Annotated in this window: 196 protein-coding genes and 1 pseudogene (1 of these 197 only partly in view); 105 read left to right on the top strand and 92 right to left on the bottom strand. The window is 38.9% G+C overall.

The window, feature by feature from the left end; translation table 11 throughout:
• Window positions 1-1871: VCBS domain-containing protein (locus FCU45_RS06680; protein WP_137013580.1), on the top strand; the 1871-nt coding region annotated here is incomplete at its 5' end.
• Window positions 1872-1910: 39 nt separating this feature from the next.
• Here the strand turns inward: FCU45_RS06680 and FCU45_RS06675 are convergent.
• The 4 genes from FCU45_RS06675 to FCU45_RS06660 are packed head-to-tail and all read right to left on the bottom strand — an operon-like array spanning window position 1911 to window position 7399.
• Entirely contained in the window at window positions 1911-2516 is a 606-nt protein-coding gene (locus tag FCU45_RS06675; protein ID WP_137013578.1) for a response regulator transcription factor, read from the bottom strand.
• Window positions 2517-3863, bottom strand: a complete 1347-nt coding sequence (locus tag FCU45_RS06670; RefSeq protein WP_246032260.1) for an HlyD family type I secretion periplasmic adaptor subunit — start codon at window positions 3861-3863, stop codon at window positions 2517-2519.
• Entirely contained in the window at window positions 3844-6018 is a 2175-nt protein-coding gene (locus FCU45_RS06665; RefSeq protein WP_137013574.1) for a type I secretion system permease/ATPase, read from the bottom strand. The genes FCU45_RS06670 and FCU45_RS06665 overlap by 20 nt, the downstream gene beginning before the upstream one ends.
• A 40-nt stretch (window positions 6019-6058) precedes the next feature.
• A complete protein-coding gene (locus FCU45_RS06660; RefSeq protein ID WP_137013572.1) occupies window positions 6059-7399 on the bottom strand; it encodes a TolC family outer membrane protein in 1341 nt (446 codons plus the stop codon).
• Window positions 7400-7570: 171 nt separating this feature from the next.
• On the opposite strand from FCU45_RS06660, the gene FCU45_RS06655 reads away from it, so the two are divergent.
• Window positions 7571-10603, top strand: coding sequence for a MutS-related protein (locus FCU45_RS06655; protein WP_137013570.1), 3033 nt, complete (start codon window positions 7571-7573; stop codon window positions 10601-10603).
• Window position 10604: 1 nt separating this feature from the next.
• Here the strand turns inward: FCU45_RS06655 and FCU45_RS06650 are convergent, their stop codons facing one another.
• On the bottom strand, window positions 10605-11030 hold the full coding sequence (locus FCU45_RS06650; protein ID WP_137013568.1) for a hypothetical protein: 426 nt from the start codon (window positions 11028-11030) through the stop codon (window positions 10605-10607).
• 163 nt (window positions 11031-11193) lie between these two features.
• Here FCU45_RS06650 and dapE point away from each other — a divergent pair, with 163 nt between their 5' ends.
• The 33 genes from dapE (at window position 11194) to FCU45_RS06485 (ending at window position 38879) form a co-directional block, all read left to right on the top strand.
• Window positions 11194-12291: a succinyl-diaminopimelate desuccinylase gene (dapE, locus tag FCU45_RS06645; RefSeq protein WP_137013566.1), complete on the top strand. Its 1098-nt coding sequence runs from the start codon at window positions 11194-11196 to the stop codon at window positions 12289-12291.
• A gap of 6 nt (window positions 12292-12297) precedes the next feature.
• Window positions 12298-12687, top strand: a complete 390-nt coding sequence (locus FCU45_RS06640; RefSeq protein WP_137013564.1) for a thioredoxin family protein — start codon at window positions 12298-12300, stop codon at window positions 12685-12687.
• A 45-nt stretch (window positions 12688-12732) separates the two neighbouring features.
• Window positions 12733-13107, top strand: coding sequence for a RidA family protein (locus FCU45_RS06635; RefSeq protein ID WP_137013562.1), 375 nt, complete (start codon window positions 12733-12735; stop codon window positions 13105-13107).
• Window positions 13104-14330 (top strand): TolC family protein, encoded by a 1227-nt coding sequence (locus tag FCU45_RS06630; RefSeq protein WP_137013560.1) that lies wholly within the window; start codon window positions 13104-13106, stop codon window positions 14328-14330. Before FCU45_RS06635 ends, FCU45_RS06630 begins: the two co-directional genes overlap by 4 nt.
• The gene (locus FCU45_RS06625) at window positions 14327-15073 is read left to right on the top strand and encodes an efflux RND transporter periplasmic adaptor subunit (protein ID WP_137013558.1); all 747 of its coding nucleotides are present in this window, start codon (window positions 14327-14329) and stop codon (window positions 15071-15073) included. The genes FCU45_RS06630 and FCU45_RS06625 overlap by 4 nt, the downstream gene beginning before the upstream one ends.
• Before the next feature lie 5 nt (window positions 15074-15078).
• Complete coding sequence (locus FCU45_RS06620; RefSeq protein ID WP_137013556.1) at window positions 15079-18123, top strand: efflux RND transporter permease subunit; 3045 nt, start codon at window positions 15079-15081, stop codon at window positions 18121-18123.
• Between the two features lie 129 nt (window positions 18124-18252).
• The gene (rplU, locus tag FCU45_RS06615) at window positions 18253-18561 is read left to right on the top strand and encodes a 50S ribosomal protein L21 (protein ID WP_137013554.1); all 309 of its coding nucleotides are present in this window, start codon (window positions 18253-18255) and stop codon (window positions 18559-18561) included.
• 26 nt (window positions 18562-18587) lie between these two features.
• Window positions 18588-18845, top strand: coding sequence for a 50S ribosomal protein L27 (gene rpmA, locus FCU45_RS06610; protein ID WP_137013552.1), 258 nt, complete (start codon window positions 18588-18590; stop codon window positions 18843-18845).
• 139 nt (window positions 18846-18984) lie between these two features.
• The gene (gene obgE, locus FCU45_RS06605; RefSeq protein ID WP_137013550.1) at window positions 18985-20091 is read left to right on the top strand and encodes a GTPase ObgE; all 1107 of its coding nucleotides are present in this window, start codon (window positions 18985-18987) and stop codon (window positions 20089-20091) included.
• A gap of 2 nt (window positions 20092-20093) precedes the next feature.
• Window positions 20094-20858: a glutamate 5-kinase gene (gene proB, locus FCU45_RS06600; protein WP_137013548.1), complete on the top strand. Its 765-nt coding sequence runs from the start codon at window positions 20094-20096 to the stop codon at window positions 20856-20858.
• Complete coding sequence (gene fmt, locus FCU45_RS06595) at window positions 20858-21766, top strand: methionyl-tRNA formyltransferase (RefSeq protein ID WP_137013546.1); 909 nt, start codon at window positions 20858-20860, stop codon at window positions 21764-21766. Before proB ends, fmt begins: the two co-directional genes overlap by 1 nt.
• Window positions 21747-22382, top strand: a complete 636-nt coding sequence (locus tag FCU45_RS06590) for a biotin--[acetyl-CoA-carboxylase] ligase (RefSeq protein ID WP_137013544.1) — start codon at window positions 21747-21749, stop codon at window positions 22380-22382. The genes fmt and FCU45_RS06590 overlap by 20 nt, the downstream gene beginning before the upstream one ends.
• Window positions 22379-23164 (top strand): ParA family protein, encoded by a 786-nt coding sequence (locus FCU45_RS06585; protein WP_137013542.1) that lies wholly within the window; start codon window positions 22379-22381, stop codon window positions 23162-23164. Before FCU45_RS06590 ends, FCU45_RS06585 begins: the two co-directional genes overlap by 4 nt.
• Window positions 23161-24003, top strand: a complete 843-nt coding sequence (locus FCU45_RS06580; RefSeq protein WP_137013540.1) for a ParB/RepB/Spo0J family partition protein — start codon at window positions 23161-23163, stop codon at window positions 24001-24003. The genes FCU45_RS06585 and FCU45_RS06580 overlap by 4 nt, the downstream gene beginning before the upstream one ends.
• A gap of 126 nt (window positions 24004-24129) precedes the next feature.
• A complete protein-coding gene (locus FCU45_RS06575; protein WP_137013538.1) occupies window positions 24130-24552 on the top strand; it encodes a FoF1 ATP synthase subunit B' in 423 nt (140 codons plus the stop codon).
• 9 nt (window positions 24553-24561) lie between these two features.
• Window positions 24562-25080: a F0F1 ATP synthase subunit B gene (locus FCU45_RS06570; RefSeq protein WP_137013536.1), complete on the top strand. Its 519-nt coding sequence runs from the start codon at window positions 24562-24564 to the stop codon at window positions 25078-25080.
• Complete coding sequence (locus tag FCU45_RS06565) at window positions 25081-25614, top strand: F0F1 ATP synthase subunit delta (protein WP_137013534.1); 534 nt, start codon at window positions 25081-25083, stop codon at window positions 25612-25614.
• A gap of 23 nt (window positions 25615-25637) precedes the next feature.
• On the top strand, window positions 25638-27155 hold the full coding sequence (gene atpA, locus FCU45_RS06560) for a F0F1 ATP synthase subunit alpha (RefSeq protein ID WP_137013532.1): 1518 nt from the start codon (window positions 25638-25640) through the stop codon (window positions 27153-27155).
• Between the two features lie 10 nt (window positions 27156-27165).
• Window positions 27166-28053: an ATP synthase F1 subunit gamma gene (gene atpG, locus FCU45_RS06555; protein ID WP_137013530.1), complete on the top strand. Its 888-nt coding sequence runs from the start codon at window positions 27166-27168 to the stop codon at window positions 28051-28053.
• Window positions 28054-28064: 11 nt separating this feature from the next.
• Entirely contained in the window at window positions 28065-29459 is a 1395-nt protein-coding gene (gene atpD, locus FCU45_RS06550) for a F0F1 ATP synthase subunit beta (protein ID WP_137013528.1), read from the top strand.
• 16 nt (window positions 29460-29475) lie between these two features.
• The gene (gene atpC / locus FCU45_RS06545; protein WP_137013526.1) at window positions 29476-29868 is read left to right on the top strand and encodes an ATP synthase F1 subunit epsilon; all 393 of its coding nucleotides are present in this window, start codon (window positions 29476-29478) and stop codon (window positions 29866-29868) included.
• Window positions 29869-29871: 3 nt separating this feature from the next.
• Window positions 29872-30438 (top strand): MotA/TolQ/ExbB proton channel family protein, encoded by a 567-nt coding sequence (locus tag FCU45_RS06540; protein ID WP_137013524.1) that lies wholly within the window; start codon window positions 29872-29874, stop codon window positions 30436-30438.
• Between the two features lie 2 nt (window positions 30439-30440).
• The gene (locus FCU45_RS06535; protein ID WP_137013522.1) at window positions 30441-30833 is read left to right on the top strand and encodes an ExbD/TolR family protein; all 393 of its coding nucleotides are present in this window, start codon (window positions 30441-30443) and stop codon (window positions 30831-30833) included.
• Window positions 30826-31593: a TonB C-terminal domain-containing protein gene (locus FCU45_RS06530; RefSeq protein WP_137013520.1), complete on the top strand. Its 768-nt coding sequence runs from the start codon at window positions 30826-30828 to the stop codon at window positions 31591-31593. The genes FCU45_RS06535 and FCU45_RS06530 overlap by 8 nt, the downstream gene beginning before the upstream one ends.
• Window positions 31594-31596: 3 nt before the next feature.
• Window positions 31597-32847: a Tol-Pal system protein TolB gene (gene tolB, locus FCU45_RS06525; protein ID WP_137013518.1), complete on the top strand. Its 1251-nt coding sequence runs from the start codon at window positions 31597-31599 to the stop codon at window positions 32845-32847.
• 72 nt (window positions 32848-32919) lie between these two features.
• On the top strand, window positions 32920-33495 hold the full coding sequence (locus FCU45_RS06520) for an OmpA family protein (protein ID WP_137013516.1): 576 nt from the start codon (window positions 32920-32922) through the stop codon (window positions 33493-33495).
• A 6-nt stretch (window positions 33496-33501) separates the two neighbouring features.
• On the top strand, window positions 33502-34452 hold the full coding sequence (locus FCU45_RS06515; RefSeq protein ID WP_137013514.1) for a tetratricopeptide repeat protein: 951 nt from the start codon (window positions 33502-33504) through the stop codon (window positions 34450-34452).
• 58 nt (window positions 34453-34510) lie between these two features.
• On the top strand, window positions 34511-35023 hold the full coding sequence (locus FCU45_RS06510) for an FKBP-type peptidyl-prolyl cis-trans isomerase (protein ID WP_137013512.1): 513 nt from the start codon (window positions 34511-34513) through the stop codon (window positions 35021-35023).
• Window positions 34977-35777 (top strand): transcriptional regulator, encoded by an 801-nt coding sequence (locus FCU45_RS06505; RefSeq protein ID WP_246032259.1) that lies wholly within the window; start codon window positions 34977-34979, stop codon window positions 35775-35777. The genes FCU45_RS06510 and FCU45_RS06505 overlap by 47 nt, the downstream gene beginning before the upstream one ends.
• Window positions 35774-36712, top strand: coding sequence for an ACP S-malonyltransferase (fabD, locus tag FCU45_RS06500; RefSeq protein ID WP_137013510.1), 939 nt, complete (start codon window positions 35774-35776; stop codon window positions 36710-36712). The genes FCU45_RS06505 and fabD overlap by 4 nt, the downstream gene beginning before the upstream one ends.
• Before the next feature lies 1 nt (window position 36713).
• Window positions 36714-37430, top strand: coding sequence for a nitrilase-related carbon-nitrogen hydrolase (locus tag FCU45_RS06495; RefSeq protein ID WP_137013508.1), 717 nt, complete (start codon window positions 36714-36716; stop codon window positions 37428-37430).
• Window positions 37431-37438: 8 nt separating this feature from the next.
• Window positions 37439-38140 carry a 5'-methylthioadenosine/adenosylhomocysteine nucleosidase gene (locus FCU45_RS06490; RefSeq protein ID WP_137013506.1) on the top strand — a complete coding sequence of 234 codons (702 nt, stop codon included), beginning with the start codon at window positions 37439-37441 and terminating at the stop codon, window positions 38138-38140.
• A 7-nt stretch (window positions 38141-38147) separates the two neighbouring features.
• Window positions 38148-38879 carry a tRNA 2-thiocytidine biosynthesis TtcA family protein gene (locus FCU45_RS06485; protein ID WP_137013504.1) on the top strand — a complete coding sequence of 244 codons (732 nt, stop codon included), beginning with the start codon at window positions 38148-38150 and terminating at the stop codon, window positions 38877-38879.
• Here the strand turns inward: FCU45_RS06485 and FCU45_RS06480 are convergent.
• Window positions 38869-39360, bottom strand: a complete 492-nt coding sequence (locus tag FCU45_RS06480) for a hypothetical protein (RefSeq protein WP_137013502.1) — start codon at window positions 39358-39360, stop codon at window positions 38869-38871. The genes FCU45_RS06485 and FCU45_RS06480 overlap by 11 nt on opposite strands.
• A gap of 152 nt (window positions 39361-39512) precedes the next feature.
• Between FCU45_RS06480 and FCU45_RS06475 the strand changes: the two genes are divergently transcribed.
• Window positions 39513-40223, top strand: coding sequence for a YebC/PmpR family DNA-binding transcriptional regulator (locus tag FCU45_RS06475; protein ID WP_137013499.1), 711 nt, complete (start codon window positions 39513-39515; stop codon window positions 40221-40223).
• Window positions 40224-40267: 44 nt separating this feature from the next.
• Here the strand turns inward: FCU45_RS06475 and FCU45_RS06470 are convergent, their stop codons facing one another.
• The 18 genes from FCU45_RS06470 to FCU45_RS06385 form a co-directional block, all read right to left on the bottom strand.
• Complete coding sequence (locus FCU45_RS06470; protein WP_137013497.1) at window positions 40268-41515, bottom strand: type II secretion system F family protein; 1248 nt, start codon at window positions 41513-41515, stop codon at window positions 40268-40270.
• On the bottom strand, window positions 41515-43248 hold the full coding sequence (locus FCU45_RS06465; protein WP_137013495.1) for a GspE/PulE family protein: 1734 nt from the start codon (window positions 43246-43248) through the stop codon (window positions 41515-41517). The genes FCU45_RS06470 and FCU45_RS06465 overlap by 1 nt, the downstream gene beginning before the upstream one ends.
• A gap of 8 nt (window positions 43249-43256) precedes the next feature.
• Window positions 43257-43802 carry a hypothetical protein gene (locus FCU45_RS06460; protein ID WP_137013493.1) on the bottom strand — a complete coding sequence of 182 codons (546 nt, stop codon included), beginning with the start codon at window positions 43800-43802 and terminating at the stop codon, window positions 43257-43259.
• Entirely contained in the window at window positions 43799-44659 is an 861-nt protein-coding gene (locus FCU45_RS06455) for a CDC27 family protein (RefSeq protein ID WP_137013491.1), read from the bottom strand. The genes FCU45_RS06460 and FCU45_RS06455 overlap by 4 nt, the downstream gene beginning before the upstream one ends.
• Window positions 44652-45467: an ATP-binding protein gene (locus FCU45_RS06450; protein WP_137013489.1), complete on the bottom strand. Its 816-nt coding sequence runs from the start codon at window positions 45465-45467 to the stop codon at window positions 44652-44654. The genes FCU45_RS06455 and FCU45_RS06450 overlap by 8 nt, the downstream gene beginning before the upstream one ends.
• Window positions 45464-47041 carry a pilus (MSHA type) biogenesis protein MshL gene (gene mshL / locus FCU45_RS06445; protein WP_137013487.1) on the bottom strand — a complete coding sequence of 526 codons (1578 nt, stop codon included), beginning with the start codon at window positions 47039-47041 and terminating at the stop codon, window positions 45464-45466. The genes FCU45_RS06450 and mshL overlap by 4 nt, the downstream gene beginning before the upstream one ends.
• A 9-nt stretch (window positions 47042-47050) precedes the next feature.
• A complete protein-coding gene (locus FCU45_RS06440; RefSeq protein WP_137013485.1) occupies window positions 47051-47530 on the bottom strand; it encodes a hypothetical protein in 480 nt (159 codons plus the stop codon).
• The gene (pilO, locus tag FCU45_RS06435; protein ID WP_137013483.1) at window positions 47530-48168 is read right to left on the bottom strand and encodes a type 4a pilus biogenesis protein PilO; all 639 of its coding nucleotides are present in this window, start codon (window positions 48166-48168) and stop codon (window positions 47530-47532) included. Before pilO ends, FCU45_RS06440 begins: the two co-directional genes overlap by 1 nt.
• On the bottom strand, window positions 48165-49721 hold the full coding sequence (locus tag FCU45_RS06430; RefSeq protein WP_137013481.1) for a hypothetical protein: 1557 nt from the start codon (window positions 49719-49721) through the stop codon (window positions 48165-48167). The genes pilO and FCU45_RS06430 overlap by 4 nt, the downstream gene beginning before the upstream one ends.
• Window positions 49714-51030 carry a M99 family carboxypeptidase catalytic domain-containing protein gene (locus tag FCU45_RS06425; RefSeq protein ID WP_137013479.1) on the bottom strand — a complete coding sequence of 439 codons (1317 nt, stop codon included), beginning with the start codon at window positions 51028-51030 and terminating at the stop codon, window positions 49714-49716. The genes FCU45_RS06430 and FCU45_RS06425 overlap by 8 nt, the downstream gene beginning before the upstream one ends.
• Before the next feature lie 12 nt (window positions 51031-51042).
• Window positions 51043-52008 carry a L,D-transpeptidase family protein gene (locus FCU45_RS06420; RefSeq protein WP_137013477.1) on the bottom strand — a complete coding sequence of 322 codons (966 nt, stop codon included), beginning with the start codon at window positions 52006-52008 and terminating at the stop codon, window positions 51043-51045.
• Entirely contained in the window at window positions 52005-52883 is an 879-nt protein-coding gene (era, locus tag FCU45_RS06415) for a GTPase Era (RefSeq protein WP_137013475.1), read from the bottom strand. The genes FCU45_RS06420 and era overlap by 4 nt, the downstream gene beginning before the upstream one ends.
• Window positions 52884-52891: 8 nt before the next feature.
• Window positions 52892-54220, bottom strand: coding sequence for an ATP-dependent protease ATPase subunit HslU (gene hslU, locus FCU45_RS06410; protein ID WP_137013473.1), 1329 nt, complete (start codon window positions 54218-54220; stop codon window positions 52892-52894).
• Window positions 54217-54762 (bottom strand): ATP-dependent protease subunit HslV, encoded by a 546-nt coding sequence (gene hslV / locus FCU45_RS06405; RefSeq protein ID WP_137013471.1) that lies wholly within the window; start codon window positions 54760-54762, stop codon window positions 54217-54219. Before hslV ends, hslU begins: the two co-directional genes overlap by 4 nt.
• Window positions 54762-55208: a 50S ribosomal protein L9 gene (gene rplI / locus FCU45_RS06400; protein ID WP_137013469.1), complete on the bottom strand. Its 447-nt coding sequence runs from the start codon at window positions 55206-55208 to the stop codon at window positions 54762-54764. Before rplI ends, hslV begins: the two co-directional genes overlap by 1 nt.
• Window positions 55209-55216: 8 nt before the next feature.
• Window positions 55217-55954, bottom strand: coding sequence for a ferredoxin-thioredoxin reductase catalytic domain-containing protein (locus tag FCU45_RS06395; RefSeq protein WP_137013467.1), 738 nt, complete (start codon window positions 55952-55954; stop codon window positions 55217-55219).
• Window positions 55955-55972: 18 nt separating this feature from the next.
• Window positions 55973-57208 (bottom strand): argininosuccinate synthase, encoded by a 1236-nt coding sequence (locus tag FCU45_RS06390; protein ID WP_137013465.1) that lies wholly within the window; start codon window positions 57206-57208, stop codon window positions 55973-55975.
• Between the two features lie 142 nt (window positions 57209-57350).
• Window positions 57351-57737 carry a flagellar protein FlaG gene (locus FCU45_RS06385; protein ID WP_137013463.1) on the bottom strand — a complete coding sequence of 129 codons (387 nt, stop codon included), beginning with the start codon at window positions 57735-57737 and terminating at the stop codon, window positions 57351-57353.
• Window positions 57738-57862: 125 nt separating this feature from the next.
• Here FCU45_RS06385 and FCU45_RS06380 point away from each other — a divergent pair, with 125 nt between their 5' ends.
• On the top strand, window positions 57863-59068 hold the full coding sequence (locus tag FCU45_RS06380; RefSeq protein WP_137013461.1) for an MFS transporter: 1206 nt from the start codon (window positions 57863-57865) through the stop codon (window positions 59066-59068).
• A gap of 4 nt (window positions 59069-59072) precedes the next feature.
• Window positions 59073-59927 (top strand): annotated as a pseudogene (locus FCU45_RS06375) (DUF808 domain-containing protein).
• On the opposite strand, the gene FCU45_RS06370 reads toward FCU45_RS06375, so the two are convergent.
• The 9 genes from FCU45_RS06370 to FCU45_RS06330 form a co-directional block, all read right to left on the bottom strand.
• Window positions 59914-60240, bottom strand: a complete 327-nt coding sequence (locus FCU45_RS06370; protein WP_137013459.1) for a hypothetical protein — start codon at window positions 60238-60240, stop codon at window positions 59914-59916. The pseudogene FCU45_RS06375 and the gene FCU45_RS06370 overlap by 14 nt on opposite strands.
• Window positions 60234-61382 carry a sensor histidine kinase gene (locus FCU45_RS06365; RefSeq protein ID WP_137013458.1) on the bottom strand — a complete coding sequence of 383 codons (1149 nt, stop codon included), beginning with the start codon at window positions 61380-61382 and terminating at the stop codon, window positions 60234-60236. Before FCU45_RS06365 ends, FCU45_RS06370 begins: the two co-directional genes overlap by 7 nt.
• Entirely contained in the window at window positions 61375-62031 is a 657-nt protein-coding gene (locus FCU45_RS06360) for a response regulator transcription factor (protein ID WP_137013456.1), read from the bottom strand. Before FCU45_RS06360 ends, FCU45_RS06365 begins: the two co-directional genes overlap by 8 nt.
• 17 nt (window positions 62032-62048) lie before the next feature.
• Window positions 62049-62354: a hypothetical protein gene (locus FCU45_RS06355; protein ID WP_137013454.1), complete on the bottom strand. Its 306-nt coding sequence runs from the start codon at window positions 62352-62354 to the stop codon at window positions 62049-62051.
• Window positions 62355-62404: 50 nt separating this feature from the next.
• The gene (locus tag FCU45_RS06350; RefSeq protein ID WP_137013452.1) at window positions 62405-62698 is read right to left on the bottom strand and encodes a DUF1104 domain-containing protein; all 294 of its coding nucleotides are present in this window, start codon (window positions 62696-62698) and stop codon (window positions 62405-62407) included.
• A gap of 69 nt (window positions 62699-62767) precedes the next feature.
• Window positions 62768-63481, bottom strand: a complete 714-nt coding sequence (locus FCU45_RS06345; RefSeq protein ID WP_137013450.1) for an ABC transporter ATP-binding protein — start codon at window positions 63479-63481, stop codon at window positions 62768-62770.
• 1 nt (window position 63482) lies between these two features.
• Entirely contained in the window at window positions 63483-64628 is a 1146-nt protein-coding gene (locus FCU45_RS06340; RefSeq protein WP_137013448.1) for an ABC transporter permease, read from the bottom strand.
• Window positions 64625-65770 (bottom strand): efflux RND transporter periplasmic adaptor subunit, encoded by a 1146-nt coding sequence (locus FCU45_RS06335; RefSeq protein ID WP_137013446.1) that lies wholly within the window; start codon window positions 65768-65770, stop codon window positions 64625-64627. Before FCU45_RS06335 ends, FCU45_RS06340 begins: the two co-directional genes overlap by 4 nt.
• On the bottom strand, window positions 65767-67017 hold the full coding sequence (locus tag FCU45_RS06330) for a TolC family protein (RefSeq protein ID WP_137013444.1): 1251 nt from the start codon (window positions 67015-67017) through the stop codon (window positions 65767-65769). The genes FCU45_RS06335 and FCU45_RS06330 overlap by 4 nt, the downstream gene beginning before the upstream one ends.
• A 153-nt stretch (window positions 67018-67170) precedes the next feature.
• Between FCU45_RS06330 and FCU45_RS06325 the strand changes: the two genes are divergently transcribed.
• Together FCU45_RS06325 and FCU45_RS06320 are read left to right on the top strand one after the other, a co-directional pair.
• On the top strand, window positions 67171-67452 hold the full coding sequence (locus tag FCU45_RS06325) for a hypothetical protein (protein WP_246032258.1): 282 nt from the start codon (window positions 67171-67173) through the stop codon (window positions 67450-67452).
• A complete protein-coding gene (locus FCU45_RS06320; protein WP_342776141.1) occupies window positions 67437-68765 on the top strand; it encodes an MATE family efflux transporter in 1329 nt (442 codons plus the stop codon). The genes FCU45_RS06325 and FCU45_RS06320 overlap by 16 nt, the downstream gene beginning before the upstream one ends.
• 12 nt (window positions 68766-68777) lie before the next feature.
• Here the strand turns inward: FCU45_RS06320 and FCU45_RS06315 are convergent, their stop codons facing one another.
• Window positions 68778-69038, bottom strand: a complete 261-nt coding sequence (locus tag FCU45_RS06315; RefSeq protein ID WP_137013440.1) for a hypothetical protein — start codon at window positions 69036-69038, stop codon at window positions 68778-68780.
• A gap of 129 nt (window positions 69039-69167) precedes the next feature.
• Here FCU45_RS06315 and FCU45_RS06310 point away from each other — a divergent pair, with 129 nt between their 5' ends.
• Window positions 69168-71375, top strand: a complete 2208-nt coding sequence (locus FCU45_RS06310) for an EAL domain-containing protein (protein WP_137013438.1) — start codon at window positions 69168-69170, stop codon at window positions 71373-71375.
• On the opposite strand, the gene FCU45_RS06305 is transcribed toward FCU45_RS06310, so the two are convergent.
• The 5 genes from FCU45_RS06305 to FCU45_RS06285 form a co-directional block, all read right to left on the bottom strand.
• Window positions 71332-72579 (bottom strand): NnrS family protein, encoded by a 1248-nt coding sequence (locus tag FCU45_RS06305; protein ID WP_137013436.1) that lies wholly within the window; start codon window positions 72577-72579, stop codon window positions 71332-71334. The genes FCU45_RS06310 and FCU45_RS06305 overlap by 44 nt on opposite strands.
• Window positions 72579-73316, bottom strand: coding sequence for an ABC transporter ATP-binding protein (locus tag FCU45_RS06300; protein ID WP_137013434.1), 738 nt, complete (start codon window positions 73314-73316; stop codon window positions 72579-72581). Before FCU45_RS06300 ends, FCU45_RS06305 begins: the two co-directional genes overlap by 1 nt.
• Window positions 73304-74086: an ABC transporter permease gene (locus FCU45_RS06295; protein WP_137013432.1), complete on the bottom strand. Its 783-nt coding sequence runs from the start codon at window positions 74084-74086 to the stop codon at window positions 73304-73306. Before FCU45_RS06295 ends, FCU45_RS06300 begins: the two co-directional genes overlap by 13 nt.
• Before the next feature lie 3 nt (window positions 74087-74089).
• Window positions 74090-75076 (bottom strand): ABC transporter substrate-binding protein, encoded by a 987-nt coding sequence (locus tag FCU45_RS06290; protein ID WP_137013430.1) that lies wholly within the window; start codon window positions 75074-75076, stop codon window positions 74090-74092.
• Between the two features lie 71 nt (window positions 75077-75147).
• Entirely contained in the window at window positions 75148-76095 is a 948-nt protein-coding gene (locus FCU45_RS06285) for a transporter (protein WP_137013429.1), read from the bottom strand.
• Window positions 76096-76230: 135 nt separating this feature from the next.
• Here FCU45_RS06285 and ligA point away from each other — a divergent pair, with 135 nt between their 5' ends.
• The 17 genes from ligA (at window position 76231) to FCU45_RS06200 (ending at window position 91293) form a co-directional block, all read left to right on the top strand.
• Window positions 76231-78189: an NAD-dependent DNA ligase LigA gene (gene ligA / locus FCU45_RS06280; RefSeq protein ID WP_137013427.1), complete on the top strand. Its 1959-nt coding sequence runs from the start codon at window positions 76231-76233 to the stop codon at window positions 78187-78189.
• On the top strand, window positions 78176-78898 hold the full coding sequence (gene tlyA, locus FCU45_RS06275; RefSeq protein ID WP_137013425.1) for a 23S rRNA (cytidine-2'-O)-methyltransferase TlyA: 723 nt from the start codon (window positions 78176-78178) through the stop codon (window positions 78896-78898). The genes ligA and tlyA overlap by 14 nt, the downstream gene beginning before the upstream one ends.
• A complete protein-coding gene (locus FCU45_RS06270; RefSeq protein WP_137013423.1) occupies window positions 78895-79464 on the top strand; it encodes a class I SAM-dependent methyltransferase in 570 nt (189 codons plus the stop codon). Before tlyA ends, FCU45_RS06270 begins: the two co-directional genes overlap by 4 nt.
• A gap of 72 nt (window positions 79465-79536) precedes the next feature.
• Complete coding sequence (locus FCU45_RS06265) at window positions 79537-79935, top strand: heavy metal-binding domain-containing protein (RefSeq protein WP_137013421.1); 399 nt, start codon at window positions 79537-79539, stop codon at window positions 79933-79935.
• Window positions 79936-80078: 143 nt separating this feature from the next.
• Complete coding sequence (locus FCU45_RS06260) at window positions 80079-80351, top strand: CBU_0592 family membrane protein (protein ID WP_137013419.1); 273 nt, start codon at window positions 80079-80081, stop codon at window positions 80349-80351.
• Window positions 80352-80412: 61 nt separating this feature from the next.
• Window positions 80413-81234 carry a bifunctional riboflavin kinase/FAD synthetase gene (locus tag FCU45_RS06255; RefSeq protein WP_137013417.1) on the top strand — a complete coding sequence of 274 codons (822 nt, stop codon included), beginning with the start codon at window positions 80413-80415 and terminating at the stop codon, window positions 81232-81234.
• Entirely contained in the window at window positions 81219-82274 is a 1056-nt protein-coding gene (locus FCU45_RS06250; RefSeq protein ID WP_342776140.1) for a tRNA pseudouridine(13) synthase TruD, read from the top strand. The genes FCU45_RS06255 and FCU45_RS06250 overlap by 16 nt, the downstream gene beginning before the upstream one ends.
• A gap of 78 nt (window positions 82275-82352) precedes the next feature.
• The gene (locus tag FCU45_RS06245) at window positions 82353-83027 is read left to right on the top strand and encodes a F0F1 ATP synthase subunit A (RefSeq protein ID WP_137013413.1); all 675 of its coding nucleotides are present in this window, start codon (window positions 82353-82355) and stop codon (window positions 83025-83027) included.
• Between the two features lie 12 nt (window positions 83028-83039).
• Complete coding sequence (locus tag FCU45_RS06240; RefSeq protein WP_137013411.1) at window positions 83040-83303, top strand: hypothetical protein; 264 nt, start codon at window positions 83040-83042, stop codon at window positions 83301-83303.
• An 86-nt stretch (window positions 83304-83389) separates the two neighbouring features.
• A complete protein-coding gene (gene gatB / locus FCU45_RS06235) occupies window positions 83390-84814 on the top strand; it encodes an Asp-tRNA(Asn)/Glu-tRNA(Gln) amidotransferase subunit GatB (RefSeq protein WP_137013409.1) in 1425 nt (474 codons plus the stop codon).
• A 4-nt stretch (window positions 84815-84818) separates the two neighbouring features.
• Window positions 84819-86375 (top strand): ion transporter, encoded by a 1557-nt coding sequence (locus FCU45_RS11815; RefSeq protein WP_281276896.1) that lies wholly within the window; start codon window positions 84819-84821, stop codon window positions 86373-86375.
• Window positions 86372-87076 carry an NAD-binding protein gene (locus FCU45_RS06225; RefSeq protein ID WP_137013407.1) on the top strand — a complete coding sequence of 235 codons (705 nt, stop codon included), beginning with the start codon at window positions 86372-86374 and terminating at the stop codon, window positions 87074-87076. Before FCU45_RS11815 ends, FCU45_RS06225 begins: the two co-directional genes overlap by 4 nt.
• The gene (locus tag FCU45_RS06220) at window positions 87069-87959 is read left to right on the top strand and encodes an NAD(P)H-dependent glycerol-3-phosphate dehydrogenase (protein ID WP_137013405.1); all 891 of its coding nucleotides are present in this window, start codon (window positions 87069-87071) and stop codon (window positions 87957-87959) included. The genes FCU45_RS06225 and FCU45_RS06220 overlap by 8 nt, the downstream gene beginning before the upstream one ends.
• Before the next feature lie 69 nt (window positions 87960-88028).
• Window positions 88029-88256 (top strand): CopG family transcriptional regulator, encoded by a 228-nt coding sequence (locus FCU45_RS06215; protein ID WP_137013403.1) that lies wholly within the window; start codon window positions 88029-88031, stop codon window positions 88254-88256.
• Window positions 88257-88260: 4 nt separating this feature from the next.
• Entirely contained in the window at window positions 88261-88521 is a 261-nt protein-coding gene (locus FCU45_RS06210; protein WP_137013401.1) for a type II toxin-antitoxin system RelE family toxin, read from the top strand.
• On the top strand, window positions 88522-89937 hold the full coding sequence (locus FCU45_RS06205; protein WP_137013399.1) for a pentapeptide repeat-containing protein: 1416 nt from the start codon (window positions 88522-88524) through the stop codon (window positions 89935-89937). It abuts the gene before it with no gap.
• Complete coding sequence (locus FCU45_RS06200) at window positions 89938-91293, top strand: SLC13 family permease (protein WP_137013397.1); 1356 nt, start codon at window positions 89938-89940, stop codon at window positions 91291-91293.
• On the opposite strand, the gene FCU45_RS06195 is transcribed toward FCU45_RS06200, so the two are convergent.
• Window positions 91290-91487 (bottom strand): hypothetical protein, encoded by a 198-nt coding sequence (locus tag FCU45_RS06195; RefSeq protein WP_137013395.1) that lies wholly within the window; start codon window positions 91485-91487, stop codon window positions 91290-91292. The genes FCU45_RS06200 and FCU45_RS06195 overlap by 4 nt on opposite strands.
• Window positions 91488-91663: 176 nt before the next feature.
• Between FCU45_RS06195 and FCU45_RS06190 the strand changes: the two genes are divergently transcribed.
• Complete coding sequence (locus tag FCU45_RS06190; protein ID WP_137013394.1) at window positions 91664-91954, top strand: Dabb family protein; 291 nt, start codon at window positions 91664-91666, stop codon at window positions 91952-91954.
• On the opposite strand, the gene FCU45_RS06185 is transcribed toward FCU45_RS06190, so the two are convergent.
• The 9 genes from FCU45_RS06185 to FCU45_RS06145 all read right to left on the bottom strand — a co-directional run bounded on the left by FCU45_RS06185 (window position 91928) and on the right by FCU45_RS06145 (window position 98087).
• Window positions 91928-93133, bottom strand: a complete 1206-nt coding sequence (locus tag FCU45_RS06185) for an ArsS family sensor histidine kinase (protein WP_137013392.1) — start codon at window positions 93131-93133, stop codon at window positions 91928-91930. The two genes, FCU45_RS06190 and FCU45_RS06185, sit on opposite strands and share 27 nt — an antisense overlap.
• A gap of 2 nt (window positions 93134-93135) precedes the next feature.
• Window positions 93136-93801: a response regulator transcription factor gene (locus FCU45_RS06180; RefSeq protein ID WP_137013390.1), complete on the bottom strand. Its 666-nt coding sequence runs from the start codon at window positions 93799-93801 to the stop codon at window positions 93136-93138.
• On the bottom strand, window positions 93794-94198 hold the full coding sequence (locus tag FCU45_RS06175) for a Spy/CpxP family protein refolding chaperone (protein ID WP_137013388.1): 405 nt from the start codon (window positions 94196-94198) through the stop codon (window positions 93794-93796). The genes FCU45_RS06180 and FCU45_RS06175 overlap by 8 nt, the downstream gene beginning before the upstream one ends.
• Entirely contained in the window at window positions 94164-95279 is a 1116-nt protein-coding gene (locus FCU45_RS06170; RefSeq protein WP_137013386.1) for a cytochrome b/b6 domain-containing protein, read from the bottom strand. Before FCU45_RS06170 ends, FCU45_RS06175 begins: the two co-directional genes overlap by 35 nt.
• Window positions 95280-95288: 9 nt before the next feature.
• Window positions 95289-95795, bottom strand: a complete 507-nt coding sequence (locus FCU45_RS06165; RefSeq protein ID WP_137013384.1) for a diheme cytochrome c — start codon at window positions 95793-95795, stop codon at window positions 95289-95291.
• A 10-nt stretch (window positions 95796-95805) separates the two neighbouring features.
• Window positions 95806-96207 (bottom strand): DUF1924 domain-containing protein, encoded by a 402-nt coding sequence (locus FCU45_RS06160; RefSeq protein ID WP_137013382.1) that lies wholly within the window; start codon window positions 96205-96207, stop codon window positions 95806-95808.
• Between the two features lie 162 nt (window positions 96208-96369).
• Window positions 96370-96684: an EF-hand domain-containing protein gene (locus tag FCU45_RS06155; RefSeq protein WP_170175836.1), complete on the bottom strand. Its 315-nt coding sequence runs from the start codon at window positions 96682-96684 to the stop codon at window positions 96370-96372.
• A gap of 57 nt (window positions 96685-96741) precedes the next feature.
• Window positions 96742-97503 carry a patatin-like phospholipase family protein gene (locus FCU45_RS06150; RefSeq protein ID WP_137013378.1) on the bottom strand — a complete coding sequence of 254 codons (762 nt, stop codon included), beginning with the start codon at window positions 97501-97503 and terminating at the stop codon, window positions 96742-96744.
• Window positions 97500-98087 (bottom strand): DUF502 domain-containing protein, encoded by a 588-nt coding sequence (locus FCU45_RS06145; protein WP_137013376.1) that lies wholly within the window; start codon window positions 98085-98087, stop codon window positions 97500-97502. The genes FCU45_RS06150 and FCU45_RS06145 overlap by 4 nt, the downstream gene beginning before the upstream one ends.
• Window positions 98088-98167: 80 nt before the next feature.
• Here FCU45_RS06145 and FCU45_RS06140 point away from each other — a divergent pair, with 80 nt between their 5' ends.
• The 14 genes from FCU45_RS06140 to FCU45_RS06075 all read left to right on the top strand — a co-directional run bounded on the left by FCU45_RS06140 (window position 98168) and on the right by FCU45_RS06075 (window position 111219).
• On the top strand, window positions 98168-99424 hold the full coding sequence (locus FCU45_RS06140; protein ID WP_137013374.1) for a M48 family metallopeptidase: 1257 nt from the start codon (window positions 98168-98170) through the stop codon (window positions 99422-99424).
• Window positions 99406-100236 carry a peptide chain release factor N(5)-glutamine methyltransferase gene (prmC, locus tag FCU45_RS06135; protein ID WP_137013372.1) on the top strand — a complete coding sequence of 277 codons (831 nt, stop codon included), beginning with the start codon at window positions 99406-99408 and terminating at the stop codon, window positions 100234-100236. Before FCU45_RS06140 ends, prmC begins: the two co-directional genes overlap by 19 nt.
• A 270-nt stretch (window positions 100237-100506) precedes the next feature.
• A complete protein-coding gene (locus tag FCU45_RS06130; RefSeq protein WP_137013371.1) occupies window positions 100507-100986 on the top strand; it encodes a DUF4149 domain-containing protein in 480 nt (159 codons plus the stop codon).
• 298 nt (window positions 100987-101284) lie between these two features.
• The gene (locus FCU45_RS06125; RefSeq protein WP_137013369.1) at window positions 101285-102373 is read left to right on the top strand and encodes a nitrous oxide reductase accessory protein NosL; all 1089 of its coding nucleotides are present in this window, start codon (window positions 101285-101287) and stop codon (window positions 102371-102373) included.
• Window positions 102366-102665, top strand: coding sequence for a hypothetical protein (locus tag FCU45_RS06120; RefSeq protein ID WP_137013367.1), 300 nt, complete (start codon window positions 102366-102368; stop codon window positions 102663-102665). The genes FCU45_RS06125 and FCU45_RS06120 overlap by 8 nt, the downstream gene beginning before the upstream one ends.
• Window positions 102662-103837 (top strand): ABC transporter permease, encoded by a 1176-nt coding sequence (locus tag FCU45_RS06115; RefSeq protein ID WP_137013365.1) that lies wholly within the window; start codon window positions 102662-102664, stop codon window positions 103835-103837. The genes FCU45_RS06120 and FCU45_RS06115 overlap by 4 nt, the downstream gene beginning before the upstream one ends.
• Entirely contained in the window at window positions 103837-104505 is a 669-nt protein-coding gene (locus tag FCU45_RS06110) for an ABC transporter ATP-binding protein (RefSeq protein ID WP_137013363.1), read from the top strand. Before FCU45_RS06115 ends, FCU45_RS06110 begins: the two co-directional genes overlap by 1 nt.
• Window positions 104506-105453, top strand: a complete 948-nt coding sequence (locus FCU45_RS06105; protein ID WP_137013361.1) for a hypothetical protein — start codon at window positions 104506-104508, stop codon at window positions 105451-105453.
• A gap of 8 nt (window positions 105454-105461) precedes the next feature.
• The gene (locus FCU45_RS06100) at window positions 105462-105893 is read left to right on the top strand and encodes a hypothetical protein (RefSeq protein WP_137013359.1); all 432 of its coding nucleotides are present in this window, start codon (window positions 105462-105464) and stop codon (window positions 105891-105893) included.
• Complete coding sequence (locus FCU45_RS06095) at window positions 105890-106519, top strand: Crp/Fnr family transcriptional regulator (protein ID WP_137013357.1); 630 nt, start codon at window positions 105890-105892, stop codon at window positions 106517-106519. The genes FCU45_RS06100 and FCU45_RS06095 overlap by 4 nt, the downstream gene beginning before the upstream one ends.
• 83 nt (window positions 106520-106602) lie before the next feature.
• Window positions 106603-107727 carry a multiheme c-type cytochrome gene (locus FCU45_RS06090; protein WP_137013355.1) on the top strand — a complete coding sequence of 375 codons (1125 nt, stop codon included), beginning with the start codon at window positions 106603-106605 and terminating at the stop codon, window positions 107725-107727.
• A gap of 65 nt (window positions 107728-107792) precedes the next feature.
• On the top strand, window positions 107793-108488 hold the full coding sequence (locus FCU45_RS06085; protein WP_137013353.1) for a response regulator transcription factor: 696 nt from the start codon (window positions 107793-107795) through the stop codon (window positions 108486-108488).
• The gene (locus FCU45_RS06080; RefSeq protein WP_137013351.1) at window positions 108485-109693 is read left to right on the top strand and encodes an ArsS family sensor histidine kinase; all 1209 of its coding nucleotides are present in this window, start codon (window positions 108485-108487) and stop codon (window positions 109691-109693) included. The genes FCU45_RS06085 and FCU45_RS06080 overlap by 4 nt, the downstream gene beginning before the upstream one ends.
• A 167-nt stretch (window positions 109694-109860) precedes the next feature.
• On the top strand, window positions 109861-111219 hold the full coding sequence (locus FCU45_RS06075) for an OprD family outer membrane porin (protein WP_137013349.1): 1359 nt from the start codon (window positions 109861-109863) through the stop codon (window positions 111217-111219).
• A gap of 358 nt (window positions 111220-111577) precedes the next feature.
• On the opposite strand, the gene FCU45_RS06070 is transcribed toward FCU45_RS06075, so the two are convergent.
• The 18 genes from FCU45_RS06070 to FCU45_RS05985 form a co-directional block, all read right to left on the bottom strand.
• Entirely contained in the window at window positions 111578-112045 is a 468-nt protein-coding gene (locus tag FCU45_RS06070) for a DUF302 domain-containing protein (protein WP_170175835.1), read from the bottom strand.
• A gap of 140 nt (window positions 112046-112185) precedes the next feature.
• Window positions 112186-112683 (bottom strand): nitrous oxide reductase accessory protein NosL, encoded by a 498-nt coding sequence (locus FCU45_RS06065; RefSeq protein ID WP_137013345.1) that lies wholly within the window; start codon window positions 112681-112683, stop codon window positions 112186-112188.
• Window positions 112684-112694: 11 nt separating this feature from the next.
• Complete coding sequence (locus FCU45_RS06060) at window positions 112695-113522, bottom strand: ABC transporter permease (RefSeq protein WP_137013343.1); 828 nt, start codon at window positions 113520-113522, stop codon at window positions 112695-112697.
• Window positions 113523-113531: 9 nt separating this feature from the next.
• Complete coding sequence (locus FCU45_RS06055; RefSeq protein WP_137013341.1) at window positions 113532-113999, bottom strand: hypothetical protein; 468 nt, start codon at window positions 113997-113999, stop codon at window positions 113532-113534.
• A complete protein-coding gene (locus FCU45_RS06050; RefSeq protein WP_137013339.1) occupies window positions 113986-114624 on the bottom strand; it encodes an ABC transporter ATP-binding protein in 639 nt (212 codons plus the stop codon). The genes FCU45_RS06055 and FCU45_RS06050 overlap by 14 nt, the downstream gene beginning before the upstream one ends.
• 3 nt (window positions 114625-114627) lie before the next feature.
• Window positions 114628-115533 carry a NapH/MauN family ferredoxin-type protein gene (locus FCU45_RS06045; RefSeq protein WP_137013337.1) on the bottom strand — a complete coding sequence of 302 codons (906 nt, stop codon included), beginning with the start codon at window positions 115531-115533 and terminating at the stop codon, window positions 114628-114630.
• A 35-nt stretch (window positions 115534-115568) separates the two neighbouring features.
• Window positions 115569-116063: a c-type cytochrome gene (locus FCU45_RS06040; RefSeq protein ID WP_137013335.1), complete on the bottom strand. Its 495-nt coding sequence runs from the start codon at window positions 116061-116063 to the stop codon at window positions 115569-115571.
• Between the two features lie 2 nt (window positions 116064-116065).
• Window positions 116066-116653, bottom strand: coding sequence for a c-type cytochrome (locus FCU45_RS06035; protein WP_246032256.1), 588 nt, complete (start codon window positions 116651-116653; stop codon window positions 116066-116068).
• Between the two features lie 59 nt (window positions 116654-116712).
• Window positions 116713-117453, bottom strand: a complete 741-nt coding sequence (locus tag FCU45_RS06030) for a 4Fe-4S dicluster domain-containing protein (RefSeq protein ID WP_137013331.1) — start codon at window positions 117451-117453, stop codon at window positions 116713-116715.
• 3 nt (window positions 117454-117456) lie between these two features.
• Window positions 117457-118674 carry a nitrous oxide reductase family maturation protein NosD gene (locus FCU45_RS06025; RefSeq protein WP_137013329.1) on the bottom strand — a complete coding sequence of 406 codons (1218 nt, stop codon included), beginning with the start codon at window positions 118672-118674 and terminating at the stop codon, window positions 117457-117459.
• 1 nt (window position 118675) lies between these two features.
• A complete protein-coding gene (locus FCU45_RS06020) occupies window positions 118676-119458 on the bottom strand; it encodes a cytochrome C (protein WP_137013327.1) in 783 nt (260 codons plus the stop codon).
• Window positions 119459-119646: 188 nt separating this feature from the next.
• A complete protein-coding gene (nosZ, locus tag FCU45_RS06015; protein WP_137013325.1) occupies window positions 119647-122247 on the bottom strand; it encodes a Sec-dependent nitrous-oxide reductase in 2601 nt (866 codons plus the stop codon).
• An 88-nt stretch (window positions 122248-122335) separates the two neighbouring features.
• Window positions 122336-123277, bottom strand: coding sequence for a hypothetical protein (locus FCU45_RS06010; protein WP_137013323.1), 942 nt, complete (start codon window positions 123275-123277; stop codon window positions 122336-122338).
• Window positions 123278-123280: 3 nt separating this feature from the next.
• On the bottom strand, window positions 123281-123949 hold the full coding sequence (locus tag FCU45_RS06005) for a Crp/Fnr family transcriptional regulator (RefSeq protein ID WP_246032255.1): 669 nt from the start codon (window positions 123947-123949) through the stop codon (window positions 123281-123283).
• Window positions 123946-124380: a hypothetical protein gene (locus FCU45_RS06000; RefSeq protein WP_137013321.1), complete on the bottom strand. Its 435-nt coding sequence runs from the start codon at window positions 124378-124380 to the stop codon at window positions 123946-123948. The genes FCU45_RS06005 and FCU45_RS06000 overlap by 4 nt, the downstream gene beginning before the upstream one ends.
• 68 nt (window positions 124381-124448) lie before the next feature.
• Window positions 124449-125567 carry a cell division protein FtsZ gene (ftsZ, locus tag FCU45_RS05995; RefSeq protein ID WP_137013319.1) on the bottom strand — a complete coding sequence of 373 codons (1119 nt, stop codon included), beginning with the start codon at window positions 125565-125567 and terminating at the stop codon, window positions 124449-124451.
• Between the two features lie 9 nt (window positions 125568-125576).
• Entirely contained in the window at window positions 125577-126941 is a 1365-nt protein-coding gene (ftsA, locus tag FCU45_RS05990; protein ID WP_137013317.1) for a cell division protein FtsA, read from the bottom strand.
• 1 nt (window position 126942) lies between these two features.
• Window positions 126943-128406 (bottom strand): peptidylprolyl isomerase, encoded by a 1464-nt coding sequence (locus FCU45_RS05985; protein WP_137013315.1) that lies wholly within the window; start codon window positions 128404-128406, stop codon window positions 126943-126945.
• Window positions 128407-128557: 151 nt separating this feature from the next.
• On the opposite strand from FCU45_RS05985, the gene FCU45_RS05980 reads away from it, so the two are divergent.
• Both FCU45_RS05980 and FCU45_RS05975 read left to right on the top strand, forming a co-directional pair.
• Window positions 128558-128908, top strand: a complete 351-nt coding sequence (locus tag FCU45_RS05980; protein WP_137013313.1) for a hypothetical protein — start codon at window positions 128558-128560, stop codon at window positions 128906-128908.
• 3 nt (window positions 128909-128911) lie between these two features.
• Window positions 128912-130213, top strand: a complete 1302-nt coding sequence (locus FCU45_RS05975) for an adenosylmethionine--8-amino-7-oxononanoate transaminase (RefSeq protein ID WP_137013311.1) — start codon at window positions 128912-128914, stop codon at window positions 130211-130213.
• Window positions 130214-130305: 92 nt separating this feature from the next.
• On the opposite strand, the gene FCU45_RS05970 is transcribed toward FCU45_RS05975, so the two are convergent.
• Window positions 130306-130896 (bottom strand): class II aldolase and adducin N-terminal domain-containing protein, encoded by a 591-nt coding sequence (locus tag FCU45_RS05970; protein WP_137013309.1) that lies wholly within the window; start codon window positions 130894-130896, stop codon window positions 130306-130308.
• 156 nt (window positions 130897-131052) lie between these two features.
• Between FCU45_RS05970 and FCU45_RS05965 the strand changes: the two genes are divergently transcribed.
• On the top strand, window positions 131053-132351 hold the full coding sequence (locus tag FCU45_RS05965; protein ID WP_137013307.1) for an alginate export family protein: 1299 nt from the start codon (window positions 131053-131055) through the stop codon (window positions 132349-132351).
• Between the two features lie 14 nt (window positions 132352-132365).
• On the opposite strand, the gene dnaJ is transcribed toward FCU45_RS05965, so the two are convergent.
• Window positions 132366-133490, bottom strand: coding sequence for a molecular chaperone DnaJ (gene dnaJ, locus FCU45_RS05960; protein ID WP_137013305.1), 1125 nt, complete (start codon window positions 133488-133490; stop codon window positions 132366-132368).
• Between the two features lie 76 nt (window positions 133491-133566).
• Between dnaJ and mltA the strand changes: the two genes are divergently transcribed.
• The 5 genes from mltA to FCU45_RS05935 are packed head-to-tail and all read left to right on the top strand — an operon-like array spanning window position 133567 to window position 139109.
• A complete protein-coding gene (gene mltA, locus FCU45_RS05955; protein ID WP_137013303.1) occupies window positions 133567-134658 on the top strand; it encodes a murein transglycosylase A in 1092 nt (363 codons plus the stop codon).
• Entirely contained in the window at window positions 134658-135227 is a 570-nt protein-coding gene (gene recR, locus FCU45_RS05950; protein WP_137013301.1) for a recombination mediator RecR, read from the top strand. The genes mltA and recR overlap by 1 nt, the downstream gene beginning before the upstream one ends.
• Before the next feature lies 1 nt (window position 135228).
• The gene (locus FCU45_RS05945; protein ID WP_137013299.1) at window positions 135229-136014 is read left to right on the top strand and encodes an MlaA family lipoprotein; all 786 of its coding nucleotides are present in this window, start codon (window positions 135229-135231) and stop codon (window positions 136012-136014) included.
• Between the two features lie 2 nt (window positions 136015-136016).
• Window positions 136017-136619 carry a Tgt2/MlaC family protein gene (locus FCU45_RS05940; protein WP_137013297.1) on the top strand — a complete coding sequence of 201 codons (603 nt, stop codon included), beginning with the start codon at window positions 136017-136019 and terminating at the stop codon, window positions 136617-136619.
• Window positions 136620-136622: 3 nt separating this feature from the next.
• Entirely contained in the window at window positions 136623-139109 is a 2487-nt protein-coding gene (locus tag FCU45_RS05935; RefSeq protein ID WP_137013295.1) for an efflux RND transporter permease subunit, read from the top strand.
• Here the strand turns inward: FCU45_RS05935 and FCU45_RS05930 are convergent.
• Genes FCU45_RS05930 through FCU45_RS05910 form a run of 5 tightly spaced genes read right to left on the bottom strand, consistent with a single transcriptional unit; the run spans window position 139092 to window position 143413 of the window.
• Window positions 139092-139919 carry an alpha/beta hydrolase gene (locus FCU45_RS05930; protein WP_137013293.1) on the bottom strand — a complete coding sequence of 276 codons (828 nt, stop codon included), beginning with the start codon at window positions 139917-139919 and terminating at the stop codon, window positions 139092-139094. The two genes, FCU45_RS05935 and FCU45_RS05930, sit on opposite strands and share 18 nt — an antisense overlap.
• 1 nt (window position 139920) lies before the next feature.
• Window positions 139921-140346 (bottom strand): hypothetical protein, encoded by a 426-nt coding sequence (locus FCU45_RS05925; protein WP_137013291.1) that lies wholly within the window; start codon window positions 140344-140346, stop codon window positions 139921-139923.
• The gene (locus FCU45_RS05920) at window positions 140346-141776 is read right to left on the bottom strand and encodes a Ni/Fe hydrogenase subunit alpha (protein WP_137013289.1); all 1431 of its coding nucleotides are present in this window, start codon (window positions 141774-141776) and stop codon (window positions 140346-140348) included. The genes FCU45_RS05925 and FCU45_RS05920 overlap by 1 nt, the downstream gene beginning before the upstream one ends.
• 2 nt (window positions 141777-141778) lie before the next feature.
• Window positions 141779-142333: an NADH-quinone oxidoreductase subunit B family protein gene (locus FCU45_RS05915; protein WP_137013287.1), complete on the bottom strand. Its 555-nt coding sequence runs from the start codon at window positions 142331-142333 to the stop codon at window positions 141779-141781.
• A gap of 6 nt (window positions 142334-142339) precedes the next feature.
• Window positions 142340-143413: a Fic family protein gene (locus FCU45_RS05910; RefSeq protein ID WP_137013285.1), complete on the bottom strand. Its 1074-nt coding sequence runs from the start codon at window positions 143411-143413 to the stop codon at window positions 142340-142342.
• Between the two features lie 300 nt (window positions 143414-143713).
• Between FCU45_RS05910 and FCU45_RS05905 the strand changes: the two genes are divergently transcribed.
• Both FCU45_RS05905 and FCU45_RS05900 read left to right on the top strand, forming a co-directional pair.
• Window positions 143714-143941: a hypothetical protein gene (locus FCU45_RS05905; RefSeq protein WP_137013283.1), complete on the top strand. Its 228-nt coding sequence runs from the start codon at window positions 143714-143716 to the stop codon at window positions 143939-143941.
• Window positions 143938-144210, top strand: coding sequence for a type II toxin-antitoxin system RelE/ParE family toxin (locus FCU45_RS05900; protein ID WP_137013281.1), 273 nt, complete (start codon window positions 143938-143940; stop codon window positions 144208-144210). The genes FCU45_RS05905 and FCU45_RS05900 overlap by 4 nt, the downstream gene beginning before the upstream one ends.
• A gap of 1 nt (window position 144211) precedes the next feature.
• On the opposite strand, the gene FCU45_RS05895 is transcribed toward FCU45_RS05900, so the two are convergent.
• Genes FCU45_RS05895 through FCU45_RS05885 form a run of 3 tightly spaced genes read right to left on the bottom strand, consistent with a single transcriptional unit; the run spans window position 144212 to window position 146749 of the window.
• Complete coding sequence (locus FCU45_RS05895; protein WP_223175811.1) at window positions 144212-144928, bottom strand: 2Fe-2S iron-sulfur cluster-binding protein; 717 nt, start codon at window positions 144926-144928, stop codon at window positions 144212-144214.
• A complete protein-coding gene (locus tag FCU45_RS05890) occupies window positions 144921-146279 on the bottom strand; it encodes a complex I 51 kDa subunit family protein (RefSeq protein ID WP_137013277.1) in 1359 nt (452 codons plus the stop codon). The genes FCU45_RS05895 and FCU45_RS05890 overlap by 8 nt, the downstream gene beginning before the upstream one ends.
• Window positions 146276-146749: an NAD(P)H-dependent oxidoreductase subunit E gene (locus FCU45_RS05885; RefSeq protein WP_137013275.1), complete on the bottom strand. Its 474-nt coding sequence runs from the start codon at window positions 146747-146749 to the stop codon at window positions 146276-146278. Before FCU45_RS05885 ends, FCU45_RS05890 begins: the two co-directional genes overlap by 4 nt.
• 87 nt (window positions 146750-146836) lie before the next feature.
• Between FCU45_RS05885 and hypB the strand changes: the two genes are divergently transcribed.
• From hypB to hypF, 12 genes are all read left to right on the top strand, one after another.
• Window positions 146837-147577: a hydrogenase nickel incorporation protein HypB gene (gene hypB, locus FCU45_RS05880; protein WP_137013273.1), complete on the top strand. Its 741-nt coding sequence runs from the start codon at window positions 146837-146839 to the stop codon at window positions 147575-147577.
• A complete protein-coding gene (locus FCU45_RS05875) occupies window positions 147577-147819 on the top strand; it encodes a HypC/HybG/HupF family hydrogenase formation chaperone (protein WP_137013271.1) in 243 nt (80 codons plus the stop codon). Before hypB ends, FCU45_RS05875 begins: the two co-directional genes overlap by 1 nt.
• Window positions 147812-148939 (top strand): hydrogenase formation protein HypD, encoded by a 1128-nt coding sequence (gene hypD / locus FCU45_RS05870; RefSeq protein WP_137013270.1) that lies wholly within the window; start codon window positions 147812-147814, stop codon window positions 148937-148939. Before FCU45_RS05875 ends, hypD begins: the two co-directional genes overlap by 8 nt.
• A 53-nt stretch (window positions 148940-148992) precedes the next feature.
• Window positions 148993-150462 (top strand): pyruvate kinase, encoded by a 1470-nt coding sequence (gene pyk / locus FCU45_RS05865; RefSeq protein ID WP_137013269.1) that lies wholly within the window; start codon window positions 148993-148995, stop codon window positions 150460-150462.
• Between the two features lie 24 nt (window positions 150463-150486).
• Window positions 150487-151506, top strand: a complete 1020-nt coding sequence (locus FCU45_RS05860; protein WP_137013267.1) for an aldo/keto reductase — start codon at window positions 150487-150489, stop codon at window positions 151504-151506.
• Window positions 151507-151509: 3 nt separating this feature from the next.
• A complete protein-coding gene (locus tag FCU45_RS05855) occupies window positions 151510-152007 on the top strand; it encodes a SixA phosphatase family protein (protein WP_137013265.1) in 498 nt (165 codons plus the stop codon).
• 23 nt (window positions 152008-152030) lie between these two features.
• Window positions 152031-152345 carry a nucleotidyltransferase family protein gene (locus FCU45_RS05850; protein ID WP_137013263.1) on the top strand — a complete coding sequence of 105 codons (315 nt, stop codon included), beginning with the start codon at window positions 152031-152033 and terminating at the stop codon, window positions 152343-152345.
• Window positions 152338-152703, top strand: a complete 366-nt coding sequence (locus tag FCU45_RS05845) for a HepT-like ribonuclease domain-containing protein (RefSeq protein WP_137013261.1) — start codon at window positions 152338-152340, stop codon at window positions 152701-152703. The genes FCU45_RS05850 and FCU45_RS05845 overlap by 8 nt, the downstream gene beginning before the upstream one ends.
• A 217-nt stretch (window positions 152704-152920) precedes the next feature.
• Complete coding sequence (locus FCU45_RS11645; protein ID WP_223175810.1) at window positions 152921-153730, top strand: HNH endonuclease; 810 nt, start codon at window positions 152921-152923, stop codon at window positions 153728-153730.
• Between the two features lie 89 nt (window positions 153731-153819).
• Entirely contained in the window at window positions 153820-154812 is a 993-nt protein-coding gene (hypE, locus tag FCU45_RS05835; protein WP_137013259.1) for a hydrogenase expression/formation protein HypE, read from the top strand.
• The gene (gene hypA / locus FCU45_RS05830; RefSeq protein ID WP_137013257.1) at window positions 154813-155154 is read left to right on the top strand and encodes a hydrogenase/urease nickel incorporation protein HypA; all 342 of its coding nucleotides are present in this window, start codon (window positions 154813-154815) and stop codon (window positions 155152-155154) included.
• Window positions 155154-157388, top strand: coding sequence for a carbamoyltransferase HypF (gene hypF / locus FCU45_RS05825; RefSeq protein WP_137013255.1), 2235 nt, complete (start codon window positions 155154-155156; stop codon window positions 157386-157388). The genes hypA and hypF overlap by 1 nt, the downstream gene beginning before the upstream one ends.
• On the opposite strand, the gene FCU45_RS05820 is transcribed toward hypF, so the two are convergent.
• The 9 genes from FCU45_RS05820 to FCU45_RS05780 all read right to left on the bottom strand — a co-directional run bounded on the left by FCU45_RS05820 (window position 157368) and on the right by FCU45_RS05780 (window position 165816).
• A complete protein-coding gene (locus FCU45_RS05820) occupies window positions 157368-158159 on the bottom strand; it encodes a shikimate dehydrogenase (protein ID WP_137013253.1) in 792 nt (263 codons plus the stop codon). The genes hypF and FCU45_RS05820 overlap by 21 nt on opposite strands.
• Window positions 158160-159563: an anthranilate synthase component I family protein gene (locus tag FCU45_RS05815; protein ID WP_137013251.1), complete on the bottom strand. Its 1404-nt coding sequence runs from the start codon at window positions 159561-159563 to the stop codon at window positions 158160-158162.
• Between the two features lie 16 nt (window positions 159564-159579).
• Entirely contained in the window at window positions 159580-160236 is a 657-nt protein-coding gene (locus FCU45_RS05810; protein WP_137013249.1) for an SPOR domain-containing protein, read from the bottom strand.
• Between the two features lie 88 nt (window positions 160237-160324).
• On the bottom strand, window positions 160325-160867 hold the full coding sequence (locus tag FCU45_RS05805) for a DUF1882 domain-containing protein (protein WP_137013247.1): 543 nt from the start codon (window positions 160865-160867) through the stop codon (window positions 160325-160327).
• Window positions 160868-160881: 14 nt separating this feature from the next.
• A complete protein-coding gene (locus tag FCU45_RS05800) occupies window positions 160882-162129 on the bottom strand; it encodes a serine hydroxymethyltransferase (RefSeq protein ID WP_137013245.1) in 1248 nt (415 codons plus the stop codon).
• A gap of 109 nt (window positions 162130-162238) precedes the next feature.
• Window positions 162239-163753, bottom strand: a complete 1515-nt coding sequence (lysS, locus tag FCU45_RS05795; RefSeq protein ID WP_137013243.1) for a lysine--tRNA ligase — start codon at window positions 163751-163753, stop codon at window positions 162239-162241.
• A 22-nt stretch (window positions 163754-163775) separates the two neighbouring features.
• Window positions 163776-164249, bottom strand: a complete 474-nt coding sequence (locus FCU45_RS05790) for a Fur family transcriptional regulator (RefSeq protein WP_137013241.1) — start codon at window positions 164247-164249, stop codon at window positions 163776-163778.
• 2 nt (window positions 164250-164251) lie between these two features.
• Window positions 164252-164902 carry a CvpA family protein gene (locus FCU45_RS05785; RefSeq protein WP_137013239.1) on the bottom strand — a complete coding sequence of 217 codons (651 nt, stop codon included), beginning with the start codon at window positions 164900-164902 and terminating at the stop codon, window positions 164252-164254.
• A complete protein-coding gene (locus tag FCU45_RS05780; protein ID WP_137013237.1) occupies window positions 164902-165816 on the bottom strand; it encodes a GGDEF domain-containing protein in 915 nt (304 codons plus the stop codon). The genes FCU45_RS05785 and FCU45_RS05780 overlap by 1 nt, the downstream gene beginning before the upstream one ends.
• A gap of 163 nt (window positions 165817-165979) precedes the next feature.
• Between FCU45_RS05780 and FCU45_RS05775 the strand changes: the two genes are divergently transcribed.
• Window positions 165980-167326: a class II 3-deoxy-7-phosphoheptulonate synthase gene (locus FCU45_RS05775; RefSeq protein ID WP_137013235.1), complete on the top strand. Its 1347-nt coding sequence runs from the start codon at window positions 165980-165982 to the stop codon at window positions 167324-167326.
• On the opposite strand, the gene FCU45_RS05770 is transcribed toward FCU45_RS05775, so the two are convergent.
• A complete protein-coding gene (locus tag FCU45_RS05770) occupies window positions 167310-169253 on the bottom strand; it encodes an ABC-F family ATP-binding cassette domain-containing protein (RefSeq protein WP_137013233.1) in 1944 nt (647 codons plus the stop codon). The genes FCU45_RS05775 and FCU45_RS05770 overlap by 17 nt on opposite strands.
• Before the next feature lie 101 nt (window positions 169254-169354).
• Between FCU45_RS05770 and FCU45_RS05765 the strand changes: the two genes are divergently transcribed.
• Entirely contained in the window at window positions 169355-170752 is a 1398-nt protein-coding gene (locus FCU45_RS05765) for an MBL fold metallo-hydrolase RNA specificity domain-containing protein (RefSeq protein ID WP_137013231.1), read from the top strand.
• Here the strand turns inward: FCU45_RS05765 and FCU45_RS05760 are convergent.
• Both FCU45_RS05760 and FCU45_RS05755 read right to left on the bottom strand, forming a co-directional pair.
• Window positions 170749-171060 carry a hypothetical protein gene (locus FCU45_RS05760; RefSeq protein ID WP_137013229.1) on the bottom strand — a complete coding sequence of 104 codons (312 nt, stop codon included), beginning with the start codon at window positions 171058-171060 and terminating at the stop codon, window positions 170749-170751. The genes FCU45_RS05765 and FCU45_RS05760 overlap by 4 nt on opposite strands.
• A gap of 7 nt (window positions 171061-171067) precedes the next feature.
• Window positions 171068-171895: a universal stress protein gene (locus tag FCU45_RS05755; RefSeq protein WP_170175834.1), complete on the bottom strand. Its 828-nt coding sequence runs from the start codon at window positions 171893-171895 to the stop codon at window positions 171068-171070.
• A gap of 287 nt (window positions 171896-172182) precedes the next feature.
• On the opposite strand from FCU45_RS05755, the gene htpG reads away from it, so the two are divergent.
• Together htpG and FCU45_RS05745 are read left to right on the top strand one after the other, a co-directional pair.
• Window positions 172183-174075 (top strand): molecular chaperone HtpG, encoded by a 1893-nt coding sequence (gene htpG, locus FCU45_RS05750; protein ID WP_137013225.1) that lies wholly within the window; start codon window positions 172183-172185, stop codon window positions 174073-174075.
• A gap of 100 nt (window positions 174076-174175) precedes the next feature.
• The gene (locus FCU45_RS05745) at window positions 174176-174682 is read left to right on the top strand and encodes a hypothetical protein (protein ID WP_137013223.1); all 507 of its coding nucleotides are present in this window, start codon (window positions 174176-174178) and stop codon (window positions 174680-174682) included.
• 186 nt (window positions 174683-174868) lie between these two features.
• On the opposite strand, the gene FCU45_RS05740 is transcribed toward FCU45_RS05745, so the two are convergent.
• Together FCU45_RS05740 and FCU45_RS05735 are read right to left on the bottom strand one after the other, a co-directional pair.
• The gene (locus FCU45_RS05740; protein ID WP_137013221.1) at window positions 174869-175177 is read right to left on the bottom strand and encodes a hypothetical protein; all 309 of its coding nucleotides are present in this window, start codon (window positions 175175-175177) and stop codon (window positions 174869-174871) included.
• Between the two features lie 52 nt (window positions 175178-175229).
• Window positions 175230-175520 carry a DUF3817 domain-containing protein gene (locus tag FCU45_RS05735; RefSeq protein WP_137013219.1) on the bottom strand — a complete coding sequence of 97 codons (291 nt, stop codon included), beginning with the start codon at window positions 175518-175520 and terminating at the stop codon, window positions 175230-175232.
• 146 nt (window positions 175521-175666) lie between these two features.
• Here FCU45_RS05735 and FCU45_RS05730 point away from each other — a divergent pair, with 146 nt between their 5' ends.
• From FCU45_RS05730 to FCU45_RS05720, 3 genes are read left to right on the top strand one after another with little or no spacing between them, the layout of a single operon-like run.
• Entirely contained in the window at window positions 175667-175903 is a 237-nt protein-coding gene (locus tag FCU45_RS05730; RefSeq protein ID WP_137013217.1) for an OadG family protein, read from the top strand.
• Window positions 175904-175911: 8 nt separating this feature from the next.
• A complete protein-coding gene (locus FCU45_RS05725) occupies window positions 175912-177708 on the top strand; it encodes a biotin/lipoyl-containing protein (protein WP_137013215.1) in 1797 nt (598 codons plus the stop codon).
• 5 nt (window positions 177709-177713) lie between these two features.
• A complete protein-coding gene (locus tag FCU45_RS05720; RefSeq protein WP_137013213.1) occupies window positions 177714-179042 on the top strand; it encodes a sodium ion-translocating decarboxylase subunit beta in 1329 nt (442 codons plus the stop codon).
• 48 nt (window positions 179043-179090) lie between these two features.
• On the opposite strand, the gene FCU45_RS05715 is transcribed toward FCU45_RS05720, so the two are convergent.
• Window positions 179091-180041, bottom strand: coding sequence for a chemotaxis protein (locus FCU45_RS05715; protein WP_137013211.1), 951 nt, complete (start codon window positions 180039-180041; stop codon window positions 179091-179093).
• Between the two features lie 124 nt (window positions 180042-180165).
• Here FCU45_RS05715 and FCU45_RS05710 point away from each other — a divergent pair, with 124 nt between their 5' ends.
• The 3 genes in view from FCU45_RS05710 to FCU45_RS05700 are tightly spaced (each overlapping or abutting the next) and all read left to right on the top strand, a layout consistent with a single transcriptional unit that may run on beyond the window.
• Window positions 180166-180963 (top strand): efflux RND transporter periplasmic adaptor subunit, encoded by a 798-nt coding sequence (locus FCU45_RS05710; protein ID WP_137013209.1) that lies wholly within the window; start codon window positions 180166-180168, stop codon window positions 180961-180963.
• Window positions 180956-182698, top strand: a complete 1743-nt coding sequence (locus FCU45_RS05705) for a molybdopterin-dependent oxidoreductase (RefSeq protein ID WP_137013207.1) — start codon at window positions 180956-180958, stop codon at window positions 182696-182698. Before FCU45_RS05710 ends, FCU45_RS05705 begins: the two co-directional genes overlap by 8 nt.
• Window positions 182691-183768 carry the 5' portion of an aspartate aminotransferase family protein gene (locus FCU45_RS05700; protein ID WP_137013205.1) on the top strand. Its footprint extends 107 nt past the window's final position, so the window shows 1078 of its 1185 coding nt (coding positions 1-1078); it begins with the start codon at window positions 182691-182693; its stop codon lies off the right edge, out of view. Before FCU45_RS05705 ends, FCU45_RS05700 begins: the two co-directional genes overlap by 8 nt.

Below are 183768 nucleotides of genomic sequence, written 5' to 3'. Positions count from 1 at the left end.
GAGAGTGGACATACGAAGTTTCTAACGCAGCAGTTCAATACCTTGGCGAAGCTCAAACAAAAGTTGAGACATTCACTGTCCAAAGCGTAGACGGTACTACTCATGATATTACTATTACAATCACAGGTACAAACGACACTCCGATATTAAACGATAATTTTGCGCAAGTAGATGAAGCGGCATTAACCATAGGAACTAGCAGTATAAGCGATGCAGAAACAGCAAGCGGCAATCTTTTAAGTGATGATATTTTGCCGACCGGTGCAGTTCTTAGCGGTGTATCTATTGCAGATGGCACTACGGCAGTAGGTACGGATACGATCACGGTCACAACGGCTGAGGGTAATGAACTTATAGTTGATATAGCTACTGGTGATTATACTTATACTCTTATAAATCCTGTTGACCACTCTGTGTCAGAGAATGCTACTGACATATTTACATATAGTGTTACGGACTCATTAGGAGTGACTCAGAGTGCAAATTTAATAGTTACAATTGCTGATGATGCCCCTATTATAAACAATACAACATCTATTAATGTATCTTCTCCAGATGCAGTTAATACAAATATTGTATTTACTCTAGATGTCTCAGGTTCGATGGATGATATAGTTACCGGAACAACAACTCGTTTTGATATTGCAAAACAGGCATTACTAGACACCATAAATGCTTACTCCAAGCAAGGTGATGTAAATGTAAACTTAACGCTATTTAACGGCGGTGCGGTAAGTTTAGGCTGGAAAAATGAAACAGAGATATTGGATTACTTAAGCAAATTGACAATGAATCACTCTACAAACACTGTTTTGTACGACGGCTCGACAATTACAGGTCTGACAAGTGTATATACAAACTATGAGGCTGCTTTAGAGACTACATCTTTAACATATAATACAGGATTGCCGGTGGCAGACAATACGGTTGCCTACTTTATCTCCGACGGTGCTCCGACTGTAGAAAATAATGAGGGCAAAGATGTCAAGAGGAATGTAGGAACCGATAGTGAGAGCGGTTGGTTAGATACTCCATATGTAACTAATTGGACAACTTTTATTGATTCAAATAATATAGATCTAAATGTTATAGGGATCGGAGATAATCTTTCTACTTATTACTTAGACCTTGTTCAAGTGCAAGACGGTAAAAGCGCTATTGTTGTAAGTGATGCTACACAGTTAAGTGATACAATAACGTCAAATATAGAGATAGTAGAGGGAAGTTTATATAGCTTGGATGGTTCTGTGGGCATTAGTTTCGGTGCAGACGGAGGAAACATCTCTGAGTTGACATACAATAACATTTTATATACTTATGATGCCGGTAATCCGAAGCAGGAAATTACTCTTAGCGAAGGTACAATGGAACTTGATTTTGACACTGGAGACTATATATACACATCTACTGTAAGCTCAGGTAATTATTTGTCGGAAGAGTTCAATATAACTGTAGTTGATAATGACGGTGACAGCCATACTGATGTGTTAAATCTAAAGATAGTAAACGACACTATTACATTTGAATCTGCAACAGATGTTGATGCAGGAGCTGGTTATGATATTTTAGTTGTTGAAAGCTCTATAGATTTTAGCTTAGTAACCAATGAGATAAAAAATATAGAAGAGATACATTTAGGTGATGGTGTACAAGATATAAGTTTATCGCTCAACGATGTTATGAGTATTACAGATGAGGATAATATTTTATATGTTACAGGAGATACAGAAGATAGTGTTTCTTTAAAAACAACAGACAATTGGAGCGCATCAGCTAATCAAAGTCAGGCAGGCTTTAATGAATATACATCAACGCAAGACACAACAGTTAAGCTTCAGATTCAAGATGATATAGAGGTTAAGTACTCTTAAGTAAATCAGAAACAGCACATAGATTTTTATGTGCTGTTTTTATTTAAGAAGTAAAGCTAAAGAGAGTCTATCGTTGACATGAAGTTTTGAGAAGATTGAGCTTGCATGAGCTTTTACAGTTCTTGTAGTTATCTCTAGCTCTGATGCTATTGCATCGTTTGTAAACCCTTTTAGTATCAAAAAAAGTACTTGAGACTCTTTTTCTGACAATCTCTCCTCAATCAACTTTTTAGAGTCTTCACTGAGCGCGTTTTTGTTGTCTGTTTTTACTAAAAAAGCCGTAAGTTCAGGGTATGTCCATATTTTTCCATCAGTAACAGTTTTAATCATTTTATCGAAGTGAGTAGCATGCATCTTAGAATTTCCGTATGCTTTAACTCCGCGAAGAACGAGCATTCTTCCCGTTACAACCGATGGCGCTTTTTCAAGAACTACTAAATTTTTTGGTATTAAAGCAGATGCAATAAGATTGTTCACATCCGGTGCGACAGAGTCATAGTCCGCTATTACGAAAACTTCTCTATCTGCTTTTAGCTCATCTTCAAGAGAGGAGCGTTCATAACACATAGTTGTCTTAAGATCTTTTTTTTTACTTTTCCACTCATCAAGAGTATTAAAGTCTGAACTAAAAAGTACTATTTTCATCTATTTTTCCGAAAAAACATATTGTTTTGATTTTAGTATAGGTTTTAAAATATATCCCATAACTGTTTTCTTTCCTGTTACAATATCAACATTTACAGTCATCCCCGGGATGATATGCAGCGGATTTGCTTCCGTGCCTAAGTAGTTTTTTTCTGTAATAATATGTATGATGTAAAAGGTGTTGTCTTTATTGTCGGTAACGGTGCTAGGCGATATATTGACTACTTTGCCCACAAGTCCGCCGTGAATGGCATAATCGTAAGCGGAGATCTTTACTTTTGCCTCAGCTCCCGGATGTATAAATGCAATGTCGCTAGGTTTTATTTTAATCTCTAAAAAAAGCTTTTTATTTGTCGGAACTATCTCTAGCAGATCTGCCCCAGGTTTTACTACTCCGCCAACGGTGTTAATAAATAGTTTTTGAACGATTCCGTCAACGGGAGATTTAACCATTGTTCTCTCAACTTGGTCACTGTAGGCTATCTGTTGGGTCTTAAGTCTGGAGATCTCAGCAACGACTTCGCTCAGCTCCTTCTTTGCCGTATTTATAAAGAGCTGTTTTGACTCCTCTTTTTTGTTTTTTACCTCTTCGATAGCTGAATATAGTCTTGGAAGAGAGAGTCTTGTCGCTTCTATGTCATTTTCTATGTTGCTGGCTTCTCTTTTAAGTTTCAAAAAATCAACTTTTGATTTAATTCCCTCTTTAACCATCGGCTCCGTCATCTCAATCTCTTGGGTTACGAACATTAAAGACTTTTGCAGAGACTTTACTCTTGCTTCGGCTTCTTTATAAGCCTGCTCTTTTTGTTCTATTTGGCTTTCAAAGGAACTGCTCTTTGCATTAAACTCCTTCTTGTTCGAGTTATATAGATTTTTAGAGAGAGCAATCTGTTTTTGTAGCTCTTGATCGTCTGTATGCACTTCTTGAAACGGCAGTTGGTTCGCTTCGGCATAAAGTCTCAATCTCTTTGCCTCAAGTTCATAGTATGACACCTTGTTTGTTTTAGAGCTAGAGACTGATTTTGCATTGTTTATTTTTAGAAGAATCTCTCCCTCTTTAACAACTTGTCCCTCTTCAACTAAAATTGACTCTACGATACCGCCCTCTAGGTTTTGAATAATTTGATTTTGTCCGTAAGGGATTACATCTCCGTCTCCCCTTGTTATCTCATCTACTTCTGTAAATGATGCCCAGATCAAAAAAGCAAAAATAGTAAAAAGCCATATCTTGATGACTCTGCTCATTTTTGAGGGTGTTTGTTCCAAAACTGCAGCACTAAGGCTGTTCATAAACTCATAGTCGTTTTTTGTATACTCAAATGGCTTACTATTTTTTTTCAAGACCATTTCCTTGGTTGTTTTGGAGTTTCTTGAGTGCTTCCTCTTTAGGAGCATCTATGAAAATTTTTCCTTCATTCATAACAATCACTCTATCTACTATTTTTAAAAGAGTCATCTTCTGGGTAACTATCAGCGCAGTTTTTCTTTTTAGTGCCACAGACATATTATCTAGAAGTTTTGTCTCCGTCATCTGATCCATAGCGTTACTAGGCTCGTCAAGCAGCATAATAGGAGAGTCTAGCAGAAATGCACGAGCAATTCCGATGCTCTGTCTTTGACCACCTGATAGCCCCTGCCCGCGCTCTCCTATTGGCATCTCATACCCTTTAGGGTGTTTTTTTATAAAGTCTGAAGTTGTACTGATCTGTGCGGCGCGAATCATAGATGAATCACTTGCGTGTGTTGCACAAAAGGTAATATTATCTTTTACTGTTCCGCGGAAAAGCATAATATCTTGCGATACATAGCCGATATTTTTTCTCAAATCTGCAGGGTCTATCTGTTTTATATCTATACCGTCTATAAGAATCTGACCTGAATCAGGTTCATAGAGCCCTAAGATCAACTTCTCAATAGTGCTCTTGCCTGAACCTATTCTGCCTATAATGGCGATATGCTCTCCTGGGTTAATAGTAAAAGAGACATTTTTGAGTGCCGGTACGTCACTGTTTGGATAAGAGAAGGTGACGTCTGCAAACTCTATGTGGCCGCTGAAATTAGGCTTTTGCAGAAATTTTTTGCCGTTAGGTCTTTCACTTGGCTGAGAAATTATCTCATTTAAGATTTCGTAAGATGTCTTTGTATCTTCGTAGTTTGTTAAAAGTGCCGCAACTTGACCCATCGGTGCCAATATTCTTGATGTTAGTATTACAATGGCTATAAGTCCACCAAGAGATAGCTCGAACTCTTGAATAAGATAGACACCTGCAACAATTATCATAACGGTGTTCAGCTGGATAAGAAACTGAGTTACTGTAGGTATAGATGCCGACAAAAGTCTAGACTTTAGACTTTTTGAGGCTATCTCTCCTGTTGATTCTTCCCACTTCCATTGAGATTGGTTGATTGCGCCTAGAGTTTTTAAAGTCTCTATATTGTTAAGAGACTCTATAAGGATAGAGCTTTTTTTGGCATTTGCCTCATGTGTGCTCTCTATGCTCTCTTGAAGCGGTTTTTTTATGATCAAAGCATAAGTTATTATAAAAAACATGGTAATTATTGGAATAAGAACAATCCAGCCGCCTATATAACCGACTACAAGGAGGAATATAACGGTAAATGGAAGATCTATGATAGCCGTCATTGTAGCATTTGTAAGAAAGCTTCTAATAGAGTCAAAATCCTTTATATTACTTGCAAAAGAGCCGACAGATGCGGGATGATGAGCCATTTTTAGATCTAGCACTTTTTCAAAGATTATCGATGACATAATGACATCGCTCTTTTTCGCAGCCGATTCGAGGAGATAGGTCCTGGTGAATTTCAAAAATGTATCTATAATATAAACTACACTTACCCCGATTGCAAAGACCCAAAGAGTTTCAATAGCATTGTTTGGCACTACTCTGTCATAAACATTCATAGTAAAAAGCGGAGCAGCAAGCACAAAGAGATTTATTAGCAGTGAAGCGTATAGTACATCTTTGTATATCGGTAATGAGAGTTTTATTGTGCTCCAGAACCAGTGTTTCTGGTTAAGATGAAGTGTTCTGGAGTTTTTTTCGCCGTACTCAAAAGCTTTTTTTATCATAAAGCCAAAGCCGATATACTCATCTTCCAAGACTTCTATATCTACCCATTGCTCAATCGCTTCTTCCGCAGGCATAACGATCTTTGCCATTGTGCCGTCTTTATTGAAGCTGTCTAAAATACATGCCCCTTGGTTGGAAAGAAGAAGTATCATAGGTAGTTGCAAAGGTGAAATTTGAGACAGAGGTCTTTTAATAAGTGAAGACTTTAGTCCCGCTTTTTCAGCGGCACGGGAAAAAAGACCCTTTGCATTATCTATTGAAAAAAGTTCAGGAGAATCGCTTCCTGGCTCTATAGGCAATCCTGCCGTTAGAGCTTCGGCTGAAAATGGTTTGTGATATAGCTTTGTAAACAGTACCAAGCAGTCAAGCAAGGCATCCATTTTTAAATTCTCAGCTCTTGTTAAAAGCATTTGGGACCTTTTGAAATCTTATTTTGTATAATTGTCTTAGTTATCTATCATAAGAGATCGGTAGTTTATCACTATTTTTTGGAGTTTCTCCATTAAGTCCTACGCTTGCGTATGATGTGTTCTCTTCTCCAAGAACCGTTGAAACTAGAGTTCCCATAGCATCTAGAACTCTATATTTTGCAAAAAGCAGATTGTATTCTGTATTTATGATCTGTGCTTTTGCTGCAATAAAATCATTTTGAGCAGATAGAAGATCAAGCAGCGAGCGACGACCCAGATCATACTCTTTAGAGTAGAGAGTTAGAGTTTTAAGTGAGAATCTTTTATATTCGTTTAGATGTTCAAGCTGTGATGATAGTTTTTCATTTGCAGACCATGCAAGGTTCATCCCCTCAATAACTTCACGTCTTAATTTATCTTTTGTCTCAATCTCCTGATGGATAGAGCTTATGCTTTTTTGAACTTCAGCCTTATCTGCAAAGCCGTTAAAGAAGTTGTACTTCAGGTATACCATAGCTCTTAGGTTATCGTAATTGCCCTCGATGCCGCTTAGGTTTTTATTCATACTTTTAGATACTTCAAGATCTATAGATGGGAAAAAAGGAGCTTTTTTCTCTTCGAATCTCTCTCTTGCCATCTTTATATTATAAGTACCTACAAGAAGAGACGGGTTGTTTTGCACTGCAAGCTTAGTTGCTTCTTCTATAGTTTGAGGAAGTGCTACATCTTGCGGTCTTGTCATTGCAGAAGGTTCTAGATAGCGTCCGAGCAATCTTTTCATTTTGTGCATTGCATCAAGAAGAGTATTTTCTTGAACGACGTAGTTTGATTTTGCAAGAGAGAGCGCAGATTCGATCTTGTTTACTTCTGAGAGTGTAGTAAGCCCAGAGTCGTAGAGTTTTTGTACTTTTTTAAATATCTCTGTATTTATCTCTATGTTCTCTTTTTGTATATTAAGAAGTTCGCTGTTTTTCATCACTTCTAAATAGCTGTTTAGCGTCTCAAAAGAGGTGTCATTTACTTTCTCTACATAGCTGTAAGCCGCAGCCGTAGTTCTGTTTTTTTGCTGTCCTACTCTGTGAGTTGTCTCAAAACCGTTAAAGAGATTGTGTGTGTAAGTGATAGAGTTTTGATAAACACTATAATCAAACTCTTGGTCTACCGGTTTTTCACCATCCTCTTTACCAATTCCCATAGATAAGTCTATCTTTGGAAAATATCCAGCCTGAGCGGTTGTAATGTCCTCTTTGGTTGCATTGTAGTTTTTAAGTCTCTCTAAAATAATCGGGTTTGTCGAGAGAATTTCGTTGATTGTAGTTTTTATATCTTGAGAGAAGAGGGCAGTTGCCAGCGTTAGTGCCAGAGCTATTTTGATGTTCATAGATTAGATTCCCTATTATTAGATTTTGTTTTTTGTGATTATAGTAAAGTTTTATTTTGTTGTCAATAAAATGTCATAAATTTATCTTATATTTTAATAGAGGTGTTACTTTTTATTAAATACTCTTTGTGATATAATCCACTTTATTAAAAATAAAGATAAAAGTGATTTATGTTTGCATCTGAGATAAACTCTATTTTAAACAACAAAGAGAAGCTTCTTACTCAAGTATATTTTGAGCTGCAGAGGTATTTTGAAGAGAAGTACGGGCGAGATACCGTTGTTTTTATGGAGATAGGGACCTTCTTTGAAGTTTATGAGATAAACAACGACGAAGAGCAGGTCGGAAAAGCAAAAGAGATCGCCGAACTCTTAAATATCCAGTTGACCAAAAAAAATAAAAACATCATTGAAAATAGCGATAAAAACCCTCTCTTAGCAGGAGTTCCTGCTGTCTCTTTTGAGAGATACCTAAGCCGTCTTATTTCGGAGCAGAAATACACCGTAGTAGTTATAAAGCAGAAGGGAAATCCTCCAAAAATAAGCCGATATGTCTCACAGATAGTCTCTCCGGGAACAAATTTTGACTACATCATCGACAATGACGATAACTATATAGCATCAATTTTGATTGACAAACATAAAGGCATATATACAGTAGGCTACAGCGCGATCGACGTAACTACAGGAAAAACATGGTTATATGAGAGTCACGGAACAAGCGAAGACCCCTCTTATGCATTAGATGAGCTATTTAATCTGCTAAACACCTACCGCACTTCAGAAGTTGTTGTGACATTTTTGGACGGAGTCGATGACCAGCGCCGTGTCATGCACTATCTTGAAATTCCCGAGCATTACAACTACAGCGTAAACAACAAAAGAGAAAAAATCGAGTTTCAAAACAAGCTTTTTCGCGAGGTATATCAAATTCAATCTCTACTATCTGCCATAGAGCATCTAGACCTTGAGAGAAGTCCGATGATTACCGAGTCGCTCGCGATACTTATTGACTTTGTGATCGAACACGACATCCACATCATTCAGAAACTGGATTATCCAAAAATAATAGACAACCGCCGTTTTATGTACCTTGGAAACAGCGCGCTTGAACAGATGGGCGTTATCTCAAGAGATAAAAAAGAGTTCACTCTTTTAAAGATGCTTGATAAGAGTGCAACGGCAATAGGGCGAAGACTTCTAAAAGAGAGACTCTTAAACCCTATTATGGAGAGGGAGGAGCTTGAGAGAAGATACGACTTAATAGAGAAGGTCTCATCACATACAAGATATCTTGATGAGATAATGCGCGGAGTTTATGATCTTGAGAGACTCTCACGCAGACTCGATCTTGGCAAGTTGCACCCTTTTGAGATGAACCACATCTACGACTCGATGCTGAGTGTCAAAGAGCTGATACGATATGCCAAAAAACATAAGATACAAAAGATACCCTTTCACGAAAGCGAAGTCGATGAGTTTTTAAGAGATATTGCCAAGAGCATAGATCTGGATGTATCCCGCCGTTTTACAAATGCAACGGTAGATGAGAACTTCTTAATGAGTGGTGTCGATGAGACGATCGACACTTTGGTAAAAGAGAACAGAACCTTTTTTAAGGCATTTGAAGAGATCGTCTCAAAGATCGAGCTTATGCTTGAGGATGCCAATGCACTAAGCAGCTCAAAATTGGTCACTTTAGGCTTTTTAGAAAAAGAGGGCTACTATATCTCTCTTAGCAAAAACAGATTTTCGATGATAGAGTCTGAGTTTAAAAGATCTGAGGATTTTAAAGATTTTGCGGTTAAAAAACTGACAAACAACGTAAAGATAACATCCAGCTTCACCGATGACATCTCAGATACTATTATGAAAAACCGCCGCAAAATAATCACTCTTGCAAAAGAGAGATTTATTCAGCTTCAAGGTGTTTATGAGAGAAGATACTCTCTTCTTTTTGATAGGGTGATAAACTATGTCGCCGACTTGGATGTAGGTGTCAGCTCATCAAAAGCAGCCGAGATGTACAAACACTCAAGACCTATGATAGTGGATGTAGAAGCGGATGAAAATTTTATGCAGATAATGCAGCTTCGCCACCCGCTTATAGAGATACAGGAGAATAGCGGTATCTATGTTCCAAACGACATAGTTATGGGGGAGCGCTCATACATGGATCTTCCCCACCCGACAACCGTGATGCTCGACTCTACGCTCCATGACGGTCATCAGATCAACGGAGTCTTGCTCTACGGCATAAACTCAAGCGGAAAATCTTCACTAATGAAGAGTATCGGACTTGCAACACTTATGGCTCAGGCAGGTTTTTTTGTAAGTGCATCTGTTATGAAGTTCTCACTTTTTGATTCTCTCTTTACAAGGATCGTATCAAGAGACAACCTTGCAAAAGGGCTCTCAACTTTTGCCGTTGAGATGCTGGAGCTTAAAAATATTTTTAACCGTGCAACCGTGCGCTCACTGATCCTTGGAGATGAGATAAGCCACGGAACAGAGACGCTCTCAGGCGTTGCCATAGTCTCAAGCGCCATCATCAAGCTCTCATCTCTGCGCTCTATATTTCTTTTTGCCACACATCTTCATCAGCTCTCAACCATGCAGGAGATAAGAGCGCTTAAAAACGTCGTAGATCTGCACCTTAGCGTAGAGTATGATGAGATGTCAGATAAGCTTATATTTAACAGAGTCCTTCAAGCAGGAAGCGGAAGCAGTATATACGGGCTGGAGTTCGCAAAGTCTCTTCATATGGACAGCGAATTTTTAGATACGGCAAACAGGATCAGAAAAAGACTTGCAAAGGATTTTGACGAGTTAGAACTTCTTGTTAAGAAAAAAACGAGCAAATACAACAAAGAGCTCTATGTGACCAAATGTATTATATGCGGTGCAATGGCAGATGACGTACATCATATAAACCATAAATCATTGGCAGATGCAAAAGGCTTTATTGATCACTTTCACAAGGACTCTAAGCATAATCTTGTTCCGCTGTGTAAAGAGCACCATAAAGCGATACATGAGGGTAAGATCAAAGTAGAGGGTTTTGTGATGACAAGCAACGGTTTAGAGTTGAAGTATGAGGAGCAGCTGCGCAAAAAAAGTGAGCAAAAGGATACCGAACCGGAGATAAACAAGACAAAAGAGAATGCAAATCCAAAAGGATTCGCTTTGGATGATTGGGATTAGATCAGCTTATAGCAGCTAACTTGCTCTCTACCTCAATATGGTAAAGAAACTCTTCAAGCGTGTCAAAAAGATAATTGGTCATTTTTGGAGCACTTTCATACTCAATAGATGTAGTTACCTCCATAAACAAGTCCTCGCTCAGACAGCTCTCTTCAACCTGTTTTTGAAGATTTAAAGCGGCTCTCTGGGAAGATTCGGAATCGATACAGTCAAAAACAACACAAGATAGGTTTTTATCCAGAGATATATACTTGTCCGTTTTTCTTTTAACGTCTATTATCTCTCTAAGATCGATATTTTTGGTACAGTAGACAATGGCAACCGCAAAATTGATGTGATATCTCTTGTTTCTGTAGGAGTATTCATCTAAATTGTTTATAATCTTTTCAACGTAGTTTTGACGGTTATCTTTGATTTCTGCTAGCATAACAAATAGATCCTCGAATAATTTTGCTGCTATTCTAGCATAAAATGCTTTATGAAAAACTATTAGTAACAATTTTTTCTTTAACGGGAATTACAATTTACAAAGTGTGAAAAATAATAACATATAGTATAATTCGCGATCAGTTAAAAAGATTAGGCAATATATGAAAACATTAGAACTTTTTAAATACATGGTAGAACAAAAGAGTGAGACGCCTGATGACGGCGGGCTTTTGGATTTTATTGAGAGTTATTTAGACGATTTTAAAGCTGTGCGTGTAGATGTAGAGGGCGTTAAAAACCTCTTTATTTATAAAAAATTTAGTGAGGGTGAACATCTCTGTTTTGCAGGACATGTAGATGTAGTTCCTGTGGGGAACGGTTGGAATACAAACCCCTATGAAGCCGTAGAAAAGGACGGTTACATATACGGACGCGGCACTCAGGATATGAAAAGCGGTGTTGCTGCATTTGTTCAAGCCCTAAAAGAGACAAAAGATTTCAAAGGAACACTCTCTGCACTTTTAACCTCAGATGAAGAGGGCGAGGGAACTTACGGAACGATAGAGGTCTTAAAATACCTAAAAGAGAACTCTATGCTTCCAGATGCCGCAGTCGTAGCTGAGCCTACATGCGAGGTAGAGTTCGGCGATGCTATTAAAGTCGGCCGCAGAGGCTCAATAAACGGATATATAACCATAAAGGGCAAGCAGGGACATGCTGCCTATCCTGAGAAATCTATAAACCCGATAGACCTTATTGCTCCAAGACTCTCAAATATGGCTGGAATGGATCTGGACAACGGAGATGAGTTCTTTGCACCGAGCAAATTTGTCATCACAGACATACGTGCGGGTATGCAGGTGACAAACGTGACTCCAAATGAGCTCAAATTGATGTTTAATGTAAGAAATACAACGCTTACATCGCAAAAAGAGGTGAGAGAGTTTGTGGCTAAAAATCTTGAGGGGGTGGATTATGAGCTGAAACTCACTCAAGGCTCATACCCATTTAAAACAGATACAGATACAAAGCTTGTAAGAAATATAGATGGCGCAGTAGAAAAAGTAACGGGCATTAAACCCAAGCACTCCACAGCAGGCGGAACTTCAGATGCAAGGCACATGGCTCCGATGGGAATCGACGTTGTAGAGTTTGGTGTAATAAATGATACAATTCATGCAGTAAATGAAAGAACGACGGCAAAAGAGGTCGAGTCTCTTTATGAAGTTTTTAAAAATTTAATAGATACGTGGGAGTAAGATAGTATGAGATATTTACTTTTAGTGATGCTGTTTGTCTTTAATCTTAGTGCTTTTGATTGGCCGAGTGATTACGATGAAGCATTGGCAGAGGCAAAAAAGGAGAAGAAAGATATCTATCTTTTTATAGGTTCTGAGTATTGCAGATATTGCGAAAAGTTTGAAAAAGAGGTTCTATCTCAAGATGAGGTGATACAGAGGCTTAAAAAGAGTTACGTACTTATCTATCTCTCAAGAGACATAGACGATATTCCTTCTCACCTTGAGACAACCCCTGTTCCAAGACATTACTTTTTGACAAAAGATGGCAAAGTGATCCTGACGACTATCGGCGGCAGAAGCGTTGAGGGCTTTTATGAACTCTTGGATGAAGTAAAAGAGGCAAAAGAGTTTTAATTTTGCAGGAACTTTAATAAACTAATAAAAAGGACACATAACATAATGAAATTCGTACAAACAAACAAGGCGCCATCGGCAATAGGTCCATACTCTCAAGCTGTAGTAGCAAACGGTATGGTTTTTACATCGGGGCAGATTGCGCTTACTCCTGAGGGAGTTATGCTTGAAAATGATGTGGTTATTCAGACAAAACAGGTACTGAAAAATCTTCAGGCAGTTTTAGAAGAGGCTGGAGCTTCAATGCAGAGTGTCATTAAAACGACTATATTTTTAGACTCAATGGATGATTTTGTAACGGTCAATGAGATATATGCCCAGGCTTTTGGTTCTCACAAACCTGCCCGTTCAACTGTCGCAGTTAGGACGCTTCCAAAAAATGCACTTGTAGAGATCGATGCAGTAGCGCTGGTACAATGATAAAACTCCTCTTTTTGATGCTGCCCTTTCTTGCGGCGGCAGAGAGCCTGCAATCTATTTTAGAGTATGCTTATCAAAATAACAACAATATAAAATCTTCAAAATATATAAAAGAATCAAAACTCCAAGAAGTCGAATCAAAAAAGAGCGGCTATCTTCCTACCGTAGATATCGGTGCCTCCTACACAAACACAAGCGACAGAACAGTTTTTCAGATAAAAGATGTCTATGCAGGATACGCCAAAGCAGAGTTTGATATTTATGACGGCGGAGCAAGATCAGCACTAGTGCAAAAAGCAAAAGATGAGTTCTCTTCAAGCTTGCATGATGAAGAGAGCCTAAAACAAGAGCTCTCTTTGGAGATAGTCGGAGATTTTTACACCATTTTAACTTTACAAGCGAGCCTCAGAGCAAAAGAGGACGCTAAAAAATCTCTGCATGAACAGCTTGAGAGAGTGAAACAGTTTCGAGGCGCGGGACTGGCTACAGAGGATGACGTAGAGAGGCTCAGAGCATCTTATGAGAGAGCTCTTTATGAGATAGAGTCGCTCAGCTACGAGCTCCTTGAGCGTAAAAGCTCTCTGGAGCTTAAAGTCGGCAGAGAGATAGAGAGTTTTGATGATTCCCACTTTAAAGAGGTGGATATTAGCGACATTGAGACCAAAGATGCCATAAAGTCGCTTATCTATAAAGAGAGAGCTCTTAAAAATAGCGCAGATGCTATCGAGAGCATCTACTATCCAAATATAAAAGCGGAGGATACCTACACGGTTTATGAGTATGGAGATATAGCCGAGGATCACTTTGCAAAGATTGATAGACAAAATGTATTTATGCTTACTCTGAATATGAGAATCTTTGACTATAGCGCTACAAAAGAGCAAAGAGATTCTCTGCTTCTAAATGCAAAGGCTCTGAATGAGAAGATAAAATATATGTCAAAAGAGCAGAAGCTTCGTTATGGGCTCTCAAAAGAGAGAATCAAGAGCGCAAAAGTGAAGATAAAGAGCGCAAAAAGTTCCTTGGTCGCTGCATCAAGCGCATTTAAGACCATAAACGAGAAGTACAGTGCGGGTTTGGTGGATTATGTTATCTATCTGGACGCACTAAGTGCTAAAACAGATGCTACCTCTCTTTATGAGAGTTCATTAAATGATCTGCAGGTAGCATATGCCGCGTACTACTTCTACAGCGGCAGAAATTTAGAGGAGTTTATACAGTGATTAAGATATTATTTGGTGTGCTTTTTAGCCTCTTAAGCCTCAATGCACAGGATGTTTATGCAAACTTTTTCGTAGAGCCTCTTAAAGATGCGGCTTTGGCGTTTCATGCAGGCGGAATTGTAAAAGAGGTGCGTGCAGAGGTCTCTAGCAGCGTAAAAAAGGGAGATCTGCTTGCAGTGCTTGCTAATGACGATATAAAAGCGCTCTTGGATGTTGCAAAAGCAGAGTTGGCAAATGCAGAGGTTGAGTATAAGTATGCCGCAAGAGATTATGAGAGACAACAAAAAGTCCGCCATCTCATAGATGAGGCAAGGTTTGATATCTACGCTCTTGCCTATGAGAAGTCAAAAACAGCGCTTGAACTTGCAAAAGCAAACCTCACATACAGAGAGGCACTCTATAAAAAGAGTATGCTTTACGCTCCGTTTGAGGGTGTTGTATATGAAAAGAGCGTAGAGATCGGGGATGTCGTAACCGAGATGGCGCCAAAGGTCGTTTTAAAACTGCAAAGCAGAGTGGAGAGAAAGCTTGTTTTGGAGTTTGACCAGAAGTATTGGCAGGATGTAAAGATAGGACAGAGCTTTAGATACAAGGTTGACGGGGATGAGAAAGAGCATAGAGGCGTCATTACAAAACTCTACCCGCATGTGGACAAGCAGAGTAGAAAACTGCACGCAGAAGTTGAGGTAAAGGGTTTTGCCGCAGGACTCTTTGGGGATGGTTATATTGAGACCAAAAAGTAGCCTCTATGTATAAACTAGCCATAAAAAGACCGATCGCGACTCTTATGTATGTTGTCACGTTGGCAATATTTGGCTTTATGAGCTACAAGTATATGCCCTCGGCTCTATTTCCAAATGTCGATTTTCCAATAGTCACCATTCAGACAAACTATCCGGGAGCGGAAGCGGGCACGATCGAGTCTCAGGTGACGGATGAGATAGAGGATGCCATATCAAGGATCGGCGGAATTGATAGCATAATTTCAAGCAGCAGTGACGGTGTGAGCGTAGTCACGGTAAAGTTTTTTTTAGAGCGTGATATTGACGAAGCGACAAATGACGTAAGAGACAAAGTCTCAGCCGTGAAACTCCCAAATGATGCCCAGACTCCGCTTGTAAGCAAGCTTGATATAGGCTCAGCGCCCATTATCAACATCTTTTTAACCGCAAAGGGCGATACTCTTCAAAATCTTATGCTCTTTTCAGATGAGAAGGTAAAGCCATCTATTCAGAAGATAAACGGCGTTGGTGCAATAAATATCGTCGGATATAAAGATAGAGAGATAAAGATATTTCCAAATACAAATAAGTTGAACAAATACGCTATCACCATCTCAGAGCTAAACTCGGCGGTAGCCAGAGAGAACGTAAAGATAGGCGGCGCAAAGCTTATAACAAAAGAGCAGGAGCTTACACTTAAAACAAAAGCGGATGCGCTAAGCATTGAAGAGCTAAAGAACATAAAGATAAAAGATAATATAAGATTAAGAGATATCGCCGAGGTCAAAGACTCTCTAAGTGACGCCAAAAGTTACGCTTCATACAACGGTGTAGAGGGTGTTATGCTTGAGGTTCAAAAGATCTCAGGCACAAATACTCTTGGCATTGTAGAGCGCGTAAAAAAGGTTGTTCCGCAGCTTGAAGCCATGGCAGGAGAGAGGTTTGAAGTCAAGGTTTTAAACGATACCTCGCCATTTATCATCAACTCTTTAAAAGATGTCGAGTTTGACCTTATCTACGGTGCGATCTTAGCCGCGATCATCGTTTTTATCTTTTTAAGAAATTTTACCATCACCTTTGTCTCTGCTCTCTCCATACCCTCATCTATTTTAGGCACCTTTGCGCTTATGAACTACATGGGATTTGATCTCAACAAAATGACTCTTATCGGGCTTACTCTTGCCATCGGTATTATCATAGATGATGCGATCGTGGTTATTGAGAACATCTACAAAAAGATGGAAGCGGGCATGAGCAAGTTTGAGGCTGCTTACGAGGGTACAAAAGAGATGGCTTTTACCATTTTGGCTATCTCTGCAATGCTTTTGGCGGTTTTTATTCCTGTTTCGCTTATGAGCGGAATAGTCGGCAAGTTCTTTGAGAGCTTTGCCATGACCGTCGGGTTTGCCATCATCATCTCCTACACTATTGCTCTTAGTTTTATCCCGAGTTTGAGTGCTAGGGTTTTAAAGGGAGGCGAGAGCAGGTTCTATAATTTAACGGAGCCTATTTTCAGATATCTTGAGCGCATCTATGAAGCGATGCTCAAAGTGGTTCTAAGGTTTAAAACTATTACTCTGATTTTTGCACTTATACTCTTTTTCGGCTCGCTATCGCTATTTCCAAAGATCGGTATGGATTTTATACCAAAAGAGGATAAGTCGGAGTTTGAGATAAAGATAAAAGCAGATGCAGGGATCTCGCTTGAAGAGATGGTGAAAAAGTCCAAAAAGGTTGAGGGGTTGGTGCGAGCCAATCCTCATGTAGAATATACGACCTTAAATGTAGGCTACAACACAAACCAGGAGAAGCATAAAGCGCTTATCTATGTAAAACTTACTCCAAAAGATAAACGAGAGCAAAGCCAAGAGGAGATCATTCAAGATTTTAGGCAGAAGCTTGAGGTCTTTAAAAAAGATATGTTCATAACCGCCTCGGCGATTCCCGACATTAAAGGTGCAGGAGTATCGGTTCCTTATCAGATAGTATTAAAGTCCGACTCCTTTGAAGATCTGCAGAGGGCTAAGAAAAATTTGGTTGAGTATCTCTCAAAAAAAGAGGGGTTTGTCGATATTGACACAGATTTGGATGAGCCAAAACCACAAATTGATATAAATATTTTAAGAGAAAATGCATCTAGTTTGGGAGTTTCAGCATCGGATATAGCAGAGGCAATATCTATAGCCTTCTCAAGCGATCTGGAAATATCCTATTTTGAAGAGGATGGTAAACAGTACAACATTACGTTGAGATTTGGCGATGAAGAGAGAGTCTCTTTGGCGGATGTTAAAAAACTTCAAGTCAGAACAAAAGAGGGGAGGCTCGTCTATCTTGACGGCTTGGTAACTTTTACAAAGAGCCAAACGCTTGCTACGATAAACCACTTTGACAGAGAAAGAGAAGTGACAATTTTTGCAGACCTTTTCGGACTTGATCTTGGCGGTGCGGTCTCCTATACCGAAGAGGAGATTGAAAAACTGCTGCCAAAAGGCGTGACATACAGATTTACGGGATTTGCCGAAGAGATGGTAAAGACGGCAGATGCTTTTGCGGCAGCAATAGCTTTGAGTGTTATCTTGATGTTTATTATCTTGGCGATTTTGTATGAATCACTTATTCAGCCCATTATCATAATGGTTGCACTTCCTCTTAGCATTATCGGCGTTATGCTAGCACTCTACATCTCAGGGCTGCAATTTAGTCTTTTTGTTATGATCGGGTTTATGCTTCTGATGGGAATGGTTGGAAAAAATGCGGTGTTGCTTGTTGATTTTGCAAACCATGCTATGCAAAACGGCAAAAATGCGGATGAGGCACTTATAGAAGCGGGAGAGAAGAGACTCCGCCCGATACTTATGACCACCATTGCAATGGTCTTTGCAATGCTTCCTCTTGCTCTTGGAGAGGGACTTGGAAGCGAGACAAAAGCGCCGATGGCGATCTCCATAATCGGAGGGCTTTTAAGCTCAATGGTTCTTACTCTTCTTGTGGTACCTGTTATATATAGATTTATAGCTCCGCTCGATTTATGGTTAAAAAAGTTCTATGAGAGTAAAAATATTGAAATATAATTTTATGATTAAACAATACTTAAAGCTTGTAAGAGTATAATTCCGAACTTTTTGTAGAAACAAAACCAATGGGAATGTAGATTAAACACCCACGGGGACCCAAGTATTTAAAGATTTAAGGAATTGTAGATGTACGCAATTATCAAAAACGGTGGCAAGCAGTATAAAGTTCAAGAGGGTGATATTTTATTATTAGATAAAATGTCTCTTGAGCCTAAAGCTTCTATCGAGATTAAAGAAGTTCTAGCTGTTAATGCAGGCGAACTTAAAGTTGGAGCACCATTTGTAGACGGCGCTGTTGTAACTGCTGAGGTTATCAATGAAGGTCGTGAGAAGAAAGTCGTGACTTTTAAAAAGCGTCGCCGTAAAGACTCTAAAGTAAAAAGAGGCTTTAGAAGAGATTATACGCGCGTTCGTATTACAAATATAGCAGCATAAGCTAAAAAAACTCAAGGAGATCTAAGATGGCACATAAGAAAGGTCAAGGTAGTACACAGAATAATCGTGACTCGGCTGGTAGAAGACTAGGTGTAAAAAAATTCGGTGGAGAGGCTGTAGTAGCCGGTAATATCATTATCCGCCAAAGAGGAACTAAGGTTCACCCTGGTAAAAATGTCGGTATGGGAAAAGACCATACGATTTTTGCATTGGTTGATGGAGTTGTATCTTTTCACAGAAAAGATAAAAAACGTCAACAAGTTTCAATAATCCCCGCTGCATAATTCTACAACTATTTGAGCTTCGGCTCAAATATTTCTACTTCACCATTAGGTTAACTGCCTAAGAAAATTTAAAATATTTAACAATTTACTTTTTATTATCAGTAGTAAATTCTTAAGTATTAAACATCAAGGAAAATATATGTTTACAGATAGCGTAGAGCTAACGGTCTCTTCAGGCAAAGGTGGTCCGGGGTGTGTTGCATTTCGTCGTGAAAAATTTGTAGTGAACGGTGGTCCAAACGGCGGTGACGGCGGCAAAGGCGGCGATATCTGGTTCAAGTGTGACAACAATACCCATACACTCTCTCATTTTCAAAAAAAGATGCATATAAAAGCAGATAACGGTGCTCCGGGTGAGAGCTCAAATATGACCGGAAAGTCTGGTGCAAAAAAAGTGGTCATAGTGCCTCCGGGAACACAGATCATCGATATGGACAGTGGTGAGATCGTTTTTGATATGTTAAAAGATGGGCAAGAAGAGCTATTTATAACAGGCGGAAAAGGCGGACTTGGAAATACACACTTTAAGTCATCTACAAACCAAAGACCTACCTATGCACAGCCGGGAGAGAAGGGCGAGACAAGAAGGATCAAGCTTGATCTTAAACTTATAGCCGATGTCGGTCTTGTAGGTTTTCCAAATGTTGGAAAATCGACTCTTATCTCTACCGTTTCAAATGCACGTCCAGAGATCGCAAACTATGAGTTTACTACACTTACTCCAAAGCTTGGTCAGGTCAACATAGGTGATTTCGAGTCATTTATTATGGCGGATATTCCGGGGATCATCGGCGGAGCGCATGAGGGCAAAGGGCTTGGAATAGAGTTCTTAAGACATATTGAGAGAACAGAGATACTCCTCTTTATGGTGGACTTGGCTTCATATAGAGACCTAAGAGAGCAGATAGAGACACTCAAAGCGGAAGTAGCGGCATTCTCGGATAAACTCGCACACAGCAAATATGCAATAGCATTAACAAGAGCCGACGTAGTCTCGCTTGATGAGATAGCCGAGCTTATCAACAGCTTTTTAGAGATAGTGGGTGTAGAAGCTACTACAAGCAGTGATATAGCTTTTGATGCGTCAATGCCTTATTTTATTCAAAAAACTGCAGATGAGACGCTTGGCTATAACAGAGAGCTTCCATATTTTGTAGCACCAATATCTTCAGCTGCAAATAAAAATATAGAGCCTCTGAAAAATGCTCTTTTCAAACTTGTTCAATCAAAAAGATCAGAGCACTGAAGATGAGAAGAGTTGTCGTAAAAGTAGGGAGTGCAGTTCTTACACAAAATGACTCTATCGCCTTGGAAAGAATGAGAGAACTGGTTGACTTTTTATGTGAACTAAGAGAGAGCAATGAAGTGATCTTGGTCTCTTCGGGCGCAGTTGCCGCAGGCTATACGGCGTTAAAGCTCGATAGAAGCGTACTGCAGAACAAGCAGGCTTTAGCAGCGATCGGACAGCCTATACTTATGAACAAGTACAGCAAGAAGTTTGGAGCGCATGACGTACTGAGTGCTCAGGTTTTGGTGACCGCTGCAAATCTTCAAAGAGATGATGAGATACAGAGAATCAAAGATACGGTAAATACGCTTCTCTCAAACGGAGTCATTCCTATTGTCAATGAGAATGATGCTACATCTACAAAAGAGCTTGTTGTCGGCGACAATGACCAGCTCTCTGCTTATATCACAAAACATACCGATTCAGATCTGTTAATAATACTCTCAGATATTGACGCTTACTACGATAAAGATCCAAGACAATTCTCAGATGCAAAAATACTCAAAGTAGTAGATAGTATAGATGAGAATGAGCTTGAAAAAGAGGCGACTCCGCACGGTGCTTTTGCGACAGGCGGAATATTGACAAAGCTAAAAGCGGCAAATTATCTTTTGGGACATGGAATCGATATGGTCCTTACCAGCGGATATGATTTAAGCGACATAAAAAGTCTTATGCTGCAGAACAGACATGAGGGTGGAACTCTTTTTACAAAGGCGAAGTGATGAGAATAATCTTTATGGGCACACCTGAGTATGCAGGGCGTATTTTAGAAAAAGTTATTAATACAAACGGTATCGAAGTCGTCGCCGTCTATACACAGCCTGACAAACCGGTAGGGCGCAAAAAAATCCTTACTCCCCCGATCGTCAAGACAATAGCGCTTCAAAACAACATTGAGGTCTTCCAGCCAAATCGATTAAGAGATGCAGATGTTGTTAAGAGACTCAAAGAGATAGAGTGTGACTATATCGTCGTGGCAGCTTACGGTCAGATACTTCCGCGCGAAATACTTCAACATGCTCCATGTATAAACCTTCATGCTTCAATACTTCCGCAGTATCGAGGAGCAAGCCCTATTCAGCAGACTCTTCTGAATGGAGATGAGAAAACAGGCGTTAGCGCTATGCTGATGGATGAGGGGTTAGATACTGGAGGTATTATCAAGATAGAAGAGATTAATGTAGGCGAAAATGAGATGGCGGAGTCGCTCTTTGAGAGATTGACAGATGTCGCGTGTGAGCTTACTCTCGAAGTGCTTCAAAACTTTGATAAATATACTCCTATTAAGCAGGATGAGACAAAATCTTCTCACTGCACTAAAATTACTAAACAAGACGGAGAGGTAGAGTTTGAAGAGGCAAGGACTCTGTTTAACAAGTACCGTGCATTCACCCCATGGCCGGGAGTATATCTTACTAGCGGACTGAAGCTCAAAAAGATAGAGTTTTTGGAAAATGAGACTCAAAACGAGAGCGGCAAAATATTAAAAGTGGAAAAAGACTCCATTATAGTCGGATGCAAAAAAGGTAGTATCAGAGTCTATACGGTTCAGCCTGAATCAAAAAAAGAGATGGATATTCTCTCATATATAAACGGGAAAAGGATAGGGGTTGCAGATACTCTATCTTGAGAGTGTGGACTCAACTCAAAAATATCTAAAAGAGCTGATAAAAGAGGGAAAAGTCTCTTCTCCTTACGCAGTAGTGGCGGACTCTCAAACAGCAGGTGTCGGGAGCAGGGAAAACTCTTGGATCGGAGTTAAAGATAATCTCTTTTTATCTTTTTCTATTGCACTTCAGCAGTTGCCTCAAGATCTGAAACTGGAATCCGCATCTATATATTTCTCCTATGTTTTAAAAGAGACACTTGAAGAGTTTGGCTCGAAGGTCTGGCTTAAGTGGCCTAACGATTTTTATATAAAAGATCGAAAAATAGGCGGTATGATCACTAATATTGTTGAAGAGAGTATTCTCTGCGGAGTCGGGTTAAACATAGCAGAGGCACCTGAGAGTTTTGAAAAATTGGACGTAGATTTGAAGCGAGAAGAGCTGATAGAGAGATATTTTACAAATCTTGAAAAAAAGAGTTCATGGAAGCAAGTTTTTAGTAAATATAAGTTAGAATTTTACAGAAATCAAAACTTTTATACACATGGTAAAAATTTAAGAATTTCTTTAGAAGGGGCGTCGCTAGAGAGTGACGGTTCTGTTGTAGTCAACGGAGAGAGGATATACAGTCTAAGATGAGTGAAGTAATTGTAATAGCAAATCAAAAGGGTGGTGTGGGCAAAACGACAACAGCCGTAAACCTAGCTGCCTCGCTTGCCGTTGCAGAGAAAAAAGTGCTCTTGATAGACTCAGATCCGCAGGCTAATGCCACTACATCTTTGGGATTTCATAGAAATGATTATGAGTTTAATATCTATCATGTTCTCATCGGAACAAAGAAGCTAAAAGATATCATACTAAAATCAGAACTCCCGACCCTTCATCTAGCCCCTTCAAACATAGGACTTGTAGGAATAGAAAAAGAGTATTACGATGCTCAAAACTCAAAAGGTCGTGAGCTGGTTCTAAAAAAAGCGATAGCAAATGTCCTAAAGGATTATGACTACATTATAATCGACTCTCCTCCGGCACTTGGACCGATGACCATAAATGCGCTCTCGGCATCAAACTCCGTAATCATACCCATCCAGTGTGAATTTTTTGCGCTTGAGGGATTGGCGCAGCTTTTAAATACCGTGAAGTTGGTTAGAAAATCTATAAACCAGAAACTTAGTATCAAAGGTTTTTTGCCTACAATGTTTAGCGCACAAAACAATCTCTCAAAACAGGTTTTTGCAGATTTGAAACAGCATTTTGATTCTAAACTTTTTAAAGATGCCAACGGAGAGATTATAGTAGTTCCAAGGAACGTAAAACTTGCAGAATCACCGTCGTTCGGCAAACCTGCAATACTCTATGATGTAAAATCCATTGGATCTATATCGTATCAAAATTTAGCACAAGCGATTATGGAAGTATGAAGTCACAAAAATTAGGCAGAGGATTGGGCGCACTTTTAGGCGAGATAGATGAGGCGTATGAAAATGAGGTATCTCAAAAAGATTCAATTGTAGAGATACCTCTAAAAGATATTAGGCCAAATCCGTTTCAACCGAGAAAGCATTTTGAAGAGAGCTCTCTTTATGAACTTAGCGAGTCGATCAAAAATGACGGACTGCTCCAGCCGATAGTCGTTACAGAAGATGTTGACGGTTATGTATTGATAGCCGGCGAGAGAAGACTGCGTGCATCAAAACTTGCAAAACTAAAAACAATTCGCGCTATCATTTTAAACAGCGACGATCAGAAGATGAGACAGTTCGCTCTTATTGAGAATATTCAAAGAGATGAGCTAAACTCTATTGAACTTGCACACGCTTACGGAGAGCTTATAAAGCTTCACAGTATTACGCAAGAAGAGCTCTCAACTAGAATACATAAAAGCAGAACCCATATTACAAATACCATAAGACTTCTTCAGCTCTCGCAAAAAACGCAAAGAGCGCTTATTGAGAAGAAGATAAGCACTGGTCATGCAAAGGTTTTGGTTGGGCTTGACGAGAAGCAGCAGCAGCTTATAGTCAACTCTATTATAGGGCAGAAATTAAGCGTAAGAGAAGTTGAAGCAACTATCAAGAGCATGAAAAACTCAAAAACAGAGGGAGCTGAGAAAACAGCTGCTCCATCATACGACTTTAAAGAGATAAAAGAGAAACTCTTAGAACTCGGTTTCAGTAGTAAAAGTTCAAGCAAAAGTCTGACCATTGACTTTGACGATAAAGATCACTTGGAAGAGTTTTTAAGCCTCCTCGACAAATAGCTCTTCCAAAATCCAAATAAATTTAAATTCTTTTATAAAAAATATAAAAAAAGTTTAAATTTTTCCCCACTTTAACAAATCTTTTAATTTTAACATAGTATAATCACGCAACTTTTAGGAGGTGCTATGTTAGATATAAATCCGATACTACTCGTAGCTACATTAATCGTGTTTCTTACGCTTATTGTCGTTCTTAACAGTTGGCTTTACAATCCATTATTCGCTTATATGAGTAAAAGAGATGAGGACATCAAAAAAGACCTTGAAAAAATAGGCTCAAACGATGAAGAGATCAAAGAACTTGAATTAAAAGCGCAATCAATAATTGCAAATGCAAAACTGGAAGCTGCGGCCTTAAGAGAGAAGGTTATTACGGATGCTAAAGAGTTAGCAGAGAGTAAGATAGAAGCAAAACGTGCTGAACTGGCTAGTCAGTACTTAGAGTTTGAGCAGTTGCTTGCTAAGACTCGCGAACAGCTAAGCAGTGATTTAAAATCACAGATCCCGCTGTTCAAAGAAGCTGTTAAAGCTAAATTTAGTCAAATATAAGGATGTAATGTGAGTAGAGTTTTAGTATTTATGCTAATGATATCAACCTTTGCATTTGCATCTAGCGGCAATGCAGAGAGTGCAGGCACCGATATAGTACAAAGAACAGTAAACTTTATACTGTTTGCAGGGCTTATCTGGTATCTTGTTGCTGAACCTGTAAAAAACTATTTTGCATCAAGAAGTCAGTCTATTGCAGACGAGATGAAAAAGGTACAAGAGAAGTTAAGAGAGACGGCAGCTCTTAAAAAAGATGCTTTGGCTAAGATCGCAGCGGCTGAGAAGTTCGCTCAAGACCTCGCTGTTAGCTCAAAAAAAGAGAATAAAGTCGTAAATGACAATATCATGGCTCAATGTGATGCAGATATTGAGATCATAGCGAAACAACAAGCTGTTTTAATAGATTTTGAACAGAGAAAAATGGTTAGAAGCGTTGTAGAAGATACGCTCAAAGAGGTGCTTGCTCAAAGTGATGATAGCTTTGACAAAGAAGCAATGGCAAATGTTATCTTAAAGAAGGTGGCATAGATGGAAGAGTTAATTGCAAAAAGATACATAAAAGCTCTTAAAAAAAGTTCTGATATAGAGAAGATGCAGAAGATATCTTCTATATTCTCTGTTTTAGCAGAAGCATTTAAAGATGAAAAGTTTATTCAAATCATCAACAATCCTGATGTTAGCAAGAGCCAAAAGTCAGAGATTTTGTTAGATGCAGTAAAATCTGCAGAATCTGAAGATGTTGATAATTTAATTAAACTCTTAGCTGAGCATAACCGTATAAGCATCATCCCTGCAATGGCAGAGGTGATTAGAAAAGATATAGCTGTTACGACAAAGAGTTATAGCGGAGTCGTATATAGCAACAGCGACATTGAAGCAAAAGTTATTGAGGATTTAAGCAGCGGCTTAGGCAGCAAGTTTGATTCAAAAATATCTTTAAAGTTTGAAAAAAGCAGCTTTAATGGCATAAAAGTGGATGTGCAGGATCTAGGTGTTGAGATAAGTTTCTCAAAATCAAGAATCAATAGTCAAATTATAGAACATATTGCAAAAGCAATTTAACTTTCAACGAGAGGAGATGTGTAGTGGTAGCAAAAATTCAGGCTGATGAAATCAGCTCAATAATCAAAGAGCGTATCGATAACTTTGAACTAAGTGTTGATATAAATGAGACGGGTAAGATTGTCTCTTATGCCGATGGTGTTGCTCAAGTTTACGGACTTAGCAATGTTATGGCTGGAGAGATGGTAGAGTTCGAAGAGGGAACGAGAGGTTTAGTAATGAACCTTGAGGAGAGCACTGTAGGTGTTGTTATCCTTGGAATCGGATCAATGTTAAAAGAGGGCATGTCTGTTAAGAGATTAGGCAAACTTCTTCGTGTTCCGGTTGGTGATGCACTTCTTGGACGTGTTGTTAATGCTCTTGGTGAGCCGATTGACGGTAAAGGTCCGATCGAGACAACAGAGACTCGTTTTGTTGAAGAGAAAGCACCTGGTATTATGGATAGAAAATCTGTTCATGAGCCATTAGCAACAGGTATTAAAGCAATTGATGCTCTTGTGCCGATCGGAAGAGGTCAAAGAGAGCTTATTATCGGTGACCGTCAAACTGGAAAAACTACTGTTGCTCTTGATGCTATTATTAACCAAAAAGGCAACGGCGTTGTATGTATCTATGTTGCAGTCGGTCAAAAAGAGTCGACTGTTGCACAGATCATCCGTCGTTTAGAGGAGCATGGTGCATTAGAGTATACTATTATAGTATCTGCTACTGCATCTGAAGCGGCAGCGCTTCAATTCTTAGCACCATATACAGGTGTTACTATGGGTGAATACTTCCGTGACAACGCTAGACACGGTCTGATCGTATATGATGACCTTACTAAGCACGCTGTTGCTTACCGTGAGATGTCACTTATTCTTCGTCGTCCTCCGGGCCGTGAAGCATATCCTGGTGATGTTTTCTATATTCACTCTCGTCTTCTTGAGAGAGCTGCGAAGCTTTCAGATGAGAAAGGTGCAGGTTCTTTAACTGCTCTTCCTATTATTGAAACTCAAGCTGGTGACGTTGCTGCGTATATTCCGACAAACGTTATCTCTATTACAGATGGTCAGATATTCCTTGAGACTGAACTATTCAACTCAGGTATTCGTCCTGCGATCAACGTAGGTCTTTCGGTTTCACGTGTTGGTGGTGCTGCTCAGATCAAAGCAACTAAGCAAGTTGCAGGTACTTTAAGACTTGACCTTGCTCAGTATCGTGAACTTCAAGCGTTTGCTCAGTTCGCATCTGATCTTGATGAGACTTCTCGTAATCAGCTAGAGCGTGGACAAAGAATGGTAGAGGTTCTTAAGCAGCCTCCATTCTCTCCGCTTTCTGCTGAGAAGCAAGTTCTTATAATATTTGCAGGAAATGAAGGTTTCTTAGATGATATGGATCCTTCAAATGTTGTTCGTTTTGAAGCAGAGATGTATCCGTTCATTGAAGCATCTTACCCTCAAATATTTGAGAGTATCAGAAGTACTTCTAAAGTAGATGATGATACTAAAGCACTAATGTTGAAAGCACTTGAAGAGTTCAAAGCTAGCTTCGTAGTGGCGTAAGGAAAACTTTATGGCAAACTTGAAAGATATTCAAAGACAGATCAAGAGTGTTTCTAACACTCAAAAGACGACTCGTGCGATGAAGCTCGTATCTACTGCAAAGCTTCGCCGCGCGGAAGAGCTTGCTAAGCGCTCTCGTCTTTATGCTGCAAAAATGAATCAGGTACTTGCCGAAATAGCTGGACGTATTAAATGCAACAAAGTAGGCGGATTAGATAATCGATGTTTTATCGATATTGAAGATCCAAAGACTGTTGACATTGTTTTTGTTACTGCTGACAAAGGTTTATGCGGCGGTTTTAATATTCAAACTATTAAAGCTGTTAAGAAACTTTTAGCAGAGTACAAATCAAAAAATGTAAAAGTGCGTTTACGTGGAGTCGGTAAAAAAGGTATTGAGTTTTTTAAATATAACGAAGTTGAACTTTTTGATGCAGTTACTAACCTTAGCTCAAATCCGGACAAAAATCGCTCGGATGAGTTTATAATCTCTTCAATTGAAGATTTTAAAGATGGCAAGATCGATGCTCTTCACATTGTCTATAACGGCTACAAGAACATGATAACTCAAGAGTTGCATGTAAATAAGCTGTTACCTGTAGATTCAACTCAATTTGAGTGTGATGAAACAGAGAAGTCAATGCTTGAGATAGAGTCTGATGATGAAGAGAAGATGTTGGACTCTTTGGTAAATAGATACGTTCAGTATGCTATGTACTACTCATTGATCGATTCTGTTGCTGCTGAGCATAGTGCAAGAATGCAGGCTATGGATGCAGCTACGAACAATGCAAAAGAGATGGTTAGGTCATTAAATGTTCAATTTAATAAAGCAAGACAAGCAGCTATTACTACAGAGCTTATAGAGATTATAAGCGGCGTGGAGTCTATGAAATAATGGAGAAAAATATGATTGGTAAAATAAGCCAGGTTATGGGTCCGGTTGTTGATGTTGATTTTGATGGATATCTTCCTATTATCAACGAGGCGATCGAAGTTAATATACATTTAGAAGGCACAGTAACTCGTTTAATACTTGAAGTTGCAGCGCACTTAGGTGACGGTCGTGTTAGAACGATCGCAATGGATATGAGTGAAGGTTTAGTTCGCGGCATGGAAGCAAAAGCTACAGGTGCTCCGATTAAAGTTCCGGTAGGCGAGAAAGTTCTTGGACGTATCTTTAACGTTATCGGTGAGACCATCGATGAGGGTGAGCAGGTAACTGATGCTCCAATGTGGTCTATTCACCGTGAACCTCCAAAGCTAGTTGAGCAGTCGACTACAACAGAGATGTTCGAGACTGGTATTAAAGTCGTTGACCTTTTAGCGCCATACTCTAAAGGTGGTAAAGTCGGACTATTCGGTGGTGCAGGTGTTGGTAAAACAGTTATCATCATGGAGCTTATCCACAACGTTGCAATGGGTCACGACGGTCTATCTGTATTTGCAGGTGTCGGTGAGAGAACACGTGAAGGTAACGACCTTTACCACGAGATGAAGGACTCAAACGTACTTGACAAAGTTGCACTGTGCTACGGTCAGATGAGTGAGCCTCCAGGAGCACGTAACCGTATCGCTTTAACAGGTCTTACAATGGCTGAGTACTTCAGAGATGAAAAAGGTCTTGACGTATTGATGTTCATCGACAACATCTTCCGTTTTGCACAATCTGGTTCTGAGATGTCTGCTCTTCTTGGACGTATTCCATCAGCTGTTGGTTATCAACCGACATTGGCTCGTGAGATGGGTGCTCTTCAAGATCGTATTACATCTACTAAGAATGGTTCGATTACATCTGTTCAAGCTGTTTACGTTCCTGCGGATGACTTGACTGACCCGGCTCCGGCTTCGGTTTTTGCTCACTTGGATGCGACAACGGTTCTTAACCGTAAGATTGCTGAAAAAGGTATCTACCCTGCGGTTGATCCACTAGATTCATCTTCAAGATTGCTTGATCCGCAAATCCTTGGTGAAGAGCACTACGGTGTAGCTCGTGGTGTACAGCAGACGCTTCAAAAATATAAAGATTTGCAAGATATTATTGCGATTCTTGGTATGGATGAGCTTAGTGAAGATGATAAAAATGTTGTTGAACGTGCTCGTAAGATCGAGAAGTTCTTATCACAACCGTTTTTCGTTGCTGAAGTATTTACAGGTTCTCCGGGTAAATATGTTTCTTTAGCTGACACTATCAGAGGATTTAAAATGATCCTTGATGGTGAATGTGACCATATGCCAGAGGGTTCTTTCTACATGGTTGGTGGTATAGATGAGGCGATTGAAAAAGCTGAAAAAATGAAGTAATTCATAAAGGACTGACATGGATAAGTTAAAACTTGAAATCCTTACTCCTAACGGCGTAATCTATGATGATGAAGCAATTAGCGTTACTCTTCCCGGTGAAGAGGGCGAGTTTGGAGTTCTAGCACAACACTCTTGTTTAACTACACTGCTTGAAGCAGGTGTAATTGATATAGAGAAAGAGGATAAATCAGTCGAATCAATTCTTATTAATTGGGGCGTAGTTCAAGTTGATGAGGAAAAAGTTATTGTATTGGTCGAGGGTGCCGTAGCAATTCGCGGAGAGACAGAGAGTGCTGTTTCTAAAGCGCTTGAAGATGCTAAGGAACTTATTGAATCTATTAAAGATAATAACCCTGCAATAGCTACCGTTACTGCAAGACTTGAGTCTGCAGCACAAAATTTACTATAGATTATGATTAACGAAATAATTGATTTTTATATAAAAAGCCACCCTGTTACACTCGCTGTCTTGGCGATCTTGGCACTATACTTTATAGTGCTAAACTGGGTGTTTTTCTACCGATATTTTTCTCTAAACAGCTGGCATGAGATAGAGAGCCGCTCTCTAGAAGGTCTGCTAATGGGCGCAACAGCCGTAGATACCCAATCTTTTTTAAGTAATTTCCTAAAAACAAGCTCAAACAGTTCAAGAGATATTTTAACACTTGCCGCATCGGCAGCAACAAAAGATGCAACTAAGGGTCTTTCTGTATTGTCGGTATTTGCTTCTACAACACCGTTTATCGGACTATTCGGTACCGTTGTTTCAATATTGGATACGTTTACTCACATAGGACAGAGCAGTGGCGGAATGTCTGTTATTGCAAGCGGAGTATCAGATGCACTGGTTGCAACTGCAGCAGGTATTTTCGTTGCAATATTTGCTTATACATATCACCAGATACTCAAGAGAAAATCATTTGAGCTAATTAGCTTTATAGAGATGCAAAGCGACGCAATAATAGCTAGAAAAGTGTAAAAATGGCTTATAACTGGGATGAAAAACCTGAACTAAACATTACTCCATTAGTGGATGTAATGTTGGTTCTATTGGCTATTATGATGGTTATAGCACCAAATATGATCTATGAAGAGAAGATAAATCTTCCTCAAAGCTCAAAAACAAAGTCCCTCTCTAAAATTCCACCGGTTCATATTACTATAGATAAAGATCTGAATCTAAAAGTCAATAAGGACAACTACCAGCTAAATGCATTTTTGGACAATTTTTTTCTCTACTCAAAAAAGCTTGATCTAAAAGCAACAGTACTTATCAGTGCAGACAAAAGTTTGGATTACGGTGTTGTTATGTCTGTTCTGGCTGCTGTTAAACAAGCCGGTTTTACAGAGGTATCATTAGCTACAAATGGATAATAAAAACTCCTATTTCTATATAAGCGGCGCTATATCGCTCTCTCTTTTTCTGTTTTTTTCAATCCTGTTTTTGCTTTTTATAACGTCATCAAAAGAGATAAAGAGCTTTGCTATGAAAAAGGAGAACTACATATCTATATCTATGGATGTTCCTAAAATAGAATCTAGTGCTAAAAAAACTCAAGATGCCCCTGTAAAAAAAGAGCAGGAGATGAAGCCTGTTGTAAAAGATGAGGCAAAACCGGAGACTACAACAGAGGTACAAAAAAAAGTAAGAACGGTTGAAGATCTTTTTAGTGATGTTTGGACACAAGATATTAAAAAAACACAAGAGGTTAAAAAGCCGCAAACCGACAAGAGGGTTTTAGATGAGATCCAAAGAAAGATTCAAAAGTCAGATGTAAATAGAGCTGAATCAATTTCAAAAAAAATTCAGAGCATGGATGCGCCAAAAACAGAAGATGAGAGTTCAAAGAGCTCCACGGCTACAGAGGTTAATGAATATTTAGCTAAAATTCAAGCTTTAGTATATGAGTACTTTTATCCTCCAAAAAACTCACAAGGCAATGCAGTAACGGCGGTTATTGAGCTTAGTTCAATGGGCAAAGTAATAGATTTTAGAATCCTTGCTTATTCAGACAGTGAAGCTCTAAACAGAGAGTGCGATAAGATAAAAGATAGGCTCAGCGGCATACTTTTTCCTAAAAATCCTAGCAACAGTTCTGGGAGATATAAAATAATTCTAATTTCTGAGGAGTAATATTTGAAAATATTAATTTCGTTTTTAATAACTATAACTTTTATGTTCGCAAGTGATGCAACGATAGAGGTTGTTAAAAAAGTTGATTCACTTCCATCCCTGGCAATTGAGGATTCGTCTGTTAGCTATGATGAGACTTTTAGAAATAGATTTTTTAAATCTTTGCTAGCGGATTTAAATGTTCTCTCAATATTCAATGTAGACAGATATCATCGCAAAGTAAGCTATGACGCAAGCACTGTGTTGGTAGAGAATAAAGATATGAACTATATTTTAAGATATAAATTGAGTGAAGATGACAACCGTGCACTTAATTTAGAACTTAAACTTATAAGCCAAGACAAGGTCATATTTAACAAAAACTATAAAGTAGGAAATACAAATGTTTATATGTTTGTATCTCATACCATAGCATATGATATAAATAAATTTATGGGTGAAGCACCGGTTGAGTGGATGAAGAGAAAAGTTATCTTCTCAAGAATGGTAGATCCTCAAAAGAGTGAGCTGGTAATAGCAGACTATACTCTAACATATCAGCATGTCGTAGTTAAAGGCGGCTTTAACATATTTCCAAAATGGGCCAATAAAGAGCAGAGTGCATTTTACTACAGCTCTTTGGATGAGAAGGTGCCTACACTGAAATATGTAGATATTAAAACAGGACAGAGTAGAGTTATAAAATCTTCAGACGGTATGATGATCTGTTCGGATGTCAGCGATGACGGGAGCAAGCTTCTTTTGACAATGGCACCTCAAGGTCAGCCGGATATATATATATACGATGTAAGAACTAAAAGCACAAAAAAACTGACCACTTTTGGCGGCATTGACGTTGGGGCTCAGTTTTTGGGTAATGATAGCATAGTGTTTGTCTCCGACCGTTTAGGATATCCAAACATCTTCTCAAAAAATTTGAATACAGGAAGTGTTGAGCAGATGGTTTACTACGGCAAAAGTAATGCTGCATGTAGTGTCTTTGGCCAATATATTGTCTATAAAGCAAGAGAGAGTTCCGAGTCTTTCGGCGATAACACGTTCAACCTTCATTTGATCTCTATGGAGACTGACTTTATAAGAAGATTGACAGCAGTTGGAGTAAATGAGTTTCCTAGGTTTTCCGTGGATGGTGATGCGATAATCTTTATTAAAAACTATAAGGCTCAAAGCTCTATAGGTATAATTAGATTAAACCATAACAAAAATTATCTATTTCCTCTAAAGTATGGAAAAGTTCAATCTATGGATTGGTAAAATTGTGATTATAAAAATATATTAATTTTATTTTGGTACAATCACAGCAACTAAAATTGAAGGTAGAAAAAGATGAAAAGCATTTTAATCTCTAGTGCTATGGTAGCACTTCTGGTATTAAGTGGATGTGGTGACAAAGATCCAAAGATTGATGAGTCAGCGATTGACAGTAGTGCTCAAGAAGTTGTGCAAGATCCTTCAGCTCAAGAAGTTGCACCTGTTCAAACAGAGACTGTATCTTCTAGCGAGGCATCTGTTATGAGCGATGGCGCTTCACAAGAAACGGACGGTCAGGCTATGATGAGAATTGAAAAAGAGTTGTTGACTATCTATTTTGATTTTGACAAGTTCAACATAAGAAATGATATGCAAGGCAATCTCTCGACAGACGCAACTATTGCAAAAAATCAGGCAAAAGATTTTTCTATCAAACTAGAAGGCAATTGTGATGAGTGGGGAAGTGATGAGTATAACTTTGCTCTTGGATTAAAAAGATCTAACACAGTTAAAAAAGCTCTTGTTGCAGAGGGTGTTGATGAAAGCCGTATAACAATGGTAAGTTTTGGCGAGAGCAATCCGGTTTGTAACGAAAAAACAAAAGATTGCTGGGCTAAAAATCGTAGAGTTGACTTTAAACTTCTACCATAATAGTATATGAACACAGCTAAATCAATTGCCATTCTGGCGATTATCCTTCCTTGTTATCTCTTAAGTGCCGAACCATCAGCGTTTGGTGCCGGAGATCTAAACAACCCAAATCCATATGGTTTAACATCGACAGAGGCTGTTTTACTTGAGACCAAAAAAAATCTCAATAAAGTTGTCGTAAAAAGTAATAATCAGGCTAATGAAGTTGAGTCTCTAAGACAGAGAGTTGACGGGTTGCAGAGCATTATTGAGAGTATTAGCACATCTTCGCATGAAAACAGAGTAAAGATCAAATCTTTAGTTGACGAGAATATGGCTAAAAATCAAAACGGTGTTGAGTATGAAAAAAGAGTATCTAAAGTTATAGAGGATAATGCAAACTCTATAGCTGTAAATACTAAAGAGATAGAGAAGATTAATCAATTGATTATTGAGATATCTAAGATCGTCGACTCTATCAATGAATCATACGTTACTAAAAGCGAGTTTAACTCACTTGTAAATGATGTCAACAAGTTTAAAGATCTGGTAGCAAAAGAGCTAAAAGCCAAAGAGAAACAAACTCCAAAGCAGTCCACTTATGAAGGAATGAGCAATGGAGAAATTGAGACAAAGGCAAAAGATCTTTATGATAAAAAGAGCTATAGTGAATCGATTAAGTATTATAAATATTTAATTGATAAAAACTATAAACCTGCTCGTTCTCACTATATGGTTGGAGAGGCTGAGTACTATAAAAAAAATTATGCAGAAGCTATTGCATACTTTAAAAAGAGTGCATCTCTTTACTCAAAAGCAGATTATATGCCTCTCTTGATGCTTCACACCGCAATCTCAATGGATGAGACGGGCGATAAGAAAAATGCGGCAACTTTTTATGATGCCCTGATTTCACAATTTCCAAACAGCGATTCTGCAAAAACAGCAAAAAGCAGGCTAAGTAAAATTCAACAGTAACTGATTTAGTAATTACTGTAATTATGATAAAATCACAAAAAATAAAAGGCGTATAAAAATGGCAATAGAGACAAATCAAATAGTATCGATAGAGTATGAAGTTAGCGACGGAGAAAAAGTTGTAGATAGCAATATCGGCGGAGAGCCGCTTGTATTTATGTTTGGAAAAGGTCAGATAATTCCCGGGCTTGAAAATGCTATAGCAGATATGACTATAGGTCAAAAGGCAGAAGTTACCGTAAAAGCAAAAGATGCATACGGCGAGTATAACTCTGAAGCTATTCAAGAGGTTCCTAAAGATCAATTTTCAGGAATTGATATAGAAGAGGGAATGACTCTTTATGGTCAAGGCGAAGATGGCGGAACTGTTCAGGTTACGGTTAAAGAGATAGGTGCTGAGAGTGTGATCATAGATTTTAATCATCCGCTTGCTGGTAAAGATTTGGCTTTTGTAGTATCTATAAACAATATAAGAGAAGCATCTGCCGATGAGATAATGAGTGGTATTCCTGTAGAGAATCAGCATGATGATTGCTGTGGCACAGGTGGCGGCACTGGTTGTGGATGCTAGTTATATAACTGCATCCTCATCTTCGGCACAAGCATTTAAAACAGCAACTCTTTTAAAAGCACTAAGTGTAAACGCTCTTATAACAGGAGAGCATGGAGTGGGCAAGAGAAGTTTGACCCACTATATACTTCCAGATGCTCCAGTCTTTGATGCATCAAATTATGATGAGCTTTTAGCCGCTCTTGAGGGTATAAAGAGCGTAATAATTACGAATATAGAAAACTCACCAAACATTAAAAAAGTGCTAGATACTTTAAGTAGTAAGAATATAAGAGTCGTAGCAACTGCTAAAAGTTCATATTACGATAAAGATGCAGACAAATTTTTCAGTGTTAAGTTTGAGATACCTCCGCTTAAGGAGAGACCCGAAGATGTCGATGCGTTAATAGGAAAATTCATAAAAGAAGCATCTCTGCTTTTTTGTTCAAAAGATGAGTTTAGAGTCAAATCTTTTAAACCTGATTTAACACAAAATGCAAATTCTTTAAGACGACAGGTTATGGTAAATTATCTTTTGCAGGATATACAGGAAAATGAGCTAATGGAGATAGTTCAAAACTATCTATTTGAGCGTTTGGGTTCCAACAACGATTATAAAAAGTTTTTACATCTTTATGAGGTTCCAATTATCAGAGCAGGAGTTAAGAGATTCAGATCTCAGCTTCAGCTTGCAGACAAACTTGGATTAAACAGAAATACTCTTAGAAAAAAGATGGCTGATAATATTAATTACTTAGAAAAAGGGATAAAATGAAAAAAATAGCAATGATTTTTGCAGGACAGGGTTCTCAGGCAACAGGAATGGGAAAGGATTTTTACGATAATTCAGATCTGGCACGTGAGATGTTTGAAGAGGCGGGAAAAAGAGCGGGACTTAAATTTGAAGAGCTAATATTTGCAGAGCACGATCTGCTAAATCAGACTGCATACACACAGCCTGCAATTCTTTTGGTTCAGATGATAGCTTATCGTCTTTTTAAGGAAAAATGTCCAAATATAAAAGCTGAACTTTTCTTAGGGCACTCATTGGGCGAGTTTTCAGCTCTATGTGCTAGCGGTGCTATCGATTATGTTGATGCGGTCGAACTTGTTCATAGACGTGGACAGCTTATGCAGGATGCTTGCAGTGATATAGAGGCAGGGATGATGGTCGTTATGGGGCTTGACGATGAGAGTGTTGAGAAGATATGTTCTGATGCGCAAAGTCAGGGTAAGAAAGTTTGGCCTGCAAACTACAATCAGGACGGACAGCTAGTTGTTGCAGGTATGAAGAGTGATCTAGACTCTTTAGAGCAGACATTTAAAGATGCAGGTGCCAAAAGAGCACTGCTTCTTAATATGTCGGTAGCAAGCCACTGTGAACTGCTTTCACCTGCTCAGATCCCGCTTAAGAGTTTGATGCAAGGGATGATCGAGGATAGTTTTGAAGCACCTGTTATCTCAAATGTGACCACCGAAGGGTATGCGACCAAAAATGAAGCGGTTGAGCTTTTAACAGAGCAGCTTATAAAACCTGTAAAATATAAGCAGTCGATCTTGGCAATAGCAGATAGGGTAGATATAGCGATTGAGTTTGGAAACGGCGCAACTCTTAAAGGTCTAAACAAAAGAATCGCTCCAAATCTTGAAACTTATAATGTTTCAGATATGAAATCACTTCAAGAAGTCATAGAGAAAATTTGCAACTAAGATGAGAATAACATTAGCTCAGACATCGCCAAGACTTAATCGCTCAAACTTAGAGGAAGTTGCATCCATTATTGATGCACATAAAGATGAGAGTGATCTGATCGTATTTGGCGAGCTGTCTTTAAACGGCTATCTTCTTCAGGATAAGCTCTATGAAGATGCATGGGAGATAGATGAGCTAACTCTCTTAAAAGAGTTGAGCCGTGACATAGATATCGTGGTAGGTGCTGCTATAAGAGATGGTGAGAGTTTTAGAAATACGGCACTCTACTTTTCAAATGGAAGACTCCTCTCTAAGCACTATAAAGTACATCTTCCAAACTATGGAATGTTTGAAGAGGCGAGATATTTTAAAGCGGGAACTCTTTTTGAGAGTTTTTTAACCCAGTTTGGAAAAGTCTCAATGGTGGTATGTGAAGATCTTTGGCATAAAGATGTTCATGAAAAACTTATAGAAGAGAACCCGGATTATATATTGGCACTTGTCGCATCTCCTGCAAGAGGTTTTAGTGACAAAGGACTGGATATAGAAGATAAGTGGTATAAGATAATTAAGAGAGTTGCTGCAGAGTGCAGAGCCAAACTTATTTTTGTAAATAGGGTCGGCTTCGAAGACGGGCTTGGTTTTTGGGGTGGAAGCTGCATTGTCGATGAAGATGCAAATATAGCTCAAAAGTTGCCGCGTTATATAAAAGAAGTAAAAACATTTAAAATATAGGGGAGTTTATGAAAATAGCAATAATGGGAGCAATGCCCGAAGAGGTTGCTCCGATACTTGAAAAAGTTGGCTCGTACAAAACAGTAGAGTATGCAGGAAACAGATATTACGAGGCAACATACAGAGGAGTTGAGCTAGTAATTGCTTACTCAAAGATAGGAAAAGTATTCTCTACTCTTACGGCTACGACTATGATTGAGCATTTTGGAGCAACCAAGCTTCTGTTCTCAGGCGTTGCGGGAGCAATATCTCCATCTCTAAAGGTTGGTGATCTGATAGTTGCTACAAAACTATCCCAGCATGATCTGGATATTACGGCATTTGGTCATCCATTTGGCTATGTTCCAGAAGGATCGGTCTTCGTAGAGACAGATAAAGAGATGATAGAGATGAGTAAAGAGGTTGCTGCTAGTATGGGTAAAAGCGTGCAAGAGGGAATCATAGCAACTGGTGATCAATTTGTGGCAAATGAGGAGAGAAAGAACTGGATAGGCTCTACATTTGGTGCAGATGCGCTTGAAATGGAGGGCGGAAGTGTTGCTGTAGTTTGCAGTGCTTTAAACGTACCGTTTTTTATACTGCGTGCGATCAGTGATGCGGCTGATATGGATGCTAGTTTTAGTTTTGATGAATTTTTAGAGACAAGTGCTAAAGAGAGCGCTGAGTTTGTTATGAATATGGTGGACAAAATTGTCGATAAAAATATCTAAGAAGATTATGTCTAAACTCGGAAAGACAAATGCCGAGTTCGGTTTGATAGAAGAGGGTGATAAGATCTTAGTAGGTCTTAGCGGCGGAAAAGATTCTCTAACAATGGTTCACGCATTAAAAGAGCAGCAACGTCGTGCACCTTTTAAGTTTGAGTTTATTGCGGTAACTGTTTCATACGGGATGGGAGAGAACTTCGATAAACTGATCGAGCACTGCAGAGAGTATGAGATACCGCACGCTATTCACGATACTCAGATATATGACCTAGCAGGCGAGAAGATTAGAAAAAATTCATCGTTTTGCAGTTTTTTTTCACGTATGAGAAGAGGATCGCTCTATAGCGCTGCAGAGCAGCACGGCTGTAATAAAGTGGCTCTTGGGCATCATATGGATGATGCAGCGGAGAGTTTCTTTATGAATTTTATCTATAACGGGCAACTTCGCTCACTTGCACCAAAATATAGAGCCGATAACGGACTTATAGTGATACGTCCTTTAATCCAGATGAGAGAGCGTCAGCTTACGGCATTTGCGCTAGATAATGAGATACCTACTATCGGCGATGAAGCTTGCCCGGCAATGAGATTTGACGTTAAGATGCCACATGCAAGAGCAAATACAAAAGAGATGCTCTCTAAGATGGAGAAAGAGTTTCCTTCACTTTTTACAAGCTTGAACGCAGCATTTAAAAATATCTCTGTAGAGACTTTTTTTGATAAAGAGAGATTTAATACTTAGACTCTATCTTCTCTTCATCTTTTGCGATTTGTGATTTTCTTTCATGAAGTGTATCTTCTTTTGTTTTTTGCAGAAACTCTATCATATTCTCTTGGTATGAGATGGTGTCTCTGTCGTGTGAGAGCAAAAGAAGCTCTCTAAGTGAGTCAATATCTATTTTTTTGGCATATCTTGGCATTAGCTTTAGCTCCTTTTGTATGCTGGAGACTAGAGTATCTATGTCTAAACCGTTATTTTCCTTTACTTTATTTACAAGCTCTTTAGTATTTAACATCAGAAGATTTGCTCTCTCATCATCATTCTTATATATATTCATACCGATTTTTTTAATAATTAAGAAGTCGTCTGCTTTTATATTTTCATTTGCACTAAGTAGTAGAGCAAAAAGTTTGGCACGAAACTCAAGAGAGCTGTGATTGTATACGAAGAGTTCACGAAAAGCATTAAATAGATAGTGTTTGATCTTAGAGGCAAGCTGCATTTAAATACCTTGAATAATCTAGTGCGCTATTATACCAAATCCGCTTATCAATGCCTATGTAAAACTCTATTTAAGAGTGCGGATTTGGTATAATACGGTTTTAATTTTGCAAAAGCATAATAAATAGATAATATTAAAATGAGGATATATTTATGGGAAGAGCCTTTGAGTATAGAAAAGCATCAAAGCTAAAAAGATGGGGAGCAATGTCAAAACTGTTCCCTAAACTTGGAAAAATTATTACAATGGCGGCGAAAGAGGGCGGAACAGATCCCGATATGAACCCGAGGCTGCGTACGGCTATCTTGAATGCAAAAGCTGAAAATATGCCAAAAGACAATATTGAAGCGGCTATAAAAAGAGCAACTGCAAAAGATACGGCAAGTATGCTTGAAGTTAGTTTCGAGGGTAAAGCCCCGCACGGAGTGCAGCTCTTTATAGAGTGTATGACCGATAACAATACTAGAACAGTTGCTAATGTGAAAAATATACTTACAAAACATGGCGGAGAGATGCTTACAAAGGGCTCTTTGGAGTTTATGTTCGACAGAAAAGCTCTTTTCGAGTTTCCTCTAAAAGATGGTATGGACTTAGAAGAGTTGGAGCTTGAGTTGATCGATGCAGGCTTGGAAGAGATAGAAGCAGAAGATGGAGTTGTTATAATTACAGGTGATTATACAAGCTTTGGCGCACTAAACAGTGCTCTGGAAGATATGGGCATAGAGATCACAAAAGCAAATCTAGAGAGAATGGCAAACTCACCTATTACGATAACCGAAGCACAGCAAGCAGATATAGATAAGATATTGGATAGATTAGAAGATGACGAGGATGTCCAAAAAGTATTTACGAATTTGGCATAGTGAGATTTTAGACATGATATAGGAAGAATTCCTATATCTTTTTTCTATCCTCTTCCCTGTACGGCATTACCCATATCCCACATCGGCAAGAATATACCAAGAGCAAGAAGAAGAACCATTGCAGCAATTATAAAGAGCATAATAGGCTCTATGGCCTCATTCAGCCCGTCAATTATTGCATCAAATCTCATTTTATAGTACTCTGCTACCTTTTTTATCATTGTATCGAGGGTACCACTATCTTCGCCGGCACTAATCATCTGAATGATCATATTTTCAAACAGTTTTGTATCCCCTAGAGCTTCATTTAAAGATGTGCCTTTTTCCACAGAAATCCTGACCGATGAAAGCTTTGCTTTTAGAGGCAAGTTATCGATCATCGATATGGTAGTATCAAGTGCTTCTGCTATCGGGATACCTGCACGGATTAGCTCTGAGAAAACAAGTGTAAAACGACTTAGTGTCGCATACATAACAATATCTTTTATAATGTAAGTTTTTAAAAGAAACTGATGCCAACCAAACCTTATATCTTTATAGTTGTTGATTAGATACTTAAATATTGCAAAAGCTATAATCAGAGAAGCTAATAAGTAGAGCCCATAATTGTTAAAGAGATATTCCAACTTTAACAATATCAGCGTAGGAAGTGGCAGTTCAGCATTTAACTTTTCAAACATATCTTTAAAATTAGGAACAACATAAGATATTAGAATTGTAAAAGCGATAGCCATTGCAATCATAACGTTTCTCGGGTAAGCCATTGCTTTTTTAAATTTAGTGATATTTGCACGTATCTCTTCTAGCATATCGGCAAGAGAGTAGAGAGCATCATCAAGATTACCGGTTTTCTCGCCAAGTTGAACCATAGCAATAGTTAGATTACCAAGCTCAAAGCGGAAATTTTCCATAGACTTTGAAAGAGAGTGTCCGGAGTTTATATCTTCTGCAAGTTTGCTAAAGACTAGCTTTAGATTCTCTTCTTGTGTAGATTTTGCGATCTCGCTTAGTGAATCATAGATCGATATTCCGGCATTTGTCATAACGGCTAACTGCCTAATGGATGCAATTAGAGAGTCTGGCTTTATTTTTCTTTTTTTAACATTGCTAAGAAGTGTTGTTTTAAATCTTTTAAACTGAGCTTCCAGTGGCTCAGTCTCTTCTGCTATCTTAATGATAATTCCGGCATGCTTAAGCTTTGTAAGCTCGTTAGCATGTTTTCTATTTTCGGCGTACAGTCCAATCTGCTCTTTTTTACCCTTTGAAAGGATAGTTGCTACATAGTATTTCATTATTTTGCCACCCTTAAAATTTCTTCTAAACTTGTAACACCTTCTAGAGCCTTATTCACACCATTCTCAAACAATCCGACAAATCCGTCTTCAACTGCTTGGGCATGTAAAGCCTCCATAGATGCACCTTTTGCAATTAGAGATGTCATTTTTTCGTTAACAACCAAAACTTCACAGATCATCTCTCTTCCCATGTACCCTGTTCCATTACACTCTTTACAGCCGGCTCCCGTATAAAATTTGGCATTTTCAGGTACCAGATGGCTTATCTCCTCTATGGTTGCTGCTGAGACCTTCTCTTCTGTTTTACAGTTTTTACATATCTTTCTTACAAGTCTTTGAGCTTGTATCGCAACTAAAGAACCACTGATAAGATAAGAAGGTACACCCATGTCAACCATACGCGTAACTGCGCTTATGGAGTCGTTTGTATGGAGTGTAGAGATTACCAAGTGGCCTGTAAGGGCAGCTTTAATAGCTATCTCCAAAGTCTCTGAGTCACGAATCTCACCGATCATGATCTTATCCGGATCCTGTCTTAAGATAGACCTAAGAGCCGCCGCAAATGTCAAGCCTACTTTAGGGTTTACCTGAACTTGCTGAATAAGGTTCATCCTGTACTCAACAGGATCCTCAACAGTTATTACTTTGTCCTCAACGTTTCTAAGCTCATTAAGCGCACCGTAGAGAGTTGTAGTTTTACCACTTCCCGTAGGACCTGTAACAAGAATAATACCGTAAGGAGTTTTTAGAGCCTTTATAAACTTATTGTAGCTCTCAGTATCCATACCTGCTTCTTCAAGTTTTACAAGCGCTTTTTGTTTGTCAAGAACCCTCATAACGATAGACTCACCGTAGAGAATAGGGAGTGTTGATATACGAAAGTCATATTCTCTTGATCCTACTAACGTAGAGAAACGGCCATCTTGAGGCTTTCTTTTTTCTGCAATATCAAGATTTGATAATAGTTTTAGTCGCGAAGCAAGAGGAGGGTAGATATCTTTTTCAAAAATAAATACCTCTATCAACTTTCCGTCAATTCTTGTACGCACAACACAGTTTTTTTCTGTAGGCTCTATATGCACGTCACTTGCACGGCTTTTAATACAAGAGTTTAGAATAACGTCAATAAGGAGCAAGATGGAAGAGGCCTCTTGCTGTTCATCTATGGAGTTTATAGAGTTGAGCTCGTCTCTTATTTTTCTTACTAGTCCTTTTACGCTATCTTTTATTTCGACTTTAAAAAGATATGATTGAATCTGTTTTTTAGTTGCAACTGCAATTTTAATAGGTTTTGTCGGAAAAAGTCTTTGCACTGCTTCATGTGCTTCAATATCGAGTGGGTCGCAAAAGGCGACCGTAATGCTTAATTCATCTTCTGATACCGGCAGTGCATTATATTTTTTTAGTTGCGTGAGAGATACTTTTTCAGTAAGTCTATAATCCATATCTATGGAGTCTAAATCAAGAAAAAGCAGGTTCTGTTTTTGGGCAAGTTTAAGAAGTACATCTTTCTCTTGGATGTAGTCGTAGTTGTCAATTATAGATAGGTCATACTCACCGCTTTGTATCTTATCGACTATAAATCTAACAAGTCTATCCATCGTCATAAAACCCGAGATAGTTATGTCTCTAAGTATTAAGTTGCTGTCAAGTCCTTTGGCTATAAGCCTGTCTACCTGGCTCTTCATGATGGAGCCATTAGCTAGTAAATCAGATGTAATTCTATCCATAATGCCTCCTACCAATAAATATGTTTTTTTGTACTTATTGAGTTATAAAACTCTTCAATAATCATTTTATCTATTTTACCATCTTTTAAAATATAAAGCTTATATTTTAGGTTTTTATCATCTTCATCTTCAAAGATGTAAAACTCTTTTGGTTCATGTTTGCCTTGTTTTGTATAAAAGTCAAAAACTTTTGAGAGTATATAGTCTGTTGTAGGAAGATTTAGTGATGATATGTCATAGTTGTCAAGCAGAGCATGATAGAGTAGTTTTTTTTGCATAAGTATAATTGAAAAGTATGCTGCATTTGCGCGTGATTCCGGGGTCAGTTTCAGTATGGTAATTGGAACAGAGAGTCTGTCTACATAGTCAATATTAAGACAGGAAAATCCATACAGAGATACATACTCCTCATCCCTAGAGTATTGCGCGAAGTTTTTAAAACCCATTGTGCATGCCTCTTTGTAGTCTCTGTTTTGAAATAGCTCAAGCATTTTATGTTTTACATCGGCATATAGAGTTATTGCTAAGAGAGTTGTTAGTAGTAGTAATTTCATTTAAATTTCCCTGATAAGATCTCATCCAAGAGCTGTCTAGCCTGTGATGAATCCGAGTGCTTTATATATTTCTTTAGTGTCTCAATCGCCATCTCTTTTTTACCGAGCTTAACAAGTGATTTTGAAAAAATAATCCAACTTGCTTCTATATTGTTGTTTAATTCATTTGTTGCCAGAGCATAGTTGTATGCTTGTTCATAGTTTTCTAATTGATAATATTTTACTGCGACAAACAGACTTAAAGCAGGGTTGTGATTAACATTAAATCTTTTGATTACATGTTTAATGTCCTCTTCGACATCTCTTCTTGTTATATCTATAGTGCTTGTGTTTGCTGTAGGTTTTTGCACTAGAGCAATAGACTCCTTTACCTCTTCAACAACAGGCAGGGATACCTCTTCTTTTTTATTTTCGATGCTTTTTTCAATAGGTTTTTCAACTTTAGTTTCTACAGCAGCAGTTTTAACGCTATGCTCTTTTTTGTATACCGGTGTCTCAGACTCAATTCTTTTTATGAAGTTTAGAGACGGCGATAGCTGAACTTTCTTCTCTCTCTCTAGAGCCATTGGCTCTTCTTCTTTTTCATCTTCAGACATAATAGCTGTAGAAGTATTTTGCTCAAGGAGTTCATTTTTGTTTTCGATTACTATATCCGCTTTTTTCTCTTCATTGTAGTTTTGGATTTTTTGAGCGATAAGCTCTTTTTTTGTCTCTTTTTTTGAATTAAAATCATAGAGAAGAAAAAAAGATATTGACAAAATAGCAGCGCTAACGCCTAAAAAAATTGCAAAGTATGGAGTATATGATTTAAGTTTATATTTTTTATGTTTGCTTTCTAGCTCGTCAACATTAAGCATTTATTAATCCTGTGTGAATTGCAGCCATCTCAATTATTTTTTTTGAAATCTCATTTCCTTTTATCTTTTTTGGACTGTTTTGTGCGTAATAGTGATATATATCAAAGAGAGTGTATACCAATTTATTTGTATCCCTATAATTTCCATCTGTTAATTTGTGAATAAGATTAATTGATTTCGGTACAAACATGCTTGCTGTATCGATACAATTTACTTTCATAAGTTTTTTTTGGATGTATATTTTAAGCTCTACTGGGGAGGCGTTTTCAAGTTTTATGCTCTCCCAAATTCTAGTTTGGAAATGCTCTTTTGCAATAATATCCTCTTTTTCAGTTTTATGAAGGGCGATTACAAATTTTACTTTTCTTGTATCTGATAAAAGTCTGATTTTTTCCATCATTGCCGTAGTGTAGAGTTGAGCCTCATCAAGCATTATGACAGGGACAATTGCTTCAATAAGTTCTCTATTTTCTACAACCTTCATAAATTGCGTAAAATTCAGTTCGTCATCATATTTTATTGCATATAGATCTTGAGCAAGAGTTTTAAAAAACTCACTCTCATCTAGAATGGGAGTTTTGTAGAGATAAGCTTTTTGTGTAGAAGCAACATCTTCATACAGTTTTGATAAAAACATGCTCTTACCTGTTCCCGGCTTACCGTATAGAAGAACCATTTTTAAGGGCTTCTCTATAGAGTCTCTTAGGGCTTGGTAAATCATAGAGACTTTCTCAAGCTGGATGTAGTCTTTGACATTAACCGTATCTAAAAAAACATCCCTTGAGTTTTCATAGATACCAGGTTTCAATCTTCCTCTCTTATACTATTCGTTGTAACAGAAATCGCTTCTTTTGTGTTAAGCATGATGTTCTCTGACAATCCTTCGTATCCTAAGTTTGATAAAGATAAACCTTTGTCATCCTTACGAATAATATGAGGCTCAATGACGATAACAAGTTCTTGAGTAATCTTTTGTCTGTTTTCATATTTAAACAGGTAGTTTAAGATTGGAATATCACCTAAGATAGGAACTTTATTCATGTAAACATTATTGCTGGTATTGATCAAGCCACCTAAAATTATACGACTTCCGTCTTTTATAGTTACAACTGAAGAGAGTTGACGGCGACGAAGGTCAGGCGGCATAGTTCTATCTGCTGATTCAACAAGAGATATGTCCGAAGCCGTTTCAGATAGAGACGGATTAATCTTTAGTGTAATCATATCGTCATCGGAAATTTCAGGTGTTATATCGAGCAAAACACCGGCGAAAACAGACTGAAGATCTTCACTTGTACTTTGAGTTCCGCTTGTAGTGCCAGAGAGAGTCTCCGTACTTATAATTTTATAGAAGTACTCTGTTCCAGCTGTTATAAGTGCCGCTTGATTATTTAGTGTTAAAACTTTTGGGTTTGAGATAGAAGTTACATCACCCTGAGTTTTAAGAAATTTTATAACCTCGTTTAAGTTTCCACTTGCACTTATTTTTATTAAATGTGAATTTTCAGCAGCCCCACCACCGGCAATAGCTGTGGTGATTTTGTTATCTTCAAATTCTGAGACATTTTTGTGAAACAGTTTATCTATACTAAGATCTATGTCTTGAAGCTTATAGAGCTGAGACCAGTCAACACCGGTTGTTTTGCCATCACTAAGCGTAACTGAGAGAAGCTGAACGTCTATTAGAACTTGAAGCTGTACTTTATCTTGGAGTTTTTTAAGATACTTCTCAAATCTCTCCATCTGTTTAACTGTAGCAGTAACGGTAATAATACCCGCATTTTTATTTATAATAGGCAGTTGTGCTGTATATACATCTTGTGGTCTGTTTAGAACTTCTTGAAACTCCAAATCCAGCTGATGCCAGAATACAACTTCATCAGAACTGTCAATCTTCATGCCTGATTTACCGGCACCTCCACCACCTATTTCATCAGTAGCAGTGGCTGATGTTCCAGTCGTAGTTGTCGTTCCAGCACCCTCAGAAGAGAGAGTGATATTTGTTTTAGACTCACTTTTTCTTTGTGACAAGATATAGTCAATATTGAACATTTTGGTTTCAAGATATGAAACCCTTAAAATATTGTTCTCTAGAGAATAAGTGAGGTTATTCTCTTTTAGTACAAGATCTAAAACTTCATTGATAGTTAAGTTATTTAGATTTGTCTTGTTTAGGTTGCTGTCCAAAAACTTCTGTGCATTTGGATCAGTTACTATGATACTAAATTCACATTCATCACTAAGTTGCTCTATGAAATCAATTATCTTAGTGTTTTTTGTTGAACTAATACTAAAGAGCTCATATGAACAATCAGCCATGATATTGGTTGACAATAGAACCGTTAGAAGAGTTGAGTACATCGTTGTTTTTATAAGTTTCATGAATCTGCCCTACTTATTTTTGAATTTTAAATTTGGATTTGTGCTAACTGTTGATAAGAGAAGCTCTTTAGTGCCCTCTTTTAGAGTTACAGATGTTTTTGTTATATCTGTAACCGTATAGCTGCTAATCTTATCGTTTACTTTATACCAGTTCCCGTCAATCAGTGCTGATGAGTTTATAATAGTGCTTAAGACAAAACCGCTTTTTTTAGGAGTAGTCTCTGCCACGTCACCTGCTGGCGTTGAGGAGGCTGTTTTTGAAGGAGTTGCTGTTTTGGAGGGAGTAGCAGCTCTAGAACCTTTTTTTGTACCTTCTGCTTCAGGCTTGTTTTTCTCTAAAAAGACAAACGGACTTCCGAGTGCAGATATGTTCACACCTTTTCTTGGTGGCTTGATTGCTTCTATTTGCTCATCTACCCACTCAAGCTCATTAGCGAACAAAGAGTTACTAAGTAGCATTGTAAGCAGTATAATAAATGTCGTTTTCATTAGTAAGTAATCCCCCATACTGAGATATCAAGAGTTGTATTTAATGCATCTTGAGCTTTTATGCTAAAGTCATGCACATCTACAACAAGCTCACTCTGCTCTAGAGAGTTCATGAACTTGACGGTATCTAGGTAGCTACCTTTGACATCAAGAGCAATATCAAGAACATGACCAAAAGCAGACTCATTGTTTTCTGAATAGCTATTAGAAAAGTTAATTATCTTAATATTGTGTTTTTTGGCGTTTATAGAAACAGAGTTAAGATACTCACCCCAAGCTCTTTCATCATATATAAGAGAAGATATAGCTTCTATCTTCTCTTTTATGTAGCTGTTTCTCTCTTTTTGAGCAACAAGTTCAACTTCAAGACCTTTTATCTCTTGAACCAACATCGCAACCTTCGCCTCGGTATTCACCTTTAGGTAAAGTTTGTCTGATTCGATTTTTGCAGTTATATCTTGAACTTTTTTCTTTGCAGTATTAAACTCATTCATGGATAGATCATAAAATGGGTAAGCTAAAGAGAAGAAAACGACAACAATTAGAGCATATACAACATAAACATCTTTTTGAGATTTTTCCTTAAAGAAGTTGTCAATTCTTTGTAAGGCCTCTTCTATCATTAATTTAAAATTCATAATAAATTCACCTTTAATTCACCAAAATATAGTTTGGTTTCCTTTTCAAAAGATATCTTCTCTATTTCAAAGTGGAACTTTCCTTCGTAAACTTTTGTAAGATACTTGATAAGATCGGTGATCTTTTTATCATTGCTAGAAACAAGCCCAAGCTTAAGCTCTTTAAGTTGGCTGCTGCTTTTCTTGCTCTCTCCAGCTTCAGAGTAGAGCGCTGACTCAACTCTTACATTGTATCTATTTAGATCTTTTGTTAATTTATGTAGCAACTCTGCTTTCATAGGGTAGTTTACTTTAACATCATGAATTTTAATAAGCGTATTTTTCTTATCTATATACTCCTGCTGCTCTGCTGCAAGAAGCATTGAGACTTTTGCTTTGTCAGCTTCTCTGTTTTTGATTGTTGCTTCTCTTGTGATCTTGATATTGTGAACACTTCTGTATTCATCTTCTAGAAGTTTGTACTGCAGCGACTGTGCATATGTAAGTGTCCAGTATGATGCAGGGTACAAGAAAGCGAGTACTAGCGAAGCAGCCGCGAGCATAATTGCACGACCGCTCTCTCTCTTTGTAAATTTCGGAGGGCGGTGATAAGTCGTGAAGTTACACTCATACCTATCTTTCTCAGGTAGCGTAGTATAGATATACATAAGTGAGTGTAGATGATCAATATGAGCCTCGCCTGTTTCAAACCCGTAGTCAAAGTTAAAGCTGTTGCTTTTAATACTAAGTTCGACTTCAGCCATTTCATCAAGCTTTGTTACAGACCTAAGTTGTGTATCTATATATATACACTCAATCTTATCTATATCCAGAGCTCTTTTGACATAAGTCAAAATATCATTGATGTTTGAAAAAATCTCTTTGTAAAGTTTAATGATATGTGTTTTATAGACGCTGTCTGTGGTTTTTAGGTCTTCGTTTGAGAGGAAGTTTATAAAATCTTCATACTCTACTAACTCTCCGTATATTTCGCAGAACCTCTCATGCATCTGCAAGAATGAGTAGTTTATAGACTTTGTATATATAAAGTTTTTCTCATTATATATGGTAATAAACGTATCATTTTCTTGAAAGTATACAAAACAATGAACACCGCCGCTCTCTATAAGATCCTTGGAGTATAGAGACTTTAAAAGAAGAGGAGAAGGCAGAATATAGTCGATATATTTTACTTTCTCTACTGCATTTTTAAATACATCATCAACAACCATAGGATCTATAATGAAGACATGGAAGTTTCTGTTATCTTCATCTAGGGCATTAAAGGTCTCAATATATTGTATCTGATACATAACGGCTTGATCAAGCCCGAGTTCGTCATACGCTTTATTGTAGATAGCGTCATATAGATCTTCTTCCGGAATATTTTTACTAACTGCAATATGGCTGTTTATGAAACTTTTTGTATTTAGGTAGGAGATAACATATTGCTCCTTGGAGTATACGGCAGTAGCAGTTTCATTTAAAAAGTTTGAAACGGCACTTACGTATGTACCTTTGTAAGGATTGATAGAAAGCACGCTGGAGAAAGAGTGTTGTTCTTTTTTACTCATTTTCATGATCCTGTATGAAATGAACTTTGGACATATGGCAAAATTCATTATTTTTATAAAACTCAACCCTGTAAACTCTGTTATTTACATCTATAGAGAATCTTTTATCGAAATCCTTAAGCCTTATGCTTACTCCGCTTTCGTCATTTAAACCCTCAGATGTAAAGCCAATTACGTTTACACGGTAACCACTTTGTTCAATAACGTTAAAATCGTCATTTACGATAATATCTGAAGTTTTGTTTAAAGTTACTTTAACTCCGTCAACAACAACATCAAAAGTATCTGTACACGACTCACCGATTTTGAAATATTGCGGACTTAGAGTTACAACTTTTTTGTTGCCTATATAAGCAACAAAATTGCGACCCTCTCTAGCAACACTCCCAAGCGGGTTAGAGAACTTAAATACATTACTCTCTGATTTTATCGGAATAAAGCTTAAATATTTTTTTATATTAGTTAAATTAATAGAAATATTGTCGTTAATGCTTAAATTACCATACTCTTCAAGAAGTTTAACGATATTTTTTTCATCCAAGTCAAACTCTCTTATAAAATCGATCTCCATAATATTCATAAACTCTTCTATCGCAAGAAGGTGGTAAAAGACTTTTTGTGATAATGACGGCAAGTTTTTACTGCTCTCTATGGCAAAGGCGGGTTTATTGTGAGTAACTGCATAGTAGGTAAGGGAGAGTTGCATAGCTTCATCATCGAATTTTGTATTTGTATTTTTTACGTCAAAAGTATGATGGTCTTCAATAAGCCTTCTGTTTATTCTATCTTTTATATCCAAAGCTATTGTGTTCAAGTTGCCAAAAGGCTGTGTCTGGTTTAGATCGCACTGATCAATTACACATGTTTGGCCCCATGCATTTGGGTTAAAAATATTTCCTTTGTCCGTTTTTCTGTAAAAACCGTTGCCGTCGTGTAGATTAAGAACCAAAGAGACACTCTTTTGCGTGATAATATCTTTGATCTCTTCTACTATTTTTTTATCTTTATCACTGTTTTTAATAACAGAAAACTTTCTGTTCATATCTCCATGGATGCCTCTAGAGTTCTTTTGAATGCTTGCTTGATTTAAATTCGGCACTATCCATAAATTTTTTGAGTTAATTTTATAGTGGGTTGCCAAGATAGACGCAGAGAAGTAGCTGCCCGGTTCATCGCCGTGTATTCCTGCAATAACAAGAAGTGTAGTATTAGAATCACTGTTCTCTTTTTTTATAAGTTGAACATCCGCATTTAAAAAATGCGGGTACACAAAGAAGAGAAAGATAGATTTGATTAAAAGATATTTCATCTATATGATCTTCTATTTTTCTGTTAAGATTTTGATTTTATTATCTTCACCAAACTCTATAACAAGAGTTTTGTCTCCGGTAAATTTAAATGTGTCGGATCTGTAAAACTCTTTAAAGTTTATCTGATATATATTTGATGTATTTGGATACGGCAACACGTTTATGTCATTAAATATAATTGTCTTTTTTTCAACTTTTTTAAAAACTCTGGTCTTATATTTTCTAAACTCCTCTAGATTCATCCCATCGCTTCTTATAAACTCAGGAGAGTAGAAGCTTAAATACCCCTCTATATCATCATATATCCAGCTATATCTCCATGAGTAGAGCTGTGCTAAAATCGTTGAGAGAGTCTCTTTTGAGATGTTTTGTTTTACTTTCGTATCATCTATTATTAAAACGGTCTTCTCAATATCTATATTTTTGTCAAGGCACTCTATGCTGGAGTTGTTTATTGCAATACAACCCCTTGTAAACTCGTCTCTGTCTTCTGTAGGAAGACCGTGTATCCATATTCCTGAACCATTTTTTCCCCTGTAAGAGTCATAAATATTCGGGTAAGAGGTCACAAAAGCAAGCGGTCCGTAAAAAGGGTCCAGCTTAGTCTCTTTTGAGAGTTTTTGAGTTATCTGGTATATCCCTATTGGAGTTTTTAGATCTCCCTCTCTTACCTTGTCACCCTTTAGCTTGCCGGTAAATGCGTCATAAGTTTTTTTGTAGTTAAAACTTCTGTTCTCATCAAGTGAGTATAGCTCTAAATTAGAGACTGATTTGTCACACGCCAGAATATTGTCATATGACTCTATATAGCCGAATGTCGTGTCTTTGCTCTGTACTATTTTATCCCAATACTCTTTTTTGCTTAGCTCAAGGTCCATCTCTTTTTCAATCAGGGCAATGCCGTTTATCCTGTAGCTTGTCAATATATCGCCTGCGTAGATATTTAGACTTAAAAATACAATTAACAGTAACTTCATGAACTATAACCAACCTCTTTTAAATATGATTTATCTTTGCTCCAGCCCTTTTTAACAACGACCTGCAAGTCAAGAAAGGCTTTTTTGCCGCTAAGGGATTCGATCTTCTCTCTTGCATATTTGCCGATCCTCTTAATAGACTCTCCGCCTCTGCCGATGATTATCCCTTTTTGGGACTCTTTTTCTACTACAATTGTTGCGATGATCTTATCTATGTTCTTCTCTTCGTATATCTTCTCGATTGTTACATCTGATTCGTACGGGATCTCATCACTTACGTTTTGAAATACGCCCTCTCTTATAAATCCTGCATAGATGTCGCGTACAAGTTCGCTTGTCAGATCTTCAGGATCATACAAATAAGGAGACTCAGGAAGAAGTTTTGATATGGTCTCTAGCAGATCTTTATGGCCTGTTTTTTTTGGGATCGCTACAGGGATAAGTGCTTCAAAATAGTCTGCAAACTGGCTGTACTGGCTTATTTTTTTAAACAGTTTTTCTTGAGATACTTGATCGATCTTGCTAAGAGCTATAATATGTTTTACTTTGGAGTTGTTTAGTTTTAAAAATTTCTCATAGTTTTCAATGTTGTCGGTAACCGGAGCTAGGTAGACGATAAGGTCGCAGTCTCCCATCGCTTTTAGAGCTTCATCAAGCATAAACTGGTTTAGTATCTTCTCTCTCTCATGAAGCCCAGGAGTATCGACAAAGATGATCTGTGTATCTTCGTGCATGACAATAGCGTTTGATCTTTTTCTGGTCGCATTTGCTTTTTGACTAACCATTGCAATATTTTCGCCCAGTAGGGAATTCATAAGTGTGCTTTTTCCTGCGTTTGGACGACCGATTAATGAAACGAAGCCTGCTTTAGTCATATTTTTTCCTATAAGATATATCTGGAGAGGTCATCATTTTCAACTATGACATCTAATTTTTCATGCACTAACTTTTCTGTAACCATAAACTCTTTGTCTCTGTGCTCGTCGGCATTAAAACTTATATCTTCAAGAACTTTTTCCAGAACCGTGTGGAGTCTTCTAGCGCCGATATCTTCGGTCATTTCGTTTGCACGGTGAGCCAGTTTTGCTATCGCTCTTATGGCTTCATCCTCAAAAATAAGTTTTACTCCCTCTGTGCCAAGAAGTGCTTCATACTGTCTTAGAAGCGAACTCTTTGTCTGTGTCAGTATCTGGTAAAGCGTCTCTTCAGTTAGAGATTCAAGTTCCACTCTCAGAGGAAATCTTCCCTGAAGCTCCGGTATAAGATCGCTTGGCTTACAGAGATGAAATGCACCAGCTGCAATAAAGAGGATATGGTCCGTATTTATAACGCCGTACTTTGTACTTACGCTGCTTCCCTCTACTATCGGAAGAAGGTCTCTTTGAACTCCCTCTTTGCTCGGGTCATTCCTTCCTTGAGACTTTTCGCTGATAGCAATTTTGTCAATCTCATCAAGAAATATGATCCCGCCGTCTTGGGCACGTCTAAGCGCTTCTGCGTTGATACTTGCAGAATCGATAAGCTTTGCGCTTGCTTCGCTTCTAAGTATTGATTTAGCCTCTTTTACGCTCACCTCTTTTTTATTGTCTTCTCTGTTCATCTGTGAGAATACTTTTGAGAAGGACTCTTGAACTTTAGCCATCTCAGGCGGCAGGTTTGTGTCGTTAAACTCTATATGGATCTTCTCAAGCTCGATCTCTATGGTTTTATCGTCCATCTCCCCTGAGAGGACTCTTTTTTCTGTAGCTTCAAGCAGCCTGTGATAGTCATCTTTTTTGCTATCACTAGCACCTGATGGAAGAGGGGGAACCAGTTTTTCAACTATTTTATTTACAATATAGTTCTCTATCTTCTCTCTATTCTCTTCCTCTTTCTCGGCTTTTACGATTGAGATAGATGCTACGACAAGGTCTCTTATCATAGACTCAACGTCACGCCCCACAAAGCCGACTTCTGTATATTTGCTGGCTTCAACCTTTATAAAAGGGACTTTCATCATACTTGCCAAGCGTCTTGAGATCTCTGTTTTACCTACTCCGGTAGAGCCTATCATAAGGATATTTTTTGGCATAATGTCTTTTTGAAGCTCAGGAGTTAACTGCATTCTTCTATATCTGGTTCTAAGTGCCAGTGCAATGGTTTTTTTTGCATTGTGTTGAGAGATGACATACTTGTCCAGATATTCGACTATCTCTTTTGGCGTTAGGTTCACTTAGCTTCTCCCTCTAATATAAGAGTTTTTATGTTGTGGTTGGTGTATATACACAGATCGGCAGCTATGCTCAGACTCTCACGCACAAGTGCCTCTTCATCCATATCTGCATGTTTTTTTAAAGCTCTTGCCGCTGAAATAGCGAAGTTTCCGCCGCTACCGATAGAAGCTATCTCGCCATCTTCAGGCTCAACAACATCTCCATTGCCTGTAAGTATGAAAATATGCTCATTGTTTAGAACTATCATCATCGCTTCAAGACGACGAAGAACTTTATCTTTTCTCCACGCTTTTGAAAACTCTATGACCGATTTTAAAATATCGCCTTTTTTTGCCTCTAAGAAATCTTCAAACATATCAAAGAGGTTAAAAGCATCAGCCGTACTACCCGCAAAACCTGCTAAGATCTTTCCGTTGTGAAGCGTGCGGATCTTTGTCGCATTTCCTTTTAGGACGCTGTTGCCGAAAGTGACTTGACCGTCACCTCCGATTACCGCTTTGTTCTTGCCCTTGTACGCAAGTATGGTTGTGGCATCAAACATTATTCGCCTTGAACATCCACATGCAGCGTTGCATGGATGGCGTGACCCAGCTTAAGGTCTAGGTCGTGCTCACCGACTGTTTTGATCGCAACTTTATCGGTAATATGTTTTTTATCTATCTCAATATTGTGCTGTTCTTGAAGGGCATGCGCTACTTCATCTTTTGTAATAGAGCCGAACAGATGACCGTTTTGTCCAAGCTTCTTGGTTATGATAATCTCCAGCTTGTCAAGTTTCTTTGCAAGATCTTTTAGCTCTGCGATCTCTTTTGCAAGATTCTCAGCAGCTATTCTCTCATCTTCTGCATGTTGAGCCAATATCTCCGGTGTGGCATGTTTTGCGAACCCTTTTTTGATTAAAAAGTTTTGACCGTAGCCATCTTTTACCTCTTTTACTTCGCCTGCTTTGCCTAAGCTTTTTACCTCTTTTATTAGTAGAACTTTCATATCTCTTCCTATCTCTCTATTTCGCCGCCGTAAGAGACGATCCCATAAGTCAGATTTCCTATTTTTTTATATCCCATATCGTTTAAGATCCTTGCACAGTGTGCACTTCTGCTTCCGACGTGGCAGTATAAAATAATGTTTTCATCTTTGTTAAGTTTTGCATCTTCAAGAGCTGCAAAAAAACTGCTTGTAGGAACAAGTTTGTCTGCACCTTTAATGTGACCCATCTGCCACTCCATGTGTTCACGCACATCCACGAGTTTAAAATCTACCATTCCAAGCTCTCTTGCTTCTATAAGAGAAGTTACTTCATCCCCGTCAAGCTCTCTCTGCTCTAAGAGAGTTTGCGCTTCTGCTTTTGTCAGACCGCGAGAGTGTGTATGAACTGCCTCTTCCATGCCCATCTCTGCCGCTTTTTTTGCAGCATATTCCGGTGTACAGTAGATACCGCAGTGACAGAGACCATCTTCTGGGATCTCTTTTTCGATCGCAGGTTTACAAGGGCAGATTCTATCCTCTACGCTTCTTGGCTTATCATCTACGACTTCGACCATAAAGCATGGGCAGAAACGTTTGCCGTACATCATCTTGTTTCTTGCAAGACCCATCTGTACGCCTTCGTTTACTTCTGCCTGAGGATTGTAGACCCAACCGAACTGCTGATTTACCTTATCGGTGAACTTGATGGTTTTTTCCATTTCAGCTTGAAACTCAGGAGAGTTCATGTCTATTTTGATAATACTCATAATGTTCCTTTGGTATTGTTATTTATTTCTTGCTTTACCGGCAATAATTCTTCTAAGCGCATTTAGGCGAATGAAGCCCTCTGCATCTTTTTGATTATAGACTTCATCTTCTTCAAATGTTGAGTGCGCTTCCGAATATAAAGACATATCAGATTCTCTGCCTACCACTTCTACGTTGCCTTTGTAAAGTTTTAATTTCACAGTTCCCTGAACATACTTCTGTGTTGCGTCAATTGCAGCTTGAAGCATTTCGCGCTCAGGTGTAAACCAGAAACCGTTATAGATAAGTTTTGCGTAGCGAGGCATCAACTCGTCTTTTAGGTGAGCTTCTTCACGGTCAAGCGTGATAGACTCGATAGCACGGTGAGCTTTTAGCATGATAGTTCCGCCCGGAGTTTCATAGCATCCACGAGCCTTCATTCCGACAAATCTGTTTTCAACTATATCAACTCTTCCTATGCCGTGCTTGTTTCCATACTCATTAAGCGTTTTAAGAAGCGTTGCAGGCGACATCTCTTCTCCGTTAACAGAGATAGGATCACCGTTTTTGTAGCCGATAGTAATATACTCTTTTTCATCAGGAGCATTTTCCGGTGACTTGCTCCATAACCACATAGACTCTTCCGGTTCATTCATAGGATTTTCAAGATGAAGCCCTTCATACGATATATGAAGCAGGTTTGCGTCCATTGAGTATGGGCTTACAGTAGGTTTGCCCTCTTTATCTAGATGCTTGGCATCGATTTTTATTCCATGTTTTCTGGCATAAGAGAGCAGTTTTTCTCTGGAATTAAGATCCCACTCTCTCCAAGGTGCGATCACAGTAATATCAGGTTTTAAACTTAGGTATCCAAGCTCAAATCTAACTTGATCGTTTCCTTTGCCTGTTGCTCCGTGAGAGACTGCATCTGCACCCATCTTATTTGCTATCTCTATCTGCTTTTTAGCTATTAGCGGTCTTGCTATAGAAGTTCCTAAAAGATACTCGCCCTCATATATTGTATTGGCTCTAAACATAGGGAATACATAATCTTTTACAAACTCTTCTCGTACGTCAAGTATAAAAATGTTTTCAGGTTTGATCCCATTGTCAAGTGCTTTTTGACGTGCAGGTTCGACCTCTTCGCCTTGACCTAGATCGGCAGTAAAAGTAATTACTTCTGCGTTATACTCTTCTTGCAGCCACTTTAAAATAACACTGGTATCAAGTCCGCCGGAATACGCTAGAACAACTTTTTTAACTTCTTTTTTCATTTAAAAACCCTTGCAAGCAAAATAATTACCGCGATTTTACAACAAAAAGTATTAAAGAATGGTTAGTGGAATTATCTGTTTAGATAACTACTGATTACTGGAAGGTTATGAGAAGATGAAGAGGGGTCAAAAGGGTTTAAGGTCACCCTTTTGAGTCAAAAAGAATCCCCGATACTTCTTTCATTTTTGGAAGAAAGCCCACTGCTTCTTCGGCAGGGAATCTTCTTATCATTTTACTTGTTTCAGACTCAATAACGGATACGTAAAAAACATCTTGTTGGTCAACACCGAATTTTATATTTGTAGTCATAGGAGCGAGCGCTTTGTTTAGTTGATCAACCAAATCCTGCATTTGCTCCTTAGAGTCAATTTTTTTAGAACTATCAACATTGTCTTTTTGCATCTCTTTAACAATATCGACCTGCTTAGGCTGTTCAACTTGCCTTGTCTGAGATGTTACAACGCCCTGACTTTCTTGCTGACCCATTTGAGACTGCTGCTGTTTTGCAACATTTGCTATGCCATCCATGACTTACTCCTTTTTATATATAAAGAATATTATTAGAAGCCAAATCGACACAAAAAAAAATAACTTTAGCAAAGTTGATAAAAAAATAACATTTTTTATTTTGGAATTATGATAATCTTCCATTTATGAATCAATATATCCAACTACTAAAATCAGAAACTGTTCTTAGAAGGCTCTCTTTTATACAGCTAATCGCATATTTTGGGGCATGGTTTAGCAATGTGGCAATTTATACGCTTCTACTGCATATGAAAGTCTCCCCTGAAGTAGTAGCATTTACGGCAATGCTGCATTTTCTCTCAGGGATCATACAAGCACCGTTTTCAGGCTCTATAATAGATAATATGAAACCAAAAAAACTTATGCTGATATTAATCGCAGTTGAGATTTTTGCTACGTTTTTTTTAATTTTTGTAAATGAACTCTCTGATCTGTGGCTTCTTTATACTCTTGTCTTTATTAAGATGGCGGCAGCTAGTTTTTACTTCACAACAGAGATGTCGCTTTTGCCAAAACTTTTGGGAGGAGAGAAGCTTCAAAAGGCAAACGAGCTTCACTCCATAATCTGGTCGCTCTCTTACACTTTTGGCATGGCTATTAGCGGTTTTGTCGTTTTTTTACTTGGAGTAAAGATAGCCTTTATTCTTGATGCCATGATGTTTGTCGTTGCTTTTTCGCTGCTTTACAGGGTTGAGATTGAAGTGGAGTTTATAAAGAGCAAAGAGAGTCTAAAAGAGATGATGCGAGATAGTTTCAGATACTTTAAGAGAAACCCGCACGCCATTCATCTGATGCTGATGCACTCATTTGTTGGATTAACAGCATTTGACGCGCTTGTGGCACTTATGGTAGATAAATACTACGCCTCCATTATCGCAACATCTTTGGCACTTGGGCTTCTGCACGCTTCAAGAGCGGTAGGTCTTGTTATTGGGCCTGTCATTCTTGGAAACTGGGTTAACAATAAAAGGTTGGTAAATATTTTTATCTTTCAGGCATTTGCAATCTGGCTCTGGGCATATTTGATGGAGGATTTTTATATGTCGCTCTTTGCAAGCGTAATCGTGGGGCTCTTTACTACGACTCTGTGGTCTTATACCTATACTTTACTACAAAAGAACATAGAGAAGAAATATTACGGGCGAATCGTCGCATATAACGATATGCTGTTTCTGACATCTGCGACAATCACATCTTTTATGATAGGTTTTTTGGCAACAAAAGGCTTCTCTTTGGAGTTTATAACATTTCTTATAGGCTTTGGATTTATTGTAGGCGCAGTTTACTTCAGATGGGTTCTTAGTACTCAAAATATTAAAGAGGTAGGATAGAGAGATGGCATCAGGGATTTTTTTACTTTTAGACGACATTGCGATGCTTGCGGATGATGTGGCGGTTGCAAGCAAGGTGGCTACGCAAAAGACGGCAGCTATTCTTGGGGATGATCTGGCGGTCAATGCGCAAAAAGCTACGGGGTTTGACTAGTCAAGAGAGCTAAAAGTCATCTGGGCGATTACAAAAGGCTCTTTAAAGAACAAGGTTATCATCTTGCCGGTAGCCTTTCTTCTAACTGCCTTTGCCCCTTTATTGATTACGATAATTCTTGTTTTTGGTGCGCTTTTTCTTCTTTATGAGGGAGTCGAGAAGATAGAGGAGTACCTCTTTTATAAAAAAGAGGAAGTTAAAAATGAGGAGCTTTTAAATTCGACAAAAGAGAACATCTTGGAGATAGAGAAAGAGAAGATAAAGTCAGCAATACTCACAGACTTTATACTATCCATAGAGATAGTCGTAATCGCTCTTACTGCAGTCTCCGATAAGCCGTTCGGTATTCAGGTCGCCTCAACGATTTTTGTTGCATTAATAGCTACTTTTGGGGTTTACGGGTTGGTTGCTCTTATAGTGAGAATGGATAATGTAGGCTTTTGGCTTATAGGTAAAAATCAGATAAAAAGCGGCAATTTTCTAATTGGCGCTATGCCAAAGCTTATAAAAACTCTCACCTTTGTAGGAACTTTTGCGATGATCTTGGTAGGAGGCGGAATCCTCTCTCATAAGATAGAGTTCTTTCACAATTTCTACATAGAGGCACTACCGGCTCTTGTTAATGATCTGCTTATAGGTCTGGTCATAGGGGCAGTTGTATTGCCTGTTGTAAATATCATCAAAAAGGTGTTCAGTAAAGCTTAGACTGGAGATTGAATCTCTCATAGTATATATCTATCATCTTTCTTAGCGTCTTGTCATCGAGGTCGCTTTTCTCTTTTATGCCGAATCTATTTATGTATTCGGCAGGTAGGATAGATCTCTCGGTAGCCGGATCTTTTAGATACTCAAACATAGCCTCTCTTATTCTCTTTTCGCTGCTGTATTTGAGGGTATATTTTTTCATAATAATGTGAAATTTAAAATCACCGCCATGACAGTTTAGACAGTTTTTATCAAACTCTGAAGCGTTTAAAAAAGCACAGAAGAGAATAGATATAGTAATCTTTTTTACCATCTAAGAGTCACCTTTGTCCCTATTTTTGGTTTTGATTCAATATCTATCTTCATACAGTACTCCTCTGTTATGGATTTTATGATGCTGTAACCGATTCCAAATCCCCCTTGGGATTTATCGAACCTCAGGTATCTTGTAAAGATTTTCTCCAGCTCCTCTTTGCTCATCCCTTTACCCTCATCTTCTATGCTTAAGTGTGTCTCATCCAGAGTGATTCTTATTTTGGTTGACTTATTTGTATATTTAATCGCATTTGAGAGGATGTTATCTATTAGACGCTCCATCTTTTGTTTATCAGCCGTGAAATGGACATTATCTTTTATATCCAAGATGAACTCTATCCTTTTCATATTTGCCATATTTGCAAAGTATTCTACTCTTTGAAGAACTATTTGGGAGAGATTCAGATCTGCATTTTGAAGCGATGCTTTGTGATTTAAAAGCAGATGGACCAAATCCTCATATAGGTTGGAGATGCTCATAGAAGCGATCTTTATGCGTTCAAGTTTTCTTGATGTTTTTTCGTCGCAGTTTGAGTAGTCAATTGTCTCTATATTTGTCAGTATCGCAGTGATTGGAGTGTTTAGCTCATGAGTGGTATCTTTTATGAAGTTATCTAGAAGTTTTATATTCTCTCTTATGGGTTTTAAAACAAGATTTACTAGAAAAAAGGAGGTAATAATTGTAATTAAAACAACGACAATCGCAATATAGATCAGATCGCTAAGTATATTTATATCTTTCGTCCCTTTTTGCACGACAATATATGCGGCACCCATGTAGTAAGGGGAGAGAGGCGAGATGAGGTAGGATTTTGAATTTTTTGTAAAAAAATTATCGCCTAAGTTTTTTATATCTTCATCAAGAGTGCTAAAGATAAGATTTTTATCTATGTCATAAATGGCGCTTTTAAAACTCTCAAATCTTGGATATTGCAGTTTTTCGCCGTTTTCTTCATGCAACCAAGAGAGCTTCTCTTCTACGTTGGCGGCGTAACCCTTTAAAATCTCTTTTTCGTTATGCATTAGCTGGTCTTGTTCGTAAAAATAGTAACTTGTAAAAAGAGTAACGATCAAGAGCAGCGTCGAACTTAGATAAAGACCCAAAACATAGATAATGCTTCTTCTCTCTCCGCTATACAAGTTTATACCCGAAATTTTTGATGCTCAAAATATGCTCTTTGCCTATATGTTTGCGCAGATTTTTAACATAGGTTCTAAGACTCATATAGCTGTGGCTCTCGTTAAACTGCCAGACATTTTGGTAGATGTTCTCAAAGCTAACGCACTCATTTTTATGCTTCAAAAGCAGTTTTAGCAACAAAAACTCTTTGTGATTAAGAGCTATCTTTTCTCCCTCTTTTATAAGCTCGTTTGAGTAGAGGTTGAAATCAATGGTATCGTTTATTTTGATGAGTTGTTCATGTGTTTTGTACTCCCGCTTAAGCAGAGCGTTTATCCTGAGAAGAAGCTCTTTTAGCGCAAAGGGTTTTTTGATGTAGTCATCCGCACCGCTCTCATAGCCCAAAGATAGATCGTTTATGCCCTTGAGTGATGTTATAAAGATCGCGGGAGTTGAAATATCTGCGCCTCTTAGCTCTTTTAAGAGTTGAAATCCGTCAATTTGCGGAACATTGACATCTAGCAAGAAGAGGTCGAAGTTTTGGGCATAGACACTCTCTAGCGCTTCATCTCCATCATAGACGCAAACCACGTCAAATCCCTCATCTTTGAGAAACTCTTCAACGGTTTGCGATAGATTGAGATCATCTTCAAGATATAAAATTTTCATAAAAAATTATATCTAAATTAAGCATATATTGAAAAGCCTTCAGTTTCCGCTTCATTTGCATTCTTTTTGTCCAAAATAGCAAAGAGTGCTTTTGTATAATCTTCTGTACTCATAGCAGATGCGTCTATCTCTTTCATCTCTGAAACGGTTTGCATTCTCTGCTCCTTGTCCATAGAACTAAGTTGCTCTATTAAGCTGTTTTTATCATCAGTAGAGAGACTTTGCATAATGTCTTTCATACCGCCTTGCCCATTACCACCGCCCGAGCCGTCCATTTTTCTCATCTGCATCTGCTGCATCTGGTTTGTTGAAGTTACATCCATAATAAATTCCTTTATATTTTCTGCTTAAAAAAGAGGAGCGTTCAAAGAAGTTATCTTCTTCTTCCGCCACCGCCTCCACCGCCGTTTGAACCCTTGTACATATTGCCTGTACCATCTTGTGGACCCTGTTTAGAGCCGCCTTTTGAGTTGTTCTCTTTAAAGGTGTCTCTCTCCTCTTGACTCATGTTTTTAACACGGCTTTGCATCTCAGCCTTGAGAGCATCACGCTCCTCAGCAGGAACCGATCCTCGCATACTTTGCAACTCTTCCGTGCTCATAAGAGAGTAATCGGTAGCAAAAGACATACCAACTAACATAATTGATAACATTGCTATTTTTCTCATGCTTTTGTAATCCTTTTTTTTAGTTTTGTTTATGGTAACACTAGTTTGTGAAAAAGGTGTGAAGAGGATTTATAAAATATCATCTTCTTCTATTTCGTGAAAAACTATACCTCTGTCTTGTATCTTCATGATTCTGTCACAATATGGAAGAATCCTTTCATCATGTGTAACTGTAATAATTGCCACATTTTGTTCTCTTGCAATTTTTTTGAGCATCTTTATAACGCTCACAGACCTCTCGCCATCAAGTGCCGCTGTAGGCTCATCTGCCAGAATAATCTGCGGGTTGTTGGCTAACGCACGTGCTATGGCGACCCTTTGATTTTGTCCGCCTGAGAGCTGAGATGACATGTTGTATGCCTTATCGGCGATCTCAAGATACTCCAAAAGCTCCATCGCCTTTTTTTTCGCATCCGCTTCGCTTACTTTGTTGGCTTGCGGAAGAAGCGTAATGTTTTCTAAAACATTTAAAAAAGGTATGAGATAGTGAGCTTGAAAGATAAAACCGATCTTCTCTCTTCGGATGCGGCGGGTATCTTTTGCCATCCATTTGTCTTTATATACCATCTCTTCGCCAAGCCATATCTCCCCGCTTGTGGGTTCTAACACGCATCCAATCATCATTAGAAGTGTAGTTTTTCCCGCACCGCTTGGAGCAATGAGAGCGACAACTTCACCTTTTTGTATCTCAAATGATGCGTTTTCTATAACTTTGACAAGGTTTTCATCTTTGCCGAAATTTTTGACTAAGTTTTTAACTTTTATGGCGCTCTGCTCGCTCATATCATCCTCCGATCGCCGCTGCAGGATCGGCGCTTATAACTTTTTTGACACCCACAAAAGAGGCTAATATAGAAGCTATAATGACTACTCCAAAGAGTATCCAGGCATCAGGGATCTGAAGCACTACAAGTTTGGGAAACTTATCATAAACAAGATGAGAGAAAATATTTCCAAAGATAAATGCAAATACTCCAAGCAAAATAGTCTCTTTTACGATCATGGAGATGATGAGGGAGTTGGGAAGCCCCATAAGCTTCATGATGGCTATCTCTTTCATCTTCTCCAGCGTCATGGTGTAGATGATAAGTGCTATGATTATAGTCGAGACTACCACGAGGATCACGGTAAAGAGCCCTATCTGTTTTGAGGATTTCTCAATAAGGTTTTTAGTGAGTATCTCTTTTTGCTGCGCAGCTGTATAGACGCTTTTGTGCTGCCATTTTTGTATATCCTTGGCTACTTCATCTATGTTATACCCGCTCTTCACCGTTGCAACAATCGTATTTACCAAAAAAGAGTCTGAGCTTTGAACTCCTCTGGCGATATTGTTTTGAATCTCTTTGTTTGAGTATAAAAACTGCAGCTCCTGCGCATCTTTGAGGCTAATATATACAAGAGGATCGCCGCCGTTTGAGACGGTGTTGTGCGTAATGCCCACAACGGTATAAAAGTTGCGCCCAAGCTCTATTTTCTCGCTAAGTTTAAAGCCAGTCTTGTCGGTCACTACTATCTCATAATGGTCGCTCTTTAACTCACGCCCTTTTATCAATCTTTTTGGATTTATAGGATTTATCGCTCCATAGATGTCATACCCGACGGCTACGACTCGAACGGGTTTTTCGATGTGAGGAAGCTGGATATTTTGAAAGGTCATAGCTTCACTTTTATCAACCCCCTGCATGACATAGATAATGTTTTTTAGGTCTTCATGTACTCTTGAAGACTCTGCAAAGGGTCCCATGGTATTTTCCTGAACTATCCACAGATCCGCACTTATGTCATCAAGCAATATCTCGGCTTCAACCATCATGCCACGGTAGACCCCGATCATGATAAGAACGATCCCAAGCAGCATTCCCACTCCCATGGCTGTCACTATGAACTTGCCAAGAGTGTGTTTTATATCTCTAGCGGCTAAATTTATCATCTATATATCTTCATCCCATCGCTTAGGGGTCTATTGCCGCCGTTGTAGAGGAGCAGTTCGCTCTGTTGGTTTATGCCCGAAGAGACGGCAGCCTCTTCATTATTTTGTGCCAAGATAGAAATCTCCTGAAAATAGGCATTCTCGCCTTTTGCTACCCAAACCCCTTTTTTTCCACTCTTTGTAACAACAAGACTAAGTGGAATTTTTATAGCGTTTTCATATTTTGCCACTTCAATCTCTACTTCAGCCTGTTCGTTGATATAAAAAGAGTTTACAGGCGCATCAAAACCTATTGCGATCTCTCTCTCAAGTGTAACAAGGTTGCTAACGGCAACGATCCTCTCTACGGTTCCCCTAAGCTCACTATCTGGCTTTGAGCGAAGTTTTATAGAGGCTTTGTGCCCCAGTTTTATTTTGCCGGCAACTCTCTCGTCTATGTTTGTTTTTACCCAGAGTGTTTTTGGATCGACTATTTTAAATATAGGAGTTGATGGCAGAACATATTGCGCCGCTTCCGCTTCTTTGGTTACAATATAGCCGTCCGTAGGCGAGTAGATCTTAAGCCGCGTTATCTTCTCTTCAATTGCCTCTATGCTCTTTTTTAGGCGCAGCTTCTCGGATGTTGCAGAAGCTATCTGTGCCTTAGAGGCATCAATTTGCGCATTGATATTTTGAAGGTCGCTCTTTGCTTTGTCGTACTCCGCTTGCGTAGCAAATTTCTGTTCCATAAGTTTTTTGTAACGCTCATATGTTGTTTGTAGAAGCACTTTTTGCGCTTCAAGACTTTTCAATGTGCTTTTAGCGGAATCTATTTCATGTTTTGCTTTTTGCTCAGAGAGTTTTGCTTCATCAAGAAGCATAGGAAGCTCAACAGGGTCAATGCTTAGAAGTAGATCTCCTTTTTTTACCCACATCCCCTCGTCAAAGTAGATATTTTCTATCTTCCCGCCGCTTTGTGCCGTGATGGTATATATATTTTTAGCATCTACATTTCCGATGCCGCGAATGGTTACATGAAGGTCACCGATAGTCGGTTTTGTAGTGGCAAAGGTTGATTTTACAACATACACTTTATTGTAAAAAATAGCCGCTCCAATGGTTATTAAAATGACGATAAGAGCATATTTTATCAATTTGTTCATCTAACTTCTCCTTTTAGATACTCAAGTCTGTTTATTGTGTTGTTTATAGAAAATTTGGCTTCAAGAAGTCCAAGCTCGGCGTAGAGATGTACAGAAGCGGCATCAAGAACTTCTATGTAGGTGGACAACCCCTCTTTGTATCTTGCCTCGACTATCTTTTTAGTAGCCATTGCCGACTCTATAAGTGATTCTTTTGCTTTAATGGTGTGTCTGTATCTCTCTAGATCGATAAGTAGAGTGGATACTTCCTCCTCTAGAAGAAGTTTTTGCGCATTGTAAGACTCTTTTGCCATCTCTTTTGATATTTTAGCCTGCTGTGACTCTGCGCTTATTCTGCCGCCGCTGTAAATTGGGATGCTGAGTGTGACACCGACAAGCGAAGTGTCGTATTCGTTAAGAGTGTCTTGATGCGTATAAGATGCAACGGCATCGATAGAACCGTAGTTTGCAGCCTTTGCAGCTTCATAGAGCAGGGCATCTCTTTGTATCTCCTCTTTTGAGCCTTTAAGCAAAAAGTTCTTTGCCAAAATATCTTTAATAAGCAGATTTTTATTTTGCTCTTTTGGCGGGGTGCTCTCTTTTAAAGTGCTATTTTTATCTATCTTCTCTCCTATGTAAAGAGAGAGTGAAGAGAGCGCTTTGTTTAGGTCTGCTTGTGTTACGGCGAGGGCATCTTGGGCAATATAGAGCGCGCTTAGTATGCTTGAAGCGTCCGCCTCCGTTTTTAATCCCTCTTTAACAAGAGCAAGGGATTGTTTATAAAGCTCCTCTTTTGTCTGGAGATCTTTTTGCCTTGCTTTAAGCGCTTTTGTTTGAAGAAGTGCTAAGTTGTAGTAATTTTTTACCTTATAAATAAGAAGAGCTTTTGCATCCTCTAAGGTAAAATCGGCTCTGTTTTGCTCTTTTTTATACGCTTTTATGGTTGAGGTTGTTTTATCAAAATCATATATTTTTTGATTTAACTGTGCGCTTACTTTGTAGCTGTCATCTTCGATGGTATTAAACTGAGAGTTTTGCGGCATTACAAACGTGTTGATGGGGTTATACTCCGCACTTAGGTTTATCTGCGGCAGATAGTCCGCCTTTGCGATATCTACATAACTTTTGCTTTTTGAAACACTCAAAGAGAGTCTTTTGATATCGGGATGGTTTTTCAGAGCCTTATCAATGCACTCATCAAGTGTGAGCTCTCTGGCGTGAGCAAGAGAGAAAAAAAGGTAAAAAGATAGAAACAGAAAATTTTTCATAACAGAGACTCTTTTTTATTTTAAATTATAATAACTATTATAAATCAGATATGTGAAATCTGTGTGAAGTATCTATTTAGAGCTATATTAAAAAGCGAACTATCAAACTTCATAGGTTACTATATCAAAAATATATTGTAAAAAGTTTAGTTTATGAAAAATATGATTTATAGATCAAGTGTCGGAGATCTCGATTTAAGTAAAATAACACGGCTATACCCCGCAGTAGTTGTGGACTTGAACGGTGAGGTCGCAGAGATGAGTCTGGAGTGGGCAGAGCTTTACGGTGAAAAAGTAAAGCTTAAATCTTACATTTTGGTTTTTGATTTCACTCCTGTACATGAAGAGAAAAAAAATAGAACAATTTTAGAGTTTAAGACAAAAGATGAGCTGATGTCGGCCATGCAAGAGGTGTCACAATTTTTTCAAAACTGATTTCGCGTGATACGCACAAGGTATTTTCTATCGCAATTCCTGCGGCACTAAAACATCTTGTAGATATTCTTCAGATCCTTGTAGATATGCTTATGATCGGTATGGTAAGCGTCTCCGCACTTGCCGCTGTTGGTATGAGCATGCAGTTTATGATGATCATAAACGTTCTTATGACACTTTATGTCGTTGGCGGAAATGCACTAATATCCCGTTTTATAGGAGAGGGGAGAAAAAGAAGGGCTTCGGCACTGCTCTACTCGCTTGGGATTTTTGCGGTAGTGCTCTCTGTTTTTGTCACGATCGCCGGCTATACAGGGAGTGAGTATATCTACGCACTTATGGGTGCGCAAGAGGATGTTGTAGAGCAGGGCGCACTATACTTTAAGATAATCTCTCTTGGAATAGTCGTTATATTTATCGACACACTTCTGTATAACGCGCTCTCGGCGGCGGGAGATACTAAAAACTCTCTATATATTAAGCTTGTATCCACTGCAATAAACGCATTTTTAAACTATGTCCTTATCTTCGGTCATTACGGCTTTGAGGCGATGGGGATAGAGGGGGCGGCGTATGCGACCGTAATATCTTACTGTTTTAACGTCGTTGCATATTACATCCTTATAAAAAAACCGCACTCAAAGCTCAATATCATCCCTATCATAAGAGTAAAAGATCTTATCAGGGTTTGGCATGTGGGATGGAGCGCGGCGCTTGACCGCGGAATCTCAAGCATGTCCTTTCTTGTTTTTGTAGCCATAATCGCCGCTTACGGAACAGAAGAGCTAGCAGGGTATCAGGTCGCTCTTCGTATAGAGGGAATTGCGTTTATGCCCGGTTTTGGTTTTTCTATAGCAGCAATGGCACTTGTGGGGCAGAGTCTGGGAGCAAAAAATATAGGTAGAGCCTACAATATGGGTGTAATAAGCGGACGAATAGCCTATATATTTATGGGAAGTGTGGGTGTTTTTCTTATTCTCTTTCCCGAGTTTCTGGTTAGCTTTTTTACAAAAGATGCAGCTACGATAGCAGTGGCTTCATACTACCTTATACTTGTAGGAGTTGCCCAGATACCGCTTGCGATAATGTTCGTCTATTCGGGGGCACTGCGTGGAGCAGGAGCTACAAAAACTACGCTAAAGGTCAATGTGCTTTCGCTTTGGATATTTAGAGTGATACCCTCATATATAGCCTATAAAATGGGTTACGGGATCATTGCTATTTTTGTGATAATGAATATTGAGACGCTTATAAAAGGGTTGATATATGTCTATATTTATCAAAAGAGGAGCTGGCTCTACACCAAGGTGTAGGTGCTAGAAGAGTTATCTTCTACCGCCGCCTCTGCTACCCATTGAGCCGCTGTTCATATTAGAGCCGTCTTGTGCGCCGTTCTTGTACTGATTTTCATATTTGTACTGACTTTTCTTCTCCTGCTTCTCTTTGTTTCTGTTTCTATCTTGGTTCATCTCGCCAGAACCGCTCTCTTTTTGCATCTGCTGCATCTTCTGCTCATGAGCTTGAAAACTCTCCTCTGCAATAGATAGTGTAGTGAAAAGTGCGACTGTCAATAGTATCTTTTTCATTGTTTATCCTTTTGTTTTTGGTGCTAAAAGTATTATATAAAAGTGTTAGTGATATATAAGTAAAAATAAATTAAAACTTTAGAATGAAAAGGGTACAATTATGACTAAATTATATAGAGTGAGAACGGCATGAGTGTCCCTAATCAGACAAGACGCAATACACTGATATTAACTTCAATTGTACTTGGAGTGGCATGGGCCGTCGTTTATCTTTTTTTAAACTATCAGATAAGCAGTTCAATTGAGAAGCAGTTTCAACGGGTTGCGGCGTCTGCTAAAAACCTATTTGAGGTCAATCTTGAGCATGACAAGATAGAGCTTGAACTAAGACTTGATAAACTTATAGCTTCAAAAGGTCTGGCAAAAGCAGTTTCAAGCAAAGATCATGAAAGCATAGCTTCGATAGTCTTGCCACTTTATAACGAGCTAAAACTTATTCAAAACTCCGTTAATATACTTACATTTCGCACAAATGAGGGCATAACTCTATTTAGAGCGCACAAACCTCAGTATTTTGGTGATAAGTTAAATAAGAATAGAACTCTTATGACAGATACGAACACTATGCAGCGCTCATTCAGCGGTTTTGAAGTAGGCAATCTTGAGATGACATACCGTATAACAAAGCCTATCTTCTACAATGATGTTTATGTCGGAAATGTAGAGCTTGGAATATCTCCAGAGAATTTCTTAAAAAATCTAAACTCCATTTTTGAAGCCGATATCGGTGTTGCAGTAAACAGCTCTTTGATGAATGTTCTCATAAACAAAGACGGCATAGCGATAGGTGAGAACTACATACTTATAAAGGGTAGTGAAAATCTAAAAAAACACCTAGAACATGAGCATAACGAGGATGCAGAGCTCTACAAAATAGATATGAGCATTCCTCTAAATAACCACCTGTCTAAAACACTCGGCCATCTGGTCATTGGATTTGATATGTCTGGAGTCGCAAAAAAAGATAGAGAGTTTATGCAACATCTATTTTTTATGATCGTTGTTATTATGCTTATTTTGGGAGCCATCCATCATATTGGCTTTAGCAAGATGCTTGAGTACTTCTCCAAGCAGGTCTATACCGACCATCTGACAACTCTTTTAAACAGGCATGCGCTCAATGACAATCTGCTATCTTTAGAAAATAAGGTGCTTATCCTCAGCAACATAAAAGAGTTCAGCCTTATTAACGAAATATACGGCGTTGATGTAGGTAACGAGATACTTATCAGAGTTGCAGAAGCATTTGATGAGTTTGCCAAAAAATATAACTTTGATGCATATAGGATCTCTTCGGATGAGTTTGTACTTTTAAAAAAAGAGGATAACTTTGAGGGTGATGAGTATTGTAAAATTATTGAAGAGCTTCATAATAAACTTAGCTCTCTTAAAATATTTGTGGTAGGAGTTGATGAGGCTATTAGCATTGAGATATATTCCGGTATGGCGTTTAATGACAAACATCCGCTTGAAGATGCTCAGATGGCTATTAAAAAGGCTAAAAAGCAGTCATTGCCTTATCTGATGTACTCACAGAAGGTCGATACAAAAGAGTATTCACAAAATGTTATGAGAGTGAAGCGGTGTGTAAAATATGCACTGGAGCATAAAAATGTTATCCCGTTTTTTCAGCCTATAACAGACAGAGACGGAGTAGTTATAAAGTATGAAGCTTTGGCTAGAATAGTGGAGTTTGACGGCGGTGAGAAAAAGATATTGCCACCGTGTGAGTTTTTGGATATTTCGATGAACAGCGGTCTTTACATACAGATAGCAAAAGAGATGCTGGTGCAGAGTCTTTCGTTTTTTGCCAAGCGAAGCGAGAAGATCTCAATAAACTTTCTGCCAAACGACTTTTTCAATACCTCGATGATGGATACATTGATGGAGCAGATCAAAGAGTTTGACTCTCCGCGCAGAGTAGTTGTAGAGATAACTGAACAAGAGGGTGTAGAGAACTTCAAGATGCTCAGAAAAGTTGTTGAAAAGCTGCGTGAGATGGGTGTACAGATTGCCATAGACGATTTTGGAAGCGGTTATGCAAACTATGCGCATATTCTGGAGATAAAGCCAGATTATCTAAAGATCGACGGCTCTTTGATACAAAATATATTGACAGACAGCGACTCTCAAATCTTGGTAAAGAGTATAATCCGCTTCGCACAGGAGTTAAATATAACTACCGTTGCGGAGTTTGTCGAGAACGAGAAGATATTTGAACTTCTAAAAGAGTACGGCGTAGACGAGTTTCAGGGGTACTACTTTGGGCGTCCTGTAGATCTATGCTCTATAATCAGCCCTTTACCCCATCAGCCCGAGGAGCTGTTAAAAATCTAAAAAAGAGCTTTATATAGATTATAAACGGAAGCGTCCATATAAGCGATGAGTAAAGATAGAGCTCATCCGAATAGTTCTCAAAAAACGGTATAGAGCCTCTCATAAGAGTTGCCACAACTACTGCCGCGACCATAGAGTGCGTATATATATTTGACGTTAGGTGACGTCCCGTATGTATCCAGCTGATGATCATCATGACCATAACATAAGAGAGACCAATCCCGCCACTTGTTATAAAGTGTCTAAAGTGGCTTATATTATGCGTATCTTGGGCTAAAATAGCCCATCCCATAAGCGCATAACCCACTCCAAGCATAATAAAAATCAAACTTAAATATATTACATAAGGCTGATTTAGAATAAACTTGTCTTTTAAAATATAGTCGTTCGTTACCGCTAAAATAGCAGCTCCCACGGCGAGCCCGATCCATCCTAAAGCGGAGTTGGCAGGGTATAAAAACTCTACAACGCTAAAAAGGATGACACTAAAGGCGGCGAGGTTTGTTAGCGGAGGACGTGAAACATATACGTCATCTATTCCCTTATCCTCCATCAGCTCATTTACTGCCTCCATATTGACACGTCTAAGTGCCAGAAGTATCAGCACAACATGTCCCCCGAGAGCTATTTTGAGTATATCTATCGGCGGAGTGGAAGCGTGACCTGCCATAGATGCAAAGAACCAAGCCTCAATGATTAAAAGTGCCAATAGCGTATAGCCAAGAGAGGCGTGTCTTTGGAGCTTGTCCAGAACCGCTCTTCTTCCAAACCAGATAAGCCAGCCAAGCATTAAGAGGTTTAAGAGAGCAGTCAAATAGACTCCCGTAACATCGATAAGCCAGAAGCTTATGCGACCCGCCACCCATAATAGAACCACATACTTTAATCTCTTGCCGATAAGGGGAATAAGCCCCGGAAAAAGTTCGGGAAGTCCTGTGCTTAAAAACGCCAGTGCTCCGATGGTAAGTATTCCAAAGAGCATCTCGTAAACGTGCCATACTAAAACATTGTCCATAAAGGGTATGTTTATGGCTCCACTCCAGACAAGCCCCCAAAGAAGCATGGAGATTATCATATATGGAGCAAGAAGTAGAAATACGGGTCTAAATCCATACGCCAAGTATGCAGGTACATCTTTTTCGTCAGGATAGTAGAGATAGTGGTTTGTCGCGTGAAGTATCTGCGGTTTTTCTTCTTGGCTCATTATTTTAGTTCCAGTTCAAATGTGCTTATAATCTCTTCATCTTGAAGTATTTCCGCACTCTTGCCATAAACATATTTGTCATCTCTCTGGTTTTGGATAAGGTCAAACTTGAATTTTTTTACTATATGCCCCGGATCGGCTTTAAGAAGTAGCATCTCATCGCTTAAGCGAATCGCCTCCATCAGATCATGCGTTATAAAAAGTATACTTATCTCTTTTTTGCTTATCATCTCAATTAGCACGCTTTGAAGCTCTTTTTTAAGCCCGATATCAAGTGCAGAAAAGGGTTCGTCCAAAAAGAGCAGAGATGGTTTGACGACAAGCGCTCTTGCAAAGCTAACTCTCTGCTTCATTCCGCCGCTTAAATCCTTTGGAAACTTCTCAAAATCATCCTCAACAAGACCGAAGCGAAGCGCTATCTCTTGCGATTTTTTTATGGCACTCTCTTTTTTCTCTCCTTTAGCGGTTAGTGCCAGAGCGATATTCTCTATGACGTTTTTCCACGGCAGAAGCCTCGCTTCCTGAAAAGCGAACGCACTGCTTGAGAAGGTGTTTGTAACACTTCCCTCCTGAACATCAAGAAGATCGGCGCATAGATGCAGAAGCGTTGTTTTACCGCCGCCGCTAGGACCGACTATCGAGAGGACTTCGCCTTTGTTAAGCGTGAAGCTTATATCTTTTAAAATCTCACTAAAACCAAAATGGTGGTTTAGTTTTTTTACCTCTAATCTCTCCACAGTTCAACCTCTCTTTTTATCGGTTCTAATATTATGTACTCTATAAACATCAGCGAAGCTATCATAATTACGACGATGGAGAGAGCCGTAGGAGTATCAAGCTGGCTTCTCGCCACTGCCAAAGATGCTCCGATGCCATCACTCGTAGCTAAAAGCTCTGCCATGATTACTATCTTCCATGCCATTCCTAGACCGCTTACCCATGCCGGAAAAACGTATGAGAAGATATGCGGAAAATAGACGTCAAAAAATCTCATATGCCACGGAAAATGAAAGCTCTCAGCCATCTCCTTTAAGTCGCCATCAAGCGTGCGTGTTCCCTGAAGCGCTCCGACAAAGATAATAGGAAAAGAGGCGACGATAACCGTAAATATTACGGTCTCATCCCCCATGCCAAACCAGATCATCGCCAAAACTATCCAGGCAATGGGAGGCATACCCACAAGTATGGTTACTATCGGGCGGCTCATCATCGAAGCCGTTGCAAAAAAACCAGCTAACAGCCCAAGAGCGGTTCCTAAAAGAAGTGAGATGCCAAAGCCGATCGAAGCACGGTAAAGCGTTGTCTTTATCTCTGTTATAACAGCCTCATCTTGAAGCATCAAGCCCAGAGTTTTAAAGGTCTCAAGCGGTGAGGGCAGAACCAGATCGCCATAAACCTGATTGCCCACATCCCAAAGTGCAATAAATAGTAGTATGGAAGCGAGCGCTCCCCATCCGCTCCAAAGAAAGGCGGGGAAGTCTTTTAAGATTTTTAGGGCAAACTTCATATATTAAAGTCCGTAGTAAAAACTGTTCTGGGGCAGTTTGCCGCCGATACTTTTAGGCTCTTCTTCTTTTAAGACATTAAAGAAAAACTCTAACTCTCTCTTTGCTTCTGCGGCACTTACGTTTTTAAACCTAATATGCGAGATAGAGTCGCTTATTCCCTCTTCACTTAACATATCAATATTTTTTGCAACCAGTTTACCCGCCTCTTTGGGGTTTGCTCTGTACCACTCAAGTGATTTTGCATACTCTTCTTTAAATCTCTTGATAACATGCTCATCTTTAACATGCCCCATAACGGCAATGCCCGCTTCAGGAACATCACCATTTGTGTCAAATACTTTACCCCACTCATCTTGCAGATCGACGCTTCTGTACAAGTCAGGCGCGACCAGACTGACGGGAAATGATTTTGTCTTACGTAGAGCCATTGAGATGGCAGGCTCAGCTAAGAGCGCGTGGTCTATTCTTCTCATGATAAGCATCTGCATAGCATCAACTGGAGAAGCTACATAGAGAAGCTCAAAATCCTCTTTAGGGTCTAATCCCTCTTTTTTTAGAAGCTGTTTAAATACTATGTCGGGCATATCGGCGCGAAAAGGAACGGCTATCTTTTTGCCTTTGAAATCTTTAAGGGTTTTTAGCGAATTATCGCGGCTTATCATCCCTAAAATCCCCCAAACGGAAACATTTAGCAGTCTTATATCAACGCCTTTGTTGTTGAGTATTGCCGCCGTGTTTGTAGGGATGGCTACAAAGTCCACATCCCCTTTGATAGTCATTGCACGAAGTTCGTCTGGATTTTTCCAAAGTTTGAACTCTACCTTGTCTGCAACATCGCTTAGCGCGTTTGTCTCTATTATATGCAAGATCGGGTGTGAAACGGAAGCAAAGGGGCCAGAGACCACGATCTTGTCCAGTTTCTCGCCCGCAATAAGTGAGTTCGAGCCAAGTAGCAGCAGTGTAAAAACTGTAGAGATAAAACTTTTCATAATAAAAATCCTCGTAAAATTATTGTGTATATTACTAACTATAATATTAATTATCATTGACCATAATCAAGTCAAAACATATAACCAAGTCTAACTATAAATCTCTCTTTTTCAAGGGGCTGATACTCTTTCAGGTCATAATGTGCCAAAAATGAGAGACCTACTCCTATATGAACTTTTGGTTTGCCAAAGGGTAAAAACTCTACTTGAGGTGTCACATAAGCTGCCGTTCCGCTAAAAGCTTTAAACGGAAGCATAGAGCGAAGCGGTGCATTTGTGTCCTCTCCCATGTCCGTCTTTGTATTGTACTTAACATTATACTCAACACCGATATTTAGTTTGCTTGTAACAGCTTTTGTTGTTGAGAGGTTCAGAGCGATCTCATCGCCGAAATCGTAGTCGTTGTGCGCTTTTGGTCTGTGCGTGTACATAGCGTGCGCATCCATTTCCCAGCTCTCATCTAGCATCTTTGTAGTTCCAAGCCCGAGCATATACTCAAACTCTCCCGTTCCCATCTGTGTAGGCATAGGAGTGTTTACGTCATTTGCAATTGCAGGTGCTGTTTTAAATGAGCCGTTTGTAGCACCTGTCGGGAGTTTTACGGCTGCATCAAAAGAGAGCTGATACCCTGCATCGCTCATGGGAACTAAAACATGTCTTGCTGCTAAAACTATGTCACCCAAGCCTTTGTTATCTATGGCGACTTCATTTACGCCAAGCCTTGCCGTAGCTTCGATATTTTTGTAAGGAATGATAGTGCTTATGGTCGTTTTATTTGAGAGACCGTAGCTTAAAGCGACCATGGTAATGTTTGCCGTCGCGTCAAGATTCTCTCTGTTTTGAACCTCACTTGTTCCATCAAACATACTGTTTCTATCAAAATTTATATGCGTCATCGTCATCTTTAGCTTTCCCTCAGGCAGAACCAAGGCGCCGCCTTTTGAGTTAATGGCAGGTATTACATCCGCACTTATAAGTACAGGGGCTATTAAAAGTGATTTTATAAATAGATTTTTCATATTTTTGTTTTCCTTTTATGTAATGATATTCATTCTCAATACGAAAGTGTAGTGGAAGTTGCCTTAATCTAATATAAATACTGATAATTATTATCAAGTTAATTATTTTAAGAAGATTTCGATAAAATTTTGACCATGAACAAAGAGCAATATATAAAAGCAGTAGAGCTTCTTAACCTCTACTCATACCACTACTACGTACTTGATGACCCGATGACTACCGATGAGGTTTATGACAAGCTTTACCATGAGGTTTTGGAGTATGAAGAGCGCCACTGTGAGGATATTCTGGCAAACTCTCCCACGCAAAGAGTAGGAGATATCATCTCGGAGGGATTCTCAAAAGCCCCTCATCTTAGCCGAATGTGGAGTCTTGAGGATGTTTTTGACTCTGACGGACTGCAGAAGTGGCTTACCAAAACATACAAACTAGACAGCAATATCTCATTTTACTGCGAGCCGAAGTATGACGGAGCAAGCCTAAATCTTATCTATGAAGATGGGAAGCTCTCTCAAGGCATTACGCGCGGAGACGGAAGCGTGGGTGAGCTTATAACCCAAAACGTAAAGACCATCCGCTCGATCCCGCTAACCATAGAGCATAAAGAGCGCATAGAGATTCGCGGTGAGGTCGTGCTTTACAAAGATGAGTTTGAGCGCATTAACCAAGAGAGAGCCGCAAAGGGCGAAGCTGTTTTTGCAAACCCTAGAAATGCAGCGGCAGGAAGTCTGAGACAGCTTGATTCTGCTATTACCGCTTCAAGAAATCTTGTTTTTTTGCCTTACGGTGTGGGAGAAAACACTCTGGAGCATAAACTTCTGAGCGAAAAGATGGAGTACATCTACTCTCTTGGCTTTAAAAAACCGCCGCTTCGTGCTACATGTAAAGATTTTGACGAGATAGAAGCGGTATATGAAGAGATGAACAAAAACCGCGACAGTTACGCGATGATGCTTGATGGGATGGTTATAAAAGTAAACGAAATAGCCGCTCAGATAGATATGGGCTATACCGTTAAAAACCCGCGTTTTTCGGTTGCTTACAAGTTTCCTGCCGTTGAGAAGATAACTACTTTAAAAGAGATAATCCTCCAAGTAGGACGCACGGGTGCGGTTACCCCTGTTGCCATCGTCGAGCCGACAAATATTGATGGCGTTATAGTCGAGCGAGCAACACTGCACAATTTTGACGAGATAGATAGAAAAGATATCCGCATAAACGACAAGGTCATCATCCTTAGAAGCGGCGATGTTATACCAAAGATCATAAAAGTTTTAACGCATGAGAGAGACGGAAGCGAAGTTGAGGTTCAAAGACCTACAAATTGCCCCGTTTGCGGCAGCGAACTTTTGGATGAGGGTGTACTTTTAAAGTGTCAAAATCTCACATGTGAGGCAAGAGTTATAAACTCCATCATCTATTTTGCCTCAAAACCGTGCCTAAATATTGACGGCTTGGGCAACAAAATAGTAGAGGCTCTCTTTGAGTCAGGTTTGGTGAAGAGCGTAATCGATTTGTTTGATTTGACTTTGGAGAAGCTCCTAACGCTAGAGGGTTTCAAAGAGAAAAAAGCGCAAAATCTGCTTGCCTCACTTGAAGCTGCCAAAGGGTGTGACTACTGGCGATTTGTAAACTCTTTGGGTATCGAGCATATCGGAGAGGTCGCTTCAAAGACTCTAAGTGCTCGTTTTGGAAGCTCTTTTATTGATGCCTCAAAAGATGAACTGGTAGCGTTAGAGGGTTTTGGTGAGGAGATGGCGGAGTCCGTTTTGGAGTTTGTTCGAGTAAACAGAGAGACTATCTTGCAACTCCAAGAGATTTTGCGTCCTCTTGAACCAAAGCAGAGAGAAGAGGCAAAAGAGAACCCGTTTAAAGGCAAGAGTGTAGTGCTTACTGGGAGTATGAGCGAGTCAAGAGACGTTATAAAAGAGATGTTGGAAGCTCTGGGCGCAAAGGTGGTGAGTTCGGTATCCAAAAAGACCGACTTTGTCATCTACGGCGAAGATGCGGGAAGCAAATATGACAAAGCAGTGGCTCTGGGCGTTGCTGTTCTTAGCGAGCAAGAGATGAGAGAAAAAATTGAGCAGGCTTGATAACTACCTTGTAGAAAACTCTCTGTGCGAGAGCAGAAACAAAGCGCAGACACTCATAAAAGAGGGATTTGTAAGCGTAAACGGTGAGCAGATCATCAAGGCATCGCATAAACTAAAAGAGAGCGACAAAGTGAGCGTAAAAGAGCATAAAGAGTATGTCTCCCGCGCGGCTTTTAAACTGAGCGCTTTTTTGGAGGAGCTCTCTCTTGACGTAAATGGGATGATAGCACTTGACATCGGCTCATCAACAGGCGGTTTCACTCAGGTATTGCTAGAGGGCGGCGCAAAAGAAGTCACTGCCGTAGATGTAGGACGTGAACAACTACACGCAAGTCTAAAAAACGATGAGAGAGTCCACTCATACGAGGGTTGCGACATAAGAGAGTTTGAGAGTGAGAAAGAGTTTGACATAGTGGTAAGTGATGTCGCTTTTATCTCTCTGCTTTACATCTTGGATGCCGTCGATAGACTAGCCAAAGATAAGATCATCCTGCTTTTCAAACCGCAGTTTGAAGTTGGGCGTGAGGCAAAGAGAGACAGAAACGGTGTCGTTACTGATGAGAAGGTAATTTTGCAGGCGATGATAAAGTTTGAGGATGCCTGCAGACTCAAAGGGTGGAAGTTGGTTCTGAAATCGCCTTCAAAACTCACTGGCAAAGAGGGCAATTTGGAGTATTGTTACTTTTTTGAGAAAGAAAACAGAGCATGATGCCCTTCAACAATCTTGGATTTGTCTTCAAACATTTTGGCTCCATTATATATTCCAAACCAATTTTAGAAGATCTGTGTCTGTTTTTGCAGGACTTCAGTGATAAAGAGAGCGTTTTGGACATAGGTGCAGGTACGGGAGTGATGAGCGAGTTCGCTTACAGATGTAACGACAGATTGAAGTTTGTAGCCGTAGACCCAGCAGAGGGGATGCTTAAATACGCCCCGCCGTATCTGGAGACCCACATAGGAGCAGCAGAGGCACTGCCGTTTGAAGATAGCAGTTTTGATGCCGTCTTTATGGGAGAATCGCTGCACCACTTTGACGATATAGATGCCGCGCTTAACGAGGTATTACGGGTGCTAAAAGAGGGTGGAAAGCTCTTTATATATGATTTTGACAGAGGCACGTTTTTGGGCAAATGCGTCTGCTTTATGGAGAGAGTGTTCGGAGAGCCCGCCAACTTCTACGAGCCTGCCGTACTCAAAGAGGAGCTTGAGAGCTACGGTTTTAGCGTAACTGTCATGAAACACGGATGGCGTTATACCGTCAGTGCTTCACTCTAGAAACATTAAGTAGTTTTGTATATAATGTTTGGTGGATAAATAGTTAGCTGTTTATATAGAAAAGGAGAAATCATGGAATTCGCATCATTGCTTATTTTTAGTTTTTTTGTATTGATTGTCTGGTCTCAAATATCTTCAAAGAAGAAAGCCAAAGAACGCTCAACAAACATGGATGAAATGCTCAACCAATTACGAAATGAAGTATTAAGCATATCTGGCTCATCTATTCCTGGTAAAGAAGTCAAGAAGATCATTGGCATGGTTCGCGGTGTATCCGATACACAGGCGAGTAGAAAAGAAGAGTTCGAGTTGGCTGAAAAAGAGGCTCTATATAAGATGCTAATGGAAGCGAAGTCTCTAGGTGCGAATGCTGTAATAGATATAAAGCTGAATACAGGGACATATGAGCGGCAAGGATCAAAATGGCAAGTTTCTCAGGCTGTTTATAATGGCACTGCTGTAGAAGTATAGTAGTTAATAACTTTCCTCGTTCCCATCGTCCAAGAGGGGAATGTATACATTAGTTTGTATGGCTGAAATATGCATTCCAACGCTGGAGCATTGGAACAAGAAAAAACTAATGGAAAGACAGAAGCTAATCACGGAGAGAAAAAATGAACAGTTTTTTAGTAGATGTCATTGGCATTGTGGGTGTAGCAATAGTCGTAGCAACATACTTTTTACTCCAAAGCGAAAAAATAGACTCAAAAGGTTTTTTATACTCGTTTCTCAACGCTTTCGGCTCGCTGCTTATTATGTACTCGCTTCTTTATAACTGGAATCTTGCTTCTTTCATTATAGAGTTTTTTTGGATTTTGATAAGCCTCTACGGGCTTAGAAAGTGGTATAGAAGCAAAAAGCAAAATGCTTTTAATGATAATATATAGACCATTTAGATAAAATTCCAAATTATAAGCATAAAAGCTAAAGAGTAAAGAGGAAGCAGATTTGAAAGAGAGCACATCCATAGCCATAGGCGGTTTTGACGGTATGCACATCGGACATCAGCAGCTTTTTGGAGCGTTGGATGAGAATAGCACTATTGTCGTTATTGAGACTGGTTATGCAAACCTTACTCCAAAAAAGGAGCGCGAGCACTTTTCGCATCATCCTATCATCTACCTTGAACTTGACGATATCCGTCACTTGAGCGGGGAGGAGTTCATAGCTTTTTTAAAAGAGAAGTTCCCAAAACTTCAAAAGATAGTCGTCGGGTATGATTTTCATTTTGGAAAAAACAGAAAATACTCCTTCAATGACCTAAAAACTTTATTCGACGGAGAGGTAGTAGTTATCGATGAGGTGACTCTGCACGGAGACTCCGTTCATTCGCACAAGATAAGAGCGAAACTCCAGATTGGAGATATTGAGGGAGCTAACGCTTTTTTAGGGCATAATTACACCATCAAAGGCAGAGTGGTTTCAGGTCAGGGTATAGGCAAAAAAGAGCTCGTTGCTACTATAAACATAGAGGCAAAAGAGTTCTTGATGCCAAAAGAGGGCGTTTACGCAACACTCACACGCATAGACGATGAGGAGCATTTTCATCCATCTGTCTCGTTTGTAGGGCACAGAGTGACAACGGACGGAAGTTTTGCCGTAGAGAGCCACATACTTGACGGCGAAGTCTCATGCAAAGAGCGCGCACGCATCAGTTTTGTTAACTTTATCAGAGAGAACAAAAAATTCGACTCGTTAGACGAGTTAAGAAAAGCTATAAAAAAAGATATAGCGATCGCTTCAAAGGAGCTAAAATTTCTACAATTATAAAAGAACTGGACAGAGAGTATCTCCACTCCACGCAGGATATCGACTTTAAATTTTACCAAAACGAGAAGGATTTCGTAGTCGATGAGATCCCTATGGGAGAGTTTTTAGGCAGAGGAAACTACCTCATACTAAAGGTGCAAAAAGTTGAACTTACAACTTGGGATATGATAGCAATCTTCGCGGAGTATTTGGCTATTCCCGCTCAAAAGATAGGTTACGCAGGACTTAAGGACAAGCATGCGACGACGACGCAGTATCTCTCGGTTGAGACAAAATATGAGGCTCTGCTTAAGAAGTTTCATCACAATCAGATAAAGATACTAAGCACCACAAGGCACTCTCACTCCATAAGAATGGGAGACCTTGTAGGAAACAGATTTAGCATAAATCTTTATGAGCTAGATGCGATTGACGCGGGCAAGATAGAAAAAGTTGCCAGAAAAATAGCAAAAAGCGGACTTCCGAACTACTTTGGCTACCAGAGATTCGGGCGTGATGCGGGAAGCATAGAGCAGGCAAGAGAGATGGTAAAGGGCGAGCTCTTTATAGAGGATTCAAAGCTTAAGAGCTTTTTGATCTCCGTGTACCAGAGTGACTTCTTTAACGAATGGCTAAGAGAGAGAATACTGCTAAGCAAAGAGAGCGGCTCTTCGGAGTTCGTGCTTCTTAGCGGTGATGTGTTCGTCTCAAAAGATGGCAAACTCTCCACTCCAAAGTTGATCCCTTCAAAAGAGTTTGCAGCAAAGAAGATAGCTCCAACCGGACTTCTTTGCGGAAGAGATGCTTTTCGCGCCAAATATGATGCCGCAGAGATAGAGAAAAAATATGATGATGAGTTTTTGCAAGAAAAAGGGCAGAGACGTGAAGCTCTTGTTTATCCGAGCGATATTAACTGCAAATATGTTAAAAAAGAGACAATGCTCAATATCTCTTTTACGATGCCAAAAGGCTCTTACGCAACTGTGTTTTTAGAGAGTATTGCGGGGAAAAACTACAGTGCTAAAGATGTAAAAAGAGACAAAAAGAGCAAAAAAAGGTAGAGATTTTTTTGATATTATAAAAGTTTAATTAAATCTTTACTATAATCACACAATTTTTACGAGACAGGGAGTACACCTATGGGTGAATTGTTCACATTTTTCGGTCTAATTTCTCACGATAAGACTTTTATCTATATGACGCACATGCTGCTTTCGGCAGGTATCGCTTTAGTGCTTGTCAAGATGGCTATGTCAAACTTAAAAATGGTTCCGACTGGAACTCAAAACGTAATGGAAGCGTACATCTCAGGCGTTCTTAAAATGGGAACGGATGTTATGGGTCAAGAGAATGCTCGCCGTTATCTTCCTCTTGTTGCGACTATCGGTCTGTTTGTAGGTATCGCAAACTTAATAGGGGTTATACCTGGTTTTGAAGCTCCGACCGCATTTTTAGAGTTTGCATTTACACTTGCTCTTTCAGTATTTATCTACTACAACTATGAGGGTATCCGCCGTCAAGGTGTTATAAAGTACTTTAAGCACTTCCTTGGTCCTGTTTGGTGGTTATACTGGTTGATGTTCCCGATCGAGATAGTTTCTCACATCTCTCGTCTGGTATCTCTTAGCTTCCGTCTTTTTGGTAACGTTAAGGGTGACGATATGTTCTTGATGGTAATCCTTATGCTTGCTCCATGGGTTCTTCCTCTGATCCCATTTGCTCTTCTTACATTTATGGCATTCCTGCAGGCATTCATCTTTATGATGCTTACGTATGTTTACCTCGGTGGAGCTATAGCTGTTGACGAACACTAAGGTCTAAATACCATGCAAAAAGATAAATTCGACAGAATTATTAGCTTTTTGCTTGGAGCATCGTGGGCAATTATCATCTTCGGTGCTCTTATAACTTTTCAACTCTTCTCTTTTTTAGGCTTTTCACTCGCTCTTTTTGTCACTATAGCATTCATAGTCATCTCACTCTTTCTTATTTTGACGCTTGATGCTTTTGTTGTGAACAGAGATAGGCTTGAAGAGGCAAAAAAACAGACTAAGCTTTTAGAAAAACTCTACTCCAAACACACTAAGTAATCTACAATAATTTATGCTTTATGAAACATAAAAGCATAATTGGGTAAAATCCAAGGCAATATTATAATTTTTTATCAAGGAAAACTATGTTTCAAGTAGTTATCGGTCTAGAAGTCCACGTTCAGCTAAATACAAAAACTAAACTTTTTTGCTCATGTCCTACGAGTTTTAATCACAAACAAAATACAAATACCTGTCCTACATGTCTGGCACTCCCCGGAGCGCTTCCGGTTCTGAACAAAGAGGTGCTTCACAAGTCTGTAATGTTCGGTACTGCAGTTGATGCGACAATCAATCAGACATCTTATTTTGACAGAAAAAGCTACTTTTACCCCGACAGCCCATCTGCTTACCAGATCACCCAGCTCTACACTCCGATAGTCGAGCATGGAAAACTTCGCATAGATTTCGAGGACGGTACGCACAAGATCATCCGTATAAACCGTGCTCATATCGAAGCAGATGCTGGGAAGAATATACATGATGGACCTCTCTCAAAAGTTGACTTGAACCGCGCAGGAACTCCGCTCTTAGAGATAGTTAGCGAGCCTGATCTAAGAAGTGCCGAAGAGGTTACTCTCTATCTTAAAAAGCTCCACTCTATTATCCGCTATCTTGATATAGGCGATGCAAATATGCAAGAGGGCTCTTTTCGCGTGGATGTAAACGTCTCTATCCGCCCTAAAGGTGACGAGAAACTCTACACCCGTGTGGAGATAAAAAATATCAACAGCTTTAGGTTTATTCAAAGAGCCATAGAGCTTGAAGTTGCTCGCCAGAGTGAAGCTTGGGAAGACGGTGTTTATGATAAAGAGATTCTTCAAGAGACAAGACTTTTTGACCAAGTAAAGCAAGAGACACGCTCAATGCGCGGTAAAGAGGAAGCGGCAGATTACCGCTACTTCCCTGAACCTGACTTGCTAAAAGCAGTAGTTACAGATGAGATGATGGAGGAGTTTAGCAAGATACCTGAACTTCCTGACGAGAAGATGGAGCGTTTCGTAAAAGATTACGGCATGAGCGAGTATAACGCTATGGTTGTTACATCTTCGCTTGAGATGGCGCATTTCTTCGAGAGAATGATGGATGAGGGCATAAGCGCTAAAAATGCTCTCACATGGCTGACCGTTGAGCTTCAAGGCAGATTTAAAGGAGAAGTTAATATCTCAAACTCTCCAGTCGATGCTAAGAAACTCGGCTTTTTGGTAAAAAGAATAGAGGACGGCACCATAAGCGGAAAAGCTGCAAAAGAGGTGCTTGACTATCTTTTAGAAAAAGGTGGCGAGGTAGATTCGGCCATAGATGCACTTGGACTAAAACAGGTAAGCGATACGGGTGCGATAGAAGCTATTTGTGATGCTATTATAAATGCAAACCAAGACAAAGTAGCAGAGTATCAAGGTGGTAAAGAGAAGCTTTTTGGCTTCTTTGTAGGGCAGGTGATGAAGGAGTCCAAAGGAAGTGCAAACCCTGCAACCGTTAACGAGATACTAAAAGCAAAGTTGGGATAGCATTTTGTTAAAGCGTTTGATAGTAGACGGCGCCTACGCGGTAAATACCTCAAAACGTTATGCTAAGATAAAGCACTTTTTTTACAATTTTTTAGAAAACGATTCCAACAAATACAAAAAGATATTTGACCTCTTTATGATAGCGCTTATCTTCTCAAGCGTTGCCATCCTCATTAGAGAGGTAAAGTCTCACGTAGACGATACACTCCTTTTTTTCAACAACTACGTGATCTCAATCATTTTTCTTATAGAGTATCTTCTTCGGTTTTGGGTGACTAGCAGTGTAAGCGAGATAATCATTAAGCATAGCGAATATGACGTTATGCTAAAGAGAGAGTTTAGTCTTCTAAAAGCTTTTAAAGAGATCATCGTTACAAAGATGCGCTACATTTTCTCTATTAAAGCTATCATAGACCTGCTTGCTATACTGCCGTTCTTCCATGAGCTAAGACTTATGAGGCTTTTTGTTCTATTTAGGGTATTTAAGCTCTTTAGATATGCAAAGAGCATCCAGACATTCGGCTCCGTGGTTGCAACTAAGAAGTTTGAGTTTTTAACACTTTTTATATTTGCATCTATAATTATTTTTGTATCATCCGTACTTATATACGTTATGGAGGCGAACAATCCAGCTTCACCTGTAAATACCCTTTTTGAAGCGATATACTGGGCAGTCGTGACGATCTCCACGGTCGGTTATGGAGATATTACCCCTGTGACCGAGGAGGGGAGGATTGTGGCTATGTTTGTAATCGTAGCCGGAATCGCAGTATTCTCTTTTACAACCTCTTTGATAGTGACCGCATTTACGGAGAAACTTGATGAGATAAAAGATGACAAGCTAATCAATGACATAGCTAAGATGAAAAGCTTCTACCTAATATGCGGCTATGAGGGAATTTCAAAAGAGATCGCAAAAAAATTATCTCATAATAGTGATATTATTGTTTTAGAGGAGAATGACAAAAAAGCCAGACAGGCAAAAAAAGATGGTTTTTTTACTCTTAATTACGACCCCGGAAGCATAGAGAGCTACAGAAAACTTCGCATAAATATACAAGAGCAGGTAAAGGCGATACTCTGCCTCGGGCATAGCGATGTTGAGAATGTTTATACCGCTTTGACGGTGCGCTCTTTCAACAAAGATGTTTATATACTCTCTATTTTAAAAAACAAGATGAATAAAAATAAGCTGATGTTTGCAGGCGTAAATGAGGTCTTTTACGAAAAAGAGCTTGTGGGAATGATCGCAAAGGGTCTTGCAGGACAAAAGATAGCATTTGAGGCGATTCACGCTCTTCGTTCAAGCTATAACGGTGTTGATATGCAAGAGATAGTTGTAAATGAGAGAATAGCAGGCAACTACAAAACTATAGGCGAGCTTCAAAATAAAAAGTTCAGGATACTTCTTCTGGGACTTTATAAAAGCAGCTCAAAAGAGTTCTTGTTCAATCCAAAAGATGATATGCCTGTTCAAGCAGGAGACTATCTGCTGCTTATAGGAAACGTGCAGTTTATAAAAGAGTTTAACAGCTTTTTATACAAAAAGGATGGCAGATGAGAAAGAGTACCGCACTGCTTTTTGGGTATAACGACTATACGCTGGAGATCGTAAAAAATATCTCTCTTTATTATGAAAATATAAAGATATTCAGACTTGATGAGGGCAGTGATAAAAATATACAAAACAGCAAGTACGAAATATTAAGATTTGATCTAAGCGATGATTGGGATGAGCTAAAGGGCAGCGTCAATATAGAGGAGTGTACAGCTTTTTGTCTGCTTGAGGATACGGCAGAGAATATCTTTTTGACTATCTCGCTTAGAGAGGCATTTCATGAGCTCACTATAGTGGCTCTGGCAGATGATAAAGAGAGCGGTGACAAACTCTCTCTTGCAGGAGCCTCAAAGGTTATACCGACGATCAGGACAACGGCAAATATGATAGTGGAGATGCTTGAAAAGCCTATAATCACACAAGTCCTTCACAATATTTTGTATGAAAAGAGCGACTTGAAGATCGCTCAGATAAGAGTGGATAATACTCATAAATTTGAGGGAGTCTACCCATACGACATAGATTGGGGAGCAGAGTATAATGTGCTTGTCTTATCGGTTCTAAGAGAAGATCTGGAGACCGAGTTTATATATTCGGCAAAGGCAAGACATCACCACATAAAAGAGGGTGATGTATTTGTAGTTGTCGGGTATGAGAGTGATTTGGGAGAATTTGAAAAGATCATGGGGAGCAGATATGACTAAGGTAGGAGTAATAGGAGCCGGAAAATGGGGAAGTGCTTTGGCATTTGCGTTGAGCGAGAAGTGTGAAGTCTACATAACTTCAAGAACCCCGCGCGATATGAAAAATTTTGTCTCTTTGGATGAGATCTTAAAGCTTGAGTACATTGTCATCGCAATTCCCGCTCAGCAGGTTTCATCATGGCTAAGAGAGAACTTCAAATACAACGATCACAAGATACTTGTAGCGGCAAAAGGCATAGAGGCGAGTACGGGGAGATTTTTAAACGAAATATACGAAGAGTATGTGCCGGATGACAATATCGCTTTTCTATCGGGTCCATCATTCGCAACGGAGGTTATGAAGTCGCTCCCTACCGCGCTTGTCGTAAACTCCAAAAATGAGGAGTTAAGTCAAAAGTTTGCTTCGTTTTTTCCATCGTTTATAAAGACATACACCTCTACTGATGTTGCAGGCGCTGAGGTTGCGGGTGCATACAAGAATGTCATAGCAATAGCAGCAGGAATATGCGAAGGTCTTAATCTTGGCAAAAATGCGGCCGCATCGCTAATATCTAGAGGTCTTGTAGAGATGCAGAGGTTTGGCAAAGAGTATGGCGCAAAAGAGGAGAGCTTTGTAGGTCTCAGCGGAGCAGGGGATCTCTTTTTAACCGCATCATCGACCATGAGCAGAAACTTTCGCGTCGGTTTGGGGATTGCAGAGGGCAAATCTAAAGAGCAGATAGTAGAGGAGCTCGGAGAGGTTGCAGAGGGCATCGGAACAACATACGCGCTCTATAAAATAGCCCAAGAGAAAGATCTATATCTTCCCATAGCAAGAGAGGTCTATAATATGTTAGAGGGCTTAGACCCGCATGTCAGTTTGAGTAATTTCCTTGCAAATTAATAAAAAAGTTGCTTAATAGCTAAAATATATGTATAATTATTCATACGATTATATGAATAGGAGTGTATGATGCATAAAATAAGAAGCACATTTACAGTCTCTGACTTTATCATTGATGAGTTAAACAGTGTATCGCAAGAGCTAAATGAGAAGAAAAGTCATATTGTTGAAAAAGCTCTTAGTATGTACTTTGATGCACTTGATGAAAAACTCTCAGACCAAAGACTTAAAAATCTTGAAAATAAAAAAGAGAAGCTTATCCCCGCAAGTGAAGTTTTTAAAGAGCTAGGTTTATAGCTAAATGTATGAACTTCACTTTTTAAGCAGTGCAAAAAAAGAGTTCAAAAAGCTTGACAGAGTAGCTCAAAAAATTATCAAAGAAAAACTCCTCCTCTTAGTCACAAACCCTGACATCTTAAAAAACAATATCAAAGCCCTCAAAGGCGAATACAAAGGCAAATTTAGACTTCGCATAAACCAATACAGAGTTGTTTTTCAGGTTAAAGATGAAGAACTGATAATCATAGTAGTTCGAGTTGGGCATAGGAAAGAGGTTTATTAGATGGCTACATATAGCGTAGAAAATTGTAACAATGAGTGTTTTGACGCAGAGCAAAATAAGTGTATTTTACATTGTAAGAAAGATGATTGGTATGAAATTAAAGATAATAAAAAAGACTGGTCAAAATCTACAGACGAAATAAAATTGTTTTGGAAAGCTATTAGAAATATCATATCTGAATCGCAATCAAGAATTGCTAAATTTCTCCCTATTCCATTCAATAATATTATTTTCCCAAAATTTGAAGGAAATGGATTATCTAGTAGCGTATTAGGTTATGAGGATTCATTTTTTGAAAAAGAAGGAGAAAAAAAGTTTACTCAAACTGTAAAATTTAATCATTGTACTTTTTTAGATTGTGTGGATTTCACATATATTCAATTTGAAAAAGATATTGTATTTTCTGAATGTATTTTAAAAGATGAAATAAAATTTAAAAAACAACTGAATATTAGAATTTCATTTTTAGAATGTCCTGAAATTGAAAGTTTAGATTTCTCAAGAACTGTTTTTGAACAAAAAGTTGAAATCAAAGATTGTGTTATAAAGAGTTGTGATTTTGAAAATACACGATTTAAATCATTGGCAGATTTTTACAAAACAGAGTTTTATGGTAATTTATTTTTTAAAACAACATTTGAAGATATAGTTGTATTTACAGAATCAAAGTTTCATGAAGATGTTAATTTTAAATATACGACTTTTAAAAAGTTGGCTCTTTTTAGAAAAACTTTGTTTAAGAAGAAGTTAAATTTAGACGATTCTATCATTAAAGAAGAAGCTAATTTTTTAGAAATAACATCAAAAGAAGACAAAATTGAAGTTATTGATGTAGAAAACCGTGAAACAGCTAGAATTATTAAGAACTCTTTTGAACAGCAAAACAATATAATTGAAGCCAATCGGTTTTATGCCAAGGAAATGGAAGAACGCGAAAAAGAGCTAAATAAAGATATGATAAAAGGTAAAAATATTACTGAATGGTTAATATTTAAAGCACATGCAATAAGTTCAAATCACTCTCAAGATTGGCTTTTGGCACTATTTTGGATAATTATATTTGGAGCACTTTATACTATCGTTAGTTTTTGTAGTTCAAATACATGCTTAAGTAATGTTAATACTCCTATTTTAATTGGAAGTATATTTTTAGTATCGTTCTATAGTTTGCATGTATATAACATGAGGGACTATAAACAGTTTACTAAATATATATTTTTATTTTTACTGTTTGTAAACTATTTTACTTTAACTAAAGATTTTAATCTATCCTGTTTAGCCGACAAAATAAACCCGTTTTCAATTATGACAAGCGAAGAATCTATCACTTTTGGGCTTTTGATGTTTAAAATAACCATAGCCTACTTAATCTACCAATTCATAGTCTCAGTAAGACAAAACACAAGGAGGAAGTAAGTGAGCAGAGATAAAGAACAGTTTAAAAAAATAGCAGTAGCTATTGTAATCGGCCTATTTTTCTTCGCACTCTCATTTAGTGTTTTTAATGCTACACAGGCTTCACTTATTGGGCTTATAGCATTTCTTGTAACTCTTTGGACAAATGAGGGCTTGCCTCTTGGAGTCGTCTCTCTGCTGCCTATCGTACTTTTTCCATCTTTTTCAATTCTCTCAACAAGCGATACGACTGCAAACTATGCAAACCCAATCATATTCCTCTTTTTCGGCGGTTTTTTAATCGCAATCGCTGTTGAGAAAACCGAGCTTCACAAATGGGTCACTGAGAAGATGTTTGCCATATTTCCATCGACGCCAAAAGGGATAATCTTTTCGCTTACAATCACATCGGGGCTGTTAAGCTCGCTCCTCTCAAACACAACTACTACGCTGCTTCTTATCTCGATTGTTCTTTTTATAACCGACGATATAAGACTAAAGATGAGGTTTGCACTTGCTATTGCTTACGGAGCGAGCATAGGCGGTATTTTGACTCCGATAGGCACTGCGCCTAATCTCATAATGCTTGGATTTATGCAAAACAATCAGATGGATCCGATCCCGTTTTTGCAGTGGATGCTGATGGTCTCTCCGCTTGTTTTTGCAATGTTTTTTATAGTTGCTTCTCTGCTTAGCATAGGTGTAAAAGATGTAGAGATATCTATAGAGCATCAAAATAGAGTGTTAAATTTTGAGCAGAAGAGAGTTCTTTGGCTCATAGGAGGCGTGATATTACTTCTTTTGCTAAATGCTCCGTTTAAGCCATATTGGAACGGTTTGGGGCTAAATGAAAATATAATACTGCTTGGTGCTGGGCTTATTCTTTTTGCTCCTCCCTTTGGCACTCTTGATTGGATGGAGGATAAAGTAAAGATCCCTTTTAGGATCATGTTCCTCTTTGGTGCAGGGTTCTCTATTGCATCCGCTTTCAGTGCAACGGGGCTTGCTGATGAGGTCGCAACTTATCTTATTGTTATAACTCAGCTTCATCCTATTTTAATCATTCTTTGTGTGGCTATGCTTATCACTTTTACGACGGAGATAACATCAAACACGGCGTTAATATCTGTCATGCTTCCCGTTATATATGCAGTCTCTCAGCAGAGCGGAATTGATGCTGTTTTGTTTATGATGGTAGCTACCGTCTGTGCAAGTTACGCCTTTATGCTCCCTATTGCTACGCCTCCAAATGCCATTGCTATGAGCAGCGGAGCTGTAAGTGTCAAGGATATGGCAAGATACGGGGTTGTTTTTAACTTTATAGGCATCTTTTTGATAGCGATGATCGCGGAGTTTTTCTGGAAGGGATTTCTTTAAGAACCTCTGTTTTTGTACATTGTGTAAAAATCTTTTAAAATAAGCCCCGCCGTAAAGAACCACAAAGTATTCAAGATGTAGTTGCCATCAAGTCCGTTATCGTAAAGGTATGGAAAAAAGAGAAAGTAGGGCCACTTAAAGAAGTAGAAAAACAGTATCGCCGACCCGTAGAGCTCTCTTAAAATTCTTTTCATAAGGCTATTTTATCCTTTTTACTGATGTTATACAACAAAACGAACACGTCCGTTTTATTGGCAGGGACAGATGTCCCTACAACCCCCTAAAGCTACGAAAAACAAAGTTTTTCGAGAATTATAAAGTTGTTTGCGCACTTTTTTGTTAGAATTCCACAAAAAAAGAGGGGTTTTGTATGATAGTTCATATAGTTATGTTCAAATTTCGCCATGAGAGTAAAGAGTCAAATATAAAAGAGGTAGTTAAGAGACTTAACGCGTTAGTCGAGCTTATCCCTGAGTTGAAGTCTATGGAGGTCGGTATCAATTTTACAGACTCCGAGCGGGCGTTTGACCTCTCTTTATACTCTACCTTTGAGACAAAAAATGATTTGGCTTCTTATGCGATCCATCCTGAGCATCTGAAAGTGGTGGAGCTTATAAAGTCGGTTACTCTGGAGTCAAAAGTCGTTGACTACGAAATCTAGACAAAAGATATTTTGACCATCTTTATAACTGTAGCTTAGCGAAAAGTTATGCTTGTCGCTGATTTTCTTTACAATACTAAGCCCAAGCCCGAAGCCGTCTCTTTGAGAGAGCTCCTGCGTAAATGGTTTTAGATAGTACTCAAGCTCTTTTGATAGTTTTTCGCCTCTGTTTATGACGTAGATATTCTGCTTTGAAGCCTTCAGCGTTATAGGAAGTTCTGAGGCATATTTGAGTGCATTGTCGATAAGGTTTTTAAGAGCAACGGATAGATAGTGCAGGTCGCCCTCTATCTTAAAATCATCCTCTATTTTAAGAGCGATATTTGATTCATCTTCTATGTAGAGTTTGCTAAGAGATTCTAGTATAAGCGTCTCTGCGCTAAAAGTAGTGATGTTTAGCTTTGTTGAGTTTAGCTTCTCCAGCTCTATGAGCTCATTTGTCAGTATCTCCAAATCTGAAAATATCTTTTGCAGCAGCTCTTTTTGAGAAATATCTTCAATTTGAAGTGTCGCAAACTTTCCTTTTGCTATCGGTGTTCTAAGCTCATGCCCTATATCTCTTAGCAGCTCCTCTCTTGTCTTTATAAGCTCCTCTATTGAAGCAGCCATTGTATTAAAGGCTCGGGAGAGTGTTCCTATCTCATCGTTTGAGGTTACCTCTATCCTGCTTTGCATATCTCCGTTAGAGAAATTTTGGATCTCTTTTGTTATCTTTTTAAGAGGCGAGAGCAGTTTTAGAAGGTATAAAAATATAAGAAAAAGGACAAAAACATCCAAAAATATGAGAATATTTAACTTTAGTTTGTCGTTAATATTCTCCTCGTCGGGAGTTTTTAGTGTGTAGGTCTCATCAAGAAAGTTTATCTTAATGATAAACTCATCTTCAAATGACGCTTTTTGTATGGAGATAAAACCGAATGTGTGTTTTTCATAGTAGAGAACTTCTCTCTCTTTTTTATCCAGAGCATCGACTCTTTTTAGAGCATATTTTGAGATTATCTCCTCTACTTTGTCTCTGTTGTCTATATTTTGAAATATCTCGTTCGAGATTTTGAGGTACTTCTCTTTTATAAGATCATCGACTCTTTTTGAGTTAATGCTGTCGATCCAAAACCCAATAATATTCATAAGAACAAAGCTTATTAAAAAGAGTATTGATATTTTTTTGATAATGGACATATCTAGCCTACAAACTTATAGCCGATGCCCCAGACGGACTTTATGTACTTGGGCTCTTTAGGGTCGTCGCCTATCTTGTTTCTGATGTTTGAGATGTGTGTATCTATGGTTCTGTTCTTTGTGCTCTCATCTAGTGAGGTGGCATTTAGTATCTGCTCTCTGGAGGATATTTTATTTCTGTTCTCTATTAAAAACATAAATATCTCAAACTCTATTTTTGTAAGATCGATCGAGTAGTCGCCCAAAGAAACCTCTCTGTTTGCTTTGTCTATCGTAAACTCTCCAAGAGTAGTTTTGCCGCTGAGAGACTTTTTTAAAATATGCTCTATTCTTAGGACAAGTTCACGCGGCTCGTAAGGTTTTGCAAGATAATCATCAGCTCCCAGGTCAAAACCGTGTATCTTGTTTCCTATGTCTCCTCTTGCTGAAGAGATGATAACGGGAATATCCGAGATGCTTTTTATTCTCTTTAAAACATCAAAACCGTCAATATCGGGAAGCATCAGATCCAAAATAACGATTGAGTATGAGTCGTTCTTCTCAAGCTCATCCAGCGCATCTTTTGGATGCGAAAAGGCGGAGCATGTAAAGTCATACTCCTTTAAGTAGTCCGTTATAAAGCCCTGCATCTGCAGGTCGTCTTCTATAAGCAAAACTTTTCTACTCAACTTGCCACTCCCGCAGATAGTATGAAAACCGCTCTCTTTGCGAAGCGGACAAAACAGAGTGGATATTTTGCAGTGTTTCTATTTCGAGTTCTATGGCATCTTCATGTATCTCTTTGGAAATCTGTTCGTAGTTCTTTTTGTCAAACTTCTCTTCTCTTAGCAGCTCTTGAAGTCTCTTTTGGAGTTTTTCTCTCTTTTTGTAAAATTTTTTATAATCTTTTCTATACTCTATAACTATCTCTTTTATCTCTTTGTGCTGAGATTTGCTTAGGTTTAAGTAGTCCAGATTTTTGTAGATATGACTTTTTTTGTGCTCATGTTCATAATCATCATCTGCAATAAGGGAAAAAGATAGAAGCAGACTACATATAAGCGTTAATATTTTTAATATTTTCATCTTCGATCAATCCTTTTTCAATATCGCTGTGACAAGCTTTGCAGTTTGCTCTGCTTTTTACGTTCTCATGAGTAAAGACTTTTTTTGGAATTTCTTCATGTTTTGCCTTCCAAAAATCTGTCTGGGTTATTGCTATTATATCTTTATTTTTTATCGAATTCAAAATCTTCAGGCTCACCTCTTGAGTCGAGTTTTCCGCGCTGTTTTTCACTAAAAAGTCTAAAATATTTCTATTGTCCGCTTCATCAATAGAGGCATCATCTCCAAAGTGATCTTGCAGGTTTGCCATTAAAGTTCTCCACGATTTTTCACCCAGAGTATGAGGCGGGTAGAGAGTGTGACATGATGCACACTCATCAACAAAAAGCTCGTTTTGCGCTCTGTAGTCCAGCGGAACATACTTTGAAGCGATCAGAGGATTGCTAGAAGTCGTCATGCTAAAGAACAAAAAAGAAACAAGCAGAGCTAAAAAGAGTGCCGCAAGCAGTTTTTGAAAAATGTTGAGTTTTATGCCTTCTTGCTCTTTTGTCACTTTGTAACCGTTAAATATTGACTCAAGCGTATTGTGTTTTGAGTGAAGAAGCCTATCGCTTAAAACACCCAAAATATGCATAACTATAAGAGCAATTAACACGCCAGAGAGAAACTCATGTATCTCCTCAAAAAGCTCCATCTCTTTAAAAAAAGTGCTGTTCAAAGAGGAGAGTACTCCCTTTCCCTCTTGAATTCCGAGAGTCAGAACTCCTGTCATGACGGCAAGAAAAGAGATTGCCAAAATAGCTATCATTACATAAGAAGCCAAAGGGTTGTGTCCTATGTATCTCTGTTCGCTGTTAAAAATATTTGCAATAAACTCTTTGACCTCTCCAATGCTCATGGGAAAATCTTTAAACTTTGAGTATTTCGGACCCAGATAGCCCCAAAAAAACCTAAAGCCTAAAAGGATTAAGATAGCATAACCGATGATGGCGTGGTAGTTAAGCAGGTCATCATCTTCGGTTAAAAAAGCAAGCAGTATCAGCAGTGCAAAGAGCCAGTGAAAAACCCTCGTCGGAAGCGACCAGATATAGGATTTCATCATATCACCTCTCTAGTCTTCCCATCTTCCGTAGTTTGGAATCAAGATATCTCTCTCGCTGTATATACCTTTTTGGGCCGTAGTGTGGCATGCCGTGCAGTTAAAGAGCCCTTTTACTTCATCTTGCGTTATAAGATCCTCTCTTATCTCTCTATGCTTTTTTATCATGTATGGAGTCTTGGATATTGACTCCGGAACTTCTGTACGCTTTATGCTTTTTACTATCTTGTTGCTTCTTTTGTACTCCATAGCTTTTTCGGCACTGTTTTTACTCAGATAATCCAATATAGCATCAAAATCCTCTTTCGCAAGGGTCGCATCGGTATCAAAGTGGTTTTGCAGATTTGACATCATCTTCTCCCATGCATTTGATGGCAAAAGACCCGGCTGATATGCAAAGTGGCATGAGCCGCACTCTTTTTTGTATAACTCGTCTGTAACCACGGCAACACCTTTTTTCTCGTAAGAACCTGCCAATAGAATGGCGCTTAATGCTGTAAATAAAATTAATGATCTCATCTTTTTCTCCTTATTTGTTGATGATGTATGTCACTACATCGCCTTTTTCTTCAATTGTTCCTTCACGGTTATATACGTCTATGAAGTTCCTCTTCAGCCATTTCTCTATAGTCTTGACTTCGCTGAATCTCTGCGAATTTGCTTTTACAGAGAGCGGCTCGATCTCTTTTGCAGTAAAAAAGTTCTTACCGGCTTTGCTTAAGTCCTCTCCATGACAAGATACGCATGAGACCTCTTTACCTCTTTTACCGATATGTTTTGAGGTAAATATCTCTTCGCCTCGCTTGATACTAAAACTCTTAAAGCTCGGATCTTTTACTTTTGCCTCTTTTGCAAGAGTCTTTAGGTATTCATCTACGACGGACGCAGAGGATATGCCAAAAAGTGCGACCAACGTAAGTATGATCTTCATTTTTTCTCCTTTTCTAGTTTATGATGAAAGTATAAAAGGATAGTGTCAAATATTTATGTGCGGTTTCTTGACATTTTCTTAACAGTATATGATGGAGATGTTATTGATTATATTTTAAAGCAGGAGTGTCGGCATGTTAAAGATATAACACACCGAGTCTATCTATCTTCTTCTGGTCTGATGATCTTCAAACTCTTTTTGATTTACAAGACCATCTTCATTTGCGTCCATTCTTGAGAACTCATAATGCTCTTTGACATTTCTTAGCATTCTGCCGTCATCTTTTCTCTCTTGAACTCTTTTCTCTCTAGCCTCATGAAGTTCACTCTCTGTAAGAGTTCCGTCACCGTTTAGGTCAAAACTCTTAAATGAAGGCATATCGCGCCCACCGTTTTGTGCCAGAACACTAACAGGTGCGACCAACAACAGACTTAATGCAACAAGAGACAATCCTACGTGTTTAGAAAACATTTTCATAGCGTACTCCTTAGGTTTGGTATTAAAAGCATTGTAGCACATTAAGCGTAAACCTTTTTAAAGCTCTTTTATTATCTTCTTTGTCTCTTCATATCCCAGATCGATCAGCTCTTTTATTTGAGACATATCTACGGCATTGTACTCGGAGAGATCTGGTTTTATGGTAAGGTCTGCCTCTTTTGTCTGCGCTTTTTTATTTATTTTGACTAAAAAGTTAAAGCTGTTGTATAGAACTTCAATGACATTCTCCGGTTTTTTGTATGAGCGCTCGGGAACAAGGTCTACACCGATCAGATAGTCAACGTCTTTGTTTTTTAGACAGCTAAGCGGGACATTCTCAACTATACCGCCATCCACCAGAAATCTGCCTCCGATCTCAACCGGTATAAAGATGCCTGGGATGCAGGTACTTGCAACAACAGCGTCTGCAACGCTTCCCTTATCTAGGATGACCTTCTCTCCCGTCGTAATGTCCGTAGCCATCATCCCAAGCGGGATATTTGAATCTTTAAATTTTTTGTCACCTATGCTTAGTTTGATTATCTCGCCTATTTTTTCGTTTGATAGTATTCCATATTTTGAGAGGGTAAGCGAGGAGAGCTTTTTCCACTCAAACTCAACGACTATCTTCTCTATTTCAGTAGGACTCTTTCCAAAAGCATATAGTGCTGCGACAATAGCACCTGCACTTGTGCCGCAAATAGCGTTTATCTTGATATTTTTCTCTTCGAGTGCTTTAAGTACGCCAACATGAACGGCGCCTAAAACTGCTCCGCCGCCTAGAGCTAAGCCTATTTTTTTATTTTTGAGGCTGCTCATTTGTCCTCACTTTTTTTACTGCTTGAAATTCCCGCTGTCATAACAAATCCCAGAGCCTCTTCGGTTTTCATATCTATAAGAGTTATATTTTTTTTAGGGATAAAAAGAGAGTATCCGCCTATTTGATAGCTGAGTTGGAAATAGACGACTACAGGCTCTTCCATATCTAAAAAGTCAAATCTTTTTAGATCTTCAGATGTTATAAACCCCATTATTTTAGAATCTATCCAGTGGGTATCAACAAGAACGACAATGTTGTTCTCTTTGTTCTTTAGATTTGAGAAAAAGTTAAAAAAATCTTTAATCGCACCGTAGAGAGTGTTTACAAGAGGGGTTTTATCAATTATAGATTCAAAAAAGTCTCTTAATTTTTGAACGATCCAAAGTTTTAGAAGCAGTCCCACAAAAAATACTATGGCAATGCCCGCCACAAACCCCAGACCGGTGATGTAGTATTCTTTTGGCAGTACTAGGAGAATCAGGTCTCCAAAGAAGTGTTCCGTCATCTTTAAAATCCAGACAAGCAGGTACAAGACCAAAGCTGTCGGCAGAATAAGGCTAAGACCGTTTATAAAAGTTTTCACATATGTTCCTTGAGTGTTTCAATCTTTAAAAGATTGTATCAAAAATAATGTTAGAATTTCGAAAAATTTAAGGCAGACAAATGTTAATGACAATAGTAGGAATCTATACTCTTTTTGTACTCATCTCTATATATACGAGCGTTATGCAGATAGGTTATGTAAATAGCGCAAAAAAGGGCAAAGCAGTTCTTCTTAGCGAAAATGATTTTATAAAAGCGGCAAACTACTCCGTCGCAAAAGAGAGAATAAGCATAGCGAACACTTTTGTGGACTACATAGTGTTTATATTCTGGATAGGAATCGGGATCAAGTTCTTAGAACAAAATGTATCTTACGAAAATGAAGCACTCCTAAATATCGCCATCGTTATGGGCTTTGTTGTTATAAATTCGCTTATATCCCTGCCGTTTTCATACTACGAGAAATTTGTCCTCGATGAGAAGTTCGGTTTTAACAAATCAACCCTTGGGCAGTGGATAAAAGATACTCTTATCTCCTTTGTTATGACGCTTCTCTTTGGCTCGTTGGTGGTCTGGGGAGTCTATATGATAATCTCAAGTTTTGATCTCTGGTGGCTCTGGAGCTTTATCTTTATCTTTGCGGTAGTAGTTCTTATCAATATGCTCTATCCGACTTTCAGAGCGCTTTTCTTTGACAAACTAACTCCTCTTCAAAACGAGGAGCTTGATGCTAAGATAAAAGAGCTGATGGAGAAGACGGGCTTTGTAAGCTCAGGTGTCTTTGTAAGTGATGCAAGCAAGAGAGATGCAAGACTAAACGCATACTTCGGAGGGATTGGCAAGTCAAAAAGGGTAGTTCTTTTTGACACGCTTATAGAGAAGCTAACGACGAGAGAACTTCTGGCGGTTCTGGGTCACGAGCTTGGACACTTCGCTCATGGAGATATATATAAAAATATCGCTCTTGTGGGTGCGATGCTGCTTGGAATGTTTGCAATATTCGGCAATCTGCCGCTCTCTCTTTATACGGAGCTTAACATATCGCAAGAGCCTTATGCGGTTATGATACTGCTGATGCTTTTTATGCCGGTTTTGGGCTTTTTAATGATGCCTATCATGGGTGTTGTCAGTAGACATAATGAGTATGAGGCGGATAAAACTGGAAGTGAGCTTGGAGGTGCGGGCGGAGAGATAGAGCTTGCAAATGCTCTAAAAAAGCTTGTAAATGAGAACAAGAGCTTTCCTCTCTCTCATCCTATATACATCTTTTTTCACTATACGCACCCGCCTGTCTTAGAGAGACTAAAAGAGCTTGGCGTAGATATAGAGGAGATCGATAAAAGAGCTTTGGGAGAAGCATGTCAAGCCGATATCTAGTCAAAGATCTTTTAAGGCATATTACCTCCGTTTTAAACCCTCACATAGAGAGAGCTTCCAGAGAGGCACAGCTTCTGTTAATGCACCATCTGGGCGTTGACGAGCTCTGGCTTTTGACAAATCAGGAAACAGAAGTAGAAGATGCACAGAGACTCTTGGAGCTGGCAAAAAGAAGAGCCAATAACGAGCCGCTTGAGTATATTACCAATAGGGTCAGTTTTTACAGCGAAGAGTTTTTTATAGCGGAGGGTGCGCTTATCCCCCGCCCAGAGACCGAGCTTCTTATAGATGAGGTGCTTAAAAATATAGAGGATAAAAATGCTCCTCTTACCGTTGCAGAGGTTGGTGTAGGAAGCGGGATCATCTCGATCATGCTGGCAAAATTTCTTCCCAATGCAAGAATTATAGCGGTAGACATCTCAGAAGCGGCACTTGGAATTGCAAAGAGAAATATAGAGCTTTTTGGTGTTGGAGAGAGAGTTGAACTCAGGCTCGGTTCACTTTTAGAACCTGTAGATGAAGATATTGATTATCTGGTCTCAAATCCTCCATACATAGCCCAAGATGCCCAGCTTGAATCAAACCTCTCTTATGAACCTCAGAACGCTCTTTTTGGCGGAGAGATAGGTGATGAAATAATCAAAGAACTTCTTGATGAAGTCTTAAGCAGAAACATTAACTTTTTTACATGTGAGATGGGTTATGACCAAAAAGATAAAATATCGGCATATTTAAAAGATAAAGACTTTGCAAAACTGGAGTTCTACAGAGACTACAGCGGTTTTGACAGGGGTTTTACACTAAGGTTATAAGTCCTTAGTCATAAGAAACCCCAATTTCAGAAACTTAAAAAGAGGGCTAGTGTGAGGCGAAAGTGCGCAGGAGCTACTAGTAGCTTCAAGTGCTTTTAACGAAGCAGTAGCCCTCTTTTTAAGCTTCCCTTCGGGTGATAAGTAAATAGCCCTATTGCGTCGTTAGATTCTCTTGAATTAGCATAGCTAGTCCTGCGAAAATCTGTCTAGCACTAGAGCTATTTACTTATCGCTGAAATTTGGGGTTTCTTATGATTAAGGACTTAATAATTGAAAAGAAATATTTTTATAGATTTTACATACTTCACACTTTTGGCCGCTACATTTGGAGCAGTTTTAGTTTTAGGCACTATCGTCGCTCCCATAGTCTTTCATACAGACAAGATTTTATACTCCGTTTTGCTTGATAACTACAATGCCGGAATTATTATGGGCGAGGTTTTCCGCCGTTTTAGCTACTGGGTATACTTTTTAGCCTTTTTTGTTGCGGTATATGAGCTTTTAATGTATAAAAGAGGTCAAAGAGATGCAATAATATTCGGAAGCGCGGTTACAGTTGTCTTCTCCTCTCTTATGTTTAGTGCTGTTTACTCTCCAAAAATACTGGCTATGCAGTTACTGGGCGAAGAAGCTACTAGAAGTGACACTTTTAAAAACATCCATTTGGCAAGTGAATTGGATTTTAAAATCTTGGCCGTTGCTCTTTTGATACTTTTTATAAGAAGATTGTTGCTTCTAAGAGTGCAATAGAGGCACTTTTAAAAAATAGACTCTCTTTTCCCCTTCTGTTGAATATAACTTTTTCTTTTAATGATTGATCTCAATCAAGATGATTGAGCGACAAATTTAATATCATTGTGTTCATGCTGCTCTTTTAGGGGGAAAAGGGAGAGAGCCGTATTTAAAAGATTTATAGTTAGCGGGTTGACACTACAAACAATTTTTTTGCCCAAGTTGAACTTGGGCAAATTCTTCATCATAAAATTCATCTAAACCATCTTTTTATTACTTTAGGATAGAATAATAAAAATTATTCAAGGAAATCCCAATGTTTATAAAGATAGTTCTTCTTTTTAGTTTAATCTTCTGTGCGACAGCTTTAAATGCCGCCGGTTTTACAAAATCTGCATCGACTAAGCCTATGTTGGTTCAAGAGGGCCCTCAAAAAGAGTGGTGCCCTGTATGCGGAATGAGCATAGAGGCTTACTATAAAACTTCGCACACTTCAAAGATCCATGATCATAAAAACAGACAATACTGCTCAATAAGATGTCTTGCCGTAGATATGCAGGAGTATGAGATAGATGCCGATGACATAAAGGTCGTCGATGCTTCAAATGAAAAACTCATAGATGCTTCAACTGCTTATTATGTCGTTGGTTCTGATATTAGAGGGACTATGACAAAAGTGAGTAAACTCGCCTTTGCAGATAAAGATGTAGCAGAAGAGTTCAGTATTGAGAACGGCGGGGAGATAGTTGATTTTAAAACAGCTCTTAAGATGGCTCAGGACTCACTGCAATCAGATGTAGCTATGGTTCAAAATAAAAAAGAGAAGCAGATCTACTCAATGGGCAAAAAGATATTTGAGAAGAGATGTAAAAAAGAGATAGATATCAATGCATACTTGGAGATAAACGAGCTAAAAGCCGCACTTAAGGAGAAGAGTTTTTGTTCTGATCTAAAAGATAGCGAACTGCAGCCTTTATCGCTTTATCTTTGGGAAGTAAAGAGATTCGGCGATACAAAAGGAGTCGATGTTATAGAGGTAAGTAAAGATGAGAAGTGCCCGATCTGTGGTATGTTCGTCTATAAGTATCCAAAATGGGCAGCTCAGATATTTTACGGTGAAAAACACTTCTCGTTTGACGGCGTAAAAGATATGATGAAGTACTACTTTTTGCACAAAGATGACATCTCTAAGATGTTAGTGAGTGATTACTACTCTCAAAAAGCTATAGACTCTAAAGAGGCTTACTATGTAGTAGGCAGTGATGTTTACGGTCCGATGGGAGATGAACTTATACCTTTTGCCAAAGAGAGTGAGGCAAAAACTTTCTATATGGATCATAAGGGCACAAAGATACTAAGATTTGACGAAATAACAGAGATGGAGATAAAGAAGCTAGATGAATAGAAAAAGCAGACTCTTTATCTACTCATTTTTTGTTTTAAGTGCTATTTTGTCTGTGGAAATATGGTATCTTTTTTGGGCAAAAAGCATGGATGAAGAAGCGCTAAGAAGCAAAAGAGAGTTTGTAAAAACCGTACAGCTTCCTGATCTTAGCATCTCAACAGAGGCTTCATATATTAGACACAGAAGTTTAAGTGATTTTTTCTCGGCTTATAGGGATGACGGGACTCTTAGGGAGTATTTTGTATCAACATATACCTACAGAAGTGCTCCTTATTTAGGAGATAAGCAGTGAGAAGCAGATTCAACCTCTATATAACAGAGTATGCCATAAACTCTCTGCTTCGTCAGAGATATAAAACACTTTTTATATTCTTTATCTTAAGCGCTCTTGTCTTTTTGCTAAGCTCGCTCTTTTTTATAACAAACTCTATAAAGCATGAGCTCAATTCTACTGTTGATTCTCTGCCCGAGATAACTATTCAAAAGATCAAAGCGGGACGTCAGGATGAGATAGGAGTTGAAGTCGTAGACGAAATTTTGCAGATGAGCGGTGTTCAGAGCGCGGTTGCAAGAGTGTGGGGCTACTACTACTTTGAAAATGCGGGAGTTAACTTTACACTTGTAGGAATTGATGAGTATGAAGAGCAGTATAAAGAGTCGTTAAATAGTATTTCACAAAAGCTTGATTTTGAGAGCTCTGTTATGATGTTAGGCGAGGGTGTCAAGAGGGTTATGAAGAAGAGCTACTATAAAGAGTATTTCAATTTTATAAAGCCTGAGGGAACCATGAAGAGAGTCTATATAGGTGCTTCATTTGAGGGCGACACCGAGCTTGAGTCAAATGACGTAATAGTTATGAGCAAAAAAAATATCAGAGAGATTTTCGGGATCGATGAGACAAAAGCAACTGATATAGTGGCAAAGGTCGCAAACCCAAACGAGATAGCGACCATCGCTTCAAAGATAAAACTTCTCTACCCTGATGCAAGGGTTATTACAAAAGACGATCTAAAGATCAGCTATCAAAATATCTTTGACTACAAGAGCGGGGTTTTTCTTGCACTCTTTATTGTCTCGCTCTTTACTTTCTTTATAATCATTTATGATAAAGCAAGCGGACTTAGCAGTGAGGAGAAGAGAGAGATAGGGATACTTAAAGCTCTTGGATGGAGGATTGATGATGTCTTAAAAGAGAGATTTTATGAGGGGTTTATCGTCTCATTTTTCTCATATATTACAGGCATAATTTTGGCTCTCTTTTTTGTTTATATTCTAAAGGCTCCTCTTATGCAAAATATATTTATAGGCTACTCACAGTTAAAGACATCTTTCACTCTCCCGTTTGTTCTTGATTGGCAGAGTATGGCGCTCATATTTTTTCTAAGTGTGCCTGTTTATATTGCAGCTACGATCGTTCCTGCATACAGAAGCGCAACACTAGAAGTTGATGAGGTTATAAGATAGTGATAAAGCTAAAAGATGTGATAAAAGAGTACAAGATAAACGATGCAGAGACCCTGAGAGCACTAAAAGGGATAAATCTCGATATTAAAGAGGGAGAGCTTGTAGTGCTAAGAGGTGCAAGCGGAAGCGGAAAGAGTACTGTCCTCTCGCTAATTGCCGCACTCAGCAAGCCCACAAGCGGAGAGGTTGAAGTAGACGGAGACAAGATATCAAAACTTGCGGATAACTTTGCCTCCGAGTATAGACGCCACAACATAGGGTTTGTTTTTCAAAAGTACAATCTTATTCCAAATCTCAGCGTAAAAGAGAATATTCTTTTGCCTCTTGTTCCTATGAATCTTAGCAAAAAAGAGATAGATGAGAAGCTAAAAAGAGTTTTAAAGATGTTTCATATTGAGCATAAGAGTGAGCAGCTTGTTAAAAATCTCTCAGGCGGAGAGCAGCAGAGAGTGGCGATTGCCAGAGCAAATATAAACAACCCAAAGATCATTTTGGCGGATGAGCCAACGGCAAATCTGGACGAGAAACTCTCGCTTCACTTTATAGAGATGCTCCAAGAGCTTAAAGCTGAGGGGAAAACTATCGTAGTAGCAACTCATGACCCACTCTTTTTTGGGCTAAATTTTGCAGACAGAGAGATAGAGCTGCATCACGGAAGCATAATTTAGATGTTTTTAACTCCCGAAGTTATAGCTATTCTTGTTTTAAATGCACTCTTTGCACTCTTTGCATTTGTTGCATTTTTCATTAGTATCAAGATCTATCTTAACTGGAATATGAACTCTGCCTCCGCCTCTCAGTATGAGCTTGAGAAGCAGAGTTTCTTGGGCGCTACGATCATAAAATATATCTTGATAACAAAGAGCGCTCTTTTTTTGTTTTTTATATTTACGCTCGATAAGATATCAAATGTCATAACGGGAGCTATGTGTGCGGCAGGTGTTGTTGACGCAACGCAGACTGGAGCCTCTTTGATCGTCTTGAAGATATTAAATATCTATCTTTTTGCTTTGTGGCTAAAACTTCACTCACAAGACATGAGCGATAAGTTGCAGCCATATACAAAGATGAAGTTTGGGCTTTTTATACCTCTGTTTTTTCTTCTTGCGGTAGAGATCATCCTAGAAACTGTTATGTTTGGCTCCATAGAGATTGATAAAATGGTAAGCTGCTGTGGGACTATCTACTCAAGCAGTTCTACATCCGCGATATCTTCTCTTTTTTTACTGGACACTTCTATCTTGGTAGCTCTGTTTTACGGCACTTATCTCTTGATAGTTCTCCTCTATTTTATAAAAAACAGATATCTTTTCTCTGTAGTGAATTTTCTTTTTATACCTATTTCGCTCATCTCGCTGATACTTTTTTTCGGTACTTATATCTACGAGCTTCCGTCTCATCACTGCCCGTTTTGCTTTTTGCAGGGTGAGTACTACTATGTAGGATATCTGATATATACTCTTCTTTTTTTAGGGACATTTTACGGCATATCTGTTAGTTTTGCAAAAGAAGGAGAAGGAAGTTACAAAAAATCACTTCTATTTAATTCTCTTTATGTTATATTATTGACATTTTATGTAGTTGTTTACTACATAAAAAACGGTGTTTTTTTATAGGGATATATATGTTGAAGTTTAAAATTATCATAATTTCGTTGTTGGCAGTTATGTTTTTAGGTTGTGAAAAAAAGGATGGTGATGGTCCTGTTAAAATACATTGGGATAGAGATATGTGCGATAGATGCGTAATGGTTTTAAGTGACAGAAAAAATACACTGCAGCTCAGAGACCCTAATACGAAAAGAGTATATAAATTTGATGATATTGGGTGTATGGGTTTATGGTTTAATGAAGAAAATATTGCTTATAAAGATAGTGTTGCTATTTGGATCACAGATGCTCACACCGCAGAGTGGATAAACGCAAGAGAGGCATTTTATACAACCAACAATATAACCCCTATGGCATTTGGATTTAGTGCTTATAAATCAAAAGAGTTCATAAAAGAAGGCGAAGAAGTTATAGCCTACGATGAGGTATTAAAAAGAATAAAATGAGAGTACATTTAAAAAATATGGTTCTTTTTCAAAATGTTGATGAAGAGACAATCAGCAAGATAGAGAGTTTTACGACAGAGCATAAGGTTGCTAAAGACAATATCGTCTTTTACGAGGGTGATGAGCCTAAATATCTATATCTTTTGGTCAAGGGAGTTATAAAGCTATATAAGACATCATCAAACCATAAAGAGGTGGTGCTTAAATATTTTCATGACAATGAGCTTATAGGCGAGGTCGCAAACTTTGAGGGGATGCCTTATCCCGCAACGGCAAAAGCTTACAGCGATGTGGAGTTTTTGAAGATAGATTTTGAGAAACTAAAAGAGATTATTTTTTCCAACCCTAATCTGGCATTTAACATTCAAACATCTTTGGTAAAAAAGATCAAAAATCTTGAAAACATCATCTCTACAAATCTGGTTCTAGACTCAAAAGAGAGAGTGGCAAAGTATATCTACAGCCACTCTCAAGACTTTTTTGAGACCAAAAACATAGAGATAGCAGAAATTCTCGGTGTCTCACCAGAGACACTCTCTAGAATACTGAAATTCTTCAAAGACAGAGAGATAATCAATATTAAGACCAAATTTGTAGATAAAGAGGCTCTAAGAGAGTTTTTTTAAAAATATAGATATAACTGACCTATATCAACAACGAGATCTCTTCGCTTGGCTAAAATACCCACATTTTAACCACGGAGAGAAGCATGCGTTATCTTTTTTTATTGCTCGGTACATTTTTATTTACGGCTCAATTAGAGGCGAACGAGAGTAAAGTGTGTCAGGCGTGCCACCCTATAATCTACGAGGAGTATTACGAATCCTCTCACCGCAACGCATCTATCTACAACAACCCTATCCATAACGCTATGTGGGAGAAACACCCAAAAGATGAGAAGGGCTATACTTGTGCAAAATGCCACTCCCCAAGTGATTTAGATGCTCTTCAAAACGGAGTCGTTACAAAAAATGAGACTCAGGTAGAAGAGCCAATCTCCTGTATGTACTGCCACAGTATAAAAGATATCCAAGAGGGTGATAGCTCAAACAGCAATATTTTAGTCGATAAAAAGCGCGAATATTACACTGCTCAAGACGGTAAAAAAGGCAAAGTAGAGTATGAGATGAAGTCATCATGGTTTGGACTGAAAAAAGAGCCAAAAAGCTCTCCTTTTCACAAGATAGATTACGATAATGAAAACTACTATAATGGAAATGTCTGCATGGGGTGCCACTCCCATACTAACAACGATCACGGTTTTGATATAACTATGCTTGACGCTCTCATAAGCGAGGATGACAAAAACAGCTGTGTTACCTGCCATATGCCGCAGGTAGCAGGCTCAAAAGTTACGATCAACGAGACTAAGACCCATGCATACCACGGTATAGCGGGAATTTACCACAAAAGTACCAATATGGGAGAGTATATTGATTTTAAGCTCTCAAAAATGAGCGAGGGTTTTAGCGTTAATATTATAAACAACTCAAATCATGCTCTTTTCGGGCAGGCATTTAGACAGGGAATCTTGAAAGCTGAGATAAAAAGGGGCAATAAGACAATAGCGCTTGAGCCATTTGTGTTTGAGAGAATACTGGCTCGCGGAGGTGTGGAAGTTATGCCGTGGGAAGCGAATGAAGTCATAAAAGATACACTTGTCTATGCAAAAAGAGAGGTTTCATTCAGTGAGACTCTTCGCAGCGGTGACAAACTTACCTTGACTCTTGGAGTTCAAAGGATCTCAAAAGAGGGTGCTAAAAAGCTTGGGCTCGAACTTGACAAAGAGTTCACGAAATTTAGAATTTTAAAAAGTGAGACATTTAGTTTTTAGAGGTGCCCTTAAGTAAGGATTTCTTATAATACAACCTTAAATAAAATCTATTGTAGGTAGTATTGATGGCACAGGAAGATATTTGCGTATTAATGGTAGAAGATGATGAGATACTCGCAGAGCTTATATCTGATTATCTTCAAAATTGTGGGATAACAGTTGAAGTAAAGTCTGACCCAACAACCGTTATGGAATATCTTAAAGAAACAGCCTTTGACCTTATCATACTTGATCTCACACTTCCAAAGATGGATGGGCTCTTTCTTTGTGAACGGATCTCCGCCGCTTTTGACGTGCCTATAATAATCTCATCGGCAAGAGATGAGGTAAGTGACAAGGTATTGGGGCTTGAAAAGGGTGCGGATGATTACCTGCCTAAACCTTACGATCCAAGAGAGCTTGTCGCTAGAATAAATGCAATGTTAAGACGTAAGAAATCTTCTACTTCTTCTTCATCTGTTAAAGAGGAGATATTTGGAGATTTTAAGATCGATAAGTCAAAGATGGTGATATACCACAAGGAGAGCGCGCTTGATCTGACCGTGGCAGAGTATGGAGTGTTGTCATTTTTTATAAATCAAAGAGGCATAGTTCTTAGCAGAGGAACTATTTTAGATGCGGTTGAGGGTCTAAGCTGGGAGAGTGATGAGAGAAGCATAGATGTTATCATCAGCCGCCTGCGCTCAAAGTTATTTGACAATCCAAGAACTCCTACATATATAGAGTCGATCCGCGGTGTAGGCTATAGGATGAAGAGTTGAACAGACACTCTATTTTATTTAAGATAGGGATCTTTTTCTCTATTGCATTTGTCATAATCACAATTCTTTTTAAATTTATGTATGACTATGAGTTCTTATCGGTCAAAGAGAAGTTAAAGGGTCACTATCACAAAGTGGCAAGATACGTTATGCAACACCACACGGGCATAGACTCTAACGATGAGTTCTTAAAAAATCTGGAGAAAAAGCACATAAAAATAGTAGGGGATGATAAAGAAAAATTAGTGAAATTGCCAAAAAGCGACTCCATATCGTGCGGAATGCTCTACTTTGATCTTTACGAGAAGGATGGATATAGATATCTTGTAACACCGGAGGTAACCGGAGGACTTATTTTAAAAGATATGAATACCAAGCCGATAAACGTATACTATATGTGGTGGCTTTACGGCGCTTTTGTATTTGTATTTTTGGCTCTCTTTCTCTCTATTGCTATAAGCATGTACCCACTAAAACATCTACAGATGCAGATTCGCCGTTTTGGAGAGGGTGATATGGATATTGACCTCGCATCCAAGGGAAAAGATGAGATAGCAGAGGTCTCAAACGAGTTTGACAAAGCGGTTAAAAAGATAAAAGCTATGATAAACTCAAGAGTTATCTTTATACGAAATATTACACATGAGTTAAAAACTCCCATAACAAAAGGGAGGCTCTCTTTGGAGTTTTTGGAGGAGTCTCGTACAAAAGATATTCTAACAAACGTTTTCTTGCGCCTAAACCTGCTGACCAGAGAGATTGTGCAGATCGAGAACATAACTGCATGTGACTGCAATGTAGATAAAAAGAGTTACCATCTAACTGATATTTTAGATAATGCTGCAGACCTGCTATTTCTTGAACCAGACAGCATAAAAAACAATCTAGACAACAGAGTTTTTGAAGTTGATTTTGATCTGATGAGTATAGTCTTTAAAAACCTGATAGATAACGGCATAAAGTACTCTGCGGACTCGGAAGTCTACCTTGAGCTTCAGGGGAATGAACTCTCTTTTTGCAGCAGAGGCGAAAAGCTTCAATACCCTCTTGAGTACTATACTCAGCCATTTACGAAGTGTGATGCGAACTTGAGCGAGAGTTTCGGGCTGGGTCTTTACATCGTAAACTATATTTTAGAAAAACATGAGTACGCTCTTTCATACAGCTGCAAAAATGGTATAAACTCTTTTACAATAGCGCTTTAATCTAACCATCTATTTAAAATTCTTATCTTTGTTAACAATTCGTTAACAAAAAGTTAACATCCGATTTATATAGCTTTCTTATACTACATCTATGCAGTTTGAACGCAAAAAACAGCTACTGTTTGCGTTGTTTAAGCTACAGATAAAATTCTAAAAAAGGGTTAAGAATGAAAAGAGCGATAAAATTGTCCTTAGTGGCAGCTTTAGCAGGCGGAGCAATGCTTCAGGCGGCAAGTGTTGACATTGATGGTTATAGAGGCGGTACTCTTGATATTATGTTTAAGGGTATGACTGTTATAGACGACATTAAGAACGGATATGCTCCAAGCAACGGTAGCGGTTATCTTGTAAAGTTAAAATATGAGTCTCCGGACACTCTGCTAGATGGTCTAAAGTACGGTGTCGGTGTATACGTAAATGGTGACGCTGGCTTGACGAACTGGGATATAAAGACAGCACCGGAATGGGATAAAGGTGCATATGGTATGGTAGTTGACAAAGATGGCGACTCAAAAGGTCTGCTTGGTGAACTTTATCTCTCATACAAACATGAGTATTTCGATGCAAAATTCGGTCGTCAAACACTTGACACTCCACTTACAAAGATTTCTACTTCTCTTATGCCAAACTTCTATGAGGCATATATGTTAGGCACAAACGTAATAGAGGGTCTTCGTCTAACAGCAGGACATATAACAAAAATGTCTCTTGGCTCCCGTGCGGCAACTGATGCTGGTATTATCGGTGAAGGAACAGGAACAGCAGGTGTCGGATTTTCTAATACTTTGCTTGAGCAATTTAATGGTCCTATACAACAGGCAAAGTTTTACAATATTGGAACAATTGCAAACGTAGATAGCACTGCAGGCCGTACTGTGCTTGGTGCAACATATACGGGCGTAAAAGATCTTAAAGCTGATCTTTGGGTTTATCACTCTGATGATATAGCAAATGACATATATGCGGAGGTAGGCTACAAGATCCCTGTTTCTGAAGGTATGGCAGTAAACTTAAATGCTCAGTATTTAATGCAAAAAGATACCGGTGATAGTCTTGCTGGCGAGAGAGACTTCAATATGATGGGTGCAAAAGTTGCACTTGGAACAAAGAAGTGGGGAGTGTTTGCGGCAGTTAACTCATCAGGAAGCAAAGATAACGGTACTGAAGGTCAATACTTCAATGCTTGGGGCGCAGACCCTGCATATACAAGCTCTATCTTCTCTCGTAACGCATATCGCGAAGATGTAGACGCGTATAAAGTCGGTGCTCACTATGTGATAATGAAAGGGCTTAAGCTGATGGTTAACTATGCTAACTATGGTAAGTCAACCACTGAAGTAAGCGGTAAATCAGCTATAGATGATGCATATGAAGTTGACACAATCTTGGTATATAAACCAAGCAAAGAGTGGATGTTTAGAATCTTTAATGCAAGACGTGTAAGTGAGTTTAACGGCATAGGTGCATTTGCTGATAATGAAAGACGTCAAAACCATTATCGTTTAATTGCGTCATACTCGTTTTAATTCTTAATTTTTCTCCTACAAGATTGCCTAGGCTGATTCAGCCCGGCAATAAATTCTCCTGTTTTAATTTTTTATAGGCTCCCCTCTCAGGAGCCTATATTTATAGTGGCATTTCTTTATTTATAGTTTAATCTTCATAGTTTAGTCTTCTCTCTTACAGCTCTTTAACATATAAGTAATGTATATGTTTTGTTGGTGGGTTATGCTTTGTGAGATATTGTATGATTTGTTAGTAGCTTTAAGATGTATAGGTTTGTTTTTAACTGCTTATAACTAAGATAATATTCTGGGGGGATTATATGGGTTCGTAAGAGGTATAAAACTCTCGCAAGTGCGAGAGTTTAGGAAGAGGTCTGGATTACTCCATCTCCATTGATTCTTCAATAGCTTTTGTTACTTTTTTCTCTAATTTTACAAGAGATTGGTACGCTTTAGAGTCTCTAGGAGCAGATGAAGGACGAACATAAAGAACAGTTGTTACACCATCTTTTTCAGTAAGTGTTATACGGATAGGGCAGTAAGCCATCATATCTGAATCTTGGTTGATGATATCGTTACCGAATTTACCGTTACATGCAACAAGTGTTCTAACAGCAGTAAGTCCTGCTTTGTTGAAGTTCTCACCAAACTTTTTATCTAAACCTTTATGTTTAAACTCCTCTAAAATATCCAGCTGCCAAACAACAACAAGCATCTCTTGCTTGAATTTTGCAAGCATATTATCTAGAACTTTATCAACAGGAGCATTGTAGCTCACCTTATAAACATTACTCTCTGCAGCCCATACAGACACAGTCAATAAACACGCCAGTAGAATCTTTCTCATTTTACACATCCTTTGAATTTTACCCTATAGCAGGCTTTAATACTAAATCTCTTGTTAAAGAAATTTATTGTTATAAGTATATGTGCTTAGTATGAATTAGATGTTAATTTTTTGTTAACAGAGTGTTAATGCAGACTCTATTAGAGCCTTCCGTTGAGCAGTCTGATAAGAGCGTCTGATATTTGGTTGAAAGCAAATACTCTTTTACCGTTGTGTTTAGAAGCAAAATTATTAGCTGCTTCATATGTTGCAAACGGTACCAAATCATCGCCTGCAGGTGAAATAACATTACTTCCGTAGACAAAAAAAGCACCTTTGGCGTTTATGGGTTTGAGAGTGTCAAAATCGGTAACTAAAATTTCTTTGAAGTCTTCCTCGCTTTTGACACCGATATCAAACCATCTGCCTGGTTGTAGATAAAACTCCATCATTGATTTGGGAGATGAAAAGAAAAGTTTTTTGCTGTTTGCTAGCTCTATTTTACAAGCCCACATGGGTGCTTCATACACCTTCATCTTTCTTACTACACATGTACTCTCTTTATCAAAATCCATCTTGTAAGAGTCGTTTGCGCTCAAGCTTGAAATAGGCAAGAGAGATAGAGCAATTACCAGTGATGCGAATATTTTTTTGTACATACAAACTCCTTTTAAACCAAATCTTTTTTTTCAAATATTTTAAAACCGCCGTAAGCAAAAGCCAGCCCCAAGAGAAGAGGATAGCCGATGGAGACAAGAACAAATACGCTTTGACTCATAAGGTCAAGTATATAAAAGGCAACAGGTCCCATAACGGTAAGTTCGGGATCAAAAAGAGATATTGCGGCTACCCTGAAGAGTTCCATTGGGTTAATCATAGCGATAAATATGATAAGTTCTTCATTCATCCTTTGCTGCATCATAAGCGAGATAAGTGCTATATCTATAAAAGCGAGTAGAAATATCCAGACAAAGAATGAGATTCCAAGAGCAACTTCAGATGATTTTACAAACGAAGAGATGAAAAACGCTATACCTAAAAAAGCGCTTGATAGCGAGAAGAGCAGCCCCGTATATAAAAAGAAGATACTCCACGGAATTGCCGCACCTTTTATAAAACCAAAAATTATAGCAATAATCATAGCAAAAAGAACAGGAAGATATACAGTAATAAACCTTCCGATGATTTTACCCCAGTAATACTGCCTTAGCGAAATAGGAAACGAGAGCATATACTCAAGTATATGGTTGTCTCTGTCGCCAGAGATGGAGCGAACGGTGGTTATGAGTATAAATATAGGAAGTATAACTATCGTAATTTGGATATACATAAGCAGAAGTCTGCTGAGCCCGCTAAATCCCATTACCTGAGATTCAGTTACTCCTGCTATAAAAAAGAGGGCAATTAAGCCTCCAAATACAAGAGAGTAGACCAAAAACCATTTGGCTCTTATAGACTCTTTTAGATCTAGATATGCAATTAAATATAAATTTTTCAAATCAATCCTTTAGTACCCTAGTATCTGTTTTCTAATTTTTGGATTTCCCATATGTTCGCCTCTGAGTATTCTTAGTTTGACCTCGTCTATTTTTACAGTGTTCTCTTTTTCAATCTCATACGCGCCAAATCCATAACTCATGGGCGTCTTCTCATTAAAGCTAAAGTATGCTTTTGATGCATCTATGTATTTTTGCGTATCGTTCGTAAAAACCTCTGCTTTATACATGCTTATGTTTTTTTCTTGGCTCCAAAGAACCAGACATCCAATATCATCAAACCCGTAGCTTTTGTTTTGTGATTGAAGCTTTGCCGTGTAAATATTTGATGAAGGAAGCTCCATATTGCATTTTGGACATACCTCTTTTTGTTTCTCCTTATTATCTTTAGAAGAGAGAGAGCCTGATGAATTACAACCTGATATAAAAAACAGAAGCAAAAAATTTAAGATAAAAAACGAAACTTTAGAGTCTTTCATCTGCAACCACTTTTCCCATGTCCATATATATTTGTCTATTGACTAATTCTTGAACTTCCTCTACTCTATGAGTAACAAAAAGAAGAACTTTTTCATCTTCATTTTGTTTTAAAAGTCTATAGAAGTCATCTCTTGCCTTTGGATCAAGATTTGCAGTCGGCTCGTCATATATAATGATGTTGCTTTTTTTTGCTAAACTAATTGCTATAAGCAGTTTTTGTTTCATACCGCCGCTTAGTTTAAAGAATGACTTGTAAAGATTTGCTTTGATATCAAGCTTCATTTCGTTTGAGTAGTGTTCGATGAGTTCTTTGTCTATGTCTGTGCTCATACAGATATACTGCATCAGTTCTTGGATATTTAATTTTATGGGAGGGGGAAGTTGCGGTACAAAACTGACATTTTGCAACACCTTTACCCTCTCTTTAATCGGACAAAAACCATCTACAAGAACTTTTCCCGAATCTGGATGGTAGTATCCGAGGATTGCGCGGATAAGGGTTGTTTTTCCCGCACCGTTAGCGCCCATTAGTGCTATGGAGTCATTTTTGTTAAACTCGCAACTCACACTCTCAAGGGATATATGCTCGCCGAATTTTTTTGTAAGGTTTGAAATAGTTATCATTTTTTACACCAGGCTCTTAAGTCTAAAATCAAAGTTTAGCGCATCTGTATGGCAAACATCAATACATCTTCCGCAAAGAGTACAGTCTGCACCTGTAATATACTCTCTTGTTATACCCTTTTCTTCTCTTTGTTTGTCATATTTTGCTTTTGTAATCTCTAAAACCTGATTTTCAAAACATACGTCATGGCAAACCATACAGTGGTCGCAGTTGTCATTCCACTCTACTCTGAGTGCCGAGATTTTACCTAGGTAACCGTATGTGGTTCCAATCGGGCATATGTAGGTACACCAAGCTCTTCGGGAGTAAAAAACCTCAAAAGCCAAAACAACAACAACCCATAGAAGTGCCAAACTCCATCCATACGCGATCATACGGCTTAAAATTCCCACAACGTTAAATGTCTCAAACACCAAATAGCCGCTAATAAAAGAGAGGCTCAAAAATATAGCCCAAAAAATATGTCTGACTCTGTGATCAAACTTTCTCTCTTTGATAATTTTTTTATTTACAAGAGTGTCATGCCATTTTTCGCCGATTTCGCTTAGTATACCATATGGACAAACCCATGCACAGTAGCTTCTTCCGCCGACAAGAAGATAAAAAACAGCAATTGTCGCGGTGCCTATTATCATATTTACAGGCAGCTCGAACGTAGCTAGAAAAAGCTCTATTGTAGTAAAAATATCTATAAGATGAAAACCTAAAAACCTCGAACCGCTCAGCGTTCCCTCCAGCATCTGAATATCTACATGAAAAGATAGAAAAAAGAGCAGGTGAATGGAAATGATTAAAATCCATCTCTTCATCCTGTAACTAAACTTTTTTTTACCATCTTTTGTTCTATCAAAAAATGTTGACCAAAACGAAGAGTGTTTAATCGTTTCTCTGTTATTGTACTTATCCATTTAAAACTCCATTTTTTACAGCTGGTCGTTAAACATTATTGATTACTCTGAGCTGCGCGTGAGGGAAATTCTCCAATTTCATCTGCAAATTTTCTTAGCTCTTCTTCACTGGTGTTAATTAGTAATCCTCTCATGATTACATTCTCTTTTCTATTTGCTTTAAAATCGGTTAAGTCTTTGTATATCTTATCGGCACTTTGACCATAAAGTTTTGGTCCCATAAGTTTTCTACCGTCTTGTTCACCAGAACCGTTTGCTCCATGACATGCTGCACATTTACTTTTGTACTCATCACTTACTTTGAAGTTTCCGATATTTCCTGCTTTTTCTTTTAGTGCTTTTATTTGCTCTGCATCTTTTTCCTCATCACTTTTTTCTGCCGGTGTCACTTGTGTTGTAACAGTTGCATCTGTAAAGCTTCCTATCCCTTTGGCGTGTTCACCGCCATGGTAAGCTCCTCCTTTTGAGAATGTCCATGCCATTAGACCAAATACTAAGATTGTTGCTATTGCTGCTATCGTATTTTTCATACTTACTTCCTCATCTCATTTATCATTTTGTTAAATTCGTATATTTCATTGGCAAGTTTTCTTATCTCTTCATCATCCATTTGGCTGATAAGACCGTTCATTAATACATTTTTAGATGAGTCCTTTTTAAACTCTGCAATTTTATTAAAAATATACCCAGAGTCTTTTCCAAGAAGAGAGGGACCTATAACACCGTTTGCATAGTCATTGTGACAAGCAGAACATTTTACGATAAACTCTTTGCTTAGCTGTTTTACAAGCATTGAAACCTGTACGTTTTCATAAGGGCTTCTAACATATATATTTGCATCAACGGCAGTTCTTGGCTTTGTTCTCACCGAAGCATCCTCATTGGCAGGTATAGAGTTTAGATCATATTCACTCTGTATATTGTAGTCATAGTAATATGATTTACTTTGGTTTTTATCATGCTTTTTTTCTTCAACTTTAACTGCCAGCGCATTTTTGTTTTCAATGACTTCAATACTCTGTAAATTGCCCGTTTTTGAACTATTCGTGGCAGATTCTGCGTTTGCACTCTCTTTTTTATTACTCTCTTGGCTGCAACCTGTAAAAAGAGCAAGAAACAAGATCCCGCTAATATATAATAAACTTTTAGATTTTAAATTACAATTTTTCATTTAAGGCCTCATTTTTTGTTTAAGTAGTACTCTTCATAAGTTACTCTTGGTTTAACTACAATTGACGCAATCGTAGTCGGGCAAACTTCTTGACACACACCGCATCCTATACACCCGTCATAGATCTCTGGTCTATTTCCGCCGCCACTGTCACTTACCATAGCTATAGCACTTAACGGATTTGGAATAGGACACATATCAGCGCATAAAGTACACTGCTTGCCCTCAAACTGATCGAATTTATCGAGTAGTTTTTCTTCTAACTCGTGTATATTTACTACAGAGTCGGTAAATTTATGCATCTTCTCATTGTACCCTTTAGGAACAGGTGTACTGCTTATTGCAAGACAAGTATCCGGAAACTCTAGTACAGCAATTCCCATCTTGATATCTTCCGGTTTTTCAGTATGATGATCCAGTGCTCCGCTTGGGCATGCAAGAACACAAGGTACCGCGCTACAAGCATAGCAACCTCTCTCATCTGCATCAATATACGGTGTTCCCACACCATGACCGCTGAGGAAATCGGCAAGTTTTATAGAGTGGTAAGGGCAGACTTGAAGACATTGACCGCACTTTATGCACAGCGCTAAGAATTTCTTTTCATCCACTGCCCCTGGCGGTCTCAATCTGTTCTCCGCTCTTAATACATAGGGGCTAAATACCATGCCTCCACCTAAAACAAGTCCCAATATCCCTAATGTAGAGTATTTTATAAATTCTCTTTTATCTGTTTTGACTTTTTCCAAAATTTATCCTTCTATCTTAACTATGGGTTTTGCATCTTCAAATAAAAAAAGCGGCTTTGTAAATGGTGCCAGTTTTGCTAAAAAATTTAGCAAAGAGATAACGGGCGAACCGTAGAAAAACTTGACATCAGGGTTGTGAATCCAGAGCTGATCCGCATATCTATAGACTTTATGCGGGGTATCGCCTATGTTATCGCCATTCTTGTCAAAGCCTTCGTAGTTATCCCAGTAATTTTGGCTAATCTCATTATTGTAAGTTCTGCTTGATCTGCCATCATTTACTACATCTTCAATATTTCCCATGATTATGTTGTTTTTAATAATGTTGTCTTCACTTAAAGAGTGGAAGTGAAGTGCTTGTGAGTTGTACAATATTTTATTGTTCTCTATCCAGTTATTTGTGTCAGGTTCAAATGGAGATCTGTCAATATATATTCCCTGAGCACAGTACAAGACAGTATTGTCTTTTATCGTAAAGTTAGTCACCTCTTTTAAACCTATCCCCATTCCCGTAGTGCCTAAAGAGCTTTTTATAAAATTGCCTGTTGCAACAGTATCTTTTGAGTACATAAAAAATATTCCTACAGAATTGTATTTATAGCTATTATTTTTTACATAATTTTTGCCGGCATACATAAAGTGCAACGAATATCTGCAATGCTCGCCGATATTCTCCTCTATAAGATTTCCGTGACTATACCAGACAACCATGTCTCGAGAGTGGATAAGAGAATTTTTTCTTATGATGTTGTCGTGACTGTACCACAGTCTTAAACCGTCTCCTTTTAGTCCTAAGTCAAAATCTTTTGATGTTATTGTGTTGTTGGAGATGATTGAGTTGCTAACCATCTCCATGTCTATTCCAAAAAGAGAATCATCTATGGTGCAGTCGCTAACTTCACACTGCTTTGCTTCAGATATAGCGATAGCAGCATCAATGTTTTCATGTCTGTCCCCACTACCGGTAATCCTTAAGTTTTTAAGCGTCACATAAGAACTTTTTATGGTTATAACGGTTCCTTTGCCTTCACCGTCAATGACTACGCCATCTTCTTTTCCTACGATTGTTAAAGGCTTATTTATGACAACACTGCCTTTGTAGACTCCTGCAGGAAGCTTTAAGATAGAACCAACAGGGGCATCGTCAATTGCTTTTTGCAATACATTTGCGCTTAACAGTGGCAAAAATAGAGTTAATAAAGCAAAAAGAAGCTTAAACATGTTAGTTGTTTATCTCTTTAAGAGCTTTTTGTTTTGCAAAAAACGCAAGCAAGCTAAGTAGGCCAATAGCTATAATAAGATAAAAACCTATTGAGGGATAAGAGTGTGTTATAAACTGTGCGATCTTTCCGTCCCCGAAAACCGTCGGCATAAAAGGTTTGATTTTGAACATTCCCCAGTCATGAAGATTATGTCCAAACCAATAGAGCCAAAATGAATAATCGGCAATAAAGAGTAGCGGAAGAGATGCAGGAACCAACATCAGATAAGTTAAAATTTTAGAGTTATAAATCATAAAGTATATTATGCCCAAAGATAATGCTAAAAGAGCATATACACCTATCTCTCTCTCTATAGTTCCGCCCACCCACATAGGATCCATCCCGACATAATGGTTAATAGTATTCATCTCATGAACTTCTCCGCTGTAACCGTCAAAATGGAAAAATACGGGAATACCCTCTGGAAAAGCATCTTTAGGATAATTTGGTGCTTCAAGAGAAACTGCCCAAATAGGCATAGAGGCAGGACCTATCTCCGCACTATATGCTATCATTTTTTCTAAATCGTTATGCGCTTCTTCAGGTGTAGTAACACTTTTGTATCGACCTTGATTATAAAAATTCCAAACTATTTTACTAAGAGATGAGATCTCATCTCCTTTATTATCCTCTATCTGGTTTAGTGCTCCATGAAACGCTAACATTGGAAGTGTAAAAGAAAAGGTTAAGATCAACAAAGCTAAAACGGCAAACACTCTTGATTTTATCAAACTTTTATTCATTGTGAAAATCCTTTGTATATAAAAAATAAAGTTTGAAGATTAAGAATAATCCTCAAGTTTTATTTTAGAATATATTATATAACAATATTATTATTATAATCTTAAATAATGAAAGATTGTTATAAATGCAAAAAGGGAGAAGAATAAAATTCCCCTCCCTTTTTTTAATTTTTTCTAAAGATAGGTTTTTAGAAAAGATTTGCGTTTTCATCTACCCATTTAAGATACTCTATGATATCTTCAGTCTCTTTCTCACTCATGTGCTGATTAGGCATTTTAAGGTTAAAGTAATCAATCATACCTTTAACATATGGATCCTCATACATTTTTTCAGGATTCATAATAAAATCTTTTACCCATTTTCGACTATCTTTACCGTGTCTCTCAAGTACACCTGTTAAGTCTGGACCGGAAGAGACTTTGCCGATAACGTGACAACCGCCACATCCGCCTTCTCCAAATGCTTTTTCACCGTTAGCAGCTGCAGCTGACTGTTTTGTAGCAATGATTCTAACAAGGGCATCTTTTGCTCTGATCCCGACATCGGCTGTTTTGACCATAAGTTGCCAAATCATATTTTCAAAAAGGATAGCTTTTTCCAGATCACCGGCTTTAACTGCTTCATCAGCTAGTTTTTTCTGTGCAGGAATTTGACCGTATTGATCAAAGGCATCTGTAACAAGATCCGCAACAACTTTATGCTTATCAAAGTTATTGTCTTTTAAGAACTTAACGACCGACTGTATAACAGCATCAGTTGCGGCATTCGTTGCAACAGTTTTGTCATATTCAGCTTTTAACTCTGCAGGAGTCATTGTTTGCATTTTCATTTTTTGTGCACTTTCGTACTTTTTGTTCGGGTCTTTTACCATCAGGTAACCCATCATCTCTAAGTGAAGAGCAGAACAGAATTCTGTACAGTAGTAAGGAAAAACTCCCTCTATGTCAGCAGTAAACTTAATACTTGCAGTTTTACCAGGCTCAAGCGACGCATGAACATTATAATGGCCAATCGTAAAACCGTGTGCCTCATCTTGAGCACGCTCAAGGTTTGTTAGGTACATAGTTACCTCATCGCCCTTGTTTACAGTAATTCTCTCGGGATTGATGTGTGAACGAACAACAGTCGCATAAATTTTGACTTTGTTTCCATCTCTTTCAATTCTCTCTTGACCTGCAAGTGTTTTACCCTCGTGGATTGAGTCAGTTCTAGAGTTTGTACCCATTGGATATCTTACATGTCCGTGAAGTTTTTCAGCTCTAATAGCAACTGCTTGGTGTGGCTCTCCAAGAGGAAGAGGCATGTCTACAAGAAGGTCCATCTTTTTACCACTAATATCAATTAGCTGGTGATTTTGTGGATGAAGTGGTCCAACATTTTGAAATCTATCAATTGCTAATTTGTTGAGTGAAATAATATATTTTCCTTGAGGATCAGCAGATTTACCCTCCATCCCACAAAGGTGTCCTACATTGTAGTGAACATTTACTTTATCTAGTACTTTAAGAGTTTTATAGTTCCATTTTACGATTTGACTATCAACGTAAAGTGAAGTATAAATTTCACCATCAACGTTTGAGTATTGATTATGTAATGGCCCAAGACCAAGTTCTGCTTGACCGTGAAGAGATTTTTTCATGTCTAAGATAGGAATGCCGTATGGATCTTTTCCAGCATACTCTTTACTGTCAATAAGTTTTTTGATTTTACTCCATTTAAAAACAGAAGCGTGCGTATCTAGTTTACCACAAACCGTGATGTATTCACCATCAGGAGATACGTCAACACCATGCGGAGATTTTGGTTCAGGAATTAAGAATAGTGCATTGTTTTTAACCGCGATTTCCATAGGAATAACTTTGTGATCATTAATGATTTTTACATTTTTTGGATCTTTTGCAAGTTCTCCCAGTTTTCTCCAGTTATATACATGTAAGAAGTCAGTATCATTTCTACTCATACCTGCTTCATTTGGCGGCATACCTACTTCGATCCCACCTGTATACATTTCAGTATTTACAGAGTTTGTAAATCCCCATCCGTCAGAAACGCCTTTTCCGGAGTCACTTAAATCTTGCATATATGGAGGCATCTCAATTGTAAAAGACTCTTTCTCTTGAATCTTCCCTTTTTTGTGATCAAACTTCCACATTGTAACACCACCGCGGTATGCTTCTTTGTAGTCTTCGATTGGATGGTAGTTATTATCAAATGGAGCTGCATATTGGCATGCTTCAATGATATAGTCACTGTTTTGAGTAAAGAAAGCTCCACCGTGAGCAGATTTGAAAACAGGGTTAACAACAATCTGTTTTGTTTCAAAGTCTGCTAAGTCGATAATAGCGATACGAGGATTTGCCTTATCATTGATAGCAAGCCATTTGCCGTCATATTTTCCATCTATTTCTGAGAGAGCAGGGTGGTGAGTATCTCCCCAGTTGATCTCTCTTCCTCTGATATTTCCTTGTCTTAGAACCTTTTTAGACTCTTCGTCAAATCCATATCCCTGCCAAGGCTCAGGAGTAAAAACTCCGATATATTTTAAAATTCTCATAGACGGAACACCGTATACAATCACCTGTCCTGCTTGACCCGCGGAACTAAAAACAACAAACTCATCTTTTACACCAGAGGGGTTGTAAGTTTTTGCAGCACGAACTACATCAAGCTCACTTAAACCCCTTTTCTTCATAACTTCAGCAAGCTCACCGCCACTAGCAACCAAACCGCTTGCGGCTAGCGAAACGCTCAGTAACACTGAAGAAAACTTAGTGAAATGTCTTTTCATAATACTCTCCTTAAATTCCATTGATAACAAAATAGTAATAAAATCAAGAGCTTGAAAATTTGACCTTAGTCAAATTTTTGAATTAATTTTAATTTTTAAGTTTAGAATATAAAATAAGAGAATCTAGGTCTTTTTTTAGATTTTTTAGTTTAACGGCTGTTGAACTCAGCTCTTCAAGAGATTGTATGACGGCATCCTCTTTTTTTCTTAACTCTTTGTCTCTTGTTTTGTCGTTCATATCATATATCAACTCTACTAAATCCTCTATATGCCTCTCTGTAACCTTTAATGATTCGTGTGCGTACTCTATTGAGTTGCCGGAGTACTCTATTGAGTCGTTTATCTTTTTTACGAGTGAATTAAAATTGTCTTTTGCCTGGATTATGTCTGTACCAGCATTCTCTATTTCAATAGGTTTTAGTTCTTTGATCGAGCTATTTGAAATAATCTCTTTTGAGGCAGATAGAAATTTTTGTACAAAAGCGATAACTGTTTTTAACTCGGTAAATAAAAACAGAAGAAGAAGTACAAGAAGAGTAAAAAGTAAATATTGAAGATATTTGTAAAACTGCTGTTTTTCCTCAAAGCTCTCTTTCTCTTTTTGAACAATATTGTTAAACTCTAAAATGAGCCTTAAATTAGTGTTATAAATCTCTTTTACACTTTTTTCAAATAAAATATTTGAGTAGATCGATCTATTTTTGAACTGATCTCTGAATGTCTGTACATTAAGGTAAAAAGAGTTCCATAGCTTTGCAATATTTTCATTTGTTTTACTATTTTCATTTCTAGTATTCATGACATCTAAAAATTTTTTGATAGAGTCATCCAATGTTTTTGCAGAGCTAGTCGGATTTTTATAGATATAGAAAATATTTTTAGATATCTCCTGCGTAAAATCTTTTTGTTTATTTATTGCATTTATAAAATCATTATGTTCAGAAATATTTTTTGACGTATAGCCAAAAATAATAGCAAGCGTAATTGAAAGAGTAAAGATAAGTGCACCCACAATTTTAATTTTTTTCATTTTTTACTCCTCGTAAATAGAAACAAGAGCTTCTTTGTCTAAAATCATAATTTTTCCATTGTTAGAATCTATGATCTTATCTCTTTTGAGTCTGTTTAAAACCCTTGAGAGGGTCTCCGGCTGAATGTGAAGAATAAGTGATATCTCTGCTCTTTTTAAATTGTTGAATATATCAAGGTTATCATGAAGCATCATAACAACTTTTGCGGTAGAGTTAAAGATAAACTCTCTGTTTACAAGTGATTGCAGCTGCTGGGATTTTAAAATAATTTCATTGATAATTTCAGAACATAAGCACCCTTTATCTAAAAATTCTTCTTTAAACTTTTTATAATTGATTTGTAGTATTTGAGAATCTTTTAGAAGCGCTACATTTGCAAATGAGTTAAGAATATCTTGTTTTGTGCTTGATATTTCAGTTATTAGAGAGTTTTCATATATGTAGTGTAAAAATATTTCGTTGTTGTGTTTATCTATTTTATATGCTTTTGCCAAGCCTTTTAAAAGATATAAAAGAGAGTCGTTTTGCTTTTTTTCATAATATACGACATACTCTTTTGAGTAGTTGTGTATTACTGAGATAGATGACAAAAACTCTATCTGATCTTTATCAAGAGTTGAAAAAAAATCTAAAGAGGAGATAACTTCCTTGGTGGAGATGCTTTTGTTCATTGCAAAGTATTAAAACATACCTCTTTATTTATATCAAACCTAAACAGTTCTGATTTGCTATGAGCGCTGTTGTAAATATACTGAATTGAAATATCTGCATCTAAAAAGCGTTTTGAATTTCTGCAAACGCCCAAAGTTACTGCCTCTTTCATTCTACTGTGGTCATTTTTTTTTACACTTTCATCACTTTTTGGAGATATGTCAATTTCAAATATATAGACAAGCGTAGTATCGTCTGCCTTGATGCTTGTAAGTTCTGTGTATTTGTCTATTCTTGAAGGCAAAGCTTTTGACAACTCTTGGGCAGCCAATTTAGCGATCTCTTTGTTTTGCTTTTTCATATTTTGGGGCGAAATTTCTCTGCTTTGCAGCGGTATGTCTGCAGCATAAACAGAAAACAGTATAGACATCATCACAAATAAAAATTTCATTTTTTTCTCTTTTTTGTAAATAGTAGTGCACAACAGCAAAACTTAATTATTTAAGTTTTGTTGAGAAACTAATCTTGCTGCTGTCTCATATATGAAGGGATGTCTAAATGACTTCCGTCTAGATCACCGCCAACAACTAACCTTGGGCGTATTTTTGTAACTGGAGAAGGAGTCTCGTTTACAAAGTTTTCATTGTTTGAACCGGAGTTTAGGTCTTTCTCAAAACCTGTTGCAATAATAGTTATTTTTACATAGTTCTCAGGAAGAGTCTCATCCGTAGATGTACCGAAGATTACATCTGCATCTTCATGCGCACTCTCTTGAACCACGATCATCGCCTCTGATGTCTCTATCATAGGGAAGTTTGGATGCATATGGAAGTGAACCAATACACCCATAGCTCCGTTTATAGAGACATTATCAAGAAGAGGAGACTCGATAGCCGCTTTGATAGCCTCGTAAGCAGCATTTTCGCCTTCATGCTCACCGACACCCATAAGCGCCATACCTTTGTGGCTCATAACAGTTTTTAAGTCGGCAAAGTCAAGGTTGATATCATTTTCACCCGTAGAGAGAATTACGCCTGCTGTTCCGCTTACCGCTTGAGCCAAAACACTGTCAACTATTTTAAAGCTGTCTTTGATGCCAAGTTTTCTGTCAATGATAGAGAGTAGTTTGTCATTTGGAATAACTACGATAGAGTCGCTCTCTTTTTTAAGCTCTTCAAGTCCTGCTTTTGCAAGTTTTAGTCTTTTTGGCGCTTCAAACATAAAAGGTTTTGTAACGATTGAGACTGTCAGAGCATCAACCTCTTTAGCGATCTTTGCAATAACAGGTGCCGCTCCCGTTCCAGTTCCTCCGCCAAGACCTGCAGAGATAAATACTATATCTGCTCCCTCAAGAGCCTTTTTTATCTCATCGTAGTTCTCTAATGCAGACTCTTTGCCGATCTCAGGCTTCATTCCTGCGCCAAGACCTTTTGTAAGTTTTACACCGATCTGGATCGTAGATGCACCGACAGTCTCTTTTAGTGCTTGAGCATCGGTGTTTATCATGATCATCTCGATGCCTGTAACACCCTCTTTGATCATATGACCGATCATATTTCCGCCACCGCCGCCGACACCGACAGCTACAATCCTTGCTCCATTTATGCCACGTGCTTCTTCAATTAAAAACGGTTCCATACTCTCTCCTTAAAATAACTGTGTTGCCCAGTTCCAAAATTTATTGAAGGCTCCGGCCTCATCCTCTTTTTTACTCTTCTTCATGGATATAGAGACCATCCCCTCTTTTTTCTCACTCCCTTGCTCTTGGAGGTGAGGTGTAGAGACATCAGGCTCTTGGGTAAGGTTTATACTTGCATGACCCGTATGAACCTCATTTGAGTGTCTAACTCTTTTATTTACATCTATCTCATACTGAGTGTATGCGGATGCCGAGTACATAACAAGACCTACGGCACTTGAGTACTCTGCTGAGCGAAGGTTGTCAAAAAGACCGTCCATCTCTTTTGGTTTTGCAAGACGTACGGGCACTGAACCAAACGTTGCAACGGCAAGCTCTCTCATCCCTTCCATTTGGGAAAATCCGCCTGTAAGAACTATTCCTGCACCAATTTTATCTTTTAATCCGCTGTTTTCTATAAACTGAGCTAGTATCATCAAAGTCTCTTCAACTCTTGCATAGATAACATTGTGTACGACTTCTAAAGAGACTTCGTGTGTAGTGTTCTCATCGCCTATTATCGGGAGCTCTATTAGGTCGCTGCTAGGATTTAGAAGTGAGCCGTAGTTTAATTTTACGCTCTCGGCAATATTTAGAGGAGTGTGAAGTGCCATTGAAAGATCACTTGTTACGTGGTTTGAGCCTACGCCCAAAAAGTCGTTGTATCTTATGGAGTTGCCTGAATGGATGGTTATATTGCTTGTATTTCCGCCCATATCAATAACTGCAACACCAAGCTCTTTTTCATCATCATTAAGTGTAGCTATTGAAGATGCGTAACCTGTTAGTACAATGTTCTCAACTTCGACACCCGCACCACGGACAGCTTTTCTTAAGTTATTAAGGTTTGATTTTTGTGTTGTGATGATATGTGTCTCGACCTCAAGTCTTGAAGCATTCATCCCAAGCGGATCTTCTATGTAGTCTTGGTCATCTGCTTTGAAGTTATATGGAAGTGCATGAAGTACTTCATACTCGTTTGGAATATTGGCATTGTAAAGAGATGTCTGCATTACACGCTCTATCTCTTTAAAACTGACCTCTTTGTTTTGAATGTTTACGATACCGCTGGAGTTTAGGCTCTTTGTGTAAGCGCCTGAAATAGAGACTATTGCAGTGTTTACTTCGCTGCCTGAGACTCTTTTTGCGTCATTTAGCGCTGTTTTTATAGATCTTGAAGCAAGCTCTATGTTTGTTATGCTTCCTTTTTTGAGACCTTGCGCTTTGCAAGTTCCCGCTCCTGTTATAGCTATGGAGTTATCGTCAGCTATCTCTGCGATAATTGCACATATCTTTGTCGAACCAATATCTATGGCTAAAACAGTTCTGCTCAACTTAGAGTCCTTCGATAAAAATCTCGGTTTTGTACTTGTTTTGCAGGTTTTTTATCAACCCTTCGTTAAACATAGCACTTTTCAATCTGGCAATAACATCACCTTGATTGCTGTTATCGTTTTCAAGCAGTTTTTGTTCCAAGATGTTATACATAACAATGTTTCCGCTATCCAAAGTAATATAGCCTCTTTTCGTATTTTTTGTAATAAGAGTGTTCAAGAACTCGTTAGCGTCACTCTCACTTAGATCCGTTAGCTTGTTATAATCATTAACCGTTATAAAATCGGTCGTTTTGCCTTTAAATGTAGCAAAAGAGTTTTTTGCAAGCTCTGAGACCCTTCTTTTTCTCTCTTGCTCAACATACATAGCTATCGCTTCGCTTTTAGCCTCTTCATAGCTTTTTGGCTGTGACTGGTTGACTTTTAAAAGCTCGAACGTAAAGTAATCCTCTCCGACCATTACAGGCTTAGAGAAAGGAGATAGAGGAGTCAGGTTTGATACTACGTCAATAGCGTCTTTGCTAAAAGGGTTGTTTGATATTGAGATAGTCGCATCTTTTACCTCTAAATCTTTAGCTTCTCCCTTTTTGTATGCAATATATCCTCTTAGAGCCTCTTTTTTAGTCTCTTTAGCATTTAGCTCGCTAACAACCATGCTTTTTGCATCTTCCAGCGGGAGTATTTTGCCTTCGCTGTCTTTAAAGTTTAGTTTGTTCTCATCATAGTATTGAATGATAGTTGCATCGTCAAACTCAAGTGATAGTTTTGGCTGTTTGATGAACTTTACATCATAGCTTACTTCGCTCATAAAACTGCTCTTCATCATCTCCCAAAAAGGCTTTATTGCTACATCTGAAGTGTCAATGTTTATTTGGCTTGCATCTAATAGTTTATACTCTATCTTATCTGCGATGTTCATGGCAGTATTTAAGATTTCATACTCACTCTCTTGTGCCACGGCAGGCAGAAGGCTAAGTGCTTTTTTGATGAGAAGCTCTTTTCTTACGTCAGCTTCATACTCTTTGATGCTTAGGTTGTTTCTTGATAGAACCTGCTTGTATATCTCTTTGTCGAAAACACCATCTTTATGGAAAAAATCCTGCTTTTTGATCTCATCTAGCAGCTCTGCGTCGCTTATCTGAAGATCATAAGACTTAGCCAGATTGAGCACGAGTGCCTGCTGTGTTAAAAACTGAAGAGCTTGTGATTTAAGACCGAAACTTTTTGCTTTCTCCTCATCAAATTCTCCCTGAAACATCTGTGAGTATTGATTGTAAAGATTTGAATAACTTTTTTGAAGTTCGCCCATTGTTATCTCGACACTGCCAACTTTGGCAACTGCTCCGGCTTTGTCTCCGTAGCTGTATTGACCCCATCCGACAAAGCCGGCACCGACAAAAGCGATTGTGGAAATCCAAATAGTTATTATGAGATATTTTTTATGTCTCTGCATCCATGTGATCATCGATTTCAAGCCTTATTTATGATATTTTCGTAATTTTATGTAAATTCGTATTAAACCTTGATAAAGAGAGCTTGGGATAATAATTACTAATAAGAATATTAATGAAAAGGTGGTAAGATTTACATACAAAGAGTTAGAGAAAGGATTTTATATGAGCAATATAGATAAGTATTCAAATATTAAAGAAGAGTTGCCAAAATTGCCCGAAGTATTGCTAAATACGATTCAATCAGACGTATTAGAGATAAAGAGTATAGATAAAGAGTGTGAGAAGTATATTAAAACCTGCTCACAAATGCCGGAGTTTAAAGATGCATTTTATGTTGTTTACTCAAAATATATCGACAGAGACAACCATAAGTACGAGAAGTTTATTTTTCTCTCAAAGGATGGTGAAGAGCTCTTTGACGTAAGCGGAGCGGAGATGGAGCTTCACGGACTCTTGGCATGTACAAACCTTGAGTTTACTCCTGAGTATGAAGCCGTAGAGTTGAAAAAATAGTATATGAATAATTTAGAGTTAAAAAATAGAGACTTGGAGGTTTTGTGGCATCCATGTACGCAGATGAAAGACCATGAAACACTCCCTTTGATCCCCATTAAAAAGGCACATGGAGTATATCTGGAAGATTTTGACGGCAACTCATATATAGATGCAGTCAGCAGCTGGTGGGTAAATCTTTTCGGGCATACTAACAGTTATATAAACGAAAAAATTAAAGAGCAGTTAGAGACGTTAGAGCATGTTATTTTGGCTGGGTTTACCCATGAACAGGTGGTTAGACTCTCTGAGAGGTTAGTTAAACTAACGCCAAAAGGGCTTAGTAAATGTTTCTATGCCGATAACGGCTCAAGTGCCGTTGAAGTCGCCCTGAAGATGAGCTTTCATGCACACAAGAACAGCGGAGCTGATAAAAAGGTTTTTGTCTCTCTTGGCAACTCCTACCATGGTGAGACAATAGGCGCACTTAGTGTGGGCGATGTAAAACTTTACAAAGATACTTATGAGCCGCTTCTTATAAGAAGCATTCAGACACCCGTTCCAAAAGATATGAGCATAGAATCAGCAAGAGAAGCAGCCCTGCTTTTTGGAGAGTTGTGTGAAGAGAGAGCAGATGAGATAAGCGCCATTATACTTGAACCTCTTGTCCAGGGCGCAGGTTCTATGCATATGTACCATAAAGAGTTTTTGGTCTTGGTGCGTGACATTTGCAACAGTTACGACATTCACATGATAGCCGATGAAGTGATGGTAGGTTTTGGAAGAACGGGAGAGATGTTTGCATGCCAGAGCGCTAACATAACACCTGATTTTATAGTGCTCTCAAAAGGGCTTACAGGCGGCTACCTGCCGCTATCTGTAGTACTAACAACAGATGAGATATATGCCAAATTTTATTGTGACTATAACGAGCACAAAGCATTTCTGCATTCTCATAGTTATACAGGCAACGCTCTTGCGTGCGCCGCTGCAAATGCGACGCTTGATATTTTTGAGAGAGATAACGTTATAGAAAAGAACAGAGAGACAGCCGAGTATATGGGAGACAAACTCTCAAAGTTTAAGAATCTTGAAAACGTAGAGTCAATCAGACAGACAGGTATGATCTGCGCAGTGGAGCTAAAAGGGTACAAACCCGAAGAGAGAATAGGGCTTATGGTCTATCAATATGGGCTTGATAACGGTGTTTTGCTACGCCCGCTCGGTCATATAGTCTACTTTATGCCGCCATATATCATCACAAAAGATGAGTGCGACAAGATGATGGATACTGCTTATGAGGCAATAAAGAGTCTACTTCTATAGCTATGCAATAAAACGAACTTGTCCGTTTTATTGGCATGGACTAAAGTCCCTACAACCCCCTAAAGCTACGAAAAACAAGTTTTTCGAGAATTTTAATCAAATGCGGTATCGTTTTTTGTGTTATCAAGCAGAAGGAGTCTGCAGCTCTTCTCTAAGATGGCGATCTTCTTCGCCATCTCATGAATATCTCTGTTAAAAGTGTAGACCCCATAGCCTCTTATGACCATAATGTCCGTTTTTTTACTCTGAAAATAGTAGGCGATTTCACTGCTTGCTCTCTCATACCAATCATCAAAACTTCTCGGGTCTACTATCTCAATAGAGCCCAGCTCTTTGTATCCAAAGTAATCTTTTGGGGTAATAATATTGTGATCCAGCGAATATGCCGTCGTAAAAGGGGGCATACTAAAACAGATAAATTTAGCATCCGATATTTGGGAGTAGATGCTGTGATGAATATTTGAGTCAATACTCGCCTGGTTCCATCTGTAATCTTTTTTATAATAAAGCTCTATAAGAGAGCTGCTATCAAGAGCGTCAAAGATAGCCTCTTTTGTGTTGATGAGAAAGCGGTTTGATTCAGTTTTTGCAGAGATGGAACCGTGATAGATGCCGAAAAAATCTTTTCTAAACATTGAGAGGGCGAGTGCGTATAGTTTCTTTTTTAGATGTTCTTTGTTCATTTAAAATTGCTCTTTTATTAAGATATAAAAGTTTATCACAAACCCTACTTTAAAACAACACCATTAAAGTATTCAACCTCAATTCAAGCATCTAAAAAAGAAACATATAGTATAAAATCGTTTTTAAAACACCTATATTAATTCTAAAGTAAAATTATGAACAAAAGAACCGCAAAACTCTCTCTTTTGTCGCTGATCGCTTCATCGCTATATGCTGAGTTTGATTATGATGCAGAGGTGAGGCTGCGCTTTGAGAGTTTTGATAATATGAACGAGAAATATTACGGAACAAAGCCAATGATCGGAGAGAGCCGTGATAGCTATCTTATGACAAGAGTTCGATTTGGAGTTGGATATAAGTTTAACGATAACTGGAGTGCAAAACTCTCAATGCAGGACTCAAGAGTTATTGACTGGGGATTTAAGAGCGATGACTTCTACAATAGAGAGTTTGGAGAGGTCAACAGCTCACAGACAGACAGTTTTGAGCTTGGCAAAACATTTCTGGAGTATAAAAACAAGAAGATGACCGTTACTGTAGGAAGACAGAGCATCTCGTACGGTGATTCAAGAGTTTTTGGTCCAGGAGAGTGGAAAAACTCAGGAAAATGGATATGGGATGCAGTGAAAGTTTCGCTAAAAGAGGGAGATAATTTTTTAGATTTTTTCTACGGCGCTACCATGCTTCACGATCCTGACGACTTTAGTCTGAACCATCGTCACGGCTATTACGGCGGCGGAGTGTACGGACATTATGCTTATAAAAAAAGTGCTGCGATCGAGCCGATATTTGCATATAAAACAAATGAGAGGAAAAATGAGCTCTACAACTCATTGGAGAATTTTTATGCAGGAGCAAGAGTTTACGACAGGGATATAAATAGATTTTTTTATGATATGACCTATATAAAATCTTTTGGTGATTATACGAAAGTGACAGATGAGAAGGTCTACATTGATGCTGTTGGCTATCATCTTGAGGGAGGTTACAATTTTAAATCTTTAAATACTAAAGTCGGTCTTGGTCACTCGTACGCAAGCGGCGATGACCCAAATACGAAAGAGAGGGAGACCTTTGATGCCGTATTTGGAGCAAGCGACAAGTATTACGGAAGACTTAATCTTGTGCAGTGGAATAATCTCAAAGATTATGAGCTCTTTGCAATTTTGACACCCGATTCTAAAACAAGTATCAAGATCGAGTATCATAAACTTTATGCCCATCAGCAAAGCAACAAGTGGATGAGTTATACGATAGCATCTATGCAAAATGACCACTACGGGGATGAGATCGATATTTTTACGACTTACAGATACTCAAAAAGTATCAATTTTCTTGTGGGAGCAGGCTATTTTATGAGCGGAGGCTACATAAGAGAGGCAGCAACAAAGAACGGCTACATTACGGATGATAATGCAGTGGGTTTTGTCGCTCAGGTTGCCTATAACTTTTAGTTTAAAAAAACTTTCTATTTAAACCAGCTTTTCATCTTTTCGATGGCAGAGTCCAAAACACTCTCATGCGGTTTTGACTCTATGCCGAAAGACTCTTGGAGCTTGCTAAGAAGTTCACGCTGCTCATCTGTGAGTTTTTTAGGGTAGGTGATGTTGACCTGTGCAATGAGATCTCCCTTGCCGTGACCGTGAACATCCTCTATGCCCTCATTTCTAAAGAGGAACTGCTGCTTGTCTTTTGTGCCTACATCAAGTTTAAGCTCCAGCTCGCCAGTTAGTGAAGGGATAGTGAGGCTCTCTCCCGAGACTGCCTGAGTAAAAAAGACAGGAATTGCGATGTAGACGTCATTTCCGTCTCTTTGAAAGTGCTTATCCGGTCTTACGTTAAAAGTGACGTAAAGATCGCCTCTATCTCCACGTTTACCGATATTTCCTTTTCCTGAGACTCTAAGGCGGTTACCGCTGTCGATCCCTTTTGGGATCTTGATGGTTACGTTGCCCTTCTCTTCATGGTATCCTCTACCGTCGCAGCTACCACAAGGTGCTGATGGCGCAGAACCGCTTCCGTGACAAACAGGGCAGGTTTGAGAGAATGTCATAAAACCCTGTTTCATAAAGACTTGACCCTGTCCTCTACATTGATGACAAGTTGAAAGTTTGCCATCCTTTGCACCGGTACCCTTACAGCTGTTACAAGAGTTTTTATACTTAAACTCAACATCTTTTTCGCAGCCAAATACCGCTTCGTTGAAACTTATTGTCATATCGACGTTCATATCAAGCGGGTACTTCTCCATATCTGCCGGATTTTGACGGCGTCGTGATGAGCCTCCAAAACCGCTGAACATCTCTTCAAATATCGAACCTAGATCATCAAAACCTGCTGATGAGCGGCCTCTGCCGCCGCCCATTCCTTGAAGTCCCTCTTTGCCGTATCTGTCGTAAATGCTTCTCTGTTTGTCGTCACTTAGACATTGATAAGCTTCGTTGCACAATTTAAATTTGTGTTCGGCTTCGCTGTCACCCGGATTTTTGTCGGGATGATAAATTTTTGCCATTTTTCTGTAAGCTTTTTTGATCGTAGTTTGGTCCGCATCTCTTGAGACCTCTAATATTTCGTAATAGCTTAAATCTTGCATACTTTTTTCTATCCTAACGTCTAAAATTTTTTTGCAATTATAACGTTTTAAATTTAATCTATGTATAATCCCTCTTATGAAACATTTAATACTCTATTTAAGCGCATTTTTACTCTTTACAGGCTGCTCAAAAGAGCCTCAGGTATGTTTTTCAAATATGCCTGAGACCGATCTTTACAAGAGTGACTTTAGCCAGCTTCCAAATTGGCACGGGGAGGATTATGCAAACGCTCTGGAGTCATTTGTGCAAAGCTGTAAAACGGCTAAAACAAAAGAGATCTACGCTGATCTGTGCATCAGAGCAGCAGACGTAACAGATGCAAAAGAGTTTTTAACTACTTATTTTACCCCTTATAAAATCGCTCTTCCAGAGAGCTCGCAAGAGGGGCTTTTAACAGGCTACTACGAACCTGAACTAAAAGGTTCACTGAGTAAAAAAGAGCCATATATCTACCCTCTTTACAGAACTCCAAAAGATCTGGTGATCGTTGATCTTAGCGAGCAGTATCCGGAACTTAAAAGTTACAGATTAAGAGGTAAACTTGTAGGCAACAGGCTTGTGCCTTACCATGAGAGAAAAGATGCTGTAGAGAATGAACTTGATGCAGAGGTGATCTGCTATACTGATTCAAAGATCGATCTCTTCTTTTTGGAAGTTCAAGGATCGGGAAGAGTTACTCTTGATGATGGAAGTGCTATTTTTGTCGGGTATGAGAACCAAAATGGGCACAAATACGCCTCGATAGGGAAATATCTTGTAAATATCGGTGAGATACCTTTAGAAAATATTTCGCTTCAAAGCATAAAAGCGTGGCTACAGCAGAACCCTTCAAGGATAGATGAAGTACTTAACTACAATAAGTCTATGGTCTTTTTTAGAGAAAAAGAGCATGCGGCAAGCGGTTCGCTTGGAGTCGTGCTTACGCCTACACGCTCAATTGCGGTAGATAGAAAATATATTCCTCTTGGAAGCATGCTCTATTTAAGTGCGCAAGATGAAGTTGTAGAGTTTAACCGCGTCGTTATGGCTCAAGATACGGGCGGTGCCATAAAGGGAAGCGTGAGAGCGGATATGTTTATGGGATATGGAGAGGAAGCAAAAGAGGTTGCAGGCAGACTAAAAGCACCTCTAAAACTCTGGATACTTCTGCCAAAAGAGAACTCTTAATGAACGGTTCTTTAGAGAAGTTTAACAAGCTTGTAGATGCCCTGCAGGAGCTCCCGACTATCGGGAAGAAATCGGCAACAAGGCTCGCTTACCATATGGTCATGAAAGATAGTTTTGTGGGTATGAAGATCTCTCATGCGATAGAAGAGGCTCTTGGAACCCTTAAACAGTGCTCTTCATGCGGCGGGATGAGCGAAGATGAACTCTGTTTCATCTGCTGTGACGATAGCAGAGATGAGACGCTTTTGTGCATAGTCGAGAACGCAAAAGATATATTGCTTCTAGAAGAGAACGCGCTCTTTGGCGGAAGATACTTTGTCTTGGAGTCGTTGGCGGAGTTTGATTTCTCAAAGCTTGAAAAACTGGTCTCCTCAGGAATCAATGAGATAGTCTTTGCGTTAACGCCATCCATTGCAAATGATGCTGTTATGTTATATATTGAAGATAAATTAAGTAATTTTAATATAAACTACTCAAAAATTGCTCAGGGCGTTCCGACCGGAGTAAGTTTGGAAAATATTGATATTTTGTCTTTGACGAGGGCTTTGACGGATAGAGTAAAGGTATGATTTGAGATCTGTTTATTTTGCTTTTGCTATTACTTTTGTAATAACATTGACGGGTTGTAGTTCAAAGTCGGTGGAAAAACCGAGTGAGGTTGCTATTGAGCAAGAGAGTGGTGACTTTAACGGTGAACTTGAAGGTTTTGCGGATGAGTTTGAGGTAGAAGAGGTCTATGACCCTTTTAGCGGCTACAACAGAGCTATGACAACTTTTAATGACAAGGCTTATGAATATGCAATTAAACCAGTTGCAGAAGGCTACAAGTGGGTTTTGCACGAAGATATCAGGGAGAGTGTGGATAATTTTTTCAAAAACCTCTACTTCCCGATGCGTTTTGTAAATAACGTGCTTCAGGGAAAAATGCGCAATGCAGCTGAGGAGAGCGTTCGTTTTGTTGTTAACTCAACAGCAGGAGTTCTTGGGCTTTTCGACGTGGCAAAGAAATATTGCGAGCTTGAACCTCATAACGAGGATTTCGGACAGACATTGGGATTTTACGGAGTGGGCAGTGGCCCTCATATAGTTCTGCCTCTTTTAGGACCATCAAATCTAAGAGACCTTATTGGAATGTATCCTGATTCGTACCTAAGCCCTCTTGATTATACCGAGAGAAACTACGATACTTTGACAGATACGCCTGCAGAGTATCTTGGAGCAAAAACGCTTGAAAAAGTGAACTACGTCTCATTGAACATAGATTGGTATGATGACATCAAAAGGGATGCGGTAGACCTCTATCCATATTTGAGAGATATGTATGAGCAGTATAGAGATAAACAGATCAAGGAGTAGTAGTGAAGAGTATCTTTAAAAAAATTTTGGCGGTCCTTGCACCGTTCATTTTATCTTATAACCTTCAAGCAGATGAGCAGAGTGAGCTTAAGAGCCGCTTTTTAAACAAGATAGATGAGATAATAGTCATAGTAGAGAACAAGAACATCACAAAAGAGCAGAGAAACGCGGATATAGTCAAATCTATATCGCCAATGTTCGATTTTGAGCTAATGGCTAAACTAAGCCTTGGCAGCACTTGGAAAGAGCTCTCTGCAAGTGATGCAAAAAGGTTTGTAGAGCTTTATGTAGAGCGTATGAAGCAGTCATACTCCGCGAAGATAGACGCTTATGAGGGTGAGAAGGTAGAAATAAATAAGATACAACAGCCAAAATCTAACAGAATGGCATTCTTTACAGACCTAGTAGGAAAAGAGGAGAAGCTTGAGATAGTCTACAAGTTCCACAAGCCAAGTCAGAGCATACAAGGCAAAGAGGATTGGCTCGTTTACGATGTGGAGATACTGGGAGTAAGCATCCTAAAGACTGACAGAGCACAGTTTAAAGAGTTTTTACGTACTAAGAGCATAGGCGAACTGATGGACGCTTTGGCTAAGCAGTCATAGATAATGTTAAACACCATATACCAAAATTACATTTTAAAATACCCAAAAATCGTTTTAGCTCTTATGAGTGTTTTCATACTCATAATGGCTCTTTTTGCCTTCAAACTTGAGATAGATGCAAGTGCCGAGACACTTCTGCTTGAGGATGACAAAGATCTTGAATATACAAGAGATGTGCTCAAGCGTTTTGAAGCACCGAACTTTCTGGTTGTCACATATACTACACAAGATGATCTTTTAAGCGATGAGAATATTGCAAACATTAAGGAGCTAAGCTCTCAGATAGAGACGCTAGAGATAGTAGAGAGCATTAACTCCATAGTAAACGTTCCTCTTTTACAGTCTCCGCCCATTCCGCTAAAAGAGCTTTTAAAAGATATACCCACGCTGGAATCTCAAAATATTGACAAAAAGCTTGTCAAACAGGAGTTCTTGACAAGTGCGGTCTATAAAGAGAACCTTGTAAGCGATGACTTTGGAACTACCGCTTTGATGGTAAACCTTAAAAGAGATGAGAAGTACTTCTCTCTTATAGACAACAGAGACAGATTTGTAAAGCTTAAAAAGCAAAAGGAACTTAGTAAAGCGGAGAGAGAGGGGTACAAAAAGGCCCAGATAGAGCTTAAAGAGTATAGAGATATTTTAAGAGAAGAGACCCATCAAGTAATAGTAAAACTAAGAGAGATCCTTAAAAATTTTGAGCAGGAGCACAGCAGCGTTAAGCTCCATTTAGGCGGAGTCGAGATGATCGCCGATGATATGGTCGAGTTTGTAAAATATGACCTCAAAACTTTCGGCGGACTTATAGTAGTGCTTCTTATAGTCATATTATATATCCTTCTAAAAAAGGTACAGTGGGTTATCATAGCGCTTTTTATCTGCACCACCTCGCTTATTGTAACAAGCGGCTTTTTAGGGCTTTTTGGATGGGAGATAACCGTTGTCTCCTCAAATTATATCTCACTGCAACTTATCATGAATATGTCTCTGGTGGTGCACCTAATAGTGAGATATAAAGAGTTATATGCCCATGATAAACATGATACACAGATGGATATAACACTAGACACTGTTCTCTCTATGGCAAAGCCATCTTTCTTCGTTGTAATCACTACCATTGCAGGATTTAGTTCTCTGGTTTTTAGCTCCATCTTGCCTGTTATAAACTTTGGCTGGATGATGAGTGTGGGAATAATCGTATCTCTTGTTCTTACATACATTCTCTTTCCGATAATTTTGCTTCTCTTTGAGAAAAAAGAGTCTCTCGAATTTGGCAAAGGCGGCGCTCCATTTACTGCTAAGGTAGCGCATTTCGCCTTTCACTATAGAAAAACAATTCTTATCTCAGCCCTGTTTGTTGTGATTTTCTCCATATCCGGTGCTACTAAGCTCAGAGTTGAGAACAGTTTTATAGACTACTTTAAACAAGATACCGAGATATATAAGGGAATGGCTCTAATTGACCAAAAACTAGGCGGGACTACGCCGCTTGATGTCATCTTGACATTTAAAGAGAGCAGTGATGAGGTAGCCTCTGTTGAGGTGGCGGGATCAGGTGAAGATGAAGAGCTAGATTCCTTCGCAGATGAGTTCGAGGAGAGTGTTGAGGACAAAGAGAAGTACTGGTTTACGCAAACCAAGATGCACAAGATAAAAGAGGTTCATGAGTACCTTGACTCTCTTGAGGCAGTGGGAAAAGTGCTCTCGCTCTCAACGACAGGAGAGATTTTAAAGGTCTTAAATGACGGAAAAGAGGCTGACGGTCTTACACTTGCACTTATGTACAAAGAGCTGCCTGATAAGTATAGAAAGATCATACTGACACCTTACGTTGATATAGAAAAGAATCAGGTAAGGATAAGTACCAGAATCATCGACTCTATGCCGAATCTTCAAAGAGATCTACTTATAAAAAAGATAAATATGGATCTAAAAGAGATGCTAGATCCAGAGTATGAAGAGCACAAGATGGCAAATCTTTTGATCATGTACAACAATATGCTTCAGTCACTCTTCGATTCGCAGATCAAGACAATTGGAGTGGTTGTTCTCATACTATTTTTAATGTTTTTAGCACTCTTTAGAAGCCTAAAAATTGCGATCATAGCAATTATCGCAAACATTATTCCCGTAGGTACTATTTTTGGATTTATGGGGTGGATGGACATACCGCTTGATATGATGACCATAACTATCGCAGCCATCAGCATAGGCATAGCGGTTGACGATACCATACACTACATCTACAGATACTCTCTGCTTTACAACCGCACAAACGACGCGAAAGCTTCTATGTTCATGGCGCACAAAAGTATTGGAACTGCAATGTTCTACACCTCTACCATCATTATGATAGGTTTTTGTATCTTGGTGCTCTCCAACTTTCTGCCGACTATCTATTTTGGACTTCTTACCATGATAGCTATGTTTATGGCTATCGTTGCAGACTTGCTTCTTCTTCCTGTACTGCTGTTAATTTTTGGTATCTAAAAACTCTAAAATAAGTGCCATCCGCTGATAGTGAATATTTAGGTCTTTGTCGGCGAACGGATGTTCATACTTCTCCCCATCGAGCGTTTTGGCACCTCTCTCTTTTGCACTCTCTCTTAGCGGGGATGTCATGCTACTAGGAAGAACAGAATCACTTTGTGCAGTGATCACAAAAATTTTACTGGCATCTTTGGGGATATTTTCCAGCGGGTCTATGGATTTTGGACATCCAAACGGGGAGAGAAAACTCGGAGCAGAATCTATAACAGCCGCATCATATTCTAAACCAGAGCCTATGACGTTTAACATTACCGCACCGCCAAGCGAGATGCCGTAGAGCAGTTTTCTTTTGTATCTTTTATTTAGCGTTTGGGTTATCTCTTTGTAGTCCTCTATTATCGCTTTTATGCGTCTAGCTCCCTCTGAGTTTGCATATCCTCTGTAGTCGTAAACGTAAACATCGTAGCCTCTTTGTGAGAAGCTATTTAGCATAACGACCATCTGATCGGAGAGCATTGTATTTCCCATAGCGACCAAAATATACCCTTTTGGAGAGGTGTTTGCGTAGCCGTTATTTGAGGAGTATCTGTAACCTCTAAGCGTTTTGCCATCAGACGTCACGTATTGGCTTGGCTCTATAAATGGAATATTAGCGACTATACTGCTCTCAGGTTTGGGCGTCATAGAGCTCCAGATCCAAAAAACGAACGGCTCAAAAAAAGTGCCGCAAAGAGCCTCTTCTCTATTATTTGCATATATATTTATGGCAAAAAGAGAGACTAAAAGCAGTGAAAAAAGCGATTTTCTCATACTACTCCCCACCAAACGAAACAATATGATCTGTCGTCATTGAGACTCTATCTTTATAGCGTACGTTATCGGTTATGCCATCAAAACTGCCGCTCATCATGGAGTAGATATAAAAGTGAGGGTTTTTAGCATATAGACTTCTTAACATGTAGATAATTGTCTTTGGCGAGATATGGTGGCTTAGGTTTAGAGTGCTCTGCAGAGCCAAAGAGCAAGCCAGAGCGTAGGGATTTTTATCATCATGGCAGGTGTCTATAAAGATTATCTCATCAGCATCTTGAAGCTCTAAGACCGTCTCGGGCGTGAGTTGATGAGCAGAAAATAGTTTTGTCTCTTTTAGCGGAAGTTTTTGCAGCTCTTTTATGACATCAAGCCCGAAAGCATCCTCGCCTCTAATAGAGCTGCCATACCCTATGACGGCTCTCATCAGTTTCTCTCGATCACTTGGATCACTTTTTTGTTGTGGTCGCGCACCTCGATTTTAGACGAGACTATTCCCAGTGCGTGCGTAGAACAGCTAAGGCATGGGTCAAAACATCTTATGACCGCTTCGACTCTGTTTAGCGCGCCGTCTGTTATGTTTTTGCTATCCACAAACGCAAGGGCTGTCTGTTTTACTCCAGCGTTCATTGCAAGGTTGTTGTTTCCCGTCGCAATGATGAGATTTACGGCTGTTATGATGCCGTCTTTTGTGACTTGGTAGTCGTGAAAGAGTGTTCCTCTTGGTGCTTCCGAACACCCGACACCTCTTAGGTTGCTTATTTTTGAGGTAACTTTTACATTTTCGCTTATCGTCTCATCGTCATTTAAAAGCTCTTCTATTTTCTCGATGGCGTAGATAATTTCGATAAGCCTTGCGTAGTGGTAGTAAAATGAGTTTAAAACAGGTTTGCCGCCACCAAGCGCCTTGAATTTTTTAAGCTCCTCGTCCGCCAAAGGAGTGCCGCAGCTTTGTGCTATGTTTAGTCTTGCAAGTGCTCCCACTCTGTACATTCCATTCTTGTAGCCAAGCGGTTTGTAGTATGGAGATTTTAGGTAGCTGTCCTCTTCCACCGCTTCGCCGATAAACTCTCTGTAATCTTGCGGATTGATTTTATCTTTGAGAATATTTCCCTCGCTGTCCATAAAACAGAGCTCTCCGTCGTAGTGCTCAAGCGTTCTTTGCTCATTTGAGAGCGCCATAAAAAGAGATGAAAAAGTAGCAAATGAGTCTATCTCTTTTTGAAACTTATGAAGATTTGTTTTAAAAAACTCTAGCGCACTTTGCGCTATTTTCATCATATCCGGGATTTGTGAGAGTATCGCCTCTTTTTGGCTTTGCTCTATTTTATGCTCCACTCCGCCTGGTACTATTCCTGTGGGGTGGATTCTTTTTCCCGCCAACTCCTCTATGATCTTTTGCCCGAATGCTCTTAGATTTATGCCGTCCCTTGCCATTTGAGGATGTGTCTGCATCATCTTAAAGATATTTCTATCCTCTTTTGGCGCGTCAAAACCGTATATAAAATCTGGACTTGAGAGGTGAAAAAAGTTTAGCGTGTGGGATTGCAATATCTGAGCCAGATTTATGATCTTTCGTATGTTTATGCCAGCTTGCGGAGGAGTTATAGCTAAAATCTCATCTATGGCTTTTGTGGATGCTATAACGTGGCTGACTGGGCAGATACCGCAAGTTCTGGCGGTTATTGCTGGCATTTCGGTGTAGATTCTGCCCTCGCAAAACTTCTCAAATCCGCGGTATTGCGTTACATGTATTTTTGCATCTTCTACTTTGCCGCTCTCATCAAGGTCGATTGTTATCTTTGCATGCCCCTCAATTCTGGTTACTGGGTCGATTATGATTTTTTTGCTATCCATTGTTACTTTCCAAATCTTGTAAGGGAGTGTATATTTATCTCTCTGCCCTCTATGAGCGCTTTAAGCATCTCATATATTGCATCTGAGGGAGTAGGGCAACCTGGAAGAAAGTAGTCTACATGTACAACTTCATGCAGAGGCAAAACTTTATCTAGGAGTTTGGGCACAATTTTGGATGGATACGTATTGCTCTTATTTGTATCTGCCAAATCTAAATAACCCCTCTCTAAAACCGCATCACTGCCAAAGAGGTTTTTCATAGCCGAGACATTTCCCGTAATCGCGCAATCTCCAAGAGCGAGTATGAGTTTTGAGTTTTCTCTTATCTTCTTTATCATAGCTATGTCATGGTCACTGCTGAGCGCACCCTCAACTATGGCTAAATCAACATCCTTTGGAAACTCTTTTGCATCGACATAAGGGCTGTAAACGACATCGACATACTCGGCGATCTCTATAAGTTTTTCATCCATATCCAAAATCGACATGTGACACCCTGAACAGCCATCAAGCCAAAGAGTTGCAAGGCGTAATTTTTTTGGAGAATCTTTTGTCATTTTTACCTACTTGTTTTTTAATAATTCAAACAGTGCTATATTGATGAAATAGACATCTCTGCCCATTTTTATACTTTTGAGAATTCCAATATCTTCCATCGATTTGAGATATGATGATGCTGTTTTTCTTGTAATCACAAGTGTATCAACTAAGAAACTTATTTTTGTATAAGGATGCGAAAAAAGCAGTTCAAGCAAATCTTTGGAGTATAATCTTGTAAGCTCTTTTGATAGCTTCTCTTTTGTGTCTTCCATCAGAATATTGATGTCGTTGATGAGCCTGATACTGTCTTTGGCAGTCTCGTCCACCCCTGTAAGAACGTATAGTGTCCACTCTGCCCATGCCTCTTTTGTGCGTACTTCATTTAGAAGTCTATAGTAATCATTTTTGGTTTTGATGATATAAGAGCTCATATACAAAATAGGAAGTTCAAGCAGTCCGTAAAGCATCAAGAAAAGAATATTGATGATTCTTCCGGTTCGTCCGTTGCCATCATAAAATGGATGAATGGATTCAAATTGGTAGTGAATAATTGCCATCTTGACCAGTATGTCAAAATCATCCAAATCTGGATTATTGATATAATGTTCTAGGTTATCCATTAGAGTTTGAATATCTGCTGGATTTTGAGGAGGCATATATATTATTTCGCCGCTTTTTTCATTTTTGAGCACTGTTCCGCTTTGGGTTCGCATACCCGCTTGATTTTCTTCTAAAATTTGCTGAATCTCTACAATATGTTTTTTGAGCAGCAGATTGTTAGTTTTAACTAGCTCAAAACCTCTATAAAGTGCTTCACGGTATCTTTGTACCTCTTTTGCTTGATAAGAGATATTTGCGCCGCCCAAATGTGCACGGTAAAGTTCATCGTGTGTAGTGATGATGTTTTCTATTTCTGATGAGTCTTTTGCTTCTTGAAGTGAGAGCGCATTGACGAGTATGCTTTGGTTTGGTATAGAACGAGCAACACCTTTTAGCTCGGCAAGTGCTTTGTTGGCACTGATGATTTTTTTGAGAACACCCTTTGTTTCTAACTCTTTGTGTATCGGCAATTTTAGAGGAATGTACTCTTTTTGCATTTTTTTACACCTGTGGTTTGAATATGGGCATTATTTGCATTATTTTACCCAAATCTTTTAAGTATGTGTTATTTTTTTAAATTTTTACCCATATTTATAAAAACATCTAGAGGTAATAAGTGATTTAATTATTCACTTTCAAGTGCTATTTTTTAATGCAATAAATGATTACAATAAGTATGAGTTTGAATTGAAAATAATCCTTAGTGCCAAATGTTATGGACTAACACAATTAATTAAGTTTGTTAAAAAACAATGTTATAATCGCAGTATAAAAATATTTAGTAGAGGGTGTGTTTCATGCATACAATAAAATTGAGTGTTTCAGATGAAATATATGCGCAGATAGTTTCTCTGTTTCAAACATTTCCATCAAACGAACTTAAAGTTGTTGAAGATACTCCTTCTTTTGTAGTGAGTGATGTAGATGAAGCCAAAGAAAGAGTTTTCCAAGCAGAAAAAAATGCCAAATATATAGACCATGATGAGTTTGTAAAAGAGATAGATAGCCATATAGATTCTTTATGAAAATAGTTTATGAAGAGCATTTTGTAAAATCATTTAAAAATATACTTAACTACATCGCCCTAGATAAAAAATCAGCTGCCAAAACCTTTAAAACAAAACTTATAACCCATATAAAGCAAATCCCAAATAATCCAAAAATGTATAAAAAATCATTTTATAGCGATGATGAAACATACAGAGATATGGTATTTCAAGGCTATACAGTAACCTATAAAATTGAACAAACGGAGATAAAAATTTTAGAAATCTTCAAATGGCAAGATAAATAGCTTATTCCCCCCTGTTTTTTATAAGCTCCGTAATAATATCTCTCTTTTTAATGACCTCTTCTTCGCTGATATCTTTCTCATAAAGCGCACCAGTCGGGCAGACATAGACGCATTTGCCGCAGCTTGTGCAACTCTGCGAATCAGCCCACGGCTCATCCATATCATGCACTATTCTCATATTTAGCCCTCTGCCTGCCAAATCAAGCGCGTGTGCGCCCTCGATCTCATCGCAGACACGGATACATCTTGTGCAGAGTATGCATCTATTTGGGTCATTGACGAAATTTTTATGCGAAGCGTCTATCTCAAACCTTTGGTTTAGATACGGCACTTCGGAGTGTTCAAGTTCAAGCTCTACCGACTTGTTTTGCAGTTCGCAGTCTCCGTTTGCAACGCAGGTTGAGCATACGTGAGAGCGCTCGGAAAACATCATGGAGAGTATCATCTTCCTTGCGGCCTCTATCTGGGGTGAAGAAGTAGTTACTTCCATCCCCTCTTTTATCTTTGCGGTACATGCGGGGGTAGGCTCATGGCTCCCCTTTATCTCCACTATGCACATTCTGCACGAGCCAACACAGCTAAGTCCTTCCATGTAACACATGGTAGGGATCTCGATGTTGTTGTCGCGCGCAACTTCTAAAATAGTCTGGTTAGACTGCCCAGTTACGCAGATATCGTTTATTTTAAAGCTTTTTACTCTTACTTTTTCTCTAATCATCACAAATTCCTGCCAAATATTCATCTTCAAAGTATCTTATTGTGCTTAAAACCGGATTTGGCGCAGTCTGTCCAAGCCCGCAAAGACTCGTACTCTTTACCATTTTACACATCTCTTTTAGAAGTTCAAAATCTTTTTTTGTAGCCTCTTTTTTTATAAACTTATCCAAAAGAAGTGTAAGCTCGGTTGTGCCTACTCTGCAAGGCGTGCATTTTCCGCACGATTCGCTTCTGCAAAAGTCCATAAAGAAGCGCGCGATCTCGACCATATTTGAACTGTCGTCTATAACTATCAGTCCGCCGCTTCCCATAATGGAGCCTGCACTTTTTAGCGACTCATAATCAACCTGCAGGTCTAAAAGATGCTCTGGAATACACCCTCCGCTAGGTCCTCCCGACTGTATAGCTTTAAATTTTCGCCCCTCTTCAACTCCGCCGCCGATGTCAAAAATAAGCTCTCTTAAGGTCGTTCCCATCTCAACTTCTACGAGTCCACTGTTTTTTATATGCCCGGTGAGTGCAAAAACTTTTGTTCCGCTTGAGTTCTCTGTTCCGATTGCTCTAAACCATGCCCCGCCGTTTTTTATGATCGGTGCAATGTTTGCTAGTGTTTCGACATTGTTTAAAAGGGTAGGTTGACCCCAAAGACCGTGATCACTTAGATGAGGCGGTTTTTGCCTTGGATGTCCGCGATTCCCTTCTATTGAAGCTATAAGTGCGGTTGCTTCTCCGCAAACAAACGCGCCTGCACCGAGGCGAATTTCAACACTGAAATTAAAACCGCTGTGAGCGATATTTTCTCCCAAAATCCCAAGTTTTGTTGCCTGTTTTATGGCTCTGTTTAGTTTCTCTACCGCTATTGGGTACTCGGCGCGAACATAGATATAACCTTTGTTGGCACCGCAGGCATAACCTGCAATCGCCATTCCTTCCAATACTCTGTGAGGATCGCCCTCCATAACCGCTCTGTCCATAAAAGCTCCAGGGTCGCCCTCATCACCGTTGCAGATGATGTACTTCTGCTCGCTTATCACTTTTGAAACGCTCTCCCACTTAAGCCCCGTCGGATAGCCTCCGCCGCCGCGACCGCGAAGAGCGCTTATTTTTACCTCTTCGATAACCTCTTTTGGGCTCATCTCATCTAGCACTTTAAAAAGTGACATGTAGCCGCCGTGAGCTATATAATCCTCTATGTCGTCAGGGTCGATAAGACCTTCGTTCTCAAGAACGATTCTTCTCTGTTTTGTGTAAAAAGGAGTTGAACGCTCAGAGCTAATCTCTTTTGGATTTTTTTCATTCTCTTCTCTTTTTTTGCTCGCTAACTCTTGGAGCTCTGCGGTTGATGTTATCATTTTATCATCTCCTCAATATCGCATAGTGGATTTTCAAGCGATACTTTACCTTTTATCTGCTCATCACAGACTATAACGGGAGCCAAAGAGCATGAGCCGAAACATCTCGCAGTAAGTAGCGATAAAGCTTCATCCGATGTAGTTTCACCCGCTTTAATGCCAAATCTTTTTTCTATCTTCTCAAGGATCTTGTCAGAGCCTTTTATATAACAGGCAGTTCCCAAACATACAACGATGTTATGTCTGCCTTTTGGTTTTAGTCTGAAGTGGTTGTAAAAGGTAGCAACACCGTAAACTTTTGAGTATGGGAGTTTTAATCTTTTGGCGATGTATTTGAGCGTGTCAATACCCAAATATCCGAATGTCTCTTGAGCGCTGTGAAGAACTTCGATGAGCGCGTTCTTCTCATAAGAGAGCTTTTTCATGCTCTTTTCCAGTGTTCTGTATCTATCGTCTGCGCTAATATCCATCTCATAATATCCTTCATAGGAAACTTTCTCTATTATAAGGAACAATTTATTAAAATAGTCTAATCTTTACAAAAAAGGCGGCAGATAATGTGCAAAGATTGCGGATGCAGTATAACGGAGCATACACATGAACATACTCACGATATGCAAAACGTCCATGCAAACCCTCAGCTAAATGACGCAAAGACCATAGAGGTAATTGAGAAGATTTTGGATAAAAATGACCATGAGGCATCTCATAACAGAGCACATTTTGAGAGTCACAATATTTTGGCGATAAACATTATGAGCAGCCCAGGAAGCGGAAAAACAGCTCTTTTAGAGAAGTTTGCCCAGCTGGCAAAGTTCAGATTTGCCGTTATAGAGGGGGATTTGCAGACTTCAAGGGATGCAGAGAGACTAATAGCCAAAGGCATAGATGCCTATCAGATACAAACAGGGAGTGCGTGTCATTTGGATGCTTTTATGGTTCATAAAGCGCTTCATCACATAGACTTAGATAGGGTGGATGTCTGTTTTGTGGAGAATGTCGGAAACCTTGTATGTCCAGCCTCTTATGATGTTGGAACACATCTCAACATCGTTCTTGTAAGTGTTCCTGAGGGAAATGACAAGATAGCAAAATACCCCGTGATGTTTCGCAAAGCCGACTTGGTACTTATAACAAAAACAGACCTTCTGCCATACATCGAGTTTGACGTTGAGGCTGAGAAAAAAGAGGCTAGAAAGCTGAAACCAAACGTTGACATCTTGGAGGTGAGCATTAAGGATGACGCCTCAGTGCAGAGAGTGCTCAACTGGATAGAGTTTAAAAGAGAGATGAGATAATGTGCCTCTCAATCCCAAGCCGCGTAACAAAGATAGACAAAGAGAGAAATGTAGCCACTGTCGATACGATGGGAGTGAGCCGCGAAGCTTCGCTCGACCTTATGGAGGAGGGAAGTGTAGCGGTGGGGGATTATGTACTTATACATGTAGGTTTTATAATGAACAAAATCGACAATGAAGATGCCCTGCTTAGCTTAGAAGCGTTTGATGAGATAGCAAGAAGAATGGACGATGATGAGTAGAGAGCTGGGGTTAAAAGAGCTCTATTTAGGCTTTAGAGACCCAAAGGCGATAAAAGTCTATGCAAAGCTTATAGAGCAAGAAGCCCAAAAAATACCAAATGAGGTAAACATCATGGAGGTATGCGGCGGACATACGCATGCCATTATGAAGTACGGTTTAAACCAGCTTCTGCCAAAAAATGTTAAGTTTGTTCACGGTCCCGGCTGTCCTGTCTGCATCATGCCAAAGGAGAGGATAGACCACGCCTATGTTCTATCTGAGCAAAAAGATGTCATTCTGATAACTCTTGGAGATATGATAAAAGTCCCGGGAAGCCGCGGAACGCTTCAAGATGCAAGAGCAAAGGGAAGCGACGTCAGATTTGTCTACTCTCCTATGGACACGCTTAAAATCGCCGCGCAAAACCCAGATAAAACAGTTATATTTTTTGCCATAGGTTTTGAGACGACAACGCCAATGACAGCGGCACTTATCAATCAAGTTATAGAGAAGCGCATCAATAACATCCTCTTTCACATAAACCACGTAACCGTTCCTGAGCCGATGAGGGTTTTGCTTGACGATGAGACAAACAAGATAGACGCTTTCATAGGACCTGCGCATGTCAGTGTTATCAGCGGAAGCAAGATTTACGATGAATTTCCCCGCGATTATAAGAAGCCTCTAGTTGTAAGCGGTTTTGAGCCTGTTGATGTTATGAAGTCGGTTTTAATGATTTTAAAACAGTTGAGTGAAGGCAGATGTGAAGTTGAGGTCGAGTACAGCAGAAGCGTAACACACGATGGCAATACAGAGGCGCAAAAACTAAATAACATGTACTTTGAGAAAAGAGAGCATTTTAGATGGCGCGGCATCGGCGACATTGCAAAGAGTGCATTGAAGTTAAAAGATGAGTACGGCTATCTTGATGCTGAGGTTTTTTACAAAGAGATACTGCCAAATGAGAAGATAGATGACCATAAACTCTGCATCTGCGGAGATATTTTAAAGGGCAAGGCAAACCCCGTAGAGTGCAAAGTCTTCGGCAAAGCCTGTACGCCATCAAGCCCGCTTGGAAGCTGTATGGTAAGCAGTGAGGGAGCATGTGCCGCGTACTATAAGTATGGGAATCTGTTATAATGTTTTGAGAATCTTAGCATTTTATTAAAAAAATATAAGGGTGTTTATAAATCATGAAAAAAAGAACAAAAATAGTAGCAACCGTTGGACCATCATCAGACAGCTTGGAAAAAATCATAGAGTTGATAAGAGCAGGGGTAAATGTCTTTAGACTCAACTTCTCTCACGGTACACACGAGTATCATCTGAGCGTTTTGCAAAAGATTAGAGAAGCGAGCAAGCAGACTGGTCTTTTCATAGGGGTTTTGCAGGATATCAGCGGTCCAAAGATAAGAGTAGGGGCTTTGGATGGCGCTTTTGAGATTATGCACGGCGATAAGATAGAGATTTTAAAAAACAGCATAACGGGATACAAAAGCCAAAACAACAGCTATGTAGTAAGTATCAGCGAGCCAAAAATTTTACAAAATCTTCAGACGGATAGCGATATCTTCTTTTGTGACGGACAGATAAAGACAAAAATAGTAGAGATAAAAGATGACAAAATTGTGGTTGAAGCTCTTAGCAACGGCATCTTGTCCTCTTTTAAAGGGGTGAATTTTCCAAACACAAGACTAGGTCTTGATATACTTACTCCCAAAGATATAAAAGATATGGAGTGGGGCGTAAAAAACAGTGTTGATTTTATGGCGATATCGTTCGTTCAGCATGCCTTAGATGTCATAAAAGCCAGAGAAATCGTAAGCTCTTTTGGCGGAGATGTGCAGATCTTTGCAAAGATAGAGAAGTTTGACGCCGTTGAAAATATTGACGAGATCATAGAAGCAAGTGACGGCATAATGGTTGCAAGAGGCGATTTGGGGATAGAGATTCCCTACTATGAAGTGCCTCAGGCTCAAAAAATGATCATCAAAAAAGCAAATGAGATGAGCAAGCCAGTGATTACCGCCACTCAAATGCTTCTCTCCGTGACAAACTCCAAGAGTGCGACAAGGGCGGAGATAAGTGACGTGGCAAATGCCATACTTGACGGCACTGACGCTGTTATGCTCTCCGAGGAGACGACTGTCGGCAAATATCCTGTAGAGGCTGTGACAATTATGATGGAAACCATCAGAGCGACCGAGAGGTCAACTTATCCATATTATAAATTTTCAGATTTTGAGATGCATGATTTTACAGACAGCATAAACTACTCCGCTGCAAGGTTATCAAACCATCTAAAAACAGACGGCATTATTGCTATGACAAACTCAGGCAACAGTGCGAAAAAAATCGCAAGATATAGACCAAACCAGACTATTTACGCGGGCTTTCATTCGCAAAAAACGGCAAGAGTTCTGACTATTGTCTGGGGTGTAGTTCCCGCATTTTTGGTAAAAAAAGGCTCAATCGGACAGATGCTCAACCAGCTTTTAAACGATGGAATAAAGCGCAATCTAATCAGCTTCGAGAGAAGTTACATCCTCATAGCAGGCGACCCGTCAGGGGTGAGCGGCAGCACAAATATGATAAGGGCGCTAAGACATGAGGAGATGAAATTTTTCGTAAATTTAAAAGATTTGGATTGTTATGAAGTGTAATATTTTTAAGATGGAGATTTTTATATGAAATACAGATATATAGGAAAAACAGGGCTGAGAGTTACTCCCATCTGCTTGGGGACTATGAGCTTTGGTTCTTGGAGCGATGAAGCTGAGGCTTTTAAAATCATGGATAAGGCTTATGATAGAGGGATCAATTTTTTTGATACAGCCGAGCTATACCCTGTACCGCCTGATGAAAAATATGCAGGCGTAACCGAGACTATTGTGGGAAAATGGCTAAAAGGCAAACCAAGAGAGAGCATAATAGTGGCTTCAAAGGTTGCAGGTGCGGCAAACGGCTGGTTCGTTCCGCCCATCCGCCATGGTTATACGGCGATTGACTCATTTCATATAAAAAGAGCGATTGAGGGGAGTTTGAAGCGGTTGCAAACTGACTATATAGACCTGTATCAGATGCACTGGTCTGACTCTGTCGTGCCGATAGAGGAGTCATTAAAAGCGTTTGACGAGCTGGTAAAAGAGGGCAAGGTGCGATACATCGGAACTTCAAACGACACGGCTTACGGTCTTACAAAAGCTAACGAGACTTCAAAAAGGCTGGGCATTGCAAGATTTGAGTCCATACAAAACAACTTCTCACTCAACAACCCTCGTTTTTTGGATGAGCTCTCAGAAGTTTGCAAAAGAGAGCAGATATCGCTTCTGCCGTACTCTCCTTTGGCTGGCGGAGTGCTCAGCGGAAAGTATAACGGCGAGCTTTACCCTAAAAATGCGAGATATTCCGACTATGTATCAAGTAAAAGTAGCCGCTTAAACTCCCAAGTCGCAAGATTTGTAAATGAGAAAACACTTAAAGCTACAGCGTGTTATGTTGAGATAGCAAAAAAGCTTGAAATCTCTCCCGTGACTTTGGCGGTGGCATATTCAAAACAGTTTGAGTTTGTCGCTTCAACCATCATCGGGGCAAGAAATGCCCAGCAGCTTGATGAATCTTTTGCCGCGATGGATATGACATTATCTGACGAGACGATGAGCGAGATAAAGGCGGTACAGCAAGAGATCATGTACCCGATGGGTTGAGAGATGAAAAAGCTCTACATCATCAGACACGCAAAATCTAGCTGGGGCGATGAGACGCTTGATGACTTTGAGCGACCTCTCAACAAAAGAGGAAAAGCAAATGCTCCGATGATGGGTGAGCGACTCAAAAAAACGGGCGTAATACCCGACATCATCATCTCTAGCCCCGCAAAAAGGGCAAAAAGCACCGCTGAGATAATAGCCAATGAAGTCGGGTATAAAAACATACTCTTTTTGGATGATATATACGAAGCGACTTCAGAGACACTTAGCAAGATAGTTAAAAGGCTTGATGAGAGCTACAAGGTCATCTTTTTGGTAGGACACAATCCATCGCTAAATGAACTGGCATATAATCTCGCAGGCTTTAATGAAAATATCCCGACATGCGGCATTGTAGAGATAGAGTTCAAGTGTAAGAAATGGGCAGAAATAGCTCCCCAAAATGCAAAGTTAGTGATGTTTGAGTATCCTAAAATGTACAAAGAGAATATGATATAATTATTTCATATCAAAGGAAAAGCATGAGAGCAACAAAAGAGAGTATATTGCACTATTTAAAAGAGTTAAAAGCAGAGTTCTCAAAAGAGGGCATTACGGCGTTTGCACTTTTTGGAAGTTTTGCAAAGGATACTCAGACAGTATATAGCGATATAGACATAGCTATTTCCAAAAAAAACGATTACTTATCGGATAATTCTTCTTACTCATATTTTGAGACTATCGAAAAAATCAAAGACAAAATAAGAAAAAAATTTCACCGCAATATAGATATATTTGACCTCGACAGCCAAAGCCCGCTAAAAGAGACAATACAAAAGGAACTTATATATGTTTAGTCAAAAAGCCATAGAAAGAGTAAAACTTATAGATAAAAAGATTAACTTTGTAAATGCGATAATCAGTGAAAAGGGCTCGGTCTTAAAAGCTCTTGAAGATGAGCAAAACTCACGAGCTTCCATACTAATGCACCTGACATCTATAGCCGAGCAGTTTGATAAGCTTCTTCACAACGGCGAACTTGAGGTATTGGCTTTTTTTGATAAGCAAGATATAAAGGGGAGCTATGAGTTGAGAAATTTTATAGCTCATGATTATGAAGGCGTGGATTTGTATATAGTCGAAGATGTGATTGCTCAAAGACTGCCTGTGATAAAAGAGTCTGTTAAAAAAATAATGCAAAATCATATATCATAGAAATATTCTTTATAAAGTCTGCTGGAAAATAGAGATAGTATGTAATTTATAGAATATTAAGTAGACGGATAAAAATTTTGGTAATTATTAGAGAGAATATGCCTAAGCTATGAAAAATAGAATTTTAGGCAAGATATGATAAAAGATTAAACTTTGAGCTTTGTGTTCATAGATTGTTGTATGATGATTAAACAAAATAAAGGGCAAGAGAGATGTTATGAAAATAGTATTTAACAATAAAGAATATAAAAAAAATGGTAATGTTGCAGGTGACAATGGAAATGGTTTAGGGAGACTTTGTTATGACATTTTTAAATATTATTTAAGAGTGAATCCGAACAAAAGCTATGAAGAATTACAAAAAATCTTTAATAATGCTTCTATTCATAAACAATTATCTGGATTGAGGAGTAAAAGAAAAGTTATTTTCAATAAAAAAGATTTTTATAATTGGTATAACAACCATGCAGGTAAAGATTCAAAAAAAGATGAAAGATATTTTGGAATAGGAAATTATGGTGTTTCCACCCCTTATAATGAAGAGGAATTATATTTTACTACCCAATGGGGTAATAGTAGTGGAAATATTGATAATATGATTCGCTTTGCAAAAGAACAAAACTACAATATTAAAATTCTAGAAAATGAAAACCTTAATAAAATTATATATCCAGACGAAGTAGATACTAATAGTAATCAAACTTATGTCGAGGGAAGTGTCAAACAAGTTACAATCAATTTTTATGAGCGAGATCAAATAGGCAGACAAAAGTGCATAAATTATTACGGCTATCAATGTTATGTTTGTGGTTTTGATTTTAAAAAAGTATATGGAGATATTGGAAAAAACTTTATTCATGTTCACCATATCAAACCATTATCTGAAATAAGGAAAGAGTATAAGTTAGACCCAATAAATGATTTAAGACCCGTTTGCCCTAATTGTCATGCTATGATACATCGTAAAAATCCTAATTTTAGCATTGAAGAAATATCAAATTTTATCAACGATAGAGAATCTGAATAGAAATCAAAAAAACAGATTTTAGAAGAAGATTTTTAAGTAGAAAAAAACGCAAAGTTATATTAGAATATAAGTGGAAGGGGAGTTAAATTATGACTAAAACCATAACCTTAGCACACGGTAACGGCGGGCAAGAAAACAACGAGCTAATCTCTAAAGTTTTTTACAAAGCATTTAAAAACGACATCCTAGACAAAAGCGAAGATGCGGCGGTGATAGAGGGCGGCACTTTGGCATTTTCAACCGACAGCTTCACGGTCACTCCGCTCTTTTTTGCAGGTGCGGACATAGGCAAACTTGCAGTTTGCGGAACATGCAACGACCTTGCCATGATGGGTGCTAAGCCGAAATATCTTACATGTAGCGTGATAATCGAAGAGGGTTTTAGTGTAGAGAAGCTTGAGCGCATAGTCTCATCCATGCAAAAAGAGCTGCTAATTAACGGCGCGCAGGTCGTGAGCGGAGATACAAAAGTTGTACCTCGCGGCAGTGTGGATGGGATATTTATAAACACGACAGGTATCGGGGAGATTTTACAAAGAGGCATCAGTTCAAACAGCATAAGCGAGGATGATGTCATACTTCTAAGCCGAGATATCGGGTGCCACGGAGCTACCATCTTTGCATCTCGCGAGGGCATAGAACTCAGCTCTGCGCTTAAAAGTGACTGCACCTCTCTTTTTCCTGTTGTGAAGAGTCTTATAGATGAGGGCGTAAAGATTACGGCTATGCGCGATGCGACACGCGGTGGTGTCAGTGCGGCTCTTAACGAGTGGGCGAGGCAGTCAAATATTTGTATAGAGATAGATGAGAAAAAAATCGTTACAAGCGATGAAGTTATGGGGCTTTGTGAGCTTTTGGGGTTTGAAGCGATGTCTCTGGCAAACGAGGGGACATTTTTGCTCGCAGTGAACAAAGAGGAATCTAAAAGGGCAGAGCAGATTTTAAAAACATTTAATAAAAATGCCTCTATCATCGGCAAAGTTACCGACAAGCATCTTAAAAAAGTCATTATAAATTCGGCGTGGGGAACGCAGAGGTTTTTGGACGTCCCAACCGGTGAGCTTCTCCCTAGGATCTGCTAAATGCATGAGTACAGCATCGTTCAATCGCTCATTGATAGCTGCGAGGAGCATGCAAGAAAAAACAATGCAAAAAAAGTGACAAAAGTTGTCGTTAAAATCGGCACTCTCAGCGGAGTTGAGCCGCATCTTCTGCGTGAAGCTTACGAGATGTTTAGGCTTGGCACGGTATGTAATGATGCGGAGCTGGTTTTAAATCTTCAAAAAGTAAAAGTCCACTGCAACGTCTGCGGCGTGGAGGAAGAGCTTGAGAAAAATGAGTTTATCTGCCCAAAATGCGGCAGTTTTGACATAAAAGTTCTTGATGGCGAAGAGATGTATTTGATGAGTTTGGAGCTAGAGTAGTGATATGGAGCATTGAGATAAGAGGCGTTGTGCAGGGTGTCGGATTTCGCCCTTTTATCTACAATCTTGCCGCTTCATCCGGGCTAAGTGGAGAGGTATCAAACAACGGTTACGGTGTGCTGATACTTCTTGACGCTACAAAAGAAGAGCTGGATGAGTTAGTAAAAAAGATAAGAGACAACAAACCTCCGCTGAGTGAAATAGACTCCATAAAAATAACTCAAGTAAAAAAAACAAAATCGTTTGACGGTTTTAGCATAGAGATGAGCGAAGGTGCCAAAAATCTCTCCAGCCATATTCCACCTGACATTGCAATGTGCAGTGAATGTGAGAGTGAACTTCACGATAAAACCAACCGCAGATTTGGGTATCCGTTTATTACATGTACAAATTGCGGACCCCGTTTTAGCATCATAAAAAATCTTCCCTACGACAGAAAACATACCTCTATGGATGAGTTTGCAATGTGTGAAAAGTGTGCACAAGAGTATAAAAATCCACAAGACAGACGCTACCACGCTCAGCCCATTGGATGCCATGAGTGCGGACCAAAACTCTCTTTGTTTGATAACAGCGGCAATATGATAGAGAGTGAAAACATCGTAGATAAAGCTGTCGAGCTTATAACTGAGGGGAAGATTTTGTGCGTAAAAGGAATAGGGGGTTATCATCTGGTTTGTGATGCTACGAATGATGAAGCTGTGAAACTTCTGCGAGAGAGAAAGCAAAGAGCCTCAAAGCCTTTTGGAGTGATGGTAAAAGATATCTACATGTCAAAAAATATTGCCTCTATAAACGAAAAAGAGGAGGCGCTTCTTTGCTCAAACAGACGCCCTATTGTTCTGCTTAAAAAAAGAGAAGATAACGCTCTAAGCCAACATGTCGCTCCAAATATCAACCAAATAGGGCTTTTTTTGGCATACACTCCGCTTCATCATCTTATTTTACAAAGGTTGAACAGACCAATAGTCGCGACAAGTGCGAACGTCTCAGATGAGCCGCTTTGCAAAAGTTATGATGAGATTATGAGGCTTCGCGGCATTTGGGACTTTTGCTTGGATAACGACAGAGAGATACTGAACTGCTGTGACGATTCGGTAGCCTTTGTCGAAGGTGAGAAAACATTTATGCTAAGAGATGCAAGAGGATACGCGCCTCTCTATCTTAAACTTCCTCATAAAACAGACAAGAAGATTTTAGCACTTGGAGCAAACCAGAAGAGCAGTGTGGCTATTACTATCGGGCAGAGTGTTGTTTTATCGCCATACATCGGGGATTTGGGAAGTTTGTCGAGCATAGAGCATTACAAATCGCACATAGAGACGTTGAAGCGGATTTATGAGTTTGAGCCTGATGTGGTAGTTTGTGATAAACATCCAAACCATGAGTCGACAAAATACGCAAAAGAGTTGGTGGCGCAAAACAGAGACATAGAGTTGCTTCAAGTTCAGCACCACTACGCGCATATTTTGGCAACTATGGGCGTAAATGGCATAACGACAAAAGTTCTGGGTGTCAGTTTTGACGGAACCGGATACGGCGATGAGGGCAACCTTTGGGGCGGAGAGTTTTTTGTCTGCGACTTAGAGAGTTATGAGAGAGTAGGACACTTTAAATACTTTAAACTTCTTGGCGGTGAGAGGGCGATAAAAGAGCCGCGGAGAGTCGCTCTTAGCTTCTTGTTTGAGATATACGGCGAGGATACTTTTGCGTTAGATAATGCGACAACAAGCTCATTCTCAGCAACCGAGAAAAAAACACTCTACACGGCATATAAAAATAGTCTAAATACACCGCTCTCAAGCTCGTGCGGACGACTTTTTGATGCAGTGGCATCAATCTTAGATGTTATTCAGGTTTGCAGTTATGAGGGCGAGAGCGGACTGCTTTTGGAGAGCCTCTATGATGAAAATATTTTTGAGAGTTATCTCTTTGGCATAGAAGAGGGCGAGATAGATTTCAGCCAAATATTTAGGCAGATTTTAGATGAAGAAAACAGTCGTGTTGCGGTTTCTAAATTTTTTAACACGATAGTTGAGATAATTTGCGAGATGCACAAAAAGTATGATTTGCCACTGGTTTTAGGCGGCGGAGTGTTTCAAAACAGAGTGCTTTTAAGACTGATTATGCAAAAAATCCCTGATGTAATCTTGCCTGAGATGTTTGTAAGCAATGACGCCTCAATTGCCTACGGACAGGCAATAGCCGCTGCCTCAGAGTTCGAAACTCTTTGACATGTAGTTTTTAATATCTTCTGTTTTTAGCTCATTTTTTACCATAAGCTCATTCGCTAAAATACCCTGAGCTAGAAGCATGTCTGCACCGTCTTTAGATGTTATACTTTTGCTATTTGCAAGTTTTAAAAACGGTGTTACTTTGCCGTAGATGGCATCTGCCGCAAATGAGCTGTTGTCTAAAATGTTTTCTAGCAAACCTGATGGACATGGTAGCTCTTCATCTTTTAGCCCGGCACTTGTAGTATTTACAACCAGATCATATTTTTTAAGTTCAAAATCTTCCCAGCCAAAGCACTCACAACCAAGTTCTTTAAAATAAGCAAGTTTGTTTTGGCTTCTGTTTAGGACACTTACTTTTATGCCGTCTTCCATAAATCTAGCGCAGAGCGCTTTTGCCGTTCCGCCTGCACCAAGAACTAAAATATTTTTAATAGCGCCAAACTCTTTGATGGCAAACATAAAACCGTCAGCATCGGTGTTGTAGCCTATAAGTTTGCCGTTTTCGTTTACGATAGTGTTTACGACTCCAACTTTTTTGGCAAAGCCTCTTACTTCATCGCAAGCCTCATACGCCGCCTCTTTATGAGGAACGGTAATATTTGCTCCGCTAAGGCTTAGGGAGAAAAAAGTCTCTTTTAGTTTTGAGCCATCCGTCAGATGAACTCTTGTGTAGCAGGCTTTGTAGTTTAGATGTTTAAATACAGAGTTGTGCATAAGCGGAGAGCGAGAGTGCGCAACAGGGTCGCCAAAGATGGCAAATAATTTCATTTAGTCTAAATCTTCCAGCGAAGCGACAAGTGCGCCGAGTTTGTTTTTAACTTCCAAATATTCTAATTCGTTTTGGCTGTCTGCAACTACACCAGCACCGGCTTGAAGAACAACTTTGTCATCTTTTACAAGAGCAGTTCTGATTGTAATTGCGCTGTCCATATTGCCATCAAACCCGAAGTAGCCGACACTTCCGCTGTAAAAACCGCGCTTTAGCCCTTCATACTCGGCAATAAGCTCCATCGCTCTTATCTTTGGCGCACCCGTCATAGTTCCAGCCGTAAATGTAGCCATAAAGAGGTCAAACATATCTTTGTCGTCCGCAAGCGTAGCGGTGACATCGGAGACTATATGCATAACATGGGAAAATCTCTCTATATGCATCATATTTTCAACTTTTACGCTTCCAGTTTTTGCAACACGGCTGACGTCATTTCTGCCAAGGTCGATTAGCATGAGATGCTCTGAGAGCTCTTTTGGGTCTGCCAAAAGCTCATCTTCAAGCTCTTTGTCTCTTGCTTTTGTAGCGCCTCTTTTTCTTGTACCTGCAATCGGACGAAGAAGAAGCTCGCCGCCAGTTAGCCTTACCATAACCTCAGGAGAGCTGCCGACTATGTTAAAATCTTCATACTCCATTAAAAACATATATGGTGATGGGTTTTTGCTTCTAAGAATTCTGTAGAAGCTAAAAGGATCTACATGTATATTTCTTGTAAAGCGGTTTGTCATAAGTATCTGAAAAACGTCGCCGCTTCTTATCATCTCTTTTGATTTCTCAACCATCTCAAAAAACTGCTCTTTTGAGAATGCAAAGCTTCCTTTGTCATTGCCGATATTTCGCTTCATATGAACATATTCGTAAGCGTTTTTTAGCTCAGCTTCGATCATATCAAATTTTTTGCTCATCTCTTCTTGAGTGCTTATAAGTGTGAGTTGATAGTTTTTGTGAGAGTAAACAAGAATGATTTTTGGAAGTATCAGGTCAAGGTCAGGAGTGTTTAGCTCATCTCTAAGATCATCCATTGTGTTATGTAGTTTTGGTTCAAAAACTTTAACCATATCATAACCGATATAGCCTATAAAGCCGTCCACATAACCTACTTTCAGCTCAGCGGATGCTTTTTTATAGATGTCTGTATCAATATTTTTGTAGTAATTTTTTAAGAAAGTAAAAGGGGACTCATCTTTTGTGTGTGTTAAACCTTCAGCATCTGTATATATGGTTTTTCCGTCTATATACTGAACTCTCTCTCTTGCACCGATGCAGATGAAGCTGTAGTTTCCTTCGCTTCCTCCGGCACTCTCAAAAAGATAGGAGATCTCATCTTTGAAGATCTCCTTTAGTTTCGCATAGATAGCAACAGGAGCTAACTGGTCTTGAATAAATTGTTTAGAGTAAATCAAAAAAAACCTTATCTGGCTATATTCTAGTTAAAAAAGCACCTGCTTCAACAGACTTTCTAACCGGAATTAACGCCTTTCTTGCTTCTGCTTCATTGACAAAAGGTCCGACTAGAACTTTGTTTAAAGTCTTAGAGTTTACGGTCACTTTATGAAATTTATATTTGTACCCAAGGTTTAAAATAGAGTCTAGAAATTTTTTATTTGGCTCGTACTTTGCAAATGAACCGACTTGGATATAGTACTCACCCGAAGTTGCAGGAGCAACACTCTTTGGTTCAGCTGCTACTTTTTTGGTCTCTATGACTTTTGGTGCCACGGGAGCAGGCTCAACACTCTCTTTTTCTACAGTTTGAAGATTCTCTTTTGAGCTCTCCTCTTTTAATTTTTGAGCGATCTCATCTAACGATGTGCTCTCGGGAGCGCTCTCTTGAACAACGGTAACATCTTCAAAAAGAGGCTCGTCATTTTGTGTTTGAACCTCTTTTTGAGGCTGAGGAGGAAGAACGGCTTGAGGCAGATTGTCAGTGCCGCTTGATGTAAGGGTGTTCATCAGCATAACAACAATTATTAAAACAACACCAAGTGTCGCTACTGCTAAAATTATCTTTTTATTTCCCGCGGATGAACCACCTTTATTTAAGATAATATCATTTAGTTCATTTTTTTCTTCCATAACCACTCCTTTATAATTCTTCTCTCATAATAATACCCAAAACTTGTTTATGAGTACTCTTTTTTGTCAAAAAGCATACTCTATTCCATTACATGTGCTTTGACCAAGATGCTCCGCGCTCTTTTGCATACACTTCGTAAGGAAGTGTTAGAATATTGTACTCATCGGGCAGATCAGGATTTGGAAACATTCTCCACTGTTTTGGCTGTTTTGCCGCGAGCTTCATGCTTATCATTTTGCCAAGCTGTATAGCTTCTTGCAGCGTTGTATGGCCTTTGTGGATATAGACGTGAAGATGACCCTCTGTTTTTGTTTTGTAGGCGGTAAAGTTTATAAAGCCCTCTTCGCGAAGAAGAAGCTGTGTCTTATGATAAAAACGCTCAGGGTCTCTTCCGTTGTAGTCGATCACGATATTCTCAACTTTGTTATTTTTGTTGATAAGAGAGTGTGCTACTGTTATGTCGCCTTTTATATGCTGGTTGATGACAGACTGGGATAACACAGCATTTACTTTTTCAAACTTGTTGTAAAAGGTGCGCCCTTTGTACAGAATTTTCTCCACTACTTCGTCTCTTTTGATCCAGTAGTGGTCGTTTACCATTTTTATGAGGTTTAAATCTGATACTGTCATTTTAACAACCGACCTTAATAAGTTGATTGATGATAAATTACGAAGTTTTGAGCCAGCTCTTTCAACTCTTTTTTTACTTTTGCCTGCAACTCTGTATTGTTAATATCATCAAGAACATCCGCTATCTTGTTTGCAATAAATTCAAACTCTTTCTCTTTCATTCCTCTTGAAGTCAGAGCAGGGCTTCCTATACGGATACCTGAAGTAACAAACGGGCTTCTTGTCTCGCCAGGAACAGTGTTTTTATTTACGGTAATGCCCGCATTTCCAAGAGCGATATCCGCATCTTTACCTGAGAAATCACGATTTAAGAAAGAGAGAAGAACCAAGTGGTTGTCAGTTCCGCCGCTCACAAGGTCGTAACCTCTTTTTACAAGTACTTCTCCAAGGATTTTCGCGTTTGCTTTTACCTGCTTGGCATAATCTTTCCACTCAGGAGAGAGGTTGTACTTAAACCCTACAGCTTTAGCAGCTATAACGTGAACAAGCGGTCCGCCCTGAAGAGCAGGGAAGATAGCAGAGTTCATCTTCTTAGCTATCTCCTCGTCATTTGTCATGATCATACCGCCTCTTGGACCTGCAAGAGTTTTATGAGTCGTTGTAGTTACGACATGAGCGTGAGGGAACGGGCTAGGGTGCTCACCTGCTGCAACAAGACCTGCAACATGGGCAATATCTGCAAACAGTATAGCTCCAACTTCGTCAGCGATCTCACGGAATTTTGCAAAATCTATCTCTCTTGCATAAGCAGAAGCGCCGCAAACGATAATCTTCGGCTGAACAGCTTTTGCAATATCCATGATCTTCTCATAGTTCATACGACCGTCAAGCTCAACACCGTATGTAAAGCTTGAGTAGTTTTGTCCTGAGAAGCTTGGCTTGCTTCCGTGAGTCAAGTGACCGCCGTGGCTAAGATCCATACCAAGAAGTTTGTCTCCTGCTTTTAAAAGACCTGCATAAACTGCAGCATTTGCCTGACTTCCTGAGTGAGGCTGTACGTTTGCGTAGTTACATCCAAAAAGCTTACATGCTCTGTCAATCGCCAACTGCTCAACGCCGTCAGCATATTCACATCCGCCGTAGTAACGTTTGCCCGGATAACCCTCAGCATATTTGTTTGTAAATACAGAACCCATAGTTTCCATAACTGCAGGAAGTGTAAAGTTTTCAGATGCGATCATCTCTAAATGGTCAGTCTGGCGCTCTAACTCTTTTTCGCACAGATCAAATATCTCTTTGTCATACTCTTGTAAAAAACTCATCTATTATCCTTTTATTAATTTAAAAACGCGAAAGGAAGTAATTCCTTTCGCTACGCTAGCCGCTTTGGCACTGAAGCTTGACACATTCGTGTCAGATAAAACCATTTACTTACTCGTTTTCTTCTTGTTTTTCTTCTGTATGTATCGGTTTCATTGCAGGGAAGAGTAGAACGTCTCTGATCGAGTGCTCATTTGTCAAAAGCATAACCAGTCTATCTATTCCAATGCCTTGTCCTGCGGTCGGAGCCATTCCATAGCTAAGTGCTTCTACAAAATCCAGATCCATCTCGTGCGCTTCATCATCGCCGCTCTCTTTTGATTCAACCTGAGCTTTAAATCTCTCATATTGATCAACAGGATCGTTTAACTCGCTAAATGCGTTTGCAATCTCGCGCCCTGCAATAAAGAGCTCAAAACGCTCCGTAATTTCAGGATTTGCATCGCTTCTTCTTGCCAGCGGAGATATGTCAACAGGGTATTCGGTAATAAAAGTAGGGTTGATGAGTTTCTCTTCAACATATTCGTCAAAAAGCTCGCCTTGGAGTTGACCCAGACTTAAACCATTTTTTACTTGAACATTGTTGCTCTTTAAGAACGCAATAATCTTCTCTTTGTCGTTTACTATATCCTGCGGAACCCCACCGATAGTGAATAGCGACTCTATAAGCGGCACTTCACTGAACTTGCTAAAGTCAACTTCCAGATCTCCGTAAGGAAGCTGTGTAGGAAGATCTAGATGGTCAAAAAGGTATCTAAAGTACTCTTTTGTTATCTCTATGAGATCTTTGTAGGTTTTGTATGCCCAGTAGAACTCAATAGATGTAAACTCAGGGTTGTGAGTAGCATCCATCCCCTCGTTTCTAAAGTTACGGTTTATCTCAAAAACAGCCTCAAATCCGCCTACGATAAGTCTTTTGAGGTAGAGCTCAGGAGCGATTCTCAGGTATCTGTCTATACCAAGAGCATTATGGTGTGTAACGAACGGCTTAGCGTTTGCTCCGCCAGCAATCGGGTGCATCATAGGAGTTTCAACCTCTAAAAAGCCTTTGTCTTCAAAGAAACGGCGGGTCAGAGAGATAACTTTAGAGCGTATCTTAAATGTTTTGCGGACATCTGCGTTCATGATAAGATCGAGATATCTTTTTCTGTATCTGATCTCTTTATCAGTTACACCGTGAAATTTTTCCGGAAGCGGAGATATCGCTTTTGTTAGCAGTTTTAACTCATCTGCATGGAGTGAGAGCTCTCCTTGTCCTGTTACAAAAGGATAGCCTACAACCTCTACGATGTCGCCTACTTCAATATTTTTCTTAAACACATCGTTATAAAAACCTTCTGCTAGATTGTCTCTTGCAACATAGATTTGAAGCATCCCGCTCTCATCTTCGATCTTTATAAAACTTGCTTTTCCCATAACTCTAAAAAACTTTATACGCCCGCTCACTACGTAGTGACGCTTCTCATCTCTTTTGTTCTCTTCGTGAAAAATATCACTGTTTACATTTAAAAATTTCTCGATCGTCGTACTTCTTTTTGAGTCGTTAGAGTAGGGGTTTATTCCATCTTTTTTAAGAAGTTCTGCTTTTTCTATTCTTAGTTGTATAAATTTATTGTCAAAAACCAATAGTTATTCCTTTAATCGTTTGTTATTTTCTACAATCTTTGCAGATGCCGTATATCTGCATTGAGTGATCCTGCATCTCAAATCCTAGCTCTTGGGCTATCTTATGCTGTCTCTCTTCTATCTGCTCATCAACAAACTCTATAATTGTTCCGCAGACGGTGCAGATAAAGTGGTCGTGGTGGTGCTTTGCTCCGAGTTCATACTTTTTCCCCTGAGCTCCAAAAGATAAAGAGGTGACCATATCCGACTCCTCCAAAAGAGAGAGAGTTCTATATACGGTGGCGATCCCTGTCTTTAGGTCCGGAAACTTCTCTTGAATAAGATTGTGAAGAGCCTCTGGAGTCAGGTGCTCATCAGAGTTGTAAAGAGTCTCTAAAATAACCTCTCTTTGAATAGTGAACTTAAGATTGTTCTTTTTTAGAAGTGTTTTGAAATTCTCAAGAAGCTGTTTATAAGCGACTGTTTTATCATTAAAGTCGGTTGTTATCTCAGACATAGTTACTGCTCCTCTTTAGTGGACAAGTTCTGCTCAGAGCTCTGGCTTATCTTCTTCTTCGCGTCATCTATGATCTTTGCAGTAGACTCTTTAATGTTTTCGTTTATGCTCTCTTGAACCGCTTGAGAGCCTTTTTGTATGGTAGTGTTTATATCTTCTGATATCTCAGCAGGATCAAGTTTCATAATGACGCTTCCCACTTCAACCAGCACAGGGAATACAAAACTGTTTTGCATCATAGAGTCGATATTTGTTCTCATCGCCTTGATATTATATGCAGCGTATGAGATAACGGCAGCAATAAGGAAGAACTTGCCTGCACTAAAGATGAATCCGAGGATCTTGTCAAATATACCAAGACCGCTAACAGAGCTTAGCTTTTTGAAGATCAGACCGACAACAACCATTAAAAGCCAAAAAATAGCCAGAGTAACTAAAAAGCCGGTAAAGCCGATAGCAGCACTGTTCTCAAACTTAAATACAGAGTCGCTTATAAGCTGCCCGACATCATCTCCTACTCTAGAAGCTATAAAAATACCGCCGACAATCCCCAAAAGCCCGAATAGCTCTTTAAAAAACCCGTTTATAATCCCCTTAAGTCCTAAAAATAGGATTATGATAGATATTACAATGTCAAAATAGCTGAATTCCATTATTCGCAGACCTTAGACACCATGTTTTTGCCATTGTTCTTAGAAGCGTACAGAGCTTTGTCAGCTCTTTGCATAAGTGAATCTGGAGTGTCGTTTTGTAGGAATTTAGTCAATCCTATGCTTGCGGTGATAGATATTTTTTGACCCATATATATTAGGTTGTTTGAGCTGATTAGCTTCAAGAGTCTGTTCGCTATAGCTTCAGACTGCTCATCGCTATTTCTGTTTAGTATGATCGTAAACTCTTCTCCGCCGAATCTGAAAATCTTATCTCCGTCTCTTAGCGCTTTTCTAAGGATATTTGAGATAAATATAAGGATCTTATCGCCCGTAATATGGCCATAGTTGTCGTTTATAGATTTAAAGTTGTCGATATCTATCATCAAAACATGCAGGCTGTAAGGAATATCTTTGTTTGCACATACATCTTTGAGGTAGGATATAAGAGCTCTTCTGTTTAGAACTTTTGTGAGAGGATCAAGGTTTGAGGTCTGCTCAAGCACTTTTACCTTGTTCGAGAGCTCAGAGATCACTTCATTTGCTTTTTTGACCTCTTCGGTCATATGAGTCTGGATTTCATTGAATTTTTTTGTCAGAGTCTCAAGGTTTATATGCTTCTCGCCGCATTGATCCATAGTCTCTTTGTTAAGCTGCGTGAGCTCTCCAAACTTGTCGTTTGTGTTTTTGTAAGAGGTTAAACTCTGCTTTACAAGCTCTTTGTAGGAGTTGTTGAAAGCCTCTTTTGCATGCTCTATGGAGTCGATATCTTTGTCGTTGATATTTGAAACGACCTCAATAGCATCTTTTAAGTAGCTAATTATCTGCCCTTTTGTCGCTTTCTCATCTGAGTTAATACGTTCGAGCAGATTTTCATAAATCTCTTCTATTAGTGCTTTTAAATCGTTTTTTTCCATAATGTGCATCCATTAAAAAATATGGTGCATTATACACTTTTAAGCATAAAAAAAAGCTTTTATGCTCTTTTAATTGTTTTTAAACTAAGTAATCAGTGCTATTTTAGTTACTATTATGTAGAATATCAAAAAAATTTGAATATAAAGAAAAAAAGGTTTTATAATGAGTATCTGGACTCCTTCTAGTTGGAGGCAAAAGCCTATTGTGCAGCAGCCAACATATCCAAATATAGATGAATTAAATAGAGTTTTGGCAGAACTAAAAGATTATCCGCCGCTTGTTTTTGCAGGTGAGGCACGTTCGCTTAAAAGCCAGCTGGCAAATGTTGTAGAGGGGAAGGCTTTTTTACTTCAAGGCGGAGATTGTGCCGAGAGTTTTAGCGAGTTTCATGCTACAAATATCCGTGATACATTCAAAGCAATTCTTCAGATGGCTGTTGTGATGACCTATGCGGGCGGTCTTCCGGTTGTCAAAGTAGGGCGCGTTGGCGGACAGTTTGCAAAGCCTCGTTCAAGCGACAATGAGACTATTGACGGTGTGACTCTTGACTCTTACAGAGGCGATATTATAAACGGTGTTGATTTTACTGCAGAGGCAAGAACTCCAGATCCCCAGAGAATGATAAAAGCATATAACCAGTCGGCTGCGACACTTAATCTTTTACGTGCATTTGCAACCGGCGGTTTTGCCAATCTTCATAAAGTTCATCAGTGGAACCTTGACTTTACACATCAGAGCGAGATAAGTAAAAAATATGAAGATCTTGCAGAAGAGATAGGCAAGTCGCTTAAGTTTATGGAGGCGTGCGGAATTACGTCAAAAACTCAAAGAACTCTACGTGAAACCGATTTTTATACATCTCATGAAGCGCTTCTGCTTCCTTATGAAGAGGCTTTTACAAGAAAAGACTCAATAACGGGTGATTGGTATGACACATCTGCGCATATGTTGTGGATCGGTGACAGAACCCGTCAGATCGACGGTGCTCATGTTGAATATATGAAGGGTATTCACAATCCTATAGGTGTTAAAGCAGGACCTACAATGGACCCTGATGACCTTATAAAGCTTTGCGATATTTTAAACCCGAACAATGAGGCAGGTCGTCTGAACGTAATTGTAAGAATGGGTGCAAACAAGGTGGCTGATGGTATGCCTAAGCTTATACGCGCAATTGAGCGTGAGGGCAAAAAAGTTCTTTGGAGCTGTGACCCGATGCACGGAAACACTATTAAATCATCAAACAACTTTAAAACACGTCCGGTAGACTCTATTCTTACAGAGATGAAGCAGTTTTTCCAAGTCCATAAGTCTGAAGGTACGTTTGCAGGCGGTGTTCACTTGGAGATGACCGGAAGAAACGTGACAGAGTGTATCGGCGGTTCGTTTATAGTAACCGAAGAGGATCTAAGCTCTCGTTATCATACTCACTGTGACCCTCGTTTAAATGCCGATCAAGCACTGGAGTTGGCATTTTTAATTGCAGACACGCTTAAAGAGAGAGGTTGATCTCCTCCTCTTTAGCCTGAATATCCAAAAGCTCCTCCACTTTTTCTTCATAAAGATTTTTCAGATCTTCAAGCTCACGCGCAAGTTGCGTAATGCCTATCTTTTCGTAACATAAAGGGTCTGCAAGACAGCTGTTTTTCTCATCTATTTTAGCTTCAAGCTTCTCAATCTCTACAGGCAGTTTCTCTAGAGCTATCTTCTCTTTGTAGGTTAGTTTCAGCTCTTTTGGCTTGCTCGTTCTTGCTTTTGGTTCTGCCTGTTTGCTCTCCTGCTCCATGCTGCTAAGCTCTTTTATCTCACGTTCTAGTTCAAGATACTCGCTATAGCTCTGGTAGCTCTCTTCGATATGTTTGTCATCTTTGAAGATGAAGAGTTTTTTGGCGATCTTATCTACAAAATATCTGTCGTGGCTAACGATGATTACCGCTCCGCTGAAGTTTATAAGCTGCTCTTCTAAGATATTGATAGTCGGAATATCTAAATCATTTGTCGGTTCATCAAGGATGAGAATATCTACATTTTTTGTAAAGAGCAGGGCAAGAGCGATGCGGTTTTTCTCTCCGCCGCTTAGTATTCCTATCTTTTTATCTAAAAACTCTCTTGGAAAGAGAAAGTTTTTCAGGTAGCCGTAGACATGCATATCACGCCCACGCACGCTTACTCTGTCTCCGCCATGCGGGCAGAATGTCTCTATAAGATTTTTCTCATCATCTAACATCTCTCGGTGCTGATCGAAGTATCCTATCTTAAACTCCCCTCTCTTTATCGCTCCGCTTGTAGGTTCTATGCGTCCTAAAAGAGCTTTGAGAAGTGTTGATTTTCCGCTTCCGTTAGGTCCTACTATTGCTATAACGTCTTTTTGCAGGATCCTTGTGCTAAAATCTTTTAAAAGCTCTTTGTCTCCAAGCTTTAGTCCTAGATGCTCCACTTCAAAGAGCATTTTCTGTTTGTTGACACTCTTGTCTCGGTTGAAGTGTTTTGCTTCGCGCTCAAGCTCCAGAGTCATCTTTTTTATCTTGGAGGGGTTTGTTTTTGCCTCTTCTCTAAGAGTCATAAGCCGCTCTTTTCTGCCTTCGTTTCTCTTAAGTCTGGCCTTAACACCTCTTGAGAACCACTCATTTTCTCTCTTTAGAATATCAAGCAGATTTTCATGCTGCTTCTCCAGCGTTCGCATATACTCCTCTTTTTGTTCAAGATAGTTGCTGTAACCGCCGCTATACTCTCTAAGTGAGCAATCCTCTACTTCAACGCTCTTTGTAGCGACTCTATCGATGAAGTATCTGTCATGCGATATAAAAACAAGGGTAAACTTCTCTTTTAAAAGCAGCTCTTCTAAAAATTCGACCATATATACGTCAAGGTGGTTTGTCGGTTCATCAAGAAGCAGAATATCCGGTTTTTGAAGCAGCAGTGATGCAAGAGCGACCCTTCTTTGCTCCCCTCCGCTAAGCATGACTACAAGTTTGTTCTCATACTGCTTTAGATCAAAATGCTGGATTATCCTCTCGATCTTGTCATCTAGATTCCATGCGTTGTGATGCTCAATATAGCGTGATAGCTTCTCATGCTCCTCTAAGAGTGTTTTGTTCTCAAAATCATCCGCAAGTTTGAGTGAGAGCTCATTGTATCTCTGCTTGGCAGAGTTTAACTCTTTAAGTCCTGCCTCAACCGCTTCCCTAACTGTATGGCTCTCTTTGAAGTTAGGTTTTTGGTCAAGCATCTTTACTTCCAGATTCTGCCTGATGATCCTCTCGCCGCTGTCTTGCTCAAGCGTTCCGTTGACAATTTTCATCAGCGTTGATTTGCCGCTTCCGTTTTTTCCGATGATTACGATTCTCTCCCCCTCGTCAACATGAAAATTTATTTCGGTTAATATTTTTTGAGCTTCGTAATGTTTTGATATGTTTAGTAGATCTATGAGTGCCATGAAGTCTTTGTATCCCTTAATTGTTACGCAATTATAGTATAAGTTTCATAATAGAAAAGTTTGAATATAATCTATGACCTTATAAAAAACAGGAGTCATAAATGGCTACAGTAATATCTTACGGAGCAGCTGAGACGGTAACAGGTTCGTGTCATCTTCTTAAAGTAGGCTCTATAAAAATTTTGATCGATTGCGGGATGTTTCAGGGAAACGGCGGAAGCAAGAAAAATTATGAGCCGTTTGGCTTTGATCCTTCAGAGTTGCACTATCTTATCTTGACGCACGCACATCTCGACCACATCGGAAGAGTTCCAAAGCTTTTTAAGGAGGGATTTAAAGGCAGGATAATTGCAACAAAGGCTACACGTGATATTGCTAAGATCATGCTTTTAGACAGTGCGGGAATTTTGCAAGAAGAGTATAAAACGATAAGCAAAAAAGCTCGCAGACGCGGTGAAGAGGAGAGTGTCCAAGAGCCGCTCTATACAAAAGATGACGTAAAGATGGTCTTTGCAAAAAAATGGACTACGCTTGAGTATTTCGAAGAGCATAAATTAAAACAGCATATAAGAGTCTCTTTTGGAAATGCAGGTCATATTATGGGAAGTGCTTTTGCAATAATAGATTATCAGGAAGAGAATCAGCATAAACGAGTTATATTTTCTGGAGATTTGGGCTCTCCTGAGAGGCTGATAATAGATGAGCGTGATAAAATTGAGGAAGCTGATGCTCTCTTTATAGAGTCTACATACGGAGACCGCAGACATAAGCCGCTAGATCAGAGTGTAGAGGAGTTTAAAGAGGCGGTTATAACTACGCTAAAAGATAACGGCACGGTCTTGATACCATCTTTTGCACTGGAGAGAACACAGGAGATTCTTTGGCTTCTACATGAGATGCACGATAACGGGGAGCTGCCAAAATGCCGAATCTTCTTAGATAGTCCGCTTGCCATAAAAGCGACAAGGCTTTACAATAAATACCCAGGGCATCTAAGCGATGAGTTGGAATACTCAACCGGAAACGGAGAAGATCCTTTTTCATTTGCGTGGCTTGAGACGACAACCACAAGAGACCAGTCAATGGCTATAAACAAAGTAAAAGAGCGTTCTATAATAATTGCAGGGAGCGGTATGTGTAACGGCGGGCGTATTATGCACCACTTAAAGCACAGGCTTTGGAACAGCAGAAATGCAGTCATATTTGTCGGATTCCAGGTTACGGGAACACTTGGAAGAAGCATAGTAGACGGACAAAAAAGTGTAAAAATATACGGAGAAGACATAGTCGTAAAGGCTAAGACTTACACGATCAACGGCTTTTCAGCTCATGCAGACCAAAAAGAGCTAATTGATTGGATGAGTTCAATTAAGAATCTAAAAAAACTATATCTTATTCACGGTGAGAGAGATAAGATGGAGATATTTGCAACTGCTATAAAGAATGAGCTTGGTCACGAGAGTCATATTATGGAGGTTGGAAACTCGGTTGCGCTTTAGGCGCTCTCCTCATAGCATAGCATTTTTGCCGTGTACCACTCGGCGATCTCTCTGTCGCTGTATTGATACTCTCTTTGAGAAAAAGGTATGGCGGTATTGCGAATTTTTGAGCGGATGATGCCCATAATGATAAAAGCAAGAACTAAAGCAAGCAGAGCTATAAAGTAGTCGTATAGATACCAAGAGGCTAGAGCAGAAAAGATCGTAGTATATTGCACAAAGAGCCTCAATGCCAGAGCTGTAAACCTGCACTTTTTTGAATGAAGTGTCGGTGTTGGCTCTATCTGCTCTATAAACTCCTCTTGCACTGTTTATCTATTTTACAACAAAAACATCGACATCTGACTGCTCTAAAATATCAAAAGCAAAAAAGCTTACATTTTGCGTTGCGTGGATTGAAAGCATATCGTAGCTTATATCCGAAGCCTCTTCTTTGAATTTTTTAGGATTTAAAGAGCTTACAATTGCTGAGGCAGATATATCTAGCTCATTTGGCATAGATAAAGATTTCAAGAAAGCGTCTATATTTTTTTGAGACTCATCTTTTATGCGAGCTTGGTATTTCTCAAGGTCATCCTCTTCAAAACCAAAGAGACCGAACTTATCATCACTCGGAAGATAGAATAGGTTAAGCAGAGTTATTTTTGAGTTTGGAAAAAAATTGGCTACTTTTTTGATTGCAGCAGCAGAGTCATCAGAGAGGTCGGTTAATACCAAGATGTTTTTATACTCTAGCTCATGCTCATCTTTCATTACCAAAATAGGAGTCTGAGCATTTTTTATTATCTCTTTTGTATGTGAACCCATAATAAATTCATTTAAAAAGTGTGTCTCACCGCTGTTGCCCATAATGATGAGATCCGCGTCTAATAGCTTTGCACTGTTAGCGACTTCAACTTTTATTTTGCCGCTGACACAGTGAAAGTTCTCTTTTTTAATTTCACTATAATTCTTGCTTAGTTCAGTATATCTACGCTCATGCACAGCGTCTATATCCTCTTTTTTTGAAAAGAATGAGCTCTCTACCACGTGAACAACGTGAAGTTCACCATCTCTTTTGTTTGTAAAATCAAGCGCTTTTTCTAAAACGACATAACTGCTTTTTGAAAAATCTATAGCGACCAATGTTGTGAATTTCTTCATAGTGACTCCAAAAGTAAATAATATTGTAGTTTTATCATATTGACATAAATAAAACAAGACATACCGTTCTCGCGTCATTATATCTAATTTATATTGGAGTTATTGTTACGTTAGAAAAAAATAGCTCAAAAAATATAACAGAGTTCTTTTAATATCATCACTGCTATATTTAGTAGATATACTAAATATAGTTTAGTCATATAGACTTAAGTTAGTTGATATAATTTGCAATTATTAACTTTTTTTGCTAATATTTCTTAAAATTTTAACTTAAAAGGATTCAAAAGATGGCAAAACATCAGTTTCAGACAGAAGCAAATCAAATATTAAATCTTATGATACACTCACTATATTCAAACAAAGAGATATTTATTCGTGAGTTAGTATCCAACGCGTCAGATGCGCTTGATAAGTTAAATATGCTTGTATTAACGGACGATGCATATAAAGGCGTTGAGTTCTCACCGAGAATAGATATAGTTGCTGATAAAGATGCAAAGACTCTGACTATTAAAGATAGTGGTATTGGCATGAATGAGCAAGACCTCATGAACAACTTGGGTACCATAGCAAAATCAGGTACAAAAGCATTTTTAGAGCAGATGACTGGAGATCAGAAAAAAGATTCTAATCTTATCGGTCAGTTCGGTGTAGGTTTCTATGCTTGTTTTATGGTCGCACACTCTGTAGAAGTTATAACAAAAAAAGCGGGCGAAGAGCAGGCGTATCTCTGGACAAGCAAGGGTGATGGCGAGTTTGAGATAGAAAAAGCTACAAGAGATTCTCACGGTACGACTATTATTATGCATTTAAATGATGACGATGCAGAGTTTTTGGACAGTTACAGAATTGAGAATATCATTAAAAAGTATTCAAACCACATCCCTTTTGCGATCTTTATGGATAAAGAGAAGTATATCCCTGCAAAAAAAGATGATGATGGCAATGAGATAGAGCCGTCAAAAAATGAGATAGAGAACGTTCAGATTAACCGTGCAAACGCTCTTTGGACGATATCAAAAAGTGAGATAAAAGATGAAGAGTATAAAGATTTCTACAGCTCCATCGCACACTCTTCGGAGGAACCTCTTACTTGGATGCACAACAAAGCAGAGGGAGCAATAGAGTACACGACTCTCTTTTATATCCCATCAAAAGCGCCGATGGATATCTACAGAGTTGATTATCAGACGGGAATTAAACTCTATATAAACCGTGTATTTATCACGGATGATGAAAAAGAGCTTATGCCGACTTATATGAGATTCCTGCGCGGTGTCATCGACTCTAAAGACCTTCCTCTTAATGTATCAAGGGAGATATTGCAGTCAAATGCGGTAATGGCAAAAATTAGAAACGCATCTGTTAAAAAAGTTCTCTCCGAACTTGCAAAGATGGCTAAGAATGAAAAAGATAAATATGAAAATTTCTTTAAAGAGTTTGGAAATGTACTAAAAGAGGGACTCTATAGTGATTATGGCAATCGTGAGAAGATCTTGGAGCTGATGAAGTTCAACACTCTCAAATCGGATGAGACTGTAATGTTTGAGGATTTCCTCAAAAATGTAGATGAAGAGAAAAAAGAGATCTATTACATCACCGGTAAAACTTCGCTCTCAATGCTTAAAAACTCACCTGCTCTGGAGAGATTTAAATCACGCGGAATTGACGTACTTGTTCTAAATGAAGAGATTGACACTATTATCTTCCCTATGATCACAGAGTATAAAGAGTATAAGTTTGTTCATGTGAGTGATGCAAAATTCGGCGAGAATGAAGATGAGAAAAAAGCAGAGCAAGAGAGCGCTAAGGAGTTTGAAGGACTTGTAAAAGAGCTCAAAGACTCTTTGGGTGATAGCGTAAAATCTGTAGAGGTAACCTTTGATCTTGTAGAGTCTCCAGTAAAGCTAAAAGAGGATAAAGAGGATCCTGCTTATATGATGGCTCAGATGATGAAGCAGATGGGACAAAATACCGTTGCTCCGGCACCTGCTCCAATACTGCAGATAAATCCTAAACATGAGCTTATCTTAAAGCTGAAAAACTCTTCGGATCAAAATCTCATAAGCGATGCGGCTCATGTTCTACTAGATCAAGCAAAACTTTTTGAAGGTCTAGAACTTGATGATACAGCAGGCTTTATAACAAGACTAAACAGAATCATAACTAAGGCTGTGTAAAGCCTATTTTATGGGTGCTTTTGTAGCACTCATATATTATTTAAACCCTTTTGAGAGAAGGGATTGCAACAATAAAAGAAAGTTATGATATTTTATGTCTATGAATAATGACAATAGAGAAAAAAGACGGCCTGAGAATGCCGAACTTCGACGCAGAATCGACAGGCTCTTGATCGAAGGCAGTAATTTTATTGAAAAAAATTTTAGTGATCTGGATATATCTGAGTATCGCTATGAAATAGGTGAAGCGGTCGAAGAGCTCTCTTTGGATAGAGAGACCGTCTTTCAGCTGGTAGAAGACTATATTATTCAGATATTAAAAGCAAAAGTAACATTTTACGAATATATACACAAACTAAAACTGGATAAACTGGAAAACAGACCTCTAGACTACATGGACATCAGAAATCTTGCACATAAAAATCTTGGAGTTGTAAGAAATCTTAGGATTAAAGATGCCGAGAAACTACTTAAAATAATAATGAATGAAGATGACTTGGACTATATGAGACTGTGCGTCAAAGCTCTTGAAATATCTGCAGTCAAACTCAATCCTCTATGTGCATATGAGACACTGAAACTTATACAGGTTAAAAATTCTCTTTAATCTCTTTTTACTTATTTTTAAGAGATTTTGAAACCTCTTCAAGAATATTACTAGGCTTTTTTATGATAGTTGGTTCTTTTTCTTGTGTTGGAAGGACAAAAGCAAGGATTATGAAAACAAACGAAAAAATAATACCCGTCAGAATGGTGAGTACTATTTTCAGTTTGAAATTGCTCATAATTTAGATTAATCCACTTTATTGAGTCTGTTCGTAGTCATATATATCCAGAACTCTTTATGTGAATACCCTCTGTTTAAAAAGAATATTTGCAGTATAGCTACTCTGTAAAGAGTGATTAACATCTTTGCATACGGGATAAAAAGACTCAGACTTACCAGAAGCGACTGCTCTTTATCTCCCTTTGATCTCATCATCTCTGTAACGCCTATGTTTTTACTGAGATATACTCCAAACATAATTGAGAACAGAAAATTTAAAATAAGCCCAAATATCATATATGCTACAAAATCTTGCTCATTTACTCCGGCGATCATAAATATAGTTCCTTCTATTTAAGTGAAGTTATTCTAGCCAAAGAAAACTTTTTTATTCATAAGTTTTTATTTTAGCTTTTGTGAAAAAGGTTCCAAAAGGTATGAGAGAAGCTATGAAGAATACGACACTCTCTTTAAATGGCCACTTTGCCTCATGCCATGCCTTCGCCAAAAGCATACAAAAAAGTATAAAAAGTATTCCGTGTATCATGCCGACAACTTTTACCGCCAATGGTATATCCATAAAATATTTCATAGGCATTGCAATAAAAACAAGTGCTAAGTATGAATATCCCTCTATTGTATTTATATGTCCGAATTTGACGACATTTTCATTTTTCACAGCTACACCTATATAAAATTTTTATGAATTATATAATCAAAAAGTAACAATATGACTTTTAATTTAAATTAAAAAAGGAGCAACAAGGCTTTTTAAACATTTATATAATACAATATCCGCCAAATATAAAAAAGAGGTATATTGATATGGATACTAACCTTGTAGTAGAGGGCTTAAAGTTTATGGGCCTTGGAATGGGAGCGGTGTTCTTGTTTCTTATAATTTTGATCTTCCTGATGGGAATTATGTCAAAAGTTTTACATAAATTTTTCCCCGAAGTTCAGCCGAGCGCTAATTCATCTTCATCACCCGGCACTCAGAACAATCAAAAAAAGGTAGTTGCGGCAATAACGGCGGCAATTAAATTTCATAGAGAAAGTTAAGGATTAGTATGGCTAAAAAATTTATTGATATAATGGATACGACTTTTAGAGACGGTTTTCAGTCCGTTTTCGGCGGTCGTGTACTTATGAACGACTTCTTCCCGGCAGTAGAAGCTGCAAAAACTGCGGGAATAACACACTTTGAGTTTGGCGGAGGGGCGAGGTTTCAATCTCTGTATTTCTACTTAAGAGAAGATGCATTTGAGATGATGGACAAGTTTCGCAAGATAGTTGGACCAGACGCAAACCTTCAGACATTGGCGCGCGGTGTCAATACGGTAATGCTAGATACTGGTTCAAAAGAGCTTATCGATCTTCACGCAAAGATGTTCAAAAAGCATGGTACTACTACAATTAGAAACTTTGACGCGCTTAATGACGTAGAAAATTTAAAATATTCAGGTGAGAGAATCGTACATCACGGGCTAAAACATGAGATCGTTGTGACAATGATGGATCTTCCTCCGGGGTGCTACGGTGCTCATACTGTTGAGTTTTACGAAAGAACACTTCGTGAGATATTAGACAGTGGTATACCTTATAACAGCATCTGCTTTAAAGATGCTTCAGGAACTTCAAATCCTCAAAAAGTGTTTGAGACTATCCAGATGGCTAGACGTCTTATTCCTGAGGGAACACACTTAAGACTTCACACTCATGAGACGGCAGGTGTCTCTGTTGCTGCGTATATGGCAGCATTAGAAGCAGGTGTAGACGGTATTGATATGGCAGCTTCTCCTGTAAGCGGCGGAACAAGCCAGCCTGATATCTTAACAATGCTTCACGCTACAAAAGGTATGGACTATGACCTTGGCGGATTAGAGATAAACAAGATATTAACATACGAAAAAGAGCTTCAAAATTGTCTCTCAGACTATTTTATGCCTCCTGAAGCGACGATGGTCTCTCCTATTATTCCATTCTCTCCAATGCCTGGAGGCGCGCTTACTGCAAATACTCAGATGATGCGCGATAATGATATTTTGGATAGATTTCCAGAGGTTATTGCGGCTATGACAGAGGTTGTAGAGAAGGGCGGTTACGGTACATCTGTTACTCCTGTCTCTCAATTCTACTTCCAGCAAGCACTTAACAACGTTATGCAAGGACCATGGAACGCGATTGCTCCTGGTTATGGAAAGATGGTTCTTGGATATTTCGGTAAAACTCCTGTTGCACCGGATCCTGAAGTTGTAAGAATTGCATCTGAAAAACTTGGATTGCCGCCGACAACTGAAAAAGCTCTGGATCTTGCAAATGCAGATGAGAGCAAATCTCTGGCTAACTGGATAAACAGACTAAAAGAGGAAAATATCGAGATAACTGAAGAGAATATCTTCATAGCTGCAGCTTGTCACGATAAAGGTATCGCTTTTCTTAAGGGAGAGGGAGAGTTAAATGTTAGAAAAATATCAACAATGAAAAAAGAAGAAGGAAGTTCAAAAATGGGTAATGGAAGCTATACTGTCGTAGTTGACGGTCAAAAATTTAGTGTTCAAGTAGCAGAGGGTGACGTTAATATTCAAGTCACAGAGGTAAACGGAGAAGCGACTGAGACGTCGGCTCCAAAAGCTGCTCAATCATCAGGAAACTCTTTAGATATAAAAGCACTTCTTCCGGGCAATGTTTGGAAGATAGTCGCTAATCCGGGTCAAAGCGTAAACGAGGGTGATGTGATTATGATCCTAGAGTCAATGAAGATGGAGATTGATATCGTAGCACCAAAAGGCGGTGTTATTAAATCTATCAATGTTGCTACTAATGATAAAGTAGTCGAAGGTCAAGTCGTAGCAGTGCTAGGATAATAAGTATGAGATTTATCATAATAAAACTATTTACCTTTGTAATGCTCATAGGCGCTACAACGATGTATGCAAGCGCTGGGGCAGATGCTGCATCCGGAGCTTCTACTCATAAAGAGGAGACATATCAAACTCAATCATTCGGTGAGATGGTAGGGGGTTTTGTAAACTCTACGGGTATAAAAGCTTTTGTCAGCCCAAATCCGGATGAGCTAAGTTCTCACGGCGAGAAGATGAGTGACTTCCACAAGTCTTGGGGTAGAATCATCATGATACTTATTGCATTTGTGCTTTTTTATCTGGCAATTGCAAAGGGCTTTGAGCCTCTGCTTCTTCTGCCTATAGGTTTCGGCGGTCTTTTGGCAAACATTCCAGTTGCAGGAATCGCAGGACCTGACGGTTTCTTGGGGATTATGTATGAGATGGGCTTGGCAAATCAGTTTTTCCCTATCCTGATATTTATGGGTGTTGGAGCGATGACCGACTTCGGTCCTCTTCTCTCTAATCCTAAGACTGCACTTCTAGGCGGAGCTGCACAGTTCGGGATATTCGGGACACTGGTTGGAGCTGTTGCTCTTGCACAGTATACGCCTATCTTCGATTTTACGTTGCAGCAAGCTTCTGCGATCTCAATTATCGGTGGAGCTGACGGTCCAACCTCTATTTTCATTGCATCAAAGCTCGCGCCGGAACTACTGGGCGCTATTGCGGTTGCTTCATACTCATATATGGCGATGGTTCCTATAATCCAGCCTCCAATTATGAAAGCACTTACAAATGATGCAGAGAGAAGAATTAAGATGAGTACTCTTCGTCATGTCTCTCGTTTGGAGAAGTTGGTTTTCCCGATTATGGTTTTAGTGCTTGCTATCTTGGTTCTGCCTGATGCTACGCCTCTTATCGGTGCATTTATGTTTGGTAACTTCTTAAAAGAGAGCGGTGTTGTTGATAGACTATCAGATACTATGCAAAATGCGCTTATTAATATAGTTACTATATTCTTAGGATTAGCGGTCGGTTCAAAACTGGCGGCTGATCAGTTCTTGGTTGCAGATACTTTGGCGATTCTAGCTCTTGGTGTTGTAGCATTCTCAGCAGGAACTGCTGCAGGTGTTATTATGGCTAAGATCATGAACCTCTTCCCTGGAAACAAGGTAAATCCGCTTATCGGTTCAGCAGGTGTTTCCGCGGTTCCTATGGCGGCTCGTGTATCTAACAAAGTAGGTATGGAGTATGACCGCTCAAATATGCTTCTAATGCATGCAATGGGTCCAAATGTTGCAGGTGTTATCGGTTCAGCGGTTGCTGCGGGTATTCTTATCTCGCTATTTAGTTAATCTATTTCATACTCCAGATCGGAGTATGAACTTTTAAAAAGATCAAAACTAGCTATTTTTTATATTCATCACTTCCACTATAAGCGGTATGATATTTTGACTCTTTGTCTTATCTATAAAGCCGTCCGCTCCTAGTACTTCAGCCTCTCTTTTATTGTTCGAACCCGTCATGGAGCTGTTTACGATAACAGGTATATTTTTTGTTTTAGATGAGCTCTTAAGCAGTTTTACAACCGTAAATCCTGACATTTCAGGCATCTCGATATCGGTGATGACCGCCGGTATTTTTGAGGCGTCGTCCCCGAGTGAGTTTATATAATCAACAAGAAGCTTTCCGTTTTCAAAGAGCTTCATAGAGAGATTTGCATTGTTAAAGATCTGCTTTAGATGTTTTTGAGCCGTTTTAGAGTCCTCTGCCACCAAAACGGTACCGTTTTTAAGTTTGCTCGGTATCTGCAGATCTTTTAGATTTGCAGGTGATTCAAGCACATTTACCATAGCTTGAGGGATAACGTCTGCTAAGAGTTTCTCATAGTCCAAAACAAGACAGAGGCTACCGTCTTCAAGCCTTGTATCGTTGATAACTACGTTGTTCTCTCCCATTCTATAACTCTCAGGAGCGTGCATTTCGTTCCAGTTCTTCTTTAACACTCTATATGCAGACATAATTCTAAGCCCGATCACTACGCCGTTAAAGTCGCAGACAAGTATATTTGATCTGCTTACTTCATCTTTACTTAGTGTTGTTCCAAGCCAAAGAGGGAGGTTTAGTATGGGGATCTGCATTCCGCGCAGAACGATAGTGCCCTCCAACATCCTGTGGGATGAGGGAATCTGCGTGATAAAGTGATTTTTTGATTCTACAACTTCGCGAGTTTTAAAAACATTTATAGCATAGTAAGCAGCTTCACTTTTGTCGCTGATCCTAAATACCAAGAGTTGCAGTTCATTGTTTTTTGCCAGATTTGTAGCAGCGTCGACATTTTCTAAAACGGACATTTAAAGCCTTTGAGGTATACTTTTACTAGTAGCAGATGGTACCAAAATTATGATGAAATATGCTTGAATGTTAATAATGAAATGGTAAAATGCGCTTAATTAATGGTAACCTAAAAGGTATTGAATGAAAATTTTTACTCTATTTGCTTTGCTTCTTACTCTTTCGCACGCAAAAATATACTATGCTAAAGTTGAGCCTTACGAGGTAAGGGATATCTCGGCAAACATTTCGGGTTTAGTGCTGAGTGCCGATGAGGCTTTGGTTGGAACTGTTCTCACATCTAAACCCTATATAAAGATCGATTCAGAAGTGGATGAGAAAGAGCTTAGACTCATAAAAGAGAAGCTTATGTATATAACAAACTCTCTGGAGATGAGCGAGGCTGTTTTGGTCAATCTTGAAGATTCGCTTGTTAGAAAAAGAGAGAACTACAGAAAAATAGAGCCTCTTAAGTTCAAGTCTTCTGTTGAGAAAGACAGAGAGTTTTATGACCTTATTGCAAGTGAGAATCTCTACCTAAACACAAGAAAAGAGATCCAGAACTTAAAAGTTCAGATATCAGACTTAAGACTAAGAGAAGTACAACTCACAAGAAGTATCAAAGATAAAAACTTGGTTGCAGAGGGCTTCGTTCTTTATGAGATGATGGTAAAACCAGGTCAGGTTGTGGGCGTTGCCACTCCGCTAGCTAAAATAGCCGACACTTCAAAAGCGCTTCTTAGCATATATCTGGATGAAGAGGACGTGTTAGATGCAAAAAAAAGAGTTATATATATCGACGGTGAAAAAACTTCTTACAGAGTCTCAAGGCTTTTAAATATTGCCGACAGCAAAAACATATCTAAATATATGGCTCAGATAGTAACGGACTCGCCAAAACTATTCTCTAAGCTTGTAAAAGTAGAACTAAAGAATGAGTAGTATTACCGCATGCCCGCTTGATTGCTATGACGCTTGCGAGATAGTATATGAAGAGGGTAGGTTAAAGGGTCTAAAAGATGGGCATACGCAGGGTTTTTTATGTCCTCATATGAATCATTATGAAAAATATGAGACTATTGAAAAGCCGCGTTACATGGGCAAAGAGATAACTCTTGATGAGGCTCTTTTAAAACTAAAAGAGATTATCTCATCGTGCGATAAAAGCGAAGTGCTTCACTACAGAGGAAGCGGAAATTTCGCTTTGATGCAGGAAGTTACAGACCACTTTTTTGCTTCATACGGAGCCGTTTTGACTGAGGGGAGTCTGTGTGACGGAGCAGGTGAGGCAGGAATAATCGAGGGAAGAGGCAGTAATAAAAATATGCCAATTAGCGAAGTGGCAAAATCTGAGGTCGTAATATTTTGGGGCAGAAACCCTCATGCGACATCAAGCCATCTTCTGCCTCTTATAAAAGATAAAGCTGTTATCGTTATAGACCCCGTTAAAACAAAAATGGCAAAGATGGCGGATCTGCATATTCAGATAAAGCCAAACTGCGACATCTACCTTGCCATGCTGCTGAGTCGTTTTTTGCATATTGAAAACGGATGCGACGAGGAGTTCTTAGAGGAGTTCGCAAGCGAGTATGAGGATTACTACGAGCTGACGCAAAATATAAGGATTAAAGCTACTTTGGATCAGATAGGCGTATCTCTGGGACAGATCGGGGATATCCTAGCTACGGTAAAAGAGAGAAAAGTAGCCATAGTTTGCGGTGTGGGAATACAGAAGTATAGCAACGGCGTTGATGTTATGAGAGCTATTGATGCATTTGCGGCGATGCTTGGTCTTTTTGGAAAAGAGGGGTGCGGTGTAAGCTATCTTGGTGCATCAAGAGAGGGTATGGAGTCGCCATTTAACAAAAAAGCAAAAAGAGTCTCAAAGGTAAATACCGAGTTTAGCGATTTTAAAACCGTGTTTATTCAGGGTGCAAATCCGCTCTCACAGATGCCGGATTCACAAAGAGTAAAAAGTTCGATAGGCAAAGTTGAAAATGTAGTATATTTCGGACTTTATGAGAATGAGACGAGCGAGATCGCCGATCTGATAATTCCTGCTAAAAGCTTTTTGTACAAAGATGACGTAAGGACATCATACTCACACAACGTTATGTCGTTTATGCCAAAAGTGACACAAAGCGACATCGGAATAAGCGAGTATGATCTGACCTCTTATCTATGCAAAGAGTTTGGAATTGAACTTGAGAGCGAAGAGTTTTACCTAAAGCATTTTAAAAATTTTGCGGTTCAAAAGATAGACGGTTCATGGTATGTCGAAAACAGGGAAGAGGTGCCGTATAAAGAGGGTTTTGATACCGACGACGGTGAGTTTGTCTTTTTAGATGAACTTGACTCAAAGGCGGATGAAGAGATGAGCGGATTTTATCTCATAACATCTAAGAGCCAGACAAGTCTGAACTCTCAATTTCACAGAGATGAACATGTATATCTGCACAGCTCTTTGGGATTTAGGCAAGGCGATACGGTGGTCGTATCTTCGGCATCTGGAAGTGTTAAACTTAAGGTGAAACTGAGTGATGATCTGCGTGAGGATTGCGTTTTGATATACAGCGGAACAAGAGGCGTTAATAATTTAACAACTTCAAAACATGCACTCTATACAAAGAGTGCCATATTTCAAGAAAACAGAGTGGAGATAACAATAGATGAGTAATATAATGGATCTGGATAAAAAGTATGTTCTACCTACCTATGCAAGAGCAGATGTGGAGTTTGTAAGCGGCAATAACGCTAAGTTGGTTGATGCCGATGGAAGAGAATATATAGATTTTGCTTCTGGAATAGCCGTATGCAGCGTGGGTCATGCAAACAAGAGAGTAAATGATGCAATATGCAAGCAGATATCAAATATTACGCACACTTCAAATCTTTACTACATCGCTCCGCAGGCTCGTGCGGCACAAAAGATAGTTGAAGCAAGCGGATACGATATGAAGTGCTTCTTTGGAAACAGTGGAGCAGAAGCAAACGAGGGAGCTATAAAGATAGCTAGAAAGTTCGGCGAGAAAGATGGAGAGATAAAGAGATACAAAGTTATAACTCTTCAGCACTCTTTTCACGGAAGAACTATCACTACGGTAAAAGCAACGGGGCAAGAGAAGATGCACAACTACTTCGGACCTTATCCTGACGGTTTTGTATATGCAGATGATATAAACCACGTAGCATCTCTCGTAGATGAGCATACATGCGCGGTTATGATAGAGCTTGTTCAAGGTGAGGGCGGTGTTCAGCCGCTTGATAAAGAAGCTGTTCAAAAACTAGCAGCATTTTTAAAAGAAAAAAATGTGCTTTTAATTATTGATGAAGTACAAACCGGAGTTTACAGAACAGGAAAGTTTCTGGCATCAAACTACTATGAGATAAAACCGGATGTCGTAACGTTAGCAAAAGGTCTTGGCGGCGGAGTTCCTATCGGTGTAGTTATGACCACTCTAAAAGAGGTTTTTAGCGCAGGAGACCATGGTTCAACATTTGGCGGAAACTTCTTAAGCACCACTGCTGCATGCGAGGTTATGGATATTTTAGATGAGATGAATGAGAGCGGAGAGCTTAGAGATGGCATAGAGTACTTTGATAGCGAGCTGGAGAACTTCTATGAGGCTCATAAAGATATTTTTACTTCAAAAGTGGGCATCGGTATGATGTGCGGATTGCGCGTCAAGGATGCGGAGACCCTTACTAAAATAGTCTCAAACGCTAGAGAAGAGGGTGCTATAGTGT

The sequence above is a fragment of the Sulfurimonas crateris genome (assembly GCF_005217605.1).
GTDB lineage: Bacteria > Campylobacterota > Campylobacteria > Campylobacterales > Sulfurimonadaceae > Sulfurimonas > Sulfurimonas crateris.
The sequence above is the reverse complement of the archived record's forward strand: the minus strand, read 5'-3'. Positions and strand labels throughout refer to the sequence as shown.

Excerpts from the sequence above, each read along its gene's own strand:
- FCU45_RS06675 (WP_137013578.1), bottom strand. The coding sequence starts at position 2,516 with ATGAAAATAGTACTTTTTAGTTCAGACTTTAATACTCTTGATGAGTGG.
- FCU45_RS06670 (WP_246032260.1), bottom strand. The coding sequence starts at position 3,863 with ATGGTCTTGAAAAAAAATAGTAAGCCATTTGAGTATACAAAAAACGAC.
- FCU45_RS06665 (WP_137013574.1), bottom strand. The coding sequence starts at position 6,018 with ATGCTTTTAACAAGAGCTGAGAATTTAAAAATGGATGCCTTGCTTGAC.
- FCU45_RS06660 (WP_137013572.1), bottom strand. The coding sequence starts at position 7,399 with ATGAACATCAAAATAGCTCTGGCACTAACGCTGGCAACTGCCCTCTTC.
- FCU45_RS06655 (WP_137013570.1), top strand. The coding sequence starts at position 7,571 with ATGTTTGCATCTGAGATAAACTCTATTTTAAACAACAAAGAGAAGCTT.
- FCU45_RS06650 (WP_137013568.1), bottom strand. The coding sequence starts at position 11,030 with ATGCTAGCAGAAATCAAAGATAACCGTCAAAACTACGTTGAAAAGATT.
- dapE (WP_137013566.1), top strand. The coding sequence starts at position 11,194 with ATGAAAACATTAGAACTTTTTAAATACATGGTAGAACAAAAGAGTGAG.
- FCU45_RS06640 (WP_137013564.1), top strand. The coding sequence starts at position 12,298 with ATGAGATATTTACTTTTAGTGATGCTGTTTGTCTTTAATCTTAGTGCT.
- FCU45_RS06635 (WP_137013562.1), top strand. The coding sequence starts at position 12,733 with ATGAAATTCGTACAAACAAACAAGGCGCCATCGGCAATAGGTCCATAC.
- FCU45_RS06630 (WP_137013560.1), top strand. The coding sequence starts at position 13,104 with ATGATAAAACTCCTCTTTTTGATGCTGCCCTTTCTTGCGGCGGCAGAG.
- FCU45_RS06620 (WP_137013556.1), top strand. The coding sequence starts at position 15,079 with ATGTATAAACTAGCCATAAAAAGACCGATCGCGACTCTTATGTATGTT.
- rplU (WP_137013554.1), top strand. The coding sequence starts at position 18,253 with ATGTACGCAATTATCAAAAACGGTGGCAAGCAGTATAAAGTTCAAGAG.
- rpmA (WP_137013552.1), top strand. The coding sequence starts at position 18,588 with ATGGCACATAAGAAAGGTCAAGGTAGTACACAGAATAATCGTGACTCG.
- obgE (WP_137013550.1), top strand. The coding sequence starts at position 18,985 with ATGTTTACAGATAGCGTAGAGCTAACGGTCTCTTCAGGCAAAGGTGGT.
- proB (WP_137013548.1), top strand. The coding sequence starts at position 20,094 with ATGAGAAGAGTTGTCGTAAAAGTAGGGAGTGCAGTTCTTACACAAAAT.
- fmt (WP_137013546.1), top strand. The coding sequence starts at position 20,858 with ATGAGAATAATCTTTATGGGCACACCTGAGTATGCAGGGCGTATTTTA.
- FCU45_RS06585 (WP_137013542.1), top strand. The coding sequence starts at position 22,379 with ATGAGTGAAGTAATTGTAATAGCAAATCAAAAGGGTGGTGTGGGCAAA.
- FCU45_RS06580 (WP_137013540.1), top strand. The coding sequence starts at position 23,161 with ATGAAGTCACAAAAATTAGGCAGAGGATTGGGCGCACTTTTAGGCGAG.
- FCU45_RS06575 (WP_137013538.1), top strand. The coding sequence starts at position 24,130 with ATGTTAGATATAAATCCGATACTACTCGTAGCTACATTAATCGTGTTT.
- FCU45_RS06565 (WP_137013534.1), top strand. The coding sequence starts at position 25,081 with ATGGAAGAGTTAATTGCAAAAAGATACATAAAAGCTCTTAAAAAAAGT.
- atpG (WP_137013530.1), top strand. The coding sequence starts at position 27,166 with ATGGCAAACTTGAAAGATATTCAAAGACAGATCAAGAGTGTTTCTAAC.
- atpD (WP_137013528.1), top strand. The coding sequence starts at position 28,065 with ATGATTGGTAAAATAAGCCAGGTTATGGGTCCGGTTGTTGATGTTGAT.
- atpC (WP_137013526.1), top strand. The coding sequence starts at position 29,476 with ATGGATAAGTTAAAACTTGAAATCCTTACTCCTAACGGCGTAATCTAT.
- FCU45_RS06540 (WP_137013524.1), top strand. The coding sequence starts at position 29,872 with ATGATTAACGAAATAATTGATTTTTATATAAAAAGCCACCCTGTTACA.
- FCU45_RS06535 (WP_137013522.1), top strand. The coding sequence starts at position 30,441 with ATGGCTTATAACTGGGATGAAAAACCTGAACTAAACATTACTCCATTA.
- FCU45_RS06530 (WP_137013520.1), top strand. The coding sequence starts at position 30,826 with ATGGATAATAAAAACTCCTATTTCTATATAAGCGGCGCTATATCGCTC.
- FCU45_RS06520 (WP_137013516.1), top strand. The coding sequence starts at position 32,920 with ATGAAAAGCATTTTAATCTCTAGTGCTATGGTAGCACTTCTGGTATTA.
- FCU45_RS06515 (WP_137013514.1), top strand. The coding sequence starts at position 33,502 with ATGAACACAGCTAAATCAATTGCCATTCTGGCGATTATCCTTCCTTGT.
- FCU45_RS06510 (WP_137013512.1), top strand. The coding sequence starts at position 34,511 with ATGGCAATAGAGACAAATCAAATAGTATCGATAGAGTATGAAGTTAGC.
- FCU45_RS06505 (WP_246032259.1), top strand. The coding sequence starts at position 34,977 with ATGATGATTGCTGTGGCACAGGTGGCGGCACTGGTTGTGGATGCTAGT.
- fabD (WP_137013510.1), top strand. The coding sequence starts at position 35,774 with ATGAAAAAAATAGCAATGATTTTTGCAGGACAGGGTTCTCAGGCAACA.
- FCU45_RS06495 (WP_137013508.1), top strand. The coding sequence starts at position 36,714 with ATGAGAATAACATTAGCTCAGACATCGCCAAGACTTAATCGCTCAAAC.
- FCU45_RS06490 (WP_137013506.1), top strand. The coding sequence starts at position 37,439 with ATGAAAATAGCAATAATGGGAGCAATGCCCGAAGAGGTTGCTCCGATA.
- FCU45_RS06485 (WP_137013504.1), top strand. The coding sequence starts at position 38,148 with ATGTCTAAACTCGGAAAGACAAATGCCGAGTTCGGTTTGATAGAAGAG.
- FCU45_RS06480 (WP_137013502.1), bottom strand. The coding sequence starts at position 39,360 with ATGCAGCTTGCCTCTAAGATCAAACACTATCTATTTAATGCTTTTCGT.
- FCU45_RS06475 (WP_137013499.1), top strand. The coding sequence starts at position 39,513 with ATGGGAAGAGCCTTTGAGTATAGAAAAGCATCAAAGCTAAAAAGATGG.
- FCU45_RS06470 (WP_137013497.1), bottom strand. The coding sequence starts at position 41,515 with ATGAAATACTATGTAGCAACTATCCTTTCAAAGGGTAAAAAAGAGCAG.
- FCU45_RS06465 (WP_137013495.1), bottom strand. The coding sequence starts at position 43,248 with ATGGATAGAATTACATCTGATTTACTAGCTAATGGCTCCATCATGAAG.
- FCU45_RS06460 (WP_137013493.1), bottom strand. The coding sequence starts at position 43,802 with ATGAAATTACTACTACTAACAACTCTCTTAGCAATAACTCTATATGCC.
- FCU45_RS06455 (WP_137013491.1), bottom strand. The coding sequence starts at position 44,659 with ATGCTTAATGTTGACGAGCTAGAAAGCAAACATAAAAAATATAAACTT.
- mshL (WP_137013487.1), bottom strand. The coding sequence starts at position 47,041 with ATGAAACTTATAAAAACAACGATGTACTCAACTCTTCTAACGGTTCTA.
- FCU45_RS06440 (WP_137013485.1), bottom strand. The coding sequence starts at position 47,530 with ATGAAAACGACATTTATTATACTGCTTACAATGCTACTTAGTAACTCT.
- pilO (WP_137013483.1), bottom strand. The coding sequence starts at position 48,168 with ATGAATTTTAAATTAATGATAGAAGAGGCCTTACAAAGAATTGACAAC.
- FCU45_RS06430 (WP_137013481.1), bottom strand. The coding sequence starts at position 49,721 with ATGAGTAAAAAAGAACAACACTCTTTCTCCAGCGTGCTTTCTATCAAT.
- FCU45_RS06425 (WP_137013479.1), bottom strand. The coding sequence starts at position 51,030 with ATGAAATATCTTTTAATCAAATCTATCTTTCTCTTCTTTGTGTACCCG.
- FCU45_RS06420 (WP_137013477.1), bottom strand. The coding sequence starts at position 52,008 with ATGAAGTTACTGTTAATTGTATTTTTAAGTCTAAATATCTACGCAGGC.
- era (WP_137013475.1), bottom strand. The coding sequence starts at position 52,883 with ATGACTAAAGCAGGCTTCGTTTCATTAATCGGTCGTCCAAACGCAGGA.
- hslV (WP_137013471.1), bottom strand. The coding sequence starts at position 54,762 with ATGTTTGATGCCACAACCATACTTGCGTACAAGGGCAAGAACAAAGCG.
- rplI (WP_137013469.1), bottom strand. The coding sequence starts at position 55,208 with ATGAAAGTTCTACTAATAAAAGAGGTAAAAAGCTTAGGCAAAGCAGGC.
- FCU45_RS06395 (WP_137013467.1), bottom strand. The coding sequence starts at position 55,954 with ATGAGTATTATCAAAATAGACATGAACTCTCCTGAGTTTCAAGCTGAA.
- FCU45_RS06390 (WP_137013465.1), bottom strand. The coding sequence starts at position 57,208 with ATGAAAAAAGAAGTTAAAAAAGTTGTTCTAGCGTATTCCGGCGGACTT.
- FCU45_RS06385 (WP_137013463.1), bottom strand. The coding sequence starts at position 57,737 with ATGGATGGCATAGCAAATGTTGCAAAACAGCAGCAGTCTCAAATGGGT.
- FCU45_RS06380 (WP_137013461.1), top strand. The coding sequence starts at position 57,863 with ATGAATCAATATATCCAACTACTAAAATCAGAAACTGTTCTTAGAAGG.
- FCU45_RS06370 (WP_137013459.1), bottom strand. The coding sequence starts at position 60,240 with ATGGTAAAAAAGATTACTATATCTATTCTCTTCTGTGCTTTTTTAAAC.
- FCU45_RS06360 (WP_137013456.1), bottom strand. The coding sequence starts at position 62,031 with ATGAAAATTTTATATCTTGAAGATGATCTCAATCTATCGCAAACCGTT.
- FCU45_RS06355 (WP_137013454.1), bottom strand. The coding sequence starts at position 62,354 with ATGGATGTAACTTCAACAAACCAGATGCAGCAGATGCAGATGAGAAAA.
- FCU45_RS06350 (WP_137013452.1), bottom strand. The coding sequence starts at position 62,698 with ATGAGAAAAATAGCAATGTTATCAATTATGTTAGTTGGTATGTCTTTT.
- FCU45_RS06345 (WP_137013450.1), bottom strand. The coding sequence starts at position 63,481 with ATGAGCGAGCAGAGCGCCATAAAAGTTAAAAACTTAGTCAAAAATTTC.
- FCU45_RS06340 (WP_137013448.1), bottom strand. The coding sequence starts at position 64,628 with ATGATAAATTTAGCCGCTAGAGATATAAAACACACTCTTGGCAAGTTC.
- FCU45_RS06335 (WP_137013446.1), bottom strand. The coding sequence starts at position 65,770 with ATGAACAAATTGATAAAATATGCTCTTATCGTCATTTTAATAACCATT.
- FCU45_RS06330 (WP_137013444.1), bottom strand. The coding sequence starts at position 67,017 with ATGAAAAATTTTCTGTTTCTATCTTTTTACCTTTTTTTCTCTCTTGCT.
- FCU45_RS06325 (WP_246032258.1), top strand. The coding sequence starts at position 67,171 with ATGAAAAATATGATTTATAGATCAAGTGTCGGAGATCTCGATTTAAGT.
- FCU45_RS06315 (WP_137013440.1), bottom strand. The coding sequence starts at position 69,038 with ATGAAAAAGATACTATTGACAGTCGCACTTTTCACTACACTATCTATT.
- FCU45_RS06310 (WP_137013438.1), top strand. The coding sequence starts at position 69,168 with ATGAGTGTCCCTAATCAGACAAGACGCAATACACTGATATTAACTTCA.
- FCU45_RS06305 (WP_137013436.1), bottom strand. The coding sequence starts at position 72,579 with ATGAGCCAAGAAGAAAAACCGCAGATACTTCACGCGACAAACCACTAT.
- FCU45_RS06295 (WP_137013432.1), bottom strand. The coding sequence starts at position 74,086 with ATGAAGTTTGCCCTAAAAATCTTAAAAGACTTCCCCGCCTTTCTTTGG.
- FCU45_RS06290 (WP_137013430.1), bottom strand. The coding sequence starts at position 75,076 with ATGAAAAGTTTTATCTCTACAGTTTTTACACTGCTGCTACTTGGCTCG.
- FCU45_RS06285 (WP_137013429.1), bottom strand. The coding sequence starts at position 76,095 with ATGAAAAATCTATTTATAAAATCACTTTTAATAGCCCCTGTACTTATA.
- ligA (WP_137013427.1), top strand. The coding sequence starts at position 76,231 with ATGAACAAAGAGCAATATATAAAAGCAGTAGAGCTTCTTAACCTCTAC.
- FCU45_RS06270 (WP_137013423.1), top strand. The coding sequence starts at position 78,895 with ATGATGCCCTTCAACAATCTTGGATTTGTCTTCAAACATTTTGGCTCC.
- FCU45_RS06265 (WP_137013421.1), top strand. The coding sequence starts at position 79,537 with ATGGAATTCGCATCATTGCTTATTTTTAGTTTTTTTGTATTGATTGTC.
- FCU45_RS06260 (WP_137013419.1), top strand. The coding sequence starts at position 80,079 with ATGAACAGTTTTTTAGTAGATGTCATTGGCATTGTGGGTGTAGCAATA.
- FCU45_RS06245 (WP_137013413.1), top strand. The coding sequence starts at position 82,353 with ATGGGTGAATTGTTCACATTTTTCGGTCTAATTTCTCACGATAAGACT.
- FCU45_RS06240 (WP_137013411.1), top strand. The coding sequence starts at position 83,040 with ATGCAAAAAGATAAATTCGACAGAATTATTAGCTTTTTGCTTGGAGCA.
- gatB (WP_137013409.1), top strand. The coding sequence starts at position 83,390 with ATGTTTCAAGTAGTTATCGGTCTAGAAGTCCACGTTCAGCTAAATACA.
- FCU45_RS06225 (WP_137013407.1), top strand. The coding sequence starts at position 86,372 with ATGAGAAAGAGTACCGCACTGCTTTTTGGGTATAACGACTATACGCTG.
- FCU45_RS06220 (WP_137013405.1), top strand. The coding sequence starts at position 87,069 with ATGACTAAGGTAGGAGTAATAGGAGCCGGAAAATGGGGAAGTGCTTTG.
- FCU45_RS06215 (WP_137013403.1), top strand. The coding sequence starts at position 88,029 with ATGCATAAAATAAGAAGCACATTTACAGTCTCTGACTTTATCATTGAT.
- FCU45_RS06210 (WP_137013401.1), top strand. The coding sequence starts at position 88,261 with ATGTATGAACTTCACTTTTTAAGCAGTGCAAAAAAAGAGTTCAAAAAG.
- FCU45_RS06205 (WP_137013399.1), top strand. The coding sequence starts at position 88,522 with ATGGCTACATATAGCGTAGAAAATTGTAACAATGAGTGTTTTGACGCA.
- FCU45_RS06195 (WP_137013395.1), bottom strand. The coding sequence starts at position 91,487 with ATGAAAAGAATTTTAAGAGAGCTCTACGGGTCGGCGATACTGTTTTTC.
- FCU45_RS06190 (WP_137013394.1), top strand. The coding sequence starts at position 91,664 with ATGATAGTTCATATAGTTATGTTCAAATTTCGCCATGAGAGTAAAGAG.
- FCU45_RS06185 (WP_137013392.1), bottom strand. The coding sequence starts at position 93,133 with ATGTCCATTATCAAAAAAATATCAATACTCTTTTTAATAAGCTTTGTT.
- FCU45_RS06175 (WP_137013388.1), bottom strand. The coding sequence starts at position 94,198 with ATGAAAATATTAAAAATATTAACGCTTATATGTAGTCTGCTTCTATCT.
- FCU45_RS06170 (WP_137013386.1), bottom strand. The coding sequence starts at position 95,279 with ATGATGAAATCCTATATCTGGTCGCTTCCGACGAGGGTTTTTCACTGG.
- FCU45_RS06165 (WP_137013384.1), bottom strand. The coding sequence starts at position 95,795 with ATGAGATCATTAATTTTATTTACAGCATTAAGCGCCATTCTATTGGCA.
- FCU45_RS06160 (WP_137013382.1), bottom strand. The coding sequence starts at position 96,207 with ATGAAGATCATACTTACGTTGGTCGCACTTTTTGGCATATCCTCTGCG.
- FCU45_RS06155 (WP_170175836.1), bottom strand. The coding sequence starts at position 96,684 with ATGAAAATGTTTTCTAAACACGTAGGATTGTCTCTTGTTGCATTAAGT.
- FCU45_RS06150 (WP_137013378.1), bottom strand. The coding sequence starts at position 97,503 with ATGAGCAGCCTCAAAAATAAAAAAATAGGCTTAGCTCTAGGCGGCGGA.
- FCU45_RS06140 (WP_137013374.1), top strand. The coding sequence starts at position 98,168 with ATGTTAATGACAATAGTAGGAATCTATACTCTTTTTGTACTCATCTCT.
- prmC (WP_137013372.1), top strand. The coding sequence starts at position 99,406 with ATGTCAAGCCGATATCTAGTCAAAGATCTTTTAAGGCATATTACCTCC.
- FCU45_RS06125 (WP_137013369.1), top strand. The coding sequence starts at position 101,285 with ATGTTTATAAAGATAGTTCTTCTTTTTAGTTTAATCTTCTGTGCGACA.
- FCU45_RS06120 (WP_137013367.1), top strand. The coding sequence starts at position 102,366 with ATGAATAGAAAAAGCAGACTCTTTATCTACTCATTTTTTGTTTTAAGT.
- FCU45_RS06105 (WP_137013361.1), top strand. The coding sequence starts at position 104,506 with ATGTTTTTAACTCCCGAAGTTATAGCTATTCTTGTTTTAAATGCACTC.
- FCU45_RS06100 (WP_137013359.1), top strand. The coding sequence starts at position 105,462 with ATGTTGAAGTTTAAAATTATCATAATTTCGTTGTTGGCAGTTATGTTT.
- FCU45_RS06095 (WP_137013357.1), top strand. The coding sequence starts at position 105,890 with ATGAGAGTACATTTAAAAAATATGGTTCTTTTTCAAAATGTTGATGAA.
- FCU45_RS06090 (WP_137013355.1), top strand. The coding sequence starts at position 106,603 with ATGCGTTATCTTTTTTTATTGCTCGGTACATTTTTATTTACGGCTCAA.
- FCU45_RS06085 (WP_137013353.1), top strand. The coding sequence starts at position 107,793 with ATGGCACAGGAAGATATTTGCGTATTAATGGTAGAAGATGATGAGATA.
- FCU45_RS06075 (WP_137013349.1), top strand. The coding sequence starts at position 109,861 with ATGAAAAGAGCGATAAAATTGTCCTTAGTGGCAGCTTTAGCAGGCGGA.
- FCU45_RS06070 (WP_170175835.1), bottom strand. The coding sequence starts at position 112,045 with ATGAGAAAGATTCTACTGGCGTGTTTATTGACTGTGTCTGTATGGGCT.
- FCU45_RS06065 (WP_137013345.1), bottom strand. The coding sequence starts at position 112,683 with ATGTACAAAAAAATATTCGCATCACTGGTAATTGCTCTATCTCTCTTG.
- FCU45_RS06055 (WP_137013341.1), bottom strand. The coding sequence starts at position 113,999 with ATGAAAGACTCTAAAGTTTCGTTTTTTATCTTAAATTTTTTGCTTCTG.
- FCU45_RS06050 (WP_137013339.1), bottom strand. The coding sequence starts at position 114,624 with ATGATAACTATTTCAAACCTTACAAAAAAATTCGGCGAGCATATATCC.
- FCU45_RS06045 (WP_137013337.1), bottom strand. The coding sequence starts at position 115,533 with ATGGATAAGTACAATAACAGAGAAACGATTAAACACTCTTCGTTTTGG.
- FCU45_RS06040 (WP_137013335.1), bottom strand. The coding sequence starts at position 116,063 with ATGAAAAATACGATAGCAGCAATAGCAACAATCTTAGTATTTGGTCTA.
- FCU45_RS06025 (WP_137013329.1), bottom strand. The coding sequence starts at position 118,674 with ATGTTTAAGCTTCTTTTTGCTTTATTAACTCTATTTTTGCCACTGTTA.
- FCU45_RS06020 (WP_137013327.1), bottom strand. The coding sequence starts at position 119,458 with ATGAATAAAAGTTTGATAAAATCAAGAGTGTTTGCCGTTTTAGCTTTG.
- nosZ (WP_137013325.1), bottom strand. The coding sequence starts at position 122,247 with ATGAAAAGACATTTCACTAAGTTTTCTTCAGTGTTACTGAGCGTTTCG.
- FCU45_RS06010 (WP_137013323.1), bottom strand. The coding sequence starts at position 123,277 with ATGAAAAAAATTAAAATTGTGGGTGCACTTATCTTTACTCTTTCAATT.
- FCU45_RS06005 (WP_246032255.1), bottom strand. The coding sequence starts at position 123,949 with ATGAACAAAAGCATCTCCACCAAGGAAGTTATCTCCTCTTTAGATTTT.
- FCU45_RS06000 (WP_137013321.1), bottom strand. The coding sequence starts at position 124,380 with ATGAAATTTTTATTTGTGATGATGTCTATACTGTTTTCTGTTTATGCT.
- ftsZ (WP_137013319.1), bottom strand. The coding sequence starts at position 125,567 with ATGGAACCGTTTTTAATTGAAGAAGCACGTGGCATAAATGGAGCAAGG.
- FCU45_RS05985 (WP_137013315.1), bottom strand. The coding sequence starts at position 128,406 with ATGATCACATGGATGCAGAGACATAAAAAATATCTCATAATAACTATT.
- FCU45_RS05980 (WP_137013313.1), top strand. The coding sequence starts at position 128,558 with ATGAGCAATATAGATAAGTATTCAAATATTAAAGAAGAGTTGCCAAAA.
- FCU45_RS05975 (WP_137013311.1), top strand. The coding sequence starts at position 128,912 with ATGAATAATTTAGAGTTAAAAAATAGAGACTTGGAGGTTTTGTGGCAT.
- FCU45_RS05970 (WP_137013309.1), bottom strand. The coding sequence starts at position 130,896 with ATGAACAAAGAACATCTAAAAAAGAAACTATACGCACTCGCCCTCTCA.
- FCU45_RS05965 (WP_137013307.1), top strand. The coding sequence starts at position 131,053 with ATGAACAAAAGAACCGCAAAACTCTCTCTTTTGTCGCTGATCGCTTCA.
- dnaJ (WP_137013305.1), bottom strand. The coding sequence starts at position 133,490 with ATGCAAGATTTAAGCTATTACGAAATATTAGAGGTCTCAAGAGATGCG.
- mltA (WP_137013303.1), top strand. The coding sequence starts at position 133,567 with ATGAAACATTTAATACTCTATTTAAGCGCATTTTTACTCTTTACAGGC.
- recR (WP_137013301.1), top strand. The coding sequence starts at position 134,658 with ATGAACGGTTCTTTAGAGAAGTTTAACAAGCTTGTAGATGCCCTGCAG.
- FCU45_RS05935 (WP_137013295.1), top strand. The coding sequence starts at position 136,623 with ATGTTAAACACCATATACCAAAATTACATTTTAAAATACCCAAAAATC.
- FCU45_RS05930 (WP_137013293.1), bottom strand. The coding sequence starts at position 139,919 with ATGAGAAAATCGCTTTTTTCACTGCTTTTAGTCTCTCTTTTTGCCATA.
- FCU45_RS05925 (WP_137013291.1), bottom strand. The coding sequence starts at position 140,346 with ATGAGAGCCGTCATAGGGTATGGCAGCTCTATTAGAGGCGAGGATGCT.
- FCU45_RS05920 (WP_137013289.1), bottom strand. The coding sequence starts at position 141,776 with ATGGATAGCAAAAAAATCATAATCGACCCAGTAACCAGAATTGAGGGG.
- FCU45_RS05915 (WP_137013287.1), bottom strand. The coding sequence starts at position 142,333 with ATGACAAAAGATTCTCCAAAAAAATTACGCCTTGCAACTCTTTGGCTT.
- FCU45_RS05910 (WP_137013285.1), bottom strand. The coding sequence starts at position 143,413 with ATGCAAAAAGAGTACATTCCTCTAAAATTGCCGATACACAAAGAGTTA.
- FCU45_RS05905 (WP_137013283.1), top strand. The coding sequence starts at position 143,714 with ATGCATACAATAAAATTGAGTGTTTCAGATGAAATATATGCGCAGATA.
- FCU45_RS05900 (WP_137013281.1), top strand. The coding sequence starts at position 143,938 with ATGAAAATAGTTTATGAAGAGCATTTTGTAAAATCATTTAAAAATATA.
- FCU45_RS05895 (WP_223175811.1), bottom strand. The coding sequence starts at position 144,928 with ATGATTAGAGAAAAAGTAAGAGTAAAAAGCTTTAAAATAAACGATATC.
- FCU45_RS05890 (WP_137013277.1), bottom strand. The coding sequence starts at position 146,279 with ATGATAACATCAACCGCAGAGCTCCAAGAGTTAGCGAGCAAAAAAAGA.
- FCU45_RS05885 (WP_137013275.1), bottom strand. The coding sequence starts at position 146,749 with ATGGATATTAGCGCAGACGATAGATACAGAACACTGGAAAAGAGCATG.
- hypB (WP_137013273.1), top strand. The coding sequence starts at position 146,837 with ATGTGCAAAGATTGCGGATGCAGTATAACGGAGCATACACATGAACAT.
- FCU45_RS05875 (WP_137013271.1), top strand. The coding sequence starts at position 147,577 with ATGTGCCTCTCAATCCCAAGCCGCGTAACAAAGATAGACAAAGAGAGA.
- hypD (WP_137013270.1), top strand. The coding sequence starts at position 147,812 with ATGAGTAGAGAGCTGGGGTTAAAAGAGCTCTATTTAGGCTTTAGAGAC.
- pyk (WP_137013269.1), top strand. The coding sequence starts at position 148,993 with ATGAAAAAAAGAACAAAAATAGTAGCAACCGTTGGACCATCATCAGAC.
- FCU45_RS05860 (WP_137013267.1), top strand. The coding sequence starts at position 150,487 with ATGAAATACAGATATATAGGAAAAACAGGGCTGAGAGTTACTCCCATC.
- FCU45_RS05855 (WP_137013265.1), top strand. The coding sequence starts at position 151,510 with ATGAAAAAGCTCTACATCATCAGACACGCAAAATCTAGCTGGGGCGAT.
- FCU45_RS05850 (WP_137013263.1), top strand. The coding sequence starts at position 152,031 with ATGAGAGCAACAAAAGAGAGTATATTGCACTATTTAAAAGAGTTAAAA.
- FCU45_RS05845 (WP_137013261.1), top strand. The coding sequence starts at position 152,338 with ATGTTTAGTCAAAAAGCCATAGAAAGAGTAAAACTTATAGATAAAAAG.
- FCU45_RS11645 (WP_223175810.1), top strand. The coding sequence starts at position 152,921 with ATGAAAATAGTATTTAACAATAAAGAATATAAAAAAAATGGTAATGTT.
- hypE (WP_137013259.1), top strand. The coding sequence starts at position 153,820 with ATGACTAAAACCATAACCTTAGCACACGGTAACGGCGGGCAAGAAAAC.
- hypA (WP_137013257.1), top strand. The coding sequence starts at position 154,813 with ATGCATGAGTACAGCATCGTTCAATCGCTCATTGATAGCTGCGAGGAG.
- FCU45_RS05820 (WP_137013253.1), bottom strand. The coding sequence starts at position 158,159 with ATGAAATTATTTGCCATCTTTGGCGACCCTGTTGCGCACTCTCGCTCT.
- FCU45_RS05810 (WP_137013249.1), bottom strand. The coding sequence starts at position 160,236 with ATGGAAGAAAAAAATGAACTAAATGATATTATCTTAAATAAAGGTGGT.
- FCU45_RS05805 (WP_137013247.1), bottom strand. The coding sequence starts at position 160,867 with ATGACAGTATCAGATTTAAACCTCATAAAAATGGTAAACGACCACTAC.
- FCU45_RS05800 (WP_137013245.1), bottom strand. The coding sequence starts at position 162,129 with ATGAGTTTTTTACAAGAGTATGACAAAGAGATATTTGATCTGTGCGAA.
- FCU45_RS05790 (WP_137013241.1), bottom strand. The coding sequence starts at position 164,249 with ATGTCTGAGATAACAACCGACTTTAATGATAAAACAGTCGCTTATAAA.
- FCU45_RS05785 (WP_137013239.1), bottom strand. The coding sequence starts at position 164,902 with ATGGAATTCAGCTATTTTGACATTGTAATATCTATCATAATCCTATTT.
- FCU45_RS05780 (WP_137013237.1), bottom strand. The coding sequence starts at position 165,816 with ATGGAAAAAAACGATTTAAAAGCACTAATAGAAGAGATTTATGAAAAT.
- FCU45_RS05775 (WP_137013235.1), top strand. The coding sequence starts at position 165,980 with ATGAGTATCTGGACTCCTTCTAGTTGGAGGCAAAAGCCTATTGTGCAG.
- FCU45_RS05770 (WP_137013233.1), bottom strand. The coding sequence starts at position 169,253 with ATGGCACTCATAGATCTACTAAACATATCAAAACATTACGAAGCTCAA.
- FCU45_RS05765 (WP_137013231.1), top strand. The coding sequence starts at position 169,355 with ATGGCTACAGTAATATCTTACGGAGCAGCTGAGACGGTAACAGGTTCG.
- FCU45_RS05755 (WP_170175834.1), bottom strand. The coding sequence starts at position 171,895 with ATGAAGAAATTCACAACATTGGTCGCTATAGATTTTTCAAAAAGCAGT.
- htpG (WP_137013225.1), top strand. The coding sequence starts at position 172,183 with ATGGCAAAACATCAGTTTCAGACAGAAGCAAATCAAATATTAAATCTT.
- FCU45_RS05745 (WP_137013223.1), top strand. The coding sequence starts at position 174,176 with ATGAATAATGACAATAGAGAAAAAAGACGGCCTGAGAATGCCGAACTT.
- FCU45_RS05740 (WP_137013221.1), bottom strand. The coding sequence starts at position 175,177 with ATGATCGCCGGAGTAAATGAGCAAGATTTTGTAGCATATATGATATTT.
- FCU45_RS05730 (WP_137013217.1), top strand. The coding sequence starts at position 175,667 with ATGGATACTAACCTTGTAGTAGAGGGCTTAAAGTTTATGGGCCTTGGA.
- FCU45_RS05725 (WP_137013215.1), top strand. The coding sequence starts at position 175,912 with ATGGCTAAAAAATTTATTGATATAATGGATACGACTTTTAGAGACGGT.
- FCU45_RS05720 (WP_137013213.1), top strand. The coding sequence starts at position 177,714 with ATGAGATTTATCATAATAAAACTATTTACCTTTGTAATGCTCATAGGC.
- FCU45_RS05715 (WP_137013211.1), bottom strand. The coding sequence starts at position 180,041 with ATGTCCGTTTTAGAAAATGTCGACGCTGCTACAAATCTGGCAAAAAAC.
- FCU45_RS05710 (WP_137013209.1), top strand. The coding sequence starts at position 180,166 with ATGAAAATTTTTACTCTATTTGCTTTGCTTCTTACTCTTTCGCACGCA.
- FCU45_RS05705 (WP_137013207.1), top strand. The coding sequence starts at position 180,956 with ATGAGTAGTATTACCGCATGCCCGCTTGATTGCTATGACGCTTGCGAG.